The sequence below is a fragment of the Rheinheimera texasensis DSM 17496 genome (assembly GCF_000711985.1).
GTDB lineage: Bacteria > Pseudomonadota > Gammaproteobacteria > Enterobacterales > Alteromonadaceae > Pararheinheimera > Pararheinheimera texasensis.
The window spans coordinates 461,372-692,057 of record NZ_JONU01000007.1 but is presented as its reverse complement, the minus strand read 5'-3'; the positions used below and the strand labels follow the sequence as shown (position 1 = coordinate 692,057).

The window sequence follows — 230,686 nt, the reverse complement described above, 5'->3', positions numbered from 1 at the left end:
GCTATTTGGTGGAAAAAATCCTGCTGCAGCAGTGGCCGGGAGCCACGCGCGAGGAAGTGACTGGTCAGGCCATCCGTTATGTCGATTTTGTCTTGCCGGGTATTTTGGGCATGAACATGATGTTTTCCTGTTTATTTGGTGTCGGTTATGTGCTGGTGCGCTACCGCAAAAATTCAGTGCTTAAGCGCCTGCAGGCGACGCCATTAACAGCGCTGGAGTTTGTTGGTGCTCAGGTTATTTCGCGGCTGGTCATCGTTTTAGTCATCGCCGGTGTGGTGTTTGTCAGTTGTCAGCAGCTATTCGGCCTGATGATGCTGGGCAGCTATGTTTTGCTGCTACTGGTGGCGGCGCTCGGCGCATTGTCGATGATTGCTTTGGCGCTGTTAATTGCCAGCCGGCTGCAAAGTGAAGAGCTGACCGGGGGCTTACTCAATATGACCAGCTGGCCGATGATGATTTTGTCCGGTGTCTGGTTTAGCCTCGAAGGTGCGCCAGAAGCGGTCCAGTGGTTTGCGCAATTATTCCCGCTGACACATCTGGTCAGCGCTGCACGGGCTGTGATGCTTGATGGCGCAGGTTTTGTCGATGTTAGCATGCAACTTGGGGTGATGGCGGCGATGAGTCTGGCGTTTTTAACGGCAGCAGCGGCGTTGTTCCGCTGGGCCGGTGACGGGCGATAATTCTTAGCGATCTGATGAATGAAACGCCTGAAAAGCACGCTGTGCTTTTCAGGCGTTTTTTATTACAGAGCAGGGAAGGTGTAATGTGCACCGATGCCAAGCGGAATACCCAAGGCCCAGTACAGCAACAGGAAGGCGCTCCACAGCACCAGGAAGCAGACCGAAAACGGCAACATCAGTGCGATGAGTGTGCCAATACCGGTGGATTTCACATACTTTTGGCAGAACACCACAATCAGCGGGAAATACGGCATCAACGGCGTGATGATGTTGGTAGAAGAATCACCAACCCGATATGCAGCTTGCGTTAAATCCGGCGATACGCCCAGCTCCATCAACATCGGCACCATAATAGCGCCAATCAGGGCCCATTTTGCTGAGGCAGAACCGACCAGCAGATTCACTGACGCGGTCAGCAACACAATACCAACCAGCGTCACCCCAAGTGGCAACGCCAGCTCTTTCAGTGCCAATGCGCCTTTAATTGCCAGTAAAGCGCCGAGGTTCGACTGGCCAAAGGCATAAATAAACTGGGCACAGAAAAACGCCATCACGATGTAATAACCCATACCGGACATGGCTTTACTCATGCCTTGCACGATAGCGCGGTGATTTTTCGCCGAGCCCGAGGCATAGCCGTAGACCACTCCCGGAATTAAGAAAAACACAAAGATAATGCCGACAATCGACTGCATCAGCGGCGCAGTCGCGCTGGTTAACAGGCCGTCCGTGCCGCGCCAGGCGGAATCTGCACCTGATGCTGACCACATCAGCAATAAACCCGACACCAGCATCGACAAAGTGGCGTAGCGCAGGCCTTTGCGCTCAGCATCCGTGAGTGCATCCAGCTTCGGCAGACTCGCAGGGTCGCCGTCTACCTGGGTGCTCTTCAGCCGTGGTTCTATCACTTTGTCGGTCAGGAACCAGCCCACCAAGATGATTAAAGCGGCAGAAGCGCTGGTGAAAAAGAAGTTATTCAGTGGGTTAATCGTCATTTCCGCAGCTGCCGGATGAGCCGATAAACGTGCGGCGGCCTGAGTCAGGCCAGCCAGCATTGGGTCTAAGCTGGAGGGGACAAACAAACTGGCAGAAAAACCACCAGACACGCCGGCAAAAGCGGCGGCGATACCAGCGAGCGGATGGCGGCCGGCGGCGTAGAAAATCACTGCACCAAGCGGAATGACCAGCACATAACCGGCATCGACCGCGACATGGCTTAAAATGCCCACGGCAATTAACACCGGCGTCAGCAACATTTTTGGTGTGACATTTAAAATGGAGCGCAGGCCGGCATTGATAAAACCAGTGTGTTCGGCAACGCCGAGACCCAGCATCGCGACCAGCACCACGCCAAGCGGCGGGAAATTCACAAAGGTAGCAACCATCTTGCTCATGAAGGTGGTGAGTGCTGCACCATCTAATAAATCGACGATAACGATTGGTTTACCGGTACGCGGATCGATTTCGCTGAATTGCACGCCGGACAAGGCCCAGGAAATCAGCCAGACCGCGAGCATAAACAGAGCGAATAACACAGCAGGGTCGGGTAGCTTGTTGCCGGCGCGTTCAATCGCATCCAGACTGCGCTGCAACCAGGGTTTGGTCGTTTCGGTAGACATAGAGTTTCCTTATTTTAATTTGTGCCTTGTTATAAAAGTTTAAAAGGGCAGATAGCAATCAGGAAAAACCTTAGATGTAATCAGTCGGTGACTGAAAAAACAAAGGGAGCCGCAGCTCCCTTTGTCTCATCCGGTGTTATTACAGACCGGCGTCAGCGCGCAGTGCCGCGGCTTTGTTGGTCTGCTCCCAAGGGAATTCGTTACGGCCGAAGTGGCCATAAGCCGCTGTCGCCTTGTAGATTGGACGCTCGAGGTCAAGCATCGCAATCAGGCCAGCCGGACGCAGGTCAAAATGCGCGCGGATAAGCTTAATCAGCTGATCTTCAGACAATTTGCTGGTACCAAAAGTCTCGACGCTGATTGAAGTCGGTTCTGCCACGCCGATAGCGTAAGACACCTGAATTTCACAGCGCTCAGCTAAGCCCGCTGCGACGATGTTTTTCGCCACATAACGCGCTGCATAAGCGGCTGAGCGGTCAACTTTTGATGGATCTTTACCGGAGAACGCACCACCGCCGTGGCGGGCCATGCCGCCATAGCTGTCAACGATGATTTTACGGCCGGTCAGACCACAATCGCCCATTGGGCCACCGATGACAAAACGGCCCGTCGGGTTGATGAAAAACTTAGTGCTTTGACGCAGCCATTCCGCCGGCAGCACTGGCTTGATGATGTGTTCCATCACCGCTTCGCGCAGGTCTTCCGTAGAAATGGTGTCGCAATGCTGAGTGGATAACACCACGGCGTCGATACCGACTGGTTTGCCGTTTTCGTAAATGAAAGACAGCTGAGATTTGGCGTCCGGACGTAACCATGGCAGGGTGCCGTCTTTACGCACTTTGGCTTGTTGTTGTACCAGACGGTGAGAATAAGTGATTGGTGCTGGCATCAGCACGTCAGTTTCATTGCTGGCGTAGCCAAACATTAAACCCTGGTCGCCGGCGCCTTGATCCTTCGGGTCTTTTTTATCAACACCCTGGTTGATATCCGGAGATTGTTTACCGATGGCGCTTAACACAGCGCAGGAATTGGCATCAAAGCCCATATCAGAATGCACATAACCGATTTCACGGATAGTGCTACGGGTTAGTTCTTCAATATCGACCCAGGCAGAAGTTGTGATTTCGCCACCGACCAGCACCATGCCGGTTTTGACGAAGGTTTCACAGGCGACACGGGCTTTCGGGTCCTGTTCCAGGATGGCATCCAACACCGCATCAGAGATTTGGTCGGCGATTTTATCCGGATGTCCTTCAGAAACTGACTCAGAGGTAAAAATGTGTTGTGCCATTCTAACTTATTCCAATGGGTTGGTTGTTAAAGCGCCAGGCGCCGGAAAATTGGGCTGCGTATTCTAGAGAAACAAATGGCAGTTTGCCATAGTTTTTTGCCGCCCGGACGTCTTTCTATCTGTTTTCCAAACAGGACAGTACGGTGTATCGGATGAACGGATCAAAACTTAAGGCAAACAGCATGGATCCGGTTTTATTCATTGCCAAGGGGGGCATGGTCTGGGAAAATAACGTCGAACCGATGCGACGCGTAAAATAAATTTGCCTGTTTATCAAAAAACAGTATCACGCCATCCGAAGCGATACAGGCAACATAAAAAACCACTTGGATATGATTCCGATAATTCAGTAGCAGGAGTGACAATGCTGTCCCGCAAACAACTCGCCAACGCCATCCGCGCTTTAAGTATGGATGCAGTGCAAAAAGCCAAATCAGGCCACCCGGGCGCCCCAATGGGCATGGCGGATATCGCCGAAGTATTATGGCGTGATTTTTTAAAGCACAATCCACAGGATCCGCAATGGGCAAACCGTGACCGGTTTGTGCTGTCCAATGGCCATGGCTCGATGTTGTTGTATTCGCTGTTGCATTTGTCTGGCTACGACCTGTCCATCGACGATTTAAAACAATTCCGTCAATTGCATTCTCGCACACCAGGCCATCCGGAATATGGTTATGCGCCGGGTGTAGAAACTACCACAGGCCCATTAGGGCAGGGCATCACCAATGCGGTCGGCATGGCGATTGCCGAAAAAGCACTGGCTGCGCAGTTTAACCAGCCAGGCCACGCCATTATCGATCACTATACCTATGCGTTCCTTGGTGACGGCTGCCTGATGGAAGGCATTTCGCATGAAGCCTGCTCATTGGCTGGCACTTTAGGCCTGGGTAAACTCATCGCCTTCTGGGACGACAATGGCATCTCGATTGACGGCCATGTTGAAGGCTGGTTTACCGATAACACGCCAGCTCGTTTTGAAGCCTATGGTTGGCATGTCATCGCCGGCGTAGATGGCCATGATGCACAAGCGGTGGCTGCGGCGATTCAGGCGGCTCAGGCTGAGACCGGCAAACCCACACTGATTTGCTGCAAAACCATCATCGGTTACGGCTCGCCGAATAAATCAGGCAGCCATGAATGCCACGGTGCGCCACTGGGCGATGCAGAAATCGCCGCTTCGCGTGAATTCCTGCAATGGCCGCATGCACCATTTGAAGTGCCGGCTGATATCTACGCGGCATGGGATGGCAAATCCAAAGGCGGTGCATTACAGCAAAGCTGGAATGAGCAGTTTGCCGCTTATGCCAGTGCGCACCCTGATCTTGCTGCTGAATTAAAACGCCGTTTAAGCGGTGAATTGCCAGCTAACTGGAAAGCAGATTCAGATGCTTATATCGCAAAATTACAGGCAACACCGGCTGCCATCGCGAGCCGCAAGGCTTCACAAAATGCCTTAAATGCTTATGGCCCGTTACTGCCTGAATTACTGGGTGGTTCGGCTGATTTGGCCGGTTCGAACCTGACTATCTGGTCTGGTTCTAAAGGCATCAGTGCGGAAGACGCCAGCGGCAACTATTTATATTACGGCGTCCGTGAATTCGGCATGTCAGCCATCATGAACGGTATCGCGCTGCACGGTGGTTTTGTGCCATACGGTGCGACTTTCCTGATGTTTATGGAATATGCCCGCAACGCAGTGCGGATGGCCGCGCTGATGAAGCAACGGGTGATTTTTGTTTACACTCACGATTCGATTGGTCTCGGTGAAGACGGTCCAACGCACCAGCCGGTTGAGCAGCTGGCATCATTACGCGTGACGCCAAATCTGATGAACTGGCGCCCTTGTGATCAGGTGGAATCGGCAGTGGCCTGGCAGGCGGCAATTGAACGCACCGAAGGCCCAACCACGCTGATTTTCACCCGGCAGAATTTGGCACAGCAAGCCCGTACCGACGAGCAAGTTGCTGCGATTCGCCGCGGTGGCTATGTGTTGAAAGACAGTGCCGGTACACCGGACTTAATCATCATCGCGACTGGTTCAGAAGTGGAACTGGCAGTGCAGGCTGCAGCAAAACTCACTGACAGCGGCCGTAAAGTTCGGGTGGTTTCTATGCCATCGACTGACGTGTTCGACGCGCAGGATGCCGCTTATCGCGAAGCCGTTTTGCCGGCTGCCGTAACAAAACGCGTGGCGGTTGAAGCCTGTATCGTTGACAGCTGGTATAAATATGTTGGTTTGAACGGTAAAATTATCGGCATGACCAGCTTTGGTGAATCAGCCCCGGCCGAGCAGTTATTTGAATACTTCGGTATCACCACAGCTGCTGTGGTGGAAGCGGCAGAACAGCTATTGGCGTAAGTGGTACTTTGAATGCAAAAGGGGCCTGGAGCCCCTTTTGTTTAACTTGGTGACAGGTCAGACAGGTAATAGCGCTCATGACAATCCGGATTGCGATCAATGGGTTTGGCCGAATCGGCCGCAGTATTGTCCGCGCCATTTTTGAACAGCATTTACAAGACGAAGTGCAGGTTGTCGCCATCAATGAATTGGCCGAAGCCCGCGGTATTGCGCATTTATTAAAATATGATTCCAGCCATGGCCGGTTTGCGACTGAAGTCACTTTACAAGGCGAACAGTTAATCGTCGGTGGGCAGAGTATCCAACTGCTACATCAGCCAGAACCGGCTTTATTGCCCTGGCAACAACTTCAGGTTGATTTAGTGCTGGAATGTACCGGCGTATTTGGCTCTCGTGCTGATGCGATGAAACATTTGGAAGCCGGCGCTGGGAAGGTGCTGTTTTCGCATCCGGCGGGTGCCGACATCGACGCGACGGTGATTTACGGCGTCAACCATCAGCAATTGAATGCAACCATGCGGGTGGTCTCTGCCGGCTCCTGCACCACGAACTGCATCGTGCCGGTCCTCAGTGTGCTGGATAAAACCTTTGGTGTGGAAAGCGGCACCATCACCACCATTCACGCCTCTATGCATGACCAGCAGGTGATTGACGCTTATCATCCGGACTTACGTCGCACCCGGGCGGCCAGTGAATCCATTATTCCGGTGGACACCAAACTCGCCCGGGGTATTGAACGCATCATGCCGCATCTGGCTGGCCGCTTTGAAGCTATCGCGGTCAGGGTGCCGACTCTGAATGTCACAGCGATGGATCTATCTGTGACTTTACATCAGGACGTCACAGTCGACGCAGTCAACCAGGTGCTGCAACAAGCTCGGCCTGATTTGCCCGGTATTCTCGACTACACCGAGGAACCCTTAGTGTCGGTGGATTTTAACCATGACCCGCATTCCTGCATTGTGGATGGCTCGCAAACCCGCGTCAGCCATAAACGCTTGGTGAAGTGTCTGGTCTGGTGTGACAACGAATGGGGTTTTGCCAACCGGATGATCGATACAGCCCGTGCCATGATGCAGGCAAAATAACCGAATCAAAGTATTAAAGTAATAAAAATCAACAGAAGGAGATGGACATGTCCGTGATCAAAATGGCTGATTTAGATTTAGCCGGCAAACGCGTGCTGATCCGCGAAGATTTAAACGTACCAGTGAAAAACGGCGTGGTGACTTCAGACGCGCGTCTGCGTGCAGCGCTGCCAACCATTGAACTGGCGCTCAGCAAGGGTGCCAAAGTCATGGTTTGTTCGCATTTGGGACGGCCGGAAGAAGGCGTTTATGCAGAAGAATTCTCGATGCAGCCGGTGGTTGATTACCTGAAAAACGCATTAAAAGCGCCGGTCCGGCTGGCAAAAGACTACTTGCACGGTGTTGAAGTCGCTGCTGGCGAAGTGGTGGTGTTTGAAAACGTGCGCTTTAACAAAGGCGAAGGCAAAAATGACGAGACGCTGTCAAAGCAGTTAGCTGCACTGTGTGATGTATTTGTGATGGATGCATTTGGCACCGCACACCGCGCTCAGGCAACCACACACGGCGTGGCGAAATTCGCGCCTGTTGCTTGTGCCGGCCCGTTATTGGCGGCTGAGCTTGAAGCTTTAGCTGCGGCGCTGAAAAATCCAAAACGGCCACTGGTCGCAATTGTCGGCGGATCTAAGGTGTCGACTAAACTGACTGTGCTGGAATCGCTGTCTGGTATCGTTGATCAGCTGGTTGTTGGTGGTGGTATTGCCAATACCTTTATTGCGGCAACTGGTGCAACAGTCGGCAAATCGTTATATGAAGCTGATTTAATTCCCGAAGCTCAGCGCCTGATGTCTGCTGCCAAAGCCAATGGCGGCAATATTCCGGTGCCGACTGATGTGGTGACCGGTAAAGCCTTTGCTGAGGACACGCCGGCAAACCTGAAAGCAGTTGGTGATATTGCAGCAGACGATATGATTTTCGATATCGGACCTGACAGCACCGCGGCACTGGTTGAGATCTTAAAGTCAGCGGGCACTATCGTCTGGAACGGCCCGGTTGGTGTATTTGAATTTGCCCAGTTTGAAGCCGGTACCAAAGCCATTGCAGAAGCCATTGCGCAAAGTGATGCCTTCAGTATTGCCGGTGGCGGCGATACGCTGGCAGCAATTGATAAGTATAACGTTGCTGACCAGATCTCCTATATTTCTACCGGTGGCGGTGCTTTCCTTGAGTTTTTAGAGGGAAAAACCTTGCCAGCAGTTGAAATTCTTGAACAACGCGGCAAAACCGCGTAAAAATGATGTTATAAAACAGTCTGTTCGCCGAAACATCTTAATAAGCCGGCAGATTCTGACCGGCAAAGCCGGCGCAAAAGCGCCGGGTTCGGTGGCAGCTCTGAACCTACCCTACAAAAAGTGAGGATTTCATGGCTCTTATCTCGTTACGTCAGATGTTGGATCACGCTGCAGAATTTGGTTACGGCGTCCCTGCATTCAACGTCAACAATCTTGAACAAATGCGCGCGATTATGCTGGCTGCCGATGCAACCGACAGCCCGGTGATTGTGCAGGCGTCGGCCGGTGCCCGCAAATATGCCGGCGCGCCATTCCTGCGCCATTTGATTCTGGCTGCGGTAGAAGAGTTTCCACATATCCCGGTGGTGATGCATCAGGATCACGGCACTTCACCGGCCGTGTGCCAGCAGTCGATTCAACTGGGTTTTTCGTCGGTGATGATGGATGGTTCATTACGTGCTGATGGCAAAACGCCGGCCGATTACGACTATAACGTCGATGTAACCCGTCGTGTTGTTGAAATGGCGCATGCCTGCGGTGTTTCAGTCGAAGGTGAGTTAGGTTGTCTGGGTTCGCTGGAAACTGGTGCTGCCGGCGAAGAAGATGGTATCGGCGCTGATTGTGTTTTAAGCCATGACCAGATGCTGACTGATCCGGAAGAAGCTGCTCAGTTTGTCAAAGCAACAGGTGTTGACGCGCTGGCGATTGCCTGTGGTACTTCGCATGGTGCTTACAAATTCAGCCGCCCGCCGACGGACGACATCCTGGCAATTGACCGGATTAAAGCGATCCACGCCCGTATTCCGGATACTCATCTGGTGATGCATGGCTCAAGCTCAGTGCCACAAGACTGGCTGGCGGTGATCAATGAATACGGTGGCGCCATCCCGGAAACTTATGGCGTGCCGGTCGAGCAAATTCAGCAAGGCATCAAATTTGGCGTGCGCAAAATCAACATTGATACTGATTTGCGGTTAGCGTCGACAGGTGCAATTCGCCGTTTTATGGCGCAGCACCCGGCCGAGTTTGATCCACGCAAGTATTTACAGGAATCTGTCAAAGCAATGATGGAGATCTGTAAAGACCGCTACCAGGCATTTGGTTGTGCCGGGCAGGGGTCGAAAATCAAAGCCGTTTCGTTAGAGAAAATGGTGAAGTTATATGATTCGGGCAAATTAACGCCGAACATTAAATAAGCAGAAAAATGAATGTTCTATTAAATTTTCAAGACAGAAATTTAAGCGGCACATTCAGGGTAAATTTGTAAGCGGAAATTGCGGTGAAACAGGTCTGGCTGGCTGTCGTAGTTATATTGACAACCACTGGTTTTGCTGCAATGATGCGGGCGGTTTACCCTCTAACCAGGTCATTCTTTTTTACAAGTTTGGCCTTCAAAATACAGGTTACGTTAATCAGCAATTATTGGTTGGGAACTATGTCTAACAATAACATTCGTAAAAACCTGATCGCATCGGCAATCGTTGGTGCTTTCATGTTCGGTGGCGTTGCTCAAGCAACGACTCTCGCAGAAGTCACCAATACCGGTGTCCAGGCTGCTAAAGCATCTGCAGCTTCTCAGGAAAAAATTAACAACATTTATGATCAGTCTCAGGAACTGCTGGCGGAATACCGCTCACTGGTTGAACAGACTGAAAACCTGAAAGTTTACAACGACCACGTAAACACTCTGGTTAACGACCAAAATGCGCAACTTGCTTCATTTGACAAGCAAATTGGTACTATCGAAGGAACTAAGCAGGGTATCGTTCCTCTGATGTACAAAATGATCGATACACTCGAAGCATTCATCAAAGCTGACATGCCAATCGACCAGGCTAAACGTCTGGAACGTGTTCAGCGTCTGCGTGACCTGATGGGCAATGCATCAGTCAACACTTCTGAGCAATACCGTATGGTGCTCGAAGCTTACCAAATCGAAAAAGACCTGGGCACAGCTCTGGTTACTTACACTGACAAACTGAACGTAGGTGGCGGCGAAAAGACTGTTAACTTCGTTTATGTTGGCCGTGTTGCGCTGTTAGCAATGTCGCTGGATGAGAAAGAAGCCTGGATGTGGAACAAATCTACTAACCAGTGGGAAGCGCTGGGTGCTGAATACCTGGATTCTACCAAAACAGCTATCCGTGTAGCTGGCAAACAATCTCCTCCACAATTATTAAAACTTCCAGTGTTAGCAGCGGAGTAAGAATAAATGAAGAAAGTGTTTAAAGGTTTAATGATTGCTGCTGCTGTGACTATGTCTGCCGGCGTTTGCTTAAATGCTGCAGCAAATACAGCTCAACTTGATCAGTTACTGGAACAGGTTAAGAAAAACCGCGCTGCTGATGCCAAACTGGATGCTGCCCGTGAGCAGGAATTCCTGTCTGACCGCGCTGACAAACAAGCGCTGCTGAGCAAAGCAAAAGCTGCTTTCGCTGCTGAAGAAGCTCGCGGCAAGTCTCTGACTAAACAGTTCGCTGATAACGAAGGCGCTATTGCTGCTAAAGAACAAGAGCTGTTAAACGCTCAGGGTACTTTAGGTGAGATGTTTGGTATCGTTCGTGGTACTGCAACTGAAACTATCGGTGCTATCGCTACTTCTAACATCAGCGCTCAGTACAAAGGCCGTGAAGATCTGCTGAAAAAACTGTCAGTAGCTAAAGAGCTGCCAACTATCGCTGAACTGGAAGAACTGTGGATTGCTCTGCAAACAGAGATGACCGAGTCGGCTAAAGTTTCTAAGTTTGACGGTGAAGTGACTGGTCTGGACGGTGCAAAAGCTCCTGCTTCTGTAACTCGTGTTGGTTCTTTCAACCTGATCTCTGACAACGGCTTCCTGGTATACAACGCTGATACTAAAGAGATGCAGCCACTGGTTAAACAACCAGAGTCTTATGTAGTTTCTGATTCAGTTGCGTTCAAAAACTCAGCTGCCGGCGAACTGAAACCAGTTTACATTGACCCAACCGGCGGTAACTTACTGCGTCTGAAAACTCAGGAAGCAACGCTGGAAGAGCAGTTCCACTCAGGTGGTACTCCAGGTTATGTGATCACTGTTCTGTTAATCATCGGTCTGTTGATTTCAGCAGTACGCTTCCTGGCGTTAACTTCTGCAGGTTCAAAAATCAATGCTCAGCTGAAAAACCTGAACAATCCTTCTACAGATAACGCCTTAGGCCGCATCCTGAAAGTTTACCATGACAACAAAAAAGCTGACGTGGAAAACCTGGAACTGAAACTGGACGAAGCCATCATGCGCGAAACTCCGGCTATCGAAAAAGGTATCGGTATCCTGAAACTGATCGCTGCAGTTGGTCCTCTGCTGGGTCTGTTAGGTACAGTAGTTGGTATGATCGGTGCGTTCCAGATGATCACACTGCACGGTACTGGTGATCCGAAGATCATGGCTGGTTCTATCTCTATGGCGCTGGTTACAACTGTACAAGGTCTGCTGTGTGCGCTGCCACTGTTGTTCCTGCACTCTTTACTGCAGTCTAAATCAAACTCAATCCTGCACATCCTGGATGAGCAAAGCGCTGGTATCATCGCTGCTCATGCGGAGAAGGAGCGCTCATAATGCATAGCCTGATAGAGCTTTGGGAATCTGTCAGGGATTTTATCGCAACCGGCGGTGATGTACTTTATATCGTCGCCCTGGTGCTCTTCATCATGTGGATTCTGATTATAGAGCGCTTTTGGTTTATCAGCCGTGAGTATCCAGCAATGCGTGACAAAATCATTGCTGACTGGCACGCACGGACAGATACGACCTCTTGGTATGCGCATAAAATCCGTGAAGCCTGGGTGTCTCAAGCAAGTACCCAGCTGAATGAGCGTATAAATGTTATCAAGACTCTGGTTGCAGTGTGCCCGATGGTTGGTCTGCTCGGCACTGTAACAGGTATGATTGCGGTATTCGAAATCATGGCGTTAGTCGGCACGGGTAACCCGCGTCTGATGGCGTCAGGTATTTCGATGGCAACAATCCCGACTATGGCGGGGATGGTGGCTGCATTATCTGGAGTTTTTGTAACGTCCAAATTGGAAGCTAAGGTAAAAGCTGCTGTCCACGAGTTGGCAGATAGCATGCCGCATCATTGATTAGAGAGTGATTTATGGCACGTAAAACTAGACGTGAAGCAGAAGAAGCAGCGATCGACTTGACGCCGATGCTCGACGTTGTATTCATCATGCTGATTTTCTTTATCGTGACAACTTCTTTCGTTAAAGAAGCTGGTATCGATGTTAACCGTCCAAAAGCAGCAAAAGCGCAGTCGAAACCAACGGCAACAATTTTCGTAGCCGTCCGTGCAAACGGTGAAATCTGGTTAGACAAGCGTGCAGTTGACGTAGAGCGCGTAGGCGCAACTATCGAAAAACTGCTGGCTGAATCTCCAACTGACACAGTTATTGTGCAGGCGGACAAAGAAGCTAAGCATGGCGTGGTTGTATCTGTAATGGATCAAATCAAGCTGGCTGGTATTGAGAAGATCTCAATCGCGGCGGAGAAGTAATATGGCCCGGTTATTACTTTCACTCTTAATTGGTGCGGTAATAACGTTTTTCCTGTTTGTATTGATGGCATTCCTGGTAGACAGCGATGACGCTGTCTCCAATGTCGCAAAGGAACAAATCGTTATTGAGATAAACTCGACGCCGCCTGAGTCTAAAGCTCAGACCCGGACTCGGGTACCGCCACCGCCACCACCACCGCCGCCAGAGCCACCAAAGCAACAAGTGGTTCAGGAAGCGAGTAATACGGACACAGGTGCTATCGGCTTTAACGCCCCGACAGTAGATGTTGGCGGAGTCAGCGGTGGTATCGGTGACCCGGCAGGTGCCATGATGCGTGATGGTGACGCAACACCAATCGTTCGTATCGAACCGAAGTATCCTGTACAGGCTGCTCGTGACGGTATCAATGGTTGGGTAAAAATGCGTTTCTCTATCATGCCGGATGGCTCTGTAGATGAAATTGAAGTTGTTGATGCTGAGCCGAAGCGGGTGTTTGACCGCGAAGCAATTCGTGCATTAAAACGTTGGAAGTACTCACCAAAAATTGAAAACGGTCAGGCGTTGAAGCAAACCGGGATCATGGTGCAGTTAGACTTCAACCTTGATAATGCCGGAGGTTAAGTATGAAATTTAACAAACTTACATCTGCGTTGATGGTGTTTGCTGCAGTGGGCGTCGCCGCTCTGCCGGTGAGCTCAGCGTTCGCAGCTCCGGACGCGGCTAAGATTGCTGAGCGTAAAGCTCGGAAATCGCAGGCTGTCGGCGAAAAAGTTGGTAAAGCAATCGGTAAAGCTTATGAGCTGTACGGCCAAAATAAAGTCGGTGAAGCACTGGCATTATTGGAGCCAATCGAAGCGTCAAATACCTTCGATAAAGCTTATTTAGATAAATTTATCGGCCAGCTGTACATCGAGAAAGATCCAGCTAAGTCATTGAGTTATATGATTAAAGCGGTTCAGCCTGATGTGCTGGGTTTTACTGACCAGGCGACTCTGCTGCGCAACATCGGCGATTTAAGTCTGATGGCGAAGAAGTACGAGCAGGCGATCACTTACTACAACAAGTGGTCAGATTTCACCGGTGAGACGGACGCAAACGTTGATTTGCGTATTGCTAACGCGTACTACGAAATGAAGCAGTATGCCAAAGTTATTGCACCGGCTGATCGTGCGATCGAACACTCGAAGACGCCGAAGAAAGAACCGTACCAAATGAAGTTCGCTTCATACTACGAGCTGAAGCAGACCAAGAAAGCGATTGAAGTATTGGAAACTATGTTGCCAATATTCCCAAATGAGAAGCAATCTTGGGTGATGTTAGGCCAGTTTTACTCTGTGGATGAGCAATATGATAAAGCATTAGCGATTATCGATATGGCTTACAAACAGGGTTTGTTGAAGACAGAAAACGAGATCAAGCTGCTCGCTAACCTGTACAACAACAACAACGTGCCATACAAAGCCGCTGCGCTGCTGGAAAAACACTTGACTGCTGGTTTGTTGAAGAATGACCGCGCCATCCTGATGAGTATTGCCAGTTCATACTCTTCGGCCCGCGAATTCGAAAAAGCGGCTAAGTTCTACGGTATGTTAGGTGCTAAAGAAAATGACGGTGATGCATATCGTCGTCAGGGTGATGCACTGGCGATGGCGAATAAAAACGCTGAAGCAGCTACCGCGTTACAAAAAGCTTTAGAAGTCGGTACCAAAGACAAAGGTAAAGTGCACGTTTCTCTGATCGGTGCTTATTTCTATCAAGGCAAAATGCGTGAAGCCTATCAACATGTACTGCTGGCTCGCCAGCATGGACAGGAAAAGATGGCTAACTCATGGGGCCCATACGTGAAAGAACGCGCTGAGAAGAAAGGCATCAAGCTCTAAGCTCAAACCTTTTAAAAGACCCGCCGTTTGGCGGGTTTTTTTATGCCATCAGATCAGCGCTGATTTATTGGCAGAAAAAAGCCAGCACTGAATGCTGGCTGTTTTTGTATCAGAACTATGTCACTGTTCTTCTGCGATTGCAGTTCCAGGCTGTTCGTTATCCTGTGGCCTTAAATCCAGCATTTTGTACTTGTCTATCAACGAGTAGAGAGTGGGACGTGTCACGCCGAGTAAATCTGCAGTTTTCGACAAGTTGCCGTTTGCAACGTTAAACGCATGACGAATGGCTTGTGTCTCAGCTTGTTCACGGACTTTGCGTAATGTCGGCAAAGTATTGGATTGATTCGATGCGACAAGGCCAAGATCTTCTGCGCTGATAAATTTCGTATCAGCAAGAATTACAGCGGACTTAAGTTTGTTTTGCAGCTCGCGGATGTTGCCAGGCCAACGATGCCCAAGCATTGCGTTGATGGCATCTTCAGTAAAACCTTGAATATTTGTATTAAATTCGGCATTAAACCGATGCAGCAAGGACTTAGCGATAATCACAATATCGTGGCCCCGATTTCGTAACGGGGGGATGTTAAGTGTGATTTCACTGACCCGATAAAACAAATCTTCGCGGAAGCTTTGTTCTGCAACCATTTCTGCCAGATTGCGGTGCGTGGCGCATATGACGCGAACATCAACTTCAATCTCCGAACGACCGCCGACTCTTTCAATGACGCGCTCCTGCAGAAACCGTAGCATTTTGGCTTGTAGCGCCAACGGCATATCACCTATCTCGTCAAGCATCAGCGTACCGCCATTTGCGGTTTCGATTTTGCCTAACGTGGTTTTATGCGCACCAGTAAAGGCGCCTTTTTCGTAGCCGAACAACTCACTTTCGAGCAGGTTGTCGGGGATTGAAGCACAGTTAATCGCGACAAAAGGTTTATCCGCACGGGGGCTTTGTTTATGAATAGCACGGGCGAACACTTCTTTACCGGTGCCGGATTCACCGAGCAAAAGCGTGGTAATTTCAGTTGGCGCAATCTTTTCGACCATCCGGCAGGCTTTTTGGATCGATTCACTGTTACCGATAATGTCTTGCTGTTTATATGCGGTGGCTTTGAGTACTCGATTTTCCGTTTCAATGTCGCTCAGTTTGAATGCGCGGGCGACAATCACATTCAGTACGTCAACATCGATTGGTTTTTGATAGTAGTCGTAGGCACCGAGTGAAATGGCCTGTAAGGCGTGTTCAGTGTCAGTGCTGCCAGTGATCACTATCACTTTGGTGTTTGGGTTATGCTGCAGGATCTCGGTCAGGCAAGCTAACCCCTCAGATGCATTGGTTGGATCAGGCGGAAGACCAAGATCAAGCGTCACCACTGCTGGTTCGTAGCGACGTAATTGCTGTAAAGCCGAAGCGCGGTCCTCAGCAAATACTACTTCATAATCAGTCAGACTCCATTTGAGCTGCTTCTGTATGCCAAGGTCGTCATCAATCGCGAGTAATGTTTTCATACAACATTCCGTGTATCAGTAAGATGGATTAGTGTAAAGGAAGCAAAATAGTAAAGGTAGTCCCTTGGTCAACCTCGCTATCGACGAGCAACTGTCCTTGCAGCTGCTGGACAAAAGTCAGTGCATCATAAGCGCCTATCCCCATGCCTGCATTGCCTTTTGTCGTATCAAAGGGTTTAAACAGGCGGTTTTGGATAAACTCCTGGCTCATGCCACAGCCTGTATCTGTAATTTTGATACAAAGATGTTGTTGCTCGCAATGCGCTGAGACTTCAACACGGCCGTCGTCCGCCGTCGCCTGCTGGGCGTTATCAATCAAGTGGTACAATACATTCGCAAAGCGCTCAGCATCTATTGTCAGCTGGCAGTCAGAATTTATCACCAATACCGGCTTAGGCAGGGTGCCGCTGCAACGCTCTTTGATTAATGCTTCAAGTAGCGCTGCGATGGCAGTTTTTTTGATATGTTCCTGACCGCTTTGTTTGTTGGTGAGCTGCGCCAGCATATTTTGTAATCGGCTCTGCATCGCTTCAATGGTAGAAAAAGCATCGTCGACGAATTCGGGGTTGTGCCGGTGTTTTTGCGCATTTTTCAACAGCATATCGATTTGCGCCTTTACATTCTTTAAATCATGGACGACAAATGCAGACATCCGGCTAAACGCGACAAACTGCGCGTTCTCAGACAACGCTTTACTGGCTTCATCCATAAACAGATAGCTGGCGATTTGTTCGGTAACGGCATTGAGATAATCACGTAATTCCCAGTTTAGCCGTAATTTTTCATTCACCATGCAATGCAGCAGGCAAAAACCCCAAAGCTGGTTATTCTTCAGAATGGGGATCAAGATACTAAAAGAAGGAACTTGATTCTCCATCACGTTACTGAGTTTGGCGACGACAGGATCTTTTCTGTCACTGAAGTCTAGCAGCCACTGCTTGTTTTTCTGTTCAGCGGCCACAAGTGACAAGGCCTTTTGTTCGGTTTCAGCAAATGTAAGTTGGCCCTTGCTTGCCAATGGTTGAAACTGGTCATGTTGTAATTTCACCAGAACACCATGACTGTAGCCGATTGCGCGACACCAGGCATTCAGACAGACTTGCGCGGTATTTTCCCGAGCAAACTCAATTTGTTTCAATTCGCGGGTTAATTCAACCCATTTTTCCCGATAATCAAAGGTGTTAGCAAAAAAGTGTTTTTCAATAAAGACCCGGCCTTTGCGGCGCAAACCATCGGAAAAAAACAAAGTACCAAGCACTGCGGAACCAATTACGACAAACACCACCTGCAACAAAGTTGTCCAGTTGCCGCCGATATAACTCAGGTAATAGCCAACAACCGCCAGCAAGCAAAGATAGATTCCTGCAGCCAATACCAAAGAACTTTGCAGAACTATATCTCTGGACACATAGACGTTAATGCCCCAGGACTTCACCCGTTTTACCGCGACCACCAAAAACGGCAGCATAAATAAATGGATAAAACCACGCGCTTGCCAAGTTTGCTGGTTAATTTTGCTCAGAAGAGCCGCCTCGGCGAGCAAGTAGAAATCAAGCAGCAGGCAAATACCGATAGCGATAATCAACGGTTTAAACTGCCACTTTTGCGCGCCGGATTGCCGGTACAAGGTTTCGACCATTGCCAGCATGGTGATCACCAGCAATAAAGTCCCCATCAGACGCAATCCTGCTGTATTAATCACAAAACTTCCAAACAATAACCAGCTGAGCAGAATGCCAAGTGTCAGGCGAACTTTTTTAACTGCAAACCATTGGCGCAGTGGAATATCTGTCTTGCTTAGTGCAGAGAGCAGAAACATCAGCAGAAAAGATTTTTGAATCGTTTCAATAGCAAAAGAAGTGTCTGACACAAAGGTCAGTTGTTGGCTAGTACCGTTGAAAATTGCCCAAAATACCGAAAACAGCGTAAAAGCCGACAATAACGATTTTTGTGAGGTCTTATTGCGAACAGTCAGTTGCAGAGCAAAGAACAGCAAATAACCGAGCGCAGCGAGTAGAAATCCGGTTTGACCCGGAGACAATTCAATAAGCATAACACGGCCTTAAGGTTGGATTTGTTGCAACAGCTGATGCAGGTGTTTTACCGGGATCGCATATGAAATGCCACTGGGATCACTTAACACTGCTTCTTTTGACTTTTTAATCAACACCATGTTGATAATACCAACTACTTCACCATTGTCCTGGCGATACAACATGCTACCGCTGTTACCCGGATATGCGGTGCCGTCCAACTGATAAATCAAAAAGGGATCCCGCATTTGACGCAAGCTCGCTGCGCTCAAGGCCTGGCTATGATCCGCCGGGATGACTATAGGTGTGACAGCGCTTAGCAACGCCCGGTGTGTTGCAGGGTATAGTCCTAGGACGCCGGTGATCGGATAGCCGGTAAATGCCAGTTCGGTTCCCTCGGCGATGTATACGGCCTCAGCTAATTTGACTGGTGGCAGCTTCTCATCAATTTCGAGCACAGCCAGATCATGCCTGGCATCTGTGCGTGTTTGTTTAATCGGATGGATGCGTGGTTGTTGACCATGGCCCGATAACACAACATAAGCTTCGTTCTTGGTAATGTCTGCCGGGGTACTAACCACGTGGAAATTCGTCACCACTAAGTTACCGGGCCCAGTAACAAAACCTGATCCCAGCAGTTTTAAGCGTGGGGCTGCGGTTGGATTATACAAAGCAATTGCGACTACAGAAGGTTTTACCTTAGCAATTAAAGCAGGTAGGTCGTTTGCTGCGTGGGTTGGTATAAACATATTTAGTATCAATAGTTTAACTAATATAACCCAACGGCTGTGTTTTGAAAGTTCCATCAGTGGCAGGCTCAATCCATACTGGACTAAAATCGAATTAGCATCTTTATCAAATTGGTACATACTGAAACTCTCAGTTCAGTGGCAGATGCGCGATGTCTTGGTGGCCAGTATGACACAACTGCAATCACATGAAATAGTGCCGATTTTTTCCGGCGGCGGGACCAGACTGCCTTGTTATGTCGGGATACTAAAAGCTCTGAATGACCTTAATCTGGATTTTCGCAGTCTGGTCGGGGTGTCTGGTGGCAGTATTGTTGCGGCCATGGTTGCTGCCGGCAAATCGATTGACCAAATGAAGGACCTCGCGCTGCACACCGATTTTAAACAGTTTCGTGGCTTCTCTTTGATGAACTTAATTCGCACAGGCGGCTTGTCCAGTGGTGATAATTTCGAACGCTGGATGGACGATCAGCTGGCTGGCGCGCGCTTCTGTGATTTGGTACTGGATTTACACGTACTGGCAACTGATATTAACGGCGGTGGCCCGGTTGTGTTTAACAAAGCCCGGACTCCTCAGATGAAGGTGTCTGAAGCAGTACGGTATTCAATGTCGATTCCGTTACTTTTTTCGTTTAAGACTTTCGAGAATCATGTTATGGCTGATGGCGTCATTCTGGCCGAAGATGCATTGCATCAGGATTGGTCCGGGCGCAATGTGCCGGTAGTTTGCTTCCGGCTGAAAAGCGAAGGTGAAGATAAACCGATCAGCAGACGTAGACTATTTCCGTTAGTTTCATATATTCTCATGTTAATTCAAACATTTATGAACGCTATGTCGCGTGAGTACGTACATGCTCAATATTGGCATAACACGGTGCTAATAAACACCGGCGATGTTTCGTCGGTGGATTTCGGGCTGTCGGTGGGGAAAAAAGAGGAACTTTTGCGACAAGGCTATGATACAACGATGCAGGTGATTCCACACAAACTCGGCTGGATTTGCACAGAGCTTGGTGCAAATCAAAGAGAACGGTGTTTTGGATTGTCATAGCGTCTGCATTTTCTATACTAGAAATGGATTTTGTATCAGTTGTAACAGGTGCAGGAACAAAGACACAAGTGACTGCTAAGGCATAAGGAAAGAGCGTTGCGCCGCTATGGCGGGTGACAATCTCAGTTGAACATTGAGGATATTGCCAGGTTTTTTATGAAGCATTTAAAGAAATTACAAGATCTGCCAATCGTCGGGAACCTGGTAAAAAAGGCCATCGGAGTGATGGTCAGCAATAACGCGAGTAACATTTCCAAGCATTTTTCTCAGTTTTTGCAGCCGCAGCTGGCTTTGACCGAAGAGTTGAAACAAAAAGTCTACAATGTGCGGCATCAGGTCTATTGTGAAGAGCTTAAGTTTGAAGCAGAGCGACCTGACAGAGTTGAGGTGGATGATTTCGATGCTCATTCCATTCACTGCTTTGTCAAACATATGTCTTCCGGCAACATGGCCGGAACGGTACGTTTGATTACGTCATCAAACGATACTGAGCTGTTACCTATCGAAAAATTCTGTATGCATTCTATCACTGACCGTGAGTTCAGTCCGGCAGCCTTTCCACGCAATAAAATTTGTGAAATCTCGCGATTAGCAGTTCTTGAGCAATTCCGCCGTCGTGAAATAGATAAGTTTAAAGGCGCAGCAACTGGTGCGATTAACGTCGAAGCATATTCTGAAAATGAACTGCGCTGTTTCCCGTATATCGCGATTTGTCTGTACTTTGCTGCTGCATCGACCGCATTCCACGCTCACAAAGAACATGCTTTTGTCATGATGGAACCACGCCTGGCCCGCAGCCTGGCGTTTGTCGGTATCAAGTTTCATCAGATCGGCCCGGTAATCGAATATCACGGCCGGCGAGCGCCGTTCTACATCAATAAACCGATGTTATTTGACGGTCTTTCACCAGGTTTTAAACGCTTACTGAGAGAAATTGAAAAATCATTGGCTAATTCAGTGAAAGAGCACGGATTTGTCAATGGTCCGTTGGAACCAGTGAAAGAGACGACAAAAATTATTTCCGCGCAACATTAAGCAAGGTTGCGGGATAGAGAGCGGCAGTCACAACGACTGCCGTTTTTATTGATTCAAGGAGCAGAGGATGAATGCAGAACAGATTGATATCAGCGCCGCAATTAGACAGTGGCAGCTTTTACTCGGTGATGAATATGTTGTTACCGACAAGCAAAGTCTGGATCTTGCTGGTGTTGCGACTTTGCCCACCCATTCGTCTATCCTCGCTATATTACGACCAGCTAAAAAGCAGGTCGCTGCGACGGTCGCTCTTGCCCGGGAACATGGGATCCCGCTTTACACCATTAGTTCGGGCAAAAACTGGGGGTACGGCTCGCGCGTGCCAAGTTCAAAAAGCGCCGTGTTGTTGGACTTGCGGCGGCTGAGCGAGATCTCTGATTACGACCCGGCGCATCATCTGGTCACCGTCGGTGCCGGGGTTACTCAACGCCAGCTCGCTGACTTCCTCAAAGCGCAGGGCGACATTGACTGGATGGATTGTACAGGGTCACATCCGGATTGCAGTATTGTCGGTAATACTGTAGAGCGAGGCTTTGGTCATACTCCCTATGGCGAACACGCGAATTTTATCGGATCTATGGAGGTTCTGCTGGCAGACGGCAGGGTCATCAAAACTGGTTTTGGTCGTTTCCCTGGGGCAAAAGCCAGTGGCATGTATAAGTGGGGGCTGGGACCGGCGCTGGATCAGCTGTTTTTGCAATCGAACCTTGGCATCGTGCTGAGTATGACTCTCTGGCTGATGCCGAAACCTGAAAAGTTTGTGGCATTTTACCTGTCTGCCGCCAGTGAAGACGCTCTTGAACAAATTGTTGCGGCACTGGTGCCGTTAAAGCGAAGCGGAGTAATCACCAGTCTGCCTCACATCGCCAATGCCTTCCGGGTGTTAGGTGGGATGCAACAGTATCCCTGGCCGCTATTTGGCTCTGGGGCAATTCAATATCCTTTACCTGGTGGGTTCGCAGAACAACTTAAAAAACAATGGCAAGTCGGGACCTGGAATGTCTCGGGCGCTTTATATGGCACCAAGGAACAAGTTGCTAACGCCAGAACACAGGTCCGCAAAGCGCTCAAACAGGTCAAAGGTGCGCGCCTGAACTTTATCAGCGATGAACTCCTGCGGTTCATTGAGATTTTTCAAAAGCCAATCGCCTTTGTAACCAGAATGGATCTGCCTGGCATGTTGAAGGTGTTAAGACCCGTGCATGACATGATGAAAGGGCAGCCTAGCGCGCAGTTTCTAACCAGTTCTTACTGGCGGATGAAGCAAGCGCCGGATGGTCAGTTTGATATGGATAAGGATGGTGTCGGTTTAATCTGGAGCGCTTTTGTCGCTCCGGCAGACCCGCACAACGCCAGAGAGTTGATGAAAATAGTCGAGCAGGTTCTGCCGGCTTATGGCTTTGAGCCCGCCGTGACTCTGACTCTGCTAAATGAGCGTTGTATCGACGCAGTCGTTAGTATTTCCTTTGATAGGGCCGCGATAGCGCCAAATGGGAAATCCTGGGATGAGCAGGCGGTACAATGCCGGGACCAGCTTTATCAGACAATGTTTGAAAAAGGCTTCTATCCATATCGTACCGATGTAAACAAAATGGCAGAGATGACTCGCTTTGGTGACACCACCTATCTGAGTGTTCTGGACGATTTGAAACAGGCGTTAGATCCAAAAGGAATTTTGTCACCGGGTCGTTATATCGCGGAACCGTCAAAAAAATTTACAGAGTGAAGTGTGCTAGATGTCGAATATCATGTAAATCATTGATAAGTAATTAAAAATAAAGTTGGCACATGATTTGCTTTGTATTTGTCAGTAGTAGTTTTAGCCTGACAGTCACTGGTAAGGCAGTTAATAATACAAGGTGGTAGTAAAATGAAATTCAAAACTCTTTTATCAGTAAGCGCTCTGTCAATCGCGACGTTTATTGGTTCTGCACAAGCAGCAATCATCCCTGCAATGGACTTTGCAACTCAGTCTGGCTGGTTAGCTGACGGTGTAAATTCTTCAAGCAAACAAGCTAATGGCACTGTGTTTGACTGTGCTGCTGGCACGACAGATGCTGCAAACGGCTGTGGTTTAACTTTCACTGGTGCGGCTGGTCTGCCAAACGCCTATGATACAGTGACCTGGGGCTCATCAAACGCAAAAAGCGGTTTAAATATCGTTTCTCAGGCTGGTACTCTGGTTACTAACGGTGATTGGGTTCAAACCGGTTTAATCACCCACTCAAACAAAACAATTCTGGCTGGTTCGCGTTCACTGTATAAGTTAGATCTGGAAACTCTGTTCACACTGGTGAACCCACCAGTTGGTTCTAAAGCAGCGACAGTTGGCATTCAGTTCAATGAAACGCCAAACACTTCTAACCCGGCGAACTGCCCAATTCCACAACTGTCTGGCACTGGTTGTGATGATACATTCCTGATTAAACTGAATCTGCCAGCGATTAAATTCGTTGTAGCAGGCCCAGAAGGCAAAGAACAATACACTATCTCTTTCAAACTGAACCCACTGTCAGGTGTAACTCAGTCAGTCGTAAACCCAGATGGTTCTATCGTACTGGTTACCACCGAAGGTACAGTTAACCAGCTGGAACTGTTAGCACAACTGACTATGTCAAAAGTTTCTGCGCCAGCTACAGTAGGTATGTTAGGTCTGTCACTGATTATGTTAGGTTTGCGTCGCCGCAACAAACAGTAATTAACCGCAGTCACTGTGGTGAATATAAAGAACCGGGCTAACGCTCGGTTTTTTTATGTTTGAAATCTCAGGTCTACTGGAATCTTTTTCACCTGCACCTGCACCTGCACCTGCACCTGCACCTGTGCCGTGCTTCAATTGGTGAGTTGTGTCACCGCAAAGTGTGTTTGGGGTTTCGCTCTGTTTTAATTGCATGCCTGATTTACCACTACGGATGAGTGCTCCCGTAGAATCCTGCAGTCTTTTCTGGCCAGAGGTTTTTGCTCTACGCGAGTGGCGCCATGTCAGATGTCTGCATAGCGAAGGTTGGCAAGATGTTTGAATAAAAGTATAGCTGCGCACACGTAAATGGGGCTGCTCATCAAATTACTTGATGTTTTGGTTAATACGACAAAGGCCCTGACAAATACCCCACTAAGAGAGAAAAGTGTTAAAGACTGTAAGCGCAAGCATTGCCAAAGAAAAAGGCTGCACTTGGCAGCCTTTGATGTTGAAAGACTACTGAGTTAGTTCAATTTGGCTTTCAATGCGTTTACTTGTGCCGCCGAAATAGACTTATCACCAGTGATCTTGTCTAAAATGGCTTTTGCCTTGTCTTTCTCACCTTTTTTGATCAGGGCATCAGCGTAATTCAGTAAGACTGATGGATGATCTGGCCGGACTTTCAGTGAATCCTCTAAACGTTGGATTGCCTGGTCGACTTTTCCTGATGCAAGCAGAACGGCACCATAAGTATCCAATACGTCCGGATTACGTGGAGCCAGTGTCATGGCCTTTTCGATATGAGTTGTTGCTTCAGTTAATTTATTAGTTTCCAGTAAGGTCCAGGCCAGATTATTTAGTACTGCCACGTTGTCCGGTTCTTTAGCCAGCAACTGACTGAACACCTCAATAGACTTTTCCTTATCGCTTTTCAGTAATAAATTGGCATAGAACAGCTGTAACGGTCCGTCATTCGGTTTAGTAGTAAAGTGCTGTTCAACAAACTGCTTAGCTTTATCAAGGTCCCCGGCGCGCTCGTAAGTATCGGCAATCATCAGGGCCGCCATCGTAGACTGGCTTTGCTGATAGCTTTCGTTCAGTGCAACAAGAGCTTCTTTCGGCTTGTTATCTGCCAATAAAATGCGACCTTTGATAAATTGTACATCGGCTTTACCGGCGTCTTCAGCTGGCAAGGTTGCCAATAGCTTTAATGCTTCAGCGTGTTTACCATTTTCTGCCAATAACTGTACCTGAGTGCCGAACAACACTTTGTCGTCTGGCGATTTTTTTAACTCTTCGGTGGATACAGCCAAAGCTTTTTCAATTTGTTTATCCAAAATCAGCGAACGGATATAGCTGTAAACAGATTCGCGTTCTGCCGAGTTCAGCTGGTACCACTGCTCAGCGACAGCCAAAGACTTTTTAATATCTTTATTAGTCACCCGCTCATGTTCAATCAACAAGGCCCAGTGCAAGGCATGACGTTCAGCAACAGGTTGTTTGCCCTCTTCCAATACCTGCAATGCTTGTTCTTGTTTTTTCTGATCAACCAGCATGCGGGCGAACAAAACCGCCACGTTGTAATTTGAAGTGTCAGATTTGTATAAAGTTTCAGTACGTTTAAGCGCAGGGCCGTCAGCCTCTTCGCGGGTCAGGGAATAAAACTGCTCTAATGCCGGCAAATAGGCCGGATGTTTGTCCAGCAGTGTCGTCAAAGTAGCCTTGGCTGCTGCAGAGTCTTGCTTGGCCTGCTCCGATACCGCTTTCAACAGATAGGTAAATGGTAAATCGCTGTTCGCTGCTACAGCATCTGCAATGTACTTCAGCGCTTTATCATCTTGCTCTTGTTGCAGTGCAATGAAAGCCAGCATATTCAGACCCTGAACTTTCATCGCTTCGTCATTTAACCATTCACTGGCTAGGGCTTCAGCTTCCTTGAATTTACGTTGTTGCAGATAAGCTGAAGCCAGTAGTAACTTGGGTTGTTGCTCTTTAGGCGCTAGCTTTGCAGCTTGCTCCAATAGTTGCAGACCCTGCGCTTCCTGACCTGGGATCCCAAGTTTGATAGAACCAATGGCAATCAGGTCTTGTCCAGATTTTTCCTCTCCACCTGCTTCGTATTTATTTATCAGCTCTTCGGCGGCGCCATTGGCGCGTTGTTTCAATAACTGAAATGCTGTGGCTGTCACCAGTTGCACGTCATTGGAAGCCGATTCATTTTTCAGGATTTGCTGCTGAGCGACGTCGGTATTACCGCTTTGTAGCTGCAGCGCAATATATAGTTTCTGTGCCGGCGGGTAACTGTGCAGTTCACCGCGTACTGCCTGCAAATGATTCAACGCTTGATTGGACAAACCCAATTGGGAGGCTGCAAGCGCTGCCATCACCCTGGTGCTGACCGAACTAAGACCTGAATTGATGGCTGTTTCACTGTATTCCTTCGCTTTTTGGAAATCTTTCGCCTCAAATGCAATGACTGACTTCAGATAGTTAGCCAGTGGTTGTTTCGGGAAAAGTTTCAGTAATTTATCGAGCTCAGCGCTGGCTTCAGGAAATTTGTTCTGCGCGACAAAAGTCTGAGCTAACAACAGACGAGCCTGGTGGCCAGACGGATTCAGTTTGAGGTATTGCTGAAAGCTGGCAACTGAAGCATCAAACTGCGCCAGAATATTTTGTAGTTTTGCTTTTAATAGTAAACCTTCGCGGAACAAAGGGTTATCTGAGGGAATGTCGTTTAGTGCAACCAGCGCAGTATCGTGTTTACGGTCCATAATCTGCAGTTGTGCTGATGCCATAGCTTTGATACCGGCATCATTATTTGTCGACAAGGATTGCAGTTCAGCTTTTGCGTCGGCCGCTTCTGATGCTTCAATGGCTGATAGTGCCTGATACAACCGGATGTAATCCTGATTGAGTGGGGTCAGCCCGGTTTCTTTGCCAAGACTTGCCAACTCGGGGAATTGTCCGGCCAGAAAAAATGCCTGCGCCATTGGTAGAGCCAGCTCGTTCAAATCGGCGCCAAATTCTTTAGCTCTTTGTAGTTCTTTGCTGGCTGACAGACCGTCACCTACTTGCAAATAAATCTGACCTAATGTCAGCCGGACTTTGGCGTTCTCCGGCTCCTGCTGCAGCGCCGATTTCAGTTCAATCACTGCTGCCGGATATTCTTGTTTACTGATAAAATTCTGCGCGTCTTGCAGATGTTGTGCAGCGTCTTTTTTGCCACAACCTTGTGTGACTAATGCTGCCAGAATGCAGCTGACCAGAAGTGTTTTTTTCATTTGTTTAATCCTTTATACAGCGATGGCCGAACTTAGATGCCGGTCGTGTTGTTAATTGTCAGATTGGCGAAGCTTAATTTAATTTTTCCAGTAAAAATTGGTACAGCGAAGCTGTGCTGCTGAATAGCTCAGCGCTGAGTTCGGCATCGTCAAACACGATGTCAAACTGGTCTTCCAGCAAGGTCAGAATGGTCATAATACTGCTGGAATCGAATTCAGGGATGGCCCCGAGCAATGGCGTTTGTGGGGTGATTTGCTGGTGTGGCCCCAGGACGCTGCGCAGAATTTGTTCCAGCATCTGCCAGGTCTGAGTTTGTTGGTCCCTCATTGTCAACTCCAATGGACATCAGATATTTGCTCAATGTACTCTACCACAGATTATTTAACGGCAAAGTGTTTTGCCGCCGGAAAAATCTTGCCATTAATCAGTGAAATGGCTTGTTCCGGAGTGGTGAACTAACTGGACTTGGCATGGTGCAAACGGATTCTCTGCATGGCTTATTGATGCTGGCTGCTAAGCGCTGGCCAGATCATCCGGCGCTGGAAGATTTAACCGGCAGCCTGAGCTTTGCGCAAGTGTTGGCCGAAGTAGGTCAACGGCGGCAACAACTGGCGAAAGCAGGATTAGCAGCCGGGGACCGGCTGTTATTGTTGTTGCCTAAACAACGTGAACTGGTGATTGACCTCTTTGCCACGTGGAGCCTCGGCGCTATCGCCGTACCGGTACATCAGGGCTTGAAGCTGCAGCAGCTGCAGCATATTGTTGATGACTGCCAGCCGAAACTGTTGAGTATGTCACCGGTGCGCCGTCAGCAACTGGCGTCCGATTTATTGTTACCAACAGGTACAGCCTGGTTTGAACCAGACACAGCTGGCAACCCCCTGACAAATCAGCAGCTGCAAGATAGCTCCGGATGCAGCAGCTTGCCGGCTGCAATTTTATATACCTCAGGCAGTACAGGCCTTGCCAAAGGCGTAGTGGTGACGCAGCTGAATTTATTGTTAGGTGCGATGTCAGTCAGTCAGTATCTCCAGTTGCAGCAACAAGATGTGGTGCTGGCACTGCTGCCATTTAGTTTTGACTATGGTCTTAATCAGCTATTAAGTGCCTGGGCTGTTGGTGCGACAGTGGTGCTGACTGATTATTTGTTGGCGCAGGATGTGGTGCGACTGGTGCGTCAGCACCAGGTTACGGTTTTGGCGGCAGTTCCGCCGCTGTGGTCAGCTCTGGCACAGGCGAAATGGCCGGATAACAGTGCTGACAGTCTGCGGTTATGGACGAACTCCGGCGGCGCTATGCCAACAGTGCTATTAAATCGCTTACAACAGCTGTTTCGCCAGGCGCGTCCTTACCTGATGTACGGCCTGACCGAGGCGTTTCGCTCTACTTACCTTGCGCCTGAAAAATTGGCAAGTAAGCCTGATTCTATCGGTCAGGCGATCCCATTTGCTGATGTGCGGGTGCTACGGCCTGATGGCAGTGAATGTGACGTTGATGAACCCGGTGAGTTGGTGCACCGTGGGCCGCTGGTCAGTCTTGGCTACTGGGGCCGACCCGATGTGACAGCAGAGCGCTTTAAGCCAGACCCTTTATTGCCGTCTGAGGTGCTGCAAAGACCTGCTGCTGTGTGGTCTGGCGACCAAGTCCGCCGTGATGCCGAGGGCGACCTGTTTTATATTGGCCGTTTAGATGAAATGCTTAAATGTTCCGGGATCCGCATCAGTCCGACTGAGATTGAACAGCAGTTTTATGCGTTAGTGCAGAATGTGACAGATGCGGCCGCAATAGCGGTGCCGCTTGCCAACGCAGATAATGCGGTGCTGTTGTTATTCAGCTCTATGGTTGTACAAGACTGCACGGCCATTATGGCTGCACTGAAGCAAGCGTTGCCGGTTTATATGCAGCCCAAAGCGATATTACAACTCGAACAATTGCCAAAAACCGTCAATGGTAAACTCGACCGTAAGCAGTTAAGTCTCACTTATAAGGAATATTTCAGTGCCGGTGAGTGACAAAGTAGACAACAGTCAGCTCAGTGCTCAGCCGCAGTTGGGCGCAGCGCTTAGTGCTTTTTCCTGTGTGGATGGCATGCTCTGTATTGGTGGCAAAACCCCGGCACAAATCTCGGCAATGCTCGATGCCGAAGTGTTTTACGCTTACGACCGAGAAGCTCTGCAGTGCAAAGTTCAACGTCTTCGGCATATGCTGCCGGCCACAGTGAAGCTGCATTATGCGGTGAAGGCCAATCCGTATGGGCCTGTGGTGCGGCAAATGGCAAGTCTGGTTGATGGCATGGACGTGGCGTCCCGACGTGAACTGCTGCTGGCGTTACAAAGTGGCATGCCGGCTTCGCACATCAGTTTTGCCGGCCCTGGTAAAACCGATTCTGAACTTGCAGCTGCGATTGCCGCCGGTTGTGTGGTGCATCTGGAATCAGCTACTGAAATGCGCCGCCTGCAGCGGCTTTGTCTCACCGCAAATACGACGGCGCAGGTTGCGCTTCGTATCAATCCGGAATTTGAACTGAAAGGTTCTGGCATGAAAATGGCCGGCGGTGCGAAAGCTTTTGGCATTGATCAAAGCCAGGTATTTGCGCTGCTTGATGAAGTTCAGCAAGGCCCCTTGCAGCTCATCGGCTTTCATTTGTATTGCGGCTCACAGAATCTGCACGCCGATGCCATTTTGCAAAGTCAGCGGCAAAGCCTGCAGTTGCTGACGCAATTGCGGCCTTTATGCCCTGATCTACGCTTTTTTAATCTGGGCGGTGGTTTTGGCGTGCCGTATTTCCCGGCCGATAAGCCATTAGATCTCGATGCGGTCGGTGCCGGCATGCACGGCCTACTCAATGAGTTCGCCGCGACCATCGCGGGCCTGGAGATTGTGCTGGAACTGGGGCGTTATCTGGTGGCTGATGCCGGCGTTTATCTGAGTCGTGTCATTGATATCAAAACATCGCATGGCAGTACTTTTGTCGTGACTAATGGCGGTCTGCATCATCATCTGGCTAATTCCGGCAATTTTGGTCAGGTGGTGCGGCGTAATTACCCGGTGCTGCTGGCCAATAAACTCAATCAGCCGGTAGCCGGGCCGCTGCAGGTGGTGGGGCCACTGTGTACGCCGCTCGATGTGTTGGCGGACAAAGTGTTGCTGCCTGAGCCTGATATCGGCGATTGGTTTGCGGTGCTGCAATCGGGGGCTTATGGTGCCAGCGCCAGCCCACAAGGTTTTTTAAGTCACGGTGCTGTGGCTGAAATATTATTATGAAACACTGGGCAGATGGTTTGGTGGTCGGCTGCAGCGGAGTCCTTGATGCGTAAGTATTTTTATTGGTGCGGAGTTCTTGCTAATCTCGCTTTTCTTGGAGTTTTTCTGATTTGGGCGCGCAGTATTTATTGGCTCGGCTTGCCATTGCCGCTGTATAGTCAAAAAGTGGCGGCAGACCTTAGAGTCAATTATCCGAGTGTGGCTTTTGTCGCGCCATTGTTTGATTTTTTCGGCAGTTTTGAGCAAAAAAACTATTACTTCCGCGAACTGAACCCTACCAAGTGGCACGGTGCCGGTGCGCATCCGGATTTTACGCCAGCGCAGCAAGGCGAGCTTGTTGTTGTGTCCGACACCGATAGTCTGAAAAAAGCCCTGAGCAGTGCCAAACCGGGTCAGCAAATTATGCTGGAACCCGGTGTCTATGCTTTTGAACGTACCTTTGAAATGCGTCAGGCTGGCACGGCGGAAGCACCTATCCGGCTGACCGGCCGGCGGATGCATCAGGTGCAGTTGTTGCTCAAAGGCGAGGGGCTGTTGTTATTGGCTCCGCACTGGCAGTTTGAAAACATCAGTTTTATCGGCAATTGCGACACTCATGACAGCTGTCAACATGCGCTGCATATCAGCGGCAGAGCCAGCGATGTGCTGATCCGCAATAACAGCTTTCGCGATTTTAACTCCGCCATCAAGGTCAACGGCCTGAAGGGGAATTATCCGGACCGAGGCCTGCTGGTCAATAACACGATTTACAACACCAGCCCACGCAAAACCAAAGGCCCGGCCACGCCTGTTGATATTGTCGCCGCGAACAATTGGGTCGTGCGCGCCAACTTTATCTTTGATATCCAGAAAAGCGCTGGTGATGAAGTCAGTTACGCAGGCTTTATCAAAGGTAATGCCAGTGGCGGTGTGTTTGAACGCAATCTGGTGATGTGTGAAGCCAATTTAAAAGGCGGCCGCCATAATGCCCTTGGTTTGTCATTTGGCGGCGGCGGTACTGGCGCGGCTTACAATCGCGATGGTGTCACTGGCACTGAAACCACCGGTGGTGTCATGCGTAACAATATTATTCTGCATTGCCCGAATGATGTCGGCATTTATCTGAACAAAGCCAAAGACAGCCTGCTGGAAAATAATATCGTGTATAACACGGTCGGTGTGGATGTGCGTTACAGCCAAAGCAGCGCAAAGCTTGTCAATAACGTGATTAGCGGCCGAGTTAATAACCGTGAGGGCGGCCAACATCAGCTGGATAGCAACCTGATTGTGGCGCGCGGGTTTTTCACCGGCCGCGATGAGCTCAAAGACTTTTTTGCTGCACCGGATTTAATGGATTTCAGCTGGACGCAAGCCTATCCGGAGCAACCGGCAGCGCAGCGCAATGCCGATGGCAACATCAGTGATTTTTGTGGCGCCATAGTGCAAAAACCATACTTAGGCGCTTTTGCCGGTGAAGAGTTTTGCCACAAGTCTGCTAAGAACCCCTGACAGCCCTGCGTGCACAGCTGCGGCTGTCGGCGAATGCGCAGGCGTCAGTCTGCTGATTCAGGCTGCCAGCCGGCGCAGAAAGTTAACTGATGCCTGCATCAGCACAGCCAAATGACCTTCGCCGCTGAGAGTGTGATTGGCACCAGCAATCTCCAGACAGTCAGCTTGCTCTCTGAGGTGCTGAAGGTCTGCACGTTTGAGTAGTTCAGCACACTCAGCCGCGGTTAAATCAGCACTGCTGAGGGTAAGATGCACCGGTACTGACATGCTCTGCCAACGCTCAATAGCTTGCAGTACTGCCTGATCCGGGCTGAGCGCTGGCAAGCCATGCGGTTTCGAATCCGGCTCTGCAAGCTTTTCAGTTGTTTGTTGGTCGAAATGGTGCTCAGCAGCACTGGCCTGCAAAAAGCGTTGCAGTGAAGCAATACTGGTTGTGAGCTTGAGCCTGCCTGTCAGTAGTTTTTGCCAGAACTCTTTGCTAACAAGTCGCTGTAAATAATAAAACTTCAACATAGTGCGGGCATGGTTTTGCTGCAACCGGCACCAGGGATTGAGCAACAACAAGGCGTCAGGCTGCAGTACATGGCTTGCCAATAAAGCCGCTGTTGCGCCATCACATAAACCAAACAAAACAACAGGCCGGCGTTTGCCAAACACGCGTTGCAGTTCAGCCGGTAGCGCCGTCAGATAACGGGCGTGGTCGATAAAGTCGCCGGCAGAGCCTTCGGCATCGCCAAAACCCGGAAAATCAAAGCGCAGGCTGGCGAAGCCTGCTTGTTGCCAGTGCCACGCCAGTTGCTGCTGCATGCGGTGACTACCAGCCTTGGTCTGCGCGCCGCCGTTCACCATCACAATCAGCAAATCCGACGCCGCCGCAAGGTAAATGCCCAGGCTTTGTTTGCCACACAATTGCAGCGGAATGATTTGGGGTGCAGTAATATTTGCCGTAATGACTGTTGCGATGCTTCGAGTGATTGCAGGCGTGACACTTTTCGCTTTGCTTGTAGGGCTGCTTTTTGCCGCGAAGCCCCTGAGCACTGCGACAGTTGCATCCAGCAAAGCCTGATTATCAACCGGTTCCTGACTCAGCCAATAGGGTTGACCGTTCAAAGCCTGCATCAACAATTCGGGATGATTTTGTTGCAGTTTGAGACTGGCCGGTGAGAGTTGTCCGCTCAGCGTGGATTCAAACCAATACAACTGACTGACATCGGCCGGTAGCTGACTGTTTAGTGCCAGAGCTTCTGACTGCAGCGACAGCGGGATCTCATAGCCTGCGACATACAAAGTCTCTGCCGGGATGGTAGCTGTGTTTGCAGCCGACGCGTCAGCCTGGCCGCCAGGCTCGCCGAATTGTTGCAGACGCTGTAATTGTTGCCAGAAGCGCCTGGCATCCAGTTGTGGCTGCCAGAGCATGACCTGCCCAAATGGCAGGATCTGTCTGATGTCACTCAGCCAGTCCAGTAGGAGCGCCGCGCCAAAGCGGCAACCCAACACATGCACCTGCTGATATCCGGCCAGCTGTGGCAAAAAGCTCAGCACATCCTGCCGCCATTGTTGTAGCGAAATGTTATGAAAATCACCTTCGCTATCGCCGGTGCCGTAAAAATCTGGCAAAAAACAGTCGATGCCTTTACCGGAGGTTGCAGCAGTATCTGTCGTGACAAGCATGGTGGCGAGGGTGGCAAACACCCGACGACAACAATTCATTTCCTCCGCAAAAGGCGGCAATATCAACAGCGCCGTACTGTTGTTCGCTGCACGCCAGTGCGTCAGCAACCACAGCCCTTGTCCACCCTGGATGTATTCGGCATCCAGCGTGAACCTTGACGTCATGGCACTTTGCTGATTTGGGGTCAAAGTTTGCTCCGAAGCCGTTGTAGCCGGGTTTTGAGACACAGCGCGACATAATGCAGCAAGCTAACAGGATTATTCAGTCTGAAAGCAGTCACCCGATACAGCGGGCTGCAGCTGTCCATCCACTGCGCTTTATAGTCATCATCGCCGGTCAGAAAGTCCAGAGTGTGCACCTGGTCCTGATTCATCACATAATCTGCCAGCGCCGCGGTGAGCACAGTGCCGGGTGAAAGGGCGTCAAACTGCTGATCCTGTGCCAGTTTGTAAATAGCAGCAACGCCGTCAGCAACCAGCCAGCATTGCACTGCGATCGGCTGTTCCGCGATATACAAGACGCCCAAGCGCAGCGTACCTTCATCTGAGCCCTGCTGTAGCAAGTGATTTATAAAATCCGGTGTTGGTTCGGCAGGCTTCCAACTGCGTTGGTAGACTTGCCAGTAAGCCTGAAGCAAAGATGCATTAATCTGCGTAGTAATGCTGATCGTGGCGCCAAGCTGGTCAAGTTTTTTCTTTTTTCGTGCAATGGTATGGCGCAACTGCGAACTGCGTTTTGGCCAATAATCTGTCGTCGATGCCTGCCAGTTTTGACTGATTGGCAACGCAATCAGGCCCCAGCCCGGAAGTCTGGCGGCCCGCAACAGCGCAAGCTCTGAGGCGTTGACCGGTTCCAGCTGCAGTTGCCGGCATTTGGGCAAATGTGCCGTCAGCTGCTGAAAACATTGCCGCCACTGTGCTGCATTTGCCGGCGGTGTTGGTCCTAAGGCACAGCTGTAATAGTTACTGAGGCTTTTGGTTTGTTGACCGTGGACGTCTGAATACAGTGCCAGTTGCCACTGGCCGGGGGCGTCTGCGCCTGATCCCAGATAAAAAAAATCGCGTTCTGTAAGCCCAATAAACCGCGCCAGCGCCTGATACCAAAGGCCCCGTTGCTGCCATGGCTGCTGCGGGGTCCTGACTTGGCTGGTCTCAGCTTGCTGCTGAAGCACAGCCTCAGGCTTTGCCATAGGCCTCTCGCAATTTACGGTCCAGTCGTTTTAGTGGCACATTCATCCGGGTCGGGCCAATCTGATCCGGCCGGACATTCAGTTCAATCATTTTTGGGCCATCAATCGCAATTGCGACATCAACGCCCGCAAGATGCACATGCGGAAAAGCCCGCAGCGCCTGACCGGCCAACTGCAGACATTCCTGCCAATAAGGCAGCTGCACGCCGGCGATTTGCGCACCAGAGTCCGGATGTTGCTGCAGCAAACGCCAGGGTTCTTGTTTGTTAAAACCAAATTCTAACCGACCCGTGGCAAGATCGACCGGGCAGGACAGGCCGCCACTACTTGTGTTGTCAACCAGGCTGCCTTTTTGACCGACGCGTAAAAAGGCGCAGGCAACTTCTGTGCGATCCGGTAGCTGATAAACCCAAATGCGCAGTGTGTTGACCGACTGCGGATGAAACTGGGCAACGACCGGGTGTTGTTCCAGATAATGTTCAATAATGTAACCGTCCGGGTTCTGCCGCGCTTGGTCCCACCAGTGCTGTAGCGTGGTGACAGCGCCGCTGAACGGATGTTCAAACCAGACGTCGTCTGCGTCAGCGCAGACTTTAAAGGCAGAAAAGCCGGCACCACCAAAGCCTTCGACCGGTTTCAAACAAATTTTATGACCAGATAATAACAAACAAAGCTGGCGGAAATCGGCATAGCTTCTTAGCGGCGAGCCTGACGCGCAAACGCCGGACTGTTGATGTAAAAACGCAATAAATTCAGGTGTGGGGACTTGTTGCAGTGTCAGAACTGCCTTCTCAACGACCTTGTGCTGAGAGGTTTTCTGATAAGGCAAAGCGTTCCAGCGGTCAATCAAGGCGTTGTATTCTTTGCGGTTAGCATGTTCCCATTTGTCCGCAAACGCAATCTCCGGCCGCCAAAACCGGCTTTGCAAATACGAGCCCGGGCCTATCCCCCGGATGGCCAACAATAGGCTCATCTCCAGCAACTGACGCCACTTGGGTAACTGTGGTTCTTTCAGTAGGTCCAATGCCTGCCAGCAGCGACGGATATCATGGATAACTTTTGTCAAAACAGTTCCTTGTAAGCACAGCACATTGATCTGCGATATTAACTGAAGTGAAGGAAATTGAACAGGCAGCATGCGGTCGTGCACGATAGGGTGTCATTAAGTGATCGCCTGACTAAACTTAATCGATGACGATCGGGTCAATACCCCTAACGCTGTGGCATAATAAGACTGGAATCAAGCATCGGAGGGAAGGATGACAAGGCTATTACTGAATATTGGACAGCTACTGCTCGCGCTGACGTTGTTGGCTGGCTGTGGTGGCGGTGGTGGCGCGGAGTCAACACCGGCACCAACTCCGGTGGTTACTAACAAAACGGTGCAGCTGACCATTAATGGCACAGGAACAGTCCGTATCAGTGACGGCCAGACTTGTCAGCAAAGTTGTACCTTAACGGTCAGTAGTACCAGTCTAGAATTGACGCCACAGGCCGCCGAAGCCAGTCAGTTTGACAGCTGGCAGCAAGATTGCACCGGCACAGGCAGTTGCCGCCTGGATTTAACGACAGCGACCTCAGCCAAAGTAGTTGCCAGCTTTGTCCCTCGCAATATTGATATCCGGCTGAACTCTCAGGCCGGGGGCAGCATTGATTACAGCAGTGGTACTATCCGGGGTTCTTGCAGTGACAGCTGCACAGCAACCATTCCTTATGGTGCAACAGTGCTTTTGCAAGCTAAATCAACAACCTATCATGACTTCGCTGGCTGGGTGAATGTCTGCAGCAGTACTGCGAATACAGCAAGCTGTGAGATTGTTGTTCGTGAGCCTGTCAGTCTCACAGCAAAATTTGTGAACCAGCAGGTTGATTTGCGAATTGTCGTCACTGGACAAGGTGAAGTTGGCAGTGCTGCGCTGGCAGCGCCGTGCCGTGGCGATTGTACTGCCAAAGTCAATGCCGGCAGCGAGGTTGAATTAAACGCAGTTGCGGATGCCGGCCAAAGTTTCAGTGGATTCAGCGAGCCATGTTCTACGGCTACGCCCTGCAAACTGACTATGGATGCCAACAAAACCTTGAGTGCCGGTTTTGTCGCTGACCAAACAGCTGACAGTGCCAACTATATTGTGATCAGCAATCCGACCGAACAAGCTATTACGAATCTGCCATTGCAGTTTGCCCGGCCTTTTGTCGAAGGCGAAATCACCCAATTGCCGCAGCTCAAACTTGGCGAACAACTGTTAACTACGCAGGCCGATGTTAAACAGCGTCATGCCGATGGCAGCGTGCGCCACGCCATCATCAGTGTGGTAGTACCGCAAATCCCTGCCAGCGGTAGTGTCAGGTTGCAGGTTGTCAATCAGGCGCCATTATCCAACCAATCCGGTTTGACTCCTGAACAAATGCTGGCAGATGAGTTTGATTTTGACGCCCAAATCAAAGCAACCTTTGCCGAGAATCAGATCCAAACACGCTCGGCGCGCGACATGCTGAGCAAGGGCAAGTTCAGCTATTGGGTGCAAGGCCCCGTCGCCACCACTGTGTTGATTGCCGACCACAGCGTAGAGCGCACTGCTGATTTTGGCAGTGATGCCCACAGGTCCGTGCGACCGATGTTTTACGCCACTTTCTGGCCATCTATCAAAAAAGTGCAAGTGCGTTTTATCGGTGAAATCACCAATACACAGGCTTTGCAGGACCAAAGTTACGATTTAACGCTGTCCGGCGGCTGGAAAAACCCGCAGCAGTTATATCAACAAACTGCCGTGCCGCATCAGGCGATGACACGCTGGACCCGCCAATTCTGGCTGGGCACCGCGGTACCAGTGGTGTCACTGAATCATCAGCTGGGTTATCTGGCACGCACAAAACTGATCCCAAATTTTGACACCAGCCGGATAATTCCGGAGTCCACAATCATTGCCCGATACAAATCCTGGCAAACGACGGACAGTAGCTTATACGGCGGCGGCCATTGGCAAAAAGCTATGGCAACAGCTGGCGGACGTCAGGAAATTGGCATGTATCCGGCCTGGACTGTACGTTGGTTGTACAGCGGGGATTGGCGTTTGACCGAGATTGCAATGCGCCACGCGGAAATGAGCGGCGGCTGGCCCTATCATGTGCGCGAAGGCGACCCGGAGCGGACTTTTGATGAAGCCAACACGGTTTCCGGGCTTGGCCGTATTTTATCGATTAATCAAGGGGGCCGGCCAACAGCCTGGCTGACACGGATTGACTGGCACGAAATTGTCGCCAAAGACAAAATCATTCCGGTAGCAACGCTGGGTTCTACGCGCTGGAACCCCGATGTAGGACACCATCCGGATATGAGCTCTGCGCAATACCTGCTGACTGGTGACTATTATTTCCTCGAGCAAAGCTGGTTCTCTGCTGCGTTTACTTCAATGGACAACAATGCCACGGCCAAAAGCAGTACGCTGGGAAGGGGCCCAACCGGCAGCGAGGGTGCCTTGTATTCAAATGAATCGCGGGCACAAGCATGGGCATTTAGAACCCGGGTGCACACAGCATCTGTCACACCTGATGGACTGCCGGAACGGCTGTATTTTGAGACTTTGACGCACAAAGCGCTGGCGATATGGGAAGGTTTGTTTAACGTGCAAAATCCCAATCAAACCTATCCGGATCTGTGGAATTTTGCCCGTAACACTATAGCGCCAAAAGAGTTCCCGTATAGCAAAGGTGTGCCCTCGCCGCTGGGACAATGGGGACACGGAACTTTGCGCAGCTCAACTTATACGGATGAATTTTACGATTACAGCAAAGCGGCGGCTGGTTCCTCGCCCTGGATGGCACATCTGGTGATTCTGGCGCTGGGTCGTGCTGAAGAGCTGGGCTATCCGGCGGGGCCGATGAAAGCTTATGTGGGACGGATGCTGACCGGGCCTGCTGCCGAGCCGGATTTTGCACTCGAACTATTATCTGCTTACCGGCAACCAGCAATCCGCCAACCGGATGGCTTATGGTTTGACAGCTGGCTACAAGTGCAGGACGCCTATCTGCCGGCATTTCGTGATGAGACCATAGCAAGATATAAATCTCCGACAGTAATTGATGAAGAATTTGGTTACGACTCAGTTGTCTGGGGAACTTCATCTTATTTGCATGACCTACCCGGCGGAGAAAAAGTTTGGTCGTATTATGATGATAAGCTTAAAAGTAATACTGGTTTCAACAGTAGTCCGAAATGGGCGATTCGACCTCGGAAAAAATAACTGCTTGCAGGTCAATGAGATGAATGTTGAAAAAGGATAAGTAGGTGACGGAACAACAACACAATGTGGATGGACAATACAGCAGCAAGCTGATTGAGCCTGAGATGCTGGTGCATTGGACTGATCCGAATTCGGCACTTTGTGTACGCGATCACTGGGTATATCGTTATCACTACCAAACCGGCACGTTAAGTAAAGTTTGTCGCATACCACCGCAGCAGCCCAGCTTCAGCGGCCGCTTAAAAGACGCATTGGCGCGAAGCTCTCTGCTGCAATGGCTGCGACCAACGGCAGGGCTTGGTCATGTGCATCAGACCCGCGGCGGCGATATAGTCATTATCTATGATCGAATTTATCTGTATCCTGCGGGGCAAAACAGCATGATGGCCCATGCCCAGGTCAGCATGTTGACACCCAAGGCGGCGGCACCGCTGCGGGGGGGAATTGCCGAACACGGCGTCAGTGGCAAGTTGTATTACGGCGAATACCTCAATGGCCACAGCAGAGATATCCGCGTCATCTGCTTTGACCCGGCGACGCAGCAGCAAAAGGTCTGCTGGCAATTCAGCCGCAGTGAAATCAAACATGTGCACGCCATTCATTACGACCCATTCCGTAACCGGCTGTGGTTATGCAGCGGTGACACCGATGCGGAGTCGGCGATTTATTACACCGACGATGAATTTAACACTTTGTATTGCCTGGGCCGTGGTAGTCAAAAGTGGCGCGCTATTGCACTGTGGTTTGACGACACAGGCATTGAGTGGGGCATGGATGCCGGTAAAGACGCACCGGCTGAGGCGCTGAACCAGCTATACAGAGTGGAGCTTGACGCGAACGGCGCAGCGGCAGGAGAGCCAGTGTTATTGCAACAGGTTGGTAATCCGGTGTATGCCGCGCTTACCGTTGCAGATGGCAGTGTCTGGCTACAAACCACTTTTGAGCCGGGCCGCTTGCAGTCCACGCCGGAAGCGGCAGCGTTATGGCATCGCACGGCCGACAGCAGCTGGCAGCAGCTGCTGAGTCTGGATTACCAGCATCAGCCGCGGCGTGGTGTCAGCAAATATGGTTATCTGCTGTTGCCTAAAGGCACAGCTCCGGCGGGCAAGTTACTGTATTCGCCGGTGAATTGTCAGCAGGGCCATTATGGACTGTATTTACTGACGTATTAAAAAATCCAGTTAACAATCAAGAATGCCAGATAGTATTTGCAAATCAGAAATTAAAACTATGCTTTTATAGATAGGGTCCGCAAATTTCGAACTGATTTTTTGTAGAATTGGTGGTTATGACCCCACCAAATATTTACTTTTATCCTTCAATACATATTTTACTAGTTCAACTATGCCAAGACAAACGGCGAATGTAAGAACAATGCATGTGATATATAGCAAAACATTAAAGGTGGCAGGAACTCCAAACATTTTTGCGTATAGAAGTTTACCTGAAGATATTATATACGAATGGATAAAAAAGACACCGAAGCTATAGTCAGCGACTTTACTAACTAAGGCTGAATTTAGCTTATGATTAAATCTAAATAGAAGGCCGAGAAAAAACACACTCATACAACATTTCTGCAGAAAATTAATCCAGGTCATCGTTCCGGTCATATAAATAAATTCAGCAGCAGCAAAGGCAATTACAGCTGTTCCTGTGGCGACCAACGCAGCAGGCTTAGAAATCAGACTATTTACGCTATCTTTATAATGGCTACAAAACATCCCCAAAACATAAATCGCAAAGAAGTGTATGAAACTCTGGTAAGGCAGGCCGCGCGGTATCAGGCAGGACACAACCATAAAGGCCGGGATCAATAGATAGAATTTACGTTGATTATCCAGTATTTTCAGTGGCACCGCGATCAGATAGAAGAGTGTGATCATAGGAACAAACCAAAACGGCGCCAGATGTGAACCGGTGATAATAAAGCTAATAATTTGTTGTGGAATGCTTTGCTGGTAGAAGGTTTCTGGCATATCCGGGCGTTGCATGAAAAACACAAACAATATAATTGCTGGTGTGGAAACAATAATATATGGCAAGATTACATTGGTAATCTTATTTTTATAATATTTTTTGGCGTCAAACTTTTTGATTAAGTGCTGAAAGAGGTAGCCGGCAATAAATACAAAGAGCGCGCTGCCATTTGAAATAAATATTCTAAGCCACCTCTCCAGGTTATCTTGGTCTGGCCAGCTGAAGATATCAATACTGTGTCCTGCAACGATAAATAAAATAGCTACGGCGCGAAAATAGTGTATGTAATTAAGCTTGGATACCATTGGTACGTCCTTTTTCTGAAGAATTCCCAAAAATAAATTATTTAAGTCAAATAGTTAACCTGAGAGCATTCATGGCGGCTCCGCATCGCTCGTCAGAACTAAACACTACCTTGGGCTCAGTCGTGCATATGCAACGAATGCTCGCCGATTTTCTACGATTTGTCACTCCCAAAAACATCCAAGACCAGAATGGCAACACCTTTCCCGTAACCGCTGCACCAACTACGGTTGAATTGTTTAATTCACGAAAATAGCACAATAGCTTTCCGCTGATAGCCATGGGACTTTCGCGTAGGGGGATGACACCATACGCATCGAGTAAAGCATGGATGCCGGCAAAAACGCACCTGCTGAGGCGATGAATCAGCAGTACAAAGTGGAGCTCAAAGCGAGTGGCGCAGCGGCCGAGCACCTGTGTTATTGCAACAAGTCGGTGATACGGTGGATGCGGCAATGAACGCAGTGTCTGGCTACAAACCATGTCGGCCTAGAACAGACCAAACGGCACAGGAGGCAACTGCTGCAAAGTTTTAGCGGTTTGGCCGCAGCAATGGCCCCAGCCGTAACAGCAACACCAGCTGTTTCAGTGCCAGCACACCGCGTTTCACCGCCGGTTTAAACAGATGTTTGCGCTGCTCGGTCAAAGTACCAAGGCCGTAAGTGACCATCGCCACCAGCGCCAATACCGCCAATGAGGTGCTGATGCTGTTGGCATCAATTGTCATATTGTGCTCAATGGTTTTCATCACCGGCGCGTGCACCAGATACAGCGTGAAAGTGTAAGACGCCAGCAGCGTGATTGGACGCTGGAACTGCATCAGCCAGTTCAGCCGGACAAAACGGGCGCCATACAAGTGGCTGAAAAACAGCACACACACCAGATAATCCGAGCCATATTTGGCGGCGCTGCCAAGCGACAACTGCGCAAATGGCCAGATTTGCTCGCCAAGTGCGATCATCACTTTGTCGGTTTCAGTAAATTTGTACAGCGGATATAGCACCAGCGGTGCTAAAAACAGCAACCAGGACAGCCATTGTTTCGGAGTTGTGTTTTCTATCAGCCACAGCAATAACACACCGGCGAGCCAAATCGGGAACAATAACCAGAGTTTGTAGCCCACCGCCAGCAATAACACAGTGAACAAAATCACCCGTTTTAACCCACGATAAAAAAACAGCAAGGCAAACAAGGCGTAATACCACACCTCATAACCCAAAGACCAATAAGGCGGTACAGTAAAAGGCTGTTCGGAGAGAGTCCAAATCTCGCCTAAAAAGGCCAGGTGAAAGGGCACATAAATATATAGCTTGGCGTATTGATACAGGCCGCTGTAATTATCCGGATTAAACTGCAGGCCAATCAGGTCGACACAAACCGCCAGTAACAACACTGGCACTGCGACTGAATAAATCCGTGTGGCACGCGCTGTGATGTACTCTGACAATGTGATCGGCGCTTTATTAGCGGTGTAAAAAATCACCAGTCCCGACAACACAAAAAACACAATCACTGCGTCTCGGCCGTTAGTTGGGATCAGATAACTGAATTGCGGCGCCAGAATATTAAAATCAATGAGATGGGTAAGGACCACCACAACAGCCGCTATAAAACGGCACAGATCCAGATACAGTGAAAACTGCTTATCCATTCATTTTCCTTATTAACAGCACCAACTTCACTTTCAGACGCCGGGCGTCTGCTTAATTTGTTACCGACGCTTAAACCGGCGTTTTACCCGCTGCAGCAAGGCCTGAATGCCCGGCAGCGGGTCGGTCAGCCGGCGTACTGCGGCAACCTGATTATAACCAGGGCACTGATCGGCAGGCGCGCCATGCGCCAGGGCATTGGCATCAGCAATTTCATCAAACCAGACCACGTTGTGCTTTGCACGTACCGCTGGAGCCGGCTCTCCTGCAAAAAAAGCCACAATAGCCGCTAGTAAATTGGTGCCGGACAAGGTCGCGATTTCATGCTGATAATCTGTGCGGCCAACTGTCGGCTCAATCATGTAATAACCGCCGCGGTTGGCATCAAACTTAAATTCCATGCCAATCAGGCCGGTATAACCAATGGCGCGGACAAATTGCGTGGTCAGGGCTTCAAGTTCTGCCGCCGCTTCCGGCGCGCTGGTACAGGCGGCCGTGCCACCGACCTGTAATGGCCAGGAGCGTAATTTACGGCCGGTGAAACTTTGCACCAGCTTGCTGTTTTGGTCGTAAAACGCCAGACAAAAATAAATGGCGCTGTCCGGGCCTTCCAGCCATTCCTGCACAATCATTTCACTGAGTACCGGCTCAATTTGCTGATACAAAGTGGTGACTTCTGCCGCTGATTGTACTTTGTAAGCCTTTTTAAACTTTCGGCTATAGGCTTCGTTTTGTTCCAGCGGCTTAAACACACAAGGATATTGCAGCGCTTCAATCGCGGCTAAATCTGCTGCGCTGTGCAACACCACACCTTGCGGCACCGGGCTGCCGGCTTGTTGTGCCGCTTCGGCAAAACCTTCTTTTGATTGCAGCGCCACCAGTTGCGGGTGCGGGCAAAATAAAAACTGATAAAAAGGCGCGAGGGCGTCGCGCGCCGCGCTGACATGCAACACGGTTTTTTCTTCAGTCAGCAATAAAACCGGTTTAACGCCGGCAAAGGTCGGAGCCAGCGCAAACAAATCCTGTACTATGCCGGGCGCTTTGGTATCTGCCACCAGCTTTTTCTGGCCAAAGCGGCTGTGCCAGGCCGGCGCGCTTTGAGAGTCACATAACAGAGTCAACTGACAATGCGGCAATGAACGCAACACACCTAAAGCATTGGCACTGCCACCAACCACCACCACCTGAATTTGCGCCATCACACAGTTTCCTTTAACCGGGTAAAAGGCCAGCGCTGCAGCTTGGCCGGTTTCACACCTAATTCCGTCAGTACTTCATAGCAATCCCGCAGCCCGCTCTGGCGCACATAGACCAGATAAAAACCATATGCGGCAATGCCGGCAACCGTTTTTAATATCAGCGTCAGCAATAGCTGTTGCGGCAGATAATGATAACAACCGAGCTGGGTCAGCCAGACCACAGCCGCCATAAACAGACAGGCTTCAATCGGCGTTTGCAGCGCGCGCAGGTAACGACGGAATGAGAAATCCAGTACGCGGCGGGCCTGATAAAACAAATAAATCGACGATAGCGGGTAGGCGATAACCATCGCCAGCGCCACGCCAGGCAAGCCGCCAAATACTGCGCCGATGTAAACACTGAGTGGAATAGTCACAGCGCACAATGTGGTGTATTTCGCTGTAATATTGGGTTTGCCAATTGAAATAAAGGCCTGAGTGATCAACGGGTCGACTGACTTCACCAGCCCAAGCAGACAGAGAATTTGCAGGATAAACACCACATCCAGCCAGTTATCACCGAGTAGCACCGGCACCAGCTCGGCGGCGGTAAGGCCCATACCGGCCATGATCGGAAAGCCCATCAGCGCAATACCTGAAGTCAACCGGCGCAGTGCGTTATCAAGACGGGTCAGGTCGGTTTGCATGCGTGAAAACAGTGGGGCAGCGATTTGGATCACCAGGCTGGTGATGTACTGGGTTGGCAGTGACGACAGCGTCGCCGCCATCGAATAAATCCCCATTTGCTGTGCGCTCAAGACCTTACTAATAATCACAGTTTTAGCGTTATTGTAGAAATACCAGGTCAGGCGGGAATAGGTGACAGTGACGCCAAATTTCATCAGGGCGCGAGCGGCACGTAAATCGCCGATGCGGCTTGGCCGCCACTGGCTGAACCAGAAAATACTGCAGGTTTTAAAAATTTGCGAGGCTAAAAAGCCCCACACCAACGCCCAGGCTTTAAAACCAAACCAAGCCAGCGATAAAGTCACCACGCACTGCAGCAAAATCATCGCAAAATCGATGCCGGCATACAATTTAAAGCGCATATCCCGCGCGATCAGCGCATCCGGCACCGTGGCAATAGCGCCGATAATAAAACTGAGTGCCACCACCTGCAGCATGTCACTGAGGATCGGGTAACCAAAATAACTCGCTAAAAACGGGCTGGCGCCATACAGGCCTGCATAGAGTGAGGCACTGATGAGGATCGCCAGTGAAAACGCGCCGTTAAGCTCAGCCTGGCTGATATCCAGCCGGTGTTTAATCGCACTGCCAAGGCCAATTTCGTTAAAAAAGCCGATAAAACCGACCACAACCATGACCAGCGCCATCAAGCCGTAGTCTTCCGGGGTTAACAGCCGCGCCAGCAACAGCGTATTGACGAAAGAAATCAGTTTGGCTGCGCCTTTACCAAGACCCAGATACATCAGGCCTTGCAGCGTTTTATTTTTCAGTTGGTCCACAGTGGTTCCGCAAATTTAAAGTTGTTGGGTCAGCAGTTGTTGGCAAAGCGCCATAAGTTCCACTGTGCGCTGGCGTCGACTGAACGGCTGGGCTTGCGCCGGGCTTAAGCCAGGTTGTGGCGGCGCAGTGATAAGTCGCTGCAGCGCCGTGGTCAATTCAGCCTGCTGCCATGCTTGCACCGCATTCGGCATGACCCGGCTGGCCTCTGCTGTGGCGCTGCCAGGCGGACATATCGCCAGCAGCGGTTTGCCACTTTGAATGTAGTCGTACAGTTTTCCCGGGATCTGATATTGAAAAATCTGATCCTGAATTAATAAATTGGCCGAGCATTGCATCATCTCGGCTTGCGCCTGCATAAAAGGCACTGCCGGCAGAAACTCGACTAAAGCGCTGATGCCAAACTGCGTCAGCGTGGCGGCAAATTGCTCTGGCTTACCACTGCCGCGAAATTTCAGTACAAAATTGTCTGCACTAATTAGTCCTTGTTGCTGTAGCTCGGCGATAGCGCGGAAGATGCCGCTGATATCACGGCCATTGCCATACAAAGCGCCGCTGTACAGCAGGGTGAATTTGTCCGGCGTCGTCGCTGGCGGTAAATCCAGCGGCACAAAGCCATTTTCAATTACCTGAAACTTAGCTGGCGGTTTGGCCGGATAGAGGTTGCGGTATAAATCAGCTGCAGCCTGACTGGTAGTGACCACGGCGCTCGCCTGCGCCACGACCTTGCGTTCGAGATAACGCATCAGTCCATTAAAGTGCTGATAGGCCGGATTGTAATGGCATTGCAGCGGGTCACGGAAATCGGCTACCCACGGTTTACCGGTTTTTTTACTGAGGCTGCGGCCAATTAAATGGCTGGTCAGCACCGGGTAGGTGGACCAGATTAGATCGATATCATGTTCACGTATCAGCTGCTGTCCAAGTGCGACGGCGCTGAAATACCAGGGCCAGTAGCGGTCTGGTACGGCGGCAAAGGCCGGTGAGCGGCCAAACAGCGAAAAGAGCTTACTGGCGTCTGTGGCTTTACTGCGAAAGATCCGGTCTTGCAGTAACGGCGAAATCTGCAGTTCGTGGTCAAAGCGCTGATAAATATCTGCGCTCGCCGTCAACACATAAGGCTCCGCGCCCATTTCTGCCAGATACTCGGCGAAGCGGTAAGGCCGCTGCACGCCCGCACTGCGTGCAGGTGGCATCTCAAAAGCTATCAATAAAATTTTCAGCGGTTTGCCCATCAGTTCGCGACCCCAAGCACCTGCCGCACCAGGTTACTGAAACCGGATAATTCAGCTTCCAACTCCAGCCAGTGCACGTCTTCACCATCGAGAATACGGCGAATTTGCAGCACATCAGAACCTTGCTTGTGTAGGCCAATATGAGTAGTCGTAGCGGTCAATACGCCATTCTGTTGTAACAAAGGCAGATGCGCCTGCTGATATTCGCCACTGGGGTAACAGAAATGCACCAGTTGTTCTTTTGGTATAAATTGAGCCAGCCACTGGCGGTTCTGACTAATTTCTGTCGCTAAAGCCTCAGCATCGAGCGGACTGCAATGGCGATGGGTATGCAGCTGCAGTTCAACATTGGCCTGCTGCAAGCCACGCAGCTCGTCAGCATCGAGCAGGCGGAACAGCGGGCGACCTTGCTGATGTAAGGACACCTGCAACTGATCCGCCAGCTGATAAAGTACCTCGGCGCGAGCTGCAGCCTCCGGCAACTGGTCAATCAACTGACAAATCTGTTTAACCAATACCGCAGTGTTTGGTGAGGGTAGGCTGACGTCAATGGAGTCTGCAACTCCCGGCACCTGCAGATGTAAGGCGCTGGCACTGGTTTTCCACAAAAGATAAGACACAGCGACATTGAGCACCGGAATTTGTTTGTCGGCATAATAACTGGTGACATACAACATCAGCGGAAATTTATGTTTTGCCAGCGCATCACCAACTAACTCTGATGTACCGGACCAACCGTCGTCCATCGTCAGCGCAAGTTGTAGCGGCCGGTCTGGATGAGCCAGGCCTTCGCTTAATGACACAATCTGATAGGGACTGTTTGCCAGATATTGTAGCCGCGCCGCAAAGGTCTGCGGCGTCATAAAGAGTTTGGGCCTGAACTGATGCTCATCGGCATAGGCAAAGCCGTGATAACACAGCACCCGCAGGTGATGGCGGTACCAATAGCGACACAGGGCAAAAATGCCGCAAAGTTCAGCCAGTTTCAGCAGAGTTAACTTAATTTTTTTAGACATGCTTGTCCCAATTCTGTCAAAAATGCCTTGGTATTGAGCCAGGCCAGCCGCCTGTCACCCGGATAATTCAAATCTGAACGAACCCCCGGATGGATAAAGTACAGGAAAAACCCGAGTAAACTTTTCAGCTTAGCCATTGCTGTAACCTGCGGATCTTTCAGCTTGGATAACAAATAACCAAAGTCGGCCGGGAAGGCATGGCGTACCGTGATGATTTTTGTCAGCCTTTGCGCGGTGTCCGGAGTTTGCCCCTGTAAAAACGACTGCAGCTGGATCACCGGAAAATGCAGCCCGGCGTGGATATCCAGATTCAGCGCAGCCCAGTAACGCGAATTCAGCTCAATAAAATCAAAAGTTTGACTGGCTGCATCCCATTTATACTCAACCATCGCCGGGCCATTCCAGTTCAGCGCACGCATCCGCAGTACCGCGTCTTCATACATCGGCTGATACCACCAGCTGCTGCGTAGTGAAGTTAATCCGCCGCTATGTGGGTTTTCATGGCTGGCCACCGCCATCGATTCGGCCAGGATTTTGCCATCCTGCATCAACAGGTTGACGGTCGCTTTGACGCCGCTGCTGCAATCCTGCAGCAGAACTTTGTCGAAATCGGCAAAAGCCTCCAGCACAGCCTGGCGTGCTTCTTCCACAGAACGAACTTTACGAACCAGCGCCTGATCGCCTTGTTTGGCGTAAAAACCATCGCCTTTGACAAAAAACGGTAAACGCCACTGACTGAAATCCACTGCATCGAGTTCAGCCGGTTGATTCAGCACGGCAGTGCGTGAGATGTGCCGGCGTAGTCTGGCGTCGTCACTTTGCAGAAATTTGTCAAATACCCAAACTTTAGACAAACAGCCGTAGACCAGTTCCGCATCGGCCGGAATAGCCATTAGCGGGCTGAACTCGGCAAAACAATGACGTATCGCCAGTAAAAAGCCTTCACTCGGAACAATCGCAGCTATCTGCTGTGTGCGAATAATATCGCGCAGCCACGGCAAATAATCGCTGTCGTCATAAGACGGGCACTGATAACTGGCTGTGGCAAAGGCCGACTGACAGCCAAGCGCACCGGGTTTGTTTGAGGCTGCATGCACGGCATAACCATGTTGGCCTAAGGACCGGATCACGCCGATGGCGCCCATTGAATCAGCCTGCGGCACTAAAACTGCGGCTTTGCCTTTAACCAGTGCTGCACCCGCGTATACCGGGGATGAATTAAGAGCTGACATGTTGTCTTACCCGACTTTGAAAAATTTTAAAATGAGAGCGGTCCGCCAGATTATTCAGCGCCAGTCGCAGGCAAAAACGCGCCGGGTCTCTGTCCCAGGGCGTGAAGCGCTTTAAGCGAAACAGCTGGTCGGCACGGGATTCCGCAACGCCCCAGTCGGTACTGAAAGCAGCGGTGAAGCCAAGCTCCCGCACCATTTCGATATGGGAATCGGTAAAATCGGTTTGATACTTGCCGTTAGGGTAGGCAAAAAACTCGATTGGAGCGCCGATGATCTGTTCCAGTTCGGTTTTGCTCTGGGCTATTTCCTGCCATGCCAGCTCTGGTTTTTCCAGCGCCAGAATAGGGTGATTCACTGTGTGTGCTCCAATGGTCATGCCGGCCTGATGCATCTGTCTTAGTTGGTCATGATTGACAAACTGATGAACCATGGTTGGCTGACCGGTTTGCTCCAATAACTTTTCAATGCTGGCGCGACGGATTGCAACCGGCTGGTATTTTATCTGTTCGGTCAGTGCAGCTATGGCAGAACGACGGGCATCTGCTGTGTCAATTGGGTATAGCTGACCCTGGATCTCGATACGTCGGGTCTGGGCCGGTGCTTGTTGAATGGCCTGAGAGATCTGGTTTTCCCACAAATACCCTTCGTTGAGACCGGCTGTGCTGATAAAAAAGGTTGCGGTCAGGCCATGTTGTTGCAGCAGCGGAAACACATAATCAAAACAATCGGCAAAGCCGTCATCGATGGTGATCACCACCGAATTTTTTGGCAACTGCTGGCGTTGTGATAAAGCAAATGCGTCCGGCAGCGACAACACCTGAAAATGTTGCTTTAAATGACGTAACTGCTCAGCAAACAACTGTGGCGGTAATGCCAACTCGGAACAGAGATCGGTATTTGGCATGACCCTGTGGTAATTCAACACCGAAAAACTCTGGCGCGAACCGAACAGGTTGAGACAGCGAACCGACAGTTCAAGCATGGTGGCGGTGATCATGGACAGCTTTCCTTGCAACCGGTTGAACGTGAAGAGAATGTTTAGCACGGTGTTCCAGACTGATCCGGTTCATCACATGAGTAATGGCAAAAATGGCAAATAACAAATCAAAATAGGCCAGACTCACCGCAGCGCCGGCAATGGCATAAGCAAATAACGACACTCGCAACATAGAACTGAGCTTGTAGAGATTTTCCATGCCTTGTTGTTTCTTCAGACGTTTGGCGACCAGTCTCGCCTGAGAAAAAGCGACAAATAAAATCAATAAAAACAGCAGCAGACCAATGAAACCATGATCGCCCAGTACCTGAAAATAGATACTATGTGCTGCTTTTGCACCGTCAAAATACACAGTTGAAGTGTCAAACAGCCAGTTCAGATTATGCTGAGGGTCATAGTAGAACCAAATAGCGTTGCTTTGACCTGCTTTAAAACCGCCACCGGTAATATTATCCATCGCCATTAAAATCGCCTGCTTCCAGGCCATGATCCGGCCAAGGAAAGATAAGTCTTCTTCGGCGTTTTCAAGCGTCGCCATCCGGTCGTGCCAGCTTTGTGGCATGAACTCCAAACCAAAATAAACAATGACGGGCACTACCAGCAGATAGATAAATTTATGCCGGGAGTGGAACCAGAAATAGGCACCAAGCACCGTGATACCGACAAATCCACCGCGGGAATTGGAGCCAAGCACACAGACCACGGCCATCAGAATCACGACACCAAGCCCGAGTTTTAAGTATTTTTGCTCAGTGATACTACTCAGGTAGGCCACCAGTGGGATCATCATGATAATGGCTACAGCCAAATCATTGCGATCGCCAAGCACATGACCGCCCATGCCATTAAGTATGTGACCACCGCCTGAGCTGATATATTTCAGACCTTCGACCACGCTGTAGAACCCAAGTGAAAACACTACGCCCCACAACAACACATTAATATGGGTTTCTGTGCGGATAATGGCGATGGCAAAGAAATACAATAAACAAATCTTCAGGAATTCAACCCACTCGGTCCAGACGATATCTGGAATAGAAATGGTGAACACGCTGGTAATAAAGGTCCAGAACAGGAACAGCATGATGAGCCAGCTCAGGCCGTCCCATTTGGTTTGTGGTTTGTTTTTCATCAAAAAGTACGACAGAATTGTCGCCGCGACGATGAGCAGGTTATAGCGGATGCCGCTGGCAAAACCGTAGACCCAGCCTTTGGGATAAAACAAGGCAACCCATAACCACAAACTCACCCCTATAAAGGGTTTTTTAAAGCAAAAATACAGCAGCGCCGGAAAAATCAGCAGAAAAAACGCGTCACGCATCGTCTTTTGACTCCTGAGTCGTTGCCTGTTCTTTGTCGTCCTGCTTCATCGCGAAGTAACACATAGCGACGACAGCAATCAGATCCAGGGCAAATAATGCGCTTTCCATTAAGCAGTTACCTTACTGATCACATAGCGGTATTTACCTGAAGCCTCGGCGGCTATCTGGTCGACCCATTCAATTTCAATCTCAACATCGGTACCTAAACGCGCAGTTAAACCGAGGCGGACTTTATCAGCCAGCGCCGGCGCGTCGCCGTTTTCCAGCACCAGTTGTACCCGGGTATGAGTCAGACTTTCCTGCACAATCTTAAAGTTGCTGATGCCATGCAGCTCGCGGATAACATAAATCAGCGCCAGGCCATGCATCATAGTGCCGTTGCTGGCCACGACAAAATCGGTGCTGCGGCCTTCGATATTTTCCAGCACCGGCAGGCCCCGGCCACAGCTGCAGACTTTGTCTGACAGCGCAGCGATATCGCCGGTGCGGTAGCGCACAAATGGAAAATCGGAAGTCGCGAGGTGCGTTACAACAATTTCACCGCTTTGCCCTGGTGGCAGCGGGTTACCATCGCGGTCTATGATTTCGACAATAATATCTTCGGCGCTCAGGTGCATACTGCCGGCCGGACACTGATGGGCGATAAAGCCGGCATCGCGGCCGCCATAACCATTGGCCACTGGTGCGCGGAACACTTGTTCTATCAGTTCACGCTGATAGGGGTATAAGCGCTCTGAAGTGACAAACACTACTTTAATACCAAGACCGGTCAGGTCGATGTGATGCTGCTGCGCCGTTTTGGCAATCAGGTGAAATACCGACGGATAACCAAATAACATGGCCGGCTGAATGGCACGGATTTGGTCAATAAACCCTAGAATTTTCGCTTCGGTTAAGTCAAAAGCTGGGATTAAATGCGAGCGGAACAGTTTGTCGCGCCAGATTTTTACTTTGTCTTGTTTATTCAGCTCAATCGGTGAGCCCCAGGCGACGATTTCTTTGTCGCCGATATCGACACCCCACCAGCGGGTAGCACGCCATTTTTCGGCCACATCGTGGCTGATGCGCTCGTTGCCAAGCAAAAACGTCAGCGGTGTGCCGCTGGAGCCGCCGGTGGTAAAAGGTCGCACTAAAGTTGCCTTCGGATTTTTCAGGCTTTCGCTGTGGGCGCGGATAGTCGCTTTGTCTAAAAACGGCAACTTGACCAAATCTGCACGGCTTTGAATGTCCGAAGCTTTCAGCCCAAGGCGTGTTAATAAATCACGGTAGTAGGGCACTTCTGCGCTGATGCGGCGGAAAAAAGCCTGCAAACGCTGTTGCTGTGCGGCTTCAATCTGCTGTGGGTTTTGCCACTGACTTTGTTCAAGCTGGCGGAAAATGGCCACAGTGTCATGTTTTTTCAGCCGCTCATGCAGCGGAAACAAGCAGCGGCTGACCAGCCAGGTGTACCAGGAACTCGCCATCAGTGTGTGCTCCGAGCCAAAACTTGCGAATATTGTTGTTGTAACAATTCCCAGACCTTATGCCAACTGAAACGGGCTGCGTTGGCAAGACCGGCTTCAATTAAACTTTGCCTAAGCGCAGCATCCTGCAACACCGCTAATGCCGCGCTGGCGAGCTGAGCAGGCTGGCCGGCCGGAACAAGCAAAGCATCTTTCTGGTGTGTGACCAGCTGAGGAATGCCGCCGCTGTCAGTTGACACCACCGGAACACCACTGGCCATGGCTTCGATTAAAGAATTGGGCGTATTGTCGACCAGACTGCCGTTTAACATTAAATCGGCATCTTGATAGAGTGCCGCAACCTGCTGCGGTGTTAAACGACCAACAAAGTTTATGTTTTTCAGCTGTAATTCGCTGACTAGCTGCTGCAGCGCAGCAAGCTCAGGGCCTGTGCCTGCGACGCTAAGCCGCGCAGCCGGAAACTGCTGCTGAATGACGGCAAAAGCGCGGATACAGCTGGCGACATCATAAATGGCTTCCAGATTGCGCGTGACGACAACATGGGGACCGTCAGTGTCGCGGCCGGTCGTAGCTACGGGCACAAACAGCTCAGTATCCAGCACGTTTTGCACGATGACGCTGTCTTTGCCATAGCGGGCAAACACCTGCTGCAAAAAGGTCGAGGGCACCAAAATTACCGCACAGTGGCGCAGGGATGCTTCGACCCGAGACCAGGACTTTGCAAAAAACGCTTCGGCATAACCACCCCGGTAGTTCAGCACCACCGGAATATTTTTGCGTCGCGCCACCCAGATCACCGGAGCCGCAAACAGATGCCAGGACCAGCCGGAGTTCGCCATCAAATGGATCAGCTGCACCTGTGGGGTTAACTCACGTTGCAGTGTGCGAAAGAACTGCCATAACCGTACACCGGCGCGCAGCACCGGCAATTTACCCACCCAGGCCGGCTGGTAAGGCGGGTTGGTCTGGATCACGTTAACCTGTAGGCCTTCACCGCGCAGCAGTTCAGCCAGCTTGGCAGTTTGATTGGCCATACCGCCGGCAGGTGGCGGCAGCGGCCCAACAATTGTCAGCTGCTTCAGGCTCATTTTCGCTCCGTTAACCGCAGATACAACGGCAGATAGTGACTGACGCTGACCCGCCAGTTGCGTACGTTTTCAACGTACTCGCGGCCGCGTTGCAGCACTTGTGGCCATTGCTCGCGGTCGGCTAACAGCTGCAGCATCTTCGCTGCGAGCGCGTCGACATCATCGGCCGGAAACAAATAACCATTGTCGCCATCGCGAATAAGTTCTTTGTGACCACCGACGTCGGAGGCCAATACCAGCTTGCCCTGCGCCATGGCTTCCAGCGGCTTCAGTGGGGTGACAAGATCCGTCAGGCGCATTGACTTACGCGGATACAACAACAAATCGACCAGACTGTAATAACGGTCCACATCGGCATGCGGCACCCGACCGGTAAAAATCACTTTGTCTTTGAGGCCAAGCTGCTCTACCAGTTGTTTCAGTTGCTGCTCCTGCGGACCGCCGCCGACTAACAATAACCGCAGCTGTGGCGCCTGCTGATGCACTTTTGCCAGAGCGCGCACCGCCAGGTCCAGGCCTTCGTAGGCATAAAAAGAACCAAGAAAGCCCAGCACTTCACAGCCGGCAAGGCCCAGTTCGGCTTCCAGTGCCGCGTCTTTTGGGCCGCAGAGCTGAAACTGTTCAATATTGACAGCATTTGGGATCACGGTGAATTTATCTGCGGCATAACCGCGAGAGACCAAATCTGAGCGCAGACCTTCACAAATAGTGGTCACTGCATCGGCCCGGCTGACCACATAGTTTTCCAGTTGCCGGGTTAAGGTGTAACGTAAATCACCTTCTTTGCAGGTGCCGTGATCGACGGCGGCGTCTTCCCAGAAAGCGCGAATTTCATAAACCACCGGCAACCCGCTGATTTTGGCGGCGCGCAATGCAGCAAGGCCATTCAATGCCGGCGAGTGCGCATGCAGAACATCCGGTTTTTCCGCGTCGATGGCGGCGAGAATACGCTCTGTCATAGGGCCAACCAACGCCAGCTGATTGAGGCCAGGGATTTTACTGAGTAAACCCTTTGGCTGTGCCGAACGGTAAAAGGTCAAGCCGTCGACAGTATCAACCGACTCTGTGGCATTACCTTGCTTTGGGCTGGTGACATGACAGGTTTCAATGCCAAGCGCGCGCTGCTCTTTTAAAATCGAACGGCTGCGAAAGGTATAACCACTGTGCAGCGGAATTGAATGGTCAAAAATATGCAAAACCTTCACAACTGAGTTCCTTTAGTTCGATTGGCGCAGGAAATTTTCAAACATCAGCAGGGTCCACAAAGCCGTGCTGTGGTCGCGTTGGCCGCTTTGATGCTGATCCAGCCAGCGGCTGATAGTGTCCATCCGGAACAGGCCGCTGTCTTTTATCACGTCGCTCAGCAGTGCTGCACGGACCTGCTGCTGTAAAGGGCCACGGAACCATTCGGCCAGCGGCACCCGGAAACCCATTTTTGGCCGGTACAGAATGTCGGCAGGCAGATAAGGTTCCATCGCTTTTTTCAGCACATATTTGCCTTCACCGGCGCGCAGTTTTTGCGCTGTGGGTACCTTGGCGCTCCACTCAACAAATTTATGGTCCAAAAACGGCACCCGCACTTCGAGGCTGTTGGCCATACTGGCGCGGTCGACTTTGGTCAGGATGTCGCCGACCAAATAAGTACGGATATCAATGTATTGCAGTAACGCCAAGGGTTCTGTGCCATCAAAATCAGCGGCAACTTCGCGGAACAATTCAAGCGTGTTATAGCCCTGCAACTGAGCTTTGAGTTTGTCGGAGAATAACTCGTCACGTTGTTGCTGTTTCAGCAGTGAAATACCGTGTAAATAACCTTCGACTAAATCCATTGCCAGGGACTGGAAAGTGGTTTTGGCGCGTAAAAAACGCGGTGCCCAGTCCAGTTTCGGGTAAATTTTGCCAAGTGGTTTGAATACCGCGCTGCGCAGCCACTGCGGTAACTTGTCGCGCACCTGCTGCTCAGCCATCAATAGCTTGTAGCGCCGGTAACCGGCTAATAGTTCATCGGCGCCATCGCCGGACATACAGACCGTGACTTTACTGCGCGCCAGTTCACAGACGCGGTAGGTGGCAAGCGCTGACGAGTCGGCATACGGCTCGTCATAAAAATGGGCAAGCTTCGGAATAAGCTCAAAATCGTCGGCTTTAACGATTTTGCTGTCGTGCAGCGTGTGATAACGAGTCGCAACTTGCTGCGCATAACTGGTTTCGTCGTAAGCGGCGACATCAAAGCCGATCGAGCAGGTTTTGACCGGCTGGTCTGACATACCGGCGATAAGGGCCACTACGGCACTGGAATCAACACCGCCAGATAAAAACGACCCAAGCGGCACTTCGGTAACCAGATGGCTGTTGATGGCAGTGTTGAGCTGCTCAACCAACTGCTGCTGATAATCCTGATCTGACAGTTCCACTTGCTCGCGGTAACTCAGGTGCCAATACGTATTAAGCTTTGGAGTTGGCTCGGCAGTGGACAGCACCAGCGTTTGCGCCGGGCAGAGTTTTTTCACTGCGCTGTAGATTGTGTCCGGTTCTGCGACATAACCAAGGGCAAAATACTGTTCAATGGCTTTGGCATTGATGGTTTTATCGAGGCCCGGTAGTAATTTCAGACTTTTCAGCTCAGATGCGAAATATATCGAGTCATCAAGTAGGGTGTAGAACAGCGGCTTGATACCAAGCCGGTCGCGGGCCAATAACAAGCGTTGTTGTTGTTTATCCCAAAAGGCGTAGGCGAACATCCCCTGTAGCTTTTCAACGCAGGCGTCACCCCATTCGATGTGGCCGCGCAAGATGACTTCAGTGTCGCAGTGGGTCTTAAACTGATGCCCGAGTGTTTCAAGGTCAGCGCGAAGCTGCATGAAGTTGTATATCTCACCGTTAAAAATCAGCACATAACGGTCTGTTTCGTCGGACATCGGTTGCTGACCACTGGCGAGGTCGATGATCGACAAGCGGCGATGACCAAGGCCAACCTGCTCATCAATATACTGGTCACCTTCATCCGGTCCGCGGTGGAACTGCGCCTGATTCATAGACGCCAACAACGCTGCGTCTACCGGGCGTCCCTGCTTGAGCCGGAACATGCCAACGATGCCACACATAACAACTTCCTATTGGTTAATTTCGCGATAAAGCGCGAGGTATTGCGCTACCATAGCCTGTTCACTGAACTGCCGGCAAACTCTTTCCCGGCATTGGGTACCGGCAGCTGTGGTTGCCGCCTGATCCGCTAAAAAAAACAGCATGGCGTCGGCCAGTGCCTGTGCGTCGCGCTCTGGTACCAACTGACCTTGCGCCGGACTAATCAGTTCAGGCAAGCCACCGACATCAGTTGCAATAATAGCGAGGCCAGAGGCCATCGCTTCCAGTACTGTCATCGGAATACCTTCGGCGACTGACGACAACACAAAAGCCTGACTTTGCGCCATCAATTCGGCGATATCCTGGCGCTCGCCAAGCCACTGCAGCTCTGGTGCAGCTAAACCTAAGTCGGTGGCCGTTTGCTGTAAACGCTGGCGCTCAGGACCATCACCGACTAACCAGCATTGAAATGGCAGTGTGGTTTGGGCGCGAAGTATAGCGATGGCATGCAGCAGCGTATGCTGGTCTTTCACTGTGGCAAGCCGCGCAACGTGGATAAAAGTATAAGGCTCAGCTTTTTGTTGCTGCGGAGAAAAACGCTCCAGATTAATGCCGTTATAAATCAGCCGGTTTTTGCGCGCGTTGATGTTGACTACAGCGCCGAGCCACTCATGCAGTTCGCCGCTGACAGCGACATAACAATGTAAGAACGGGCTCATCAGCCGGCGCAGCCACTGATATTTTTTGTTTTCGCCTTTTGGGTCGGAGATATCACGGCCATGTTCGGCGTGCAAATGGCCGGTAACGCCGGCAAGCCAGGCCACCGGGTGGTATTCCAGTGTAGCCAGATTATAGCTGTGCAGAATATCTGGCCGGATCTCGCGCAGTAAGCGCCATAATCGCCAGTGCACAGCTAGATCTGCGCCTGGTTTTTTATGCAGACAATACACAGCAACATCTGCCGGTAACTGCGCGGCAAATTCTGTGGCATAAGTCAGGCTAATCACCACATGCTGATAATCCTGCCCTTGCATTTGGCGAATGCAATTAAGCATGACCCGCTCGAGGCCACCGGTATCCAGACAATAAATTAAATGGGCGATTAAAGGCTTTTTCATCTTGTTCAGGGCAATGCCTGCAGGCGCTTAGCAACCTGCTCCAGTTGCTGCGGCTGAATATCTAATAAAGTGCCGGGTAGATTGGCCGCCCGGACTTCGGAATAGCCCTGGTCGCCGCTCAGTAATGCCAGCACCTGATAAAGTTTGGCTTTTGACGCTGATGTTGTCCGGTAGTCAGCTATTTTGTACTGATAAAGCAGAACTTGCTGTTCGCCGGATCCGCTGCGTAGTTCTATGACTTGATAAGATTCTCCAGCCAAAGTGACGGAATGTTGGGAGGTTTCCGACCAGTATTTGCGTTGGTACAAACGGTTATTCCAACTGATCAGCTCGCCTTTTTGTTGTTTATGGCCATAACGCGCCAGTAAATAACCACGGCCTTCGCTATCCCAAATCTGTAAACGTGCAAGACCGTCGTTGAAGCCTGGTTTCCACGGGCGGGCCAGCTCAGCGCTAAAACCTGCCGGGGTGGCCAGTTGCTCTGCCTCTGCCGGCGCTGCAATCTCGGTAATTTGGCTGCGTAACGCCAGCGTTGCACCCAGCACTAACAAAGCACAGGCAACTGGCCGCCAAAATTGGCCAGTGGCGGGAGTCGCAGTGCTGGTCTCCAGCAGTGGTGCTTTGTCGGCAAAACGACCACCAATCCAAAACATACTGAACATCACCAGTGCGAAAAATAGCCAGCCATAGACAAAATGATCAGCACCAAAACCGTATTGCATATTGGACGTTTCACCGATCCAAATCAGGAAAAAGGCGCGCAAACAGTTCGCTAGCACTGAAAACAGTAAAATAGCGCTAATAAACAGCAGATGTTTCCACCAGACCCGGTAAGTTAAAAACGAATACAAAGTTCCGATGGCAATAGAGGCAATCAAAAAACGCAGACCCGAGCAGGCCTCAGCAACTTCAAACTGACCAACAGGTGTAGTTAGGTACAAGCCTTCGCGCAGTACAGGAATTCCGGTTAGATTTAGCATAAACACACTGACAGTGGCAGTTAAATCCTGCAAAGGCAGATTCAGTGCGTCGCCAAATGGCACCATAAAAATAAGGTAAATCAATGGAAAAGCCACCTGACGGCCGAGTTGCCAGCCGATCAGGCTGAGGGTCAGCAGCTGTAACACAAAGATAGCACTGAAGTGAGTCAGGCTGTTGACGTCAGCGGCGTAACCGACGAGCCAAACAAAAGCGCAGACCAGGGCTGCCAGTACTGGCAACAACGTTGGCTTTGCCGGTGCGTTGATGTACTGGCGCTGGTCATACAGCAACCAGGCTGCAATCAGCGGAATGATATAGCAATGGGTATAAGTATCGGAGCTGCGCCAGACTGCTTCCATATTCTGCAAGGTTGGCCAGAATACCAATGCCCAAACAACGCACAATAATCCAAACAGAGACAGGGTCGGCAGATAGTTATTTTTCAGCATGTTGCAAATAACCAGGCAAAGGCGTTAGGGTCGCTGGCCAGGTAAAATGCTGTTGTACCCACTCTCTGTTGGTGCAAAGTGCATCTTCCTGTTGCAGCATGGTCAAACAGAGTTGCAGAAACTCTGCCGCGTCGTCGGATTGTGCCAGATAGAGCGAAGCTGGCGCATTAATACCTTCCATGGCCATATCACTGGCGACGACCTTTTTATTTAGTGCCATCGCCTCCAGTACTTTATTTTGAATGCCGCGGGCGATTCGCAGTGGGGCAACTACCAGTGCAGCCTCGCTAATATAAGGCCGGACGTCGTCGACACGTCCAGTGACACGCACTTGCTGTTGGCCATGCAATGCCAGCACTTCGCTGGTTGGATTTCCGCCAACGATATAAAAATGCAAATCCGGCCGCTGGGCACGAAGTTGTGGCCAGACTTGTTGACAGAACCACAACACCGCATCGACATTGGCCCAATAATCCATTGCGCCGGTAAACACCAGATAAGGCTGTTGCAACGGATATTCCGGCTCTTTCATAGCTGCGGCAGGGTCAAAAAACTGCACATCCACACCGTTCAGTAGCGGCTGGATTTTGTTGGAAAGTGTCGCGGGCATCAACTGTCGAAACAGGGCTGCTTCGTCTGGTGAAACAAACAAGCTGTAATTAAAAGCTGAGCAATAATGTTGCTCCAGTCGTTGCAGTTGACGGAACTCCCGGCGGTACACCCAGCTCATCACGCCCCGTTGATTGTCGGCATACTGGCGCCATTTATCAGAATCAACGTCAACGAAATCGATGACGCGATGCAGGTGGCTGTATTGTGGAAAATCAACGTATTGCGCCATCGAAGACGAAAACACCATCACAGTATCAATCTGATGTTTAGCAATGGTCTGATGGACCCAATGCTGTAATTCATGATCAGCATAGTAGGGCAGTGTAATGGGCTTGCCGGTCAGAAAAGCGCTTAGGCCCCGTAATTTGGCAAAGGATTTACGCAGGCGCCGGAATTTATATTCGACACACCAATCCGCCAATTTGTCGATGTACTGAAAATCATATTCATCGTCGACAAAACAGCCGAGATACACTTCATATTGCGCCGACAGCGCCTTTAACAAATTAAAAGATCTGATCTTGTCGCCTTTATTCGGCGGGTACGGAATGCGATGGCACAGGTACAATAATTTAGGCTTTGCCATACATTACCCCAGATACTTGGCTAAGAGTGGACCAAGCAAACGACTTACTGATAAAGGTAACTTTTGCCACATCCGGATGAATAATTGGTACTTCGGGTTGTTCGGACTTAAATTGGATAACTTTTCTGCTTTGACCAGCTTAAACTGATAATGCAATAAGCTGTCCTGCATGCCCCAGTGTTTTTTATAACTGTAAGCGCCCGAATCGAGTTTACTGCGACCGAAATCATAGAAAGTACAGGCTTTGTCTCTTTTCGCATGACACATCAACTGGTAATACATCAGGTCATTACTTTTTAATTCTCGCGCAACAGGTTTACCGCCACCGTAGTAAGGCAGGACTTCGTTGCGGAAATAAAAATTAAATACCGAAGATACCGGCTGTCCCTGATGGCGGATAGTCAGGATTTCGGTGCTGTCAGCAAACTCACGCTGCAATTCGTCCAGCAGTTTTTTGCTAAAGACCGGGGTACCAAGATTACGCAGACTTTCCGAGTAAATCTGGTAGAAATCATCGTTGTTTTGCTCGAGATGCCAGCTCAGGTCAGTTTGCAGCGCTTTGCGAATGAGTGCCCGTTGGTTCTTTTTAATACCAGCGAGAATAGCTGCATCGTCTTCGGCCAAAGTGCAGCCAAAAGTGGCATGTTGGCTACGGGTGATCCAATCATTGTCCTGCGCATTTTTATAGCGCAGTTCGACGTGGTTCACGCCCAGGCGCTGGCCAATTTCCAGCGCAGCCTGCTCAAGCGCACGACGCACCTCAGCAGGCCCTAAAGCACCGCCATAGACGCAAAAAGGGGTTGAGACCAGGGCATAACCGAATAAGGCACTTTTTACTTCAGCCAGCGGCAGAACACCGACAATTTGATTGTCCTGCAGGGCGTATAAAAAGTGTGGTTGGTGGCGGAAACTGTGCCACAGCACATTCTGCCAGCCAGACAGATGAAAAAAGGTGCCGTCTTCCTGATCTTTAACAAACTGATCCCACTCCGGCCTTCTGGAGTCCTGCAGCGCTAAGGTGGCAATACTGTACATCTAGTTCCCTTAGTTGTTATTGTTTTATTGAGAGTTTTGCAGTTCGCTCTGGTAAACCTGTTCCAGACTACCCCAGTTAAACTGGGTCAGCAATGCTGCCAGTTTATTTTCCATCCGGTTCAGATTGACGTAATGACGGAAGCGGGATTTCAGGCCAGCTCCTTGTACCCGGGGTTGTGCCGGATCTATCTCCCACGGGTGGAAATAGAACATATAAGGCATCTTGTCTTCCTGCAGGAATTTTGCGATCAACCTGCTGCTGAGCCAATAAGGCATTAACCTGAAATAACCACCGCCAGCGATTGGCAGTTGTTTGCCATGCATCACTAGCGTGGGCATCGGTATCTCTAATAACCCTTCCGGTCGCATATAAGGCTGTTGTGGCCAGTCTGGAACACCATATAAGTCATGTTTGACCGGATAGGTGCTGGAGCTGTAGCCGTGGCCCAGCTCTTTGAGGATCTCAAAGGCCCATTCGCTTTGTTTGTTGATAGAAAAACTGGGTGCACGATAACCGACAACTGGCTGACCAGTCAGCTGTTCCAGCATGTCTTTTGCTTTGCTCGCATCGGCGCGAAACTCCGCCGGCGTTTGCTGGTGAACTTTGGTGTGGGCATAACCATGGCTGGCCACTTCATGGCCGCGACGCTGCACTTCTTTCACCAGATCGGGAAACTTCTCAGCGACCCAGCCGAGAAAGAAAAAGGTTGATTTCGCCTGATGCTGGTCAAATAAGTCCAGTAGGCGGCGGGTGTTTAAATCTACCCGCGGGATCAGACTATCCCAGTCACCAGGCTGGATTTGTCTCTCAAAAGCAGCAACGTGAAAGTAATCTTCCACGTCTACTGTCATTGCATTTAGTTTCTGCAAAGCCACTGACATCGTTATTACCGGCCCTTGCCAAAAATCACAATTTCGACAGTGCGGATCAGGATAATCAGATCCAGCAGCAAAGTGCGGTGTTTTATGTAATACAGATCAAACTTGAGTTTTTCCTGCGCATCTTCGGTCGTCGAGCCATACGGATATTTTAACTGTGCCCACCCGGTCAGGCCTGGCTTCACGTTATGACGCTGATTGTAATAAGGAATTTCCTTGACCAGCTTTTCGACAAACTCCGGGCGCTCAGGGCGTGGGCCAACAAAACCCATGTCGCCTTTGATAATGTTGAATAACTGCGGTAATTCATCGACACGGTATTTGCGGATAAAGCCACCAATTTTCGTAACGCGCGAGTCGTTTTTAGTAGCCCACTGCGCACCGCCTGCTTCGGCATCCGGGCGCATACTGCGGAACTTCAGAATTTGGAATGGCTTGCCATCGATACCGATACGGATTTGGCGGTAAAACACTGAAGCACCGGTGCGGCGGCCATCGTCAAAATAAATGACCAGCGCGGTGATCAGCATAATAGGCCACACTGCAGCAAGGACGAGCAGCGCCAGAATCGCATTTAATCTGTGATCCAGGCTGGTTTTGAACCTGTGGTTCATCTCAAAACCGTTCGAATAAATGACCCAGCTCGGATAAATCAGATTAACGGCGATTTGGCCGGTTTCTTGTTCAATAAAATCAAGAATTTCAATAACATCAATGCCACGGGTTTTGCATTTAAACAGATGCTCAACTGGCAACATATTACGTCGTTCGTCACAGGCAATAACCAGCTGCTCAATTTCATGTTCAACAGCATACTCGTAGAGATTGGTCTTGTAGTCGAACTGGATGATTTTAGAATCCGGAATGTGGTCTTCCTGGTCACCGTCTATTTTAACAAAACCATGAATTTCAAAGTTTTTGCGGTCTACGTTACGACGCATTCGGCGTTCAATAATTGAAGCGCGTTCACCGGACCCGAGAATTAATACGCGGCGTCTGCTGATCTTAGTGATGTCATGATAGTGGAACAGCATCCGGAATGAGGTCAGAGTGACCAGCGATATAAACGAGGCAACCAAATTAAACAGGAACCCCAGATGCAGTGAAGGGATCAGACTGAAGATGAATACTTCTAACAAGATGCCTGCAAGGAAAAGAGTGATCAACACGCGCTTCAACACACCTCCGGTGTCCTCACGCAGCTTTTGATCATACAAACCGACAGACAATGCACATAGCATCACACAACCGGTGTAAAGAACTGCGTTAATCGCAGCCAGTTCCTGATCTATCGGTTGATAAAAAGAAAGGATAAAAGATGCTGCAAAGCTCGAGGCTAAAAGCAGCAGCATTTCGCCCAGCAGAAAGAGCTTCTCTGCCAGTGTATTTCCCCCGTAACGAACAGCCTTATTCATTGGTACATCTTCCCGGAACAACCTGAATTAAGTGCAAATTTCAGCACAGCGATCTTGACATAGTTAAGCAGAGGCAGAAGTATACGCCGGTGGTCGGAAAACTGGAATTAAATTTTTATGATAGCCGTCACAGCTATGTAAAATTCAGTTATATTAAAATCGCATCAGTAACAAAGGACGTATAAGAAATGAAAGCAAGATCTGCTATTGCCTCAATCGTTGGATCCGTGATGCTGCTTGGTTTGCAAGCATGCAGCACCAACGAATTACCAGGCGCCACAGTACAACCTGCCCGAACCACAGCTGTTGATCAATACAGCTACCTGATTGGCCCCAATGATTCTGTCACTATCTTTGTCTGGCGCAACCCTGAATTATCAGGCTCATTTATTGTTCGTCCGGACGGCAAAATCAGTACTTCGCTGGTTGAAGACGTACCTGTGGCGGGCAGAACGCCCACTCAGTTCGCCCGCGATATGGAAAAAATCCTGGCGAAATACATCCGCGACCCGGTTGTTACTGTTTCAGTTTCAGGTTTTGTCGGCCCGTTCAGTGAACAGGTTCGCGTGATAGGTGCCGCAGCAAAACCACAATCCTACCCTTACCGACAGTATATGACTGTCCTCGATCTGATGATTGCATCAGGCGGTTTAACCGATTTTGCCAATGGTAACGGTGCCAAGCTAGTCCGGGTAAAAAATGGTAAACAGATGACTTACGACGTACGCCTCGATGACTTAGTTCGCGAGGGCGATATTTCAGCAAACGTTGATATTCTACCTGGTGACATCGTTATTATCCCAGAAGCTTGGTTCTGATAGACGCATCATCGGAGTAGTTAGATGAAGGAATTAAACCTTGCGCTGGAGATGTTGCTGGTTTATCTGCAAGGGATCTGGCTCAGACGCCGTTATGTGATTTTAACGGCCTGGCTGATTTGCCCTATCGGTTGGTTGTTTGTCTTTAATATGCCTCCGACCTATCAGGCGGAGGCGAAGCTATTTGTTGAAACCCGCTCTGTGTTGGCCCCTGTATTACAGGGACTGACCATCAGGGATAATCCGCAACAAGAAATAGAGCTGATGGCAAGAACGCTGTTAAGCCGGCCGAATCTGGAAAAAATCGCCAAAGCGACAGATCTGGATATCTATGCGTCGGACAGCGCAGCATATGAAAGACTGATCGATTCGCTGAAAAGTGACATCAAGCTCAGTTCTTCCGGCCGGGAAAACATCTACGTCATTTCTTATTCAAACGCCACGCCCAAAATGGCTTTAAAGGTCGTGCAGGAAACGCTGAACACCTTTATTGAAAACCGGGTGGGTGACTCAGTCGCAAGTTCAAAAAAGGCCTCTGAATTCCTTGATACCCAGATTGCTGATTATGAAAATCGGCTGGTTGAGGCAGAGCGCCGATTATCTGAATTCAAGAAAGAACAAATTGCACTTGGTCCAATGTCGGACAGCAATTTCTATGGCCGGATTGAATCAGAAAAAGAGCGGTTGGAAGAAGCGCGGCTTACCTTAAAAGAGCTGCAGAGCAAACTCGATTCGTCACGTCGTCAGCTGAAGGGTGAAGATCCGTTATCTGCTGATCCGGCCGCAGGCTCAGCTGGCCTGACTACTGTGTATGATGAGCGGATTAAGCTGCTGCAAAATCAGCTGGATGCTTTGTTAATCCGCTATACCGACCAACATCCGGATGTGGCAGAAACCAAACGTTTATTAGCATCTCTACAGGAAATGCGTAAGCAGGAAATTGCCGGTATGCAGGCGGCTGCACGCGGTAACCCAAGCGCCAGCTCAGGTTCGGTGAATGAGGTTTATCAGAACCTGAAGATCATCACTTCGAATCTGGAAAATGAAGTGGAGTCCGCCAAGGTCCGGGTTCGCAGCTTTGAAGAAAAGCTGGAAACTCTGGAGCGGCAACGGAACGTCATTCCCGATATCGAAGCCAGATTCGCCGGTTTGAACCGCGATTATGAGCTGACCAAATCGAAGTACGAAGAGTTGCTGAGCCGTCGTGATGCGCTTAGTCTGAGCCAGAAAGCCGATGAGTCGCAACAGGATGTGCAGTTCCGTGAAATCGAACCTCCTCGCGTCCCAATGAAACCTTCTGGTCCGCCTCGCATTGCTTTTTATACATTGGTGCTGCTTGCTGGTGTGATAGCAGGTTTAACTATGGCGCTGGTCAGAAGTCAGCTGCAACCTGTAGTTACTTCTGCGCTGCAGTTAAAAACTATTTCGGATTTCCCGGTGTTTGGTTTGGTCTCGCACACCGCAAAAGATGTGTTGTTGCGTCAGAGTAAAAAACATCTGTTGTATTTCCTGGCGCTCTCCGGAGCTTTGCTGGTTTGTTATACCTTGCTGATCACCAATGAGTTGGTATTTGGTATCACAGCGAAACAGATTTTAGGATGGCTGATATGAGCACTATTGAAAAAGCACTGGATAAGTTAGGCCAGGCTGCAGTCGCTGAGCCAGTTCCTGCAATTCCGCCAGCAGAACCAGCTGATAAGCTGGTTAATGCTCAGGCGACTCTGTCCGAAAGCAAAACTGCCAGTCAGTTTATTGATATCGATTTAGACAGTTTATCGAAACGTAATTTTGTTGCTAAGGCAACAGAACGTAAGTTGATTTATGAAGAATATCGGGTGATCAAGCGGAAGCTTATTAACAACGCTTTTGGCCCGCTTAGTTCCAGTCTGAAAAACCCGAATCTGATTCTGGTGTCCAGTAGCCGGCCGGGTGAAGGTAAAACCTTCACTTCGGTAAATTTAGCGTTGAGTATCGCACTGGAGCAGGATAAGACAGTGTTGTTAGTCGACGCAGATGTGCTTCGGCCAAACGTGTCCAGAACGCTGGAAATCAGCGTGCCGCGTGGACTGACCGATTATTTGAGTTCTGACTCAGTCGACGTGACCGACATTATGTACAGCACCAATGTCGAGCGGCTGAAACTGATCGCTGCCGGTAAACCACATCATTTGTCAACCGAGCTTTTAGCGAGCGATAAAATGGCGGCTTTGGTGAATGAGTTTGCATCGCGTTATCCGGACCGGATTGTTATTTTTGACGCGCCCCCTCTGCTGGGTGTCAACGAAACTTCGGTGCTTGCAGCGATGTGCGGTCAGGCCGTGATTGTGCTGGAAGAAAACAAAACCAAACTGAATGAGCTGGAAAAAGCTATTAGCTTGTTGCCTCCCGATTTGGCTACAGGTTTTGTGATTAACAAAGCGCATTACAGCAGGGATAAAGGTTATGGATACGGATATGGTTATTATGCGGAGTAATAATTTTCCAGTAATGCGTCTTGCACCGCTGTGGCTTGCGATGGTGCCAATCCTTGCTACGGCGGAAGTGAAAATTAGCCCTTCGGTTAGCAGTGCTGTCTATGCGTACGGTATTAAAGACCAAACTGTTGATGCTGACAAGGGAATGGCTTACGAGCTGGTGCCGGAGCTGAATCTTACCTATACCGGCAGTTGGTTGAGTAGTTCACTCAATCTGCAAAGCCAAAATTTAAGTTTTGATGACGCACAACGGGACAATCAGAGTTTGTTTAGTTACCGTTGGTCTGGAAACGCCAGCTTTTTGAATGATGCTTTAGATTTGCAGCTAGGTGCTCAGCAAAATAACAGAAGGGCTTCTGGTTCTACGGCGCGGTATCAGGACCAGATAAGCTCTACCAGCGACTTAGCCAAAGTGGAGTCCCAATCGGCCTCACTTGTTTACAGTCATGACCGGTTTGACTGGGCCATTATGGACTTCAGTATCAGCGCTTCACGTTCGACTTCCGATCTTAGCTTGTCTGAGTTCGATAATGACTCAGGGGAAGGGTTAGGGCTCGAAAATAGTGCCGTAGCTGGTGCTTTTGAACTAAAAACTCAAGACCGGAATCGCAAATTCTTCTGGGGATTTAATGGTCAGGCTACAAAAACTGATCGTGACATCCGTGAATCGCAATATAACCGCAGAGCTCAAGGGGTCATTGGCGTACCATTCTTTTGGCGCGTTTCCATGATTGCGACTGGTTCGGTCGAGAATAACAGTAATATTGATGGTGGTTCTTCAGTATTCAGTCAATATCGTAATCATCGGTCTATTGGTGGTGGACTGGAATGGAAAATAACCGACCGATCCTGGTGGAACGTAACTTACAATAAAGTAAATAATGCCAAGGACGACAAAGAATATCTGGGCACCGCGTTTGAATTGGTGCCGTCGAAACGGACTAAAATCTCCGGCTCTTTGGATAAACGCTTTTTTGGTCGTACCGCTCAGGCAAAAGGTTCATATAAGCTAAAGCACCTGCGTATGGAGTTGAATGTCAGCGACACCGTAGGGTCGTTACTGGGTCTGAATGAAGGAGATTTGGAAACGAATCTGTTTGTTTGTCCACCAGGGGTCACTCCCGGCTTAGACAGCTGTTTTCAACCGCCGACCGCAAATTATCTGCCTGCAGCCGGTGAGCGGTATTACAATGTCTCAAATCCTACTTCAGATTTGAGCGAGTTTTTGGTAGTACGACGTAATGTATCCTATTTGCTTGGCTATGATTTTAACCGGTTAAAATTAGCCGCCAGATTCGGTCAGCGTAAGGATCAGTTAATAGAACGTAATTCGGTACGCGATGATAAATTTGTCAATTTGTCTGCAAACTGGCAATTGAACGCACGCAACAGTGTAACTTTATCGACCGATTACTCTGATTTGGTCTATCAGGTGGATGGCGTTAACAGCTTCAGCGATTTGACTGGTATCGTCAAATCGATGACCCTGACCTTCACCCGTAAAATTAACAAAAGCCTGACGGCTAATGCAAATTTGAAACGGATTAACGTTGATTACGGCTCAGATTCTCGGGATTATCAGGAAAATCGCGCCTGGATTGGTGTCGAGTACAAGTTTTAGCATTAAAAAAACCGCCGTAAGGCGGTTTTTTTATGTGTAACGCTTCCGACGTTACACCGGACTATCATCGTTGTCATCAGATGGTTTACCCTGACGCAAGACTTGCTGTTGCTGGTGTGTCAATAATTCATCCAGTTGCTGCGCCATGCGAATTTTATGCTGCAGCGAGTTATCCAGCAGGCCGGACAACTCAGACAGCATAGCGTGGTAGGGGTTGGTCGTGTCACTTTGAACTGCCGCAGGCGTGTCGGCCTGCTTTACCGGAGCCGCAGGTGTAGCTTCAACAGGCACTGGCGTGTGGTTGGCGACTTCGCCACTAATCTCCTGAATGACCTGACGAATATCTTCAGTAGTAAAAGTCTTCACCTCTTCCAGGAAACCGTACAACAATACCCGATCCATTAATGTATTAATTTTTCTCGGAATGCCTGAGCTGAACTGATGAATGAGCGTAAAACAGCTGTTGTCCAGTAAACCGGCAGCGCCACCGGCAGACTGAATGCGGTATTCAATATAGGCCTGGCAATCTTCCACATTCAGTGCCGACAGGTTTGAAGATGCGATGATGCGCTGACGGAACTGTTCCATGTGCGGGGACTGAATGATGGCATTGAGTTCATTCTGACCCAGTAAAAAGCTCTGTAACAGTGGCCGGCCAGCCAACTGAAAATTAGACAGCATCCGCAGCTCTTCGATGGATTCCAGTGGCAAATTTTGTGCTTCATCGACTAACAGTAGGGCACGTTTTTTCTGCTGAGCTAACAATTGCAGGTAGGCTGAAATGGCTTCCAGATAAGTGGCTTTATTATGTTCTTTAACCTGCAGTTGGAACACTGAACAAATCATCCGTAGCAAGTCGTCTGGCTCCAGTTTGGAGGTGACAATCTGCCGGGCGACAATCTGATGCGGGTCTAACTTCGCCAGCAGCTGGTTGGCAATGGTCGTTTTGCCTGTGCCGACATCACCGGTGATCACAATAAAACCTTCACCCTGACTCAGACCATATTGCAAATAAGCTAAGGCGCGTTTGTGCAGTTTGCTGGCAAAAAAACATTGCGGATTCGGCGTCAGCTGGAACGGCCGTTCTTTTAATCCATAATAAGCTTCATACATAACATCTGATCCTGAATGCTAAAACCGGCAGTACATGCGAATTAGAGGCTAGGGTAGCATAACGAGACTTCTCAGGGTATAGCCACCAGGTTAACCTGATAATGTGCCTTCGCTAGCTCATTGTTTTTTCGATAAATAGCACTGTATTGTGTTGTTTTTGCGCATCAAGATTAATTTTTGCCCGATTGAAACACAGTGCCGAAAAAAATGTTGACACTCCTGGGGCTGCCCCATAGAATGCGCCTCGTTCTGTAACGCAAAGCTTATACAGCCAGCGTTGTTGATGTGGGGCTATAGCTCAGCTGGGAGAGCGCTTGCATGGCATGCAAGAGGTCAGCGGTTCGATCCCGCTTAGCTCCACCAAGATTTCTGTATGTGTCCCTTTCGTCTAGAGGCCTAGGACACCGCCCTTTCACGGCGGTAACAGGGGTTCGAATCCCCTAAGGGACGCCAATGATATGCTCGACAGTCTACTGTGTCCCTTTCGTCTAGAGGCCTAGGACACCGCCCTTTCACGGCGGTAACAGGGGTTCGAATCCCCTAAGGGACGCCACAGATTGTCACCGTTATTTCCAGATGTCCCTTTCGTCTAGAGGCCTAGGACACCGCCCTTTCACGGCGGTAACAGGGGTTCGAATCCCCTAAGGGACGCCATCTTTTGAACGTCAGTTCAGCGGATGGGGCTATAGCTCAGCTGGGAGAGCGCTTGCATGGCATGCAAGAGGTCAGCGGTTCGATCCCGCTTAGCTCCACCAAATCAAATCAGCAGTTTATTCTCCTACAGTGTACTGATGCGCATAAATGTATTTGGCGCGATTTTTCGATATCTTTTCTGAAACCAAAATTTCACTTCCCTGCCGCCACATCGGTGTGATGCAGTGTCAGGGTTTTGTCAATTCTGCCAATATCTCATTACATTTCTTCGATATACGGCAGCATCAAATCGCGGATAATGCCCTGAGCTTTAGCGTTGGGATGAATGCCGTCGGCTTGCATCAACTCTGGCTGTACGGCAATCTTGTCCATAAAGAACGGCCAGAGTTTGATTTGATGCTTTTGCGCAATGTCAGCATACACGCCGACAAACTGTTCAGTGTAACGTGGTCCGTAATTCGGTGGAATGCGTATCTGCATCAGCACCGGCGTAGCACCGGCGTTCTGGCTGAGCTTGATCAACTGCTCCAGGTTTTGCCGCAGGCGTGGCACTGGGAAACCGCGTAAGCCGTCATTACCGCCGATTTCGATTAGTACAACGGCCGGTTGATGTTGCTGTAACAGCGCAGGTAAACGGGCTAACGCACCGCCACTGGTTTCGCCGCTGATGCTGGCATTCTGAATACGCCACGGGGATTTTTTATCAACGAGGCGTTGCTGCAATAACACCGGCCAGCTTTGTTGTTGTGGCAATCCGTATCCGGCGCTCAGGCTATCGCCAACAATGAGTAATGTTTTTGTGGCGGCGGCAAATGCCGGCTGCACAGCAGATATCAACAGTACAAAAAATAGGAAGAACAATCGCATGTCAGTTACACCTGAGTTGTTTATTCAGACCCGCCAACTTTGTAAACAAGTCGCGTTACCGGGTAATACGCTGAATATCCTGACGGATATCAATCTGACAATCAACCGCGGTGACAGTGTGGCTATCGTCGGTGCTTCGGGCTCAGGCAAGTCTACATTGCTGGGACTTTTAGCCGGTTTGGATGTACCAAGCAGCGGTGAAGTTGTGCTGGCTGGGCAGCGGATTGACACCTTGAATGACGATGCCCGGGCTGAACTCAGGGCGCAGCATGTCGGCTTTGTTTTTCAGTCATTTTTATTATTGCCGGCATTGTCTGCGCTGGAAAATGTCACTTTACCGGCCGAGCTGGCGGGGCAGCGCGACGCCACCGCTCGCGGTAAACAATTGCTGGAGTTAGTTGGGCTCAGCGAACGCATGCACTTTTTCCCGGCGCAGTTATCTGGGGGCGAGCAGCAGCGGGTCGCCATAGCCCGCGCTTTTATTACCCAGCCTGCGATTTTATTCGCCGATGAGCCTTCAGCCAACCTCGACAGTGCGACCGGGCGGCGCGTGGAGGATTTATTGTTTGAACTGAACCGAAGCCAGGGCACGACCCTGGTGCTGGTGACGCATAATCCGCAGTTGGCGGCGCGTTGTCAGCGCCAGTTTCTGATGGACGCCGGCCGGCTGACTGAAGCCCTGCCAATGGCGGAGGGGCGCAGTCATGTGGGCTAAAGTGGCATGGCGCCTGTTCTGGCGTGAATTAAAAAATGGCGAATTGTGGGTTATCGCTTTTGCGCTGATGCTGGCCGTGCTGACGGTAGTTAGCCTCAGTGGTATTACTGATAGCGTGCGCAGTGCACTGATGCAGCGCAGCAGTAACTTCACCGCTGCTGACAAAGTGTTGCGCTCGAGTTCTCCATTTCAGCCGGAAATTCTGCAGCAGGCTGAGCAGCTTGGCCTGCAAACGGCACAGCAAATCCAGTTTAATACTATGTTGTTTGCCGGCGACAATATGCAGCTGGTGAACGTTAAAGCAGTCTCTTCGCAGTACCCGTTACGGGGAGAGTTGTTACTCGATACTGCGGCGGGCCAAAATTCGATTGTCGCGCCTGGGAGCGTTTATCTGGAAGCGCGGTTGGCGCAAATTCTGGCGGTGCGGGTCGGGGACCTGCTTGATGTCGGTGCAGCGAAGCTTAAAGTGGGCGGTATCATTCTGGAAGAGCCTGATGCACCACTGAATTTGTTTGGTGGTCAGCCCAGAGTAATGATGCATCTGTCTGACGTTGCTGCGACAGAAGTCATCCAACCGGGTAGCCGCATTTCTTATCGTTATCTGTTTGCTGGTAGTGAAGTCAAGCTCAAACAGCTCGAGACCGATATCAAGCCGCTGTTGAATGCCAATGACCGATGGCAGCAACTGGACCGGCAAAGTGCGGTTGGCAGTGCGCTGGATCGGGCCGAACGCTTTTTGTTGTTAGCTGGCCTGCTGGGCATAGTTCTGGCTGCCGCGGCAGCTGCAGTTGCGGCGAATCGCTATAGTCAGCGCCACCAGATGGCGGTCGCTGTGATTAAAGCTCTCGGTGTGACGGCGCCGCTGGCACGGAAAATCTATTTCAGCCATCTGGCATTGGTGACCGGCTTTGCCAGTCTGTGCGGTTTATTGCTCGGTTTGCTGGCGAATTTTGCCGTGCAGGGCATTCTTGGTCAGTGGATAGAAGGTTATCAGGCCGTATTCAGCAGCAAATCCGCCTGGTTAGGCATTTCTACCGCGCTGATTTGCTCCTTGCTGTTTTCGCTGCGACCGGTCTGGCGTTTAACCGCGGTGCCAGCTATCGAGGTCCTGCGTCAGCAAAATGGCGACAGTCGCATTGATTACTGGCAGCTACTCAGTGGCTCTGTGGCTGTGCTGGCATTGATGTGGCTATTTAGCGGCGACATCTGGCTGTCGGGCATGTTGTTTCTTGCCTGTGCTGGTTTCGGTTTATGTTTACTTGGGTTTGCCGCAGTGTTGGTACGGGTGGCAAAACCGATGGCCGCCGGGCAAAGCAGTGCGTTAAAACTGGCGCTTGCGAACCTGCGCCGGCGCCTGTGGCAAAATAGTTTTCAACTGATGACTTTTAGCCTGGCGTTGTTTTTAACGCTGGTGCTGTATTTCCTGCGTGCTGAATTACTGGAACAATGGAAACAACAAGTGCCGGAAAATGCGCCCAATCAGTTTTTGGTCAATATGACTGCGACTGAAAAAGACCAGATTGCGCAGCAGCTGCAGCAAGCCGGTTTAGCGACTGGTACTTTTTATCCGATGATTTCCGGTCGGGTATTGGCGGTCAATGGGGAAATGCTGCAGGAGCCGGAGCAAGATGATGGTGCAGCATCTCGCAGCAATCAAGCGTCGAAGCAGCAATCTTCTGAGCAATCAGCAGCGCAGCAGAGTACAGCTGAGCCGGCATCCGGGCGCCAGGGCTTTGGTCGCGAGCTGAATCTGAGTTGGTTGTCTGAACTGCCGGCCAATAACCAAATCACGGCTGGCCAGTGGTTTGATGGCCCGGCGCAAGTGTCGGTAGAACAGCAGCAAGCTGAGCGGCTGCAGCTGAAACTCGGTGACAAGCTGACTTTTGCTATCGGCGGTCAGCAATTTGACGCCACAGTCAGCAGTTTTCGCAAAGTGGACTGGAACAGCCTGCAGCCTAATTTCTTTATGCTGCTGAGTCCGGACCTGATGGAACATTTTCCGGCCACTTATCTTACCGCATTTTATCTGCCTGAAACGCAGCAATCGGTGTTGACCGCATTACTTAAACAGTTTCCGACCGTGTCGGTAATTTCAGTGGCGGTGATTTTACAGCAAGTGACTTCAATCATTGACCAGGTGTCGTTAGCGCTGACTTTGATCCTGATCCTGGTTTTTGCGGCCGCAGTATTGGTGCTGGTGGCGCAGGTGCAGGCAACTGTAGAACAGCGCGAGCAGGAGTTAGCAATCTTGCGCACGCTCGGCGCCCGTGGGCGCTTTCTACGCCAGGCCGTGTTGTATGAATTTGCCGCTTTAGGTCTATTGGCAGGAGTCTTTGCCACCATATTGGCAGAGGTACTGCTGGCGATAGTGCAGATGCGGATGTTCCAGTTGCCGTTTAACTTGCATCAAAGTCTGTGGGGCCTTGGGCCTGTCACGGGGGTTGTGCTGTTGACGGTACTCGGGGCTCTGTTGCTTCGGGGAATATTGCAACCCACGCCGGCGAGTCTGATCCGGCGTGCCTTGCATAACTAACACAACGCTACAGTTTCAGGGCGGCCAGCGCCGCTCTGAGCTGGTTGTAATGGAAACTGTAACCGGCATCGAGCAACCGTTTTGGATAAACTTGCTGACCAAACAGCAACAAGTCCGCCATTTCGCCAAACAGTAAACGCAGCGCAAAGGCCGGTAATGGCAGCAATTCAGGCTTGTGCAATCGCTCTGCCAACAACTTACTGAATTGTTGGTTCGTCACCGCCATCGGTGCTGTTGCATTGTAAATCCCATGACATTCAGTCTGTTGCAGTACAAAGTCGATGATCCCAAGCATGTCCTCCAGATGGATCCACGACATATATTGCTGGCCATCGCCGAGTTTACCACCAAGACCCAGCCGATACGCCGGTAGCATCCGGCCCAAAGCGCCGCCGTGATCCGACAGTACAATGCCTGTGCGTAAAATGCAGACTCGGGTTTTATCGGTCTGCGCGCGCATCGCCAGGTTCTCCCAACGCGCGCAGATATCATGACTGAAATCGGGATAAAAGCCGCTAAAGCTCTCATCTATGCAACCCGGATTTTGTCTGCCATAAAACCCAATCGCTGAGCCATTAATCAACAGCTGTGGTGGTGTTGTTGCCTGCAGAATAGCGCCGGCGATCTGCTCGGTCAGTTGCCAGCGGCTTTGGCAAATCCGCTCTTTTTGCGTTGCAGTCCAGCGTTTCGCTGCAATCGGCTCACCGGCCAGGTTTACGACAACATCCAGCTGATTGAAATCTACGTCATTGAGATTATTGACCCAGTGCAGCCCCGGGACAGACTGACGTTGCGCCTTCCCGACGTCCCGGCTCAGTCCAATCAGCTGATGCTGATGTTGCCAGCGCTGGCATAAAGCACTGCCGATGAGGCCAGTAGCACCGGTGAGCAGAATTCGCATAGGTATCTCCCGCATAAAAGCAACTGCCGCAAGGTACGGCAAAACCTGCCAGACAGATCAAGAGATTAGCAGTCAGTACACAGAGCACCAAGTGGTCAATTTGCTCATTGTTGTCAGGTCCGGCAACAAGCCGCTATTAATACTGATGCTGCGGGAAGACCAATGTGAAACAGGCGCCGCCCAATGCGCTTTGCGTTATCTCAAGACGGCCCTGATAGGATTGCGTCAGTTCATCGACGATAGACAGTCCGACACCATGGCCATCGGTGTATGTGTCCAGCCGGGTGCCGCGATTGAGCAGCTGGGCTTTTTTGTCAGCCGGCACACCAGGGCCATCATCCTCCACGCACAGCTGCAGCGGCTTGACCTGCACTGACAAGCGCACTTGCTGCCGGCACGCTTTGCTGGCGTTATCCAGCAAATTGCCAAGCATTTCCATCAAATCTGTTTCGTCGCCGCGAAACATCACCTGCGGCGGGCAGTCAAGCTGATAGCTGATCTGTTTATCGCGATAGATCTTCTGAAGTGCACTTTTCAGCTGCTCAACCACAGGGCTGACCGGGATTTGTTTTTGCCAGATGTCCTGTCCTGAGCTGCTGGCTCTTTTAAGCTGATGCTCAATCATCGCCGTGATGCGGTCAATCTGGTCCCTCAGTTCAGGTTGTTCCGCCATGGCTGAAGTTTTGAGCACAGCGACCGGGGTTTTTAACGCATGTGCCAGGTCGCTGAGATGATGGCGATATCGTTGCTTTTGCCGGTTCTGGTTATCGAGCAGTAAGTTTAAATCTTCTTTGATGGTTTGTAGTTCGCTGGGATATTGCTGTGTCAGCTGCTGTTGCTGGCCACTTTCCACCTGGCGGATCTCATGGTCCAGGGCCGACAACGGCCGGGTCGTCCAGTAATATGCCAGCAACATAATAAACGCCAGCACCAGCCCTATGCCAACAAACCAGCGCAACAGCGTTTTACGGAAACTTTGCATCGGCGCTTCTAATAGCCGGTCATCCTGCAAAATATGAATTGTCAGCGGCATACTGCGCTCACCCATATCAAACAACAAGGCAAAGGACAGGACCCAATAGGTTTTACCATCTTGTTCCAGCGCGACAAACTCGTGTTTGCCCGGCAGCATTTCATGGACCGGAGGGGTGAAAGCTTGGTTCAGCGAGGAGTCGGATTGCCAGATCAGTTTATCTTCCGACACTATGTAAGCACTGGTCCCGGAATCAGTGCGCAAAAAATCGGCCGGCAGAATGCTGTTATTGATTTCGACTACATCATTTTTACTGGAGAGTTCCGACAAGAATGAATAGAGGTGTACTTCCAGTTTTTGCTCGGTACTGGTCAGTAATTGGGCAAAAAATGCCCGTTCAATTGCCAGAAAAGACGCCGGCAGGATAAACACCAGCAGAACCAGGCAGACGATTGCCTGGCGCAGCTTCAGCGATAGTGTCATGCACCAACCGCCAGGTTAAAGCGATAACCGCGGCCTCTGAGTGTTTCAATCGGTTTCAGTTCACCATCCGGGTCGAGTTTTTTGCGTAAACGCAGCACAAATACTTCGATGACATTACTGTCGAGGTCAAAATCCTGATCGTAAATATGCTCAGTCAGTTCAGTTTTCGAGATCACTTTGGTTGGATTCAGCATGAAATACTCGAGGACTTTGTATTCATAAGCTGTTAACGGCACTTCTTCACCGTGGCACCAGACTTGTTGGGTCCGGCTGTTGAGGCTAATCGGGCCTGCACTGAGCGTCGGATCTGGCTGGCCAGCCGCACGCCGGATCAGCGCATTACAACGCGCCAGCAGTTCTTCCATATGAAAAGGCTTGGTCAGATAATCATCGGCGCCGGCGTCTAAGCCTTGTACTTTTTCCTGCCAGCTGCCGCGGGCTGTCAGTACAATGACGGGCGTTTTAATATCTTGCTGGCGCGCTTTGCGGATCAGAGACAAACCATCAAGCTTTGGCAGCCCGATATCGATGATCGCAAGATCATAAGGATACTCACTGATTTTAAAAAAACCATCTGAGCCATCATGGGATAAATCTACTGAAAATTGCTGCTGCATCAGGTGATTTTTCACTTGTTCAGCAAGTAGCGTTTCATCTTCAACAACCAGCACACGCATGGCATATCCTTATCTTCAGTAAAAATTAGTGTTCACAGTGTAAAGCAGTGCAGATCAGGCGCAAGGCCTGATCCGACAGAAGTTATTGATTGCGTGGTGGTTCTACCACAACAGGCATTTGAGCACCCGGGTCGCGGTCCATCAAAGTGGTATATTCGCGGTTATTCAGGATATAAGTAACCCGATAGCCATCAACCACACTTTGATATTCAACTTCAGTACCGGCCTGGTAACAAACCGTTTGTAGGTGCACGACGTCCTGACCATTTTGTTTGCCTACGTCATGGCCGATCGAACCACCTAACACAGCACCGGCAGCCATGCCGACTTTTTTATTTGAACTGTTATGCCCAATGGCATTACCGAGTGCGCCGCCAATGATAGCGCCGACGATAGTCGGTGTAGCGGAATCCGCTTCGCGCTGAACGACCTGACGCTCTTCACAGACGCGTTTAGGTTTATGAATTTCAATGGTTTTATATACGGGTTCTGATTTTGTGACATTTGCCATCACGTATTGTTTTTTGCCGTAATGGCCAGAGCAGGCGGTGATTAAAGGTAATAACAACAGCAAATAACGCATATGAAATTCTCCGACTGGATGATGGACTGACCTTAGCGTCCGCCAGCTTAACTTTAGCTGAATTATAAATTGCATTAAAATTAAACAAAAAGTTGCAAAATGGTAAATAAATACTAAGTTGAATAAACCAGACGTCGTCAGTGGTCCCGTCTGGTCCACAACGTCGGCAGACGAATTTGCCGGCTCCTTTTAACATGCTCTGAACAGCAAGGAAAGTCTGATGAACATGAAATCATTGTGGTTTGCACTTTGTGCAACGCTCGCCTGTATCTGCACTCAGCAAGCGAGTGCGGCCCTCAATAACCCGGTCAGCTCTGATCAGAAAACCGTGAATGCCGTGGTTGCCGCGAAGTTGGCGTTAAATAAAGCCGATCAGCAACAGTTAGAAGCTATTCCCGGAATTGGTGCAAAAAAAGCGCAGGCTATTTTGGACTATATTAAGCAAAACGGGCCAATCAAAGACAAAAAGCAGCTGATGGAAGTGAAAGGAATTGGTGAAAAAATGGCAGATCGCATCGCCAATTATGTCAGTTTCAGTTAGCTGAATCGCAGCCAGACAGTATTGATTGTCGGGGGGCCATCAATTTACTGATCTGTGACTGTTCACCGCCGTGGACCTGCGACACGGCGGTCATTTGTTATTCATCACCTAACACGCGCATTTGCTCGTTTGCCCATTGCACGGCCTCATGGTACTTGTCCGGCAACACTTTAGGGTCGAGCTTGAGCTTCGCAATAGCATCATTTGATTGTTGCCATTCCGCCCGTTCATAACACTTGACCAGCGCCAGATACTCGGTCAATAAGCCAGGTTCGCCAACTAATGCATCTTTAATGTCTTTGGACAGAGGCAATTTGGTCAGTACAGAAGACATTGGCTCATCCAGAATAGCGTCCATTAATGACATCATGCCGGTTAAAAAGGCTTTTGCGGTATCGGTTTGCCGGTGCAAAGTCGCGATACCTTCAGCAAACTTGGCTCTGGTCATCGCCAGCCGCATCAATTCTGCTGGTTTTTCACTGGAGACCTGCGCAGTGAACAGCACCGACAGAAACTTCTTCAATTCCGCCTGGCCGAGCACCACCAATGCCTGTTTAATGGTTTCGATTTCAGAACGCCGTTTAAACACCGCACTGTTGGAGTAACGCAGCAGTTTGTACGACAGATGAACGTCGCGTTCAAAGATGCTGGTGATCTGAGCCAGATCCATCTCTGATTTGGAGGTTTCGTACAACAGCTCTGCTAACGTCATCTGGGCCGGGGATAATGCCTTACTCTGCAGCATCTCAGGTTTGGAGAAGAAATAGCCCTGAAAATAGCTGAATCCCATATCTAATGCGTTCTGGAATTCAGCGTTGGTTTCTACTTTCTCAGCCAGTAATTTGATGTGCGGAAATGGCGTCACAGCCTGTAAGATTTGCTGAATAGTGTCAGCGTCGGTACTGCGAAAGTCGATTTTGATGATGTCGATAAAAGGATAGAAGTGGCGCCAGACCGGTTGATGGATATAGTCATCCAACGCAATCACATAACCTTGTTCTTTTAACTGTTGCACTTCGGACAGCAAACGTTTGCCGGGTTGCACCGTCTCCAGGATTTCAACGACTACCTGTTCCCGTGGCAGCAGGCTTGGGAACTTTTTCAGCAGCGTTTCCAGAGTGAAATTAATAAAACCAGGTTTGTCACCCAGAAAATCGTCAAGGCCGAAATTAAACTGACTGCCGGCAATCATCTTTGACGTGGCTTCGTCACCATCAATGTCCGGAAAGACATTGGCCAGGCCGTCACGAAATAATAACTCGTAGGCGTACAGGTTTTTTTCCCGATCAAGAATGGGCTGGCGGGCGGCGTAAAAGTACATAACTGCTTGTGTCCTCGGCATTTGCTCACTGAGCAATGTAGCAAAGAACCACGAGGGCTGGCTAATAAAATTTGTGGCTTTTTGTTGGGGGAAAAGTGCTCAGCCGTAAGGACTGAGCACTTGAAGAATCACTCAGTAAGCTGCTTTTCCAGCATGGCAAAATGCTGGTTGACGACAGCAGCCGGTGCTTTGGTTAACAGACTCACTATCAGTACAGCTAAAGTGGCAAAGAAGACTCCGGGCACCATGGCATAAAGATAGTCATTCAGTTGTTGCCCTTGAATCTGCAGTGGGCTAAACACCCAGAACAGCACGGTGCCGGCACCAACGACCATCCCAGCGAGTGCACCGGCTGTGGTCATCCGACGCCAATAGAGACTTATCAGGATCACCGGGCCAAAGGCAGCGCCAAATCCTGCCCAAGCATTGCCGACCAAATCCAGAATCGAGCTGCTGCGATCCAGCGCGATAGCAATGGCAACTACAGCCACCAATAACACCGACAAACGGCCCACCATCACCTGAGTTTTGTCAGAAGCTTGCTGATTCAAAAAGGTTTTGTAGAAATCCTGCGTCAGGGCACTCGAGGTTACCAACAGCTGGCTGGAAATGGTACTCATCACAGCAGCCAATAGAGCCGCCAGTAAAAATCCGGTGATAAAGGGATGAAACAGCACCTGCGACAGCATAATAAAAATGGTTTCAGGGTCCTTTAATGGTTGCTGTGTTTGATGCACATAGGCAATACCGACAAAGCCAGTCGCCACAGCGCCCAGCAACGAAATGATCATCCAGGACATGCCAACCCGGCGCGCCACCGGAAAGTCTTTCACTGAGCGGATAGCCATGAAGCGTACGATGATATGAGGCTGACCAAAATAACCGAAACCCCAGGCGAGCAGCGAAACAATACCCAGAGCACTGGTGCCGGTGAACAGGTCCAGATGGTTCGGATTGAGCGACTCGACAATAGTTAAAGTGGTGTTGAAATCGCCGACCACGTTTAATGCCACCATCGGTACCATCACCAACGCCAGAAACATAATGATGCCTTGCACAAAGTCGGTCATGCTGACCGCCAGAAAGCCACCCAGCAGGGTATAGGCAATCACCACCGAGACGGTCAGTGCCAGCCCGTAGAAATAATCCAGCTGGAACACACTTTCAAATAGTTTGCCGCCGGCTACTACGCCAGATGCGGTATACAGCGTGAAGAACACGACAATAACCAATGCGGAAATCAGCCGAAGCAAGCGGGTTTTGTCGGCAAATCGGTGTTCGAAGTAATCTGGCAGCGTAATAGAGTCGTTAGCGATTTCGGTGTAGAGGCGAAAGCGGGGGGCTAAGAACAAATAATTCGCCCAAGCGCCTAAAATCAGACCAACGGCCAGCCAGATTTGTGAGATCCCCGCGGCGTACAGGGCGCCGGGCAAACCCATTAACAGCCAACCGCTCATATCTGAAGCGCCGGCGGATAACGCTGTGATCCCAGGGCCCAATTTACGTCCGCCCAGCATATATTCGGACAAGTTACTGCTGGACTGCCGATAGGCATAAAGTCCGATAGCGAGCATTGCGATGAAATAGATCGCAAGTGCAAGGATGGTACCTGTTTCCACTGAAATTCCTCGACCTGTTGATTATTGTTTTGGTGCCGTTGCGGTGTATGCAAAGTGGGGCAGCGCCGCAGCTCTTGGCGCCGCCATGCTAACAATAGTCCATGCACAGAACCAGCAGTTTTCTGTGAACTGCTGGTTGGCTGCTACCAATAGCGGTCAAATGTTAAAACGAAGTGACTTCTCCAGCATCGCACTCGTCGCTGCCAGTAGTTGCGGTTGCTCCGCGACCAGCACCAGGCGGTGTTGCAACTTCGTTACCGCCTGACCAAAAAAACGCGCATCGGCGAACTGCGCAGGTTCTATCTGCTCTGGCGTGATAAGGCCTGGTTGTGCAGATCCTGGCACAACGAACAGTGTCACGGCTGCCCCATCGATGTCGAGCACCAGATGTAAAGAACGGACACCGTCAAAGTCACAGAAACGGGCATATCGGACCGGCACAGGGAATTCGGCGTGGATGCCGAGCTGACTGAACATCGGACTTATATCCGCCTGGCTTAACAACGCTTCTGCCCGCAGCGCCGCCATCTCATGGTAGACATGGGACAGCGCATGTTGTCCGAGGTCGGTCGGCCCGTTTTGCAGCGGCTGCTGCCAATACAAGACACTGACGAGCAGTGCTGCAGCAGTTGCGTACGGCAAAGGCCGTTGGTACCAGCGCTTTTGCATCGGCAACATGCGCTGATTTAACAGCACCCGCTCAACCAGTTGTGGTGGCACTTCGATGGCTAATTGTTGGCGCAAGTTGTCATCAAGTGCCTGCAGTTCCTGCTGTAGCTGTTGCAGCTGCGGCTGGTCCAGTAATTCCTCAGCGCTGACACTGCGTGGGTCTTCATATAAAGCCCGGCGTAACGAAAGCTTATCCATGGGATGGTACTCCTGCGGCTTCAGGTTGCAGTCTGGCGCGTAACTGAGCGCGGCCGCGAAAAAGTCGGGTATTCACAGTGTTCAGATTGAGTTGCAGTACAGTCGCTATCTCGTCGCCGGTCATACCCAGCAATAGCTGCATCACTAAGGGCTCCCGATAGTCTTGCGGTAGTCCAAGGATCAGCCGGTGCAGTCGATCGGTGGCGACACTCTGTTCCGGCGATTGATGCAGGTCCTCCAGGCTATCCTGTTCGACATCACTGTACTCAAACTGCTTACGTTCAAAGCGTCGGGCGTTTTCATGGCGCAATATGGTTAACAGCCAGGCTTTGGCTGCCTTGGCTTCCTGCAGTTGTGAAAGATTTTTCCAGGCCCGGAGCAGGGTATCCTGCACCAGATCCTCGGCGATGCTTTTAGAGTGGCATAGCCAGTAGGCGTAGCGATATAAATCCGGCGTGTAAGCACGGACCAGCGCTTCATAACGTTGTTGGGCGTGGCTCATTTGCGCTCCGCAAAATAAAACATCACCACAAAGACCGGCTGGCCTGCGATTTTTGTGCAGACCAGCACAAATAAATTACCGGTTGGGGTAAAGCGGGGCAAGTCCGGCCGGTGTCGGGGCCGGTTGATGCTGAAAATGCGCCCAGGCTTCCAGCAGGCCATGGCCTTGCCAGGTGTTCCCGGCTGCCTGGTAGCCCTGATAACTCAATTGCTGGATTTGTGATTTTAACGCACCATCCGGCAGGTGCGGCAGAATGTCAGACAGTGTGGCGATTTGCGGGTCGATCAACTGCCGGGACCAGCGCAGCAGCTGTTCACGGGCTTGTGCTGCGTCATGTTGCTGGCAGGCTTGTTTCAGCTTGCGCGCATTAAAGCGCACTGCAGAGTCTGCGACCGGCAGATCGACTGTTGGCGGGCGCTGATACCACTGTTGCAACAGCCACATCGCTATCGTGCTTAACCACAATACCAGCAACAGCCAGCTGCTGTAACTGAAATACCAGTCTGAGACCGGCTCAGTTGTCACTGTAGCGACAGCTTGCTCCGGCGCCACGTCGACGTCGGTATCGGCTTGTTGCGGGTTGGGACTGACCTGCAAAATAACCGCTGGTAAAATGGCAACGTCCGGTTGATTGGTTTTAGTATTCCACCAGTGCACCCGGACTTCCGGCATGGTCAGAGTGCCGCTTTTATCGGCGATAATAGCGTAGCTGAACACCTTCTGCGCGACGATGCGTCCCCTGCGTTCGGCTTTATGGCTTTGTGGTTGTTCCGGATAAATTTTGGCGCCATTCACTGTCCCTAACTGCAGGTCCGGCAATTGATGGTCGGCCAAATCCAGCGCTGTCAGGGTGATTGTGCGGGTAACAGGCTCGCCTTGTACCAACTGCTGTGTCGAAGGCGACCACTCTTCCGTCAATGCCACCAGTTCTGAGGGCAGCCAATGATGTTGCTGACCGTCGGGAATTGCATTGACTGTTAAGGTCAGCGGCTTGCCTTCTGCAGACACTGCTTTGGTGCGGGCAAAATAGTCATAACGTGAATTATCCCGGTCAATCATTTCACCGTTAAAAAACGGCGCACTCAGCGTTAAATTGCCACTTTTTTGCGGCACCACACTGTAACGGCGGGTGATGGTCTGGTAGCGCTCACCATTGACGATTTCGCTGTTCTCAACGTCTTTACCGACTTGCTCAACTTCAGCCCCGGCAAGCTCTGGCTGGCTTAAGTTGCCCCGTTGCAATTCACCTTTAAAGTAGATTTTAATTTCGTAATACAGCATTTGTTGCACATGCACTGTGTCATGGCTGAAGCTGTTTTCCAGGAAGAGTTCTGCGCCTTTGCCGCTGCTTTGGCTCGCCGGCTGGACTTCGATGCTGATTGGGGCACTGCTGATATTGCCGACAGTAAATGCCGGGATCGTTAAAGTGCCGGTACGGCGTGGGAACAAGCTCAATTGCCAGGCGGTACTCTGGCTCGATTGACCATTGATAATTTGCATACTTTGGCTGACCGAGGGGCCTGAGACGCGAAAGTCGCTTTCCAGTACCGCGAAGTCCAGCATACCAGCGTCGACTTTTTCATCAAGTACCAGTTGCAGCACAATGGCTTCACCAAACATCGCCGGGTTTTTATCAACGCTTGCCTTCAGTTGCGTGGCAGCCTGCGCCTGCCACAGCAGAGCAAAGCCAACCAGCAGCAGGCGAAAACACAATTTTACCATTCTTGTTGAACTCCACGCGGGACCGCTTGCTGCTGACGTTTCTGATACTCCAGCAACATCTTGTTTTTTAATAATAAACTGGGTTCATCCTGAACTTTACGCAGTAAATTTTCCAGTTGTTGGCTTTGCTCCGGACTGGCATTGGGCCAAGCTTGTTCAATGGCCTGCTGTTGCTGGTCCGGTTGTTCGCTTTGTTGTTCAGCCTCAGCTTGTTGCAGTTGCTGTTGTTTTTGCTGCTCGGTCTGTTGCTGCTGAGTCGGATCAGATTCGGCGCCGTTTTGTTTATTTTGTTCGTCCTGCTGCTGTTCCTGTGACTGCTGCTGATTTTGTTGGTCTTGCTGCTCCTGCCTGTCTTTTTGCTCGCCGTCTTTTTGTTCACCGTCCTGCTGCTGATCCTGGGATTGCTGCTGGTCTTTGGATTGTTTTTCCTGCTGGTCTTGTTGCTGTTCCAGCAGTTTTTGCATCAGCCTGATATTGTCCTGCAGACCCGGCAAATCCGCCTGTTGCTGTGCTGCCTGCTGATAAGCCGCTAATGCCTGCTGATATTGCTGTTGCAGCGCCAGGCTGTTGCCGAGATTAAATAATCCGGCGGCAGATTTGTCCTGCGCGAACAGGCTTGCTGCGCCCGCGTAGTCGCCAGCGCGATAGGCGGCGTTGCCTTGCCATAAAGGATCTGTGAATTTTGCCTGCGCAGCAGCGTAATCGCCGGCGTCGTAGGCCTTACTGGCCTGCTCATTCCGGCTTTGCCATAAATCCTGCCACTGCCAGCCGGATGGCGCAGCACTTTCTGCGGGCTGGCTTTGGCTGCTGTGCTCGTCTGCCGCCGGAACAGGCTGCGGCCACAGCATCAGCAACAATGGCAGTACCAGCAGTTGCTGCTGACGTAACGCCAACAGGGCCAGAATGAGTAACAAATAACACAGATAAACACCAGCGTCCTGCCATTGGTCGCCTTGCATGGCTGAGGGCGCGGCATCTTCATTTAAAGTTAAAGCCGGCAGTGCCAATAGCTTGCTGATGTCACTGTTGTCAAAACTACTTTGGGCAAAGGCGCCGCCGGTTAACGCACTTAGTTCACGCAATTGGCTCAGCGGCACTTTTGGCAGCACAATGCCGCCACGGGAGTCTTTGAGCAGTTCGCCGTTTTCCAGCTGGATAGGCGCGCCGTCGGTCTGGCCAAACGCCAGTACAGATACACGATGGCGAAAGCCATTGAGCTGGTCGCGGATTTGGGTGAATTGCTGACTGTCAAAACCATCGGTAAAAAAGATAATGTCTCCTTTGACATACCCGGCCTGCTGCAGCAACTGGTCTGCCAGTTTCAACGCGCCGGCAAAATCAGAACCTTGTACCGGCATAATCTCCGGTTTTAAGTCCGGCAGTAAAAGGCTGATGTTGTTGTGGTCCGGCGTCAGTGGCGAAATCACATAAGCGTCACCGGCAAAGGCGAGTAGTGCCATTTCACCTTCCAGCTGCGCTTTGGCATAGTCCAGCGCCTTAAACCGTGCCTGCGTCACCCGGTTTGGTTTGATGTCGGTCGCGCGCATCGACATCGACATATCCAGCACCAGCACGGTCGCACGCTTGAGCTGAAACGCCGGTTGCGGCAGTTTTTGCCAGCTCGGGCCTGCTGCAGCCATAATGCCCAGCAGTAACAGCAGCGGCCATAACCAGTGTTGCCGGCGCTTGACCGTCTGTGCGCTCAGCAGTTGCTGATACAAGTGCGGCGCCAGCATTTGTTGCCAGGCATCGGTCAGCGGTAGCCGGCGCAGCAGCAGCCAGCACAGCAGCACCAGTGGCAACAGCAACAGCGCATAAGGCCTTAAAAAATGGATCTCAAACGGCATAACGACTCCGGCGCCATAACGCTATAGCAAACAGCAATAGCGCACCTGCTAATGGCCAGTGCAAAAGACTTTGTTGCGGCCGGTAATTCAGCTGGTCGCGCTCAATCGGCTCAAGCTGGTCCAGCATCTGATAAATTTCGCTAAGTTCCTGCAGATTGCGGGCGCGAAAATAACGACCACCTGTTTCACTGGCAAGCTCGGTCAACAGTTTTTCGTCCAGATCTGCTGAAGGGTTCACCAGCTGTGGACCAAAAATACCCTGTTGTACCATTTGCTCTGCACCGACGCCCACTGCATAAATTTTCACACCGGCTGCTTTGGCGAGTTCCAGCGCTTCACGAGGCTGAATATTCCCGGCAGTGTTAGCCCCGTCACTGAGCAGGATCAGCACTTTGTTTGAACTCTGGTAGGTATTAAAACGCTTCACGCTCAGGCCAATGGCTTCGCCGATGGCCGTGCGCTGACCGACCAGACCTAACACCGCATCATCCAGCATTTTTTGCACTGTGGTGCGGTCGAAGGTCAGCGGCGTTTGCTGATACGCGGCGTCGGCAAACAAAATCAGCCCAAGCCGGTCGCCTTGACGTTTGGCAATAAATTGTCCCAGTACATGTTTGACCGCATCCAGTCGGTTATAGGACTGGCCTTCAATCACCATATCGTTAATATTCATCGAACCGGACAAATCAACCGCCAGCATCATGTCGCGGCCTTGCTGTGGCAGCGTAACCGGCTCACCGAGCCAGCGCGGTTCTGCCGCGGCACAAAGTAAACAAAGCCAGAATAATAATGGCAACAAGGCCGGACGCCGCCATTGTGCCCGCGTCTGGTTTTGTTGTTGCTGCGCCGCCAGTGTTGCGAGGGGCGGGAAATACAAAGGGTTGCCACTTGGTTGGGTGCGCCGGCGCAGCAACCAAGGCAGTGGCGCCAGTAAAAAAATCCAGGGCAGGGCAAATTCAAACATAAAGCGACAGCTCCTTATGTTTGATGAGCCATTGTTTGGCAAACAAATGCCAGGCTGTCACAGCTGCAGGATTTGGCACCGGGCCGTACAGCAAAGGATCAAGTTCAGGCTGCGGCGTATCCAGCGCTGCACTTTGCTGTAAAAACGCGACAAATTGCGCACTTTGCAGCGCCAGCGCCGGATGGCCCGGTTTTTTTGTCTGCAGATATTGTTTTAACAACAACAAAATCTGATTGGCAGCATCTTGTTGCTGCAGATTAATTTTTTCAAGCAATTGCAACGCCAGACGGCGGGCACTGTTACGGCGGTAGTGCTGAACGAGGCGCCAGCCAAACCAGCCCACAAGAGCCAATATCAACGTGCTGAGTAGCAGATAGCCTGGCGCCAGATAAAATTCATCCGGCAGCGGCGGCTGCTGAATATCGGCCAGTGCGGCTTTTAAATTGTCGGTCATTGACGACGTCTCAGCCATGCGCGGCTCCCTGCGTCATCATGCCCGATGGCGCATCAGTGCTGCTTAATTGTTGGCGAAGCGGCAAAGCTGTGCTGATTTGCACATGGCGTAAGCCGAGGCTACGCCAGAACGTCTGTTGTTGTTGCAGCAGTTGCTGCTGTTGCTGCTGGTACTGCTGCTTAATCGCCTGCGGCGTTAAATCCAGTTGCAATACTTCTTGCGTGCTTTGCACCCTGAGTTGTCCCTGAACTTGCATCGGCAGCTGTTGTTCCAGCGGGTCGAGGATTTGGCAGAGCCGGATCTCATTGTGCTGCCGCATCGATTGCAAATGGCGCATTACATTGCCGTCCAGGGCAAAGAAATCAGAAATGATATAAATCAGACTGCCGGGGCGCACCAGGCGGCGCAGCTGTCCTACTGCTTCTGCGAGGCTATATTGTGTCGTCGCCGGCGCTTTCGCCGGGATACCAAGCTCCAGCAATTGCTGCAAATAACGCAGCACCGCCACGCTGCGACTGGCTGGTTTTAATTCGCGGATCTGGCTGCCGTTGAATAAAATGCCACCGAATTTATCGCCGCGGTTTTTCGCATGCCAGCCTACGAGTGCAGCTAAATGTGCCGCTTGTACTGCTTTGGTCAGCAGCACAGAGCCAAAATGCATGCCCGGGCTTAAGTCGGTCAGCACAAATACCGGCCGCTCTTTTTCTTCGCGGAATAACTTGGTGTGCACTTTGCCGGTGCGGGCCGTGACACGCCAGTCGATGGTACGTACATCATCGCCCGGCTGATAATGCCGCACTTCATCAAACTCCATGCCGCGGCCTTTGCTGCGCGCCAGATAGCTGCCCGCCAGTTTGCTCTGTATCACTTGTTTTGGTGCCAAATCAAGTAAATAGGTATGGTGCTGATATTGCAGCAGTTGCGGCAAATCCAAATGCACGCCATCGGTACTGAGCGCTTCGAGCTGGGCCGCGACAGTTTGTTTGCTTTGCTGGGTGGACATCAGGCAACCGGCACGCGTTTGAGCAGCTCCGTCAGCACCTGGTCAGTACTGACGCCTTCAGCTTCGGCTTCATAACTTAAAATTAGCCGGTGGCGCAGCACATTATGGAACACCGCCTGTACATCGTCCGGCGTGACAAAATCCCGGCCACTAAGCCAGGCTTTGGCGCGGGCGCAGCGTTCCAGCGCAATAGTGGCACGTGGGCTGGCACCATAAGCGATATAGCGGCCAAGCTCTGCGCCATAATTGCCGGCATGGCGCGTTGCCATCACCAGCTGCACTATATATTGCTCCAGACTTTCGGCGATATGCAGTTGCAGAATACTCTGGCGGGCGGCAAAAATATCGGCCTGCGTCATACGGGGCGGGGTTTCGCTTTGCTGCGATAAGGCCTCGCCGCGGGTTAAGCGCAGGATCTGCAGCTCAGTGGCTGCATCCGGATAATCCACTTTCAAGTGCAATAAAAAGCGGTCGAGCTGTGCTTCCGGTAGCGGGTAAGTGCCTTCCTGTTCCAGCGGGTTTTGTGTCGCCATTACTAAAAACAGTTCTGGCAATTTATAGCTGTGGCGGCCCACAGTAATTTGTTTTTCCGCCATGGCTTCGAGCAATGCTGACTGCACTTTAGCCGGTGCGCGGTTGATTTCGTCGGCGAGAATAATGTGGTGAAACAGCGGACCGCTCTGGAATTCAAATTTGCCGGTTTCCGGCCGGTAGATGTCGGTACCGGTTAAATCGGCTGGTAATAAATCCGGCGTAAATTGAATACGATGAAAACTACCTTCGACACCATGGGCCAGCGCATTGACGGCGCGGGTTTTGGCGAGGCCTGGCGGGCCTTCCACCAGCAAATGGCCATTGGCTAACAGCGCCAGCAGAATGCCTTCGGTCAGGGCTGGTTGGCCGACCACCTGACTGTCGAGATAGGATTTTAACCGGTTAAATGCGTTCACAAACAATACTCTCTGGCTCTGGTTAAACAGCGTTATTTATATGAAATCACGAGAGATTTCACAGGCGTATCCGATGAAATGCGGCTAGGCTAAGACCAGCTTCGCAGATATATGGGCGGCGCAGATTAAAACAACTGTTTTAATTTCGTCAGACTCTCGCTACAATCGGGAAAAACACAGGTCAGACCTGTAACGAGCAGCAACAGAGGACTTATATGGCCAACCCAATTCAACTCAGGACCCGGCAGGGCGATCGTATCGCTATCGTCCGCGGCTTACGCACGCCATTTGCCAAGCAGGCCACCGAATTCCACGGGGTTTCGGCGCTGGAGTTAGGCAAACTGGTCGTGAACGAACTGCTGATCCGCAGTGAACTGGACCCCAAGTTAATTGATCAGGTTGTTTATGGTCAAGTTGTGCAGATGCCGGAAGCACCAAACATCGCCCGCGAAATTGTGTTAGGCACCGGCATGAACGTACACACCGACGCATTCAGCGTCACCCGCGCCTGTGCCACCAGCTTTCAGTCGGTGGTCAGCGTAACTGAAAGTATGATGGCCGGCATCACCGAAATCGCTATCGCCGGCGGCGCCGATTCCAGTTCAGTGTTACCGATTGGCGTCAGCAAAGCTTTAGCGCGTGCCTTGGTTGACCTGAATAAAGCGAAAACCTTCGGCCAGAAGCTGGCTATTTTCCGCCGCTTAGGCCTGAAAGATTTACTACCGGTGCCACCGGCGGTTGCTGAGTACACCACCGGCTTGTCAATGGGCGATACGGCAGAGCAAATGGCCAAGACCCACGGCATCAGCCGCGCCGACCAGGATGCGATGGCGCATCGCTCACATTCACTAGCCGCGCAAGCCTGGCAAAATGGCCTGATGAAAGAGGAAGTGATGGCCGCACATGTCGAGCCATACAACAAATTCCTTGATATAGACAATAACATCCGGCTTGATTCGAAACTTGAATCTTACACCAAATTAAAGCCAGTCTTTGACCGGACCTACGGCACTGTCACTGCTGCTACTTCAACGCCTCTGACAGACGGTGCTTCTGCGGTGCTGATGATGACCGAAAGCCGCGCGAAGGCGCTTGGCTATGAAATTCTGGGTTATGTGCGCAGCTACGCTTTTGCCGCTATTGATGTATGGGAAGACATGCTGATGGGGCCGTCTTATGCCACACCTTTAGCACTGGACCGCGCGGGCATGAAGCTGTCAGATCTGACGTTAATCGAAATGCACGAAGCATTTGCTGCGCAGGCACTGGCCAATATGAAAATGTTTGGTTCGAAAAAATTCGCCGAAGAAAAATTAGGCCGCACTGAAGCGATTGGTGACATTGATATGGCGAAATTTAACGTCAACGGTGGTTCGCTGGCTTATGGTCACCCGTTTGCAGCCACCGGCACCCGCTTAATCACCCAAACGTTACACGAATTAAAACGCCGCGGCGGCGGTGTCGGCCTGACCACAGCCTGTGCGGCGGGTGGCCTCGGCGCCGCGATGATTGTGGAGACTGAATAATGCAGCCGACTTTTACATTAAGCCAACGCGATGATGGCGTCGCGGTTATTACCATGGACATCGCCGGCGAAAGCATGAATGTGCTTAAAGCTGAATTTGCTGATGAAATCAACGCGGTACTGGAACAGGTCCGCAGCAATAAAAGTATTAAAGGTGTGGTGATCATCAGTGGCAAGCCGGATTCCTTTATCGCCGGTGCTGACATCAGCATGCTGGATAAATGCAAAACTGCAGCGGAAGCTACTGCCATTGCCAGCATGGGCCAGCAAATGTTTAACGAGCTGGAAAAGCTGCATATCCCTTTGATTGCAGCCATTCATGGCCCATGTTTAGGCGGCGGTCTGGAATTGGCAATGGCTTGTCATGGCCGGGTTGCGACTGACGATGCCAAAACAGTGTTAGGCCTGCCGGAAGTTCAGCTCGGACTGTTACCAGGCAGTGGTGGTACGCAGCGTTTGCCTAAGCTGGTTGGTCTGCAAAAAGCCTTGGATATGATGCTGACCGGCAAACAACTGCGCGCCGTACAGGCGAAAAAAGCCGGGTTAGTCGATGTCGTGGTGCCGCGTAGTATCCTATTAGAAGCTGCAGTAAAAATGGCGTTAGCCGGCAAACCAGACCGTTCGAAACCGGTGAAACTGCCGTTAGTGGGGCAGCTATTGGAGTTTACTTCAATTGGTCGTGGCATTTTGTTTAGTCAGGCGCAAAAACAAACACTGGCAAAAACGCAGGGCCATTACCCGGCGCCACTGAAAATTATTGATGCGATTAAAACCGGTGTTTTTGGCGGCATGCAAAAAGGTCTGGAAGTCGAAGCGAAGCATTTTGGTGAGCTGTGTATGACGCCGGTGTCGGCGAACCTGCGCAACTTGTTTTTCGCCACGACGCAGATGAAAAAAGAGAGTGGTGCTGGTGATGCCAAACCACGCAAAGTGAAAAAAGCAGCAGTGCTCGGTGGCGGTCTGATGGGCGGTGGTATCGCTAATGTCACTGCGGGCAAAGCCGGCGTGCCTGTGCGCATCAAAGACATTAATCAGACTGGCATTGGCAATGCGCTGAAATATAGCTTCAGCCTGCTGAATAAAAAGTACAAAAAACGTTTTATCAGCAAAACCGAGCTGCAAAAACAAATGTCGCTGCTGACCGGTACCACGGACTATTCCGGCTTCCACGATGTGGATCTGGTGGTTGAAGCGGTGTTTGAAGATTTGGCACTGAAACAACAAATGGTGGCGGATATCGAACAGCATTGCAGTGAACACACTGTGTTCGCCTCCAATACCAGCTCCTTGCCAATTGGGCAGATCGCGGCCAAAGCGGCGCGGCCGGAAAATGTCATCGGCCTGCATTATTTCTCGCCGGTCGACAAAATGCCGCTGGTGGAAGTCATTGCGCATGAAAAAACCTCAGCTGAGACAATCGCGACCACTGTGGCTTTTGCCCGCAAACAAGGTAAAACGCCGATTGTGGTCAAAGACGGCGCCGGCTTTTATGTCAACCGCATCCTCGCGCTGTATATGAACGAAGCAGCGAACCTGCTGCTTGAAGGTGAGTCGGTGGAAAAACTGGACAAAGCATTGACCCGCTTCGGTTTTCCGGTTGGACCCATTACGCTGCTGGATGAAGTTGGTATTGACGTGGGCGCCAAAATTTCGCCTATTCTGCAAAAAGAGCTGGGGGAGCGCTTCCAGGCACCAGCCGCTTTTGACAAGTTAATCGCTGATGGCCGCAAAGGCAAAAAAGTCGAAAAAGGTTTTTATCTCTATGGCAAAAACGCCAAAAAAGGCCGCAAAGAAGTCGATAGCAGCGTATACAGCCTGCTGGGCGTGCAACCGAATGGTCGCCTGAGCAGCGAGCAAATCAGCAAACGGTGTATGGTGCAGATGCTGAACGAAGCGGTGCGTTGCCTGGAAGAGGGAATTATAGCCTCGGCGCGCGACGGCGATATCGGCGCCATTTTTGGTATTGGCTTCCCGCCGTTCCTCGGTGGCCCGTTCCGTTATATCGATAGTTTAGGCGCCGGCAATCTGGTGGCGGATTTACGCCGCTTTGAAGCGCAATTTGGTGCCCGCTTTGCGCCGGCCCAGCTGTTGTTGTCGATGGCAGAGCAGGACAAATCCTTTTATTAAGGCCAATGTATTCAGGTAATGTGAAAAAACCGCAGTTTGCTGCGGTTTTTTTATTTGCTCTACCCCTGAAAGTTACCCTTTAGGCTGAAAATTTGTGTGGTTTAAAATTGCACCAGCTAATTTTTTTATATAACCTTGCCCGTTTTTACAGCGGAGCATAGTTGTGTTGTGGTTACTTCTGCATCCTTTGGTGAGTTTGTGGTGCTTTCTCAAAGCCAAACAAGCTGGCTTGCGTGGCTGGCCATGGGTCCTACTGGCGCTATTGACCGGGCCCGTGTCAGTGCCGCTGTTTTTAAATCATCGTCGCATGGTCTACCGTAAGCTCGGCGGGCGCGACGCTGTGTGTTTTCTGCCCTGATTTTTTCAATCATGTGCAGAGATCGCACGGGTCATTTTGTTTTTTCCGGTGGTTGCCATTGCACCGGCGCATTTTCAGCAATCCAAAGCTGCACTGACACTTGTTGCTCTGGCAAAGCCAACAACTGATACAAACCGGACTGACATAATTCCTGACTAAAGGTCGTCGGCAAAAAGGCGGTGCCATTGCTGCGCAGCAGCCATTGTCGTAACAATCTTGGGTCGCTGCAGCAAAAAGCCAGTGGAGCTTTTGATAATTGCGGTAATTTACCGGCCCAGTCCAGCCGTCCCTCCGCTTGTGCGGTATTTCCGACCGGCCCAACCGCTGACAGGCTTAAGCTGCGCCATTGCTGTTGCAGATAACCAGGCTCTGCTGGTTTGTCAGCACTGGTCGTTAAAATTACATCGGCATGCCGGTACAGCGCCACTTGCGCATCACTGACTTGCAAATGCACAGCAGTCTCCACATTGACGACAAGCATCTCCAGCAACTCTGCGGCCAGAAATTGCAAACCCGGTTCTACTGCCACGGTCAGACGCTGTGCTAGGCTGCTTTGCTGCTGTAATTGTGTTTTAGCAGCCTGCAGGGCGCTGATCACGGCCTGCGCATGGGGCAGCAGCAGTTCGCCGGCTTCGGTCAGCTGAATGTTATTGCGGTGACGGCTGAACAGCGCAACGCCAAGGCTCTGTTCTAATTGCCGAATACGGAAACTGACCGCAGACTGAGTCAGATAAAGGTGTTCGGCGGCTTTGCCAAAATGGCGGGTTTTCTGCACTTCGAGAAAGGTTTTTAGCAGTTCGGTGTCCAAAGAGTGACCTTAGTATTTTTGTTTGTGACGATAAAAAATATTTGTTTTACGTGCGGAATTTTGTTTACCATACTCCGCACAGTTTAATTGGGATAGCTTAAGATTCAACGAGATCAGGGGAAAAAAGTGATGCAGCAAAGTTTTGTGGCTAAACGTCGCTTTTTTGATGACCGCAATTTCCCGAAAGGGTTTACCCGGTCAGGACGCTTCACCTTAGCAGAGGGTAATCTGCTGGAGAAGCACGGGGCATCGATGCAGGAGCTGGAAGAAGGCCAGCGCCAGCCGGTGAACGAAGAAGAGCAACGCTTTTTACAGGTTATGCGCGGTGAAGCGGAAGCGGAAACCGTTTATGAGAAAGCCTGGCTGAAATACAAACAGCGGGTGCAGGAAAAGCGCAAGTTTCACACGGTATTCGGCAAAAAGCGTATTGCTGATGGCAGCGATGACTTTTCTTACGTCGAAACCGACAACGATTAACACAACCGGAGTCACCGGTCGCGACAGAGGAAGTTTGCTGTGGACGGTATTATACAAAGCTTATTAAACCCGGCAGTATTGGTGTTTTTAATTCCGTTAGCTGGTATCGCAATTGGCGGTTTCAGCATGTGGTTAAAACACCAGGAACGGATGGAAAAAATTCGGCAGGGTATAGATCCTGATGCACGACGGGATTGAGCTCTGTGTCGCGACACATCATGAGTCTGTTGATTAAAAAAAGCGCTTATTGGCGCTTTTTTTACGCAAAAATTTAAGGCCGTTAAGGCCGACCCGATGAAGGTCGCAGGCACCAGAGTGTTCGCGACATTTTATGAGTTACTTTGCCGCTACAGCGACGCCGGCACTGCAGCCAGCCGTGGTTTGTTTTGTTTCTGGTCGAGCAGGAACTGGGTGAAATCGGCGGCAGATAATGGCTTACTGTAATAATAGCCCTGAATAATTTCACAGCGCAGTTGCTTCAGTTGCTGCAGTTGCTCTGCTTGTTCCACACCTTCAGCCACCACCGTCAGGCTGAGGTTGTGCGCGATAGTGACGATTGTATCCACCATATTGCGGCCACGGGCGGTATTCATATCGTCGATAAAAGCTTTGTCAATCTTCAGGGTATTCAGCGGAAATTGTTTTAAGTAAGCCAGCGACGAATAGCCGGTACCAAAGTCGTCCATCGCCAGATGAATGCCGCGGGCGCGCAGTTTTTTCATCGTATCTATCGCCATTTTCGGCGATTGCATGACGGTGCCTTCGGTGATCTCCAGCTCCAGGTGGTAAGAGGGAAGTTCAGTTTGTTGCAGTACATCGTCAATCTGTTCACAAAGATAAGGCAACATAAACTGTTTGACTGACAGGTTGACAGCAACCCGGCCATGGAATAGTCCCTGGTCAATCCAGCGTTTCACATCGAGACAAGCTTTACGCAGCACCACTTCGCCAATCTCGACAATCTGACCTGTTTCTTCAGATACCGGTATAAAAGAGGCGGGGCTAATCAGACCGCGTTTTGGCGTGATAAAACGGACCAGCGCTTCCATCCCCACCAGCTGGCCGCTGAGGATGTCCATTTTGGGCTGGTAATAGACGGTAAAAAAATCTTCTTTCAGGCCGTGGCGGATCAGGTTTTCCAGCTGCAAGCGTTTGACGGCGAGTTTATTCATGCTGTCATTAAAAAACAGGTAGCGATTGGCGCCGTCGTTTTTGGCATGGTACATCGCTGTGTCGGCGTTACGCAGTAAAGCTTCCGGATCACGACCGTCTTCCGGGTACAAAACGATACCAATACTGCTGGTGACCGCAAGTTCGTGCTGGCTGATAAAAAATGGCAGATTGATTTGTTTAATCAGCTCTTTTGCCATTGTGGTGATGGTATGAATATCGTTGGTGTTTTCCAGCAGGATGGCAAATTCATCGCCGCCGAGCCGGTATAAACGTTCTTTCTGCCGGGTCAGCTGACTTAAACGCTCCGCCAGCTTGATCAGCAGGGAGTCACCCAGCTGATGGCCTAATGAGTCATTGATTTTTTTGAAGTTATCTAAATCAAACACCAGTAAGGCATGTTTGACTTCTCTGTCGACCAACCGGCCCAGTTCAGCTGAAAACATCGCGCGGTTGGGGAGGCCGGTGAGGGTATCGGAATTGGCCAGGCGACTTAGTTCCGCTTCGCGTTTTTTCCGTTCAGAAATATCTGAGAATACGGCGACGTACTGCGTCAAAACACCGTGATCGTCCCGCACTATGTCAAAATTCAGCTCAGCCTGATAAACCTCGCCACTGATGCGCTGGTCCTGAATTTCACCCTGCCAGGTGCCGCAGGTCTGCAGCGCATGGCCGATCTCCTGTAAAAAACGACTCGGGTACATCGACAAATCAAACGGCTTTTTAATCACCTGATCACGACTTTTGCCGGTGATAGTGCTGAATGAATGGTTGACTTCCAGTACGATAAAATTGGTATCACAAATCACCACAGCGTCGGAGATATTCTCCAGGCAGCGGGCAAACAGTTCCAGACGCTCTTCAGTTTGTTTCAATAGCTGGATATTTTTCAGCGTACCGGTCATCCGGGTGGCGACACCCTCGGCATCTGTGGAAACCACTTTGCCACGGTCCAGTACCCAGACCCAGCCGCCATCAGAAGCGCGCAGACGGTAGGCGGCTTCAAAATATGGGGTTTCACCTGCAAGATGCTGATACAGCTGTTCGGTGACCCGTTCAATATCACGAGGATGGATTTGGTCGCGGTTTGGCGGAAACTGATTCGTCTCCGGTTTCAGTTCAACCGGATGTTGCCAGGAACTGGAGCGGTATAAACTGCCGGAAGCGATGTTCCAGTCCCACAGTTCGTCACCGCTGCCCCACAAAGATAAACGCAGACGCTCTTCACTTTGTTCCAGCCGGCTCTGATAACGACGCATTTTCAGGATCGACAAATGCGCGAGCAACAACGCGCCAAATGAAAATAACAATATCGACGACAACACATAAGGCATAGCATGGTTGAAATCAACCGCGTTGGCCGGCATGCTTAATAAAGCCGGCAACAGTAAGTGCCGGGAATTTATGTATTTCTTATTATTTTTCACACATCTACGCAGCTTTTGGGGCTTTTGGCTAACTTATAGAAATTATCCGGAGCTGTCAAAGCCAATCTGTCTGCAAATCCAGCTGTGACGCCAGTTCCGCCGTGGTCATACTGCGCATCAGGCTATGCTCGGGTGCCGGCCCGGTTGCCATGAAAATCGCATCATAATCCGGAGCAAGCAATTCATAACAGAAATTGCAGAAATCCTGCAGCGACAGCGCTTCCAGCTCATCCTGTATGCGCTGCGACAACGAGCATTGATAATCGCCCTGACCAATAGCCAGCCACAGCCGCTTCGCCCGGCTGGCGAGGCTGGTGTCACGCTCACGGATTTGCGCGATAAGGCTTGATTTGATTTGGCTAAAATCGTCCGCCGGAATTTCCGGCAGTTCTTCGAGAAACTTACGGTAGAAAATCACTGTCGCATAATATAAATCGGCAGCCACAGTTTTTGGCGACTGCACATAAAATGCCATGCCCGGTTTTAAATTCATCGGCACATAACCGGTCCCGACCAGATAACCCAGTTGTTGTTCGGTGCGCAGTGCATGAAAATACTCTGGCGAAATCAAATGATTGGCCAGCATAAATTTGGCCATGGCGGCTGCGCTGCGATCCTTGGCCGGCAGATAGATCACCAGCGCCTGATCGTCATGCGTCAGCTGCTGCTGCAGCCAGACCGGGCCGCTGCCCTGTACGGAGAAACTCTGCCGTGGCAGACGTTGGCCTGGTGTATCAAGCTGCTGTTGCCACTGCGTTAACATGCGCTCCAGCAAATGGGCGTCGGTTTTGTGCCAGTTACCAATCATCAGGGCATCAATATGCACTTTTTGCAGTGCTGAGGCGCTAAATTGGTTGAAGGCCGCGAAATCAGTTTGTTCCAACAGCTGTGCCAGCTGCTGTGTATCAGGATTTAATGGCTGCAGCAGTGTCGACAACTGGCTGAATAACTGGCTGATAGGTTTACCACTGATTTGACTGCGCCAGTGCCGCACCAGCTGGAACTGCAATTCGGTAAAGCGCTGCTCGCTGAACTGCAGATCGGTCAGTTCATTGAGTAAATCCTGCAGCAAAGCGATTTGGTTGGCTGACAAACCACTGCTGTGCAGCGTCAGGCCGTGTTGCTGCACGTAGAGGTTGTAGCTGAGCCCGGCAGTGGTTGCCGGGTAGAATTGTTCATTGATCCGGTCGAGAAATAACTCCAGCCATAATTTGGTCAGCGCCAGTTGTGTCAGGTCCTGTACGGTGTTCGGTAACGTCAGCTGGACAAAAATATGGCCTTTGGGCGAATGAAAATCGGTATCAGCTTTAAACCACAGCGATAAATGTTCGGTGTTGACCAAATGCTCCGGCTGCTGTTGATGTGCATTCAATGGTATCAGTTGCAATTGTCCAACCAGGTAGGGATTGGGCTCCGGCAACCGATATCCCGGCATCGGTTGCTGCTCCGCCAGACTTGCCAGCAGTTCTGACCCCAGCGGTTCTACACTGTATGGTGTGTGATACCAGCGTGCCTGACGGCTGGCAGTGACTTCCGGCGCTATCAGCATGACCCGCAAGTTATCGGCGCGGAAATAACTCAGCAGCTGGCGGTACAGCGATTCGGACGGCGTTTCCATGCGGTAGTCGCCAAAGATGTAGTCATGTTCCGGATAATGTTGCAGGTTAATCGCCAAATCACTGGCCAGTTGCAGGCTGGCGCGCGGTTCCTGATAAGTAAAACTCCACTGGATCAGGCGTTGGCGCTCCTGGAACAAATAAAGTGGGAAGGCTTCTTTGCGCAGCAGGGCAAAATAAGCAAAACAACTTTGCAGAATGAAATCGCGCTGCGCCATACCCGCGTGAGTCAGCTCAAAAGCCAGTGTGAAATCTTTATAGTTACTGCCGTCGATGCCGCCGCCAGCGCTCAGTGCGTTCACCAGCCCTTGTTGTTTGAGGCCGCTTAATAACGAGCCAGGCCCTTCATCGCCAATCAGATGGGCGAGAAAACTGACCACTTTATACGGATACCAGGGCTGAATGTCTGGAAGCGCAAAACTCAGCACCAGGCGTTGGGTTGGTTTATGCGGCTGAATGTTGAGCTGGATGCCGAGATGTTCAGCCTGATACAACGGTGTGGTTAAGGCGGTTTTTGCCGGCAGGTGCGACGGGAGCTGCATAAAATACTGCTCGGCCAGCTGCTGTTGGCGCGCCAGCGGTAACGCAGACACCAACACCAGGCACATCCGGCTGGCGGAGTATTGCTGTTGATAAAACTGCCGGACCGCATCGCGCGCACTTTGATGGGGCCGATCATCCAGCGTTTGCAGATTGCCGACCGAAAATTTGGCAAAGGGATGTGCCGGATTGATGGTTTCTTTGTGTGCCTGATAAATGCGCCGGCCATCATCTTTGAGTTTCATCGAAAACTCGGCTTCAATCGCCTGCCGTTCTTTTTGTACCGACTCTTCGGCAAACAGCGGAGCACCCAGCATGTCGGCAAAACGTTCCAGTCCATCGGCAAAGGCATTATCTTCAATATCGAAATAAAAACAGCTGTGTTCGGTGCCGGTCCAGGCGTTGTGACTGCCGCCGTGGCTGCTGATAAATTGCGCATAGTCACCGGCTTGCGGAAACTTCACTGAGCCAAGAAACACCAGATGCTCGAGGAAATGGGCCAGACCTTCACGATCGGCCGGGTCGTCAAAATGCCCGACGTTGACCGACATCGCCGCTGCGCTTTTTTCTGCGTCCGTTTGTTCGACTAGCAGCACCCGCAAACCATTGTTAAGTGTCAGAGCCTGATAATGGCGATGGTCGGCAGGGCTTTGTACGAGTTGAGTTTTTTTCAAATCAGGCCTCATTGTCAGGCAAAATGCGACGAGTTTCACTGCAGCTCATCATACGATTAAGGAATATAAAGAATAAAATCTATGCTTTATTATCAGTTACTGTGGCAAAGATCTTTCATTATCATAGCGCACTCTTTTCGCGTTGGGCGCGAAGTTGTTGATGGTGTACATAATGGTCAATCTGGTTATCATGCGGCACGGCGAAGCGGTGGCGCAAAGCAGTCAGGATAGTCAACGGCAACTGAATGCCCGCGGGGATGCCGAAGTCAGTCAAATGGCGATGTGGCTGACGAAAGTTTATGCCCATTTCGATTATATTCTGGCAAGTCCTTATGTCCGCACCCAGCAAACTGCGGGGTTGATGTTGGCACAACAGGGGCCTGCGACACAATTACAGACATTGCCTGAACTGGTGCCGGACGGTGACAGCCATCAGGTGCAGCTCTATGTCGACGCGCTGCTGGAACAAAACCCAGGCGCCAGAATTTTGTTAGTCTCGCACATGCCATTGGTCAGCTTTTTAGTCGAGACTTTTACCCGTAGCGGCAACACGCCGATTTTTGATACCGCAGCTTTGGCTTGTATTGAATACGCGCCGGGTGGTCAGGGAGTTCTGCTGGAAAAAATCGCCCCGGCTGATTTGCAGCTGATCAGTACCTGATTATTTGTCTGGCGTTTTCAGTAACACCAGCAAAGCGCCGTCGCGGCCCCAGTGGGTGGGGGCGGTGTGAAAGGCGCGCACATTCGGGTGCTGGATCAGCCAGTTCGGTACTTTGCGCGCCAGCAATCCACTGCCTTTGCCATGCACCACGCAAGCACAATTAAAATGTTCGCGTTGGCAATAATCCAATAACCCCGCCAGTTCATGTTTGGCATCCTGTTGACTAAGGCCATGTAAGTCCAGTACGACGCCGGGCTGAAACTCACCGCGTTTTAAATTTTTGGCCAAATGCAGGTCTTCGCCGGGTTGGACATAACTGACTGTACCGCCGTCGAACTGATAACCTTCGTATTGATCAGAAAAATAGAATAAACTGGCGGCCGGCTGACTTTCAGACGTCTTGATGGCAGATTTTTTCTTGCTGCGTGGCGGGGTCAGCGTTATCTTGTCCTGCGCCATAGGGCGGGCACCCGAGATCGCATCACGGAACAGCTGAATATCCTGGTCGGTTAAAGGCGGTGTCTTTCGCATGGCGCAAGTCTATCCAATGAGCACACTGAAAGAAATGACTGAAGCACAAACTTCTCCGCTGACCGCGGAATTAATCGACGAAGCCGTAGCCGATTTACACAGTATTCACGACTGGCTGCGTTTTGCGGTCAGCCAATTCAACGCCGCTGACCTTTATTTCGGCCATGGTACCGACAATCCATGGGATGAAGCCGGCCTGTTGATGGCCTTCACGCTGCACATGACCCATATCGCGGACCCCGTGTTGTTAACCACCCGGCTGACCCGCAGTGAAAAACGCCAGTTTGCCGCCTTGTTGCAACAGCGCATTGAACAGCGTATTCCTGCGGCTTATCTGACCCATCACGCTTATTTTGCCGATTTGCCTTTTTATGTCGACGAACGGGTGCTGGTGCCGCGCTCGCCGATTGGTGAACTGATCAAACAACAATTTTCCCGTTGGTTCCCGCAGAATCCACCGTCGCGTATTCTGGATTTATGCACCGGTTCTGGCTGTATCGCTATTGCCTGTGCGCACTATCTGCCCGAGGCAGAAGTCGACGCCATTGATATCAGCGAAGATGCGTTGACAGTCGCGGACATCAATATTGACCAGCACGGTTTGTATCAGCGGGTTTTCCCAATTCTGTCTGATGGCTATGACGCCATTCCGGGCCAGACCTATGACTTGATTGTCACCAATCCGCCTTATGTCGATGCTGAAGATATGGCCGATTTACCGGATGAATTCCGTCACGAGCCAGAACTTGGGTTGGCGTCCGGCGAAGACGGGCTGGAACTGACCCTACGCATTCTGGCCGGAGCGGCAGCGCATCTGAATGATGACGGCGTGCTGATTTGTGAAGTGGGCAACAGCATGGTGGCACTGTCCGAACGTTTCCCACAGGTTCCTTTTGACTGGATTGAGTTTGAACATGGTGGTCACGGTGTGTTTGCCCTGACCAAAGCCCAGTTAAAGCAGTATCAGGCCTTTTTTCAGGAGTAAGCCATGGCCGGCAATAGCATTGGTGAATTGTTCCGTTTAACCACTTTTGGCGAAAGCCATGGCCCGGCGATCGGCGGTATTGTTGATGGCTGCCCGCCGGGTTTAAAACTGGATTTGGACGCTATTCAACACGATCTGGACCGGCGTAAACCCGGTACGTCGCGGTATACCACGCAGCGACGGGAAGATGACGTGGTGAAGTTGTTATCCGGCGTATTCGAAGGCGTGACCACAGGCGCATCGATCGGTTTGCTGATTGAAAACACCGATCAGCGCTCGCAGGATTACTCCAATATCAAAGATTTATTCCGCCCGGGTCATGCTGATTACACCTATCACCATAAATACGGCATCCGTGATTATCGTGGCGGTGGCCGCTCATCGGCGCGCGAGACCGCAGTGCGGGTGGCAGCAGGTGCTATTGCCAAACAATATCTGAAACAACGTTTTGGTATCGAAGTGCGTGGTTATTTGGCGCAGCTTGGGCCAGTCAAAGCCGAAAAACTCGACTGGTCGCAAGTGGAGCAAAACGATTTCTTTTGCCCGGATCCGGACAAAATCGAGGCGCTGGATACTTTCATGCGTGATTTGAAAAAATCCGGCGATTCTGTCGGCGCGCGCGTCAATGTGGTGGCCAGCAATGTGCCGGTGGGTTGGGGCGAGCCGGTGTTTGACCGGCTCGATGCCGATATCGCGCATGCGATGATGAGCATTAATGCGGTCAAAGCAGTAGAAATTGGTGATGGTTTTGCGGTGGTGGAACAGCAAGGTTCGACCCACCGCGATGCGCTGACGCCGCAAGGTTTTACTGCCAACCATGCCGGCGGTATTCTGGGCGGAATTTCCTCGGGTCAGGACATCCGCGTCAGCATGGCGTTAAAGCCAACGTCGAGTATCAGTATCCCGGGTCAGAGCATCAATACCAGCGGCGAGCCCGTCGAGCTGGTGACTAAAGGCCGGCACGACCCTTGTGTGGGGATCCGCGCGGTACCAATTGCCGAAGCGATGCTGGCGATTGTGCTGATGGACCATTTCCTGCGCCATCATGCGCAGAATCATCAGGTGCAGGTCAGTACGCCGGATATCGCGGCGATTAGCCGTCAACAAGACATCTGATAATTTGGCCGGCTGAACTTGGTTAATGACAACGGCTGAAGAATCAGCCGTTGTTTTTTATCGCGCTTTGTCGCGTTGCTTTTTTGTTTTCCCCGGGATCTCTATGCAACCCACTCAAAGTCTGAGCCTGGCTTATCTGGCGTATTTCGCTGTGTTAGGTGTGTTCGTGCCTTACATCGGTATTTTCCTCGACCACCGGGGCCTCAATTCGCAGCAAATAGGTACGCTGCTGGCGATTGTCACGGCGATGCGCATAGTTGGGCCCAATCTGTGGAGCCTGCTGGCCGCGAGGCGCGGCGATCCGGTGGGGGTGATGCGTCTGGGAGCTGTTCTGGCTGCGCTTGGTTGGTGCAGTACATTTATCGACGCCGGTTATAGTCTGCTGCTACTTGGGCTGGTGCTTTACAGTCTGTGCTGGACAGCGATTTTGCCGCAGCTTGAATCTGCTGCATTTTTTTATCTGAACAATGATACCGGCCGGTACAGCAAAGTGCGCTCAGCGGGCAGTGTTGGTTACATTTTATTGGTGGTTGGCAGCGGCATGGCGCTGGAACAATTAGGCCCAGGTTTTTTACCCGGCGGCGCTTTGTTGTTTTTACTACTGATGCTGCTGGCACTGTGGCAACTGCCGGCCTTTTCGCTAAAGGCGGCGCCAGCGGAAATTGCCATCAAGTTTCGTACTCTGTGGGTACACCGGCCTTTTGTGCTTTTCATGCTGGCGGCATTTTTGCTACAGCTGAGCTTTGCGCCTTTTTATGGCTTTTTTACCTTGTACTGCCGGGATTTAGGCTATAGCGGCACTGCGTCAGGGCTGCTGATTGCTTTAGCAGTGGCGGCTGAAATTGTCGCTTTTTATTATGCCGGCAAGATTTTGGGCCAGCGCAGTTACAGTGTGCTGTTGGGGCTTTGTTATCTGTTGACAGCGCTGCGCTGGGCGGTGGTAGGTTGGTTTGGTCAGGAGCCATGGATACTGGCAGCATCAATGTTGTTACATGCCTTTAGTTTTGCCGTAGCGCATAGTTGCGCTATGCAGTTTATTCAGCAGTTTTTCCCTCCGGCACAGCGTGGCCGCGGTCAGGCACTGTATGCCGGTTTGATTTATGGTGGCGGTGGCGCTTTGGGTGCTTATATCGCTGGCTGGACCTGGCAGGACGGCGCCGGCAGCCAGCTCAGTTTCAGCTGGGCTGCCGTGGCCTGTTTAGTTGCCTTCGCGCTGGTGCAGGGCTTGCCGCGTGTCATCCGGCCTATTGGCGTCAGTGATGCGGTAACCCAGCCAAAGATCTAACACTTTATCGAGTAGACGGCTGCGCATATGCGGATAACCAAATATGCCACTGGAGAAACGGCCTTTGCGGTGTACCGCTTTGGCGTGACTGAAAGTTAAAAAACCCTCTTTGCCATGATAGTGACCCATACCTGATGGACCGACGCCGCCAAATGGCAAATCATCTTGCCCGACATGCACCAGGGTGTCATTGATACAAAGGCCACCGGCGTGGATCTGCTCGCGACAGCGTTGTTGCAGTTCTTTGTCGTTGCTGAACAGGTAAAAGGCCAGTGGCCGCGGCCGTGCCTGAACAAATTCGATGGCTTCTTTGGTACTGCGGTAGCCGTAAATCGGCAACACAGGGCCAAAAATTTCCTGTTGCCACAGCTCGCAGTCAAGCGGGGCACCCAGCACCAAATGTAAATCCATCCGGCGCAGCGGGTCGCTCACGTCCACAGCGTCACCACAGGAGATGACTTGAGCGCCGGCAGCAGCTGCCTGTTGCAAACCTTGTTGCAGGCGTTGCCACTGTCGAGGATTGATGACAGAAGTCCAGTCCTGGCTCAACCGACCTTGCGGAAACATCTGCTGATAATGCGCTTTAAGCTTTTCGGCTGCGCGTTGTTCTTTGCCGGCCGGTACCAACAGATAATCCGGTGCGACGCAGGTCTGGCCACCATTGGCGCATTTGCCGAAGATGATGCGGTCGGCATAGTCGTTCAGGTGTAAGTCTGGCCCAAACAACACCGGAGATTTACCGCCCAGTTCCAGCGTCACTGGTGTCAGGTTTTGCGCAGCCGCCTGCATCACGTGGCGGCCGACCGCTGTGGAGCCGGTAAACAGCAGATGATCAAACGGCAGCTTGCTGAATGCGGCCGCGACATCTGCTTCGCCTTCAATCACCAGCGCGCAATCCGGCAAGGCTTTTTCAATCAGCTGTTTTAACACCTGATTAATGGCCGGCGTGAATTCCGACAGTTTCAGCATCACTTTATTGCCGGCACTGATAGCGGCGACTAAAGGCCCCAGTGCCAGAAAAATCGGATAGTTCCAGGGGACTATGATGCCAACCACACCAAGCGGCTGATATTCCACCTGATTACTTGCCGGCCAAAACAGCGGGCTGACGTGGCGTTTCTGCGGTTTCATCCAGCCTTTGACCCGGCGCAGGCTGTAATCGATGCTGTTGATACTGGGCAGTACTTCAAGTAGTCGCGTTTCGGACGCCGAGCGCTGGCCGAAGTCTGTTGCAGCGGCCTGATACAGCTCAGCCTGCATGGATAAAAGTTGCTGGCGCAACGCCTTGAGCGAGGCCTTGCGTTGGTTGACGCCGGGTAAAGGATTGCGGAAAAAATCTTTTCGTAACTGAGCAAACTGCGTTTCAAGCGACATTGTGACTGGTCCGGCCAACTTAGAGATGCCTCTAATCTACTGGAGCACGCCGACAAGTTCAATCAGATGCTGGGCAAGCTGTGACGGGCCAGTTACAATGCCGCGTTTTTTCCGGCCCATGTACCGCTTGCAGTTTGGAGTGAGCAATGAGTACCTCAGCTATGTTTCGTCTTGGTCTTATCATCAATCCCTATGCCGGGCTTGGCGGTGCAGTTGGCCTCAAAGGGAGCGATGGCGTTGCGGAGCAGGCACTGGCGCTTGGCGCCGTGCCGATGGCGCAGCAGCGCGCACAGCAGGCGCTACTTGAACTGATTCCCTGGCAGACACAGATTGTGGTCCGCACAGTCGCCTGTGCTATGGGCGAAGATATTGCCCGCACTTTAGGTTTTAACACCGAAGTGATTTGCCAGGCGGCGCAGCAGCCTTCGACCGCTGAGGACAGTGAGCGCGCCGCACAGCAGCTGGCCGCAGCCGGTATTGATTTGTTGTTGTTTGCCGGTGGTGATGGTACCGCGCGCAATATCTGCAGTGCCGTTGGCGACAAGGTGACAGTGCTGGGTATTCCGGCCGGCTGTAAAATTCATTCCGGCGTCTATGCCATCACCCCGGCGGCCGCCGGCAAAGTCGTGGCGCAGATGGTGCGCGGTGAGCTCATCTCTGTGCAGGAAGCACTGGTGATGGATATCGACGAAGTGGCGTTTCGTCAGGGCACTGTGCGGGCCAAACGTTATGGCGAGATGCAGATCCCAACGGCGCTGCGGTATGTGCAGAGCGTGAAGTCGGCTGGCAAAGAGTCTGAAGCATTGGTCTTGGATGACCTCGCTGCGTATTTTGTCAGCCAGATGGAAGAGGATGTGCGTTATGTGATGGGCTCTGGCACCACAGTGGCGGCAGTGATGCAGGAGCTGGGGTTACCGAATACTTTATTGGGCGTGGATGTCGTTGAAAACGGCGAGGTGATTGCCGCCGACGTTACGGCCGCCCAGCTGCTGGATTTAGTGCAGCAGCATCCTGCGCGGCTGGTGATCACGTTAATTGGCGGTCAGGGCCACATCTTTGGTCGCGGAAACCAACAGTTATCTCCGGCGGTGATCCGCGCCATCGGCCGCCATAATATTCATTTGCTTGCCACTAAGAGCAAAATTCAGGCCTTAGACGGGCGGCCGCTGATCAGTGACAGTGGTGACCCTGAACTGGACCAGGAACTCAGTGGCATGCTGCGTATTTTGTGTGGTTATAACGATTATGTGATGTACCGGCTGGGGGCCGAAGACTAATGCAACAAGCACAGGATTTTATCCGCCACTGCGCGGACTTTTTTGACACTGCAGTCGCTACTGCCAGCGATGACGAATTGTTTGCCCAAGGCTATTTGAGAGGGCATCTTGACCTCGCTGCCGGTCGTTTTTTGGTCGAAGAGCAACCTTTTACTGAGCAGCAGCTGATTGAGGCAGTAGATCAAAGCCTGGTGCAGGCAATAGAGGGCGGCGAACTGAATGACACTGATGCCGCTTTGGTACGGCAGATCTGGTCAGCGCTTGCTCTGGCAGGCAAGACAAGCCTGGCGGTTTAAGCTAGCATAACAACTTTTGGCAGTTCGCTGCCCGAACCCTGCGTACAGCGTCATTGCACTGACTGTGCGCCTCAACTAAAAGTGAACTTTATGTCGAATCTGACTACGTTAGAACAACACGCCAGTTATGGCATTGGCCTGCAAATGGGTCAACAACTTGCCGACAATCCGTTTGATGGTCTGGATATCGCCGCTGTAGCGGCAGGTTTGGCAGCTGCTTTTTATGGTGACGAGCCTGAAGTCAGTGAAGACCAGATCCGCTCAGCTTTTCAGGTGATCAGCGGCCGGATGCAGGAAGCTGAAGCTGCCAAGGCGCAGTTAGCTGCAGCAGCGGGCGAAGCGTTCCTCGCTGAAAATGCGAAAAAAGCTGGCGTCACTGTGACTGAATCAGGTCTGCAATATGAAGTGTTGACTGCCGGCTCAGGTGCAAAACCAAGCCGTGCTGATAAAGTTCGTACGCATTACCACGGCACGCTCATTGACGGCACTGTGTTTGACAGTTCATATAACCGCGGTCAGCCGGCAGAGTTCCCGGTGTCAGGCGTGATCGCTGGCTGGACTGAAGCACTGCAACTGATGCCGGTAGGTGCGAAGTACCGTTTGTATATCCCGCACAATCTGGCCTATGGCGAGCGGGGCGCTGGTGGTGCTATCAAGCCATACAGCGCGTTGATTTTCGACGTGGAATTACTGGATATCCTGTAAGATTTTGACGGGATATTTCGTCATAAAAAAACCGCCGGATGGCGGTTTTTTTATATCCAAATCCGGTGTTTAGTCGTAAGGATTGTATTTGTGTTTCTTCAGCTGGCTGGCAATTACCACTAAACCAGCAATGAAGAACAGCGCGAAGGTGATCCGCATCCAGAATGGCATCGAATAGCCAAGGAAAGTCCAAACCACTTCGCCACACATACCGGTAGGTTTAAACAGCGCCGGGATCCATTCGTGTAACGGTAACCAGGCCGGAAAATCCGGGAAAATGCCGCAACTGGAGAAGCCGCCGCTCTGGACTAATTGTTCTTCTAACACCTGGTCATGGGCAATTTTTAAGCCCCAACCACTGCTGACAAGCCAACCTATATAAGCCAGCCACCGCAGCAATGCTTGCTGACAACCAAAAGCACCGACTAAGCCACTGAGTAAAATACCGCAAATCGCAAAGCGCTGGTACACGCACATCATGCAAGGCGCCAGCCCCATGATGTATTGAAAATACAAGGCGGCAATCAATAAAGCGCCAGCCAGTGCTGACATCAGTAGCCAGGGCCAGGCTTTAAAAGGCAAGCGTGAAACAGCGGCAAACATCTGATTTCCTTTATCAAGAAGGACTTATTTCCAGCGCACAATCTAAGCCAAATTAAATTTTTACACAACTACCGCTGGCTCCCACTGCGCCGCAATTTTCCGCACATGGCTTGTTAACTGAATGGCGTCTGGTACAATCAGTGCCAAATTTACCATTCATTACAACTACAACGGACAAATCCGGATGACAAACCTGATCAAAGCTCAGAGCCCTGCAGGCTTCGCTGAAGAATATATCGTCGAATCGATTTGGAACGGCAAATTTGCGCCAGGCTCTATCTTACCCGCTGAGCGTGAGCTGTCTGAGCTGATTGGGGTTACCCGGACTACCTTGCGTGAAGTGTTGCAGCGCCTGGCCCGCGATGGCTGGCTGACCATTCAGCACGGTAAACCGACCCGCGTGAACAATTTCTGGGAAACTTCAGGATTAAACATTCTGGAAACTCTGGCCCGTTTAGATGAAGAACGCATGCCGGAGCTGGTTGACGAACTGTTATCTGCCCGCACCAACATCAGCGCCATTTATATCCGCGGCGCTATCAAAAATCATCAGGCAGAAGCGATCTCCGCCTTCGCCGGTGCTGAACGTCTGGAAGACACGCCAGAAGCATTCGCTGATTTTGACTACAACTTAAACCATGAACTGGCGCTGCATTCAGCCAACCGCATTTATGTGCTGATCCTCAATGGTTTCCGTGGTCTGTACCGTAAAATCGCCACTTTTTATTTTTCGCAGCCGGAATCCCGCGAACTGGCACGTCGTTATTACCACCAATTGAAACTCTACGCTGAAGCCGGCAAACATGATGAAGTCGTGATGGCGGTGCGCAAATACGGTAAAGAGTCTGGCAAAGTCTGGTCGGAGTTACGGCCGGATATCCCAAAAGATCTGGTTGAATAAACTTTAGACGCCGCTTAATCGCGGCGTTTTTTTTTAGTTTTATCAACTAAAGCCGAAGCCTGCCGTTGATTCGCGTTTTGCGATGCGGCCGTCAATAATGACTTGTCAGAGCAGACTGATCTTCATATCATTATAGAATATAAGATATTCCATTTGGTTATAAATAGGCTGCATCATGTTTCAATCCCGCAATGACCGTTGCCCGGCGGAAGTCTATCTGGACAACAATGCCACTACAGCTGTGTTGCCATGCGCCGCAGCAGCAGTGTTGCACCATATGCAAACCTGTTTTGGCAACCCGAGTAGCAGCCACAGCACCGGAATTAAAGCCAAAGTCGAACTGGAATTAACCCGACAGCTGGCGCGACAAGTCATTGGTGCGAGCCGGGGGCAAATAGTATTCACCTCAGGTGCAACCGAAGGTATCCAGACTTCGATTGTTTCGGCATTGCTTGACGCGCGCAGCCGCGGTCAAACCGGTCCGCAAACCTTGTTGTTATATGGCGCGACCGAACACAAGGCGGTACCGGAAAGCCTGAAACACTGGAATCAGGTCCTTCAGCTTGGTGCTACTATCAAAGCTATTCCGGTCGACCAACATGGTATTCTGAACGAACAGGTAATGACTGAACTGCTGCCTCAAGCGGCGCTGATTTGTACTATGGCCGCCAATAATGAAACCGGCGTCAAGCAGGATTTAGCAAAGTTGGAAACGCTGATCCGCAAGGTCAATCCCAGCGTGCGCTGGATGGTTGATTGTGTACAGGCGCTTGGCAAAATGTCGCTCGATATTGCCAACAGCAGCATTGATTACGCGCCCTTTAGCGGTCATAAACTTTACGCACCCAAAGGCATAGGCTTTTTATACGTGCGCGAAGGTGCGCCTTATCAGCCATTTATCGCCGGTGGAGGCCAGGAAAGTGGTTTACGTTCCGGCACTGAAAACTTACCCGGCATCGCAGCACTGCATGCGATTTTCACCGAATTACTCAAACCTGCCGGTTCAGTGTTTCATAGTGTCGACACGTTATGGTCGTACCGTCAGCAGTTATTGGCCGCGCTGACCGAGCTGTTCCCACAGTTAGTGCTGAATAGTGACGCGCCTTATATTGTGCCGACCACCATCAATTTCTCGGTGCCGGGATTTCTCAGCAAAGATATACTCGATTTGTTTGATGCCGGTAATATTCGTGTTAGTGCCGGCTCTGCCTGTAGTTCCAAAGCCAGCGGTAGTTTTGTGCTCGATGCGATGGGGCTCGAAGAATGGCGCAGTCAGGGGGCGGTGCGATTGTCCTTTGGTCCGGCGATGTCTGCGGCCGAAATTGACGCCGCCTGCAGAGCCATTCGCCGGCTGGTGCCGGTGGTGCGCAATTGCTGTCTGGTACTCAACGACGCGCAGCACTCAATGGCGCCGCCACTAGCCGGTCTGACGCAGCTGAAGTATGAAGATTTATGCAGCTATTTGCTGGTTTGCCCACAAAGCCGCGAAGCAGTGGTAATTGACCCGGTAGAGCCGCTGATGAATCGATTGGTGCAGCTGGTACAGGGGCAGGGGCTGCAGCTGAAGGCGGTGCTGGAAACTCACCAGCATCAGGATCATCCGTCAGTGCGGGTCGATTTCCTCAATGCCCTCGGCATGCATCAGCCAGTCGCGATTGATGACAATGGCTGGCCTGCAGTGGCTGAACTCAAAGTCGGTGCTTTTGTGCTGCAAACGCTGGCAACGCCCGGGCATAGCGCGGACAGCCACAGTTTCCTGTTATACCGTGGCCAGCAGCTGCTGGCGGCTTTTGTCGGTGATCTAGTGCTGCCGGGTGGTTTTGGCCGGCTGGACTTAACCGGCTCTGACAGTCAGGCATTTGTGCAAAGCCTGACACAATTAGGAAAAGTGCTGGCCGCCGACACTCTGTTACTGAGCAGCCATGACTATGCCCAACGGTTTTTCACCACCTGGCGTTTAATGACCGCCGAAAATCCGGAGATCACAGCAGTGCTGCAAGCGGGTGGCTTATCTTCGACCTGGCGCGACAAACTGGCTGAGCAAAGTCAGCAGTTACAGCAACAGCAGCAATATCAGTGTGGCATTGTTGAAGTCAGTTATTCCGATGCCAAAGCGCTGATCGGTCCTGCTGACATCGCGGCGTTACTTCGCCAGTATCCGCAGTTACAGATCGTCGACGTGCGGGAGCCGCATGAACAGATCGCTGGTGAAATTGAACCGCTGCTACCGACAGGTGCGAAAGTGCAACACTGGCCTTTGTCACAGCTGGCCTGGGCATTGATGAGTGGAGCCATTGAACCATCACAGCAGTTACTGCTGGTGTGCCGTTCAGGCAACCGCAGTTTGCTGGCAGCGAAGATCTTAAACCGGCTGGGATTTGACCAGGTTTATAACCTCAAAGGTGGCGTGGCGCTGCTAAGTTAAATTGGCCTTGCCGCAAAAATAAACCCCGCAGCTGCGGGGTTCATTGTTTCTGATCATGCGGGCTTAATAAAAAAATCGTTGTAGCGGATTCAGCCAGCGCGTGAGGCCCTCTTTAAACTGCAGCGGCGCACTTAATACCGACAAACATAAACAAGGCTCGTCGCTGATGTTGCGCGGTTTGTGCGTATCGTCCGGCGAATTAATAATCAAATCGCCAGGAACATAACGACCATTCTCATCGACCATTTCGCCTGACAGCACCAATGTCATTTCCAGACCCTGGTGGGTATGCAGTGGCACATCCGTTTGCTTGTCGATAAACAGCAAAGAAGCATGATGCGGCTCACCAGAGGGCAGGCGGGCTGTAGCGATGCCGCCCATACTGAGCCACTTGCTACGTTTACCGGCGATACGGCGCAGGCTGCGCGGCAATTCGAACTGATAACCGCCGATGCTCAGCTGACTGTCTGGCTGCACCGCGGGTGTTGCCTGCGGTAACTGCGGGGTCGCCGTGATTTTATTCATCATTTCCAGCCAGTCGGTGCTGTGTACTTCTGTCACACTTGTTGCCGGATTGGTTGCAGCCAGTTCAGCACCCAAATCAGTCTCGATATCACGGCGCAGTTGCTGACAGTGCGGACAATAATCCAAATGGGTGGCGATTAACAAAGCCACTTCTGCATTCAGGCTGCCATCGCAATACAGCTCCAGCAAGCTGATGCTCGGGTGATGATTAACGCTCTGAGTCATCCAGCGCCTCTCTTAAACGGTCTAAAGCCAAACGGATCCGGGATTTAACAGTGCCCAGCGGAATACCAAGTAATTCAGCAACTTCCTGATGGGACATCTCTTCCAGATATACCTTTTCCATCACCAGCCGCTGAGCGGGTGGCAGTGCGGCGAAATGTGGTGCCAGTTTTTCGGTGATCAGCCACAGTTCCCATTTTTGCGTCTGATGATCTTCAGCTTCCGGGTAATCACCGTCAGCCCATAAATCGTCAGCGGAAATATCATCTTTGCGGCTTTGTTTTTTCCGCAGCATGTCAAAGCGCACATTGCGCGCAATGGTAAAAATCCACGTAGAGGCGCAGCCGCGATTAGGATCAAACAACGCCGCTTTTTGCCAGACATTCAGCAAAGTATCCTGCACCATCTCCAACGCTTGCTGTTCATTGCCAAACATCTTGATGCCAAAAGCCCGCAACCGTGGCGCGAAGTAACCAAACAACTCCTGATAAGCCTGTTTGTCGCGACTCAACGCAACCAGAGCAAGTGCCTGCTCCCACTGGCCCACATCGCGAGTCTTTAGCTCAGTGCCTGTCAAAGTGTCAGTGCCTGTCAAATCATGCATTCCCTGTGTGGAAGGTTCAGGCCCATGATGCCGTGCTGTCATCACTAAATCCATCGTTCATGCATCCTAAAAACAGAATCTGCTGCTTTATACGCAGTTAGGTGGTGGTTGGTTCAATCAGACCAAAAAAATATATTTCTAAAAATTAGAACGTTTAGCATGTTTTAATGCGATATACGTTCTGATATTTGTTATTTAAGCTGTATTCATTGCTTCAAACCAAATCCAAACCTGCGAGGAATTCAGCGATGAAAAATGTTTTAGTGGTACAAAGTTCAGTCAGCGGCGAAAAAGGCCAGTCAAATCAGTTAATTGAACAATTTATTGCCTCGTTGCCGGCCGGTTTTAACCGGAACGACGTCGATTTAATCAGCAAAAACTATCCACACCTCGCGATGGCAGAAATCGCCGCCTGGATGACGCCGGCAGATAGCCGCACTCAGGAGCAGGCTGCACTGGCGGCTTTGTCTGATGAAGCGATTGCGCAGGTAACCGCTGCTGACGTCATTTTGCTTGGCGTGCCAATGTACAATTTTGGTGTGCCAAGCCAGCTGAAAGCGTGGTTTGACCGGTTGGCGCGTGCTGGCATCACATTTAAATACACTGAACAAGGCCCGGTTGGTTTATTAGCGGACAAACCAGTGATTGTGTTTGCCACCCGGGGCGGCATTTATAAGGACCTGCCAGCCGATTCGCAAACCCCATTCCTGAAAAGTTTCCTGAACTTTATCGGCCTGAAAAATGTGCATTTTGTTTATGCTGAAGGTTTGAATATGGGACCGGACAGCGCTGCGCAGGCGCTCAGTGCAGCTGCTGCGCAAATCCAAAGTTTAACAGCAGATTTAGCGGCTTAAGCCAACCTCAGACACCCGGAGCCATGCTTCATGGCATCGGGCGCAGAACAAAGATCGGGTCGTTGATCCCAGTCTTTGGCGATTACGCCGCAGAAGATTGAAATTCTACTGGCTGCTTTGTATAACAACAGCTTCTGTTAACCCTTCAGTTTTATGCGGCGACCAACAATGAAAACAATCCGATATACCGCTGTCGCGCTGGCTCTCAGCGCTGTGCTGTTGTCAGGCCCGGTAATGGCAGCTCGTGAAAACGCCAGTTACAACCTGCAAACTCAACAAATTCAAGGCCAGACCGGCCAGACGCTGATGACAATAGAACAAGCCATGGCGCATCCGGACTGGTTAGGTCGTCAGCCGGAACTGGCTTATTGGGCGGCGGACAGCCAGTCGGTGATTTACCAGCGCAAGCAGGCAGGTAATGAATTGCGTGACTGGCATCAGGTGCCGGTCAGTGGTGGCCAGAGTACTGTGGTTGCACTTAACAATCTCGATGATATTGGTGCTGGTGAGCAGGTTTTTTCCAAAGACCGCCAGTTCGCCGGCTGGATTTTCGAAGGTAATGTGTTCATCAAAGCCTTAGCCAACGGCAAAATCAGTCAGTTGACCCGTTCGAATGACAACCGTCAGGCGTTGCAGTTTTTAACCGATGGTCGCGTGGCCTGGCGTCAGGGCTGGGATTTTTACGCTGTGGATCTACAGTCCGGACTGGTGAACCAGGTTGCTAGTCTGAAACTGGATGATGCCCCGAAGGCACCGGCAGTACCGGAAGGATATCTTGCGCAGGAACAGCATAAATTGATTCAGTTTGTTGCGCTTGAGCATAAAAACGCGCTGGATTTGCATCAACAGCAGGAAGCCATCCGCAAAAATAACAGTACTGTCGCGGTGCAGCCGGTTTATCTGGGCAAAGATAAACAGATCTCTGACGCCGCTTTATCACCGGACGGCCGCCGGCTAATCGCTGCTGTTGCTGCCAAAACGCGCTGGAATGACGAGCGTGACATCATGCCAAATTACATCACCGACAACGGTGATATTGCTGCGCAGCCGGTGCGACGCCGCGTGCATGACCAAAAGCCGGAACCAGAGCAGTTTTTCCTGATAGACCTGGCCAAGGCCCAGGCAACTGAACTGAAACAAGAAGTATTGTCTGGTTTTGACGAAGATGTGCTGGCGGCGGTGAAAGCCGAAAACGCCAAACGCGCCGGCAAAACCTATAAGTCAGAGAAAAAAGCCCGCGCCATTACGTTGATTAACGACTGGAGCTGGGATCAATCCGCCATTCGCTGGAACGCCGACGGCAGCCAGGTGGCGCTGATGCTCAAAGCCTGGGACAACAAAGACCGCTGGCTGACCACGGTTGACCTGAATAAAGCCAGTTTTGTTGAGCAGCACCGTCTGCACGACGATGCCTGGATTAATTACGACTTCAACAACTTTGGCTGGGCTTATGATAACCAGCTGTATTTCCTGTCCGAGCAAAGCGGTTATTCGCATTTATATCTGAAGCCATTAAAAGGCGAGGCGAAGAAGCTGACCAGCGGCAGTTTCGAAGTCAGTCAGCCGGTGCTAAGCCGCGATGGCCGCACTGTGTATTACCGTGCCAATGCTCAGCATCCGGGTATTTACAATGTTTTTAAAGTGGCGCTCGACAGCGGTAAGTCACAGGCGCTGACACAGCTGACAGGTAATCTGAGTTTTAAACTCTCACCGGACGAAAGCAAATTACTGGTGCGATATTCCACCTCGCTGCAGCCGGAAGAGCTGTACGTGATGGATAACCAGCCGAATGCTGCGTTAAAGCAGCTGACTTACACAGTATCCAACGAGCTTAAGCAAATGGCGCTGCAGGCTCCGCAAGTTATTGCTGTGCCGTCCAGCCACGGCAAAGCACCGGTTTATGCCAAGTTGTATCTGCCTAAAGACTATAAACAAGGCGAAAAACGCCGCGCGGTGATTTTTAACCACGGCGCCGGTTATCTGCAAAACAGCGATTTGGGCTGGTCGAGTTATTTCCGCGAGTTCTTTTTTCATAACCTGCTGACGCAAAAAGGTTATGTGGTGCTGGATATGGATTACCGGGCATCAAAAGGCTATGGCCGTGACTGGCGAACTGCCATTTATCGCCAGATGGGCACACCAGAAATTGAGGATTTGGCTGACGGCGTCAACTGGCTGGTAGAAAACGCTAATGTCGACCGCAACCGGATTGGTACTTATGGCGGTTCTTACGGCGGTTTTATGACTTTTATGGCGATGTTTAAGCAACCAGAGCTGTTTAAAGCCGGCTCGGCGCTGCGTCCGGTGGGCGACTGGGCCTATTACAACCACCCATATACCTCGAACATCCTGAACACGCCGGATGTAGACCCAATCGCCTACGAGCGCAGCTCGCCGATTTATTTCACTCAAGGCTTAAAAGGTCAGTTATTGATTAACTCGCCGATGGTTGACGATAACGTATTTTTCCAGGATTCGGTTCGCGTAGTGCAGCGGCTGATTGAGCATGAAATCAATAGTTTTGAAACGGCGATTTTCCCGGTTGAACCGCATGGTTTCCGCCAGCCCAGCAGCTGGCTGGATGAATACCGCCGGATAGAAAAATTGTTTGATCGGACGCTGTAAAGCATAAAAAGCTAAGCCCTGCAATGCAGGGCTTTTTTGTACCTGAGAAACAGACTGTCAGAGCTCTAACATCTTCTCATCGCTGATTAGTGCAGGCAGCGTCTCAATGCCAAAATCGGCGAGATCCGGCGGACAAAAAAACTCTAAACGTTCACCGCTATACGGCTGGAAAAATGCCAGTTTTGTCGCATGTAATAACAATCTCGGTGCGGCCTGCTGCTGCGCTGGATCCGCGTAAATGGCGTCGCCCAGGATCGGATGGCCGAGATGTGACAAATGTACCCGCAGCTGATGTGAGCGGCCGGTGATCGGCTTGAGCTGCAGCAGCGCTGAGTCATTATTGTGCCATAAAGTATGGTAGCAAGTGACTGCAGCTTTGCCGCCAGTAAAACAAACCTGATGGCGTGGTACGCTGCCGGCTGGTAAGTCGGGTACGGGGCCAAGCGGCACATCAATACAACCGGCTGCAGGCATTGGCACGCCTGCGACGCGGGCCAGATAGGTTTTGTCGATAGTGCGGCTGGCAAACTGTTGTTTTAAGGCTGCTTCTGCTTTTCTGCGCAGGGCAAATACCATCAGGCCCGAGGTTGCCATGTCCAGCCGGTGGATCAAATAAAGCTGAGGAAATTGCGTGGCTAACCGATTTTCTGCGGAGTCCTGCAGCCCGGGCGCACGCCCCGGGTTACTTAATAAACCGGAAGGTTTTTCCACTACCAGTACATCTTTATCCTGGTAGATGATTTTTGGCCAGGGCGCACCGGGTGGCAGGTACGAGATTGCAGTGCTCAAGCGCAAATGTCCCCTTGCGAAAAAGAAACGGATTTTAGCGATTTTCTGGCGCATTAAAAGCGCCGACCTTTATAATGCCGTGTTTTCCTGTGCTGTGGAATTTTACATGACTGATTTGACTGACCTCGCGATACTGCCGGCGACAAATGAATCCTGGCAACTGCTGGCACAGGATGAGGATTTACTGGTGGTGTATAAACCAGCGCAGCTACTGACGGTGCCGGGCCGCCACCCGAAAAATCGCGATTGCCTGATAAGTCGTGTGCAGCTTGAGTTTCCGGGCGCGCAGGTGGTGCACCGGCTCGATTATGACACTTCAGGGATAGTGCTGCTGCCGCTAAATAAAAGAGCCTTGTCGCATCTGAGTAAACAGTTTCAGGCCCGTACAATCGAGAAGTATTATCAGGCGCTGGTGACTGGTGAGATGCCGTTGCAGGGCGAGATTGACCTGCCCATTGCACCGGATGCGGAGCATCGTCCTTTGTATAAAATCTGCCAGCGCAGTGGCAAACCATCGCGGACGTTATTTCAGCGCCTGCACTATGATGTAGAGCAAAATGTCAGCCGGGTGCAGTTAGAACCTGTAACCGGCCGCTCGCACCAGTTACGTCTGCATCTTGCAAGTCTGGGCCATCCTATCTTAGGCGACGAGTTTTACGCACCAGAACCAGTGCGTCAGGCGGCAAAGCGCTTGTGTCTGCATGCCTGCCAGATCCGTTTCCAGCACCCGGCCAGCGGCGAGTGGTGTCAATACGAGTTTGCAGCGCCGTTTTAACTCGATTTGCCAGGAAAAAACTGCTGAACAGTCAGTACCAACACAAATAATGTCAGGCCGGTGATCGCGCCATACAAATGCGCGTCGACAGCCACGTCTGCTTCAATCAACATCACTAAATCATTGCTGGCGCCTTGCCATTGTTCCCAGCTCACTTTCGCCGCTACCCCGGCCAGGATGAGCCAACCACTGGACCAGTGCCGGCGCACATCCTCACAGGCACCGTACACCAGCAAGGCGTGTAACCAGCCGGACAAACCGACATAAAGGCTAATTGCCGGGCTCCAGAACAGCAAGGCGAGGCTAATCAGCACAAAACCGGCAAACAGTAAAAAGGCAAAAGTGCCCGAGCGGTAATAATTGCCGTGCAGCATGATGATGACAATCAGGCCAGCCAGGTTCATCAGTAAGTGCCAGCTGTTGGTGTGTAGCAGGTGCGCACTCCAGAGCCGCCACCACTCCCCAGCCAGAATGGCCTGACGGTCAAACTGTAACCAAGGCGAGACTTCATCGTTAAAGACAGCAAAAACGCACATCAAAAGTGCGAGGGCAACAGGTGCATAACAGGCAGAAAGCAAAGCAGAAAACTTCAAAATCAATCCCCGGTGCAAAAACAGTCAGCAGTGTAACGCAATTGTGGCAATGGTTTTAACTGATTTACGCACAATGCGCCAGTCTGCGGTCAATGACAAGAGCAAACTGGCCGCTGGCATTGCGAAAGCCGCTACGAGTACGTTATGTTACTTTTTTCTGTTTCTGAGTTGTATCCGCTTATGTCTTATTTTCGTCGTGCCCGAACCCTGGTGTTTTTCAGCGTTATTGCCACAAATATGGTCAGCTGGAATGCCGCAGCGCTGGCTGCCGGACAACAGGATCCGGAAGCCGCTACCGGCATCATCCGTAAACAGCAGGTCAGCGCCAAAGAGTTTCTGGTGGTATCGGCCAATCCTTATGCCACAGAGGCCGGTTATCAGATGCTCAGGCAAGGCGGCAGCGCCGTGGATGCAGCTATTGCCGTACAACTGGTGCTGGGGCTGGTTGAGCCGCAAAGTTCAGGTATCGGTGGCGGGCTCTTTATGCTGGCCTGGCAGGATAAAACCAAAACACTGCATACGCTGGATGGCCGGGAAACTGCGCCGGCAGCAGCGACGCCGGACTGGTTTGTGCAAAATGGTAAGTTATTAAGCTGGCCACAAGCTTTTGTCGGCGGCAAAGCTGTGGGTACGCCGGGCGTCATTGCCTCTTTGGCGCAATCGCATCAAAAATTTGGCAAATTAGCCTGGGCCGACTTATTTAAGCCGGCGATCCTACTTGCTGAGCAAGGCTTTAAAGTATCGCCGCGTCTGCATATGTTGCTGGCCGGCAGCCAGCATCCCGGCTTAAAGCAGTTCAGCAGCAGCCGGGAGTATTTTTTTCCGGACGGCAAGCCACTACCGATTGGCTTTGTGCGCAAAAACCCGGCTTATGCCGCTTTACTGACGTTAATTGCAGCAAAAGGGCCTGAGGCCTTTTATCAGGGCGAGAATGCCAAAGCGATTTTGCAGACAGTCAATCAAGCCAGTATCAATCCCGGTGCTATGACACTCGCCGATATCAGCGGTTACCAGCCAGTCTGGCGCGACCCGGTCTGTGCGCCATATCGCAGTTATAAAGTCTGTGGCATGGCACCGCCCAGTTCCGGCAGTATTGCGGTGTTGCAAATGCTCGGTATTTTACATCAGTTTGATTTGAGCAAACTCAAGCCTGAGTCGGTCGAAGCTGTGCATTTAATAAGTCAGGCCAGCCGGCTGGCTTTTGCCGATCGGGAGCGTTACGCCGCCGATCCGGCCTTTAGTCCGGTGCCGGTACAAGGCCTGCTGGCGACGGATTATTTAAAACAGCGTGCTGCGCAAATTGATCTGAAGGCGGATAACGGCCAAATCACCGCAGGTGTGCCGGAAGGTGCCGTGCCATTGGGTGAAGCCAAAGCGCCGGAATATGCCAACACCAGCCATTTGTCAGTGGTGGATAAAGAAGGCAATGCGGTCAGTATGACCACCAGTATCGAAAACGCCTTTGGTTCCGGGCTGATGGTCAATGGCTACCTGCTGAATAACCAGCTGACCGATTTCTCGTTACAGGCCAGAGACAAAGGTTTATGGGTGGCTAACCGGGTTGAAGCCGGCAAAAGGCCGCGCTCATCGATGGCGCCGATGCTGGTGTTTAATCAGCAAGGGCAGTTGCAAATGATTGCAGGCTCGCCGGGTGGCAGCCGCATCATCAATTATGTCGCGCAGTCGCTGATCGCGATGATTGACTGGCAGATGGGGCCACAGCAAGCTGCGGACCTCCCGAAATTTACCCATCGCAATGATGTATTGGCGATTGAAGCTGGCACGCCGTTGGTGCACCTGAGTGGCAAGCTGCAGGAAATGGGCTATCAGGTGCGCACAGGTGAGCTGAACAGCGGCCTGCATTTGATTAAACGCGCTGGAGCAGAATGGCAGGCCGGAGCAGATCCGCGGCGTGAAGGGATGGCCAAAGGCCTATAATATTTGATGCGTTTGTATGATGGGAACTAACTGATGACAGTGATGATTGCACAGGCGGACGGCGTGATGACGCTGACGTTATCCCGTTTGGATAAAAAAAATGCGTTGTCGGCGCAGATGTATCAGCAACTCAGCCAGGCGCTGCAACAAGCTTCCGCCGATCCGCAGTGCCGCGTGGTGCTTTTGACCGGTGGCCCGGACTGTTTCTGTGCCGGCAACGATTTGGCGGATTTCCTCGCGGGTGGCAGCCTGAATCATGAACATCCGACTGTGCAGTTTTTACATGTTTTGTCGCAGTTTGATAAGCCGTTGATTGCCGCCGTAGCTGGCCTTGCCATCGGTATCGGCACCACAGCGTTGTTACATTGTGATTTGGTCTATGCCACTGCCGATGCGCGCTTTCAAATGCCGTTCACCAGCTTAGGCTTGTGCCCGGAAGCTGCGTCCAGTTTGTTGCTGCCAAAATTGGTCGGCTATCAGCGTGCGGCGCAGTATTTATTGCTCGGTGAAGCTTTTGACGGCGGGCAGGCTCACCAGATGGGGCTGGTGAACGAAGTAGTTGCAGCAGCAGATCTATTGGCACTAGCGCGGCAAAAAGCCCGGCAGCTGGCCGCCTTGCCTGCCGCGGCCGTGCAACAATCCAAGCGCCTGCTGAAACAACCATTACAACAACAAATCCAGCACGTGCTGCATCAGGAGCTGGCTGAATTTGAACAGTTGTTGCACAGTGAGGAATGTAAAACAGCGCTGAAACGGTTTTTCCAGCGGTAAGTGACCTGGTTCAGATATCGGTTCTGGCAAAAGGGTCGTCTTTAATCACGGCGACCTGCCATTTACCACCATGTTTTTCCATTTTGACCATCCGCATATTTACGACTTTGGCGTCATCTTTCATTCCGGTGAAAATCAGCATGACATCGGCCTTGTCGGTATAAAACTCGCGGACGTTTTTGTTGGTGTCTTCGATAGTAATTTCGACTTTATCAAAGCTCATATTGAGTAAAGTTCGGCCGACCGCTTTACCCGACGCATAACCATCCAGTACCCGGCGCAGCGACGGCATGGCATGGCGTTTGGCTTCTTTGATGTCGTTATCTATCAAAATGGCTTCGAAAAAATCGACGGCAGTCAGCTCGGGTGAATCCGTGGCTGTTGCCGCTGAGCCTGCCGCCGCTTGCACCGCAGGTTCTGTGTCGGCCGCCGGAGTGGAGTCGCCACAGCCAGTGAGATAAATCACCGCAGCGATGCTGCTGAGAATACGCCAATTTTTAAAGTTCACTTTGCTACTACCTTTTGCTGCATGTCTGCGCAGTTTGCTGCGCTGCGCTTTTGCTGTAAAGCAAAAAAGGCTGCAACAGGCAGCCTTTTTATTCTGAAAGCATTAAGTTCAGGCTTGCAGCTCAGCTTCAGTAAAGACATCCGCGAACAGCGCGCTGGACAGATAACGTTCAGCGGAAGACGGCAGGATCACCACAATGTTTTTGCCGGCAAATTCCGGCGACTCCGCCAGGCGTTTCGCTGCAACTACAGCGGCACCTGAAGAAATACCTGCCAGGATGCCTTCTTCTTTCATTAGGCGGTGTGCCATCGCAATGGCATCGTCATTACTGACTTTCTCGACGCGGTCAAGCAGTTCCAAATCCAGATTGCCCGGAATAAAACCAGCACCAATACCCTGAATTTTGTGCGGGCCCGGTTTGATTTCTTCGCCGGCCAGTTTCTGGCTGATCACCGGTGAATCGGCCGGTTCTACCGCGACGCTAATCAGCGGATGTTTTTTCTCCAGTTTGATGTAGCGGCTCACCCCGGTGATAGTCCCGCCAGTGCCGACGCCGGCGACAAACACATCGATATTGCCGTCTGTGTCGTTCCAGATCTCCGGGCCTGTGGTATCAAAGTGAATTTGCGGGTTGGCCGGGTTTTCAAACTGCTGCAGTAACAGATACTTGTCAGGATTAGACGCCTGAATTTCTTTGGCTTTTTCAATGGCGCCTTTCATACCTTTGGCGCCTTCGGTCAGTACCAGATTAGCACCTAAGGCTTTGAGAAGTTTACGCCGCTCTAAGCTCATAGTCGCTGGCATGGTCAGAGTTAACGGATAACCGCGGCTTGCTGCAACAAAAGCCAGCGCGATACCGGTGTTACCGGATGTAGGTTCAATCAGTTCTTTGCCTGGGCCAAGTAAGCCTTTTTTCTCAGCATCCCAAATCAGCGCGGCACCTAAGCGGCACTTGACGCTGAAACTTGGGTTACGGGATTCGATTTTGGCGTAAACGTTACCAGTGGTGACGCGTTTTAATTTGACCAGCGGTGTGCGGCCGATTGACAATGAGTTGTCTTCATAAATGTTTGCCATACAGAGCTCCAGACAGACAAAGAATTTGGCTCAGCATAACCGCTGATGTAAAAAACGAAAGTAGCGTTTTGATATAACTTATATTACTTAATGTTATAAGCGTTTGACGCGAATTTGAGGCTTCTATGCGTTTTCAAAGTAATGACTCATATATAGTGACCCCTGAGCTGGCGCTCGCAGTCAACGCCGCAGTGACGTTGCAAAAACCGTTATTAATCAAAGGTGAGCCGGGCACCGGTAAAACCGAACTGGCCAAAGCCCTGGCTGTTGCGCTCGATACTGACTTGCTGCAATGGCACATTAAATCCACTACTAAAGCCCAGCAGGGCTTATATGAATATGATGCTGTCTCGCGTTTGCGTGACAGCCAGCTCGGTGATGCCCGCGTGCATGACATTGCCAATTACATCAAACCGGGTAAGTTATGGCAGGCGTTTACGGCAGCGAAACCCCCCGTGCTGCTGATTGATGAAATCGACAAAGCTGATATCGAATTCCCCAACGACCTGCTGCACGAACTGGACCAGATGGCTTTTGATGTGTATGAAACCGGTCAAACGGTACGCGCGTTGCAACGCCCTGTGGTGATCATCACATCCAATAACGAAAAAGAGTTACCGGATGCGTTTTTGCGCCGATGTTTTTTCCATTACATCCGCTTCCCCGATGCTGATGCGCTGGAGCGCATTGTCGACGTGCATTTACCTGGTTTATCCAAACAGCTGCTGAGCGAAGCACTACAAAGCTTTTTTGGTTTACGCGAACTGCCGGCGCTGAAGAAAAAACCATCGACTTCTGAGCTGATCGACTGGCTGCGTTTATTGTTGGCGGAACAAGTGACACCGGAACAGCTGAAACAGAGCCGGGAGACCGGCGGCTTAATGCCGTTGTTTGGCGCCTTGCTGAAAAACGAACAAGACGTCGCGCTGGTGGAAAAACTGCTATTTATGGCAAAGCGGGCGCGCTGATGTTCAGTGGTTTTTTTCTGACGGTACGCCGCCATGGCGTCAAAGTCAGCATCACCGAGTATCTGGATTTGCTACGCGCAGTACAGCAACAGCTGGTGTTCGCTGATCTGGAACAGTTTTATCAGCTGGCGCGGCTGTGCTGGGTGAAAAACGAAACCGACTATGACAAATTCGACCGCGCCTGCAGTGAATATTTCGACGGTGTTGAACAGCTGGATCTAATCAGCGCTATTCCCGACGACTGGCTGACGCCTGGTTTGTTGCGCCAGCTCTCAGAAGAAGATAAAGCAGCCCTGCAAAGCCTCGGCGGGCTGGAGGCTTTACTGAAAGCATTTCGCGAACGCCTTGCCGAGCAGCAAGGCCGTCATGCCGGCGGCAATAAATGGATAGGGACTGGTGGTAGCTCGCCTTTTGGCGCTTATGGCTTTCACCCGGAAGGTATCCGTGTTGGTCAGCAGGGCAGTGGCGCACGGCGGGCGGTCAAAGTCTGGGACGAGCGCCAGTTTCAGAGCCTGAGTAGCGACGAAGTGCTGAATAACCGCAGTCTGCAGCTGGCGCTCAGGCAATTACGCCGTTTTGCCAGAAGCGGCGCGCAGAGTGAGCTGGATTTAAACGACACTATCAGCGCCACTTCCAAACAAGCGGGGCTGCTTGATTTACGTTATCAGCGCGAGCGGCACAATGCCGTGAAGTTGTTGCTGCTGTTTGATATCGGCGGCTCGATGGATGATTACATTCATGAATGCCGGCAGCTGTTTAATGCGGTGCGCGCCGAATTTAAGCATCTGGAATTTTTTTATTTCCATAATTGTGTTTATGAAACCCTATGGCGCGATGAAAAACGCCGGCCACAGGATGCTGTGTCCACCACGCAGCTTCTGCATACCTATGGCCATGATTACAAGCTGATTTTTGTCGGTGATGCGACAATGGGGCCTTATGAAATCAGTTATCCTGGGGGCAGCGTGGAGCATTTTAACAGCGAAGCCGGTGAGGTCTGGCTGCAGCGTTTACTTGCACAGTTTCCGCAAGCGGTCTGGCTGAATCCACAGCCAGAGGACTGGTGGTCGCATTATGCTTCGATTGGACAGATCAACAAAATCTGTTCTGGCCGGATGTTTGGTCTTACACTGGACGGTTTAGCCAGTGCTATCAATCAGTTAAAGCACAAGTACTGAAACCGTTGCTGCATCTGCAATCGATTGTTAGTATCAGGTAAACTCCCTTCCATTGAGCCTGAGCTATGCCCACTAATAAATATGAACTGCCGGCTACGCCGCCGCCGCAAGGGGAAACCGGTGCGCCGCTTACCCGGCAGGAAAGTCGTGAAATTGTCACGCCTTATGCCTTTGAAGTATGCCCGAATCTGCTTGGCGTACCGACCGCGCATCCACTACGCCGGGCAATCGCGATGGGGATTGATGGCATTATCATTTCAGGCCTGGCCAAGGCCAGTTTGCTACTGATTTTGCCGGTGATGACTTATCTCATCTGGTTCCGGCTACAGGCGAAAAAATTTAATCATGTCATCCTGTTATTGCTGGCAACGGCGTTTTTGGCAGCGTCGGCCACCTGGATGCCGGAGCTGATTGTTGAGCAGGACGCCGATCTGAATGTGGCAAATAAGTCCTTAAGCGCGGATCAGGCCATGGTGCTTGCTGCCACGGCACTGAAAATTCAGGCGCAGAGCTGCGAGCTTGGTTGTATGAAAAAAGAGCTGGAAAAAACCACAAAAATGCTGCGAAAAGCCGGCGTCGATAAAGTTGCAGCGGTCGAGATGATGGACAGTTTAGTTGATGGCTCTGATTTCCCGGCTGAGCAATGGCCGCTGTATCGGGACGCGCTGCTTGATGATTTTCCTGCAGTTGCCCCGCAAAAGCCGGTAGAAGCGAAACCGGCGCAGCCGGAAGCCCCAGCCTTACCTTGGTACATTCCTGATGAAAATACCCACAGTGTGGTGGCTTGGGTTAAAGGCATTTTTGCCGATTTGGGCATCGGCGTGGGCTGGGCGGTGTTTTATTTCACCGCGACTATTGCCTGGTGCCACGGCCAGACTATCGGTAAAAAACTGATGCGGATCAAAGTGATCCAGCTGGATGGCAAAGAACTGAATCTGTTAACTGCATTCAGCCGCCAGGGCGGTTATGGCGCGGGTCTCGCCACAGGCTTGTTAGGTTTTCTGCAGATATTGTGGGACCCAAACCGCCAGGCAATTCAGGATAAAGTCGCGTCGACTGTGGTAATCCGGCTTGGCAGAGAAAAACGGCCGCTGACTCATTGAGGCCGCTTGTATCAATGCATGCTCTGCTGCAGGCTACTGCCTTTGTGTCTGCAGCTGAGTTATACTGCAATTTTTCTAACCCATCCGACCAGATCCAATCCGACTGATCCGGCGTAGTGGAGCTCTTCATGAAATCAATTCTGATCACCGGATCCGGTGTATTTACGCCAGAAGCAACCGTCACTAACGAAGAACTGGTCGCCAGTTTTAATCAATATGTTGACTTATTTAATGCCGAGAATGCCGAAGCCATTGCGGCTGGTGAAGTGGCTTCAATGGAATACTCCAGCTGCGAGTTCATTGAAAAGGCCTCAGGCATCAAATCGCGCCATGTGCTTTACAAAGACGGTATTCTGGACCCACAAGTGATGCAGCCGGTATTCCGCCGCCGTGGCGAAGACGAATTACCGGAAATGGTTGAAATGGCTTTAGCGGCCGCGAAAGAAGCAATAGCCCAGGCCGGCAAGACTCCGGAGCAAATTGATTTAATTATTTGTGCCGCCTCGAATTTACAACGGCCTTATCCGGCGCTGTCGATTGAATTGCAACAGCAGTTAGGTGCCAAAGGATACGCCTTTGATATGAATGTGGCCTGCTCCAGTGCCACTTTTGCTATCAGTAATGCAGTCAATGCCATCCGGGGTGGTACCGCTTCTGTGGTGTTGGTGGTGAATCCGGAATTCGCTTCGCCACAGGTTAATTACACCAGCCGCGACAGCCACTTTATTTTTGGTGATGTCTGTAGCGCCACTATCATTGAAGCCGCCGACACCGCAACTGCCGACAATAGTTTTGAAATTGTCGGCATGCGGTTAAAAACTGAATTTTCGAATAACATCCGCTGTGACGTGAGCTATGTGGAGCACTGTTACCCGGATGCAGAACCCTTGGTGCCGTTTTTCCGCCAGCAGGGCCGCAAAGTATTTAAAGAGTTGCTGCCGCTGGTAGCTGAAGTGATTGAAGGCGAAATGGCCGCCTGTGGCCTGACCGCGTCTGATTTAAAACGCCTGTGGCTGCACCAGGCAAATATCAATATGAACATCTTTGCCGTGCGAAAGATTTTGGGCCGCGAACCAGAGCCGGGTGAAGCACCATTAGTGTTGGATACTTATGCCAATACCGCATCTGCCGGTTCTATTATTGCGTTTCACCAGAACAAACAAGGGCTGGCGCTCAATGACCACGCCGTGTTGTGCTCTTTTGGTGCCGGTTATTCAATTGGTTGCCTGATGCTCAAACGCGCACGTTAAACGACGGTCATTTTAAAACAAAACGGCAAACTCAAATGGGATTGCCGTTTTTTTGCTGCAAAATCTGCTGTCGGTATCTGGCTTTGACCTGTTACAAACGCAACAGCGAATTCTGCTCATAAGATACCGGCGATGGTACATAGTCGTCGGCCTGTTCGTCATTGCGCCAGTCGTTGTGGCCTAAGCGGTAGCGGAATTGATAGCTGCTGTCTTTCGGTAGAGTCAGGGTCAGGCTGAAATCGCCATTTTTCTGCTTTTTCATCGCATTGTCCTGCCAGTCGTTAAATTCACCGACCAGCACCACAGATTCTGCACTGGCGGCCTGTTCGGCCGGGACAACAAACGTCACTTTACAGGCTGGTTTAGTCTTCAGATATTGCTTGCTGATTGCCATGATGTCACTCCGTTATGCTAATAAATCCACGAGCACCGCAAGTTCCGCGGGCTTTAAGCTCTGCAGCAAAACTAGCATAGTCTGTTTGACAACAACATGACACGACAGTGGGATTGCTACTGAAAACGTATGCGCCCTGCAGCGAAGAAGGCGTAGTGGTCCGCCTGATGGCCTTGAGAAGCAGGACTTCGCGCGACAACAGCCTGGATGACGGAACTTCGGTTGGCGCAGCTGAAATTTTTAGGTTTATCTGCCATCAGCTGTTGAATAAAAAACGGGCGCTTATTGAGCACCCGTTTTTATCACGCACAACAGCGGCGGTTTAACACTCGATAATATTGACCGCCAAACCACCACGCGAAGTTTCTTTGTATTTGCTTTGCATATCGCGGCCAGTGTCCCACATGGTTTTAATCACTTTATCCAGCGAAACTTTATGCTCACCGGTACCACGCAGTGCCAGGCGCGAGGCGTTGATAGCTTTCACGGCGCCCATCGCATTACGTTCAATACAAGGCACCTGTACCAGACCACCGACCGGGTCGCATGTGAGACCTAAATTATGCTCCATACCAATTTCAGCGGCGTTTTCAACGTTGTCGACGGAGCCACCAAGAATTTCGGTTAAAGCGCCGGCCGCCATCGAGCAGGCCACACCGACTTCGCCCTGACAGCCGACTTCAGCGCCGGAAATCGAGGCATTTTTCTTGTACAAAATGCCGATAGCCGCTGCGGTTAACAAATAGCGGGTATAGATGTCGGGCGTTACTGGCTGGATAAATTTGTCGTAATACATCAGCACCGCCGGAATAATCCCGGCAGCGCCATTGGTCGGCGCAGTGACCACGCGGCCACCGGCAGCGTTTTCTTCATTGACGGCGAGCGCAAATAAATTCACCCAGTCCATCACCTGCAGCGGATCTGAGCTTTTTTCGGCGCAGAGGCGGCGATATAGCGCCGGGGCGCGGCGTTTTACCTTCAGACCGCCCGGTAAAATACCTTCGGTCTTCATGCCGCGCTGCACGCAGTTGTACATGGTTTGCCAAATCAGGCCGAGTTCGGTTTCAATTTGGCTTTCACTACGCAGCACCTTTTCGTTTTCCATCATCAGCGCGGCAATCGACAGGCCGTTTTCTTTACATAGTTTCAGTAATTCAGCACCAGTGTTGAATGGAAACGGTGGTGGATTGTCGGCGGCAAACTGACTGGCGGCTTTTTTCTCACTGGCAAAATCTTCGGCCTTGACGATAAAACCGCCACCAATCGAGAAGTAAATTTCACTGAACACGATTTCTTTATTGGCATCATAGGCAATCAGCTCCATGCCGTTGCTGTGTTCTTTTAAGGTTTTGCGCCGGTGAAACACAATTGCGCCTTCCCGTGGGAAACTGACGACATGGCCTGACGCCAGCCTGATTTGCTCCTGTTCATCCACTTGTTTCAGGATGCCCGGCACCAGATCGGGGTCGCAGTTTTCCGGTAAGTAACCACAGAGGCCCAAAATGACTGCTTTGCCGGTGCCGTGACCAATGCCGGTCTGACCCAAAGAGCCATAGAGTTCGGTTTTAATACTGGCGACGTCGGCAAGCCGGCCGCTCGCGGCGAGGTTTTCGGTGAATAACTTAGCGGCACGCATCGGGCCTACAGTGTGTGAACTGGATGGGCCTATGCCAATACTGAACATGTCAAAAGCGCTGATAATCATAGGGTGGTCTTTTTTGCCTTATTAGAATAAGCGGGATTGTACCGGATGTGCCGGCATTGTGTAACTGATGCTGTCACTGGTCAGTGTTGCTTACAAAATGGGAGCGCCAACGCATCGTGTTGATATACAGTCAGGTGGTTAACGTGAAGTCGCAGCAAGCTGTTGTGCCAGCTGATACAAAATTTCAGCACTGGCACCCCAGATAAGATGCTGCTGCCACGGGATAAAATGCAGGCGTTGCTTTTTCCCCCTGAGTGGCCAGATTTCAGTTTGCCGGCGCCGTGCCGACAGCGCTTCGTGCAGCGGCAATAACAACACCGAATCGACTTCATCGGGTTGCAGCTGCAGTGCCGGTAGCTGATCTAATAAACCAATCCACGGCTGCACGATAAAACCGGTGGAGGTATTAATCGCCGGCAGCTGGCCCAGTAAGCGGACCGCCGTGGGGGCGATGCCGGTTTCCTCAAAAGTTTCGCGCAGCGCCGCAGCGGCGCTGCTTTCGCCGGTTTCTATCCGGCCGCCCGGAAAACTAAGCTGACCGGGATGATGGCGCAGGTGTAAAGCCCGGCGCGTCATCAACAAGGTCCATTCACCATCGTGGCGAAATAGCGGCAATAACACCGCAGCATTGGCCGTGCCAGCGGTTTTTCCATTTGGCGGTGGCTGCAGCAGATAACGGCTGAGCCAAAGATCGGCCTGAGATTCAGTCATGGCTGATTGTCGTTTTGTTGTTGCAGCACCGGCAGAATTTTACCGACTTTGTCGTATGTTTCCTGATATTCGGCTTCGCCTTGGGAGTCGGCGACAATGCCGCCGCCGGCCCAGCAATAAATCTGCTGGTTAGCCACCACCAAAGTACGGATAGCAATATTGGTGTCCATATGGCCGTGTTGGCTGATATAACCAATGGCGCCACAATAGACGCTGCGCCGGTGCGGCTCGAGCTCTTCGATGATTTGCATGGCACGCACTTTCGGCGCTCCGGTAATAGAGCCTCCCGGAAACGCGGCGCGCAGCGCATCGATCGGTTGATATTGCGCATCCAGCTCACCAGTAACAGTGCTGACCAGATGATGTACGGCCGGGAAAGATTCAATGGCAAATAACGCCGGCACCCGCACTGTGCCAGGTCGGCAGACTTTACCTAAGTCGTTACGCAGCAAATCGACAATCATCACGTTTTCGGCGCGATCTTTTGGCGATTGCTGTAAGAGCGTTGCGCTTTGCGCGTCCTGTGCCGGGTCAGCGAAACGCGGCCGGGTGCCTTTAATAGGTTTGGTTTCAACCTGCGTATTTTTCACTTCGATAAAACGTTCCGGTGAAATCGACAGCACCGCAGTATCCTGCAAGCGGATAAAGGCCGAAAACGGTGCCTGATTACTGCGCCGCAGTTGCAGATAAGCGGCAAATGCATCACCGGCAAAGCCGGCGCTGAAACGCTGCGCCAGATTAATCTGGTAGCAATCACCGCTTTGCAGATAGGCCTGAATTTTATCAAACCTTTGCAGGTATTGACTGCGGCTCATGTTGGCCTGCCAGTCGCTGGTGAGCGTGAACGCAGCGCTGGACTGAGCTGCCGCCGGGGGCTCTTTGAACTGAGTCAAATAGCCGGAAGAAGATGTTTCCGCAGCGCCGTAGCAATCAACAAACCAAAGCTGCTGCAGCTGTTTATCCAGCACCAGCGCCTGACTGTAGAGACCTACGGCCAGATCGGGCAGCTTAATATCGGCGCTGGCCTGTTCCGGCAATGTCTCGATAACCCGACCCAGGTCATAACCAAAATAACCAACAGCACCGCCGGTGAATGGTAAGGGGCTGCTATCGGCTGGTAAGGCCGGAAGCATTTGCTGCTGTAGTTCTTTGAGTAATAGAAAAGGATCGGCGTCTTGTTGCTGTTCTGACCAAAGTCCGTCGCCATCAATTCGACTGACAGTGCATTGCCGGCCAACAGCAGTCAGCGTGGCCAGTGGTCGGCACACCAGAATGTCATAACGGCTGTTTGGATGCTCTGGTGCGGCGGAATCGAGCAACATGGCAAAAGGCTCTGCGGCAACCGCCTGAAAATAACCGGTTAAATCGGTAACCTGTGATGCGACAAGACACTGTAAGGACATGACATAAAACTCAAACAATAAGCGGCGGCTTTGGGCACAGAACCGATGAATTCAGTATCAACTGACTAGCCGCCTCGACAGGATGCGCGTTATGATAGCAGCCCTGCTTAAAATGAGAAGCAGTGCCAGACCGGGCAAGGGTCGGGTGCTGTATAAATACCCTGGCAGCCAGCACACTGACTGCCTGTAACCACGCAGAAGGGCACCCTATGACGGTTATTCGCCAGCAAGACTTTATCGACAGCATCGAAGATGCGTTGCAATACATCTCTTATTATCATCCGCTGGATTTTATTCAGGCCTTAGAAAAGGCCTATCACAAAGAACAAAATCCGGCCGCCAAAGACGCCATTGCACAAATTCTGATTAACTCGCGGATGTCAGCGCAAGGCCACCGGCCTATTTGTCAGGATACTGGCATCGTGACTTGTTTCGTTAATATCGGCATGGACGTCAAGTGGGACAAAACCGACATGACAGTGCAAGAGATGGTGGATGAAGGCACACGCCGTGCTTACATGAACCCGTTAAACCCGCTGCGCGCCTCTATAGTCATGGACCCGGCCGGTTCGCGCAAAAACACCAAAGACAACACGCCGGCTGTAGTGCATATCAACATGGTCGCTGGCCATCATGTTGAAGTTGCTATCGCCGCCAAAGGCGGTGGCAGTGAAAATAAAACCAAAATGGTGATGTTAAACCCATCTGACTCCGTCGTTGAGTGGGTGCTGGAAACATTACCAAAAATGGGCGCTGGCTGGTGTCCACCTGGCATGCTCGGTATCGGTATTGGCGGCACCGCAGAAAAAGCGGCAGTACTGGCCAAAGAAGCACTGATGGAACCCGTAGACATTCAGGACCTGCTGGAAAAAGGTGCAGAGACTGGCGAAGAAAAACTGCGCCTTGAACTCTATGAAAAAGTGAACAAACTCGGCATTGGTGCGCAGGGTCTTGGCGGTTTAACCACAGTGGTTGACGTTAAAATCAAATCTGCGCCGACCCATGCGGCGTCGAAGCCGGTGGTGATGATCCCAAACTGCGCCGCCACCCGTCACGTGCATTTCCATTTAGACGGCTCGGGCCCGGCGCATTTACCGGTACCAAAACTGGAAGACTGGCCACAAGTGACCTGGGAACTTGGGCAAAACGTGCGCCGCGTTAACCTTGATAAAGTCACACCTGCTGACGTGCTGGAATGGAAAGCCGGTGAAACTGTGTTGCTGTCCGGCAAGATGTTAACTGGCCGTGATGCCGCGCATAAACGTATTGCCGACATGCTGGCCAAAGGCGAAGCACTGCCAGATGGTGTCGACTTCAAAAACCGCTTTATTTATTACGTCGGCCCGGTTGATGCGGTTGGTGATGAAGTGGTTGGCCCGGCAGGCCCAACCACAGCGACGCGGATGGATAAATTTACCGATATGATGCTGGGCCAGACTGGCCTGTTAGGCATGATTGGTAAATCAGAGCGCGGTGATAAAACCGTCGCCAGCATCAAAGAACACAAAGCTGTGTATTTAATGGCGGTTGGCGGTGCAGCCTATCTGGTATCAAAGGCCATCAAAAAATCCCGCGTGGTCGCTTTTGCCGATTTAGGCATGGAAGCGATTTACGAATTTGATGTCGAAGATATGCCGGTGACGGTCGCGGTCGACAGTCAAGGCAATAATGTCCATGACCAGGGCCCGGCGATTTGGAAAGTTAAAATCGCTGAGGCGGTAAAAGCCTGATAATCCATAAAATAAAGCGCGTCTGCAGGGAAACCTCAGACGCGTTTTTACAATAACAACAAGAGAAATTTTGCAACGAGGGAGTATCCGCATGAAAGCTTGGGGAATTCTGGTCAGTGCACTGCTGATGGCGGCAGGCGCACAGGCAAAAACCAATTTAACCATTGAACACTTAAATAAACTGAACAAAATTTACGATGTGCAGGTGTCGCCGGATGGCCGCTTTGTCGCCTATGGCCAGAAAAACGGTGGTCTGGCACCGGCCGATACCACTGCTGATTTGTACCTGCTCGATGTGCAGGATGGTAATAAAGTCCGCCGCCTGACTGAAAGTGCTGGTCGTGAACATGATGTGCGTTTTAGTGCGGACGGCACAGCGTTGTATTTCCTGGCGGACCGCTCTGGTTCCAGTCAGCTGTGGCGTTTACCGCTTAGTGGCGGCGAAGCGCGGCAGTTGACCGATCTTCCATTGGATGTACAGGGCTACATGGTGTCCGCCGACGACAAAAAAGTTGTGTTGACGCTCGATGTCAAACCTGGCTGCAAAGACTTAGCCTGCACTGTGGCACACAACAAAGCCACGGCAGAGAAAAAAGACAGCGCTACCGCCTACGATTCATTGATGGTCCGGCACTGGGATACCTGGGAAGATGGTCTGAAGAATCACTTTTTTGTGGCAGATCTTGGCGAAACAGCAATTAAAGATGCCAAAGACTTAATGCCGGAATGGGACACTGATGTCGCAGGTACCGGCGAAGCAGCATTTACGCCAGACGGCAAAAATCTGGTATTTAGCGCCAAAATTCCGGCGGCGGATCAAAGCTGGCACACCAATTTTGATATTTTTCAGGTCTCACTTAATGGCGGCCAGAAAATCAATCTGACCAAAGACAATCCGGCCTGGGATGCCAAGCCGCAGTTCTCTGGCGATGGCCGTTACATGGCGTATCTCGCGATGAAAAAACCAGTGTATGAAGCTGACCGTTTTGGCCTGATTTTACTGGATTTAGTCACCGGCGAGCGTAAAGAGCTGGCGCCGCAGTGGGACCGTTCGATTGAGGATTTTGTCTTCGCACCAGATAACCGTACAGTCTATGTCACAGCACAGGACTTAGGCCAAAAAGGCATTTTTGCCATCGACCACGCCTTTGGCGAAGTCAGCAAAATTTATAGTAACGGCAGTGCCGGCGACGTCGCAGTGCGTGGCAGCAATGTGTTTTTCACCAATCATCAGCTGAATGCTCCGGCGGATATCTACCAGCTAAAAAATGCTGGCGGTGAAGCATACCCACTGACTCAGGTGAATGCGCTGACACTCAAAGACATTCAGCTGGCCGAATTTGAACAATTCAGTTTCCCCGGAGCTAATGACGAAACCGTCTATGGCTACTGGATGAAACCGTGGAATTTTGAAGCCGGTAAAAAATATCCAATCGCCTTTATTGTGCATGGTGGCCCGCAAGGCAGCTTCGGCAACATGTTTAATACCCGCTGGAATGCGCAGTTATGGGCGGCACAGGGCTATGGCGTGGTGATGATCGATTTCCACGGCTCGACCGGTTATGGTCAGGCCTTTACCGATTCAATTGCCCGCGACTGGGGCGGCAAACCACTGGAAGATCTGAAAAAGGGGTTGGCCTATGTGACTGAGCAACAACCCTGGCTGGACAAAGATAACGCCTGCGCGCTCGGCGCATCTTACGGTGGTTTTATGATGAACTGGATCGCCGGTAACTGGAATGATGGCTTTAAGTGTCTGGTCACCCACGCGGGCTTATTCGATATGCCAAGCTTCTACGGCAGTACCGAAGAGCTGTGGTTCCCTGAGCACGATATGGGCGGCCCGGTATGGGATAAGTCTGCGGATTATCAGAAGTTTAATCCGGCAGCTTTTGTTGATAACTGGAAAACTCCGATGCTGGTGATCCATGGTCTGAAGGATTACCGGGTGCCATATGCGCAAGGATTAGGCGCCTATACCACCTTGCAACGCAAAGGCATTCCGTCCCGATTGGTGATATTTCCGGATGAAAATCACTGGATCCTGAAACCAGCGAATTCTGAGCGTTGGTACAACGAAATTTTCAGCTGGATGAAACAGTATACTGCAAAATAGTCAAATAATTTTACAGTCAAAGCCCGCAGCAAGCGGGCTTTGTTGTTTTACTGCACAAGCGTGGTGCGTAAATGGGAAATTAGTAACAAATAATTGCAATGACGTTGCATTTAGAGGGCGCTTGTATAATCTATTCATTGGATATGTTTCACGTCTCGAAACAAGCCCTGACATAAGGATATGTGGATATGCGTTTCACCACGAAAATCAGGCTGATTAGCCTTGTCACTGCGTTATTACCATTGATCGTTGCCACCCTCATCGTTACTTTATTGGCCCGGGCCGAATTGTTCAGCCAGGCTGAAGCCAAGCTCACCGCAGTACGCGAAATCAAACAACGCCAGATTGAAGCGATGTTTGCTGATTTTGCCGCCGGCTTGCAGACCATCAGCGCGGTGGTCAAGGCGGACCTCAATCCAAATCAACCATTGGCTTTGCATGAATCAATACAGGCTATTGGCAAAGAACTGGGTTTTTATGATGTATTTGTCATAAATCCTGATGGCTTAGTGGTTTACAGCGTTGCGCGCGAAGCAGATTTCCAGACCAATCTGATCCATGGGCCTTATGCCAGTTCAAACCTTGCCAAAGTATTTCAGCGCGCTCGTGGGAATTCTGAGCAAGTGATGCTAGAAGATTTTCAGCCTTATGCTCCGTCAAATGGTGAGCCGGCAGCCTTTATGGCGAAAAGTCTGGAGTTGAATAACCAGCAGTATGTAGTGGCCGTGCAGCTTTCAATCGATAAAATCAACGCCGTCATGCAGGTGCGTGAAGGCATGGGGCAGACAGGGGAGAGTTATCTGGTTGGCCCGGACTTCCGTATGCGCTCAGATTCATATCTGGACCCGAAAAATCGAACAGTACGCGCTTCATTTGCCGGTGCAGTTGATAGCCATGGCGTGGACACTGAAACCAGTAAAGCGGCGCTGCAAGGCCAATCCGGCCTGCATTATATCGACGATTATAACGGTAATCCGGTGGTGTCCGCCTTTGCGCCTGTTGATGCGCTGGGTTTGCAGTGGGCTTTACTGGCGGAGGTGGATGTAGCTGAGATTGCCGCACCGGCGCAGCGTATGTTGTGGATTGGTCTTGCGGTCATTGCCGTTGCTATTGCTGCGGCGGTGTTAGTGGCGCGTCTGGTCACCGGTTTTGTGCTGAACCCATTAGGCGGTGAACCTGCCGAAATGGTGCATTTGACCAGCGTGATCGCCAAAGGGGATTTAACCATGGCGTTGCAAGCGAAAACCGCGTCCAGTCTGATGGGCTGGCTTGGCCGGATGCAACAGCAATTGCGACAAATTGTCAGCCAGCTGGTCGGCGTCGGTCAGGCACTGGAAATGGCGGCGGCACAAAACTCTGCTGCTATTACGCAGGCAGATGGCAGTCTGCAACTACAGGCGCGTGAAACCGAGATGCTGGCGACTGCGGTGGAGGAAATGAGTTACGCGGCGGCAGAGATTGGCAATAACACAGTGAAAGCTGCCGATGAAGTGAACGGCTGTCAGCACAGTGCGACTGAGCTTAATGAAACAATTTTACATGTCAGTCAAAGCCTAGAGCAGACACTCACTGCATTCAGCCAGATGCGTGGTCAGGTTGGTCAGCTTGATCAGGACAGCCAGAAAATCGCGTCAGTAGTTGCGGTGATCACAGCAATAGCGGATCAAACCAATTTACTGGCGTTAAATGCTGCGATCGAAGCGGCCCGGGCCGGTGAACAAGGTCGCGGTTTTGCTGTGGTTGCCGATGAAGTACGTCAACTTGCCGGTAAAGTACAGCTGGCAACCCGCGATATCGCTCAGGTGATCCAGGGGATTTTACACATCTCGGCCAGTTTATCCGGTAGCAGTGACGATTGTGCGCAAATTGCCGATTCGGCCAAGACCGAAGCGGAGCAAATGTTAGGGCAGGTCAGTCAAATTAATCAGCGGCTTACTGCGCTAAAAGGCCTGATGGCGCAAACCGCCACTGCTGCGGAAGAACAGACCAGCGTCAGTGCGACTTTAGCCCGTAGCGTATCGAGTCTAAGCGCCGCGGCGGAAGAGAACAGCACCGCCATTAGCGAAGTGGCGCATAATACCCAAAGTCTGTTGGGGCTTGCCAACGAGTTAGGGACGACGGTGGGTCGGTTTAAAGTATGAAGATGAACAGCTTTGCTGCGGTAAGGCAGCATTGTCTGGCACAAGCGGTCAGTTGCGAAGACTTCCCCTTTGGGCCAGACATTTACGTCTACAAAACGCATGGCAAAGTTTTTGCCATTTTAATGGAGAAAGACGGCGTCGCGCGGGTCAATCTCAAAGCAGACCCAACCGAAGCGCTGATGTTACGCCAACTGTTCAGAGCCGTGACGCCCGGCTATCACATGAACAAAAAACACTGGAATACATTGTTGCTGGATGGTTCGGTGCCGGATGCTGAAGTGCAGCGCCAGATTGATCAGTCCTGGCAGCTGGTGCAGCCAAAACAACGGCGGGCGCGCGTCGAACAGCCGGCTTAGTCTTTTTTCAGGTAAAGCTGCTGGCGGATAAACAGCTGTTCAATCTCAGTGCGGGCCCATGGCGTTTTGCGTAAAAATTTCAGGCTGGAACTGACGCTGGGGTCTTTACTGAAGCAATTTAACTTCACCAGTTTTGCCAGACCACTAAAACCGCCGTTGTGAGCCAGTAACAGTTCGAGAATTTGTTGCAGTGTAAAGCCGTGCAGCGGGTTTTTCGGTTGTGCAGGTTGCATTATTGTCCTTTTGCCGGCGCTGTGGCTTCGGATTGCGGGTTTTGTGTTGGCAGCTGAACCGGGATCTGTGGACGTTGTCCGACTGGGGCAAACAACGAGCGCCAGACACCACCCAGCTTTTCATCTTCACTGCCAATCGCCAGGCTGGAGCCCGGTAGTAGCGGGCTTGGCGCTGCCAAACCCTCTACTTTTAGACCGTCAATTTGCCAGTAAATCCGGCTTTCTCTGATGAGTTGCAGCGGTTCGGTGGCCTGCGGGTCGACTAAGGCAACCTGATAGATAAACGAACTGAACGGACCTGCCGATCCTGCTTCACGTACTGCGCTGGCCCACAACACATTGGATTCGAGATAGAGCTCTGCGATATCGCGTTGATAGGGATCAGCATGGTCGGGTTGTGGTGCCAGGACTGGTAAACGGCTGGCCGCCCATTGAATTTGCCCCGCGGCGATATCAAAATCGCCGTGTACCAGACTACCGCGTTTCTGTTCGCCTCCGCGTTCCCCAAGCACCAGCAGATAGCGGTTTACGGCTTTTTGGGCGCAGGCGAGGCCTTCAAACTGGTCGCCGGCTTGTTGCGGACTATTATCGGCCGTCACCGGCAACGGATAGCTGGCTAAGACCCGGGCATAGCTGGTTTGTAGCAGCTGAATATGAAACAAGCGGCCGAACTCACCTTGCCAGCTGCCTGATTCGGCAATTAAAAATTCATTGGGCCGGCCAGGCAGCGCACAGACACTTTCTAAATCATTCGACATTTGCGCCTCAGGCCAGTTGCTGACCGTCAGCGGCTGGAAGCGGGGCGCTTTGTCGGCATAGATTTGTAAAACACCTAAGCGTTCGCCCGGATTGGCAATCTTTTTATCCTGCACTGTCAGGTAACGGTCATTATCCATTTGCGCCATGCCGCTGATGCCGGGCAGGGCTGGTTGAGGCTGTGCCCGGCTTAAGGTAAACCAGCGTGGATCCAGCGCTTGCTGAAACAACAGCGGTGCCATCTTCAGAAAATGCCGGGCATTTACTTCACATTGCACATTATCCGGATAATGTTGCTTCCATGGGTCGTTGACCAGATAAAGCGTTTGACCATGCACTGCTACGCCTTCGAGTGCAGTTTGCACCACACGTTCATACACCGGGCATAAGCCGGAGTTGTCAGTGCCGACATAAAATTGCAGCGGCTGCACAAAAGGCTTCACGCGGTTAGTTAAATCAAATACCCAAAGTTCATCATCATTTCGGGCGGCGGCGATCAGATAGCCCGGATGGCCCGGTACCGGGCTTGGCATAAAATCGAGGTCGTTAATCGGATGGCCGCGGTCGTCCAGCTCAGGCAACGTCAGATTGGCATCTATCACTTTGACAAAGTTATCGCGGGTCCAGAAATCGGCGGTTAGCCTGGTCTTAAAGATGGCTGGCAGGCCGGCCATATTCTTTTCAAGCCCCAGATACAGATTCTGGTGATCGTCAATCGCGAGGCCTTCTATACCATCATTGGGTAAGTTGCCGACATTGGCTTCTGCCGGGAACTGCACCGGGCGCACCGCAGTTATTTCTGCGCGGGTCAGCGCTGCATCAGTGCTGATCTTTAGCAATAAGGTTGGGTAGGAGGTCGAATTGGTTTGAGCGAATTTACGGGCACAGACCGGGCTTAGTTGCGCCCGGCTGGCGTCTTCGGTCACTGTGATCAAGGTTTGCGCGTCTAGCCGATCCCAGGTCAAAGCTTCTAAATCCGGTGAGTTGGCCAGATAGTCGCCAAAGCAGCTGTTACGGACGTCGTCCGACAAGGTAATAGGGATAGGCGCTGTGACAAAGCGGCCTGTGGCTGGATTGATGCGAAAAATTTTCATCCGAAGCTCAGGTGCAGCGCTTTGGTCGCCGAGGCTCAGCAGCTCATCATGACGCCAGGTAAGACCGGATGTTTGTGGATCTGTCAGGGTTTCGCCCTGCAAATCGGTCAGCCACTGGCCTGTTAAGGCCTGGCTGGCAAGCACCGGGGTACTGGCAATGAGAATGAACCCAATACAACTGAGGGATTTAAGTAACAAATTCATGGTGCTCTCAACAGTGCGACGGAGTGAAATACCGCAGACGGTTCTGACAACAAAGTCGCTAATCTAGCAGAAATTCGGCGGACGGCATACTGCAGAGGCTGAAGATCCTGATGGCTGCGACGAAAGTTGCAGGAAATAGCCCATCAGCTGAAAAAACAAACCCCGGCACGGGGCCGGGGTCCTGTAAACGAAGCTTCAATGCAGAGCGTTATCAATAACCTTGTTCGTGCACGTCTCTGACTGCACGACCAGACGGGTCGGTCAGCTGGGCCATTTTTGCATCCCAGGCCAGCGCTTCCGGCGTGGAGCAGGCGACAGATTTACCACCTGGCACGCAGGCAATAGCTGCCGGGTGCGGGAAGTGCTCTTCAAAGATAGTCCGGTACAAATAACCTTCTTTAGTGTCAGGTGTATTGACCGGGAAGCGGAAGCTGGCGGTCGCCATCTGCTGATCAGACACTTCCTTCTCAGCGAAGGCTTTTAAGCTGTCAATCCAGCTGTAGCCCACACCATCAGAGAACTGCTCTTTTTGCCGCCACAGAATTTCTTTTGGCAACAGACCATCAAAGGCTTCACGCAAAATGTGTTTTTCCATTTTGCCGCCACCGCACATCTTGGCTTGTGGGTTTAAGCGCATTGCCACGTCCATGAAATGTTTGTCGAGGAATGGCACGCGCGCTTCAATCCCCCAGGCCGACATCGCTTTATTGGCGCGGTTACAGTCAAACATGTGTAACCGGTCCAGTTTCCGCAACGTTTCCTCGTGGAACTCCTGAGCGTTTGGCGCTTTGTGGAAATACAGGTAACCGCCGAAGATTTCATCCGAACCTTCGCCGGACAGTACCATCTTGATGCCCATAGCTTTGATCTTACGCGCCATTAAATACATCGGGGTCGAAGCACGGATGGTGGTGACATCATAGGTCTCGAGGAAATACACCACATCACGCAGCGCATCGATACCTTCCTGCACGGTAAAATGCACTTCGTGGTGCACAGTGCCAATGGCATCCGCCACAGTGCGGGCGGCTTTTAAATCCGGCGAACCCTGTAAACCCACAGCAAAGGAGTGCAACCGCGGCCACCAGGCTTCTGATGCGCCGTCATCTTCTACCCGGTTGCGGGCAAATTGCTGGGTAATGGCCGAAATCAGACTCGAATCCAGGCCACCGGACAACAACACGCCATAAGGTACGTCCGACATCAGGTGGCTTTTTACAGACTGTTCCAGCGCAGCTTTTAATTCACCTAAATCGGCTGGATTGTCTTTGACCGCGTCATAACTCATCCAGCTGCGCTGATAATATTTCATCAGTTTGCCGACTTTAGAGTCGAAATAATGTCCTGGCGGGAATTCCTGCATTTGTTTACAAACCGGCACCAGCGCTTTTAACTCAGACGCCACATAGAGCTGACCGTGTTCGTCATAGCCGTAATACAGCGGAATGATACCGATATGATCGCGCGCAATCAGGTAACGTTGTTGCTCAGCGTCATACAGAATAAACGCAAACATGCCTTGCAGCTGGTCAACAAATTCGGCGCCGTGTTCAAGGTACAACGGCAGAATGACTTCACAGTCTGATTTGGTCTGGAACTGATAGTCGACCGTTAAATTCTTCTCTAAATTCTTGTGATTATAAATCTCACCATTCACTGCCAGAATGTGATTTCGATTCGGGTTAATCAGCGGCTGCGCACCGTTTTCAGTATCTACAATCGCCAGACGTTCATGGACGAGGATGGCATTATTATCATTCCATACCCCAGACCAGTCAGGACCGCGGTGGCGTAATAACTTAGATAACTGTAGCGCCTGCTGACGCAACGCTTTAACATCAGTCTTGATGTCAAGCACCCCAAATATCGAACACATGGTAAAAACTCCGTATTGGTTAATCCGAAAAAAATCATTTCATTTGGCAGTATGTACGTTTAGACGTACCTGTTTGACTGTGCCACTCTGGGCGGAAATTGCAAGCGCTTTTTGCCGGTTTTTGCAAAGTAACCGGGCCTGGAGCCTTTCAATAGTGCGGTCAAACCGATGATAACTGCTAAAAATCAACGTTTTGTGCCACCAGCGCACTGGGATGCGCAAATTCTGTGCAATCATCCGGCCTATCGCTTGATTTCCACTTTGTTGCCTTTAGCTCAGCAAAGCGATTTCCCTTCGGTGGACACTTTGACGGCCTGGAGTCGTCACCTGCGGCCGGCCCATGCGGTCAGGTTTGTTGATGCGGCGGTGCTGGAGAGCGACCCGCGTTATTACGAGGTTTTTATCGCCGAAACGTCGGCGGTGCCGACGCGCAGTCAGAATTGGCATGACTTGTTTGGCGCACTGGTTTGGATGTTGTTTCCACAAAGTAAAACGGCGCTCAATCGCCGCCATCTGGAAGAAATTCGGCAACACGGCAGTAAAAATAGATCGGCGCTGCGCCATCAGCTGACTTTGTTCGATGAATGCGGTCTGCTGCTATTACATCGCGCTGAATTGGAACAGGTTCCGGCTCTGCTGCGCCAGCATCAGTGGACGGAAGTCTTTCTGAATCAACGATTGCATTGGGGGCTGGGGGTCTGGCCCTGGGTATTTGGCCATGCCAATTTTGAAATGCTGACGCGGCCTTTTATTGGCCTTACCGGCAAGCTCTGGCCAATTCCGGTGCCGGCTGCTTTTGAAAATTGGCCATTGCATCAACAAGTTGATTTCGTTGATACTGAGTTAAGTAAACAAATTGCAGTTTTCTCGTTAACTGAATTTCGAAACCAGATGAGCCCGTTACCTCTGTTGGGTATTCCCGACTGGTCTCATCAGGCGCAAACGGAACAGTTTTATCAGGACCAGAATTATTTCCGGCCAAAACGAGTCACGACGCAGCCCTGATTTCATGCAAGTTCAAGGAAGTTCAACCGATGATTGAGATCCGCCAACTGGCGAAAGCTTTTGCGCTGGAAAAAGGCCAAAAGCTCAGCGAAGCCGAATTACAGGATGTCCGTTACACCGGACGCAGTTTTTGTTCAGTCCGCGATGTCAGCTTCAGCTGTGCCCGCGGCGAAGTGCTGGGTTTGCTGGGCCCTAACGGGGCCGGTAAAACCACCACGCTGCGGATGTTATCCACCGCATTAAAACCGGATGCTGGCTCGATTTTGCTCGGTAATGAAGACGTATTAAAAGACCCGGTGCTGGCCCGGCGCAAAATCGGTTTTTTATCCAGCAGTACAGGCTTATATGGTCGCTTAACCGCTTTTGAGAATGTTGCATATTTCGCCCGTTTACATGGCATGAGCGAACTGGCCTTACGCCAGCGTATTGATGAGCTGTTTACTATGTTAGATATGCACAGTTTTGCCAGCCGCAGAGCCGAGCTGATGTCATCCGGCATGAAACAAAAAACTGCCATTGCCCGCGCGGTGGTGCATTCCCCGGAGTTGGTGGTGCTGGACGAACCGACCACCGGCCTTGATATTATGACCACGCAAACAGTATTGGATTTTATCCGCGGCTTAAAAGCCGCCGGCACGCCGGTGATTTTTTCCACCCATCACCTTGATGAAGTGAGCAGCCTGTGCGACAGGGTGGTGGTGATCAATCAGGGCATCAGCGCTTTTGATGACAGCCTGAGTGCTTTTTCAAATCTGAGCAGCAATGGCGACTTACGCGAAGCATTTATGACGGTGATTAAAGGGGAGGCAAAGTCATGTGGCAAGTCTATATAAAAGAGCTGCTGGAACTGAGCCGCGACCGCAAAACGCTGATGTTTGTGATTTTGTTGCCGATCCTCATTTTTCCGGTGATTTTTGGTCTGATTGCGCTGGTTGCCGCCAATGTCACGGCAAGTAAACAAGCGGAAGAGCATCGTTACGTGATTATTCATGCTGAACGTGCGCCGGCCTTTGCCGAAAAACTGTTTTACCACAAAAATTTTAAACAGGTGAGCACTGAGCTGACCGAGCCTGAAGCGCTGCGCCAGGCCGTGCGCGATGGCAAGTTTGACCTTGCAGTGGTGATCCCGGCTGATTTTGACGCCAGTTCGCCGACGTTGGCACAAAGCCAGTGGACTGTGATTTACAACACTGCGCCAGTGCTGGATTTAGTGGGCAATTATCTGAAAGATTTGGTGAAAGACTACAGCCGGCAGTTACAACTGGCGCGACTGGAAGCGGTGGGTATCACCGGTGATCAGGTTGATGCTGTGCTGGAACCGGTCAAAATCAACAAAATCTCCAGTGCGGAAAATCGCGAGGATCTCGGCGAAAAACTCGGCGGCTGGATAGCTTATTTGCTGGTGCCGCTTTGTTTTATGGGCTGTTCTTACCCGGCTATTGATATCGGTGCCGGCGAAAAAGAACGTGGCACTTTAGAGACCTTGTTAATTTGTCCGATCAGCCGGACCAACTTAGTGCTCGGGAAGTTTATGACAGTGCTGACTACTGGCCTTGCCACGGCGCTTATTACCGTATTGAGTTTTGGCGGCTGGGGTTATCTGATAGGGTCTTTGGCTGGCGTTGATGTGATTGCTAAAGCGATGGCTGCGTTGGGTTTAACCGATTTACTGCTGATATTGGCGATGCTGATTCCGCTGACGATGATTTTCGCCAGCGTGTTGTTGTCGCTGTCGATTTACGCCCGCAGTTTTAAGGAAGCACAGAATTATATCGGACCTATGAGTATTCTGGTGTTTGTGCCACTGGCACTGGCGCTATTGCCCGGCGTGGAGCTGACCTGGAAAACCGCGCTGATCCCAATGACCAATATTTCACTTTGTATTAAAGAGCTGGTGAAAGGCACTATTGATATGGGCATTCTGAGTCTGGTGATTGCGTCTACTGTGGTGCTGGCCGGTGTGCTGATAGCGGTTTGTGTGCACTGGTTCCAGCGCGAGAAGGTATTGTTCCGGTGATAACCGAGCTGCTGGCAGAAAATCCTTATGGTGCCGTTGTGTTAAATGCCGGCCGGTTACATCAGGCCGGCGTCAGCGTGCAACTGTTCAGCCATTGGTTGCAAACAGAGCTGCCGGCGCTTAAGCAGTTTAAGTTGTGCTGGCTGACGTTAAATGAGTACGAAACTGCCTTTATCGCCCCGGCGCTGTTGGCTGGATTTCACTATCACCATGTGCAGGACAGCACGCTGACACTGGTGAAACGGTTACAAGCTGACGCTTATTTACCGCTGGCGGCGACGCATAGCATTGGGGTGGGCGCTGCGGTGTTTAATCCACTAGGGCAGATTTTACTGGTGCAGGAAATTCCGCTGCCGGGGAAAAAGCCTGGTTATTTTAAATTGCCTGGCGGCATGGTCGAAACCAAAGAGCATTTTGTCGCAGCGCTGGAACGGGAAGTGTTGGAAGAGACAGGGGTGACTGCAATATTCCAGGGCTGGTTCGCGATGCGCCATCATCATCAGGGCCAGTTTGGCGCTTCTAATCTGTATATAGTGGCGAAGCTTTTAAGTGAGCAAACCGACGTCGTACCTGACTATACAGAAATCGCCGCAGCAGCCTGGTTTGATCCGCAGCAGTTTTTACTGGATCCCAAAGCGCATCCTTATAACAAACTGCTGATACAAGCAGCTTTGAACGGTGCACTGTGGCAAGCACGAGAATTGCCAGAATATCAGGCGGGGCCTTTGGGTTTTGAGCTGTTTCAGGCCAGCAAAAAATAGATCCTGTTAAGATCCAGCGGCTTAGCAACTTCTGCAGATTTATGCTTGAAAAATGAACAAGGCTTAGGCAGGATTTGATATCCCTACAGCCAACAGGAGCCGGACCTATGACCTCAGAGTTCGTCAAAAAAATCCATCTGGAAACTGCGCAACGTTATCAGGCGCAAGGCTACAACCGGGACGCGTTAATTTCGCATTTTCGCAAAGTGGCACTGGACGCCGATGAAATCAATGAATTGTTAGAAGCGTTAGAACAACAGCCCTGGGCTGAGCAACCATTTCGTGCACGTCGTTAAAAACTTTCACACTGTTTAGGATGCTGCGCCGTGGCATCACAAAAAAACCGCCTTCCGGCGGTTTTTTGTTGGGTGCTAAAAAATACACACCGGAGCTACTGCACGAGGCTGGCCCACAAGTCGTATTCGTCGGCTTCTTCTACCACAGCTTTCACCACATCACCTGGCTTTAAGCTGGTTTCACCATTTAAGTAGACAGCGCCGTCAATTTCCGGTGCATCAGCAAAACTGCGGCCGATGGCACCTTCGTCATCGACCTCGTCAATCAATACGTCGATAGTGCGGCCAATTTTTGCCTGTAAGCGCGCAGCGCTGATCTTTTGCTGGGTCGCCATAAAGCGGTGGTAGCGGTCTTCTTTAACTTCTTCCGGCACCGGATCTGGCAATTCGTTGGCTTTTGCGCCTTCTACCGGGCTGTATTTAAAGCAGCCAACACGGTCAAGCTGTGCTTCTTCGAGGAAGTTCAGCAGTTCCTGGAATTCTGCTTCAGTTTCCCCCGGGAAGCCGACAATAAAAGTGGAGCGGATAGTCAGCTCAGGGCAAATCTCGCGCCATTTTTTGATGCGCTCTAAAGTACGCTCGGCCTGTCCCGGACGTTTCATCAGCTTCAGAATACGCGGGCTGGCGTGCTGGAATGGAATATCCAGATAAGGTAACAACTTACCTGCTGCCATCAGTGGGATCACATCGTCGACATGTGGGTAAGGGTAAACATAATGCAGACGAACCCAAATACCCATGTCGGATAATGCTTCACACAGCGACTGCATCGAAGTTTTCACTGGCGCACCATTCCAGAAACCGGTGCGATGTTTGACATCGACGCCATAAGCGCTGGTGTCCTGCGAAATCACCAGCAATTCTTTGACGCCGGCATTTTTCAGACGCTGTGCTTCATCCAGCACTTCGCCGATTGGACGACTGACCAAATCGCCACGCATGGACGGAATGATGCAGAAGGTACAGCGGTGGTTACAGCCTTCAGAGATTTTCAAATAAGCGTAATGCTTTGGCGTCAGCTTGACGCCGGTATCCGGCACCAGCTGCAAAAACGGGTCGTATTTAGGCTTTGGCACGAACTGGTGCACTTGCTCAAGCACGTTTTCGTAAGCATGCGGGCCAGTGATGCCGAGAACATTTGGGTGTACTTCACGAATTTCATCTTCACGGGCGCCGAGGCAGCCCGTCACAATGACTTTGCCATTTTCTGCCAGTGCTTCACCGATAGTATCCAGCGATTCCTGCACGGCACTGTCGATAAAACCACAGGTATTGACAATCACCAGTTCGGCGTCGTCGTAGCTCGGGACTATGTTGTAGCCTTCGATTTTGAGCTGCGTCAGGATGCGCTCAGAATCCACCAGGTTCTTGGGACAGCCCAGACTGACAAAACCTACTTTGGGTTGCGACATGTTTATTTATACCTTGGCAAAAATGGGGGCATATTTTAAACCAGAATCTACGTCGCTCACCAGCTGCATTTTCAAACGGAATCGATTTTTGCCGCAAAAACGTCGCAGAGTGTGACCAAAAAATAGTCAATGCGACAAGTTGCAAATGAAAGGTTAACTTGTGGCATTGAATGTGCTTTATTGTCGCCAGTCGCTTGCGACTTCGATAACAACAATAACCCTTCCTTAAATTCAGAGGTAAATATGTTTAAGAAAATGTTGGTGACCGTGTTTGGGCTTGCGCTGACTGCTGTGTCAGCTTTAACCCCTGCTCACGCTGGTCTGGTGATTAAACAGGATTTTTGGGGCAAGAATGCCGATAACAGCCTGGTGTTATTTGGTCAGCTGATTGTTGACCCAACTGAAGCTGTGCAATGGAACGACAATATTTACAAGGCTTACGGCTGGAAAAGCTTCAAGTTATTTGGTACCGACGTAGCAACTCCGGCTCCACTGTTTGAAGCCGAGTTTGATATCAACAATCTTTACGGTGGTTTCACTTTCCTGACTTTTGATGTCAGCGACCTTGGCAATCAATTCAATTTCTTCGGTTTTCATGATGGTGCATTAGATGTAGCGTTTTACGACCTGACTGACGCGACCAAATCTTACAATGACCCGGCATCAGTAATTTTTACAGGTGAAGATGTGGTGTCTGCAGGCTCGCAGGCCGTGAATGCTCCTGCATCAGCAGCTTTGTTACTGATGGGTTTTGCTGGTTTGATGTTGCGCCGCCGTCAGGCTGCCTAAACAAACGGACAAGACATTAACTGTCAAAATTATTTACAAAAAATAAAAATTAACCTGAAAGCCAATTGTTAACAAAAGTGCGCTAAAGCTACGCCTATTCTACAAATGTAATTATGTGTGATGTTTTGCATAAAAAATGACTGTCAGAAAAATTGACAATCACTGTCAAAAATTACGATGACAGCCTACAGCAGACGGATGACAACATAATGACAGCTCAAGAAAATCAGGTATGGCACGCAGTTGGAACAGGAAATCCGGAGAATAAAATGAAATATTTACAATGTTCACGTTTAAGCGTGTTAGCGCTGGCGGTTGCGGCAGTGTGCCACGCCTCTGTCGTGCAAGCAGCAGGCAATGAAGTACAAATTGATACCAGCAAACTGACTACACCGGCTGAGTCTCAACAGATAGCAACCTATATTGTCCAGTTAGTCGGCAAATCAGGTGTTGAAAAAGCATCCGATTTAGGCCAACTGACCCCAAACAATGCTCAGGTCGGCAAAGCCCTGAATCTTTATGACGCGACCAACCCGCAGATCGTGGCGTACAACGCCGCACTGAAACAACTGCAGGAAAAACTGGCCAGCCAGTATAGCAACACCGGTTTAATTTATTCATATACACATACTTTCAACGGCTTTTCTGCCCGAATGACTGCAGAGCAGGCGGCACGTTTGCGGATGCATCCTGAAGTTGTCGGCGTCTGGGAAGATAAACCAGAACAAGTGACCACTTCGCGGACCCCGGCGTTATTAGGTCTGACCGGACCAGATGGCCAGCATACTCTGGGCATTAAAGGTGAAGATATCATCGTCGGTATCGTTGATACCGGTATTTCACCAACGAATCCAAGTTTTGCTGATGATGGTTCTTATGCTCCGCTGGCACGTTTTAAAGGGACGTGCGACAAAGGTGAAGATGCAGATTTTGCCTGTAACAACAAATTAATCGGCGCGCGTTATTTCAAAGAATCATTCCAGTCTGTTTACGCCATTCAGCCGGGTGAATTTATTTCGCCACGTGATGCAGACAGCCATGGCAGCCACACAGCCAGTACTGCAGCCGGTAATGCCAATGTTGCCGCAACTATTGCAGGCCAAAGCTACGGCAATATCACTGGCGTAGCGCCACGTGCCCGGGTTGCTGTGTACAAAGCATGTTGGAACAGTGACTATGTCTCGCCAACAGGCGCTCAGGAGCGCGGCTGTTTCTACGGTGACACTATGGCCGCTATCGATGCAGCAGTGGCTGACGGCGTTGACGTAATCAACTATTCCATCGGTGGCAGTCGCACAGATTTAACGACGATCTCGGTAGCAGCAAAATTGCGTGCCACTCAGGCTGGCGTTTTAGTGTCTGTTTCTGCCGGTAATGATGGTGCCAACAATACCATTGAAACTGTCGGTACGCCGGCTCCATGGGTGGTCAGCGTTGCGGCTTCAGGTTTCTCGGTCAATTCAATCGGCGTAAACAGCGGTTTACCTGTGACCAAACAAACGGCGATCGAAGGCTCTGTGACCAAACCTTTAAGCGTGACTGGTGCTGTGACTGGCAACGTCGTAGTTGCACAGCCAGCGCTGGGCTGTACTGCACTGACCAACGCAGATGATGTTGCAGGAAAAGTAGTGCTGATCCAGCGTGGTACCTGTGGTTTTGCCGATAAAGTGCTGAACGCGCAAAACGCTGGTGCGAAAGCGATTTTGGCCTATAACAACGCGGCCGGAAATCCAATTGCGATGGGTGGTTCTGTCGTTGGCGGTCCGACAATTCCGGGTGTGATGGTCAGCCTGGCTGACGGCACTAATATCGTCAACGCCATCAACGGTGGTGCTGTGGTGAATGTCACCATGGACCCTAATTTTGTGAACAATGCAATGGCAGACTTCTCGTCAAAAGGTCCAAACAAAGCGACTTATGACATTCTGAAGCCGGATATCACTGCACCTGGCGTTAACGTTCTGGCCGCTGGTACTCCAACGACTTTCACCAAACCAAAAGGCAATGATTTTACCTTCATGTCGGGTACTTCAATGTCTAGCCCGCACATTGCGGGTATGGCGGCACTGTTGATTGAACAGCATCCGGACTGGACACCGGCGATGGTGAAATCCGCGCTGATGACTACGTCTCATCAAAACGTGACTAAAGCCAGTTCTTCTGTGCTGGCAGACCCGTTTGACTTTGGCGCTGGTCATGCTGCTCCGGTAAAAGCAATGGATCCGGGTCTGGTATATGACGCCAGTGCCTTTGATTACTACGCGTTCCTGTGCGGTATCGGTAACAGTGCGTTTGTAAAAAGCGCGTCTGGTTACAACTGTGCTGACTATGTTGCTGCCGGTTACCCAACCGACGCCAGCCAGCTGAACTACCCGTCTATCGCGGTATCGCAGTTAAAAGCGGCCAAAACAATTGTGCGTGTGGTTACGAACGTTGGTGGCAGCAATGCCAACTATCGTCCGGTGATTGAAGCGCCAGCCGGTGTAACTGTTGAGTTCAAAACGCTGAATAGTGCAGGTCAGCTGGCCGCAGCCAGTAGTTTAGATGTACCGGCTGGTGGTAAAGCGGTTTATGCTCTGACCCTGACGCCAACCAGCAGTGCAGTGTTGAACAAATGGGCTTTTGGTAGCCTTACTCTGACTGACGGCGTACATAACGTGCGTAGCCCGCTGGTGGTGAAACCAATGGAACCGGATGCAATTATTGCCCCGGCATCATTGACCACTCAAGTACCAGCAGCTTCAGGCCGGTTGTCTTTTACTGCGGATATGGCGTACACAGGCGCGACTTCAGCCAAATTATTCGGTCTGACCCAAGCCACTGGTTCGTCACGCACTATCGTACAGGATGCAGACAAAACCTTTACGTTTAACGAAGGCAGCCTTGGCACGCATATCCTGACAGTGCCGGCAGGTACTCAGGTCGCGCGTTTCTCGCTGCGTAACGGTCTGACCAATCTGCCAGCACCAGATCTGGATCTGTATGTATACCGCTGTATAGGCTGGAGCTGTTCAGCTGTTGCAACTTCACAAAATGCTGAAGCAAATGAAGATGTGGTACTGCGCGCTCCTGCGGCTGCCAATAACAGCGCTAACGGCGATGTGTATATTGTCTGGGTGCACCCGCGTGACTTAAAAGGTGCTGCCAATGTCAATTACACGCTGGCTTACTGGATTGTTGATAAAGCAAACACTGCAACCAGTACAATTACTGCCAGTACCCGTGCGGTAAAAGGACGTCCAAATGTGATTACCGTTTCTACTAAGAAACTGGTCCCTGGTGCGTTACCGTATATGGGCGTCGTGACACTGCAGGATGCGACTGGGAAACCACGCACCTCGACCTTGCTGGAAGTATTCGCTAAATAAGGCTGAAGAGTAGCAAGTTAACATGCAAAATCCCCCGCAGTTGCGGGGGATTTTTTTTAGCTGCGATGCGTTGGCCCCGACTGAAATTAAAGTTTGCTGCTTGACTTCAATTGTTTTCAAACGTACATTTCAAACGTATGTTTAAATTCATTACTGATATGACCAGTTCCTGGTTATCGCCGGATATCAACGCAGCCTATGAGCAATAAACAAAGCACACAACTGAAGATCCTCGAAGCGGCAGAGCAGCTGTTTGCGGATACTGGCTTCAGTGCCACTTCGCTGCGCCAGATCACCAGCCTGGCCGAAGTGAATCTGGCGTCTGTTAATTACCATTTTGGTTCGAAAAAAGAATTAATCCAGGCGGTGCTGCAGAGATATCTTGCGGTGTTAATGCCACGCCTGGACCAGGAATTTAACCGCTTACTGGCGGCGCAACAACCAAATCAACTCACTACTGTGCTTTCAGTATTTGTTGAACCTTTATTAGAACTGAGAGCGGTACAACCGCAAGGCACCAGTACCTTTTTACAATTGCTTGGCCGCGGCTATACCGATGTGCAAGGGCATTTGCGCTGGTTTTTTAATCACCATTATGGCCGGATACTGGATAAATTTGTGTTGCTGGTGCAACAAAGCTGCCCGGCGCTGCCGCCGAGTGAAATCTTCTGGCGACTACATTTTTCCCTTGGCACCATCGTTTTTACTATGGCGTCGAATGTGGCGCTAAAAGACATTGCCGCCGCTGATTTTAATGAAACCGTAGAAATCGATGGTGTGATTAAGCGATTAATTCCGTATCTGGCGGCAGGTATTGCTGCGCCACCAGCGGCCTGATTTTCGACAACTTTGATAAATAATAACTGTTAAACCCTGCAGACCTGAGGAACACTTTATGTTGATTTTATTTGTGCTCATCGTTGCCCTGGCTGTGGTGTTAGGTGTGACCGATATTCGGCGCAACCTGATCACCAAGCCAATTTTCGCTATTTTTAAAAAAATCCTGCCGCCGCTGTCTGATACCGAGCGTGAGGCAATGGAAGCAGGGGACGTCTGGTGGGATGGTGAGCTGTTTAAAGGCAAACCGGACTGGCAGAAGTTACATCAAATTCCAAAACCGCAATTAAGTGCCGAAGAACAGGCATTTATGGATAACGAAGTCGAGACGCTGCTGAAAATGCTCGACGACTACAAAATCGTGCAGGAACAACGTGACCTGCCGGTTGAAGTATGGAATTACATCAAAGCCAATGGCTTTTTCGCGATGATTATTCCTAAAACCTATGGCGGCCGTGAGTTCTCAGCTATTGCCAACTCAACTATCGTTTCGCGCATCGCGACGCGCAGCTTAACGGCGGCGGTGACCGTAATGGTGCCTAACTCGTTAGGCCCGGGCGAACTGTTGATGCATTACGGCACCCAGGAGCAAAAAGACCGCTGGTTGCCAGGCCTTGCTGCCGGTAAAGAAGTACCATGTTTTGCCCTGACCGGCCCGGAAGCAGGTTCAGATGCCGGCGGTATTCCGGACAATGGCGTCGTCTGCAAAGGCCAATTTGAAGGCAAAGAAGTCATCGGCATCCGGTTAAACTGGGACAAACGATACATCACGCTGGCACCGGTTGCCACTGTGCTGGGTCTGGCGTTTAAACTGTACGATCCGGAAAACCTGCTCGGTGATAAAGAAGATATCGGTATCACTTGTGCACTCATTCCAACGTCTCATGAAGGTGTGTTGATTGGTGACCGTCACTTCCCGATGAATATGGCGTTTATGAACGGCACCACCTACGGCAAAGACGTGTTTATTCCACTGGAATGGGTCATTGGTGGCCCGGCTTATGTTGGTCGCGGCTGGCGTATGCTGGTGGAATGTCTGTCGGCGGGCCGCGGTATTTCTTTGCCGGCACTGGGCACAGCCACTGGCCATCTGGCGACCCGGATGACTGGCGCTTATGCCTATGTCCGTCAGCAGTTTGGTCTGTCGATTGGTAAGTTTGAAGGCGTGCAGGAATCTTTAGGTCGCATCGGTGGCCTGACGTACAGCTTAGAAGCGATGCGCGTAATGACAGCAGGTGCTATTGACCTGAAGTTAAGCCCGTCAGTTGTCACCGCCATTGCCAAATACCACATGACTGAAATGTCGCGGACGCTGCTGAACGATTCTTTTGATATTCATGCCGGCCGCGCTATTCAATGTGGTCCGAAAAACTATCTGGCACATGGTTATATGGGGGTGCCCATTTCAATTACGGTAGAAGGCGCCAACATTCTGACCCGTAACCTGATGATCTTCGGTCAGGGTGCCACCCGTTGCCATCCGTATGTATTAAAAGAGTTAGAAGCAGCGGCCAATCCGGACAGCGAAGCGGGCCTCAAGCAATTCGACGAACTGTTGATGAAGCATGTTGGTTTTGCGCTCGGTAATACTTTTGGTGCCTTGTTCCAGGGCCTGACCGGTGGACTACTGAACAGCTCACCAGTGGCTGGCGAGACAGCAAAATACTACAAACAGCTGACGCGGATGAGTAACGGTCTGGCACTTTGCGCTGATTTCTCGATGCTGATGCTGGGTGGTGATTTAAAACGCAAAGAGATGCTGTCTGCTCGTTTGGGCGACGTACTGAGTCACTTATATATCGCCTCAGCCGTGCTGAAATTCTACGAAGATAATGGTCGTCAGGTTGCTGATCTGCCGTTTGTTCACTACAGCGTGCAGCGCAATCTGTATGAAATTGGCCGCGCCTTTGCAGGATTCTTCAGCAACTTCCCGAACCGTCTGGTTGGCAAGATGTTAAAAGGTCTGGTGTTCCCGTTTGGCATCAACTATCAGCTGCCGGATGATGAAATGGCGATGCAAATTTCCGATGCGTTGTTAAAACCAAGTGTGATCCGTGACCGTCTGACTCACCTGTGTTACTTGGGCGAAGGCGAAAACGACCCAACGGGTTCGATGGAGCAGGCATTCCTTGCTGTTCATGCTGCGCAGCCGCTGATGAAGAAAATCTTCCAGGCGCAAAAAGACGGGAAAATTGCCCGCAAGCTGCCACTGGATGTCACTATCAGCAAAGCCGCCGAAGCCGGAGTCCTGAGCGCCGAAGAAGTGGCGCAGCTGGAGCAGATGAACAAACTGCGCTTTGCTGCCATCAGTGTTGACAGCTTTAAACCGGGTGAACTGGAAGCGCGTGCGCTACAGGCATAACTCAATCATGAATTAAAAAAGGCGCTACGGCGCCTTTTTTAATTGTTGCTGGATGGTTCTGTAATGCCGCGCTCTGCTCCGACAGAGTACCCCACAGCAATAGCCTTCTGCTGGGCTATCGGGTAAAGTAAATGCCCATTTCTGCATATAACCTCAAGAGATAAAACATCGCATGTTTGGATCTGTCATGCTGGACCTGCAGGGTCCGGAAATTACTGCTGAAGAAATCGAATTGTTAGACCATCCGGCCGTTGGCGGGGTGATTTATTTTACCCGTAATTATCAGGACAAAGCCCAGCTGCGCGAATTAGTGCGCCGCACCCGTGCCGCCAGCCGCAACCCATTGCTGCTGGCTGTTGACCACGAAGGCGGCCGGGTACAGCGTTTTCGGCCTGAATTTACGTTAATTCCGGCGATGGGGCAGATTTTACCGGGTGCTGGCGGTGATTTAACCCAGGCACAGCAATATGCCACTGAGATGGCCTGGTTGATGGCGATGGAAGTGCTGACGCAGGATATTGATATTTCCTTTGCGCCGGTCGCCGATGTCTGGGGTGTCTGTGATGTGATCCGTAACCGGGCGTTTTCACCAGACGCGAAACAAGTGATTGCGATGGTGCAGGCCTTTGCCAAAGGCATGCACAGCGCCGGCATGAAAACTACCGGTAAACATTTCCCCGGCCATGGTTCAGTCAAAGAAGACTCACACTTGCAGCTGCCGGTGGATAACCGCAGCCGCGAGGCCATCGAAGCGCTGGACTTGTTTATTTTCCGCGAACTGGCAAAAGCCGGTGCGCTGGATGCCGTGATGCCGGCGCATGTGGTGTATCCGGCTTTTTGTGATAAGGCCGCCGGTTTCTCAGATTATTGGCTGCAAACGGTGTTACGCGGCCAGATGCAGTTTGACGGGGTGATCTTCAGCGACGATTTAGGTATGGCAGGCGCGCATCAGGCCGGTAGTTATCAGCAACGTGCTGAAGCTGCGCTGACAGCGGGCTGTGACATGGTGCTGGTCTGCAATGACCGCAAAGGCGCCATCGAAGTGCTGGATACTTTGCCGCAGGCCTTCTGGCAGCACAGCAGCGCCCGGCTTGGCAAACTCAAACACCACAATACCACGACTGAAGCACAGCTGACGCAAAGCCCGCGGTATCGCGAAGCTGTTGAACTGGCCACACGTTTGCGTGCGGTAGAAGTCACTGGCGGCACCAGTTCCGCTGGTATTGTCGAGCGCACTTAAAGCATTTTTGAGGAAGATAATCGATGATTGAAACCCGCATTGCCGGCTTAAGTTTGCGTCTGGCTACTGCTAATGATGTGCCACAGATTTTAAGTTTTATCCGCCAACTGGCCGAGTATGAAAAGCTGCTGGATATGGTAGTGGCTGATGAAGCCAAACTCAGCGCAACGCTGTTTGGTGACAAATCTTATGCAGAAGTCGTGATCGCCGACTATCTGGGCAAGCCGGCCGGTTTTGCCTTGTTTTTCCATAATTATTCGACCTTTTTGGCCAAGCCCGGCATTTATCTGGAAGACTTGTTTGTCGACCCGACTTTACGCGGCTTAGGTATTGGCAAGGCGCTGATCACTTATCTGGCAACTTTGGCGGTAGAGCGTGATTGTGGCCGGCTGGAATGGTCGGTGCTTGACTGGAATCAGCCGGCGATTGAGTTTTATCAGTCGTTGGGTGCACAGATGCTACACGACTGGCGTATCAACCGGGTGACCGGCGAGACGCTGCAGGCTATGGCGGGTATGTTTCCGGGCTGAGTCTGAGTAGCAAAAACGGGAGCCTTTGCAGCCCCCGTTTTGCCATTTTACGAGCAGTTTGTGGCTTAACCTTTAAAACCAATAGCTTTGGCGATTGCCATTACGGCTTTGAGTTGCGGGCCTTGCTGATTGGCATAATTGCCATCGGTGTAACCCCACCAGTCCCAGCAACCGTTTGGATTAAAGGGCGCCATCGCGCTTTTTTCCGTCTGCGGATATAACACCACCATGTTATTGCTATCCGCCCATTCATTTAATCCTGTGCCTTTGGCATATGCATCGCCGACCGCGCCGGCATATTGTTTACAGCCATGGAAACTGATGTGCAGGGTGCAGGCAACGCCTGTGGCACAGCTCTGTGGAATGTAGATGTAACCAGTTTCACCCAACGTTGCTGCGGTATCACCGGCAAGCTTTTGCTGTTGCAGCGTCAACAGCTGGCCGCCAGCTTTAACAGCCCTGGCTTGTAGGTGCGGGTATATATGTTTGAGCAGCGCGCCGGCTGCATCATAGCCACAAGCACCCAGATAAGGCGCTTCGGACAGCTCACAGCCAGCGCCTTGATTGGCTGTTGGGAAATTGTGGCCAAAAGCTTTGTCGTTGACATACTGCACTTTGGAGCCCAGCTGTTGATACTGCGTTGCTAAGGCGTCGCTGACTTTGCTGTGGACGGTTTTATCCGCAGTGCCGTGGAGTAAAAACACCGGGCTGTCTTTGAGGTGGGACAACGGCGCTATGGTGCCGGCAGCGGCCTGCTGCTGCAGCAATGCGCCAGCTTTGACTAAATCGGGCGCACTGCTGTCTTTGTTAAAACAATGCTCAAGTGCGACCGGTAACGAGTTTTGCGCACAGCCATAAGGCCCGGCGGCGATAATACCGGCGCCTGTGACTTTATCGCTGAAGGCCAGATGGAACTGATTGGCCATATAACCGCCGGAGGATAAACCGGACACCGACAACTTTGGCGCAAGTTGCAGCGGGGGCAGCTCAGTAGTTGACAGCTCAGCGGCGGGCAGGGCGTAACTCAGCAGCAGACAGCTTGCAGTGAAAAAAGCGGAAGAAACAGCGGTTCTGTTGTGCATAAAAGCCATCCTGGTTGAAAAAGACAAAATTAGCAGCCAGCCAACGGCTGGTCATAGTCCGAGCTTGTCGCGCCTGGCGGAGTGCGTCAATAGTGCTTTGGTACAGTATCAGTTGTGACCTTATTCAAATTGCTATCTGCTTGTCAGTACTCATAAAATTATGGGACTATCATGCTCAGCTGTCAGTAAAACCACAATGCTGCAGAGCCGCACAATGGAGTAGCCGATGGGACAAACCCAACAACGTGACGAACGCATCGATTTACTGCGTTTTATTGGCCTGGCCATGGTCATTCTGGCCCATGTTTATCCGCCGATGTGGGTGGCGCAGCTGCGAAATTTTGATGTGCCGTTGATGGTGTTGGTGTCAGCATTGTCCTTTAGTGCTTCGGTCAAGCAAGAAAGTTATGGCCAGTATGTGTGGGCGCGGGTGAAACGTCTGGTGTTTCCGGTCTGGTTGTTTTTGACGCTGTATTTCGCCGTGCAATGGGCTTTTGCTTACCCGCAGGCACTGCCGGATTTTCAGAAGATTTTACGCTCTTATACCATGATCGACGGCATCGGCTATGTCTGGGTCATCCGGGTGTTTTTACTGGTCGCCTTGCTGGCGCCTTTTATCTATCGTTTTCATCAGCGCACGCTGCAAAACAGCCAGTATTTCCGCGTCCTGCTGCTGTGGTATCTGGCGTATGAAGTGGCAGTTGTCATGTTATTGCCTGAGATTACCGGTGTGAGCCGCACAGTGCTGCGCAATACTGTGTTTGATGCGGTGCCTTTTGCCTTGTTGTTCGCCTTAGGTTTGCGTATTCCAGCTATGCCCAAAGCGGAGCTGGGGCGTTTGTTCGGCATTTTTACGGCAATATTTTTGTTGTTTGCGCTGTGGTTTTTCTGGCAGAAAGGTAGCTTTGTGCGCACGCAGCTTTTTAAGTATCCGCCGCAACATTATTATCTGGCGTATGCGCTGATGTGTGCTTTTGCGCTCTGGCTGATGGCTGAGCCATTGTTGAAGGTGCTGCGTAGCAGCCGGCTGATTGGTTTTGTACTCTTTGCCGGCAGCAACAGCATCTGGATTTATCTGTGGCATATCTTTTTCTTACAAATCGTCGAACAAAGCTGGGGCATGAAATACTTGCTGGTCTTCGCCTGTTCCGCGCTGCTTACCTGGTTACAGGTCACACTTATTCAGCGTTATTGGTTACCACGGGTTCGGGATCCCGGCGTGAAAAGAAACATTCGTGCCTTATTAACCGGTTGATGTGATGAATATTCAACTTGTAATTCAATCACTTTAATTGATGCATGTTGGCAGGGTGCCGCTTTCTGTTGCTATTACATTGACAGGTACCAATTTGCTGTCAATACTGAGGACAAATGAGACATTTGTTTCGAGGTGTGTGATGGCTATACCCGTAACTATCGCTGATGACTCCATGTTATCGCGTAAGACTGTCCGAAAAGCGTTACCGCCGGAGTGGGATATTGAGCTTACCGAAGCCTGCAACGGTAAAGAAGCTCTGGCCGCGGTAGCCGCTGGCAAAGCAGATGTACTGTTCCTTGATCTGACAATGCCAGAACTCGATGGGTTTGGAGTCCTCAGGGAGCTGCACGATCACCACGCCAAAACCGTTGTCATTGTGATCAGCGCAGACATTCAACCTGAAGCCCGCAAAATAGTCGAGTCACTGGGCGCCTTCCGATTTCTTCACAAACCATTGCAACCCAACCAGTTACGCCAAACATTGGCGGATTTGGGGTTGTTATGAGCACTTTGCTGAGTGAGTTGCAGCGTGATGCGCTGCAGGAATTAATGAACATTTCGATGGGGCAGGCCGCGAATGCGCTGGCTCGGTTGATTGAAGCCAAAATAACTTTGTCGATCCCAAAGATTGTTATGGTCTCAGCCTATGAATTTCAGCAGATGTTTGTCACGGACCAGTATTGGTTTACCCGACAATCCTTTCTCGGCAGTGTGAAAGGTGAAGTGCTGACTTTGCTGGCCCGGGCCGGCACTGAGGCTATCGGCGAGCTGATGGATTATGTCTTGCCATTGGATGACCGGAGCAGAAAGGAGCTATTGCTTGAACTGGCCAATATTTTAGCCGGAGCCTGTCTGAATGGATTTTCCAGTCAGTTGGCACTGCATGCAAAACTCAGTATGCCTACAATTTTTCAGCCTGATACGCGCCAGGCCGAAAGTTTTCGCTGGTCCAGTACCTTGCTGCTGGAAGTGGAGTTCCAGCTGGAGGGAACTGCCTTTGATTCCCGCATTGTGATTTGCCTTGAGGGCGGTTCCGTCGAAGTCCTGATTGGGAAACTCAATGAGTTGCTGGAGGATTAAATCATGGACCTGCCACGCCTGCATTTTCAGTTAAATAACCGGCTGCCTCTGGGGATCTGTGTGTTAAATGCTGAGTATCAGGTGTTGTATTGGAATGATTTCTTCAGTGATCGTACAGGGCAAAGTCTTGCTGCAATTCAGGGCCAAAATCTACTCGAGATGTTTCCCGCGCAATCGCGATATCTGAAAAAGAAAATCGACAGTGTGCTGGTGCTCAATAACGCCAGTTTTTCTTATTGGGAGCATCAACCACACGTGTTTCCGTTTTCTTCCAGCCGGCCAATCACCGGTGAAGAAACGCTGATGTATCAAAATATTGAGTTTCTGCCGATTGAGTCAGAGGATAGTTCTGTCCACAACGTGTGTCTGGTGGTACAGGATGTTACTGAACTTGCTAGTTATTTTCAGGCGGAGCAGCTCCTGTCAGCAAAACTAGAACAGGAAGGCGCTGAACTTAAAGCGCTGAATGAAAAACTGTCGATGGCGCAAAGTCAGTTATTGCAATCAGAAAAAATGGCCGCTATCGGTCAACTGGCCGCAGGGGTTGCCCATGAAATTAATAACCCGATAGGATTTATCAGTTCAAACCTGCAAACCTTACAGGACTATGCCACCCGTTTGCTGAAGCTGACAGAATTCTATGAAAAAGTGGTCAGTAAAACCGGCAATGATGCTTATCTGGCCATGCAGCGCGACATGCAGCAACGTTTACAGTTTGGTTTTGTCCGACAGGATTTGCCTGATCTTCTTAAAGAGTCCATTGATGGGATTGACCGCGTATCGGAGATTGTAAAAAATCTGAAAGCATTCTCGCATGTTGATAATGCGCAGTGGCAACCGGCAGATCTGGTCGATGGCCTCGAAAACACCTTAAAAATTGCGGCGAATCAACTGAAGTATAAAGTGGAAATTCATCGGGATTACGCCGAAGACCTGCCCCAGGTCTACTGTCAGCCGAATCAGATAAATCAGGTATTTTTGAATCTATTAGTCAATGCCGCACAAGCGATGGAACATAAAGGTCATCTTTATCTGCGAGCCTGGCAGCAAAATAAGGATGTATGCATCGAAGTGCGTGACACCGGACCGGGCATTTCGTCTGAACATATGAAACGCCTGTTTGAACCCTTTTTTACGACAAAACCTGTTGGTAGCGGTACCGGGCTGGGTTTGTCTTTGTCATATAGTATTGTGAAAAAACATCATGGCGAAATTCAGATTCATTCGACACCAGGTGAAGGTGCTAGTTTTGTTGTGATATTACCTATTACAGGTCCGGAAAAAACAGCTGATTTACCAGGCTCGGAGCAGCTAATATCATGACCTGTCCGACACATTCACCGCAGCTTATAGTCATGACGATAAGCCGGCTGATGGCGGACCTATCACAGTGTTTTACGCAGAAACAAATTGATACTACCTTGCTTCAGGCGCAATTGGATCAACTGACCTCTGTGCTTGGTATTGAAGCTGTGGCTGTGTATGAAACGGAGAAAGCCATTGCCTCAACGGCGTCTGCGGTCGAAATTTCAGCGGCCAGCATGCTGCTTTACCGACTTGCGGGGGATGATAGCCTGGCGCCAAAGATCCTGGACTGTCAGCAAATACATACAGCGTCGGGTTCTGTGAGTCTATCGTTGGAACCCCCGGCGATACTGCTGCCCTTAGTCCCGGATAGCAATCAGCGATGGTTGCTGGTCAAAGCTGATGCTTCGCAGCAACAACAGGTTATGACGTTAGTTGAGCCCTGGTGCAGGCTGTTGAGTCATTTTTTAACTCAGCACCATGCTATGGTGCAAGACGAGCAGCACACGCAGTCTGCGGAGCGAGCAATAGCCGCAGCGACGGCAATCCCGTGGCAACTGGATACTCTGACTGATCACCTCGAAGTTGATGCTGCGGGCTATAAGCTGTTGGGACTTTCACCGGCAGAAACCGGACAGCTGACTCAGCAATGGCTGTTTCAGCAAATGCATCCTGATGATGTTCATCGTTGCCGCAGCGCATTCAGCCAATACCTGCGGGGGCAGGCAGCAATTTATGACTGCGTCGGACGGCTGCGTCACCGGGCCGGATATTGGGTTTGGATCCATAGTCGCGGTCAGATCCGCTGTTTTCCTGGTGGCAGACAAAAACTACTGGGTCTTTATTTTGATGTGACCGACCGGATGCAGGCTCAGCTGCAGCTGGAAACTTTAACTTCATGTGTGCCCGGTGTCGTGTTTCAGTACTTACGCAAAGTCAATGGCAACCGGAGTTTTCCCTATCTGAGCCCGCAAGCCGAACAATTATTCGGTCTATCTCTCGACGAATTACGCAAAGACGCCAGCCCCTTTTTGCAAAAAGTCCACCCGGATGATCTGGAGGTGCTAGGCCAACGCCTGGATCAGTCATCAAAGTCTCTGCAAGTGTTACAGGCCAGATTTCGGCTGTGGTCAGCAGACGGGGAATATCTCTGGTACCAGGGCAAAGCACAGCCTGAACAACTCGCCAGTGGCGATGTACTCTGGCATGGCCATTTGTCTGACATCACTGCAGAGATAGCTGTTGAAGAAGAAATGCGGTTGGCAAAAGAACAAGCGGAACAGGCGTCACGCTTCAAAAGTAGTTTTCTCGCAAATATGAGTCACGAGATCCGCACACCCATGAATGGTGTATTGGGTATGTTAGATGTGCTCAGCGCGGGACTGACCGAGCCCCAGCAACAGGCAAATATTAAAGTGATGCGGGAATCCGCTACCGCCTTACTGACAGTGATTGATGATATTCTCGATTTTTCAAAGCTTGACGCCGGTAAGCTGGCCGTAATCCATGAGCCTTGCGATCTATCTGAACTACTTCATCAGATTATGAGTGTTTTGGATGAGCTCGCGCTTAAGCAACAGATTTATCTTAGCTTTTTTGTTGATCCAGCTGTACCTCTGCGGGTGATGGCCGATGGTGGACGGCTTCGTCAGGTTCTGCTGAACCTGCTGAGCAACGCCATAAAATTCAGCGCCGGCACCGGGCGTCAGGGGAAGGTTCATGTAGCCCTCACCGTTTTGGATTGGGATGAACACGATGTTTTACTGTGTTTTTCGGTGAAAGATAACGGCATTGGTATGTCCGAAACCAGTTTGCAGCGGTTATTCAAGCCGTTTGTGCAGGCAGATGACTCCACAAGTCGTCGATTTGGTGGTACCGGGCTTGGGCTCTCAATCAGCCAACAACTCGTCCATCTGATGGGCGGGCTAATTGAAGTTAACAGTCAGCCTGATCTGGGCAGTGAATTCAAAGTGATGTTACCGCTGCAAGTGTTACAGAGTCAGTTGCCACCTACCAAAGCTATCATGGCGACAGAGGTCGTCATTGTCAGCAGTCAGAGTTCTGAGCAGGCAACGGAATGGGGCATTTATCTGCAAGCTGCCGGATGCAGCGTGCAGCTGACTCAGCAACCAGACCTCATTGCTCCTGCAACAAGTGAGGCGTGTGCCTGGTTGATTGACTGTTCCGGCTCAGAGCTGCCAGACGGCTGGATTGATCTTGCTTCCCGGATCCGTGCTAGATACCCGCAACATGGTGTCGTAGTTATGGGCCGTGGCAGACGGCGAAAGCCACGATTAGTTGCTGAGAAACAAGTGTATCTGGATGCCAACGTATTAACCTGTGGTGCTCTTTTTGACGCGATCAACCTGCTGTTTAGTGCAGGGGAACCGGCAGCAGCGCCTGTACAGAATTCAGTTTCTGCGAAGCCTGATTTTAGCCAACGGATTTTAGTGCTGGAAGATAACAGTACGAATCAGATTGTGATCAGGCAGATGCTGCTTCAGCTCGGATATCAATCCGATGTTGCAGCGGATGGTGTACAGGGGTTGCAATTTGCTCAGCAAAATCGTTATGACCTGATCCTGACTGACTTGCATATGCCATTACTGGACGGCTATGAGTTTTGCCGGGCATGGCGGGACATTGAAAATTTGCTAAATTTGCCACCGATCCCGGTGCTGGCGTTAACTGCTAATGTCATGCAGGAAGAACAGCAGCGATGTTATGAAGCCGGTATGAATGGTTGTCTGACCAAACCGCTACCGATTGTAAAGCTCGAACAGTCGCTGGCTCAGTGGCTGCATCCGGAGCAATACGTGCGATGTCTCGAGTCAGCCACCACTGCTATCGACCAAAAAACAACCGCAGATGTTCGATTTGACCGAGACACACTGGCCAAAACCGTTGGAACAGATGCGGTTGATGAAGTGTTGGCAGACTATACCCGGAGCTATCGGCAACATATGCCAGAGCTTGTGCGTGCAGTGTCTAGCGGAAATATGGCGCAAATATCAGCGATTGCACACAAACTGAAATCTTCCAGTAGTTTTGTCGGATTGACTGAGTTCGCAAAGAGTCTCAAAGCTTTAGAACTCGCTGCACGTCGTCAGAATGGTGACGCCTGCGACAATGATTATCAGGAATGCTGGCAACATTGCCTGAGTGCTGCACGCCTGGTTGAACAACTCCTGCAACAGCTCTGACTTTGCAGCCGGTTACAGATAAATATGCTTTAAAGCTAACAAATATCCCTTAAGCACTGCGCTGTCCAGCGGTTTTTTCAGCACAGTGACATCACCTAAAACGGTTTCATGCTGCTTGAGTGTACTGTCGTCAAGCCCACTGACCACAATAATATGCCTGAAGTCATTTTCCTTGTGTGTTTTGATATGTTTGAGCATTTCAAAACCATCTATGTAGGGGAGTTCGAGATCGAGGATCAGTAGATGTGGAAAGCCGGCTCCGAGTCTCAGCATGGCTTCTAAACCATTATCGAAAAGCTCCAGAGTCAATGGCAGTGCCATATTTTCCAGTTCACGTTTATACAAAGTTCGCATGAAATCATCATCTTCGACGATAACTACCTGCAGGCGGCCATCGGGATCTGATTTGATTGGCAGCACGGCTGTTGATACGGGTTCACGTTGCTGCTGTATAGACCGCAATAAAATACGCCGGTGCCCACCGTTAGTTTTCCAGGCGATAAGCTTCCCGGATTCAACCATTTGTTGCACTGTTCCCACAGAAACGCCCAGTAAACGCGCCGCTTCCGTGGTACTACAGTATTTCTCGGATTTGTCCGACCAGCCGTCATTACTCATCGTTGCCTCCAGCTATCAAGATGAATTGTCAAATTTATCAATTATTTGACGCTTTCGCTAGGTTATTTCGCAATATCGGCCATTATTGCGCCATAAAATAATTAAAACGATATAATTGACATAAATGATAAATTCACTCTAAACTGATTTTAGAGGACAAATGAGACAGGTGCTAATGATGCAAATGAGTAGCAGTAGTTCTAATCGCGCAGAATCCGACCACTCAGGCGTGCTTGGCAACGTCGGTCAGTACCTCACTTTTAATTCCGGCGGCGAGTGTTATGCGCTCGGCATTCTGGCAATTAAAGAAATTATTGAATTTGGCAATATTACCAAAATACCGATGCTGCCCTTGTTTGTCAGGGGGGTCATTAATCTACGTGGAGCTGTGGTTCCGGTGATTGATTTAGCCGCCCGGCTCTATGGCGAGCAACTGACCGCCGGCCGACGTACTTGCGTAGTGATTGTTGAGCTCGACACCGAAGACGGCAAAATTGAATTGGGTGTCGTTGTGGATGCTGTCAATGAAGTCCTGGAACTTTCTGCCAAAGACTTAGCGGCGGCACCTAACTTCGGTAGCCGCATCCGGACTGACTTTATCCGTCAAATGGCACGCATTCAGGATCGGCTGGTGATGATTCTGGCATTGGAGCGGGTACTTTCCGTCGATGAAATGGCCGGGTTAGTTGCGTTGAGTCAGGAAAAATCAGCATCAGAGCAGGTCGCATAATGTTAGGCCTCGCCCGTGGTCAGTTGTGGACCACACAGCCTGGTTATCCGGCTGAGGTGGCACCTATCAGTGGGCCACGGGCACAACATATGGTGCTCATCCTATTTTTACTCAGCACCGCAGCAAGCCTGGTGCATTGGACCATGCTATTTACTGCGGCAGTGTTGCTTTTTACTCTTCGCCTGCAAAAAGCAGCATTTTCCTGTTGCCGCGGCCCACAACTTCAGGTCTATGCCGGGGATACTGTCGAAGATGCTCCGGTCAGCGCATTGACATCAGGCGCAGAGACGGTCGCTGCGCAGAATTTGCTGTTTGACACCCTGGTTGCGCAACTCGGTCACGGTAAGCAATTGGGCGATCAATCGGTAAATCGTCTGGTCGAAGATTTTAACTTGTTGTTTATTTCCGTAAGAGAAAGCATGCAGCTGGCGCAAAGCGCGGCCAAACGCTTTGAACCTGACAGCGATAGTTTTGCTGCCAAAACTGAAGTGTCGCTGGCGCAGGTGCTGCAAATGCTGCAACAAGCGCTCGCGAGGAAAACGCTACTACTGGAATCTAATCAACAGGTGGCTCAGGCCGCCAGCGCGCTCAAACATCAGACTGAAATTATCCAGCGCATTTCCAAAGAAATTACTTTGCTGTCTCTGAATGCATCGATCGAAGCCGCCCGTGCTGGCGAAGCGGGGCGTGGCTTTTCTGTTGTAGCTGAGCGTGTCCGCGAGTTATCTGATACCACATCACAAGCTGCCAGCGACATTATTAGCCGTATGCAGACGTTAATGCAGGCCATCGCCGGCAGTTCGGGCCAACTGCAAAGCAGCGGCGAATTGGACGAGCAGCTGATGGCTGACGCAAATCAGCACATCGGCTCGGTTATGAGCGGCTTGACGGACATGACCAATGAACTGTGCGGCACTATCGGCCAGCTTGAAAAAACGCAAAGTCAGGTTCAAGACAAGCTGCAGGATGCTATCACTGATTTCCAGTTTCAGGATCGTGTCAGTCAGCGACTTAGCCATATCGTGACGGTTCTGCAGCAATTGCAGCAATTACATCTTTCTGGCACGGCGATAACACTTAGCGATGTCGAACAAATTGCGGTGAATTTATACCAGTCATACACGATGCAGGATGAGCGTGAATTACACAAGGCGGCGAGGCCTGCAGAGTCATTGCAGCACAGCCCGCAGGACATTACTTTTTTCTGAGGACTGTATCATGTCTAAAACAATTCTAGTCGTTGATGATTCTGCTTCGATCCGCCAGGTTGCCCGAATGACCCTCGTCGGAGAGGGGTACGAAGTGCTGGATGCCTGTGACGGTGTAGAGGCTTTAAAACAACTGAATGGTAAAAAAGTCCACCTGATTATCAGCGATTTGAACATGCCGAATATGGATGGTTTAACGCTGTTACAGCGCGTCAAAGGCGAGCCCGCTTACCGTTTCACCCCATTTGTGATGTTGACCAGTGAGTCGGGCGACAATTTTATGGCGCAAGGTAAAGCCCATGGCGCAAAAGCATGGATGGTGAAGCCGTTTAAAGCCGAGCAACTGTTAATGACGGTGTCCAGATTACTGGCCTGAGGAGGTCTTATGTCTGCAGAGACGCTAAAATTTCCGCCTTCCCTGACCATCTACGAAGTTCAGGATTATGCCGGTCGTTGGCAGGTTATCGCTCAGCATCAGCCCGAACAGCTGAATCTGGATTTATCTGAGCTACAGGAATTGGACGGTGCAGGGTTTCAGTTGCTGCTGAGTCTGCTCAAATCTTTACCAATACCCAGTTTAGCGATTCAGGCGGGTCCTGAAAGTCATCTTATCGCTGCATGGTTAGCTGATCAGCTGATAGAACAGGGCTATCGTGTGGGAGGTCTGCAGTATGCTGAACATGAGTGAACTCGTTGCAGTATTTCTGACAGAAGCCCGCGAGCTCGTTGAACAATTGGAACGTGGCGTGCTGGCATTGGAGAAGTCGCCGGGTGAAGTGACCGCCGAAGATATTAATGCGATGTTCAGGGCCGCGCACACAATTAAAGGGTCGGCTGGCGTTGTTGGGTTGGATCATGTTGTGCACTTTACCCATCTGGTTGAAACTGCGTTTGAACAACTACGTAGTAATAAGCTGGTGGTTGATCGTTCCCTTTCGCAATTGCTGCTGCGTTGTAATGATCATATCGCGAGTCTGCTGCATTGCGCCGAAGTGTCCGCTGAGCCAGCGGCTAATCTGCTTCAGGCCGGTGATGCACTACTCAATCAGCTCAGGCCTCTGTTGCAGCAATCTGCGCAGTCGTCTGAAAACGACATTGCATCTCCCAGTGTCGGATCAGCAAAACAAAAATCAAGCTGTCACGTTTTTCTGAAGCTCTCCGCCAGTTGCTTTACCGACGGTCTGGACCCCGTCATCCTGGTGCGGTATTTGCGTCAGCATGCTGCTGTGTGCCGGGAATATTGGTATGCCGGACAGGTACAGCCATTGACACAGATTGCACCAGCACAAGCGGAAACCTGTCAGCTGATGCTTGATCTGCTGATGGAAGATATTGCAGAGGCCACGCTGTTGGAAGCGCTTGAATTTATCCGCCAGGATAGCCTTTGCGCCATTTTTAACCACGATAGTCCGGTTGAAGCCCAGCAACTTTTTCTTGATAGCCTTGAGAGTCCAGCGTTGGCGCAAGAGTTAAAACAACGATGGCAGGCGTTGGGTTTGCTGAAAGTTCCGGTTGAAGTATCTGCCGGCACAACGCCTTCTTTGCTGCCACGCAGCGAGACAAAAGCAGAGAATAAAAACCAGCCGCGTCAGATAGATCAACGCATGATGCGCTTGCCCGCTTATAAGCTGGACACGCTGGTGAATCAATTGGGTGAGTTGCTTATTGCGACTGCGACCTTGCACGAGCACAGCCGGCAATTTAACAACAGTGATTTAACTGAGCGGGTGCAGCAGGTTCAGCAGCTGGTGGATGATATTCAGGGCAGTGCCCTGCAACTGCGGATGGTGCAAATCGGTGAAACATTTAATCGGTTCCAGCGAGTGGTCCATGATATCGCTGCTGAACTGGGGAAAGATGTTCATCTGGTGATCGAAGGCGCGGATGCTGAACTCGATAAGTCGATGGTTGAACGTATCAGTGATCCGCTGATGCATCTGGTGAGAAATGCAATGGATCACGGGCTTGAAAGCGCATCCGAACGAATCGCGGCAGGAAAGAGTGCACATGGTAGCTTGTTGCTGCGGGCGTACCATGATTGCGGCAGTATCGTTATAGAAATCCGCGATGATGGTCGCGGTATCAACCGCGATAAAGTCCGGCAGAAAGCGATAAGCCAGGGACTGATCAGTGCCGGTGCTGAGCTGACTCTGCGGCAAATCGACGAATTGATCTTCGAACCCGGTTTTTCCACGGCTGATACGGTGAGTAATCTGTCAGGCCGGGGCGTCGGCATGGATGTGGTGCGTCGCAATATCGAAGCTTTGCGTGGCACAGTGGATATCAGTTCAGAGCCAGGCGCCGGTACCCAGTTTCAGCTGCGCTTGCCACTGACATTAGCCATTATCGACGGTTTTATGGTGCGAGTTGGTCAGTCTCGTTTTGTGATCCCTTTGGACATGGTGAATGAATGTATCGAGTTGCCGGCAGATATGGCACTTGATACAGACGCCGGTTACCTGAATCTGCGCGGCGAAGTCTTGCCATTTATCTTTTTGAATCAAATGTTTGGGCTCGGTGCTGCAGCCAGTGACCGCCGCAGCATTGTGGTTGTGCGCTATGGAAAACAAAGCGCAGGTTTAGTTGTCGACCAGTTATTGGGTGAATTCCAAACCGTTATCAAACCATTGGGCAAATTATTCCAGTTTTTACAGGGCATTAGCGGATCCAGCATTCTGGGTTCCGGTGATATCGCATTGATACTCGACATTCCTCGCCTGGTGCAAATCCATGTACAGGCAACAGAGCGTCAGCGTACAACGACTACCATCTGAGGTGACATTATGGGTATTTTACGTCTATTTTCCGACAAGCAAACCAGCCAGCTAACCCGGGTTCTGCAAAAGCAGCGTCAAAGTCAGCACTATGAAGCGCTGCAGGTTGAGGAATTTCAGGGAGACTGCCAGCCATTGGCTGCAGAGGTGGATTTGTTGCTGTTGGAAGTCCAACGCCGGGCAGTGCCGTCGGCCGCTCTTGAATTCCTGAATACCAGTGTGATGCTGGCGGATGAACAAGGAAGCGTGACTTATCTCAATCCGGCGCTGCAACGTTTGCTGCAGCAGGCTGAGCCTGAGATCCGGAGCCAGATCCCATCATTTTCGCTGCAACGGCTGATTGGCGAATCGATCGAGATGTTTTTTAATCCTGCAACCCGTGGGATGTCCGTGGTAACGCTAAAGCTTGGCGACAGAATTTTCCGTCTGAGTCAAAACAGCCTGATGATGCACGGACAACACATAGGTACAGCTATTGAATGGCAGGATCTCACCGCAGAAATACAAAGGGAGAAGCTGCTCGCTGCACAATTTGGCCATTCATTTACATCTGCGGCGAAAGGGGATTTTTCGCAACTTGTTAATGCAGAGGCGCTCGATGGCATTGCCCGTGATATTGCATTGCTTTCTAATCAGCTGCTGACACAACTCGATTTAGTGTTGCGTGATAACCTTGCTGTGATCCGCGGAGTCAGCGTCGGCGACTTGTCGGTTCGCCCGCAATTAAAAGCAGAGGGTCTGCTGGGTGATCTTGCAGGGTGCTCTCAGAACTTAACCGATGTATTAAATCAACTTGCCGCAGCGATCGCTGAAATGACGCTGAAACATGATGAAGGGTTTAGCAGTTTCCAATTAAATGAGCGTGATTTTGCAGGTGCGTTCAGCTCGGTGTGTGGCCAAATCAACCGGCTGGTGCAGTCCCATGTCGATATGATGAAAGACTATGTCAAAGTGACCACTTCGTATGGCATCGGTGATTTCAAAAGCGATATGGCAAGATTGCCGAACGAAAAAGCAGCCATCACTGTTGCGGCTGATGCAACGAAAGCAAATCTGTTAAGGCTCGCTGAGTTACTCGGCGCCGTAGGTCAAAGTGCTAAAGAGGGCAATCTGCAGTATCGGGTCGATGCAACTGGCTTTGCAGATACCTTCCGCGAAATGATCGATAGCTTTAACGAAGTGCTGGCCTTTACCGAAAAACCCATTCAGGAAACCGCAACTGTGATGAATGGTTTACAGCAAGGTAAGCTGACCGTATTAGTCGAAGGCGATTATCAGGGCGTCTATGCCGGACTCAAAGACAGCGTCAACGGCACTATTGAGAGCCTAAGACGGATCATTGCCGATGTCAGATCAAACTCAGAAGCACTGGCACAGGCATCCACTGAGGTATCGTCGACCGCTCAATCTCTGGCACAGGGAGCAAGTGAGCAAGCAGCCTCTGTTGAGGAAACATCGGCAGCAGTTGAGCAAATGACCGCTTCGATTTCACAAAATGCGGATAACGCAAAAATCACTGACGGCATGGCGTCAAAAGCGGCCGGTGAAGCCGCCGAGGGTGGGCGTGCTGTCGTCGACACAGTGCTGGCCATGAAACAAATCGCTTCAAAAATTGGCATTGTTGATGATATTGCCTATCAAACGAATTTGTTGGCTTTAAACGCGGCGATCGAAGCTGCGAGAGCCGGCGAGCATGGCAAAGGCTTCGCCGTTGTCGCCGCCGAAGTTCGTAAACTGGCGGAGCGCTCGCAGGTTGCTGCGCAGGAAATATCAGAGCTGGCCAGCGGTTCGGTGCAAAAAGCCGAACGGGCAGGAGATTTACTCAAAGAAATAGTGCCTGCGATTGGCAAAACGTCAGAATTAGTGCAGGAAATTGCTGCAGCCTCTGATGAACAATCTGCCGGAGTTGGCCAGATCAATGAATCAATGTCCCAGGTGACCCAGGCGACACAGCAAAATGCTTCTGCGTCTGAGGAACTGGCTGCGACCGCTGAGGAAATGTCTGGTCAGGCGGAAATGCTGATGCAACTGGTGAGCTTCTTTCAGCTGGACAATAGCGAGGGACAATCACTCATTCAGTTTTCCCGTCCAACTCTGAGTAAGTCGCCTTCGGCATCAAACGTTACCCGGCTCACCCGAGGTTCCGCGGCTGTTGATCCGAATAGTTTCGGCCGGTTTTAAACCGGGGGTGGCAGATGAATGTTCAGGCGATTAGTGAAAGCGACTTTGCCGCCATCAGTCAGTTTTTTTATGCTGAGTCGGGCATCCGGCTCGGCATGAATAAACGCAGTTTAGTATGCGGAAGACTGGCTCCCCGGCTTAAAGTTCTGCAGTTAGAAAACTTTGGTGCCTATCTGCGTTTTATTACGACACAGGGAAACCATTTGGAACGTCAGCTTGCTGTGGATCTGCTGACAACCAACGAAACCTATTTTTTCCGTGAACAACGTCATTTTGATTTCTTGCAGGAACTATTGGACCAGGGCTGGCCCGGTCATATTCCGCAGATCTGGAGCGCCGCGTGCTCCTCTGGCGAAGAACCCTACAGCATTGCCATGTTAATGGCCGAGTATTTTGGCGACAAACTCTGGCAGGTTGATGCCAGTGATCTATCTAACAGAATGTTAGCGACGGCAGCACAAGGGTTGTATCCACTATCCCGGGCAAGAGAAGTGCCTTCGTCTTTATTACGTAAGTATTGTCTCAAAGGGCTAGGGCAATTTGATGGATATCTGTTAGTTGATGACTGCTTACGCCAGCGCTTGAGCCTGCACGCGCACAACCTGATGGAACCTGTGCGCCGCAAGAAAAAATATGACCTGATTTTTTTACGTAACGTACTGATTTACTTTGATGCCGCCGGCAAAAAAACCATCATTAATCACCTGTTAGAGGTGTTACAGCCTGACGGGTTCCTGTTTGTCGGGCACTCTGAGAGCCTGAATGGCATCACTGATGCGCTGGTATCGGTACGGCCTGCGGTTTATCGGTTAGCCCAGGCATGACTTATCAGGTGTTTTTGAACCCGGGAGACATGTGGACCGGAGAATGCCGGGTTGGCCGGCTTACTACCATTCTTGGTTCATGCATCAGTCTTGTAGTTTTTTTACCGTCTGTGCATTGGCTGGGGGTGTCCCATGCCATGCTACCTTCCCGGCTGCGGGCAAAGCAGGGCATGTTGAGTGGTCGTTTTGTAGACGAATCAATCAACCTGTTTTGCAGAGACTTAGAACGCTACGGTGCGACATTACAACAGTGTGAGCTGCGGTTATATGGGGGCGGCGATATGTTTGGTACGCCATTGGAGCAGCAGAGGCCGATTGCTCAATCACTGAAGATCGGCGAGCAAAATTTGCACAAAGTGATGGATGTGCTCAACAAACATCAGGTTGATATATTGCACCAGGATATTGGTGGAAATTGTTACCGGTATCTGAGCGTTGACCTCGAAAATGGTCAATGTCAACTGAATAAAAACTCACTGCATCATGGTGCGTTCTCTCAGGTGATTTCTGCAAAGGCAGGTCGATATGACAACTAAAATTAAAGTAATGCTGGTTGATGATTCTGCCGTGATCCGACAAACACTGGGGCAGTTACTGTCAGCAGATCCCGAGTTATCCCTGATCGGCGCGCACAGTAATCCGATATTTGCAATGCGTGCCATGGAACAACAATGGCCAGATGTTTTGGTCCTTGATATTGAAATGCCCGGAATGGATGGTCTGACATTTCTGCGCTCGTTGATGCGTAGTCGCCCATTACCGGTCATTATTTGTTCGTCGCTGACCATGTCAGGGGCACGTAGTTCGGTCGAGGCGCTGGCGGCAGGCGCCGTAGAGATATTTGCAAAGCCGATGATGTCGTCTAAAGAAGACCTCCTCCGGGTTGGGCGCGACATTATTCAGGCTGTCAAATCAGCAGCGAAAGCCAAAATAGTGAAGCAACAACAGAGCGGCGCGCTGAACCATGCTGCACAGCAACAACTGCTGGCAAGAGCTACAAATCACGATCAGCATGACCAAGCCAGATTATTAGTGATTGGCACGTCAACAGGAGGGACACAAGCCCTCGAGTTTATCCTGAGTAAAGTTCCTGCGACATTGCCTCCGATTGCTATAGTGCAGCACATGCCTGCTGCTTTTACCAAGGCCTTTGCTGAGCGAATGGATCATATTTCGGCGATGACTGTGGTCGAAGCGGAAGACAATCAACTGATGCGGTCGGGTCATGCTTATATCGCGCCGGGAGGTTTGCATTTGCAGGTCGAAAAGCGGGGGCATGAGCTCTATACCGTCGTCAGAGATGGACCACCAGTCTCGCGGCATAAGCCGTCAGTCAATGTGTTGTTCAGTTCGGTCGCGCGTGAAATCGGCTCTGCAGCAAGCGGTTTTATCCTCACAGGGATGGGCGATGACGGCGCCCGTGGTTTACTGGAAATGCAGGAACAGGGAGCTGTGACTTATGCGCAGGACGAAGCGAGTTCAGTGGTCTTTGGCATGCCTAAAGAAGCGATTAAGTTAGGTGCCGTCAATCATGTCCTGTCGTTGCAGGAAATTAGTGTGAAACTGTCAAAGATCCGGCCGTAGCAAAACTGCGAAAAACCGGCGATACGCCGGTTTCTAGGTTCCTGCATCAGACAGGTGATTTTGCAACTGAGAGATAGCGACCTGATCCAAACTGCCTGTTTTCAGTGCCTGTAGCGCTCTGTGCGCACTTTCGCTGATCTCTGTTAAACCAAAACATGCACTTGTACCTTTGATTTGGTGAAGTAAACGCTGAAGTTTGTCGAGTTCCTGTTGCGTGATCAATTTATCTATTTTCTCGACATATGCGGGGAGGGACTCGCGGTATTCAACGAGTAAGTCGTCGTTATCTGTTCCTGCCGAGGTGATGCTAACGTCAGCCAATGCAATGCTTTGAGAACTATCGGTTGCGTATTTCACCTGCTGTGCTGCTATTGCTTCCAGTAGTTGTTGCTTCGAAAATGGCTTAGTCATTGTTAAATCGAAGACTTTATCCAGTTGTTTACCAGGATCTTCAAAGACGTCGGCGCTGAGTAAAATGATAGGGCAGCTCAGCCCCATGTCACGGAGTTGTCGGGCCGCATTGAAGCCATCTAACTCCGGCATCTGTTGGTCCATCAGGATCAAATCAAACTTGTGTTGCCGGCAAATTTCGATTGCTGCCATACCATCTGCAGCGAAATGTAGACTCAGCGGTTGTTGCTCCAGATAGGAAGCTATCAAAGCGCGGATATCAGCGACATCATCAACAATCAACACTTTGGCTGGCACTAGCTTGATTGGCTGGTGAGTTTGCGGCTGTTGTTGTGTGATCTGAGCAGTATTTTGTATCAGCGAAGCGGGGATTATCAGGGTAAATGTAGAACCTATCCCCGGCTCGCTGGCCACATCTATTTGTATTTGCATCGCTTCAGCCAATTGACGGCTGATATAAAGACCTAAACCAGTTCCCCCGAAGTTACGGCTGGTACTGCTGTCTGCTTGCGTAAAAGCAGAAAACAGCTGAGTCAGCTGTTCGGGTTTCATCCCAATGCCTTGATCGATAACTGCGACTTCAATGTCACCACGAATGTTTTGTTTCACATCCAATGTGATGTCGCCTTTTGCCGTAAATTTAATCGCATTACTCAGCAGGTTTAATAAAATTTGCTTTAAACGAAAGGGATCGGCTGTGATTGAAACTTCCTGATTAAGACTAAAGCGGCTGATTAACCGAAGCTGCTTTTGGGCAACCAGTGCACTGATACTGCTGATCAGGTCTTCAATAAAGCTGCTGAGAGCGACGGCCTGAAGCTCCAGATTCATTTTGCCTTCGTCGATTTTCGCGGTATCGAGAATATCGTCGACCAATCGTTGTAAATGCTCGGTATTTTGTTGGATCCGATGCACCAGGGGTAATTCTGCAGCTGTAACTTTGTGCATTAATTGTTCAGTAAAGCCTTTAATTACAGTGATGGGTGTCCTGATCTCATGACTCATATTCGCCAGAAAGCGGGTTTTGACGGATGCAAGTTGCTGTGCGCGGTCTCGTTCTTTGCTGAGTTCCTCAGTACGAAGTTGGACTCTCTGTTCCAATTCATTGTTCAACATGACTATTTGTTGCATCGAATGTTGCATGGCCCGCCGTGAGCCACGCACACGGTGCTGCATCTCACTGAGCGTATTGGCCAGAGTTTCAATCTCCTTTGCTGATTGTTCAAACGAGAGCCGTGGTTGTGGCATGTCATCTGGCTGCCAGCCGGATGCATTTTCAGCCAGTTGTTCAAGTGCCACTGTATAACGGCTCACAAATGATCGGGAAAGAGCAGTGATGGCCTCTAGCAGCAATAGAGCTATCAGCATGGCGATGGCAAGAAACACATGATAGCGCTGTATAAAGGCATCAGTATCGATAAAATACTTCAACTGCCATTGTCCCGGATTCACGGCATGCAGCTGCAATAGATGGGCGGCATTCTGGGTCAGCGTGATGGGGCCTGCGCTGTTAAACCAGCTATTGCGCAGAAATTTTCGCGCAGCTGGGTCTGATTGTGTACTGACAGACCAAACCTCGCCGAGTGGACGGGTGTCGGCAGTGCCCCAAATCTTTTTCCTTTCACGGTCCAGTAATACCCGGTGAGAGATGTCGACATCTGTTGTTGTCATTGTCGCGGTCAGCGCCTTCAGATCGATGGACACCTCAAGCACGCCCCGAAAACCTTTTTGTGGGTCCTGTAACGGTATGCTGACTGCAAACAGCTGATCCTGACCAAGGTTTCGGCCTAAAAAAGTATCACTGATAAAGGCTTGGCCAGTTTTTTTCGGCTGAAAAAAATATGGCCGGTCCGATACATTGGTACCGGATCTGGCTGTTTGGGGTAAATCAGCTTTGTAAAAATGCAGGACTTCGCCCCGGGCATCGGTGATTAATGCCGAAATAAATTCTGGCCGTTGCACTGTCAGCATTTGTAACACTTGCGAAGGTGCTGCCAATTCAAGCATTTCGGCAGCTAAGTTCAGCTGTGTCTGATAACTCAATAAACGTAAGCTTATCTGTTGCGCCAACTGATGTTGTTCTGCCTGATAACGTAAAGATGCTCGTGATAGATCCAGTGCTATTGCCCCATGTAACACCAGTGCAATCAGTAAGGTCGAAGGAATGCTGCTGTACATGGCGACCCGATGTGACAGCTGCAATGTCAGTGGTTGTTGCTCAGAATGATTTGAATGCGTCAATGTGTCCAGGAGCAGCATCGATCGCAAACAAAATGCGAACACCGCAGTACTCAGACCTGAGTGCAGAAGCAAGTACAGGGGCTCTGCAGAAATTTTTGCCGGAGCGAGCTGGCCAAACAGTAAGGTGCTCGCAACAGCATAGGTCAGCACCGCAGCGATACTGTGCCGCCGGATAGCCTGGTTAAAACATAACAATACAGCAAGCTGCAACAGACTGGCTGCAAACGCCAGATTTTGATAAAGCGGCAATAATATCAAACCGGCAGCCGGTATTGACCAGAAGAGTCCCAGCCGCAACAAAATGAGGAATAACGCTATGTTTCCAACACTAAAGGGCACAACAAATGGCAGATCAACGACGGTAATATTGGCTAAAGTCCCGAGTAAGACCAACAGCAACCAATATTTCAGCCTTTTGAGCGTCAATGCTTTACTGAGCCAAACCATCAGCACTGCTCCAGTGCCGGCAGTGTTAATACAAAGCTGGAACCGGTGCTACCGGAACTGGCCAGCATCAGACTGCCGCCATGTTGCTCAGCAATAGCTCTGGACATCGACAGACCCAGCCCGGTGCCTTGACCGACCGGTTTAGTGGTAAAAAACGGCTCAAAAATATGCGCTGCCACATGTTCGGCAATCCCGCAGCCGTTATCCGTGATTTGTAGCTGCCACAGTCCTGATGTTTCGCGCAGTATCAGCCGGATCTCACCTTTGCCGTTGGTAATTGCCTGGTTGGCGTTCATCAGTAAATTCAGTAAGACCTGACTGAGTTGTGTGGAATTGCCGCACACCATTGCTGGCGAGTCCGGCAAATCCAGCTGTATTTTGGCGTTGTGTTTCACCTGAGTTTGGGCGATTCGTGCTGTATCTTTGAGCAGAGTTCCGAAGTCAATCTCCTGCATGGTCTTTTCATCCGGATGGGAGAAAGTACGCAAATTATTGATAATGTCTCGGGCGCGTCGTGCTCCTTCCAGTGATTCTTCTAACAGGTCCTTGCTCTCACTGCGGATATAATCCAGTTGCAGAGCCTTGGCTTGCGGGATTAGTTCGGGATGAGCGGCTACGCTCGACTGAATAAAGCTGTCGTATTGTTGCAGATAATGTTTGAGCGTATTGAGGTTGCAGTAGATAAAACCCAGTGGATTATTCAGCTCGTGCGCTACGCCTGCCGCCAGCTGACCGATGGCAGCCATTTTTTCCTGCCGTAACAGGCTTTGCTCAATGCGGTGTTGTTGTGCCCGCAATGTATCGCGTTCATCCTGCAGTTTACGCTTTTCCAACTGCGAGAGTGTACTGGCAATAAAAGTACTGAACGAACGTAAAATTACAGCACTGTTAGCGGAGAATGCACCGATCCGGCGTGACAGCAAAATCATGGTGTAAGCCGATTGCGGCGTGTGCAGCGGGTAGGTCAGGGCAGATTTATAACCGGCCGTCAGTGGTAAAAGCTGTTGCCACCAATCCAGCAGTGACAGATCAAACAAATTTAAATCCTGTCGAAACAACGGACAACTTGCGTCTATTGTGAGGTCGGCTGTAGGTAAAGTCGCTGGCAGGCAAGCCAGCAATTGCGCAGTGGTTTGCTGGTCATTTAATTGCAGGATCAGGATGGCGTCGTAATCTATGACATGGGTTACCACATCAAATAGTTTGCTAAACAGCGTTTCTTGTTGCTCTGAAGATAGAATCGCCGCCAGCCCGCGACTGAGTAACTCATTGAGCTGGCGGAACTGCTCAAGTTGCTGTTTTTCATAAGTCAGTTGTAGAATTTTTTCCTGCCAGAGTTCAGGTAATGTCATGGCAGTCTCTCCTGGTGCTGCTGGCCAAACAGAACGGCAGAAATCATCAGGTTGCCGTGGCGGTTATAACCGTCGGCAAAACACCCTTGTTCGCCAAAAGTAAACGCCACCAGATAAGGCAGGCCTGGCAGTGCTTCAGTTAAGGAGCGTTGCACCTGTTCAATTTCTGCTCTCACTGCCAGCATACAGCCAGCGCAATAAACAATAAGGGCTGCAGCAGGTTCGGTCTGATGACGCAGACGTAAATTATTAGTTGCGACACGAACGACGTGGCTGGCGCGGCGAACTAACTGCTCTTTAGAGCCAGACATCAACGTCACCACATCGCCGGGCTGCACTTCAGATAATGTCTCAATGCCGCCGTCATTGTGGATGTTGGTAGGCAGGCTAAGCAGAGAAAACGGGATGTCTTTAGCGGCAAGCTGACGTCCGAGCGGATAATAGGTGCAGTCACTCATCACTTGCCCTGGCGCTTGTTGTGGCGCTCCGGTTTGCTGCAACCAGTTGTTATAGACCTCTAAAGCGCTTTGGTCGTTGATTTTGGTAATACGCCGGCCCTGGACTTCTGTCACGGTGCCGCTGAACGGTTCTGTACTATACCCACTGCTGAAGTAGCTACTGATGGCGACTGTTGGATATAACACGGCAATCACCAATAAGTTTCCCGCCAATTGTTGGCCATCGTATTGGCACCACTCACCGGTGACAGCATCATCTGCTGCACTTCCACCTAAAATCGGAACCTGATCACCCACAACCTGCTGGATGCCAGCGATAATCTGCTCTTCATACCCAGGGGCTTGCATGCACCATATCAGGGCTGGTAACTCTGCCGGGCGTTTGGCTCGCAGAATGGCAGCCTTCACTGTTGCTGCGGCCTGCTGAACGATGTCGCCCGGAACCTGTACAACACTGGCAACACCATAACTGCCTGCGGGATCTTCGACCACCAGCAGTGTGAGTCTGCGGTCTGAAACCTGGTCAACTCCGAAAGATGAGGCTGCACCGATACAAGAACTGCATGCTATCCAGTTGGTACTAAAGCGTTGCGGATCTTCGAGTTCTTGCAGGATTTTCATACTGGCAACATTGCCGGTTGCGATCAGTAAACTGGCAGGTTTCCCGTGAAAAGCTGCGTTGAGGCTGGCTGTCATCGCCTGGCTGTCGGTCGCATCAATCTGTAATAAGTTGAACATCAGCTATTCCTCTTCCGACTGGTCGATCTCCGCGGAGTGCTCGACAGGGACTTCTAATGTTATTTTGTGCTTAAGTTCATAGCGCCGAAGACTATCGATGGTTGCAGCATTGAGAAGTGAACCCTTGGGTAATAACAGCAGTTTCTTATTGTTGTATAGATTATGTTGTAAACGCATGCCCGGCAGCAGCTCTGCGACACTTAAGCCTGAATAAGTTTGTTCAGAGCCGATGCGCATACCGGTATGAACTAATGTAGACAGCGCAATTACAATCTCCGGGTCATACCAGGTCCCTTGCTGGCGCCTTATTTGTTCAAGGGCCTGGTCGTAACTGTGGCTTTGCTGGCTCAGACGCTGAAAGACAAACATCCAGAAATCTCTGGCGACAGCCAGCACGCGAGCATTGATATTAATGTCGGTGCCGACTTTATGCGACGGTTCCCCGCTGCCGTTAAAACGTTCATATTGTTGCGAAATGGCTTCGCGGACTGGCGCCAGATGCAATGCAGGGGCGAGGATATCCTCGGCATATTGCGGGTGTTGCAGATACTGAGATTTTTCCAGCGACGACAATTTATAAAAAGGCGTCGCTTTTACCGTATTGGGCAGACCGATTTTGCCAAGCTCGCAAAACAGACCGGCCTGGCGCAGCGTCTGACGCTGTTGCCTTTCTAATCCCATTTGCCGGCCCAAAGCCAGACAAGTTTGGCTGACATTTAATGCGAACTCGCCGGATAGTGCCGGATCGTTACTGATGATGTTGTACAGGACTTCGAGAGTCGCTTTATGATCGGTCTCGAGTTGCTGTACCAGGCTTTTGAGCTGTGAGAGCGTCTTTTTCAGTTGCGCAGTCCGGTGTTGTACCATTTCTTCCAGATTGTGGTTCAGTACTTTCAGTTCCTGATTTTGTTTAGCAACTTGCGCAGTCAGCTGTTTATTCGCCCTGATCAGCCGGAACATCTCCAGCCCTTCTTCGACCAGCGTCAACAATTCCTGGTTGTTCCAGGGCTTTTGTACATAACGGTGGATTTTTCCAAGATTAATCGCCTGAACAGTGGACGCAAGGTCAGCATAGCCGGTCATCAGAATGCGGTAACAATCCGGTTGTTGCTGAGCCGCCTGTGCTAAAAACTCAGCTCCGGTCATTTCGGGCATGCGCATGTCGCAAATAATGACCTGCACGCGCATTTGCTGCATCAATTCAAGCGCCTGACGGCCACTACCAGCCAACTCGAGATGGATAGGTTGGCCAATAAATAACCGTTGCAAAGACTTCAGGATGCCGGGCTCATCATCGACACACAACAACACCGGAAGCGCTTGTATAGAATCAGTAGCCATATGCAGTCCTGAAATATCTCATTTGTCGCATTTGTCTTTAATAGACAATTTATGCTATACCATGCAGAAGTCAAGTTGCCCACACAGGAAAGCCCGATGAAAACTTTGAAGCCCGGTGAAATTGCCGCTTATTGTGATGTGCATCACCGTACTGTCAGCCGGTGGATCGCCAACGGTCAGCTGAAGGGCCACAAGTTACCGGGACGGGGTAATTATCGGGTGCTGCTCGATGACTTTATCCGCTTTTTACAACAGCAACAGATGCCGATGCCGCAGGACTTGATCGATACCAGCCAGTCCGTGCAGACGCCCGTGCCACATGCCATGCTGTCGGCGCGCATTCTGGTGATTGATGACGAAATGGCTTACCGCAATGCTATTCGTCGTGTGCTGTTCGGTGCCGGTTACCAGTTAGATTTTGCCGCTGATGGATTTCAGGCCGGCGTCAAGATCAGTACCGGCAAGCCTGATTTGGTCACGCTCGATTTATCGATGCCGGGCCTCGATGGTTTTGAAGTGCTGAGTTTTATCCGTCAACAGCCTGAACTGGCGGCGGTGCGGATTCTGGTGATCTCTGGCCTTGGGCCAGACGAGTTGGCCAAAGCACGAGCTTTAGGGGCTGATGCTACGTTACCTAAGCCTTTTGACAACGAGCAGTTATTACAGCTGGTGCAGCAACTGCTGCGCACTGGAGCGGATAATGCCGAATAAAATCCTGTTAGTTGACGATGAAGTATCCATTCTCAAAGCGCTGGAACGTTTGCTGATACGCTCGGGTTATCGGGTATTTACCGCAGCCAGCGGAGCTGAGGCGCTGCAGGTGTTACAGCAGAATAATTGCCAGGTGGTGATCTCGGACTACCGCATGCCGGAGATGACCGGCGCTGAATTATTGGCCAGAGTGAAGCGATTGTATCCGGAATCTGTTTGTCTGGTCCTCAGCGGGTTTTCTGATTTCCAGTCAGTGCTGCAATTGCTCAATTCCGGAACCGCGTTCCGTTTTTTGCAAAAACCCTGGGAAGATGACCACCTGCTGGCGGAAATTGCGGCGGCGTTTCAGCTGTACCGCCATCAGCGTAGCGAGCGGGTGCGGAATCAGTTACTGATCGCCGGCAACGGTGCTTTGCTGGAACTGAGCCCGGAAGCCGTGATCCTGCGCAGCAACGGTGCCGCGCAACAGTTGTTAGGGCAAACTGCGGGTGGTCTCAGCGGCACTTTGTTCGAACAATGGTTCCATTTAAACGATAACCAGCAACAGGCCTTTTTACAGGATATACATGGTTCGATGGATGTGCAGACCCGAAGTGGTGAAACGTTTGAACTGCATGTGCAATATCAGGACGCCGAAGCCACTTTGGTCGGTTTCAAACGGCTGCAGCAGCAGGACGGTCCTGCTGCTATTTATACTTCCGGCCTCATGGATCAGCATGCCGTGTTGCAAAAACTGGATTCATTGTTAGCGCAGCAGCGGCCTTTTGCTGTGGCAGCAGTGCGCTTAAAGAACTTCAGTGACTGGGCGGATATGCTGGGTTTTGCCGAAGCCGGCCAGCTGTTTGAAACCATTTGCCAAATTCTAATGCAAGCCTGTCGGCCCTATGGCTCGCTGGCTTATCTGGCCAATGAGTTGTTTATTCTGACCTTACCGGATGCTCCGGACGAAGTCACAGTGCACCGACAACTGACCGATTTGTTGCACAAAGTCCGCACACAACTGGAGCATCAGGCGACGGCGCTGCGGCCACAGTTTACAGTCAGTTACTGTATGGCGCCGGAGGATGGCGACAGTGCAAAAGGGCTGCTCAATAACGTGTTAACCAGTAACCGCATCCATCTGCACAGCCCTCATGCCTTTTTTATGCGTTTTTCCGCCGGTGTCGCAGATAAAAAACGCCAACAATTGCGTATCAGTGATGCGTTATATAGTGCGGTAGAGCGCGAACAATTTGAATTGTATTATCAAGCCAAACTGGATTTGCACAGCAATATGATCGACAGCTGCGAGGCGTTGCTGCGCTGGCGGCATCCGGAACTCGGTATGGTGTCACCGGCATTGTTCATTCCGATCGCCGAGCACGATGGCCAGATCATTGAAATTGGCCTGTGGGTGATGCGTCAGGCTTGTCTCAGTGCGGTACGCTGGCGCGAACAGCAGCAGCCGCTGGCACGTATGGCGGTGAATATTTCCGGGGCTCAGCTGGCGCAGGCTGATTTTATCGCCCAGGTGCAGCGGATATTCGCTGAAACCGGTGTCGACCCGTCGATGCTGGAGCTGGAACTGACCGAATCCTGGATGATGCAGGACTTGACCCAAAGCGCACAGGCGCTACAGGCGCTGAAAGCGCTGGGTGTACGTATTGCCATCGACGATTTCGGTACTGGTTATTCCTCATTGGCCTATTTATCCCGTCTGCCTGTTGATGTGTTGAAAATTGACCGGTCGCTGATCCAGGATCTGGAAGCCAATATCAATACCCAAAGCCTGGTCAGCAATATTTGCCGGATGGCGCACGCGCTTCAGGTTGAAGTGGTGGTGGAGGGGGTTGAAACCGCTGAGCAACTGCAGCTGTTGCGCGATATGGGCTGCGACCTGGCACAGGGCTATCTGGTGGCACGGCCTGTGGCCGAGACGGAGTTTCTGCAGAAGCTCAGAGCGCCGGGCCAGATAACAGGAGCAGACTAATGGCTGATAAACCCGTGGTATTGTTTATCGATGATGACAGTTTCATGCTCAAGGCGCTGCTGCGGGCAGCGCTGCGGCTCAGGCCAGACTGGCAGTATTATCTTTGTGAAGACGCGCAGCACTGGCCCAGTACTCTGCCATCAGGCGTGGTGCCGGATTTAGTCATCAGTGATTTCCTGATGCCAGACATCAATGGCGACATGGTGCTTTCGCAAGTGATGGCTGTGTACCCGCAGTCGGTGCGGGTGCTGATGACCGGCGATACCACAGAGGAAGTGGTCAGCAGCGTCAGCGTGCAAGCGCATTTTGTGTTGGGTAAGCCGTTCAGTGAGCATGACCTGCAGGATTTATGCAGTTGTATTGACCGCCTGCGCATGTTGCATCTACCGGATGATTTACGTCGCAAACTCGGGACGGGGGATAATTTACCGGTGTTGCCGGCCGTGATCCGGCAATTGCGACAGGCTTTGACGGCAGCAGAACCAGATTTGACTCAGATTGTTGATTTGATTGCCCACGAGCCGGTGATCGCAGCAAGGCTGATGCAGCTGGCCAATTCGGCGTTTCTCGGCTACAGCCGCTCGACGCATTCCTTATCGGAAGCCCTGATGCGGCTTGGGCTGCGTCTGGTTGAAGCCATCGTGACTCTTATGGCGGTGGAGCAGTCTGCCGGTAGTCAGCAACAGGGCAGCGAACACCGGCAGCTCAGTGAACGCGCGTTCCGTCTGGCAGCTACCGTGCGGCAACTGGCGCAGGCCACGTTATTGCCGGCTGAACAACAAGATTTACTCTATGTGTCGGCGTTATTAAGTGCGCTTGGGCCACTGAGCAAATTACAGTTGCACGCCGGTGGCGGTCCTGTAGTGCCCGCAACCATCAACGGTATAGCCAGCGATAGCGTGATGACGGTGTATCTGCTGACTTTGTGGGGGTATCCGGCTGAATTATGTGAGCTGGAACTGTTGATAAGCAGTCAGGGCCAAACGCCTGATCCAGCTGATTTACGTCCTTTTATTTTGTTTATTGCGCGGCAATATCTGCTGCAGTGCAGCCGGGACTACCTGCTGCAGATGGCAAAACTGGTGGCCCATCCCGGTTTGCAGCAGGCACTGCAGCAATTACCGCTATTAAATGGTCACAGCGCAGTTTAAAAATCACTGCGACTGTGCCGCTCCGGCAGTTGTAGTGCTTCCGGCCCCCAGTTGCGGTTGACCCGCAGGCCTCGCGCCACGGCAGGACGTGCTGCGATGCGCGCTGCCCAGGCTTGCAGCTGCGGGTATTCATGCACCGAGAGAAATTCTGCTGCGTTATACAGTTGCCCTAATACCAGCTGGCCGTACCAGGGCCAGATGGCGATATCAGCGATGCTGTAGCTATCACCTGCAATAAAGGGCTGTTGTGCCAGTTGCCGTTCTAACACATCAAGCTGGCGTTTGGTTTCCATCGCATAACGGTTGATCGGATACTCGAATTTTTCCGGGGCATAGACATAAAAATGGCCAAAACCGCCGCCAACAAAAGGCGCGCTGCCCATTTGCCAGAACAGCCAGTTCAGAATCTCTGTGCGCTCAGCGCTGGAGTTACCGAGCAACACGCCAAATTTCTCTGCCAGATAAAGCAAAATTGAGCCGGACTCAAACAAGCGGGTCGGCGGATTGGTGCTGTGATCCAGCAGCGCCGGAATTTTACTGTTTGGGTTTATCGCGACAAAATCACTGCCAAACTGCGCGCCGCTGCGGATATCAATCAACCAGGCATCGTAATCAGCGGCGTCAAAGCCAAGCTCCAGCAATTCTTCCAATAAAACCGTTACTTTGATGCCATTTGGCGTTGCCAGCGAATATAGCTGCAGCGCATGTTGGCCACGCGGCAAGGTGGTTTGACTGCGGGCGCCGGCGGTGGGTCTGTTAATAGCGGCAAAAGCGCCGCCATTTTCACTGTCAAATTGCCAGACTTTGGGTGGAATGTATGAAGAGGTGGTCATGGGAATACTCCGGTGCTAACAGGACTGCCTTAACAGGCTGAGCTTAACAGGGCACAGACCCGGCGCAAAGCCGGGCCTGACGCTGCCCGCTGTTTTTAAAGGTCTCAGGCTTTCCAGGCAAATTCCTGCAGACCCAGTTCGCTTAAGATTTTATCCAGATGGGCTTTGGCAGCCGGCGTCGGCCCCGGATAATCACCGCCAATAGCGGTATTGCCGACATAACCGATATCTTTGGTGCCTTCCGGTGTGGCAAAAAACGCCGCAACCACTAAGCCGCGCAGCAGGGCAAAGGCTTTGGTCATGCGCCGGAACTGTGGTTTGGTGTCCGCGTTATCAAAAGCGATGTCGTCGATAATGGCGAGCTGTTGCGGTCGCTTTAAGCCGGTAAAACGGCTGCCAAACCGCATCGTCGCTTCATCATCGAGCCAGGCAAGGGCAGATAACACTGTCACCCGGTCTTGTTGCTGGCGCGGATAAGGTGCGCTGACCCATTCATCCAGCACAGTTGGCACGCCGACTTCACTGGCCGATGGCACTGCACCTTCCCGTGGCACCAGAATATCCGCGACCAACGCCAGCAAACCAAGTTGCGCCGGTGTCAGCGTTAAAGGCCAGGGCGATTCTGGCGGCAAAATCAGGTTTGGATCTGTGCCGTAGCCCGGCCCTGTTAACGGCGCGAGCTTTAAATCCGGCCAGTGTTCTTCAGTCAGGGCGCCAGTAAGCGCTGTAGTTGGCGCGGCGGTTTTCGTTGCAGGTGGCGCGGTATCACAGCCACTTAACGCCGGTAACATGCTGCTGGCGGCGAGTGCTGCCATCAGTTTTAGTGACTGACGGCGCGTCATATTGGTTTGATAGGTTTGCAATGCTTCGCCTTGCTCAGGTTTGTGGCTCATTTACAGGGCTCCTTGCTTCAGCTGCGTCGACAACCAGGACGAGTTTCGCATCGCCAGCGTCATAATCGTCAGGGTGCAGTTTTTATGCGGGTTGGATGCAAACACACCGCCGTCCATCACAAACAAGTTCGGGCAGTCCCAGCTCTGGCCCCATTGATTGGTCACAGAGTCGGTTTTCGACGCGCCCATCCGGGTGGTGCCAACTTCGTGAATGATCTGCCCACCTTTTAAAATGGCTTGTTCTGGTGTCGGCAACTCGCCAACTTCTGCACCCATCAACGTCAGAATGTCTTTGGCGGTTTTCAGGCCATGCGCAATTTGCTTCAGCTCGTGCTCGGACCATTTCCAGTGAAAACGTGCCACCGGAATGCCCCATTTATCTTTCACCTCCGGGTCGATATCCATATAACATTCCGGGTTTGGCAACATTTCACCGCGCAGGGCGAAAGACACATAAGCGCCATACTTGTGTTTGACCTGTTGTTTTAACTCTTTGCCATAGCCTTGCAGACTGGTGTCGATATTGGCACCGGGTTCGCCAAATCGACCACCCAGTTCGAAGTGATAACCACGTGGGAAATCGAGTTTTTTCTCCGCCTGCGCCTGATGGCCCCACCAGGGAATGAATAAATGGTTGGCGGTGTGACCGTCTTCGTTATAAATCGGCCGGCCTTGTAATGCCGGTACTAAAGCACCGATATTGGCACCGGTGGAATCCATCAGATTTTTACCGACCTGACCGCTGGAGTTGGCGAGGCCTTGCGGATACTTGTCGGTTTTAGAGTTCAGCAACAAACGGGCGGACTCACAGGCGCTGGCGGCTAAAATCACCACTTTGGCCGTGACGCTGTGCTCAGCGCCGGTCTTTTTGTCGATATAACTGACACCTGTGACCTGACCTTTGTCATCGGTCGTGACTGATTTCACCATTGCATCGGTACGCACTTCCAGCAGGCCTGTGGCTTTTGCCATCGGCAGCAGGGATGTAGTGGTCTGAAAGGCGGCACCAATTGAACAGCCATGGCCGCACGGCGTGGCGTAGAAACAGGCGGCCCGGTTGTCAAGCGGCCGGGTTAATACGGCACGATGCATCGGTACGACCGGGATGCCGAGTTTTTTGGCAGCGGCTGCAACCAAAAGCTCTGGCACCCGTGGTTGTGGTGGCGGTTGTAACACGCCATCGGGTGAGGGCGGCATATCATCCAGACCAGTGTTGGTGCCGCAAACCCCGACTAAGGCTTCGGTTTTATCGTACCAGGGCGCGATGTCTTTGTATTCAAAAGGCCAGTCCGCACCGAGGCCATCGCGGCTTTTGCCTTTAAAATCATGTTCACTGAAGCGCAGTGCATAGCGGCCCCAATGATTGGTGCGCCCGCCGAGCATCCGCGCACGCCACCACATAAATTCGCTACCTTGCGCACTGGTGTAAGGCTCATTCGGTACTTGCCAGCCGCCGTCGATGGTCGCGTCATAAAAACCGAAGTCCTTGTCCGGCGTCGCTGCGCCCATTAACGGGGCGTCACCATTGAGTTTAAACATCGGAGTTTCTTTTTTCGGGTCGTAATCGCGGCCGGCTTCCAACAGTAGTACTTTATGGCCATTGCGGGTCAGTTCATAGGCGGCCATAGCGCCGCCGGCGCCAGAGCCGACAATCAGCACTTCCGGCATGTCAATCTGCGCAGTCGTCATCATTTCAGCTCTTTAATTTTGATGTTTTTGAACCAGACCACATCGCCGTGATCCTGTAAGCCGATATGACCAGTGGATTGCGCGGCAAAACCCGGCCAACTGGCAAATTTACTTTTGGCAAGCAGCTGCTGCCAGTTGGCACTGCCAATTTCGACTGCTGCGGTTTGGATGCCGTTTTGCCAGATGGTCAGCTGCTTTTGCTGCAGACGAATACGCACCTGATTCCATTCACCGGCCTTTTTATGTGACTGCGGCGGGGATGCGATCATATCGTACAATGAGCCTGATCTGTGGTTGGCCAATTTGTTATCAGAATGCCGTTCGTTGTCGAGAATTTGAATTTCCGGTGCATGGGCATAGATAGTGTTACCGGTTTCATCAACCAGCACAAAAATACCACTATTACCGCCTTCGGCGATTTTCCACTCCAGTTGCAGTTCAAAATCAGCGTACTGAGCTTTGGTCAGAATATCGCCGCCGCCTTTGCCGGTCAGCTTCATCGCGCCCTGGTCAATCTGCCATTTGTCGCTTAAACCGGTTTGTTTGAAATTTCGCCACTGCGCCATGCTACTGCCATCGAACAGCAACTGCCAGCCGTCGGCTTGCTCTTGCTCGGTTAATTGATTGTCGGCGGCCAGCGCACTGAATGAAAGTGCGCCGGATAGCAATAAAACCGCCAGTTTTTTTGCTGAAGTCAAAGTCTGTCTCCTTGTTGATTTGTAGCGAAACAGCCGTTTTTACTGCTGCATTCGCGACTGTTATCACGCGACACCCATCAGGTGTTTTGGCCAGACAATATGAGAACGGTCTGGCTGCGTTGTTATTTTGTGCACTATAAAAGCAATGGCGGGGCTCTGGATGCAAGTAAAAAATTACATTTTTGAGGTAAAAAACCTCGCAGCACCGACAAAAGGCGCTCAACGCAAAGATTTGCGCAATTAAAAATGAAACCGATTACATAAAATGCTGGAAATTTACCCCGGCGAGGTTCAGTCTGATGGACAAAAACAGGAGGTTCAGATGTACAGTTTTGTTTGGTCTCAAGCAGAAGTTATCGGGGCGATGATGCGCTCTGATCGCAATAAGGGCAATCGGGGCAATCAGCTGCATTCATTGCTGAGTTGGTTGTTCATCCTGAGTGCATTGGCCATGACCAGTCTGGCCGCTCAGGCACGGCCTCAGGACCAAAATGCAGCCGCGGGTGTGCAAGTGCACCGCGATATTGTTTATGCCACACCCGCCGGCCAGGCTTTGGCGCTGGATATTTATCAGCCGGTGCGTCAGGGTATTGCCGGCCCAATGCCGGTGTTAGTGATTTTCCACGGCGGAGGCTGGCTGATTAATAACAAAAGCATCATGCAGCAAATGGCAGGGTATGTGGCGACCCATGCCGATATCGTCGTCGTGAACGTCGATTACCGTCTATTAAGTGCCAACCACAATACCACCCGGCTGTATCAAATCGTTGAAGATGCGCTGGGTGCAACTTTATGGGTACAGCACAATATTGCGCGGTATCAGGGCGATCCGGCGCGGCTGGCGGTCACCGGGGACAGTGCCGGCGGCCATTTAGCTGCGATGGTGCTGCTCGGCGGGCAACATTTGTCGTCGAAAAGTTTTGCCAGTCGCAATCCTGGTTTTAACCCAAGTTATCTGCCGGCCGGCACTACAGCAGAAAGCATTCTGGCGGCCGGTGGCATCAAGGTGCAGGCCGCCGTGTTAAGTTATGCGGTATTTGATTTACAGGCGCGGGCATTTGCCGAGTTTGAAACCGCTAAAAATGGCTTCTGGGCCATGGGCAAGGCGAGTGCGCGTGGATTCTTTGGCGCCGGCATCAGCGTCAACTCTCATCCGGAGTTGTATCGGGCTTTGTCACCTCAGTTTCTGATCCCACAGGCGCGGCACCGGCAACTGCCGCCGCAATTTGTTCATGTCGGCAGTCTCGATGACCTGACGACTCCGGACAGTGCCCGGCAATACGTAACAGCGCTGCAACAAGCCGGACAGCCAGCCCGGCTAAAGGTTTATCCGGGCTTAAAGCACGCATACCTCGACAACGGCTGTAACAGTTATTTTAACCAGTGTTTTGAGCGGGACGCTGTTGGGCCGCTCAATGATATGATCAGCTTTCTGACTGAAACACTGGGGCCAAAGCCGCAGTAATCAGCGGGGGGCCGACCTTGGCCTTTTTGCAAACCTGTTGTCGAACTATCAGACTTCAGTAAAGCTGAGCGTCACAGTGACGAGGTTCTGCTGTTGGCTGATGTGCAGGCTGGCCTGATGCAGGCTGACGATCTGTTTCACTATTGACAGACCCAGACCGGCACCGTCGATTTGCTGATGGCCCGGGCTGCGGTAAAACCGGTCGGTCAGCCTTTGTTTGTCCGGTTGCAGCACCAGGTCACTGTCATTCTCAAATACGCATCTGATCTGCTGATGTGAGCGACTGGCCCTGATCCTTACACAGGAGTCAGCCGGCGCATATTTGCTGGCGTTGTCGAGCAGATTGCGCCAGACCACCCGCAGCAGACTGTAGTCCCCCTGAACACTAAGCGTTGGGGAAATGTCGAGCTGCCAATCTACTTTATCCAGCTGCGCTGGTGGCAGCTGCGCCAAAGTTTCTTCAGTCAGTTGTACTAAGTTAATCGGGCTTAGCTGATGCAAATGCTGGCGGTCGACCCGGGCCAGCGCCATCAGCTGGCTGACCAGATGGCTCATCCGCATTGAGCTGCTGATTATGGCATCGACCGCTTTTTGCCGGTCAGCGTCATTGTCAGCCAGACTAATATTCTGTGCATGCAAACGCAGAATCGCCAGTGGTGTGCGTAGTTCATGCGAGGCATCGGCGATAAAGCGTTTTTCCTGTGCCAGATGCTGGCTGATGTTGTCGAGCAGCGTATTAATTGCGCTTTGAACCGGTGCAATTTCAGCGGGTAAGCGAATATCCAGAGGCTGTAACGCGGTTGGGCTGCTGTGCTGCAATTGCTGCCTGAGCGCATCGACCGGCGTAAACATATGCTGTACCAACAAATAAATCAGCACAGATAACAGTAACATCGTTACCAGCACCTGACCAATCTGACCGCTGACCAGATACCAGCTGAGCTCATCGCGCACGGCAATATGCTGGCCGGCTTGCAGCCACAGCTGACTGGTTTCGTCAAACAGGCTGAAGCTGATCCATTGCTGATCCGGATCTGTGCGTTCAAAATAGCCGGTTTGCAACGGTGCCAGCGCCGTGTTGCTGGTGTTGGCTGAGCTTAATAACAGCCGGCCATCCCGGCTTCGTACCTGAAAGCCAATCTGGCTTTCGTATTTATGGCCTTCGCGCAGGCGTTCCAGTGCCGAAGGCACTTCCATCAGCTGTTGTTCAAGGACAGGCACCGCGACTATCAGCGGGCTGAGGCGGTCGGGCAGGCCGGGGTCGTTTTCGACCAACCGGGCCAGCAACCGGCTGGTTTGCGCCAGCTGGGCGTCAAACACTTCATCAATTTCGTGCAACGAGCGGTAATAATCGACCACTGACGCAATGACAAGCACCAGCAGGATCACCAAATTCACCCCCAGGACAATGCGGGTCTTGATCGAGTCAATCATGCTGGCTCACCAACATATAACCGACACCCCGCACGGTTTTGACAAAGCTGCTGCCAAACTTTTTGCGCAGGTTATGGATATGCACCTCGGTGGCGTTACTGTCGATATCGCCATCCCAGCCGTAACACAGCTCTTCCAACAGCTGGCGGGAGCGGATCTTATCCGGGTGCTGCATAAACTCTCTTAACAGGATGTATTCGCGGTTGGTTAACGTCACGTCGCGTCCGGCAAACTGGCAGCGTTGATTGACCAGATTCAGCCGGATGCCGGCGACGTTGAGTTCGTCGTCGGTTCTGTCCTGATGACGCCGTGCCAGCACCCGTAACCGCACCTCAAGCTCACGCAGGTCAAAAGGTTTACACAGGTAATCGTCGGCACCGGCGTTCAGGGCCTGCAGCTTGATATCGATATCGTCGAGTGCGGTCAGCACCAGAATGGGTACTGTCTGGCCGGCGCGACGCAGTTGTTCAATCAATGGCAGCGACGAGCCATCAGAAAGGCCTAGGTCCAGCACCACAGCGCCAAATTCACTGGTTTTTAGTGCTGAGACTAACTCAGCGCCGCGCGTGCAATGCTCGGTCTGATAATGCAGGCGCTGCAACGCCGTGCGGATGCCATCGGCCAGTAACAGATCATCTTCGACCAGCAATATCCGCATGTCGCGCTCCTGTGTTGCGGTGATGCTTGCACGGTAACGCGTTAGCCTTAAGCAAAACTTAAGCTGGTGCGAGCAGGTGGCTAATACCCGTTGCGACTGAACTTAAGAAATGTTTAAGCCAGAGCTTGTAGTTTGCCGTTCATCTGATGGAGGTGATATGCAAATTCGGCTGTTGATATTTTCGCTGTTTTTTAGTCCTGCGCTGCTGGCTGAGCCTGGGCCGGCCGCGCCGGCACTGACGCCCGGCCAGTTGATTAACCGGCTGCTACCGGCGCAGGCTGCACCTGTTGAACTGGCGCTGTGGCAACAAGGTCCTGCGCAACTTGGTGTGTCGCACTTATCCAATCGCGCCGGGCTCAATAACGGCGGCGATGAAACCGAACTGAGTCTGAACCTGGCGTTGAACCAGCCGGCCAACCAGCGTTATCTGGCGCAATTGCAGCAAGACTTAACTACCCGGCAACAGCAGAGCCGCCAGTTACTGCGCTGGCAGCTCAGTGGTGAACTGGCAAGGCAATTAGCGGCCTGTGCCGAGTATGCCGCACTGCAGCAGGCTGAGCGTGAACAAACCACGCAGTTGCAAGAGATGGTTCGCCTGGCAGAGGACGCCTTTGCCAGAGGCGAGCTGACGCGCAGCGACAAATTGCAGCTCGACAACGCCTTGCTGGCAGCAGAGGCGCGGCTGGCGATGACTGAAATCCAACTGCAGCAAGCGCTGCTGGCCTGGCAGCAATTCGCCGGTCAGCAGCTCACAGGTCAACAGCCTGGCAATAAACAGCCGAGAGGTCTGGCGACAGTACCGCCGCCCTGGCTCACGCAATGGGCACAGCAACGCACCGGTCGCTCTGTTAACGGCAGCGCTGTTACCGGAAGCGCTGTTGCCGGCGACTGGCAACAACATCCACTACTGCTGCTCCAGCAGACTGAAACTGTAGCCGCCGAACGCAGTTATGTGCGCGACAGCAGCGGTGCTGCCAATCCGTGGCAGGCTGGTCTGGTACTGCGACAAACCCGCGGCGGCGCGCAGCTGCCGGACGATACCGCCATTGGTCTGCAATTTTCTGTGCCAATCGGGCGCGCCAGCGGCACTGAACAAAGTGCAGTGGCGATGCTTTCGATGCAAACCCAGCAACAGAAACTGGCCGAGACTTTGCGTCTGGTTCGCCAGCAATGGTTTGACGCCAAAGCCCGCTATCAGTCGGCCCTGTTGCAACAACAGGCCAGTCAGCAACAACTGCAATACAGCCAACACATTCAGCAAGCGGCAGATGCCGCGCTCAAAGCCGGTGAAATGCGCAGCAGCGAATGGCTGCGGCTGTTTTTGCAGCACAGCGAGCTGAAAAAGTCTGCCGCCACCGCCGAGGTGCGCTTGCAGCTGGCAGCATTTGAATTTGATCAGGCAGGAGGTCTGACATGGTGAAGCAATACCAACCGCGTAATCCGCGCATTTTAATTTTGATTTTCGCCGCAGCGCTGCCATTGGCGACCTGTGCCCAGGCTGCCGGCTGGGACTATCAGTGGCAACAGGCGCAAGCGGTCACACAAATACCATCATTGCCGGTCACCGCCGAAGTGGTGCAAAACGTGCACGCGACACAAACTCTGATGCTGCCATTTGAAGTGCAGGTTCACACTGTCTATGTGCAGTCGGGCCAGCAGGTGCAGGCCGGTGAGCCTTTGCTGAAGATGAGCGGGCCTTTGGTGTTGAATTTCGCCGAGCGGCTGGAGATCGCCGAACATCACGCTAAAGCGGCGGCACTTCGCATCAGTGACAATCAGTCGCGTTATGCCGCCGGCGATATTCTGCGCGAAACCTGGTTGGAGTGGCAGCATCAGGCGCATCAGACCGCGCTTGAGCTGGCCGCTCTACGCCAGCAACAGCAGCTGTTGGCACAATGGCAGGCGAAAACAGGCAGCGACGGCATCACGCTGTTGGCCAGCAGTGCTGGTAATGTGTTGTTTGATACTGAGCTTCAGGCCGGCGCGCAAGTCTCAGCCGGCAGCAGGCTGTTCAGCATGCAGCAAAGCCAACAGACAGTATTGGAATTGCGCCTGCCTGCAGCGCAGCAGGCCAATAGCGTTCAGACGCCAAACTGCACCTTAGCGCTGACCTGGCAAAGTGGTGTAGTCGAGCAGCAATTTCGCCGGTATCGCAGCACCGTGCTGACGGCAGACTGCGCTCTGTTGCCTGGCCAGCGTCTTAGCGTACAGCCATGGCAGACGCTGGCAGGTTTCAAGTTGCCACGTCAGGCGATAGTGCAAAACGGCAGTGGTGATGCGGTGATCACAGGTCCGGAATCGCCGGCATTGCTGCCAGTCCGGGTGCTCGGCCGCAGCGGTGACTGGGTGTATTTGCAGGGAGACTTAGCTGGTAAATCAGTGGCGACTGCCGATGTCGCCGCATTAAAAGGTCAGTTACAGGGCATGGGAGGCACGGAATGAACGCCATGCTGACCGGATTATTGACCGCCGTGCTGACACAGCGCTGGGTGGTGCTGGCGTTTGCGGCTTTGTTAGCCGTCGCCGGTGGCCGGGCCTGGTTGCAGTTGCCGATTGATGCTTTTCCGGACATTTCGCCAACTCAGGTAAAAATCATTTTAAAAGCGCCGGGCATGACAGCAGAGGAAGTCGAACGGCTGGTGACCAGGCCTTTAGAGCTGGCGCTGCAGGGTATACCACAGCAGCGGCTACTGCGCTCCACCAGTAAATATGCCATTGCCGATTTAACCGTCGATTTTGTCGAAGGCACGCCGATTGACTGGGCGCGCCAGCAGGTGATTAACCGGCTGAGTGAAACCCGCGCCGAATTGCCGGGAGGTCTTGAAGGCGGTGTAGCACCGATGAGCACACCGTTGTCAGATGTTTTAATGTTTACCGTCGATAGTCCAACGCTGGATTTACGCGAACGGCGACAGATTTTGCAGCGCCAGATTAGACCGGCGCTGCGTGGTGTACCCGGCGTTGCCGATGTCAATCTGCTTGGTGGCGACGCGTTGGTGCTGAATATCGCGCCGGACTTGCTGGCGTTGCAAAGTGCCGGCCTCACACTGGAGGAACTGGCGCGGCAAATTGAGCAGCAAAACCAAAATCAGGGCGCTGGCCGGCTCGATTTAGGCACTGAAGCCATCACAGTGCGGATTGAAGGGCAGCGCCAACAGACAGAAGCTGTAGAGGCGCTGTCGGTACGCGGCAGTAATGGCCAGCGCTATCGCTTGACTGAGCTTGCCAGCGTCAGCATTGACCGGCAGGAACGTTATGGTGCTGTGACACATAACGGCCAGGGCGAAGCCGTGCAGGGGCTGGTAATAGCGCTGCGCGGCACTAATACCGGTGAGCTGATTCGGGCGGTGCAACAGCAGCTGCAAACTTTGCAACCGATGTTGCCGGCGGACGTGCACATCAATGTGTTTTATAACCGTCAGCAGCTGATTGATACAGCGGTCGGAACCGTTGAAGAAGCCTTAGGTCTGGCGGTGCTGTTTGTTGTGCTGGTACTGGTGCTGTTTTTGGGCAATGTCCGTGCTGCTTTGCTGGTGGCGGTCAATTTGCCTCTGGCGGCGCTCGCGACTTTTTTACTGATGCGCTATGCCGGTATGAGCGCAAACCTGATGAGCCTTGGTGGTTTAGTGATTGCCATTGGGATGCTGGTCGACTCGTCAGTGGTGGTGGTGGAAAACACGCTGGACCGGCTGGCGACGCCGCGCCCTTTGCCAAAACTGCACATTATTTTGCAGGCGGTCAAAGAAGTGTCGCTACCGGTGATCTCAGGCACGCTGATTGTCGTCATTGTGTTTTTGCCGCTGCTGACGCTGGATGGACTGGAAGGAAAACTGTTTATTCCGGTCGCGCTGACCATCGTGTTTGCGTTGCTGTCGTCGTTAGTGTTGTCGTTAACTTTATTACCGGCTTTATGTGGCTGGCTGCTGCATCCGGCGGCAGAGCAACATCCGCATTGGTTCAGCCTGCTGCAGCGTGGTTATGCCGCGATGCTGGAGCGGGTGCTGGCGCACTGGCGGCGTTTTGTCGTGAGTCTCGTGTTGTTATTTGCTTTGTCGCTGCTGGCCTTTAGCCAACTCGGCCGCACCTTTATGCCGACGTTGGATGAAGGTGACATCATGCTGCAAATTGAAAAAATCCCCACTATCAGCCTCGACGCCAGCATTGCGCTGGACCAGCGCATCGAGGCCGAACTACTGGCCAAAGTGCCGGAAATAGAGCAAATCGTCGCCCGCACCGGCTCGGATGAAATTGGCATGGACCCGATGGGTCTCAATGAAACTGATTTATTTATGCAGTTAAAGCCGGTCAGGCAGTGGCGACAGCCGGATAAGGCAGTGCTGGAAGCGGAGATCCGCCAGGTCTTGCAGCAATTTCCCGGTGTGAATTTTGGTTTCACTCAGCCCATTGATATGCGTGTATCGGAAATGCTTACCGGCGCCCGTGGTGATGTGGCGATCAAAATCTTTGGGCCAGACCTTGCGGTATTAGCAGATCTGGCAGCCAAAACTGCGGCCATTGTCAGCCAGGAAGCCGGCGCTGTCGATACCCAAACCGCGGTTACGGCTGGCAGTAAGTTATTGAATATCCGCTTAAACGACGCGGCCACTGATTTGTACAGCATCGACAGCGCCAAACTCGCGCAGCAGGTTCGCAGTAGCCTGGCCGGCATTGAAGTAGGCCAGATGATGGATGGTGAATGGCCGTTACCACTGTTACTGCGCCAGCGCCACGAAGTCAGCACTGAAACGCTGGCGCAACTGCCATTACTGCTGGACGGTGGTGTGCAGACCACGCTTGGCACTGTGGCTGAGATTAAACGGATTGATGGTCCGGTGGCGATTTCACGCGAAAACGGTAGCCGTTTTGCGCTGGTACGCACTAATGTGGCCGGCAGGGATTTGGTCGGGTTTGTCGGCGCTATTGAGCAGCAACTGGCGGCGAAGCTGCCGCTACCCGCAGGCTACCGGCTGGTGTTCGGCGGTCAGTTTGAAAACCAGCAACGGGCGGCTGGCCGCTTGCTGCTGGTGGTACCGTTGTCATTGGGGCTGATTTTTCTGCTGTTGCTGGCGACCTTTCGCGATAGCAAAAAAGCTTTGTTGGTGCTGTCGAACATTCCATTTGCGCTGACCGGCGGCATCTTTGGCTTATTTATCAGCGGCGAATATTTGTCGGTGCCGGCCTCAGTAGGTTTTATCGCGCTGATGGGGGTGGCGGTGCTGAACGGCGTGGTGATGATCAGTCATTTTGAAGATCAATGGCGTGCCGGTATGCCACTTGGCCATTTAGTCCGTGCAGGTGCACTGCGCCGCCTCAGACCTGTGCTGATGACCGCCGCAACTGCGTTACTTGGCTTGTTGCCGCTGTTGTTTGTCAGCGGGCCAGGCTCTGAGCTGCAGCGTCCGCTGGCAGTCGTGGTGATCAGCGGGTTATTCAGCGCAACTGTTGTCACGTTATTTTTAATGCCAGGAGCTTATCAATGGTTAATGCACAACAACAAAGCCCGCAAGTGATGCTGACGCTGATAGTGCCGCAAAGTCTGGCGGATGCCTGTGCCGATGTGCTAATGCAAATCCCGGTAGTGCAGGGCTTTACTCAGGATGCGGTGCTTGGCTTCAGCCGCAGGCCCAGTGCCATGTCTACGGCAGAGCAGGTCGCCGGCCGCCAGGCTAACAGCAGGTTTCAGCTGTTGCTTGGTGAAGATGAGGCGCAGATAGTGCTGGCAAATTTAGCGCAGCAGCAACTCAGCGGGCGGCTGCACTATGAATTGTCTGCGGTGCTGGCACATGGGCATTATTTGCCCGCGGAGGTGCGCTGATGCGTCAGTTGCCAGTTTTTAGTGTGTGGCGGGTTTTGCTGGTGTGTTTGCTGAGCTGTTGGGGGCCTTTGGCTATGGCGAAAAACCACCTGCTCAGCAGCGATCCGGCCGATGGTGCCTGGTTGCAGCTGGCACCGGCGCAAATGGTGTTAGAGTTTGACCGCAAAACCCGTTTGACGGCGCTTAGCCTGCAATGGCCGGACGGGCGGGTGACGGCATTGCCGCTTCCGCCCACTCAGTTGTTTAAAACCCGTCTGGCAGTGCCGTTACCAACCCTGCAGTCAGGCCGTTATACCTTACGCTGGACCGGCCGGGGCACTGATCACTGGTATTTTTCCGGTGCGCAGCAATTTGAGCTACATGGGCATGCCGGTTGACTGCATCAGGCACCCTGTACCAAGCGATTGCGGCCGGCTTTTTTACCGTTGTAGAGCAGGGCGTCGGCATGCTGCAGCGTTGCATCGAGCGATTCGCCACTAAGCCACACTGCGCCACCGGTTAAAGTGACTGGCGTCGGACCAATCGACAGTGGCATAGGTGCGGCCGCAACAGAGCGGATCAGCGCATCGGCGCGTTGCATCGCGTCGCTGCCTTGCAGGATAAATAAAAACTCCTCGCCGCCCCAGCGGGCCAGTAAGTCATCTGGCAAACAAAGGCCTTGCAGCCGTTCACTCAGCGCGGTTAAGACTTCGTCGCCGACCTGATGGCCATGTACGTCGTTAAACTGTTTAAAGTGATCGATATCGGCGATGACCAGCACCCGCTGATGTTGCCAGCCGGACCACTGCGGTTCCGTTTGCGCGCGCAGGCCACGCCGGTTCAGTAAACCGGTCAATGCGTCGCGATAAGCCGCCTGCTGCAGACGCTGATTAGCCTGCTGCAGCGCTTCGGTGCGCTCGCGCACCTGCTGCGCCAGCCACAGATTTCGTTTTTTCAGTGAGCGGGTCCGCAGCAACATGATGCTGCTGACTCCCAGTACCAGCGCTGCAGCCAGCGTGGTTTTTGCCCACCAGGTCAGCCACCAGGGCGGTTGTACTTCAAGCTGAAAAGGTGCAGCTGCAGTCATCCGGCCATCCGGCCACCACGTCTGCAGCTCAAACTGATACTGGCCAGGCGGCAGTCTGGTGTAAGTCGCCCGGGGTTCATCAGTGGCTGCGGTCAGCCAGTCGCGGTCAAAGGGTAACAGGCGATAACGAAACCGCGGAACTGAGTCTTGTGCCGCCGGCAATGGTACTGACTGAGCATTGGCAGACAAATCAGCTGCCGGAGGCATCACGATGCCAGGCATGGCGAATTCAAAAGTGACTAAGTCCTGTTGATATTGCAGAGTCAGCAGCCCGCCAAACAGCGCTGAGGGATCACTGCCGGTGGTGGCAGGTTGAGTCAGGCGTAGTGGCTGATTAAACAGGCGCACACCAGTCAGTTGCGGCTCTGGTACCGGCGGAGTTGCGGATTGTTGCAGCGGCGCAATATAAAAGCCATCTTCGGCGCCGAGGATTATCTGCTGTCCTTGTATCCTCGCAGTATTTAACAGCGTCTCCGGCATCAGACCGGTCAGGGTGATTTGTTGCAGCAGCTGTCCATCGGCAGCAATGCCGGCCAGCCGTTGCTTTGTCCGAAGCCAGAGACTGACCGGGCCGTCAGCAGACGCTGCAAAAAGTTCGGTGCCGTTAGCCAGATCTGCTCGTTTAAGCTGGAGCTGAAATTTTCCACTGTGATCATCGAAGCGCAGCAACACGCCGCTATCGGTCAGTATCCACAGTGTGCCCTGTGCATCTTTGCACAGTTGCCGGGCTTTACCATGGCCGCTGAGGTCCACAGCACTGAACTTGTTGCCATCGAGCTTAAAAAGTCCGGCAGTATTTAAAGCAAATACCTGACCGGCTGGGCTTATCTCAATCGCCAGATTGGTGTCGAGCTGTAAACCGTCACTGCTGCGCCACAGTGCTTCGACTTTGCCCTGTGCATTCAGCTGCGCAATACCGCCGGACCACATGCTGATCCAGATGTTGCGATCCGGTGCAATGCTGAGCCGGAATACGTCCTGGCTGGGCAGGTCAGAGGTCAAAAGTTGCCATTGTTGTGTGTCCGGGTGCAACCTGACCACGCCGGATGAAGTCGCAAGCAACAATGTGCCGTCCTGATCAGGACGGATAGCCCACACCGCCTGGCTCGGGAAATGCTGGACACCAGTTTCATCGGGCGCAAAGCGCTGCAGTGTTTCGCCGGCGTGGTCAAAGCGGTATAAGCCACCTCCGCTGGTCCCCAGCCAGATGTCGCCTTGTTCAGTCGCATAGAGCGCCTGCACATTGCTTTGGCGCAAGCCAGGCTGGTCGGCTTGGGCCTGACCCAGCCATTGATATTGCTTCAGCGCGGGCAATAAAACGCTGACGCCATATTCGTGGCCAGCGTACAAAGTGCCGTCACGGGTGGTTAATAAGGTTTTTATATTATTGCCGCTGATGGCGGTAGGGTCTGTTGGCCTAAAACTGCTATGGCTGTGTTGTTCACCTTTAGCATTGAATTCGACCAGTCCGCCGGCCCAGAGCCCGGCCCAGAGTCCTTGTTTCGCTGGTAGCAGCGACATCACGCCGTTGACTGGCAATGTATTGGCCTGGCCTTTATGCCAATGCCTGCGGACCTTGCCAGCGCTGTCCAGCTGATAAAAACCGTGTTTGTGGCTGCCGGCATAGAGGCTGTCCTGATACACCTCAAGCGCACGAAACCGCACGTCCGCCAACTCAGGTGCAAATCGTTCTGCCTGCTGGCAGGGCAGTTCGCAGCGGAATAAACCTTGCTCACGCACGGCAATAATCAGTTCGTTGTGCAAAAAGCTCAGCCGCTCAACCCGGCTTTGTGCAGGTAAACCGCTCAACTGCAGATGTTCGCAACGACCATTGATGGTATTTACCTGCCAGATGCCATCAGGCCCCAATGCCAACATAGTGTCAGCGTGTTGTTGCGGCTGGACTAATTGCCAGAGCCCGCCTGGCGGTTGGCATTCTTGCTGACTGAAGTTGTCCGTCTGGCGGTCCCAGCGCCACAAGCCCAAACTACCGGCAAGCCAGGCGCCTTGTCCGGGGTTCAGCAGCAGTTGATTCACCGCTTGCACAGGGAAGTCGCGAATTTTTATTAACTGATTGTGCTCAATACGATAAAGCCCACTGCTACCGGCGGCCCAAATCATGCCGTTGTCATCCTGCATCAGGCTGTTGATGCCGGATTTATCACTGGTGGACAGGTTAATAAAGCGGTGGCGGGGCAGTAGCTCAACGGCTTCTGCCGTTGCTATAGGATAAAAAATTGCCAGCCCAATGCTGAGGATAAAACAAATGAGCAGAAAAAATACCGGAAACAACCGCAAATTCATTCCTCCAGGCTGACTTTTGTTAAAAGCGGCTGGCAGCGGCTGACAGCGCGCATCGGTTCCCTCATTGGGGCCGCTCCAATAACAGGGCTATCCCCTGACCGCCTCCGATACACAATGTGACGAGTGCAAACTGACCGTCGATGCGTTCCAGTTCGTACAGGGCTTTAACCACCAGCAGCGCTCCGGTTGCGCCGACCGGATGACCAAGCGCAATAGCACCGCCGTTTGGATTGACCCGTGCAGGATCAAAACCAAGCGTCTGGCTGACAGCCAGCGCCTGCGCGGCAAAGGCTTCGTTGGATTCAATAACGGCAATGTCTGCAAGCGCGATCCCGCTTTGCTGCAGCACTTGCCGAACTGCCGGAACAGGCCCAAGTCCCATCATGGCAGGGTCCAAGCCGGCAAAGGCGCAGCTGCGCAGCCGTGCTTTAACGTGAAGGCCATGGGCGCGGGCATAATCTGTGGTGGCGAGCACCAGTGCTGCGGCGCCATCGTTGAGGCCAGAGGCGTTGCCGGCAGTGACCAGTCCGTCTGTTTGAAAGGCCGGTTTAAGCTGCGTCAGGCTCTGCAGCGTAGTGTCTGGCCGCAGATGTTCATCCTTAGCAAACAGTGTATCGCCGTGGCGGCCAGTCATACGCACTGGTGTGATTTGGCTGTCAAACAACCCATTTTGTTGCGCCCGCGCCGCGCGTTGTTGGCTTTGCAGGGCAAACTGGTCAAGTTCAGTGCGGCTGAACTGATATTGCCTGGCGATGTTTTCTGCTGTGATCCCCATATGGCCGCTGCCAAAAGGGTCGGTCAATATTCCCAACGTTAAATCGGTCACACTACTGTGACCAAACCGCAGGCCTCTACGCACGCCAGGTAACAAAAACGCGCCCTGCGACATCGATTCAGCGCCGCCACACAAAGCGACGGGGTCAGAAGCGCTATTGGCATTTAACATCAGCTGCTGGGCCGCACTTAACACCGCCTGTAAGCCAGAGCCACATAACCGATTGACCTGAAAAGCGTCACTATGTGTTGGCATGCCGCAATTTAGCGCAATATGGCGGGCCAGATACACATCGGCTGCGCTGGTGGTGATGATATGCCCAAACACCGATGTGCTGATATCACTGGCGGGCACACCACTTCGACTAATCGCCGCCTGCGCTGCGACTGTACCAAGCTCGGCCGGGCTAAAACCGGATAACGAGCCGCCAAAACTGCCAATGGCGGTGCGGGCGGCAGATAAAATCACGATATCTGAAAGGGGCATTACAGGGCGAACTCAGCAAATTGTAAGTTAGTCATCCTGACATAAAAAAGTCCCAGGCAGCCAGCACTCTGTTTGTCAAAACGCTGATAACTTTGTCATCAGGTGCGGTGTTTGGTCTCGTTAATTTGGTATTTGGTCAACTCCTGCTGGTAGCGCTCAGCCAGAGATTTTACTGCCTGACTGGCTTCGTCAGTGTTTCTTGCCTGTAAACTACTGTGGTCGGTGGTCTGCATCAGTGCAGATGTCTGCTGCTGCATTGCGGCAGCTAATTTGGCCTGATCTGCGGCCAGAGTACTAATTTGTCCGTTTAATTGATTGATAGTTTGACTGGCATGCAGGACTTTACCAAGTGCTTGATTTGCCTCTGCTGTGTGCTGTTGAGATTCGGCCACGATCTGGTGGTATTCTCTGTTAATCCCACCGACTAGCGTTACCCCTTGCTGTAATTGTTCAATTTTTTGGCGGATCTCGCTGGTACTGGCCTGGGTCCGGCTGGCCAGCGAGCGAACTTCGTCAGCAACGACCGCGAAGCCGCGGCCTTGCTCACCGGCGCGTGCTGCTTCAATCGCGGCGTTTAATGCCAGCAAATTAGTTTGTTCCGCGATGGCACTAATCACCTCCAGAATGCTACCAATCTGACTGCTGGCATTGCTGAGCCCCGTCATGGCTTCGTTTGCTTTCTCGAGCGCCTCGACCTGCCGGTTAGACTGGGTGATTGCCCGTTCTAATGCAGTGCTGGCATCCTGGGTGATAGCTGCAATATGCACGCTGCTGTCGCTTGCAACAATTACATTGTAGGTCACAGCGGCAGACTTCTCTGATAATTGACTGGCAGCATCTGTTACCTGTGTCAGACGTGAGGCGGCGTCTTGTGTTGCCCGGTAACTTTGCTGGGCAAAGCCTGACAGCTGACCCGATGAAGCCAGTAACTCTCTGGTGATGGCAGCGATTTGCCCCATCATTTGCTGTAGTTGGCTGAGGAGCAGATCAAATTGTCGCGCCATTTGACCAAACTCATCGTTGCTATAGACAGCGAAACGTTTGGTCAAATCGCCGTCACCATTAGTGAGTGCAGCAATCGCAGCGTTTGTTGCTTCGATGCGTTGTATCACCAGTTTTTGCAGCATTAGATACACTGCACCAATGAAACACAGCACAGAAAAACTGAGCCAAGCAAACGTTTTGGCGATTTCGCTGCGTACAACGGCATTGACCTCTGCGTTATTCACGCCGGTGATCACCCGGTATTGCCAGGGGGTAAATTCCTGTGAGCTGATAGTCCATGTCTCGGAATCATTCAGTGCTTTTTTCAGTTCATCAGGTTTCATCTGTGCTGAGGCTGCGCGAACCACACCGGATTTATCAATAAGAGCGACAAAGCCAAGATCAAGCAATTTGCTGTGACTGACTAATTCGTTCAGTTCAGCCAAATCAGCTTTATATCCGACATAAGCAATGCCAATTAAGGTGTCGTTGGTGTCAATTAAAGGTTCATAAGCAGTGATGAAAGGGTTGCCAAGAATATCGACATGGCCGTAAAAGGCCTTTTTTTGTTTGATTGCTGCGTAGGCACTACCGGTTGGTGCCAGCGCAGTGCCGATGGCCCGGCCATTGGCTGACTGAACGTTGGTTGAGATACGGATAAATTGATCATCTGCTTTGCTAAACAGTGTCGCTGTTCCTCCCAGCATCGCAGTATGAGCATCGACCAAAGAAAACTGATTGGCCTGCGACTGTCCACCTATCAAAAGGTCAGGAACCTGCATACTGCCAACCTGCGCGAGTTCTCCTGCCTGGATTGGGCCGGCTGCTGCGAGCGTTTGTCGAAACACCCGCATACTGGCTCTAGTCTGTTGTGTCAGTAGGGCGTCGGTCAATTTTAAAGAGTTTAATAATTCCCTTTGCAGGTCTTTTTCTTGCTTCGCCAGGCTTTGTTGTAATTCACTGTGCGTGTTGTTCCAGATGAAGCCAAAAGCTACCAGCAGTAGTGCGACACTGAGCAGACATAAGATAACGGTGAATTTTCGTTGAATGGTCATGACGATTCCCGACAGGTTACGATTATGCGAACTAAAGACCCGCTGGCGCAGCAGGGGGCATCTGTACCGAATTAGAATAGTAGTCAGTTTACGCAAAGAGGCATGGCGCCGTTCACATTTTTGTTCTTTACGACATTGCCGCGATGTTACTTAGTATTGGCCGCGGGCAAATGAAAAATCAGCTATGGTTGGCGCGTAGGAACCGCTGAGGTCAATATGGGGGCTGTTGAAGACTGGGCAACGAATAGTTAAATACTGCTGATAGACGTAAGATTACACCAAGACTATAGGGTTTATCAGACCTATGATTTATTTGCAGAAATTAAGAGATTTGGTGCGTCCTAGTGGACTCGAACCACCGACCCCCACCATGTCAAGGTGGTGCTCTAACCAACTGAGCTAAGGACGCAACTGGGCGTGCTATTTTGAGAATTTGGTGCGTCCTAGTGGACTCGAACCACCGACCCCCACCATGTCAAGGTGGTGCTCTAACCAACTGAGCTAAGGACGCAACCTGTGTCATCAGCTGTGCTGACAACGGCGGCTATAGTATTTTTTGCCTTCAGTGAATGCAAGAGTTTTTTCGGTAAGCTGGTTTAACCGCTGCAATTTTGCGCGCAGGCGCGATTTTGTCGGTGTCAGTTTAGTTTGCGACAGTCGGGGCAGGCCGGTCGCACTGACGCCAGCGTTGCCAAAAGGTCACATGTTGTCTGAGTTGTTGTTGCAGGTCGAATTGCGGCGCCAGTAGTCTTTGCTGAATGGCTGGCTGCAATGGATGTTGCTGATACAGCTGTAGCAGGGCAGTACTGAGTTCGGCCGCCATACCATCGAGGCGGGCCAGCCCGTTTTGCACCCGGCCAATAAAAATCTGCTGCAGCAAGTTATCCCGGATGTTGCGGTCGGCCTGACAAAATTCGGAGTTGCTGAGCCTTGCCAAAGCTGCATTCAGCTGCAGGAAAAATTGTTGCGACATGCGCAGGCTGTGCTGCAAATCGGCAAGCAGCTGTGTCTGATGTAAAGTCCCCAGCGCCTGATTAATATCGATTTTACTTGCTGCCCGATAATCCTGTTGCAGCACCAGCTGGCGCAGTTTGTTGAGTTGTTGCAGTGCCTGCAGCGTTTCGGCGCGGCCACCTTGATCTGGGGCTACACCACGCTGACTGCCGGCTAACTGCTGACGCAGTGTCTGGTCACGGCTAAGCAGATTGGCAAATACAGTAGGCAGCTGTTGTTGTTTTTGCTGATAGATCAGCTGCAATTTGGCGATAAGCTCTGCATCAAGTTGCTTGCTCAGCGCCGGCGTCGTCAGGCAAAGACCGAGTTTATCGAGCAAACGCAGTTCATAATGTAGTAAACCCGCATCGGTCTGTACCTTGCCAAGGCTGCTGTTGCGCTCAGCAATTAACGTTTCTAAGTCACAGACATCGAGCGCCAGCATGTCTGTGAGGTCAATAGTCGCGGCAGCGATGGGCTGGGTCAGCTCACGCACCTCCGGTAATGGCGGTAACACCGCTTTACTCAGTGATTCGCTGAACTGTGCTTGTGGCAACAAGCGCTGTAACCGCGCCTGATAATCGCGAAGCTGCGATTCCGGATAAGGCATACAGGCGTTAAGCCCTGCTGCAATGCCAAGCAGCAGGCAACACCTGAGCAGGCTATTAATGAGGTAACATGCTTTGATGCGGCTCTGCCGGTTGCCAGCTGCCATCTTCCATCCGTTTCAGTTGCCAGACTAATAACCGACCGAGCAGCACTGCGGCGACGGTCAGACCAATAATGATGCCAACCCAAAAGCCTTGCGCGCCCATTGCCGGCACCAGCCAGTCGGTTAATCCTAATACGCAGCCAAGGCCAAAGCCGATGGGCCAGTAGGCGATAAAAGTGATGTAAAAAATCGGTTTAGTGTATTTCAGGCCGCGCAGCGTGCAGCTGCAAATCACCTGGACTGCATCAGACAGCTGATAAAAACAAGCCAGAATGAGAATCGCCACCGCGAGTTCCAGTACCGCCGGATCTGTGCTGTATTGTGCTGCGACCAGATGCCGTGTCAACAAAGTCAATAAGGCGATACCTACTGCCAGCAACAAACCAATCTGAATTGCAGTGGCGATGGCTTTACGCAGTTCTTTGACATCGCTCGCGCCTGCCAGATGGCCAACACGGATAGTGGTTGCCAGACCAATACTCAGTGGCAACATAAACACCATAGAGCAGAAATTATTGGCGATTTGATGTGCCGCGACCACGGTCGGGCCTAAATGCGCAATCATCAACGGAATGCAGGTAAACAAGGTCACTTCAAAGAAAAAGGCAAAGGCCACCGGCGTGCCTAAAGCGACGATTTGCCAAATCTGCGCGAAATCCGGTCGGTAGGAATGAAGCCTGGCGCGGACAAAACCAGTGCGTCTGCCAAAGGCGGCGTAGCCTAACAAAGTCAGGAACATCGCCACAAACACCAGGCTGGTAGCAAGGCCACAGCCTGCGCCACCCAGCGCCGGCATACCGAATTTGCCGTAGATAAACACATAGTTGGCGGGAATATTCACCAGAATGCCAACAAAACTGATCCACATCGCCGCTTTGGTGTAACCAATACCTTCGTAAAGATTACGTAAAATCATATAACCGGCGGCCGGGAAAATGCCCCAGGCGATGTAACCGAGATAGGCCAGAGCTTTTTGCCGCAGTTCCTCGTCCATTTGCATCATGCTAAGCGGCAGCTGGATAAACTGCATGCCGGCGAAAATTATCAGTGCCATTGCCAGCGCCAATAATCCGCCCTGATAGGTGGCTGGCAGAATTTCTTTGTGGCGGCCGGCACCAAAATGCTGAGCAATAATCGGCGTCAACGCGAGTAACAGGCCCTGAAAAGTTAATAAAATCGGTAACCATAACGCCGACCCAATGGCCACTGCAGCCATGTCGGTGACACCAACCCGGCCAGCCATCAGGGTGTCGATGACATACATCATGGTTTGCGTCAGCTGCGCCACCATGATCGGGCCAGAGAGTTTCAGAATGGTTTTTGCTTCAAATCGGGAAAAAGGTAACATGGGGCGCTCTTTGGGCTGCAACAGCTCGTGCTCAGAAGCTTAAATGTTAACACAACGAGGATTGGCATGTTTACAGGAATAGTGCAGGCACAGGTACTGGTGAAAGAAGTTGAGCGGCGCAACAACTTTGTCAGGTTAACGCTGCAGACAGCGCCAGCTTTGCTGCAGCAGCTGCAGCGCGGTGCCAGTATTGCAGTGAATGGCACTTGCCTGACCGCCACTGAATTTAACGAAGCTGCCGGTTGGGTCAGCTTTGATGTGATTGACGAAACGCTGCAAAAAACTAATCTCGGGATGCTGCAAAACGGTGACTGGGTCAACTTTGAGCGTTCGCTGAAATTTGGCGATGAAATCGGTGGCCACATCGTATCCGGTCATGTTTCTGCGACTGCCGAAATACTAACGATAAAGCGCACCTCCGAAAACTGTGCCGTGCAGCTTAGTTTTCCGGCCGAGCTGGCGGCCTTTATTCAGCCAAAGGGTTTTATTGCAGTCGATGGTGCCAGCTTGACCGTCGGCGCTATTGAGGGCCACAGTTTTTGGCTGCACCTCATTCCGGAAACACTGGCAGTGACCACACTTGGCAGCAAGCAAGTGGGTGACCGGCTTAATCTGGAATGCGATCAGCAAACTGTGACTATAGTACAAACCGTCGAGCGTTATCTGGCACAACGTGGTCAGTAAAACTGTTCGTCCTCTGCGTCGACAAACACCTGCACGCTATGCCGTGACTCGTCCTTATGCATCACAATGTGAATTGGGTTGCAGCAATTGCTGCAATCCTCGATGTCGTCCTGATCATCGCCGCTGATATCCAATGTGATGTGAGTGGGATGACCGCAAAAGGGGCAAAGGATGGTTTTATAAAGGAGTTGCATCGGATTCTCCTCATTTGAGTTGCGCCGTTGTTGCAGTGTAGGACTGTAAGCTGGATGCGGCGAGCGTGAGCGAAACCAGGGTTTCGCTCCAAAACTTCCACCTGTAAAGCTGTGTGGGGAAAGCGGCGTCAGTTCAGCGATTTAGCAGCAGACTGTCGTCGAGTTGTAACAGGGAATCCAGCACTTTATCGGCGATGTTGTATCTGGGGTCATGCCGCAGATGTGCCTCTGGCACTGCGATACAACGCATGCGTGCCGCCTTGGCCGCAATCACACCGGTCACGCTGTCTTCCAATGCGAGGCAATGTTCCGGAGGAATGCCAAGCGCCGCCGCCGCATTTAAATACACCTGCGGATGGGGTTTGGCATAAGGCAGATATTGCGCCGAACAAGTGGCCTGAAAATAGCCCGCCAGCTCAAAATGCTCAAGCGCCGCCAGCATCATGTTGTGGTTCGATGAAGTCGCAAGGGCGACCGGTAAGCCTATACGCTGGCACCGCTGCAGCGCCTCACGGGCACCAGGTAACAAGGTGCCATGCTGGCGCAGCAGCAAAATCACTTTGTCGATGATGGTATCGGCAACCTCTGTGCAAGTTGGCCCACTCCACGGCGCTTGCCGGTGCCAGTAATCAACCACATAGTCACAGCGCCAGCCAACAGTTTTTGCAGTATCCGCCAGAGTCAGCGGGACGCCTAAAGCAGAAAAGGTCTCAAATTCAGCTTGTTGCCAGAAATCCTCCGAATCGAGCAACAACCCGTCCATATCAAAAATAACAGCCTGAACCACATTATCTCCTGCTCAGCATCTGCTCAGCTTAAGAGCTGCTGGATTAATTCCTGTGCCTGCCAGCGGTAGCGACCTCCGCGTAAATAGGCCAAGTGCAATAAATGGTACAGGTTATACAGGTCTTTGCGTTCGGTAAATCCTTCAGGTAGCGGATGAACTTGCTGATAAGCAGAAAAAAAAGTCGCCGGCATCGGGTCAAACAGCTCCGCAAAAGCGATATCGACTTCGCGGTCACCAAAATAACAGGCCGGGTCAAACATCACCGGTGTTTCGCCTAAAAAACCAACATTGCCACGCCAGCATTCGCCGTGCACCAGCGCAGGCTTAGGTTGATGGTGGTGCAGGCGCTGTCGTACCCGGTCGACAATTTTATCGATATCACCAAAGTGTTGCTGTTGTTCAGCCAATAACTGCAACAACCAGCCAATGCGTTGTTCGGAGAAAAACACCGACCAGTTGCTGCCCCATTGGTTGGGTTGCAGAGTAGAACTCAGATAATTATCCCAATCAAATCCATACATGGCCTGATCATCGGCCTGATGTAAAAACGCCAGCTGATGGCCAAGAGCCTGCCAGCCATACGGATGATCGGTGGCAAGTGGCAGATATTCCAGCACCAGAAATGCTTTTTCGATCGTTTGACCGGCACAGATCACCTGCGGAACTTTCAGGCAATGCCGGTGTTGCATAAATTTCAGCGACAGCGCTTCAGTTTCAAAACTGTCCAACACCTCACGATGATTGAGTTTGACCAGAAAGTGCTGTTCACCACCGCTTAAGTGATACAGCAGGTTATCGGAATGAGTGGCGAGTTGTTGTTTGTGAGTGATCCGGAATTCCTGCTCAAGTTCGGTACTGATTTGGTCCGCAATGGCTTGCCACATCGTGTTACTCCGCAGTGAAAAAAGAGGCTTAGTGAAAGAAGTATGGTCGACTTTGCCGGTTCTGGCGGCGTGCCGTGTTGATCAGGAACAAAGTATGGGCAGCTTAGTGACAGGACAGCAGACTTGCTCCGGCGGGGCTCAGCCAGTAATATGGCAGCGCTTTTTAGTGCGCCGCCTTTGATACGTTCTCTGGCTGCGTTGTTTCGCCACTCGTACGGCAAAACCAAAAAGCCCATTACCCATTCTTATTCAACATGTGACCCTTGGTACGGGCCACCACTGTGAGGATTCACCATGCCAGTCATTACTCTGCCCGATGGCAGTCAACGCGTTTTCGAAGCCCCGTTATCTGTGATGGATGTCGCCAAAGACATCGGTCCTGGCTTAGCCAAAGCTACCATTGCCGGTAAAATTAACGGTCAGCTGGTGGACGCTTGTGAGTTAATCACCGAAGACAGCAGCTTAAGCATTGTAACCAGCAAGGATCAAGAAGGTTTAGAGATCCTGCGCCACTCCTGTGCGCATTTGCTCGGTCATGCCATCAAACAATTATGGCCAAACGTCAAAATGGCGATTGGCCCGGTTATCGACAACGGTTTTTATTACGACGTCGATTTAGACCGCCCAATCAGCAGCGACGATTTAGCGCAATTAGAAGCGCGCATGTTGCAATTGGCGAAGACCGAATACGACGTTGTGAAGAAAAAAGTCAGCTGGCAAGAAGCCTATGACACCTTCGCTGCCCGCGGCGAGTCTTACAAGATGGAAATTCTGACCGACAATGTCGCCAAAGACGACCAGCCAGGTCTGTACCATCACGAAGAATACATTGACATGTGCCGTGGTCCGCATGTGCCAAATATGCGCTTCTGCCAGCATTTCAAAATTATGAAAGTGGCTGGTGCCTACTGGCGCGGTGATGCCAAAAACAAAATGCTGCAACGCATTTACGGCACCGCCTGGGCAGATAAAAAGCAATTAGCAGCTTATTTACTGCAGCTGGAAGAAGCTGAAAAACGCGACCACCGAAAAATCGGGAAGGCGCTTGGCCTGTTCCACTGGCAGGAAGAAGCACCGGGTATGGTGTTCTGGCATAACGACGGCTGGACAATTTTCCGCGAACTCGAAGCTTTTGTCCGTGAAAAACTAGCCGAATACGATTACCAGGAAGTCAAAGGTCCATTTATGATGGACAAAGTGCTGTGGGAGCGTTCTGGTCACTGGGAAAAATATTCCGAGAATATGTTTGTCACCAGTTCAGAAAATCGCGACTACGCCATCAAACCGATGAACTGTCCGGGTCACGTACAAATCTTTAACCAGGGCCTGAAGTCTTACCGCGATTTACCACTGCGGATGGCCGAATTTGGTTGCTGTCACCGTAACGAGCCATCGGGTGGTCTGCACGGTTTAATGCGCGTGCGTGGTTTCACTCAGGATGACGCGCACATTTTCTGTACTGAAGAACAAATTCAGTCGGAAGTGTCGAGCTGTATCAAGATGGTGTTTGACGTGTACAGCACTTTTGGTTTTAAAGAAGTTGCAGTGAAACTGTCGACCCGGCCAGAAAAGCGCATTGGTACTGACGAGATGTGGCACAAAGCCGAACAGGCGCTGGCCGAAGCGCTGGAAGCCAATGGCATTGCCTTTGACCTGCAGCCGGGCGAGGGCGCGTTCTACGGTCCAAAAATCGAATTCACCTTACACGATTGTTTAGGCCGCGCCTGGCAATGTGGTACTGTGCAGCTCGATTTCGCTTTGCCAGGCCGTTTAGGTGCCAGCTACGTGGCTGAAGGCAACGACCGTCAGGTGCCGGTGATGATCCACCGTGCCGTACTCGGCTCGCTGGAACGTTTTATCGGTATTCTGATAGAAGAGTATGCCGGTTTCTTCCCTGCCTGGTTAGCACCAACTCAGGTTGTCGTGATGAATATCACCGACAATCAGGCGGATTATGCCAAGGAATTGGTAAAAACTTTCAAATCTCACGGTATTAGAGCAACTTCTGACTTGAGAAATGAGAAGATTGGCTTTAAAATCCGCGAGCATACGCTTGCCCGCGTTCCGTACCTGGTTGTAGTCGGTGACAAAGAAGTCGAATCCGGCGATCTGGCATTGCGGACGCGCAAAGGCGAAGACCTTGGCAAGATGACTGTCGCAGCATTTGTTGACAAATTAACGACAGAAATCAACAGCCGGGTCTGACCGATTTCAATCTCTGGAGGAACGTACCATTAAAGTAGGAAAGAAACCTTTAGCAACGAACAGACCGAATCGTATTAACGAAGAAATCAATGTACGCGAAGTACGACTGATTGGTCTGGAAGGTGAACAATTAGGTATTGTCAGTACCGCTGAAGCCCTCCGTTTGGCTGATGATGGTGGTTGTGATCTGGTAGAAATCAGTCCAACAGCTGAACCGCCTGTTTGTAAGTTAATGGACTACGGTAAGTTCCTGTTTGAAAAAGGCAAAGACCTTAAAGAACAGAAGAAAAAGCAAAAACAGATCCAGATCAAGGAAATCAAATTCCGGCCTGGAACTGATGAAGGCGATTACCAGGTAAAACTACGCAACCTGCGTCGCTTCATTGAAGAGGGTGACAAAGCTAAAGTAACGCTTCGCTATCGCGGTCGTGAAATGGCGCATTTGGACATCGGTATTGAAGTCCTCAACCGGATTAAAAATGACATGGCAGATATCGCTATCTGTGAGTCGTTCCCAAGTCGGGTTGAAGGTCGTCAGATGATCATGATGCTGGCCCCAAATAAGAAGTAATAAGTGCAATCAAGTGAATCCGTGCTCCGCTGCGGTAACGCAGTGGCGGTGCGGTTTTCCGCCTTATTATTCGTTGTAACTACACAATTGCGAGTGAGTTCACTATGCCAAAGATGAAAAACAACAAAGGCGCTGCAAAGCGCTTTAAGAAAACCGCTTCTGGTGGTTTTAAACGTAAGCAATCACATCTTCGCCACATCCTGACGAAGAAGTCTTCTAAGCGTAAGCGCCATCTGGGCCCGAAAACTTTAGTTGCTAAAGTTGACGTCGCTTCAGTAGTTCGTTGCCTGCCATACGCATAATTTTAGGAGACTGACATGCCAAGAGTAAAACGTGGTGTGACCGCACGTGCGCGTCACAAGAAGGTATTAAACCAGGCTAAAGGTTACTACGGTGCCCGTAGCCGTGTTTATCGTGTAGCTTTCCAAGCAGTTATCAAAGCCGGCCAATACGCTTACCGTGACCGTCGTCAACGTAAACGTCAATTCCGTCAACTGTGGATCGCGCGTATCAACGCTGCTTCACGTCAAAACGGTTTATCTTACAGCCGTTTCATCGATGGTCTGAAAAGAGCATCTGTTGAAATCGACCGTAAAATTCTGGCTGACATCGCAGTATTCGACAAAGGCGCATTTGCTGCCTTAGTTGCTAAAGCGAAACAAGCACTGTCTGCTTAATCTCGATTAAGTAGTTGAAAAGGCAGCCTAGGCTGCCTTTTTTGTTGCCTTATTTTTCAGACTTTTGTCGCGAAACCAGAAATAAAAAAGACGCTGCAGCGTCTTTTTCAGTTTTTGATTATGCAGAGAAAGCACCGCGTTTAGTTCACCGCGGGCTGAAACTCCATAATCACTTTGTTGTCTTTAAACAGCTGCAGCTTTTGCTGATTCACTTCAATCCGATCTGCTGTTTGCAGTTGTTTGGTAAATTGTTGCTCATAGAAGTTTGCATCGTTACAGAACTTACGGGTGCTGACGATAGGCATCACTTTAAGCTGATTATCTTTTTGCGAATAACCGGCATTAAAGTTATTGCAACCGGAAAAACCATAAACCCGATTGTTGTCATCAAACATCACACGGATATTTAATTTCTGCGGTACGCTGATTTGCGACACTGTCTGTAAACGCCACACCAGATTTTGCACCTTCGCCGTTGCAGCTTTATCAGGACATGTGGCACCTGGCCAGAATTGATCAAATTTATCGACCATTAATGCCTGATGTTGTTCAGCGCTTTTACGTGCTGTCATAGTCGCGACGACTGCTTTACCACTGAGTTTTGGATCGGTCTGGTAAGACCGCAACATCGGCATATGGTGCTGAGTCATAGCGATACTGTGGTTTTCGCCGGTCATACAGTCGATAAAGCTGGCTTCGTTATTCTTCAGCTGATAGAGGCCCAATAATGGCATCCGGGTATCGAGGCGGGCAAACTGACTGGTTCTGGTCAGCGTTTGATTCTCTTTAGATACCATTGGTTTGCCAGCTGCGTTTAACAGAATCAAATGCTGATTGCTGCCAAACTGGAACGAAGGCACTTTGCCTTGTTTGCTGGACAAATGCAGCGTGCGGTCATCAAGCTGCCAGGTACCCTGTAAAAGTTCAACGGTGTTGCGGTCAATATAATCGCGGCGTAATTCAAATTTGCCGTCTTGCAAAATATTCAGCTGATACTGGATACCGGGGCACTTTTTACACGGCAGGGTGCCGTGAAACGACATATCCCGATCAATAAAAATCAGGCCGAAATCGGTCGGCATCGCCTCGGTGTTGTCAGAATTCACGACTTCACCAGGTACCAGTTCAGGTTCGACAGCAACAGGCTGCACCGGTTGAACCGGTACAGGTTTTACCTTCTGTTGCGGTAAATTCGTACAGGCAGATAACAGCACTGCGGCAAGCACCAGACTACGTTTCATTCATTACACCCATCAGAACGCAGACCTCTGACATCAAAGGCCGAAAACTGGCGACATTATAATGAAAATCTTGCGTTGATACAGACGTTTTGTCAGTTGCTACCCGATTGCTGCCGCAACCATTGCAACACCAGCGCTGCGCTTTGCTCAGGGTCCTCCTGCATAAAACAATGACCACCTTTGACTTGCTGCACTTGCAGTTGCGGGCATTTTTGCTGAAACAGCGCGGCGGACTTGCGCACAAAGGGATAGCTGTTCTCGCCGTAAATTAACTGGATAGGTTTAGCTGTGCGTTGTAATGAAGACCAAAGCCGCTGCGGGAAGCTGGCAAAAATCTCAGCTTCGCGCTCCGGGGCACAGCGCAGCGTCATTCCCTGAGCTGTTTCAGTCAGACCATGTTCGATATAAGCGCTGAGCGCATCGGGATGCCAGCCTCTAAACATGCCGCGCTGATGAAAATAGTCCCAGGCTGCTTGCTTGTCCGGAAAGTGCCGCCGCCGTTTGACGGCGCGCCGTGCCAGTGGATTATGCCGATACAACCCTATCCATTTTAGAACACGCATACTGCGTAGCATGGTTGGGGTAAACAGCACCGGGTCGAGCAGCAAGACGGCAGCAAATGGGCTGTGCGGTTCGCTGTGTAGCAACGCGGTCAGCACACCGCCAAAACTATGGCCGACGCCATATACAGGGACGTCTCTGTATTCGGCTAAATGGGCCTGAAGTGCTTCTTGGGCAAAAGTCGCGCTCTGGTTCCAGCCGACAAAACTGCCGCCATGTTCACTAAGGCCGTGACCCTGAGCGTCCGACAGAAACAAGTCAAACTCGTGTTGCAGACGGGACAACATAGGCCAATACATCTGGCTACAAAAGCCATTACCATGCAACAGATGCAGCAGCGGTTTACCACTGGGAATGCTGCGCACCCCTTGTAAGGTGAAACCGACGTGAGTTTGGTATTGCCATGGGATCAGCTGCATGATATTTCTCAAGTAATTACTCTAATCACACTGCCACAAGGCAGCTGTGAGAATCAAGCCGGTACATTGGCAGAATCCTGAAAAGCAGGCAAAAAAAAGCCACCTGCAGGTGGCTTTTTGCATTCTAAATACTTAGAAGTTATAGGTCAGACGGGCGTAATAGAAACCGCCGTTGAAACCCATGACCGCAGTTGTTGGATACTTGGCACCCAGCACTTCCGACCATTCGTTTTCATCCGGCAGTTCGTCAAACAGGTTCGATGCGCCCAAAGCGACACTGTAGTTGTCGCTAAAGTTGTAAGTTACTTCAGCATCGACCGTCAGTTCAGCGCCCAGATACAGCGGTAAACCGCCGTCTGCAGCAGAAACGACACCAGAATCGGCGTGGTCTTCATAGTAGCTGCCGTAGTGGTTCAACCGGACATAACCATTCCAGGCACCCTGGTTATGGCTGACTGTGAAGCTACCACGTACACTTGGCAGACCTTCTTCAATCTGTTTAACCTTGGCTTCCCAGATGTAATCGGAATGACGGTCGACTGAGGTTTTGGTCCAGTTTGCCGCTAATGCAAAGGTGGTGCGGCCACCGAACTGGTCCATACCATAGTTCGCAACGAAGTCCGCCCCGCGGGTAGTGGTGTCAAAATCGTTGGTAAAATATTTCACACCGGTGAAGCTGCTGGCATCGCGCACACCCAGCGCTAACAGTTGCTGGATATCAGCAGCAGTCAGTTCCTGTGAAGAGGACTGACTGATACGGTCATCCACTTTGATTTGGAAGAAGTCTAATGTGACATATAAATCGTCCACTTCAACTACAGTACCAAATGACAGGTTGACTGACTCTTCCGGTGTCAGTGCTTTACCGCCTTTTAACACCGAAATCGGGTGGGTTGGTGGTAAGGTCGCGTTATCGACCAGACCTTTACCAGCAGTAAACGAAGTTGTGACGTTACGTACCGTTGACTGGCCGATAGTTGGGGCGCGGAAGCCGGTGCTGGCTGCTGCACGCAAGGCAACTTCGTCGTTGACCTGATAACGTCCGGTCAGCTTAGCGTTGGTGGTAGAACCAAAATCTTCGTAGTCCTCAAAACGTAACGCAAAGTCAGAACGGAAATGATCATTAAATTCCGCACCAAACTCGGTGTAAGCGGCATAGTTGTAACGGTTGAATGAACCAGCATCATCCGGTTTAAAACCCGGGAAACCATTTGAACCAATACCAAAGCCCTGAGAAGCTAATGGTCCGACTTCAAATGAATTTTTATCACCGGCATAAATCTCGAAGGTATCAATGCGATATTCCAGACCAGCTGCAACTGCAAGAGGGTAAGGCAATGCATCTACTTCAATCAGCTTGTTCATGTCGTAGTTCAGGGCCTGCTCCTGTTGTACGTATTTGCCAGCATTGAAATCGCGCGGCGATGCAGATCCCATAGAAGCATTGATAGTATTTTTGATATAGAACTCTGCTTCGCTGCGGCCATAGGTTGAACTTAAATCGAAGTTCCAGCCATTTGACCAGGTGCCTTTGAGGCCAGCGGCCAGAGCAGCGTCAGTCACAATACCACCGAATTTCGGCGTAAAACCGCCTGGTAAAGATTTGAAGAAAGTGAAGCAATGTGCAGGTAATGCGTTCACTTTACTGGAAATCTGGCTAAAAGACTGGCCGGTCAGACCAATTGTTGGGCAGGCACCTTTTGTCGTGTCGAGGTTGCCGACCAGCAGTGTTTCGCCACCATCATTCGAGTACACACCACCACGGGTTTGTGGGTTGCGATAATAAAAGCCACCCTCTACATCGCGTTGGGCGAAGTTACCGAAGGCATAAAATTCTTTTTCTTTGGCCACTTCAAGGCCGATGTTGCCGAATACTTTAAAGTCGCGTTTAACTTCAGGCGAACCCCAGACCTGAGCCGGATTGGCGATATTGGTATTGCCGGCAGCCACTAAACCTGCAGCATCGCCCCGTTGTACACTGCGGCTGGTCGGGTCTGATTGTTTGAATTCTGTACTGAAGTTGGCAAAACCGTTGTCGGTAAATGGCAGGCCTACGTTGGCACTGACCTGACGTAAATCACCATCACCGTCATAATGCTGACCGGTTTTTAATTCAATAGCACCGCCTTCGTTGTTGTCTTTCAACCGGAAGTTGATTACACCGGCAATGGCGTCAGAGCCATATTGAGCTGCCGCGCCGTCACGCAGAATTTCAACTTGTTTCAGTGCAATAGAAGGGATAGTTGAAATATCCGGGCCCTGTGAGCCGTCAGATAAACCACCACCAAGGAAAGTGATCACAGCAGAGCGGTGACGGCGTTTACCATTAACTAATACGAGTGTGCTGTCTGGTGGCAGACCACGTAAGTTAGCAGGACGAACTAAAGTGGAGGCATCGTTAATCGGTTGAGTGTTGACGTTAAAAGATGGTACCACGGCACTCATCAGCGTCATCATGTCACTTGGACCGTTTTTGTTAAACTCGTCAGCCGAAATCACATCAACCGGCACTGCGGAGTCACCGACTGAACGTGGTGCACCACGAGAACCGACGACAACGATTTTCTCTACGTCCTGTTCGGCTTTTTTATCGGCAGCGGCATCCTGTGCCATCGCCAGTGGGCTGCCTGCTAACAGCATCAGCGTACCGCCGGTCACCGCCGCCTTGATGCAGGCTGACAGTGGATGAATTGTGGTAGTCATTTTCATTGGGTTGCCTTTTATTATGTTTATCCTGGATATACTGCGGCACTTTTTTTATTTTTTGGCGCGCACGATTAACTTATTGCAATTAAGTTCATTTGTCCAACGGCTGAATTTGTTGTTCTGTCTCAAAATGTTTGCAAAATTTGTCTGCTTTTAGTTCCTGAAATAGGGGCATCTCAGTTGCGACGTGGATTGCCGCTGGTCGGACAGGGCCGTCAACCGACGCTTTTGCGCTTGAAAAAAACTTGCCAGTACAGTTAGATGCAGTTTCTGACTCCCTTTTTCGGACTATCCATGAAAAAAACTATTCTGTCCGGCGTCATCCTCGGTGCCGGTATCCTGGCGCAAGCATCGGCGCAAACTCTTGATTTACCACGTTTGTTTGCAGAGCCTGCTTTAAGCGGTACAGCGCCCAAATCGCTGAGTTACGCGCCGGACGGCAAACGAATTACTTACCTCAAAGGCAAGGCCAAAGACGCCAACCGGCTGGATCTCTGGCAATACGAACTGGCTACAGGCCGGCATAGTCTGCTGGTGGATTCCGATACGCTGTTTAGCGGCGAAGAAATCCTGTCGGATGAGGAAAAAGCCCGTCGTGAACGCTTGCGGCTGTTTGCCAGCGGTATTGTCAGTTATCAGTGGTCGAAAGACGGCAAGGCGTTGTTGTTCCCACTGAACGGCGATTTGTATCACTACCAGCTCAGCACCCAAAAAGCACGCAAGCTGACGGAGACTGAAGCTTTTGAAACCGACGCACAAATATCCCCAACCGGGCGGTACGTGTCCTTTGTCCGCGAACAAAATATTTATGTCATCGACCTGAAATCAGGCAAAGAAACCCAGCTGACGTCGGATGGCAAAGGCACTGTGCGTAACGGCATGGCAGAGTTTGTCGCGCAGGAAGAAATGGGCCGGATGACCGGTTATTGGTGGGCGCCGGATGACAGCAAAATTGCCTTTACCCAGTTTGACGAGTCATCAGTACCGGAAGCTGTGCGGAACGAAATTTACGCTGATGAAATTAAACTTTACAACCAACGGTACCCCTTTGCCGGTAAAGCCAATGTGAAAATTAAACTCGGTGTCGTCGGAGTTGGCGGTAATGCGTTGTCCTGGCTGGATCTCGGCAAAGAACAAGACATCTATCTGCCGCGGGTAGAATGGACAGAAAACCCAAATTTACTGACTTATCAATGGCAAAGCCGCGACCAGCAGTTGTTGGAACTGAGACTTGCGGATTTGGCGACCGGGCAGCAAAAAACTTTACTGACTGAAACCAGTAAAACCTGGGTCAATCTGCATGACGACTTGCATTTCCTCAGCGACAAACAGTCGTTTATCTGGGCGTCAGAACGCGACGGCTTTAAGCATTTGTATCTGTATTCCCTGCAAGGCGGCGCGCCGAAACAGCTGACGTCCGGTAACTGGATTGTCAATCATCTGGAAAGTGTCGATGAAAAAGCCGGGGTGATTTATTTCACGGGCCGCAAAGATACGCCGCTGGAGAGCCATCTGTACAAGGTGCCGGTGCAGGGCGGCGAGATAGTCCGGCTCACCGAGCCGGGTTATAACCATCAGGTTGTCGTCGCTAAAAATGGCAGTGGTTTTATTGATACGGCCTCTGCTGTGGTAACACTGCCAACGGTATCGCTGAAAAATGCTCAAGGCCAGACGGTGACTGTACTGGCAGCCAATGCGCTTGATGAAAAACATCCGCTGACGCCTTATGCCAAGGAATTGGTGACGCCACAATTTGGTACGCTCAAGGCCAAAGATGGTCAGATATTGCACTACCGTTTGTTTAAGCCCGAAACGCTGGTGCCGGGGAAAAAATACCCTGTGATAGTTGGTGTTTACGGTGGCCCGGGCGCGCAGCGTGTAACCAATAGCTGGAGCAGCAAAGATTTGTATTTCCAATATTTGGTACAGCAGGGTTACCTGGTGTTCCAGTTGGACAACCGGGGTTCAGAAAACCGCGGCAAGGCGTTTGAAGATCCGATTTTTGGCAAGCTGGCTGAAGTGGAGCTGACAGATCAGAAAACCGGTGTCGATTATTTGCGGTCACTAGATTTTGTTGATGCCAAGCGCATCGGTATCTACGGTCATAGTTATGGCGGTTATATGACTATCATGGCGATGCTGCGTGCCGGTGATTATTTCGCTGCCGGTGTTTCCGGTGCGCCTGTCACAGACTGGGCTTTGTATGACAGTCACTACACTGAGCGGTATTTGGGCCATCCGGCAAAAAATGCCGCTGGCTATGAAGCCAGTTCAGTGTTTCCTTACATCGGTGGCTTAAAAGGTAAGCTGATGATCTATCACGGCATGGCTGACGACAACGTGTTGTTTACCCATAGCACCAAGTTGTTTTCTGCGCTGCAAAGCCAGGGCAAGCCTTTTGAGATGATGACCTATCCTGGCAGTAAACACGCGATGTTTGGTCAACCGGTGCAAACGCATCTGCATCAAACCATCACGGATTTCTTTAACCGGAATTTAAAAGACTAAGCTTCGGGTTCGCATGTAGAAAAAAGGTCGCTGTGGCGACCTTTTTGCTATCTGGAAAAAGCACTAGCTCTAGCTAGTCAGTTCGTTGCTACAGGCTGCACCTGTGCACAGCAACTGCAGGTTTTGAACTGTGGTCTGACTGATTTGCGTTAATGCTTCTTGCGTCAAAAATGCCTGATGGCCGGTGATCAGCACATTGGGGAAAGTCAGCAGACGCTGGAACACTTCATCGCTAATCATCTGATCTGACAAATCTTTGAAAAACAAATCGGCTTCCTGTTCATACACATCAAGCCCGAGTAGCCCAATCTTGTGGTTTTTCAGTGCCGCAATCACGGCTTTGGTATCAATCAGGCCACCGCGGCTGGTGTTGATCAGCATGACGCCATTTTTCATCTGCGCTAAAGATACGGCATTAATTAAATGATGACTGTCCGGGGTCAGCGGGCAATGCAGACTGATGATATCGCTGTCGTGATAGAGCTGGGTAAGTTCAACATAGCGCGCCGAAGGTGGTAGCAGCTCAGGTTGCGGCTTTGGGTCATAACACAAAATCTGCATGCCAAAACCATGCAGAATGCGCGCTGTGGCCGCGCCTATCCGGCCGGTACCAATCAGGCCGACAGTTTTGCCGGCGAGATTAAAACCTATCAGGCCTTGCAGGCTGAAGTTATCGTCTCGCACACGGTTATAAGCTTTATGCAGTTTGCGGTTCAGGCATAAAATCATCGCCACGCAATGCTCGGCGACGGCTTCGGGTGAGTAGGCCGGCACTCTGGCGACCCGAATGCCCAGCTGACTCGCAGCTTTTAAATCAACATTATTAAATCCTGCACAGCGCAACGCGACAGCACCAACGCCTTGTTGCCTGAGCGCAGCAAGTACAGACGCACTAAGATCATCGTTAACAAAGACACAGACTGCCTGACTGCCCGCTGCCAAACTTGCTGTTTGCAGATTTAACGCTTCGCCGACAAAATGCCACTGAATACCGGTGACGGCAGCCTGACGCAGAAAATCGGCATCATAAGGCTGTGTACTGTAGACAGTGACCTGCAGTAATGTTGTCATCGGCGTTTACCTCTTTTGCTTGTTCAGGCTGTTGCCTTCGGCAACAATGCCAGCTCAGCCTCAATCGCATCAATAAACTGGTTCGGCTTAGTGCGAGGTGCATAGCGTTTGACTACAACGCCGTCTTTATTCACCAAAAATTTGGTGAAGTTCCACTTAATAGCCCGGGTTTTCATCAGACCACGTGCCTGATCTTTCAGATACTCAAACAGCGGATCAGCATCTGGCCCATTGACCTGAATTTTCGCCAGCACCGGAAAACTGACACCGTAGTTAAGCTGGCAAAATTGCTGAATATCCTGATCATTGCCAGGCTCTTGGCCGCCAAACTGGTTGCAGGGAAATGCCAGGATCTCAAGACCTTGTTGATGATATTGCTGATACAGATGTTCCAGATCCTGATACTGCGGAGTAAAACCACAGCGACTGGCCGTGTTAACAATCAACAGGACTTTATCGCGATAAGCGGACAAATCCAGAGACGTGCCTTGTGGTGTGCGAACCTTAAAGTGATGGACGTTGGCCATACATTCCTCTTGTTTGCCTTAGCGTGGAAGACGCTTCGCAATGCGAAAACGCCGGTCTGATGCGCTTTTGAATGATTTTGCTATTTGTAGCATAAATTTGTACAGTGGCAGATAGCCTGTCACAGAATTAAGTCAATTGTATGTCAGAAAGAACTTCTTTAGCTTCAGAGCCTTGTGTTATCGCTTTTGTCGGATTAGGCGTCATGGGCTATCCGATGGCTGGTCATCTGAAAACCGCCGGTCACGATGTCGCTGTGTATAACCGTACCGCGTCTAAAGCCAGCCAATGGGTGGCACAGTATCAGGGGCGCAGCGGTCAGACGCCGGCCGACGCGGCAACGGGTGCTCAGTTTGTCATGCTTTGTGTTGGCAACGACGACGATGTCCGCGCCGTCGTGTACGGTGAAGATGGCGTTTTGGCGCAGATGCAACCCGGCAGTGTGCTGATTGACCATACCACGGCGTCGGCTGATTTGGCGCGTGAGCTGGCCACCGCTTGTGCCGCGCGAGGCATTGGGTTTCTCGATGCGCCGGTGTCCGGTGGTCAGGCCGGTGCACAAAACGGCGCCCTGACCATTATGCTCGGTGGCGAAGCGGCTGATTTTCAGCTAGTCGAGCCTGTGCTGCGTCATTATGCCAAAAGTGCCCGTTTGTTAGGGCCGGCCGGCAGCGGCCAGCTAGCGAAAATGGTGAATCAGATTTGTATCGCCGGTGTGGTGCAGGGCCTCGCCGAAGCCTTACATTTTGCGAACTGTGCTGATTTGGATGCCAAAGCTGTACTTGAGGTGATTTCTAAAGGCGCCGCCCAATCCTGGCAGATGGAAAACCGTGGTGCCACTATGGTAGACGGTCAGTTTGATTTCGGTTTTGCTGTGGACTGGATGCGCAAAGATCTTAGCATCACCCTTAACGAAGCACGCCGCAATGGTGCGCAGCTTCCGGTTACGGCATTAGTTGACCAATTTTATGCCGAAGTGCAGGCACTGGGTGGCAACCGGCAGGATACATCGAGCCTGATCCGCCGGCTGAAAACCCCAACCCGTTAGGCCAGCGGGTTAGTCATCGCGCTGCTGCATACTCAGCAGCGCCAACCCCGACAACAAGAGCAGTGGCACCAGCACCAGCTGACTAAACACATCCAACTCACTGCGCCAGTTCAGCCACAAAATCAATCCGCTTTGTGATCCCAAGGTCAGCCAGCTGATTTGTTTCAGACCTAATTTCATGTTGCACCTCCTGTTGACTTAAATTGAGTTTAACCTGGCTGAAAATTGCGCTATAGTGGCAATATTGACATATTTAGTGTTTAAAGTGACATATGAGGCAAATTGTGATCGTCATATATCCGGGCGTGGCTTTAGGGCAGTTGACGGGCATGGCCGAGATGTTCCGCTTTGCCAATGAACTGGCGCGTTATCTGGAACCCGGAGCTGTGACTGAGCGTTATCAGGTAGGTTTTTACCGGCTGGGGGGCGGCACAACATATCAGGACGATGCGTTGCAGATTGCTTGCATGAGTGCTTTACCCTCGCAAATTGATGCTCTATTAATTCCGGGCAGTTATGCCCATCAGAGCGATGAACTGAGTCAGGTAACTACTTTGTTTCAAGGCCACAGCGCATGGTTTGCAAAGCTTGCGGCCAGCGGGACCTTAATTGGTGCGGGATGCAATGGCAGTTTTGCACTGGCCTCTACCGGGTTGCTTGACGATGGGCAAGCCACGACGTGTTGGTTTCTCAGCGAATATTTCCAGCATCTATTCCCCAAAGTGCAATTGCAGGTGGAAGCCACTGTTTGTCGCAGTGGCACTTGTTTTACTGCTGGCGCAACCAGTGCGTATCTACAGCTTTGTCTGCAGCTCATTACAGAATTTGACGGCAGCCGGTTTAGTCGGCAGCTGGCCAAAATTATGCTTGTAGAACCGGCGTTTCATAGTCAGGCGCCTTTTATGTCGGTGCAGCAAATGGTCAGCCATCAGGATGACCGTATCGCTGAAGTACAGCTGTATCTGCGTAAACATCTGGCTGAGCCGTTGGACTTACAGCAATTAGCGCAGCGCTTTGCGATGAGCGGACGCACCTTGATCCGACGCTTTAAATCAGCGACCGGCGACACACCGATGGCGTGGCTACAGAAATTACGCATAGATAAAGCCAAAAATTTGCTGGAAACCACGTTAATGCCGTTGGATCAGCTGACACGAGAGGTGGGCTATGAAGATGTGTCTTCGTTTCGGAAGTTGTTTCAGCAATACACCCAAATGACGCCAAAAGCTTATCGCGATCATTTCTATCAGTAAGATGGGTTTGTGTCTTGTACGTTTAATGAGCATGAAACGTAAATATAACTAAATATTGTCGCGTGAATTTTCCGGCGTGATACAATTTTGTTAATTTACCTGCCTCTATTTTGCTGATATGAACGCTTTAGAAATTGGTTGGCAACTGTATCTGTTGCTGTTTTGTCTGGTGGTGTTATTGCCGGTGTTTGCCGTCTGGCTGTTTTGTTGGTGGCGGCGTTTTCCACTGCGGCCGGCGTTATGGTCTTTGGTTGGCGCAACGATGCTATATATGGTTTTAAGCTGGGGTATTGGCAGCAACAGCGTGACGCTGGAAGAAAACCGGCTGGCGCTGCAGGCCGGCTTTTATCACGCACAAATTGATAACATTGGCCTGGCCAGCAGTGCTATTCATGTGTTACCGCAAGATAAGCTCGGTGAATATGCGCCGGCAACAGCTGTAAATGGCATCCGCTTACCGGGTTATCAGGTGGGGTGGTATCTGTTACAAAACCGCAAGCTGGCTTTTGTGATGCTCATTGGCCCGCAACAAGAAGTCAGTCTGGTTCGCTCCGGTGAGATGACTGCAGTGGTCGGTGGCAATCTGTTTAGCCAAAGTGGCCGGATAGTTGCGGCGCACTGACAGAATATTAGAAATAAAAATGGTCGCGCTTGCGACCTTTTTTATTTTATGATCAAAAGCTTACCCGGCAAAAACCATCTCCGGAATATCACCGTTAATCACCAGTTTACCGGCGGTTTTTTGCTGAATTTCTTCGACAGAAACACCTGGAGCCCGCTCAAGCAAGTGGAAAGCACCATCTTTTACTTCCAACACTGCTAAATCAGTGACGATTTTTTTCACGCAGCCAACACCGGTCAGCGGCAGGGTACAGTTATCGAGAAGTTTAGAGCTGCCGTATTTGTCAGCATGCGTCATCGTCACCACGATATTCTGCGCACCGGCGACTAAATCCATCGCACCGCCCATGCCTTTGACCAGTTTGCCCGGGATCATCCAGCTGGCGATATTGCCGTTCTGGTCAACTTCAAAGGCGCCTAATACCGTCAAATCAACATGACCGCCGCGGATCATGGCAAAACTTTCGGCGGAAGAGAAAATCGCTGCACCTTTAATAGCAGTGACGGTTTCTTTACCGGCGTTGATCATATCTGCGTCGACTTCTGCATCAGTCGGATAAGGGCCCATGCCAAGCAAGCCGTTTTCTGATTGCAGCATCACTTCAATGCCGGCCGGCACATAGTTGGCCACTAAGGTGGGGATGCCAATGCCGAGGTTAACGTAATAACCGTCTTTTAATTCTTGTGCGACGCGCATCGCCACTTGTTCACGTGATAAAGCCATGCCGTTCTCCTTAATCTTTGCGAACCATGCGACGTTCAATGCGTTTTTCAAAGTTGCCTTTGATCACGCGCTGCACATAAATACCCGGGGTGTGAATTTCTGTTGGTGACAACTCGCCCGGCTCGACGATTTCTTCCACTTCAGCCACGGTAATTTTACCGGCAGTGGCGACCATCGGGTTGAAGTTCATCGCAGTGTGGCGGAACACCAGATTGCCGTAACGGTCGGCTTTCCAGGCGCGCACAATGGCAAAATCGCCGGTGATAGAGGGTTCCAGCACATAATTGCGGCCATTGATTTCACGGGTCTCTTTGCCTTCAGCGACTGGTGTACCGTAACCGGTGGCGGTGAAAAAGGCCGGAATACCAGCACCGCCGGCGCGGATTTTCTCAGCCAGCGTACCTTGAGGGGTTAATTCCACTTCCAGCTCGCCGGACAATAACTGCTGTTCAAACAAAGCGTTTTCGCCAACATAAGAAGCGATCATTTTTTTAATCTGCCGGTCTTCCAGCAAAATGCCAAGACCAAAGCCGTCGACACCACAGTTATTCGACACCACGGTTAAATCACGGGTGCCCATTTTTTTGATTTGGCCAATCAGGCCTTCCGGAATACCGCATAAACCGAAGCCACCTGCGATCACGGTCATGCCATCGGCAAGACCTGCTAAGGCTTCGTCGTAGCTGTGCACGACTTTGTTAAACCCTGCCATTGCTGTTCCTCTGTTGTTATCTGGCAGCTGCTTTTTAGCTGCGATGAGATTGCATGCTCAGCCGGTCGCTTTAATGCGACCGGCTGTTAATTCTGTCCGGCATTCTGCTGGCACTGGGCTTTTAGCGCCAATCCTACTTTAGAACTAGGCGCTTTCCCGAGTGCCGCCGTGATTGCCCAGCCGGCGCGGGCGAGGCTTTGTAACGCAACGCCGTGTTCGATGCCAAGACCATCGAGCAAATACACCACATCTTCCGTGGCAACATTGCCTGACGCGCCGGCGGCGTAAGGGCAACCACCGAGACCGGCGACCGCACTGTCAATGACTGCAATACCGCGGCTTAGCGCGGCGTAAATATTTGTTAACGCCTGGCCATAAGTGTCATGAAAATGTATCGCAATTTTATCCACCGGCACCACAGTCAAGACTGCATCCAGCATCGCCAGCACTGTAGCCGGGGTACCGACGCCGATAGTGTCGCCCAAAGATATTTCATAACAACCCATGTCGAGCAGCGCTTTGGCAACGCGGGCCACTTCGGCGGGGGCGACGGCACCCTGATAAGGGCAACCGACCACACAGGACACATAACCGCGCACCCGCACACCGTCAGCCTTTGCTGCTGCCAGCACCGGCGCAAACCGCGCCAGGCTTTCGTCAATAGAGCAGTTGATGTTCTTTTGTGAAAAAGCCTCGGAAGCCGCGCCAAAAATCGCCACTTCGTCAGCACCCGCGGCGCGTGCGGCCTGATAACCCTGCAAATTGGGTGTCAGCGCCGCGTAGGTGACGCCGGCTTTGCGCTGAATGCCGCTGAATACCAAAGCCGAATCCGCCATTTGTGGCACCCATTTCGGGCTGACAAAAGCACCGGTTTCGATAGTGCTAAGGCCGGCCTCGGCTAAGGCTTCAACCAGTGCGATTTTGGCTTCGACCGGCACAGCCTGTTCATTCTGCAAACCATCACGCGGACCGACTTCGACTATCCGCACTTTTTTAGGCCACTGAGCTGTCATGCCGAAGCTCCTGTCTCTGCGCTGAAATCGACCAGCTCGGCACCGTCTTTGACCAAATCACCGGCCTGATAAAACACGCTGTTCACCACGCCGTTAGCCGGCGCTTTGATGGCATATTCCATCTTCATTGCTTCCATCACCAGCAAGGTGTCGCCGGCCTGCACCTGCTGACCGGCGCTTGCCATCACCGCGACGACCGTGCCATTCAT

At 51.3% G+C, this 230,686-nt stretch carries 193 protein-coding genes and 7 tRNA genes (2 of these 200 cut by a window edge); 102 read left to right on the top strand and 98 right to left on the bottom strand.

Annotated elements, in window-relative coordinates:
- A protein-coding gene (locus Q399_RS0103140; protein WP_245612813.1) for an ABC transporter permease crosses the window boundary here: on the top strand, positions 1-680 show its 3' portion. Its footprint begins 346 nt before the window's first position; the window shows 680 of its 1,026 coding nt (coding positions 347-1,026); its start codon lies beyond the left edge, outside the window; its stop codon occupies positions 678-680.
- A gap of 62 nt (positions 681-742) precedes the next feature.
- On the opposite strand, the gene Q399_RS0103135 is transcribed toward Q399_RS0103140, so the two are convergent.
- A complete protein-coding gene (locus tag Q399_RS0103135; protein WP_031565401.1) occupies positions 743-2,299 on the bottom strand; it encodes an AbgT family transporter in 1,557 nt (518 codons plus the stop codon).
- A gap of 139 nt (positions 2,300-2,438) precedes the next feature.
- A complete protein-coding gene (gene metK, locus Q399_RS0103130; protein ID WP_031565399.1) occupies positions 2,439-3,590 on the bottom strand; it encodes a methionine adenosyltransferase in 1,152 nt (383 codons plus the stop codon).
- Positions 3,591-3,954: 364 nt separating this feature from the next.
- Between metK and tkt the strand changes: the two genes are divergently transcribed.
- The 10 genes from tkt to Q399_RS0103075 all read left to right on the top strand — a co-directional run bounded on the left by tkt (position 3,955) and on the right by Q399_RS0103075 (position 14,664).
- Positions 3,955-5,952 (top strand): transketolase, encoded by a 1,998-nt coding sequence (gene tkt / locus Q399_RS0103120; protein WP_031565397.1) that lies wholly within the window; start codon positions 3,955-3,957, stop codon positions 5,950-5,952.
- Between the two features lie 77 nt (positions 5,953-6,029).
- Complete coding sequence (gene epd, locus Q399_RS0103115) at positions 6,030-7,040, top strand: erythrose-4-phosphate dehydrogenase (RefSeq protein WP_031565395.1); 1,011 nt, start codon at positions 6,030-6,032, stop codon at positions 7,038-7,040.
- Between the two features lie 47 nt (positions 7,041-7,087).
- A complete protein-coding gene (locus tag Q399_RS0103110) occupies positions 7,088-8,269 on the top strand; it encodes a phosphoglycerate kinase (protein WP_031565393.1) in 1,182 nt (393 codons plus the stop codon).
- A gap of 131 nt (positions 8,270-8,400) precedes the next feature.
- Positions 8,401-9,465, top strand: coding sequence for a class II fructose-bisphosphate aldolase (gene fba, locus Q399_RS0103105; RefSeq protein WP_031565390.1), 1,065 nt, complete (start codon positions 8,401-8,403; stop codon positions 9,463-9,465).
- An 83-nt stretch (positions 9,466-9,548) separates the two neighbouring features.
- The gene (locus Q399_RS0103100; RefSeq protein ID WP_245612812.1) at positions 9,549-10,475 is read left to right on the top strand and encodes a DUF3450 domain-containing protein; all 927 of its coding nucleotides are present in this window, start codon (positions 9,549-9,551) and stop codon (positions 10,473-10,475) included.
- Between the two features lie 6 nt (positions 10,476-10,481).
- Entirely contained in the window at positions 10,482-11,846 is a 1,365-nt protein-coding gene (locus Q399_RS0103095) for a MotA/TolQ/ExbB proton channel family protein (protein ID WP_031565386.1), read from the top strand.
- Positions 11,846-12,370, top strand: coding sequence for a MotA/TolQ/ExbB proton channel family protein (locus Q399_RS0103090; protein WP_031565385.1), 525 nt, complete (start codon positions 11,846-11,848; stop codon positions 12,368-12,370). Before Q399_RS0103095 ends, Q399_RS0103090 begins: the two co-directional genes overlap by 1 nt.
- 14 nt (positions 12,371-12,384) lie before the next feature.
- Positions 12,385-12,783, top strand: coding sequence for an ExbD/TolR family protein (locus Q399_RS0103085; RefSeq protein ID WP_031565382.1), 399 nt, complete (start codon positions 12,385-12,387; stop codon positions 12,781-12,783).
- A 1-nt stretch (position 12,784) separates the two neighbouring features.
- Positions 12,785-13,405, top strand: a complete 621-nt coding sequence (locus Q399_RS0103080; protein WP_031565381.1) for an energy transducer TonB — start codon at positions 12,785-12,787, stop codon at positions 13,403-13,405.
- A 2-nt stretch (positions 13,406-13,407) separates the two neighbouring features.
- Positions 13,408-14,664, top strand: a complete 1,257-nt coding sequence (locus tag Q399_RS0103075) for a tetratricopeptide repeat protein (RefSeq protein WP_031565378.1) — start codon at positions 13,408-13,410, stop codon at positions 14,662-14,664.
- A 120-nt stretch (positions 14,665-14,784) separates the two neighbouring features.
- Here Q399_RS0103075 and prsR read toward each other — a convergent pair whose 3' ends face one another.
- From prsR to Q399_RS0103060, 3 genes are read right to left on the bottom strand one after another with little or no spacing between them, the layout of a single operon-like run.
- Positions 14,785-16,173 (bottom strand): PEP-CTERM-box response regulator transcription factor, encoded by a 1,389-nt coding sequence (gene prsR / locus Q399_RS0103070; RefSeq protein WP_031565375.1) that lies wholly within the window; start codon positions 16,171-16,173, stop codon positions 14,785-14,787.
- Between the two features lie 28 nt (positions 16,174-16,201).
- Positions 16,202-18,226 (bottom strand): XrtA/PEP-CTERM system histidine kinase PrsK, encoded by a 2,025-nt coding sequence (gene prsK / locus Q399_RS0103065; RefSeq protein ID WP_031565373.1) that lies wholly within the window; start codon positions 18,224-18,226, stop codon positions 16,202-16,204.
- Positions 18,227-18,235: 9 nt separating this feature from the next.
- Positions 18,236-19,075, bottom strand: a complete 840-nt coding sequence (locus Q399_RS0103060) for a S1 family peptidase (protein ID WP_211253152.1) — start codon at positions 19,073-19,075, stop codon at positions 18,236-18,238.
- A gap of 49 nt (positions 19,076-19,124) precedes the next feature.
- On the opposite strand from Q399_RS0103060, the gene Q399_RS0103055 reads away from it, so the two are divergent.
- From Q399_RS0103055 to Q399_RS0103040, 4 genes are all read left to right on the top strand, one after another.
- Positions 19,125-20,006: a patatin-like phospholipase family protein gene (locus Q399_RS0103055; protein ID WP_051685795.1), complete on the top strand. Its 882-nt coding sequence runs from the start codon at positions 19,125-19,127 to the stop codon at positions 20,004-20,006.
- A gap of 156 nt (positions 20,007-20,162) precedes the next feature.
- Entirely contained in the window at positions 20,163-21,041 is an 879-nt protein-coding gene (locus Q399_RS0103050) for a PEP-CTERM/exosortase system-associated acyltransferase (protein WP_084164059.1), read from the top strand.
- A 67-nt stretch (positions 21,042-21,108) separates the two neighbouring features.
- Positions 21,109-22,767: an FAD-binding oxidoreductase gene (locus Q399_RS0103045; protein ID WP_031565364.1), complete on the top strand. Its 1,659-nt coding sequence runs from the start codon at positions 21,109-21,111 to the stop codon at positions 22,765-22,767.
- Between the two features lie 144 nt (positions 22,768-22,911).
- Positions 22,912-23,739 (top strand): THxN family PEP-CTERM protein, encoded by an 828-nt coding sequence (locus Q399_RS0103040; protein WP_031565362.1) that lies wholly within the window; start codon positions 22,912-22,914, stop codon positions 23,737-23,739.
- On the opposite strand, the gene Q399_RS22055 is transcribed toward Q399_RS0103040, so the two are convergent.
- From Q399_RS22055 to Q399_RS0103030, 3 genes are all read right to left on the bottom strand, one after another.
- Positions 23,740-23,934, bottom strand: coding sequence for a hypothetical protein (locus Q399_RS22055; RefSeq protein ID WP_157836215.1), 195 nt, complete (start codon positions 23,932-23,934; stop codon positions 23,740-23,742). It lies immediately after the preceding gene.
- Between the two features lie 311 nt (positions 23,935-24,245).
- The gene (gene prsT, locus Q399_RS0103035) at positions 24,246-27,002 is read right to left on the bottom strand and encodes an XrtA/PEP-CTERM system TPR-repeat protein PrsT (protein ID WP_031565360.1); all 2,757 of its coding nucleotides are present in this window, start codon (positions 27,000-27,002) and stop codon (positions 24,246-24,248) included.
- A 73-nt stretch (positions 27,003-27,075) separates the two neighbouring features.
- Positions 27,076-27,330: an acyl carrier protein gene (locus tag Q399_RS0103030; RefSeq protein ID WP_031565358.1), complete on the bottom strand. Its 255-nt coding sequence runs from the start codon at positions 27,328-27,330 to the stop codon at positions 27,076-27,078.
- 143 nt (positions 27,331-27,473) lie between these two features.
- Here Q399_RS0103030 and Q399_RS0103025 point away from each other — a divergent pair, with 143 nt between their 5' ends.
- Genes Q399_RS0103025 through Q399_RS21370 form a run of 3 tightly spaced genes read left to right on the top strand, consistent with a single transcriptional unit; the run spans position 27,474 to position 31,755 of the window.
- The gene (locus Q399_RS0103025) at positions 27,474-29,015 is read left to right on the top strand and encodes an AMP-binding protein (RefSeq protein WP_031565356.1); all 1,542 of its coding nucleotides are present in this window, start codon (positions 27,474-27,476) and stop codon (positions 29,013-29,015) included.
- Positions 29,008-30,267 carry a pyridoxal-dependent decarboxylase, exosortase A system-associated gene (locus Q399_RS0103020; protein ID WP_245612811.1) on the top strand — a complete coding sequence of 420 codons (1,260 nt, stop codon included), beginning with the start codon at positions 29,008-29,010 and terminating at the stop codon, positions 30,265-30,267. Before Q399_RS0103025 ends, Q399_RS0103020 begins: the two co-directional genes overlap by 8 nt.
- Positions 30,268-30,312: 45 nt before the next feature.
- Entirely contained in the window at positions 30,313-31,755 is a 1,443-nt protein-coding gene (locus Q399_RS21370) for a right-handed parallel beta-helix repeat-containing protein (protein WP_051685696.1), read from the top strand.
- Between the two features lie 57 nt (positions 31,756-31,812).
- On the opposite strand, the gene Q399_RS21365 is transcribed toward Q399_RS21370, so the two are convergent.
- The 3 genes from Q399_RS21365 to Q399_RS0103000 are packed head-to-tail and all read right to left on the bottom strand — an operon-like array spanning position 31,813 to position 35,682.
- Positions 31,813-33,591 carry an alpha/beta fold hydrolase gene (locus Q399_RS21365; protein ID WP_051685695.1) on the bottom strand — a complete coding sequence of 593 codons (1,779 nt, stop codon included), beginning with the start codon at positions 33,589-33,591 and terminating at the stop codon, positions 31,813-31,815.
- A gap of 20 nt (positions 33,592-33,611) precedes the next feature.
- Positions 33,612-34,616 (bottom strand): GNAT family N-acetyltransferase, encoded by a 1,005-nt coding sequence (locus Q399_RS21360; RefSeq protein ID WP_051685694.1) that lies wholly within the window; start codon positions 34,614-34,616, stop codon positions 33,612-33,614.
- Positions 34,603-35,682, bottom strand: a complete 1,080-nt coding sequence (locus Q399_RS0103000; RefSeq protein ID WP_157836214.1) for a sugar-transfer associated ATP-grasp domain-containing protein — start codon at positions 35,680-35,682, stop codon at positions 34,603-34,605. The genes Q399_RS21360 and Q399_RS0103000 overlap by 14 nt, the downstream gene beginning before the upstream one ends.
- A 193-nt stretch (positions 35,683-35,875) precedes the next feature.
- Here Q399_RS0103000 and Q399_RS0102995 point away from each other — a divergent pair, with 193 nt between their 5' ends.
- Positions 35,876-38,854 (top strand): InlB B-repeat-containing protein, encoded by a 2,979-nt coding sequence (locus Q399_RS0102995; protein WP_031565343.1) that lies wholly within the window; start codon positions 35,876-35,878, stop codon positions 38,852-38,854.
- A gap of 44 nt (positions 38,855-38,898) precedes the next feature.
- On the top strand, positions 38,899-40,026 hold the full coding sequence (locus tag Q399_RS0102990; protein ID WP_031565341.1) for a hypothetical protein: 1,128 nt from the start codon (positions 38,899-38,901) through the stop codon (positions 40,024-40,026).
- A gap of 114 nt (positions 40,027-40,140) precedes the next feature.
- Here Q399_RS0102990 and Q399_RS0102985 read toward each other — a convergent pair whose 3' ends face one another.
- The 19 genes from Q399_RS0102985 to Q399_RS0102885 form a co-directional block, all read right to left on the bottom strand.
- Positions 40,141-41,139 (bottom strand): acyltransferase, encoded by a 999-nt coding sequence (locus tag Q399_RS0102985; RefSeq protein ID WP_031565338.1) that lies wholly within the window; start codon positions 41,137-41,139, stop codon positions 40,141-40,143.
- A 530-nt stretch (positions 41,140-41,669) separates the two neighbouring features.
- Complete coding sequence (locus tag Q399_RS0102975) at positions 41,670-42,788, bottom strand: acyltransferase family protein (RefSeq protein ID WP_031565336.1); 1,119 nt, start codon at positions 42,786-42,788, stop codon at positions 41,670-41,672.
- Positions 42,789-42,848: 60 nt separating this feature from the next.
- On the bottom strand, positions 42,849-43,985 hold the full coding sequence (locus Q399_RS0102970) for a carboxylate--amine ligase (RefSeq protein WP_051685693.1): 1,137 nt from the start codon (positions 43,983-43,985) through the stop codon (positions 42,849-42,851).
- Positions 43,985-45,490 carry a lipopolysaccharide biosynthesis protein gene (locus tag Q399_RS0102965; RefSeq protein WP_031565331.1) on the bottom strand — a complete coding sequence of 502 codons (1,506 nt, stop codon included), beginning with the start codon at positions 45,488-45,490 and terminating at the stop codon, positions 43,985-43,987. Before Q399_RS0102965 ends, Q399_RS0102970 begins: the two co-directional genes overlap by 1 nt.
- A gap of 15 nt (positions 45,491-45,505) precedes the next feature.
- Positions 45,506-46,723, bottom strand: a complete 1,218-nt coding sequence (locus Q399_RS0102960) for a glycosyltransferase (protein WP_031565329.1) — start codon at positions 46,721-46,723, stop codon at positions 45,506-45,508.
- Positions 46,723-47,739 carry a polysaccharide deacetylase family protein gene (locus Q399_RS0102955; protein ID WP_031565326.1) on the bottom strand — a complete coding sequence of 339 codons (1,017 nt, stop codon included), beginning with the start codon at positions 47,737-47,739 and terminating at the stop codon, positions 46,723-46,725. Before Q399_RS0102955 ends, Q399_RS0102960 begins: the two co-directional genes overlap by 1 nt.
- Entirely contained in the window at positions 47,718-48,971 is a 1,254-nt protein-coding gene (locus tag Q399_RS0102950) for an ATP-grasp domain-containing protein (RefSeq protein WP_157836213.1), read from the bottom strand. The genes Q399_RS0102955 and Q399_RS0102950 overlap by 22 nt, the downstream gene beginning before the upstream one ends.
- Positions 48,958-49,968 (bottom strand): polysaccharide deacetylase family protein, encoded by a 1,011-nt coding sequence (locus Q399_RS0102945; protein ID WP_051685692.1) that lies wholly within the window; start codon positions 49,966-49,968, stop codon positions 48,958-48,960. Before Q399_RS0102945 ends, Q399_RS0102950 begins: the two co-directional genes overlap by 14 nt.
- On the bottom strand, positions 49,946-51,289 hold the full coding sequence (locus Q399_RS0102940) for a putative O-glycosylation ligase, exosortase A system-associated (RefSeq protein WP_031565319.1): 1,344 nt from the start codon (positions 51,287-51,289) through the stop codon (positions 49,946-49,948). Before Q399_RS0102940 ends, Q399_RS0102945 begins: the two co-directional genes overlap by 23 nt.
- Positions 51,290-51,397: 108 nt before the next feature.
- Positions 51,398-52,753, bottom strand: a complete 1,356-nt coding sequence (locus tag Q399_RS0102930) for a phenylacetate--CoA ligase family protein (RefSeq protein WP_031565317.1) — start codon at positions 52,751-52,753, stop codon at positions 51,398-51,400.
- A complete protein-coding gene (locus tag Q399_RS0102925; protein ID WP_031565314.1) occupies positions 52,753-53,841 on the bottom strand; it encodes a glycosyltransferase family 4 protein in 1,089 nt (362 codons plus the stop codon). Before Q399_RS0102925 ends, Q399_RS0102930 begins: the two co-directional genes overlap by 1 nt.
- Positions 53,838-55,046: a TIGR04063 family PEP-CTERM/XrtA system glycosyltransferase gene (locus Q399_RS0102920; protein ID WP_031565311.1), complete on the bottom strand. Its 1,209-nt coding sequence runs from the start codon at positions 55,044-55,046 to the stop codon at positions 53,838-53,840. The genes Q399_RS0102925 and Q399_RS0102920 overlap by 4 nt, the downstream gene beginning before the upstream one ends.
- 12 nt (positions 55,047-55,058) lie before the next feature.
- Positions 55,059-56,945 (bottom strand): XrtA/PEP-CTERM system amidotransferase, encoded by a 1,887-nt coding sequence (locus tag Q399_RS0102915; RefSeq protein ID WP_031565309.1) that lies wholly within the window; start codon positions 56,943-56,945, stop codon positions 55,059-55,061.
- Between the two features lie 9 nt (positions 56,946-56,954).
- Positions 56,955-58,043: a TIGR03088 family PEP-CTERM/XrtA system glycosyltransferase gene (locus Q399_RS0102910; RefSeq protein ID WP_031565307.1), complete on the bottom strand. Its 1,089-nt coding sequence runs from the start codon at positions 58,041-58,043 to the stop codon at positions 56,955-56,957.
- 5 nt (positions 58,044-58,048) lie between these two features.
- Positions 58,049-59,473 (bottom strand): exosortase A, encoded by a 1,425-nt coding sequence (gene xrtA, locus Q399_RS21355; protein WP_084164058.1) that lies wholly within the window; start codon positions 59,471-59,473, stop codon positions 58,049-58,051.
- Positions 59,460-60,671 carry a TIGR03087 family PEP-CTERM/XrtA system glycosyltransferase gene (locus Q399_RS0102900; RefSeq protein ID WP_031565303.1) on the bottom strand — a complete coding sequence of 404 codons (1,212 nt, stop codon included), beginning with the start codon at positions 60,669-60,671 and terminating at the stop codon, positions 59,460-59,462. The genes xrtA and Q399_RS0102900 overlap by 14 nt, the downstream gene beginning before the upstream one ends.
- Before the next feature lie 3 nt (positions 60,672-60,674).
- Positions 60,675-61,706: a FemAB family XrtA/PEP-CTERM system-associated protein gene (locus Q399_RS0102895; RefSeq protein ID WP_031565301.1), complete on the bottom strand. Its 1,032-nt coding sequence runs from the start codon at positions 61,704-61,706 to the stop codon at positions 60,675-60,677.
- A 24-nt stretch (positions 61,707-61,730) separates the two neighbouring features.
- Entirely contained in the window at positions 61,731-62,588 is an 858-nt protein-coding gene (locus Q399_RS0102890; RefSeq protein ID WP_031565299.1) for an XrtA system polysaccharide deacetylase, read from the bottom strand.
- 5 nt (positions 62,589-62,593) lie between these two features.
- On the bottom strand, positions 62,594-64,000 hold the full coding sequence (locus Q399_RS0102885) for a TIGR03013 family XrtA/PEP-CTERM system glycosyltransferase (RefSeq protein ID WP_031565296.1): 1,407 nt from the start codon (positions 63,998-64,000) through the stop codon (positions 62,594-62,596).
- 188 nt (positions 64,001-64,188) lie between these two features.
- On the opposite strand from Q399_RS0102885, the gene Q399_RS0102880 reads away from it, so the two are divergent.
- From Q399_RS0102880 to Q399_RS0102865, 4 genes are read left to right on the top strand one after another with little or no spacing between them, the layout of a single operon-like run.
- Entirely contained in the window at positions 64,189-64,818 is a 630-nt protein-coding gene (locus Q399_RS0102880; protein WP_031565293.1) for an XrtA/PEP-CTERM system exopolysaccharide export protein, read from the top strand.
- Between the two features lie 24 nt (positions 64,819-64,842).
- Entirely contained in the window at positions 64,843-66,429 is a 1,587-nt protein-coding gene (locus tag Q399_RS0102875) for an XrtA system polysaccharide chain length determinant (RefSeq protein ID WP_031565291.1), read from the top strand.
- A complete protein-coding gene (locus tag Q399_RS0102870; RefSeq protein WP_031565289.1) occupies positions 66,426-67,292 on the top strand; it encodes an XrtA-associated tyrosine autokinase in 867 nt (288 codons plus the stop codon). Before Q399_RS0102875 ends, Q399_RS0102870 begins: the two co-directional genes overlap by 4 nt.
- Positions 67,261-68,913, top strand: coding sequence for a hypothetical protein (locus Q399_RS0102865; RefSeq protein WP_157836212.1), 1,653 nt, complete (start codon positions 67,261-67,263; stop codon positions 68,911-68,913). The genes Q399_RS0102870 and Q399_RS0102865 overlap by 32 nt, the downstream gene beginning before the upstream one ends.
- Before the next feature lie 51 nt (positions 68,914-68,964).
- On the opposite strand, the gene Q399_RS0102860 is transcribed toward Q399_RS0102865, so the two are convergent.
- Entirely contained in the window at positions 68,965-70,026 is a 1,062-nt protein-coding gene (locus Q399_RS0102860; RefSeq protein WP_031565284.1) for an XrtA/PEP-CTERM system-associated ATPase, read from the bottom strand.
- A gap of 287 nt (positions 70,027-70,313) precedes the next feature.
- Here Q399_RS0102860 and Q399_RS0102855 point away from each other — a divergent pair.
- From Q399_RS0102855 to Q399_RS0102835, 5 genes are all read left to right on the top strand, one after another.
- Positions 70,314-70,389 (top strand) — tRNA-Ala (locus Q399_RS0102855).
- A gap of 14 nt (positions 70,390-70,403) precedes the next feature.
- Positions 70,404-70,479: transfer RNA gene (locus Q399_RS0102850), tRNA-Glu, on the top strand.
- Between the two features lie 24 nt (positions 70,480-70,503).
- Positions 70,504-70,579: transfer RNA gene (locus Q399_RS0102845), tRNA-Glu, on the top strand.
- 25 nt (positions 70,580-70,604) lie between these two features.
- Positions 70,605-70,680 (top strand) — tRNA-Glu (locus tag Q399_RS0102840).
- A 25-nt stretch (positions 70,681-70,705) separates the two neighbouring features.
- Positions 70,706-70,781, top strand: a tRNA-Ala gene (locus tag Q399_RS0102835).
- 157 nt (positions 70,782-70,938) lie between these two features.
- On the opposite strand, the gene Q399_RS0102830 is transcribed toward Q399_RS0102835, so the two are convergent.
- Positions 70,939-71,547, bottom strand: a complete 609-nt coding sequence (locus tag Q399_RS0102830) for an arylesterase (protein ID WP_031565282.1) — start codon at positions 71,545-71,547, stop codon at positions 70,939-70,941.
- Here Q399_RS0102830 and Q399_RS0102825 point away from each other — a divergent pair.
- Both Q399_RS0102825 and Q399_RS0102820 read left to right on the top strand, forming a co-directional pair.
- Positions 71,546-72,262: an ABC transporter ATP-binding protein gene (locus Q399_RS0102825; protein WP_031565280.1), complete on the top strand. Its 717-nt coding sequence runs from the start codon at positions 71,546-71,548 to the stop codon at positions 72,260-72,262. The genes Q399_RS0102830 and Q399_RS0102825 overlap by 2 nt on opposite strands.
- Entirely contained in the window at positions 72,252-74,795 is a 2,544-nt protein-coding gene (locus Q399_RS0102820; protein WP_031565278.1) for an ABC transporter permease, read from the top strand. Before Q399_RS0102825 ends, Q399_RS0102820 begins: the two co-directional genes overlap by 11 nt.
- 7 nt (positions 74,796-74,802) lie before the next feature.
- On the opposite strand, the gene Q399_RS0102815 is transcribed toward Q399_RS0102820, so the two are convergent.
- The 4 genes from Q399_RS0102815 to Q399_RS0102800 all read right to left on the bottom strand — a co-directional run bounded on the left by Q399_RS0102815 (position 74,803) and on the right by Q399_RS0102800 (position 78,412).
- Positions 74,803-75,696: a TIGR01777 family oxidoreductase gene (locus Q399_RS0102815; RefSeq protein WP_031565276.1), complete on the bottom strand. Its 894-nt coding sequence runs from the start codon at positions 75,694-75,696 to the stop codon at positions 74,803-74,805.
- A gap of 136 nt (positions 75,697-75,832) precedes the next feature.
- Entirely contained in the window at positions 75,833-77,152 is a 1,320-nt protein-coding gene (locus Q399_RS0102810) for an ATP-binding protein (RefSeq protein WP_031565274.1), read from the bottom strand.
- Positions 77,149-77,829 (bottom strand): response regulator transcription factor, encoded by a 681-nt coding sequence (locus Q399_RS0102805; RefSeq protein WP_031565272.1) that lies wholly within the window; start codon positions 77,827-77,829, stop codon positions 77,149-77,151. Before Q399_RS0102805 ends, Q399_RS0102810 begins: the two co-directional genes overlap by 4 nt.
- An 82-nt stretch (positions 77,830-77,911) precedes the next feature.
- Complete coding sequence (locus tag Q399_RS0102800) at positions 77,912-78,412, bottom strand: glycine zipper 2TM domain-containing protein (RefSeq protein ID WP_031565269.1); 501 nt, start codon at positions 78,410-78,412, stop codon at positions 77,912-77,914.
- A gap of 220 nt (positions 78,413-78,632) precedes the next feature.
- Between Q399_RS0102800 and Q399_RS0102795 the strand changes: the two genes are divergently transcribed.
- Positions 78,633-78,953 carry a ComEA family DNA-binding protein gene (locus Q399_RS0102795; protein ID WP_245612810.1) on the top strand — a complete coding sequence of 107 codons (321 nt, stop codon included), beginning with the start codon at positions 78,633-78,635 and terminating at the stop codon, positions 78,951-78,953.
- Positions 78,954-79,050: 97 nt separating this feature from the next.
- Here Q399_RS0102795 and Q399_RS0102790 read toward each other — a convergent pair whose 3' ends face one another.
- From Q399_RS0102790 to Q399_RS0102740, 10 genes are all read right to left on the bottom strand, one after another.
- The gene (locus Q399_RS0102790; RefSeq protein WP_031565263.1) at positions 79,051-80,274 is read right to left on the bottom strand and encodes an EAL and HDOD domain-containing protein; all 1,224 of its coding nucleotides are present in this window, start codon (positions 80,272-80,274) and stop codon (positions 79,051-79,053) included.
- A 128-nt stretch (positions 80,275-80,402) separates the two neighbouring features.
- Positions 80,403-81,893 (bottom strand): sodium/proline symporter PutP, encoded by a 1,491-nt coding sequence (putP, locus tag Q399_RS0102785; protein ID WP_031565261.1) that lies wholly within the window; start codon positions 81,891-81,893, stop codon positions 80,403-80,405.
- Positions 81,894-82,049: 156 nt separating this feature from the next.
- Entirely contained in the window at positions 82,050-82,760 is a 711-nt protein-coding gene (locus tag Q399_RS21350; RefSeq protein ID WP_031565259.1) for a DUF3379 family protein, read from the bottom strand.
- Positions 82,753-83,262: a sigma-70 family RNA polymerase sigma factor gene (locus Q399_RS0102775; protein WP_051685690.1), complete on the bottom strand. Its 510-nt coding sequence runs from the start codon at positions 83,260-83,262 to the stop codon at positions 82,753-82,755. The genes Q399_RS21350 and Q399_RS0102775 overlap by 8 nt, the downstream gene beginning before the upstream one ends.
- A gap of 75 nt (positions 83,263-83,337) precedes the next feature.
- Entirely contained in the window at positions 83,338-84,984 is a 1,647-nt protein-coding gene (locus Q399_RS0102765) for a BatD family protein (RefSeq protein WP_037045496.1), read from the bottom strand.
- Positions 84,978-86,831, bottom strand: coding sequence for a vWA domain-containing protein (locus tag Q399_RS0102760; RefSeq protein WP_031565252.1), 1,854 nt, complete (start codon positions 86,829-86,831; stop codon positions 84,978-84,980). Before Q399_RS0102760 ends, Q399_RS0102765 begins: the two co-directional genes overlap by 7 nt.
- On the bottom strand, positions 86,821-87,795 hold the full coding sequence (locus Q399_RS0102755; protein WP_031565250.1) for a vWA domain-containing protein: 975 nt from the start codon (positions 87,793-87,795) through the stop codon (positions 86,821-86,823). The genes Q399_RS0102760 and Q399_RS0102755 overlap by 11 nt, the downstream gene beginning before the upstream one ends.
- The gene (locus Q399_RS0102750) at positions 87,788-88,267 is read right to left on the bottom strand and encodes a DUF4381 domain-containing protein (protein WP_031565248.1); all 480 of its coding nucleotides are present in this window, start codon (positions 88,265-88,267) and stop codon (positions 87,788-87,790) included. The genes Q399_RS0102755 and Q399_RS0102750 overlap by 8 nt, the downstream gene beginning before the upstream one ends.
- Positions 88,260-89,252: a DUF58 domain-containing protein gene (locus Q399_RS0102745; RefSeq protein WP_051685689.1), complete on the bottom strand. Its 993-nt coding sequence runs from the start codon at positions 89,250-89,252 to the stop codon at positions 88,260-88,262. Before Q399_RS0102745 ends, Q399_RS0102750 begins: the two co-directional genes overlap by 8 nt.
- Complete coding sequence (locus Q399_RS0102740; protein WP_031565244.1) at positions 89,252-90,208, bottom strand: AAA family ATPase; 957 nt, start codon at positions 90,206-90,208, stop codon at positions 89,252-89,254. The genes Q399_RS0102745 and Q399_RS0102740 overlap by 1 nt, the downstream gene beginning before the upstream one ends.
- A 209-nt stretch (positions 90,209-90,417) precedes the next feature.
- On the opposite strand from Q399_RS0102740, the gene fadI reads away from it, so the two are divergent.
- The 3 genes from fadI to Q399_RS0102725 all read left to right on the top strand — a co-directional run bounded on the left by fadI (position 90,418) and on the right by Q399_RS0102725 (position 94,212).
- Positions 90,418-91,728: an acetyl-CoA C-acyltransferase FadI gene (fadI, locus tag Q399_RS0102735; RefSeq protein ID WP_031565242.1), complete on the top strand. Its 1,311-nt coding sequence runs from the start codon at positions 90,418-90,420 to the stop codon at positions 91,726-91,728.
- Positions 91,728-93,854, top strand: a complete 2,127-nt coding sequence (fadJ, locus tag Q399_RS0102730) for a fatty acid oxidation complex subunit alpha FadJ (protein WP_031565240.1) — start codon at positions 91,728-91,730, stop codon at positions 93,852-93,854. Before fadI ends, fadJ begins: the two co-directional genes overlap by 1 nt.
- A 163-nt stretch (positions 93,855-94,017) precedes the next feature.
- The gene (locus Q399_RS0102725) at positions 94,018-94,212 is read left to right on the top strand and encodes a hypothetical protein (protein WP_031565238.1); all 195 of its coding nucleotides are present in this window, start codon (positions 94,018-94,020) and stop codon (positions 94,210-94,212) included.
- Between the two features lie 31 nt (positions 94,213-94,243).
- Here Q399_RS0102725 and Q399_RS22510 read toward each other — a convergent pair whose 3' ends face one another.
- Positions 94,244-95,020: a LysR family transcriptional regulator gene (locus Q399_RS22510; protein WP_051685688.1), complete on the bottom strand. Its 777-nt coding sequence runs from the start codon at positions 95,018-95,020 to the stop codon at positions 94,244-94,246.
- 129 nt (positions 95,021-95,149) lie between these two features.
- On the opposite strand from Q399_RS22510, the gene Q399_RS0102715 reads away from it, so the two are divergent.
- Both Q399_RS0102715 and Q399_RS22050 read left to right on the top strand, forming a co-directional pair.
- On the top strand, positions 95,150-95,497 hold the full coding sequence (locus tag Q399_RS0102715) for a MaoP family protein (RefSeq protein ID WP_031565234.1): 348 nt from the start codon (positions 95,150-95,152) through the stop codon (positions 95,495-95,497).
- Positions 95,498-95,536: 39 nt separating this feature from the next.
- Positions 95,537-95,695: a hypothetical protein gene (locus tag Q399_RS22050; protein ID WP_157836211.1), complete on the top strand. Its 159-nt coding sequence runs from the start codon at positions 95,537-95,539 to the stop codon at positions 95,693-95,695.
- A gap of 149 nt (positions 95,696-95,844) precedes the next feature.
- Here Q399_RS22050 and Q399_RS0102705 read toward each other — a convergent pair whose 3' ends face one another.
- Together Q399_RS0102705 and Q399_RS0102700 are read right to left on the bottom strand one after the other, a co-directional pair.
- Positions 95,845-98,052: a putative bifunctional diguanylate cyclase/phosphodiesterase gene (locus Q399_RS0102705; RefSeq protein ID WP_245612809.1), complete on the bottom strand. Its 2,208-nt coding sequence runs from the start codon at positions 98,050-98,052 to the stop codon at positions 95,845-95,847.
- A 97-nt stretch (positions 98,053-98,149) separates the two neighbouring features.
- Positions 98,150-100,924 (bottom strand): insulinase family protein, encoded by a 2,775-nt coding sequence (locus Q399_RS0102700; protein ID WP_031565230.1) that lies wholly within the window; start codon positions 100,922-100,924, stop codon positions 98,150-98,152.
- 172 nt (positions 100,925-101,096) lie between these two features.
- Here Q399_RS0102700 and sixA point away from each other — a divergent pair, with 172 nt between their 5' ends.
- Positions 101,097-101,585: a phosphohistidine phosphatase SixA gene (gene sixA / locus Q399_RS0102695; RefSeq protein ID WP_031565228.1), complete on the top strand. Its 489-nt coding sequence runs from the start codon at positions 101,097-101,099 to the stop codon at positions 101,583-101,585.
- On the opposite strand, the gene smrB is transcribed toward sixA, so the two are convergent.
- Positions 101,586-102,116, bottom strand: coding sequence for an endonuclease SmrB (gene smrB, locus Q399_RS0102690; RefSeq protein WP_031565225.1), 531 nt, complete (start codon positions 102,114-102,116; stop codon positions 101,586-101,588).
- A 34-nt stretch (positions 102,117-102,150) separates the two neighbouring features.
- Here smrB and prmB point away from each other — a divergent pair, with 34 nt between their 5' ends.
- The 3 genes from prmB (at position 102,151) to Q399_RS0102675 (ending at position 105,502) form a co-directional block, all read left to right on the top strand.
- Positions 102,151-103,101 carry a 50S ribosomal protein L3 N(5)-glutamine methyltransferase gene (gene prmB, locus Q399_RS0102685; RefSeq protein WP_031565222.1) on the top strand — a complete coding sequence of 317 codons (951 nt, stop codon included), beginning with the start codon at positions 102,151-102,153 and terminating at the stop codon, positions 103,099-103,101.
- A 3-nt stretch (positions 103,102-103,104) separates the two neighbouring features.
- Positions 103,105-104,217: a chorismate synthase gene (gene aroC, locus Q399_RS0102680; protein WP_031565220.1), complete on the top strand. Its 1,113-nt coding sequence runs from the start codon at positions 103,105-103,107 to the stop codon at positions 104,215-104,217.
- Positions 104,218-104,320: 103 nt separating this feature from the next.
- Positions 104,321-105,502 (top strand): MFS transporter, encoded by a 1,182-nt coding sequence (locus Q399_RS0102675; RefSeq protein ID WP_031565217.1) that lies wholly within the window; start codon positions 104,321-104,323, stop codon positions 105,500-105,502.
- On the opposite strand, the gene Q399_RS0102670 is transcribed toward Q399_RS0102675, so the two are convergent.
- Positions 105,416-106,876 (bottom strand): coniferyl aldehyde dehydrogenase, encoded by a 1,461-nt coding sequence (locus Q399_RS0102670; protein WP_084164053.1) that lies wholly within the window; start codon positions 106,874-106,876, stop codon positions 105,416-105,418. The genes Q399_RS0102675 and Q399_RS0102670 overlap by 87 nt on opposite strands.
- Positions 106,877-107,022: 146 nt before the next feature.
- On the opposite strand from Q399_RS0102670, the gene Q399_RS0102660 reads away from it, so the two are divergent.
- The 3 genes from Q399_RS0102660 (at position 107,023) to Q399_RS0102650 (ending at position 109,154) form a co-directional block, all read left to right on the top strand.
- On the top strand, positions 107,023-108,153 hold the full coding sequence (locus Q399_RS0102660) for an ATP-NAD kinase family protein (RefSeq protein WP_031565212.1): 1,131 nt from the start codon (positions 107,023-107,025) through the stop codon (positions 108,151-108,153).
- A complete protein-coding gene (locus Q399_RS0102655) occupies positions 108,153-108,449 on the top strand; it encodes a YfcL family protein (RefSeq protein ID WP_051685687.1) in 297 nt (98 codons plus the stop codon). Before Q399_RS0102660 ends, Q399_RS0102655 begins: the two co-directional genes overlap by 1 nt.
- Before the next feature lie 90 nt (positions 108,450-108,539).
- Entirely contained in the window at positions 108,540-109,154 is a 615-nt protein-coding gene (locus Q399_RS0102650; RefSeq protein ID WP_031565208.1) for a BamJ family beta-barrel-assembly machinery protein, read from the top strand.
- A gap of 69 nt (positions 109,155-109,223) precedes the next feature.
- Here Q399_RS0102650 and dsbB read toward each other — a convergent pair whose 3' ends face one another.
- Entirely contained in the window at positions 109,224-109,757 is a 534-nt protein-coding gene (gene dsbB, locus Q399_RS0102645) for a disulfide bond formation protein DsbB (RefSeq protein WP_031565206.1), read from the bottom strand.
- Between the two features lie 184 nt (positions 109,758-109,941).
- Between dsbB and fadR the strand changes: the two genes are divergently transcribed.
- Both fadR and Q399_RS0102635 read left to right on the top strand, forming a co-directional pair.
- Positions 109,942-110,658, top strand: a complete 717-nt coding sequence (gene fadR / locus Q399_RS0102640) for a fatty acid metabolism transcriptional regulator FadR (RefSeq protein WP_031565204.1) — start codon at positions 109,942-109,944, stop codon at positions 110,656-110,658.
- A 175-nt stretch (positions 110,659-110,833) separates the two neighbouring features.
- Entirely contained in the window at positions 110,834-113,083 is a 2,250-nt protein-coding gene (locus Q399_RS0102635; protein WP_031565202.1) for an aminotransferase class V-fold PLP-dependent enzyme, read from the top strand.
- A gap of 63 nt (positions 113,084-113,146) precedes the next feature.
- Here Q399_RS0102635 and Q399_RS0102630 read toward each other — a convergent pair whose 3' ends face one another.
- Together Q399_RS0102630 and Q399_RS0102625 are read right to left on the bottom strand one after the other, a co-directional pair.
- Positions 113,147-113,833 carry a ChrR family anti-sigma-E factor gene (locus tag Q399_RS0102630; RefSeq protein WP_031565199.1) on the bottom strand — a complete coding sequence of 229 codons (687 nt, stop codon included), beginning with the start codon at positions 113,831-113,833 and terminating at the stop codon, positions 113,147-113,149.
- Entirely contained in the window at positions 113,817-114,488 is a 672-nt protein-coding gene (locus tag Q399_RS0102625) for a sigma-70 family RNA polymerase sigma factor (protein WP_245612808.1), read from the bottom strand. Before Q399_RS0102625 ends, Q399_RS0102630 begins: the two co-directional genes overlap by 17 nt.
- 194 nt (positions 114,489-114,682) lie before the next feature.
- Between Q399_RS0102625 and Q399_RS0102620 the strand changes: the two genes are divergently transcribed.
- Positions 114,683-115,288, top strand: coding sequence for an FMN-dependent NADH-azoreductase (locus tag Q399_RS0102620; RefSeq protein WP_031565194.1), 606 nt, complete (start codon positions 114,683-114,685; stop codon positions 115,286-115,288).
- A 168-nt stretch (positions 115,289-115,456) separates the two neighbouring features.
- Positions 115,457-117,913: a S9 family peptidase gene (locus Q399_RS0102615; RefSeq protein ID WP_031565192.1), complete on the top strand. Its 2,457-nt coding sequence runs from the start codon at positions 115,457-115,459 to the stop codon at positions 117,911-117,913.
- A 57-nt stretch (positions 117,914-117,970) separates the two neighbouring features.
- On the opposite strand, the gene Q399_RS0102610 is transcribed toward Q399_RS0102615, so the two are convergent.
- Positions 117,971-118,702: an RluA family pseudouridine synthase gene (locus tag Q399_RS0102610; RefSeq protein ID WP_051685686.1), complete on the bottom strand. Its 732-nt coding sequence runs from the start codon at positions 118,700-118,702 to the stop codon at positions 117,971-117,973.
- A gap of 106 nt (positions 118,703-118,808) precedes the next feature.
- On the opposite strand from Q399_RS0102610, the gene Q399_RS0102605 reads away from it, so the two are divergent.
- Positions 118,809-119,477, top strand: coding sequence for an RluA family pseudouridine synthase (locus Q399_RS0102605; protein ID WP_031565188.1), 669 nt, complete (start codon positions 118,809-118,811; stop codon positions 119,475-119,477).
- Here the strand turns inward: Q399_RS0102605 and rrtA are convergent.
- A complete protein-coding gene (rrtA, locus tag Q399_RS0102600) occupies positions 119,474-120,013 on the bottom strand; it encodes a rhombosortase (protein WP_157836210.1) in 540 nt (179 codons plus the stop codon). The two genes, Q399_RS0102605 and rrtA, sit on opposite strands and share 4 nt — an antisense overlap.
- Positions 120,014-120,250: 237 nt before the next feature.
- Between rrtA and ggt the strand changes: the two genes are divergently transcribed.
- Positions 120,251-122,008: a gamma-glutamyltransferase gene (gene ggt / locus Q399_RS0102590; protein WP_031565184.1), complete on the top strand. Its 1,758-nt coding sequence runs from the start codon at positions 120,251-120,253 to the stop codon at positions 122,006-122,008.
- Positions 122,009-122,041: 33 nt separating this feature from the next.
- Positions 122,042-122,779 carry an enoyl-CoA hydratase-related protein gene (locus tag Q399_RS0102585; RefSeq protein ID WP_031565182.1) on the top strand — a complete coding sequence of 246 codons (738 nt, stop codon included), beginning with the start codon at positions 122,042-122,044 and terminating at the stop codon, positions 122,777-122,779.
- A gap of 10 nt (positions 122,780-122,789) precedes the next feature.
- Here Q399_RS0102585 and Q399_RS0102580 read toward each other — a convergent pair whose 3' ends face one another.
- Positions 122,790-123,287 (bottom strand): hypothetical protein, encoded by a 498-nt coding sequence (locus Q399_RS0102580; RefSeq protein WP_051685685.1) that lies wholly within the window; start codon positions 123,285-123,287, stop codon positions 122,790-122,792.
- Between the two features lie 108 nt (positions 123,288-123,395).
- On the bottom strand, positions 123,396-124,364 hold the full coding sequence (gene cysK, locus Q399_RS0102575) for a cysteine synthase A (RefSeq protein ID WP_031565177.1): 969 nt from the start codon (positions 124,362-124,364) through the stop codon (positions 123,396-123,398).
- A gap of 125 nt (positions 124,365-124,489) precedes the next feature.
- Here cysK and Q399_RS0102570 point away from each other — a divergent pair, with 125 nt between their 5' ends.
- The 4 genes from Q399_RS0102570 (at position 124,490) to Q399_RS0102555 (ending at position 128,863) form a co-directional block, all read left to right on the top strand.
- Entirely contained in the window at positions 124,490-125,332 is an 843-nt protein-coding gene (locus Q399_RS0102570) for an AAA family ATPase (protein ID WP_031565175.1), read from the top strand.
- Complete coding sequence (locus tag Q399_RS0102565) at positions 125,332-126,510, top strand: vWA domain-containing protein (RefSeq protein ID WP_031565174.1); 1,179 nt, start codon at positions 125,332-125,334, stop codon at positions 126,508-126,510. Before Q399_RS0102570 ends, Q399_RS0102565 begins: the two co-directional genes overlap by 1 nt.
- 65 nt (positions 126,511-126,575) lie before the next feature.
- The gene (locus Q399_RS0102560) at positions 126,576-127,613 is read left to right on the top strand and encodes an RDD family protein (protein ID WP_031565172.1); all 1,038 of its coding nucleotides are present in this window, start codon (positions 126,576-126,578) and stop codon (positions 127,611-127,613) included.
- A 128-nt stretch (positions 127,614-127,741) separates the two neighbouring features.
- Positions 127,742-128,863: a beta-ketoacyl-ACP synthase III gene (locus Q399_RS0102555; protein WP_031565170.1), complete on the top strand. Its 1,122-nt coding sequence runs from the start codon at positions 127,742-127,744 to the stop codon at positions 128,861-128,863.
- A 91-nt stretch (positions 128,864-128,954) separates the two neighbouring features.
- On the opposite strand, the gene Q399_RS0102550 is transcribed toward Q399_RS0102555, so the two are convergent.
- The 4 genes from Q399_RS0102550 to pabB all read right to left on the bottom strand — a co-directional run bounded on the left by Q399_RS0102550 (position 128,955) and on the right by pabB (position 133,076).
- The gene (locus tag Q399_RS0102550; RefSeq protein ID WP_031565168.1) at positions 128,955-129,257 is read right to left on the bottom strand and encodes an isoamylase early set domain-containing protein; all 303 of its coding nucleotides are present in this window, start codon (positions 129,255-129,257) and stop codon (positions 128,955-128,957) included.
- A 322-nt stretch (positions 129,258-129,579) separates the two neighbouring features.
- On the bottom strand, positions 129,580-130,962 hold the full coding sequence (locus tag Q399_RS0102540) for an L-serine ammonia-lyase (RefSeq protein WP_037045490.1): 1,383 nt from the start codon (positions 130,960-130,962) through the stop codon (positions 129,580-129,582).
- A 138-nt stretch (positions 130,963-131,100) separates the two neighbouring features.
- Positions 131,101-131,673 carry a CoA pyrophosphatase gene (locus tag Q399_RS0102535; protein ID WP_031565163.1) on the bottom strand — a complete coding sequence of 191 codons (573 nt, stop codon included), beginning with the start codon at positions 131,671-131,673 and terminating at the stop codon, positions 131,101-131,103.
- A complete protein-coding gene (gene pabB / locus Q399_RS0102530; RefSeq protein WP_031565161.1) occupies positions 131,670-133,076 on the bottom strand; it encodes an aminodeoxychorismate synthase component I in 1,407 nt (468 codons plus the stop codon). Before pabB ends, Q399_RS0102535 begins: the two co-directional genes overlap by 4 nt.
- Before the next feature lie 209 nt (positions 133,077-133,285).
- On the opposite strand from pabB, the gene Q399_RS0102525 reads away from it, so the two are divergent.
- The 4 genes from Q399_RS0102525 to Q399_RS0102510 all read left to right on the top strand — a co-directional run bounded on the left by Q399_RS0102525 (position 133,286) and on the right by Q399_RS0102510 (position 139,419).
- Positions 133,286-134,806 carry a fumarate hydratase gene (locus tag Q399_RS0102525; protein WP_031565159.1) on the top strand — a complete coding sequence of 507 codons (1,521 nt, stop codon included), beginning with the start codon at positions 133,286-133,288 and terminating at the stop codon, positions 134,804-134,806.
- A gap of 91 nt (positions 134,807-134,897) precedes the next feature.
- Complete coding sequence (locus Q399_RS0102520) at positions 134,898-136,922, top strand: S9 family peptidase (protein WP_031565157.1); 2,025 nt, start codon at positions 134,898-134,900, stop codon at positions 136,920-136,922.
- Between the two features lie 188 nt (positions 136,923-137,110).
- A complete protein-coding gene (locus tag Q399_RS0102515) occupies positions 137,111-139,063 on the top strand; it encodes a methyl-accepting chemotaxis protein (protein ID WP_031565155.1) in 1,953 nt (650 codons plus the stop codon).
- On the top strand, positions 139,060-139,419 hold the full coding sequence (locus Q399_RS0102510) for an MmcQ/YjbR family DNA-binding protein (protein WP_245612807.1): 360 nt from the start codon (positions 139,060-139,062) through the stop codon (positions 139,417-139,419). Before Q399_RS0102515 ends, Q399_RS0102510 begins: the two co-directional genes overlap by 4 nt.
- Here Q399_RS0102510 and Q399_RS0102505 read toward each other — a convergent pair.
- The 3 genes from Q399_RS0102505 to asnB form a co-directional block, all read right to left on the bottom strand.
- A complete protein-coding gene (locus tag Q399_RS0102505) occupies positions 139,416-139,652 on the bottom strand; it encodes a VF530 family DNA-binding protein (RefSeq protein WP_031565151.1) in 237 nt (78 codons plus the stop codon). The two genes, Q399_RS0102510 and Q399_RS0102505, sit on opposite strands and share 4 nt — an antisense overlap.
- Positions 139,652-141,706, bottom strand: a complete 2,055-nt coding sequence (locus Q399_RS22220) for a hypothetical protein (RefSeq protein ID WP_211253151.1) — start codon at positions 141,704-141,706, stop codon at positions 139,652-139,654. Before Q399_RS22220 ends, Q399_RS0102505 begins: the two co-directional genes overlap by 1 nt.
- 211 nt (positions 141,707-141,917) lie before the next feature.
- Positions 141,918-143,582, bottom strand: a complete 1,665-nt coding sequence (asnB, locus tag Q399_RS0102495) for an asparagine synthase B (RefSeq protein WP_031565147.1) — start codon at positions 143,580-143,582, stop codon at positions 141,918-141,920.
- A gap of 168 nt (positions 143,583-143,750) precedes the next feature.
- Between asnB and Q399_RS0102490 the strand changes: the two genes are divergently transcribed.
- From Q399_RS0102490 to Q399_RS0102470, 5 genes are all read left to right on the top strand, one after another.
- The gene (locus Q399_RS0102490) at positions 143,751-144,587 is read left to right on the top strand and encodes a DUF3025 domain-containing protein (protein WP_031565143.1); all 837 of its coding nucleotides are present in this window, start codon (positions 143,751-143,753) and stop codon (positions 144,585-144,587) included.
- 29 nt (positions 144,588-144,616) lie between these two features.
- Positions 144,617-145,420, top strand: a complete 804-nt coding sequence (locus Q399_RS0102485) for an ABC transporter ATP-binding protein (RefSeq protein WP_031565141.1) — start codon at positions 144,617-144,619, stop codon at positions 145,418-145,420.
- Positions 145,402-146,604, top strand: coding sequence for an ABC transporter permease (locus Q399_RS0102480; RefSeq protein WP_031565139.1), 1,203 nt, complete (start codon positions 145,402-145,404; stop codon positions 146,602-146,604). Before Q399_RS0102485 ends, Q399_RS0102480 begins: the two co-directional genes overlap by 19 nt.
- On the top strand, positions 146,601-147,365 hold the full coding sequence (locus Q399_RS0102475; RefSeq protein ID WP_031565137.1) for an NUDIX hydrolase: 765 nt from the start codon (positions 146,601-146,603) through the stop codon (positions 147,363-147,365). Before Q399_RS0102480 ends, Q399_RS0102475 begins: the two co-directional genes overlap by 4 nt.
- Before the next feature lie 107 nt (positions 147,366-147,472).
- Positions 147,473-147,661 carry a hypothetical protein gene (locus Q399_RS0102470; protein WP_031565135.1) on the top strand — a complete coding sequence of 63 codons (189 nt, stop codon included), beginning with the start codon at positions 147,473-147,475 and terminating at the stop codon, positions 147,659-147,661.
- Between the two features lie 95 nt (positions 147,662-147,756).
- Here Q399_RS0102470 and rimO read toward each other — a convergent pair whose 3' ends face one another.
- A complete protein-coding gene (gene rimO, locus Q399_RS0102465) occupies positions 147,757-149,073 on the bottom strand; it encodes a 30S ribosomal protein S12 methylthiotransferase RimO (protein ID WP_031565133.1) in 1,317 nt (438 codons plus the stop codon).
- Positions 149,074-149,316: 243 nt separating this feature from the next.
- Between rimO and Q399_RS0102460 the strand changes: the two genes are divergently transcribed.
- The 6 genes from Q399_RS0102460 to Q399_RS0102430 all read left to right on the top strand — a co-directional run bounded on the left by Q399_RS0102460 (position 149,317) and on the right by Q399_RS0102430 (position 158,199).
- Positions 149,317-149,862, top strand: a complete 546-nt coding sequence (locus tag Q399_RS0102460) for a hypothetical protein (protein ID WP_031565131.1) — start codon at positions 149,317-149,319, stop codon at positions 149,860-149,862.
- A gap of 269 nt (positions 149,863-150,131) precedes the next feature.
- Positions 150,132-153,230, top strand: a complete 3,099-nt coding sequence (locus tag Q399_RS0102455) for a S8 family serine peptidase (protein WP_031565129.1) — start codon at positions 150,132-150,134, stop codon at positions 153,228-153,230.
- A gap of 198 nt (positions 153,231-153,428) precedes the next feature.
- Positions 153,429-154,067, top strand: a complete 639-nt coding sequence (psrA, locus tag Q399_RS0102450; RefSeq protein ID WP_031565127.1) for a TetR family transcriptional repressor PsrA — start codon at positions 153,429-153,431, stop codon at positions 154,065-154,067.
- A gap of 58 nt (positions 154,068-154,125) precedes the next feature.
- Entirely contained in the window at positions 154,126-156,429 is a 2,304-nt protein-coding gene (locus Q399_RS0102445; protein WP_031565125.1) for an acyl-CoA dehydrogenase, read from the top strand.
- 172 nt (positions 156,430-156,601) lie between these two features.
- Positions 156,602-157,669, top strand: coding sequence for a beta-N-acetylhexosaminidase (gene nagZ / locus Q399_RS0102435; RefSeq protein ID WP_051685684.1), 1,068 nt, complete (start codon positions 156,602-156,604; stop codon positions 157,667-157,669).
- Between the two features lie 23 nt (positions 157,670-157,692).
- The gene (locus Q399_RS0102430; protein ID WP_031565120.1) at positions 157,693-158,199 is read left to right on the top strand and encodes a GNAT family N-acetyltransferase; all 507 of its coding nucleotides are present in this window, start codon (positions 157,693-157,695) and stop codon (positions 158,197-158,199) included.
- A gap of 65 nt (positions 158,200-158,264) precedes the next feature.
- On the opposite strand, the gene Q399_RS0102425 is transcribed toward Q399_RS0102430, so the two are convergent.
- Positions 158,265-159,281 (bottom strand): extracellular catalytic domain type 2 short-chain-length polyhydroxyalkanoate depolymerase, encoded by a 1,017-nt coding sequence (locus Q399_RS0102425; protein WP_031565118.1) that lies wholly within the window; start codon positions 159,279-159,281, stop codon positions 158,265-158,267.
- 226 nt (positions 159,282-159,507) lie between these two features.
- Here Q399_RS0102425 and Q399_RS0102420 point away from each other — a divergent pair, with 226 nt between their 5' ends.
- From Q399_RS0102420 to Q399_RS0102400, 5 genes are all read left to right on the top strand, one after another.
- Positions 159,508-160,536, top strand: coding sequence for an acyltransferase family protein (locus tag Q399_RS0102420; protein WP_031565115.1), 1,029 nt, complete (start codon positions 159,508-159,510; stop codon positions 160,534-160,536).
- Between the two features lie 142 nt (positions 160,537-160,678).
- Positions 160,679-161,044, top strand: a complete 366-nt coding sequence (locus tag Q399_RS0102415) for a response regulator (protein WP_031565113.1) — start codon at positions 160,679-160,681, stop codon at positions 161,042-161,044.
- Positions 161,041-161,619, top strand: a complete 579-nt coding sequence (locus Q399_RS0102410) for a chemotaxis protein CheC (RefSeq protein ID WP_031565111.1) — start codon at positions 161,041-161,043, stop codon at positions 161,617-161,619. Before Q399_RS0102415 ends, Q399_RS0102410 begins: the two co-directional genes overlap by 4 nt.
- A 3-nt stretch (positions 161,620-161,622) precedes the next feature.
- Positions 161,623-162,942 (top strand): sensor histidine kinase, encoded by a 1,320-nt coding sequence (locus Q399_RS0102405; RefSeq protein WP_031565109.1) that lies wholly within the window; start codon positions 161,623-161,625, stop codon positions 162,940-162,942.
- A complete protein-coding gene (locus Q399_RS0102400) occupies positions 162,939-166,127 on the top strand; it encodes a hybrid sensor histidine kinase/response regulator (RefSeq protein ID WP_084164048.1) in 3,189 nt (1,062 codons plus the stop codon). Before Q399_RS0102405 ends, Q399_RS0102400 begins: the two co-directional genes overlap by 4 nt.
- Before the next feature lie 12 nt (positions 166,128-166,139).
- Here Q399_RS0102400 and Q399_RS0102395 read toward each other — a convergent pair whose 3' ends face one another.
- Complete coding sequence (locus tag Q399_RS0102395; RefSeq protein WP_031565105.1) at positions 166,140-166,745, bottom strand: response regulator; 606 nt, start codon at positions 166,743-166,745, stop codon at positions 166,140-166,142.
- Positions 166,746-166,929: 184 nt separating this feature from the next.
- On the opposite strand from Q399_RS0102395, the gene Q399_RS0102390 reads away from it, so the two are divergent.
- The 9 genes from Q399_RS0102390 to Q399_RS0102350 are packed head-to-tail and all read left to right on the top strand — an operon-like array spanning position 166,930 to position 176,046.
- Positions 166,930-167,475, top strand: a complete 546-nt coding sequence (locus tag Q399_RS0102390) for a chemotaxis protein CheW (protein WP_037045659.1) — start codon at positions 166,930-166,932, stop codon at positions 167,473-167,475.
- Complete coding sequence (locus Q399_RS0102385) at positions 167,475-168,683, top strand: methyl-accepting chemotaxis protein (protein WP_051685683.1); 1,209 nt, start codon at positions 167,475-167,477, stop codon at positions 168,681-168,683. Before Q399_RS0102390 ends, Q399_RS0102385 begins: the two co-directional genes overlap by 1 nt.
- 10 nt (positions 168,684-168,693) lie before the next feature.
- Positions 168,694-169,059: a response regulator gene (locus tag Q399_RS0102380; RefSeq protein ID WP_031565099.1), complete on the top strand. Its 366-nt coding sequence runs from the start codon at positions 168,694-168,696 to the stop codon at positions 169,057-169,059.
- Positions 169,060-169,068: 9 nt separating this feature from the next.
- Positions 169,069-169,371, top strand: a complete 303-nt coding sequence (locus Q399_RS20960; RefSeq protein WP_037045487.1) for a hypothetical protein — start codon at positions 169,069-169,071, stop codon at positions 169,369-169,371.
- Positions 169,364-171,457 carry a chemotaxis protein CheA gene (locus Q399_RS0102370; RefSeq protein WP_051685682.1) on the top strand — a complete coding sequence of 698 codons (2,094 nt, stop codon included), beginning with the start codon at positions 169,364-169,366 and terminating at the stop codon, positions 171,455-171,457. The genes Q399_RS20960 and Q399_RS0102370 overlap by 8 nt, the downstream gene beginning before the upstream one ends.
- Positions 171,458-171,466: 9 nt before the next feature.
- A complete protein-coding gene (locus tag Q399_RS22305; protein WP_051685681.1) occupies positions 171,467-173,638 on the top strand; it encodes a methyl-accepting chemotaxis protein in 2,172 nt (723 codons plus the stop codon).
- 14 nt (positions 173,639-173,652) lie between these two features.
- Complete coding sequence (locus tag Q399_RS0102360; protein ID WP_031565092.1) at positions 173,653-174,462, top strand: CheR family methyltransferase; 810 nt, start codon at positions 173,653-173,655, stop codon at positions 174,460-174,462.
- Positions 174,459-174,998 carry a chemotaxis protein CheD gene (locus tag Q399_RS0102355; protein ID WP_084164047.1) on the top strand — a complete coding sequence of 180 codons (540 nt, stop codon included), beginning with the start codon at positions 174,459-174,461 and terminating at the stop codon, positions 174,996-174,998. The genes Q399_RS0102360 and Q399_RS0102355 overlap by 4 nt, the downstream gene beginning before the upstream one ends.
- Complete coding sequence (locus Q399_RS0102350; protein ID WP_031565087.1) at positions 174,988-176,046, top strand: protein-glutamate methylesterase/protein-glutamine glutaminase; 1,059 nt, start codon at positions 174,988-174,990, stop codon at positions 176,044-176,046. The genes Q399_RS0102355 and Q399_RS0102350 overlap by 11 nt, the downstream gene beginning before the upstream one ends.
- A gap of 33 nt (positions 176,047-176,079) precedes the next feature.
- Here the strand turns inward: Q399_RS0102350 and Q399_RS0102345 are convergent, their stop codons facing one another.
- From Q399_RS0102345 to nosR, 4 genes are read right to left on the bottom strand one after another with little or no spacing between them, the layout of a single operon-like run.
- On the bottom strand, positions 176,080-179,145 hold the full coding sequence (locus tag Q399_RS0102345; protein WP_031565084.1) for a hybrid sensor histidine kinase/response regulator: 3,066 nt from the start codon (positions 179,143-179,145) through the stop codon (positions 176,080-176,082).
- Positions 179,145-180,497 (bottom strand): sensor histidine kinase, encoded by a 1,353-nt coding sequence (locus Q399_RS21340; RefSeq protein WP_051685680.1) that lies wholly within the window; start codon positions 180,495-180,497, stop codon positions 179,145-179,147. The genes Q399_RS0102345 and Q399_RS21340 overlap by 1 nt, the downstream gene beginning before the upstream one ends.
- Entirely contained in the window at positions 180,494-181,693 is a 1,200-nt protein-coding gene (locus Q399_RS0102335) for an FIST signal transduction protein (protein ID WP_051685679.1), read from the bottom strand. The genes Q399_RS21340 and Q399_RS0102335 overlap by 4 nt, the downstream gene beginning before the upstream one ends.
- Before the next feature lie 3 nt (positions 181,694-181,696).
- Positions 181,697-183,034 (bottom strand): response regulator c-di-GMP phosphodiesterase, NosR family, encoded by a 1,338-nt coding sequence (gene nosR, locus Q399_RS0102330; protein WP_051685678.1) that lies wholly within the window; start codon positions 183,032-183,034, stop codon positions 181,697-181,699.
- A gap of 96 nt (positions 183,035-183,130) precedes the next feature.
- Here nosR and Q399_RS0102325 point away from each other — a divergent pair, with 96 nt between their 5' ends.
- Genes Q399_RS0102325 through Q399_RS0102315 form a run of 3 tightly spaced genes read left to right on the top strand, consistent with a single transcriptional unit; the run spans position 183,131 to position 186,865 of the window.
- Positions 183,131-183,745, top strand: coding sequence for a response regulator (locus Q399_RS0102325; protein ID WP_031565070.1), 615 nt, complete (start codon positions 183,131-183,133; stop codon positions 183,743-183,745).
- Complete coding sequence (locus Q399_RS0102320) at positions 183,735-185,714, top strand: EAL domain-containing response regulator (RefSeq protein WP_031565068.1); 1,980 nt, start codon at positions 183,735-183,737, stop codon at positions 185,712-185,714. The genes Q399_RS0102325 and Q399_RS0102320 overlap by 11 nt, the downstream gene beginning before the upstream one ends.
- Positions 185,714-186,865 carry an HDOD domain-containing protein gene (locus Q399_RS0102315; protein ID WP_031565065.1) on the top strand — a complete coding sequence of 384 codons (1,152 nt, stop codon included), beginning with the start codon at positions 185,714-185,716 and terminating at the stop codon, positions 186,863-186,865. Before Q399_RS0102320 ends, Q399_RS0102315 begins: the two co-directional genes overlap by 1 nt.
- On the opposite strand, the gene yghU is transcribed toward Q399_RS0102315, so the two are convergent.
- The 4 genes from yghU to Q399_RS0102295 all read right to left on the bottom strand — a co-directional run bounded on the left by yghU (position 186,862) and on the right by Q399_RS0102295 (position 190,978).
- Positions 186,862-187,698, bottom strand: a complete 837-nt coding sequence (gene yghU / locus Q399_RS0102310; protein WP_031565063.1) for a glutathione-dependent disulfide-bond oxidoreductase — start codon at positions 187,696-187,698, stop codon at positions 186,862-186,864. The two genes, Q399_RS0102315 and yghU, sit on opposite strands and share 4 nt — an antisense overlap.
- A 104-nt stretch (positions 187,699-187,802) precedes the next feature.
- On the bottom strand, positions 187,803-188,591 hold the full coding sequence (locus Q399_RS0102305; protein WP_031565060.1) for a gluconate 2-dehydrogenase subunit 3 family protein: 789 nt from the start codon (positions 188,589-188,591) through the stop codon (positions 187,803-187,805).
- Positions 188,592-190,283, bottom strand: a complete 1,692-nt coding sequence (locus Q399_RS0102300; RefSeq protein ID WP_245612806.1) for a GMC family oxidoreductase — start codon at positions 190,281-190,283, stop codon at positions 188,592-188,594.
- Complete coding sequence (locus Q399_RS0102295) at positions 190,280-190,978, bottom strand: 3-keto-disaccharide hydrolase (protein WP_031565057.1); 699 nt, start codon at positions 190,976-190,978, stop codon at positions 190,280-190,282. Before Q399_RS0102295 ends, Q399_RS0102300 begins: the two co-directional genes overlap by 4 nt.
- 322 nt (positions 190,979-191,300) lie before the next feature.
- On the opposite strand from Q399_RS0102295, the gene Q399_RS0102285 reads away from it, so the two are divergent.
- Positions 191,301-192,443, top strand: coding sequence for an alpha/beta hydrolase (locus Q399_RS0102285; protein ID WP_211253150.1), 1,143 nt, complete (start codon positions 191,301-191,303; stop codon positions 192,441-192,443).
- Between the two features lie 48 nt (positions 192,444-192,491).
- Here Q399_RS0102285 and Q399_RS0102280 read toward each other — a convergent pair whose 3' ends face one another.
- Positions 192,492-193,877 carry a histidine kinase dimerization/phospho-acceptor domain-containing protein gene (locus Q399_RS0102280; protein WP_037045485.1) on the bottom strand — a complete coding sequence of 462 codons (1,386 nt, stop codon included), beginning with the start codon at positions 193,875-193,877 and terminating at the stop codon, positions 192,492-192,494.
- Positions 193,870-194,535, bottom strand: a complete 666-nt coding sequence (locus tag Q399_RS0102275; protein WP_031565049.1) for a response regulator — start codon at positions 194,533-194,535, stop codon at positions 193,870-193,872. Before Q399_RS0102275 ends, Q399_RS0102280 begins: the two co-directional genes overlap by 8 nt.
- Positions 194,536-194,692: 157 nt before the next feature.
- On the opposite strand from Q399_RS0102275, the gene Q399_RS0102270 reads away from it, so the two are divergent.
- Genes Q399_RS0102270 through Q399_RS0102250 form a run of 5 tightly spaced genes read left to right on the top strand, consistent with a single transcriptional unit; the run spans position 194,693 to position 200,727 of the window.
- Entirely contained in the window at positions 194,693-195,955 is a 1,263-nt protein-coding gene (locus tag Q399_RS0102270; RefSeq protein ID WP_031565047.1) for a hypothetical protein, read from the top strand.
- Entirely contained in the window at positions 195,949-196,977 is a 1,029-nt protein-coding gene (locus tag Q399_RS0102265) for an efflux RND transporter periplasmic adaptor subunit (RefSeq protein WP_031565045.1), read from the top strand. The genes Q399_RS0102270 and Q399_RS0102265 overlap by 7 nt, the downstream gene beginning before the upstream one ends.
- Entirely contained in the window at positions 196,974-200,045 is a 3,072-nt protein-coding gene (locus Q399_RS0102260; RefSeq protein ID WP_307689723.1) for an efflux RND transporter permease subunit, read from the top strand. The genes Q399_RS0102265 and Q399_RS0102260 overlap by 4 nt, the downstream gene beginning before the upstream one ends.
- A complete protein-coding gene (locus Q399_RS0102255; RefSeq protein WP_051685677.1) occupies positions 200,012-200,350 on the top strand; it encodes a DUF3240 family protein in 339 nt (112 codons plus the stop codon). The genes Q399_RS0102260 and Q399_RS0102255 overlap by 34 nt, the downstream gene beginning before the upstream one ends.
- On the top strand, positions 200,350-200,727 hold the full coding sequence (locus tag Q399_RS0102250; RefSeq protein WP_031565038.1) for a copper resistance CopC family protein: 378 nt from the start codon (positions 200,350-200,352) through the stop codon (positions 200,725-200,727). Before Q399_RS0102255 ends, Q399_RS0102250 begins: the two co-directional genes overlap by 1 nt.
- A 5-nt stretch (positions 200,728-200,732) precedes the next feature.
- Here Q399_RS0102250 and Q399_RS0102245 read toward each other — a convergent pair whose 3' ends face one another.
- From Q399_RS0102245 to Q399_RS0102215, 7 genes are all read right to left on the bottom strand, one after another.
- Positions 200,733-203,720, bottom strand: coding sequence for a ligand-binding sensor domain-containing diguanylate cyclase (locus Q399_RS0102245; protein ID WP_031565036.1), 2,988 nt, complete (start codon positions 203,718-203,720; stop codon positions 200,733-200,735).
- Positions 203,721-203,781: 61 nt separating this feature from the next.
- Positions 203,782-204,981, bottom strand: coding sequence for an acetyl-CoA C-acyltransferase (locus tag Q399_RS0102240; RefSeq protein WP_031565034.1), 1,200 nt, complete (start codon positions 204,979-204,981; stop codon positions 203,782-203,784).
- A gap of 98 nt (positions 204,982-205,079) precedes the next feature.
- The gene (locus Q399_RS0102235) at positions 205,080-207,020 is read right to left on the bottom strand and encodes a methyl-accepting chemotaxis protein (RefSeq protein ID WP_031565032.1); all 1,941 of its coding nucleotides are present in this window, start codon (positions 207,018-207,020) and stop codon (positions 205,080-205,082) included.
- 332 nt (positions 207,021-207,352) lie between these two features.
- Positions 207,353-207,429 (bottom strand) — tRNA-Val (locus tag Q399_RS0102230).
- Positions 207,430-207,454: 25 nt separating this feature from the next.
- A tRNA-Val gene (locus Q399_RS0102225) sits at positions 207,455-207,531 on the bottom strand.
- 132 nt (positions 207,532-207,663) lie between these two features.
- On the bottom strand, positions 207,664-208,728 hold the full coding sequence (locus tag Q399_RS0102220; RefSeq protein WP_084164045.1) for a DUF3080 family protein: 1,065 nt from the start codon (positions 208,726-208,728) through the stop codon (positions 207,664-207,666).
- Entirely contained in the window at positions 208,679-210,073 is a 1,395-nt protein-coding gene (locus Q399_RS0102215) for an MATE family efflux transporter (RefSeq protein WP_037045484.1), read from the bottom strand. The genes Q399_RS0102220 and Q399_RS0102215 overlap by 50 nt, the downstream gene beginning before the upstream one ends.
- A gap of 66 nt (positions 210,074-210,139) precedes the next feature.
- On the opposite strand from Q399_RS0102215, the gene Q399_RS0102210 reads away from it, so the two are divergent.
- Positions 210,140-210,757 carry a riboflavin synthase gene (locus Q399_RS0102210; protein ID WP_031565024.1) on the top strand — a complete coding sequence of 206 codons (618 nt, stop codon included), beginning with the start codon at positions 210,140-210,142 and terminating at the stop codon, positions 210,755-210,757.
- On the opposite strand, the gene Q399_RS0102205 is transcribed toward Q399_RS0102210, so the two are convergent.
- The 3 genes from Q399_RS0102205 to Q399_RS0102195 form a co-directional block, all read right to left on the bottom strand.
- A complete protein-coding gene (locus Q399_RS0102205; RefSeq protein WP_031565019.1) occupies positions 210,751-210,951 on the bottom strand; it encodes a CPXCG motif-containing cysteine-rich protein in 201 nt (66 codons plus the stop codon). The two genes, Q399_RS0102210 and Q399_RS0102205, sit on opposite strands and share 7 nt — an antisense overlap.
- 133 nt (positions 210,952-211,084) lie before the next feature.
- Positions 211,085-211,738 carry a hexitol phosphatase HxpB gene (gene hxpB, locus Q399_RS0102200; RefSeq protein ID WP_031565017.1) on the bottom strand — a complete coding sequence of 218 codons (654 nt, stop codon included), beginning with the start codon at positions 211,736-211,738 and terminating at the stop codon, positions 211,085-211,087.
- Between the two features lie 23 nt (positions 211,739-211,761).
- On the bottom strand, positions 211,762-212,622 hold the full coding sequence (locus Q399_RS0102195) for a fructosamine kinase family protein (protein ID WP_031565014.1): 861 nt from the start codon (positions 212,620-212,622) through the stop codon (positions 211,762-211,764).
- A gap of 294 nt (positions 212,623-212,916) precedes the next feature.
- Here Q399_RS0102195 and thrS point away from each other — a divergent pair, with 294 nt between their 5' ends.
- From thrS to rplT, 4 genes are all read left to right on the top strand, one after another.
- Positions 212,917-214,827, top strand: a complete 1,911-nt coding sequence (thrS, locus tag Q399_RS0102185; protein ID WP_031565011.1) for a threonine--tRNA ligase — start codon at positions 212,917-212,919, stop codon at positions 214,825-214,827.
- Between the two features lie 13 nt (positions 214,828-214,840).
- Positions 214,841-215,398 (top strand): translation initiation factor IF-3, encoded by a 558-nt coding sequence (infC, locus tag Q399_RS0102180; RefSeq protein ID WP_169739304.1) that lies wholly within the window; start codon positions 214,841-214,843, stop codon positions 215,396-215,398.
- A 104-nt stretch (positions 215,399-215,502) separates the two neighbouring features.
- Positions 215,503-215,700, top strand: coding sequence for a 50S ribosomal protein L35 (gene rpmI, locus Q399_RS21835; RefSeq protein WP_084164043.1), 198 nt, complete (start codon positions 215,503-215,505; stop codon positions 215,698-215,700).
- A gap of 15 nt (positions 215,701-215,715) precedes the next feature.
- Positions 215,716-216,075: a 50S ribosomal protein L20 gene (gene rplT, locus Q399_RS0102175; protein ID WP_031565008.1), complete on the top strand. Its 360-nt coding sequence runs from the start codon at positions 215,716-215,718 to the stop codon at positions 216,073-216,075.
- A gap of 140 nt (positions 216,076-216,215) precedes the next feature.
- On the opposite strand, the gene Q399_RS0102165 is transcribed toward rplT, so the two are convergent.
- From Q399_RS0102165 to Q399_RS0102155, 3 genes are all read right to left on the bottom strand, one after another.
- The gene (locus Q399_RS0102165) at positions 216,216-217,316 is read right to left on the bottom strand and encodes an META domain-containing protein (RefSeq protein ID WP_031565004.1); all 1,101 of its coding nucleotides are present in this window, start codon (positions 217,314-217,316) and stop codon (positions 216,216-216,218) included.
- Between the two features lie 92 nt (positions 217,317-217,408).
- Positions 217,409-218,296, bottom strand: coding sequence for an alpha/beta fold hydrolase (locus Q399_RS0102160; protein ID WP_031565002.1), 888 nt, complete (start codon positions 218,294-218,296; stop codon positions 217,409-217,411).
- A gap of 132 nt (positions 218,297-218,428) precedes the next feature.
- Positions 218,429-221,005, bottom strand: coding sequence for a TonB-dependent receptor plug domain-containing protein (locus Q399_RS0102155; RefSeq protein WP_211253148.1), 2,577 nt, complete (start codon positions 221,003-221,005; stop codon positions 218,429-218,431).
- 291 nt (positions 221,006-221,296) lie between these two features.
- On the opposite strand from Q399_RS0102155, the gene Q399_RS0102145 reads away from it, so the two are divergent.
- Complete coding sequence (locus tag Q399_RS0102145) at positions 221,297-223,510, top strand: S9 family peptidase (protein WP_051685676.1); 2,214 nt, start codon at positions 221,297-221,299, stop codon at positions 223,508-223,510.
- 69 nt (positions 223,511-223,579) lie between these two features.
- Here the strand turns inward: Q399_RS0102145 and Q399_RS0102140 are convergent, their stop codons facing one another.
- Positions 223,580-224,569: a 2-hydroxyacid dehydrogenase gene (locus tag Q399_RS0102140; RefSeq protein WP_031564995.1), complete on the bottom strand. Its 990-nt coding sequence runs from the start codon at positions 224,567-224,569 to the stop codon at positions 223,580-223,582.
- Positions 224,570-224,604: 35 nt separating this feature from the next.
- Positions 224,605-225,108 (bottom strand): glutathione peroxidase, encoded by a 504-nt coding sequence (locus tag Q399_RS0102135; protein WP_037045481.1) that lies wholly within the window; start codon positions 225,106-225,108, stop codon positions 224,605-224,607.
- 140 nt (positions 225,109-225,248) lie between these two features.
- Here Q399_RS0102135 and Q399_RS0102130 point away from each other — a divergent pair, with 140 nt between their 5' ends.
- A complete protein-coding gene (locus Q399_RS0102130) occupies positions 225,249-226,154 on the top strand; it encodes an NAD(P)-dependent oxidoreductase (RefSeq protein ID WP_037045479.1) in 906 nt (301 codons plus the stop codon).
- A gap of 9 nt (positions 226,155-226,163) precedes the next feature.
- Here the strand turns inward: Q399_RS0102130 and Q399_RS22045 are convergent, their stop codons facing one another.
- A complete protein-coding gene (locus tag Q399_RS22045; protein WP_157836209.1) occupies positions 226,164-226,334 on the bottom strand; it encodes a hypothetical protein in 171 nt (56 codons plus the stop codon).
- A gap of 104 nt (positions 226,335-226,438) precedes the next feature.
- Between Q399_RS22045 and Q399_RS0102120 the strand changes: the two genes are divergently transcribed.
- Both Q399_RS0102120 and Q399_RS0102115 read left to right on the top strand, forming a co-directional pair.
- Positions 226,439-227,407, top strand: a complete 969-nt coding sequence (locus Q399_RS0102120; RefSeq protein WP_157836208.1) for a GlxA family transcriptional regulator — start codon at positions 226,439-226,441, stop codon at positions 227,405-227,407.
- A 118-nt stretch (positions 227,408-227,525) separates the two neighbouring features.
- On the top strand, positions 227,526-228,029 hold the full coding sequence (locus Q399_RS0102115) for a hypothetical protein (protein ID WP_031564984.1): 504 nt from the start codon (positions 227,526-227,528) through the stop codon (positions 228,027-228,029).
- 60 nt (positions 228,030-228,089) lie between these two features.
- Here the strand turns inward: Q399_RS0102115 and Q399_RS0102110 are convergent, their stop codons facing one another.
- The 4 genes from Q399_RS0102110 to Q399_RS0102095 all read right to left on the bottom strand — a co-directional run.
- Positions 228,090-228,752, bottom strand: coding sequence for a CoA transferase subunit B (locus Q399_RS0102110; RefSeq protein ID WP_031564983.1), 663 nt, complete (start codon positions 228,750-228,752; stop codon positions 228,090-228,092).
- A gap of 10 nt (positions 228,753-228,762) precedes the next feature.
- Positions 228,763-229,464 (bottom strand): CoA transferase subunit A, encoded by a 702-nt coding sequence (locus tag Q399_RS0102105; RefSeq protein ID WP_031564981.1) that lies wholly within the window; start codon positions 229,462-229,464, stop codon positions 228,763-228,765.
- 86 nt (positions 229,465-229,550) lie between these two features.
- A complete protein-coding gene (locus tag Q399_RS0102100) occupies positions 229,551-230,477 on the bottom strand; it encodes a hydroxymethylglutaryl-CoA lyase (protein WP_031564979.1) in 927 nt (308 codons plus the stop codon).
- A protein-coding gene (locus Q399_RS0102095; protein WP_031564978.1) for an acetyl/propionyl/methylcrotonyl-CoA carboxylase subunit alpha crosses the window boundary here: on the bottom strand, positions 230,474-230,686 show its 3' end. 1,797 nt of this gene lie beyond the right edge of the window; only the last 213 of its 2,010 coding nucleotides appear in the window; its start codon lies beyond the right edge, outside the window; it ends in the stop codon at positions 230,474-230,476. The genes Q399_RS0102100 and Q399_RS0102095 overlap by 4 nt, the downstream gene beginning before the upstream one ends.

Coding starts and splice junctions, on each gene's coding strand:
- Q399_RS0102205 (WP_031565019.1), bottom strand. CDS start 210,951: ATGCAACTCCTTTATAAAACCATCCTTTGCCCCTTTTGCGGTCATCCC.
- Q399_RS0102400 (WP_084164048.1), top strand. CDS start 162,939: ATGACCTGTCCGACACATTCACCGCAGCTTATAGTCATGACGATAAGC.
- Q399_RS0102795 (WP_245612810.1), top strand. CDS start 78,633: ATGAACATGAAATCATTGTGGTTTGCACTTTGTGCAACGCTCGCCTGT.
- Q399_RS0102815 (WP_031565276.1), bottom strand. CDS start 75,696: ATGCGAATTCTGCTCACCGGTGCTACTGGCCTCATCGGCAGTGCTTTA.
- Q399_RS0102755 (WP_031565250.1), bottom strand. CDS start 87,795: ATGTTTGAATTTGCCCTGCCCTGGATTTTTTTACTGGCGCCACTGCCT.
- Q399_RS0102215 (WP_037045484.1), bottom strand. CDS start 210,073: ATGTTACCTTTTTCCCGATTTGAAGCAAAAACCATTCTGAAACTCTCT.
- Q399_RS0102235 (WP_031565032.1), bottom strand. CDS start 207,020: ATGACCATTCAACGAAAATTCACCGTTATCTTATGTCTGCTCAGTGTC.
- Q399_RS0103025 (WP_031565356.1), top strand. CDS start 27,474: ATGGTGCAAACGGATTCTCTGCATGGCTTATTGATGCTGGCTGCTAAG.
- dsbB (WP_031565206.1), bottom strand. CDS start 109,757: ATGTTTGCCGCTGTTTCACGCTTGCCTTTTAAAGCCTGGCCCTGGCTA.
- Q399_RS0102915 (WP_031565309.1), bottom strand. CDS start 56,945: ATGTGTGGCATCGTTGGCATGTTCCGGCTCAAGCAGGGACGCCCGGTA.
- Q399_RS0102335 (WP_051685679.1), bottom strand. CDS start 181,693: ATGTTCAACTTATTACAGATTGATGCGACCGACAGCCAGGCGATGACA.
- Q399_RS0102285 (WP_211253150.1), top strand. CDS start 191,301: ATGTACAGTTTTGTTTGGTCTCAAGCAGAAGTTATCGGGGCGATGATG.
- Q399_RS22055 (WP_157836215.1), bottom strand. CDS start 23,934: ATGCAATTAAAACAGAGCGAAACCCCAAACACACTTTGCGGTGACACA.
- Q399_RS0102900 (WP_031565303.1), bottom strand. CDS start 60,671: ATGGCAAAGCCTAAATTATTGTACCTGTGCCATCGCATTCCGTACCCG.
- Q399_RS0102875 (WP_031565291.1), top strand. CDS start 64,843: ATGAAGGAATTAAACCTTGCGCTGGAGATGTTGCTGGTTTATCTGCAA.
- Q399_RS0102455 (WP_031565129.1), top strand. CDS start 150,132: ATGAAATATTTACAATGTTCACGTTTAAGCGTGTTAGCGCTGGCGGTT.
- Q399_RS0102135 (WP_037045481.1), bottom strand. CDS start 225,108: ATGGCCAACGTCCATCACTTTAAGGTTCGCACACCACAAGGCACGTCT.
- Q399_RS0102880 (WP_031565293.1), top strand. CDS start 64,189: ATGAAAGCAAGATCTGCTATTGCCTCAATCGTTGGATCCGTGATGCTG.
- Q399_RS0102895 (WP_031565301.1), bottom strand. CDS start 61,706: ATGTACAGTATTGCCACCTTAGCGCTGCAGGACTCCAGAAGGCCGGAG.
- Q399_RS0102470 (WP_031565135.1), top strand. CDS start 147,473: ATGACCTCAGAGTTCGTCAAAAAAATCCATCTGGAAACTGCGCAACGT.
- Q399_RS0102380 (WP_031565099.1), top strand. CDS start 168,694: ATGTCTAAAACAATTCTAGTCGTTGATGATTCTGCTTCGATCCGCCAG.
- Q399_RS0102195 (WP_031565014.1), bottom strand. CDS start 212,622: ATGTGGCAAGCCATTGCGGACCAAATCAGTACCGAACTTGAGCAGGAA.
- Q399_RS22045 (WP_157836209.1), bottom strand. CDS start 226,334: ATGAAATTAGGTCTGAAACAAATCAGCTGGCTGACCTTGGGATCACAA.
- yghU (WP_031565063.1), bottom strand. CDS start 187,698: ATGACCACCTCTTCATACATTCCACCCAAAGTCTGGCAATTTGACAGT.
- Q399_RS0102405 (WP_031565109.1), top strand. CDS start 161,623: ATGGACCTGCCACGCCTGCATTTTCAGTTAAATAACCGGCTGCCTCTG.
- Q399_RS0103090 (WP_031565385.1), top strand. CDS start 11,846: ATGCATAGCCTGATAGAGCTTTGGGAATCTGTCAGGGATTTTATCGCA.
- Q399_RS0102320 (WP_031565068.1), top strand. CDS start 183,735: ATGCCGAATAAAATCCTGTTAGTTGACGATGAAGTATCCATTCTCAAA.
- rrtA (WP_157836210.1), bottom strand. CDS start 120,013: ATGTGCGTTTTTGCTGTCTTTAACGATGAAGTCTCGCCTTGGTTACAG.
- Q399_RS0102810 (WP_031565274.1), bottom strand. CDS start 77,152: ATGACACTATCGCTGAAGCTGCGCCAGGCAATCGTCTGCCTGGTTCTG.
- Q399_RS21360 (WP_051685694.1), bottom strand. CDS start 34,616: ATGGCAAAGCCTGAGGCTGTGCTTCAGCAGCAAGCTGAGACCAGCCAA.
- Q399_RS0102210 (WP_031565024.1), top strand. CDS start 210,140: ATGTTTACAGGAATAGTGCAGGCACAGGTACTGGTGAAAGAAGTTGAG.
- Q399_RS0102315 (WP_031565065.1), top strand. CDS start 185,714: ATGGCTGATAAACCCGTGGTATTGTTTATCGATGATGACAGTTTCATG.
- Q399_RS0102805 (WP_031565272.1), bottom strand. CDS start 77,829: ATGCGTGTGCTGGTTGTTGAAGATGAAACGCTACTTGCTGAACAAGTG.
- Q399_RS0102305 (WP_031565060.1), bottom strand. CDS start 188,591: ATGAGCCACAAACCTGAGCAAGGCGAAGCATTGCAAACCTATCAAACC.
- Q399_RS0103135 (WP_031565401.1), bottom strand. CDS start 2,299: ATGTCTACCGAAACGACCAAACCCTGGTTGCAGCGCAGTCTGGATGCG.
- fadI (WP_031565242.1), top strand. CDS start 90,418: ATGGCCAACCCAATTCAACTCAGGACCCGGCAGGGCGATCGTATCGCT.
- Q399_RS0102300 (WP_245612806.1), bottom strand. CDS start 190,283: ATGATGACGACTGCGCAGATTGACATGCCGGAAGTGCTGATTGTCGGC.
- Q399_RS0102555 (WP_031565170.1), top strand. CDS start 127,742: ATGAAATCAATTCTGATCACCGGATCCGGTGTATTTACGCCAGAAGCA.
- prsR (WP_031565375.1), bottom strand. CDS start 16,173: ATGAAAACATTACTCGCGATTGATGACGACCTTGGCATACAGAAGCAG.
- nagZ (WP_051685684.1), top strand. CDS start 156,602: ATGTTTGGATCTGTCATGCTGGACCTGCAGGGTCCGGAAATTACTGCT.
- Q399_RS0103060 (WP_211253152.1), bottom strand. CDS start 19,075: ATGTACCAATTTGATAAAGATGCTAATTCGATTTTAGTCCAGTATGGA.
- Q399_RS0102395 (WP_031565105.1), bottom strand. CDS start 166,745: ATGAGTAATGACGGCTGGTCGGACAAATCCGAGAAATACTGTAGTACC.
- Q399_RS0102940 (WP_031565319.1), bottom strand. CDS start 51,289: ATGCGTGACGCGTTTTTTCTGCTGATTTTTCCGGCGCTGCTGTATTTT.
- Q399_RS0102360 (WP_031565092.1), top strand. CDS start 173,653: ATGAATGTTCAGGCGATTAGTGAAAGCGACTTTGCCGCCATCAGTCAG.
- Q399_RS0102630 (WP_031565199.1), bottom strand. CDS start 113,833: ATGACTCAGAGCGTTAATCATCACCCGAGCATCAGCTTGCTGGAGCTG.
- Q399_RS0102105 (WP_031564981.1), bottom strand. CDS start 229,464: ATGGCAGGGTTTAACAAAGTCGTGCACAGCTACGACGAAGCCTTAGCA.
- Q399_RS0102255 (WP_051685677.1), top strand. CDS start 200,012: ATGGTTAATGCACAACAACAAAGCCCGCAAGTGATGCTGACGCTGATA.
- Q399_RS0102270 (WP_031565047.1), top strand. CDS start 194,693: ATGCAAATTCGGCTGTTGATATTTTCGCTGTTTTTTAGTCCTGCGCTG.
- Q399_RS21340 (WP_051685680.1), bottom strand. CDS start 180,497: ATGACATTACCTGAACTCTGGCAGGAAAAAATTCTACAACTGACTTAT.
- Q399_RS0102165 (WP_031565004.1), bottom strand. CDS start 217,316: ATGAAACGTAGTCTGGTGCTTGCCGCAGTGCTGTTATCTGCCTGTACG.
- Q399_RS0102265 (WP_031565045.1), top strand. CDS start 195,949: ATGGTGAAGCAATACCAACCGCGTAATCCGCGCATTTTAATTTTGATT.
- Q399_RS0102515 (WP_031565155.1), top strand. CDS start 137,111: ATGCGTTTCACCACGAAAATCAGGCTGATTAGCCTTGTCACTGCGTTA.
- Q399_RS0102615 (WP_031565192.1), top strand. CDS start 115,457: ATGAAAACAATCCGATATACCGCTGTCGCGCTGGCTCTCAGCGCTGTG.
- Q399_RS0103040 (WP_031565362.1), top strand. CDS start 22,912: ATGAAATTCAAAACTCTTTTATCAGTAAGCGCTCTGTCAATCGCGACG.
- Q399_RS0103080 (WP_031565381.1), top strand. CDS start 12,785: ATGGCCCGGTTATTACTTTCACTCTTAATTGGTGCGGTAATAACGTTT.
- prsT (WP_031565360.1), bottom strand. CDS start 27,002: ATGAAAAAAACACTTCTGGTCAGCTGCATTCTGGCAGCATTAGTCACA.
- Q399_RS0102775 (WP_051685690.1), bottom strand. CDS start 83,262: ATGAGCCACGCCCAACAACGTTATGAAGCGCTGGTCCGTGCTTACACG.
- Q399_RS0102460 (WP_031565131.1), top strand. CDS start 149,317: ATGTTTAAGAAAATGTTGGTGACCGTGTTTGGGCTTGCGCTGACTGCT.
- Q399_RS0102675 (WP_031565217.1), top strand. CDS start 104,321: ATGCAACCCACTCAAAGTCTGAGCCTGGCTTATCTGGCGTATTTCGCT.
- Q399_RS0102605 (WP_031565188.1), top strand. CDS start 118,809: ATGACTGATTTGACTGACCTCGCGATACTGCCGGCGACAAATGAATCC.
- Q399_RS0102155 (WP_211253148.1), bottom strand. CDS start 221,005: ATGAAAATGACTACCACAATTCATCCACTGTCAGCCTGCATCAAGGCG.
- Q399_RS21370 (WP_051685696.1), top strand. CDS start 30,313: ATGCGTAAGTATTTTTATTGGTGCGGAGTTCTTGCTAATCTCGCTTTT.
- Q399_RS0103095 (WP_031565386.1), top strand. CDS start 10,482: ATGAAGAAAGTGTTTAAAGGTTTAATGATTGCTGCTGCTGTGACTATG.
- Q399_RS0102790 (WP_031565263.1), bottom strand. CDS start 80,274: ATGTACTTTTACGCCGCCCGCCAGCCCATTCTTGATCGGGAAAAAAAC.
- Q399_RS0102145 (WP_051685676.1), top strand. CDS start 221,297: ATGAAAAAAACTATTCTGTCCGGCGTCATCCTCGGTGCCGGTATCCTG.
- Q399_RS0102995 (WP_031565343.1), top strand. CDS start 35,876: ATGACAAGGCTATTACTGAATATTGGACAGCTACTGCTCGCGCTGACG.
- Q399_RS0102385 (WP_051685683.1), top strand. CDS start 167,475: ATGTTAGGCCTCGCCCGTGGTCAGTTGTGGACCACACAGCCTGGTTAT.
- Q399_RS0102800 (WP_031565269.1), bottom strand. CDS start 78,412: ATGCGTTATTTGCTGTTGTTATTACCTTTAATCACCGCCTGCTCTGGC.
- Q399_RS0102885 (WP_031565296.1), bottom strand. CDS start 64,000: ATGAATAAGGCTGTTCGTTACGGGGGAAATACACTGGCAGAGAAGCTC.
- fba (WP_031565390.1), top strand. CDS start 8,401: ATGGCTCTTATCTCGTTACGTCAGATGTTGGATCACGCTGCAGAATTT.
- Q399_RS0102110 (WP_031564983.1), bottom strand. CDS start 228,752: ATGGCTTTATCACGTGAACAAGTGGCGATGCGCGTCGCACAAGAATTA.
- epd (WP_031565395.1), top strand. CDS start 6,030: ATGACAATCCGGATTGCGATCAATGGGTTTGGCCGAATCGGCCGCAGT.
- rpmI (WP_084164043.1), top strand. CDS start 215,503: ATGCCAAAGATGAAAAACAACAAAGGCGCTGCAAAGCGCTTTAAGAAA.
- Q399_RS0102585 (WP_031565182.1), top strand. CDS start 122,042: ATGACAGTGATGATTGCACAGGCGGACGGCGTGATGACGCTGACGTTA.
- Q399_RS0102430 (WP_031565120.1), top strand. CDS start 157,693: ATGATTGAAACCCGCATTGCCGGCTTAAGTTTGCGTCTGGCTACTGCT.
- fadJ (WP_031565240.1), top strand. CDS start 91,728: ATGCAGCCGACTTTTACATTAAGCCAACGCGATGATGGCGTCGCGGTT.
- Q399_RS0102970 (WP_051685693.1), bottom strand. CDS start 43,985: ATGGCGCAAATTCAGGTGGTGGTGGTTGGTGGCAGTGCCAATGCTTTA.
- Q399_RS0102955 (WP_031565326.1), bottom strand. CDS start 47,739: ATGTCTAAAAAAATTAAGTTAACTCTGCTGAAACTGGCTGAACTTTGC.
- Q399_RS0102445 (WP_031565125.1), top strand. CDS start 154,126: ATGTTGATTTTATTTGTGCTCATCGTTGCCCTGGCTGTGGTGTTAGGT.
- Q399_RS0103085 (WP_031565382.1), top strand. CDS start 12,385: ATGGCACGTAAAACTAGACGTGAAGCAGAAGAAGCAGCGATCGACTTG.
- Q399_RS0102425 (WP_031565118.1), bottom strand. CDS start 159,281: ATGCACAACAGAACCGCTGTTTCTTCCGCTTTTTTCACTGCAAGCTGT.
- Q399_RS20960 (WP_037045487.1), top strand. CDS start 169,069: ATGTCTGCAGAGACGCTAAAATTTCCGCCTTCCCTGACCATCTACGAA.
- Q399_RS0102535 (WP_031565163.1), bottom strand. CDS start 131,673: ATGACTGAATCTCAGGCCGATCTTTGGCTCAGCCGTTATCTGCTGCAG.
- Q399_RS0102570 (WP_031565175.1), top strand. CDS start 124,490: ATGCGTTTTCAAAGTAATGACTCATATATAGTGACCCCTGAGCTGGCG.
- Q399_RS0102390 (WP_037045659.1), top strand. CDS start 166,930: ATGAGTAGCAGTAGTTCTAATCGCGCAGAATCCGACCACTCAGGCGTG.
- Q399_RS0103110 (WP_031565393.1), top strand. CDS start 7,088: ATGTCCGTGATCAAAATGGCTGATTTAGATTTAGCCGGCAAACGCGTG.
- Q399_RS0102930 (WP_031565317.1), bottom strand. CDS start 52,753: ATGGCGAGTTCCTGGTACACCTGGCTGGTCAGCCGCTGCTTGTTTCCG.
- Q399_RS0102655 (WP_051685687.1), top strand. CDS start 108,153: ATGCAACAAGCACAGGATTTTATCCGCCACTGCGCGGACTTTTTTGAC.
- Q399_RS0103075 (WP_031565378.1), top strand. CDS start 13,408: ATGAAATTTAACAAACTTACATCTGCGTTGATGGTGTTTGCTGCAGTG.
- Q399_RS0102765 (WP_037045496.1), bottom strand. CDS start 84,984: ATGGTAAAATTGTGTTTTCGCCTGCTGCTGGTTGGCTTTGCTCTGCTG.
- Q399_RS0103055 (WP_051685795.1), top strand. CDS start 19,125: ATGACACAACTGCAATCACATGAAATAGTGCCGATTTTTTCCGGCGGC.
- aroC (WP_031565220.1), top strand. CDS start 103,105: ATGGCCGGCAATAGCATTGGTGAATTGTTCCGTTTAACCACTTTTGGC.
- Q399_RS0102370 (WP_051685682.1), top strand. CDS start 169,364: ATGAGTGAACTCGTTGCAGTATTTCTGACAGAAGCCCGCGAGCTCGTT.
- Q399_RS0102280 (WP_037045485.1), bottom strand. CDS start 193,877: ATGATTGACTCGATCAAGACCCGCATTGTCCTGGGGGTGAATTTGGTG.
- Q399_RS0102975 (WP_031565336.1), bottom strand. CDS start 42,788: ATGGATAAGCAGTTTTCACTGTATCTGGATCTGTGCCGTTTTATAGCG.
- Q399_RS0102510 (WP_245612807.1), top strand. CDS start 139,060: ATGAAGATGAACAGCTTTGCTGCGGTAAGGCAGCATTGTCTGGCACAA.
- sixA (WP_031565228.1), top strand. CDS start 101,097: ATGGTCAATCTGGTTATCATGCGGCACGGCGAAGCGGTGGCGCAAAGC.
- Q399_RS0102260 (WP_307689723.1), top strand. CDS start 196,974: ATGAACGCCATGCTGACCGGATTATTGACCGCCGTGCTGACACAGCGC.
- Q399_RS0102345 (WP_031565084.1), bottom strand. CDS start 179,145: ATGGTTTGGCTCAGTAAAGCATTGACGCTCAAAAGGCTGAAATATTGG.
- Q399_RS0102950 (WP_157836213.1), bottom strand. CDS start 48,971: ATGTCAGCTCTTAATTCATCCCCGGTATACGCGGGTGCAGCACTGGTT.
- metK (WP_031565399.1), bottom strand. CDS start 3,590: ATGGCACAACACATTTTTACCTCTGAGTCAGTTTCTGAAGGACATCCG.
- Q399_RS0102490 (WP_031565143.1), top strand. CDS start 143,751: ATGATAACTGCTAAAAATCAACGTTTTGTGCCACCAGCGCACTGGGAT.
- prmB (WP_031565222.1), top strand. CDS start 102,151: ATGACTGAAGCACAAACTTCTCCGCTGACCGCGGAATTAATCGACGAA.
- ggt (WP_031565184.1), top strand. CDS start 120,251: ATGTCTTATTTTCGTCGTGCCCGAACCCTGGTGTTTTTCAGCGTTATT.
- Q399_RS0102415 (WP_031565113.1), top strand. CDS start 160,679: ATGGCTATACCCGTAACTATCGCTGATGACTCCATGTTATCGCGTAAG.
- Q399_RS21365 (WP_051685695.1), bottom strand. CDS start 33,591: ATGACGTCAAGGTTCACGCTGGATGCCGAATACATCCAGGGTGGACAA.
- Q399_RS0102825 (WP_031565280.1), top strand. CDS start 71,546: ATGTCAGTTACACCTGAGTTGTTTATTCAGACCCGCCAACTTTGTAAA.
- fadR (WP_031565204.1), top strand. CDS start 109,942: ATGACAAACCTGATCAAAGCTCAGAGCCCTGCAGGCTTCGCTGAAGAA.
- Q399_RS0102650 (WP_031565208.1), top strand. CDS start 108,540: ATGTCGAATCTGACTACGTTAGAACAACACGCCAGTTATGGCATTGGC.
- Q399_RS0102960 (WP_031565329.1), bottom strand. CDS start 46,723: ATGGGCAAACCGCTGAAAATTTTATTGATAGCTTTTGAGATGCCACCT.
- Q399_RS0102625 (WP_245612808.1), bottom strand. CDS start 114,488: ATGGATTTAGTGATGACAGCACGGCATCATGGGCCTGAACCTTCCACA.
- Q399_RS0102985 (WP_031565338.1), bottom strand. CDS start 41,139: ATGGTATCCAAGCTTAATTACATACACTATTTTCGCGCCGTAGCTATT.
- Q399_RS0102550 (WP_031565168.1), bottom strand. CDS start 129,257: ATGGCAATCAGCAAGCAATATCTGAAGACTAAACCAGCCTGTAAAGTG.
- Q399_RS0102160 (WP_031565002.1), bottom strand. CDS start 218,296: ATGCAGCTGATCCCATGGCAATACCAAACTCACGTCGGTTTCACCTTA.
- smrB (WP_031565225.1), bottom strand. CDS start 102,116: ATGCGAAAGACACCGCCTTTAACCGACCAGGATATTCAGCTGTTCCGT.
- Q399_RS0102750 (WP_031565248.1), bottom strand. CDS start 88,267: ATGGCTGAGACGTCGTCAATGACCGACAATTTAAAAGCCGCACTGGCC.
- Q399_RS0102745 (WP_051685689.1), bottom strand. CDS start 89,252: ATGTCCACCCAGCAAAGCAAACAAACTGTCGCGGCCCAGCTCGAAGCG.
- Q399_RS0102925 (WP_031565314.1), bottom strand. CDS start 53,841: ATGAGCCTGAAGCAGCTGACAATTGTTGGGCCGCTGCCGCCACCTGCC.
- Q399_RS0102275 (WP_031565049.1), bottom strand. CDS start 194,535: ATGCGGATATTGCTGGTCGAAGATGATCTGTTACTGGCCGATGGCATC.
- pabB (WP_031565161.1), bottom strand. CDS start 133,076: ATGTCCTTACAGTGTCTTGTCGCATCACAGGTTACCGATTTAACCGGT.
- Q399_RS0102505 (WP_031565151.1), bottom strand. CDS start 139,652: ATGCAACCTGCACAACCGAAAAACCCGCTGCACGGCTTTACACTGCAA.
- Q399_RS0102245 (WP_031565036.1), bottom strand. CDS start 203,720: ATGAATTTGCGGTTGTTTCCGGTATTTTTTCTGCTCATTTGTTTTATC.
- Q399_RS0102715 (WP_031565234.1), top strand. CDS start 95,150: ATGCAGCAAAGTTTTGTGGCTAAACGTCGCTTTTTTGATGACCGCAAT.
- Q399_RS22220 (WP_211253151.1), bottom strand. CDS start 141,706: ATGAATTTGTTACTTAAATCCCTCAGTTGTATTGGGTTCATTCTCATT.
- Q399_RS0102620 (WP_031565194.1), top strand. CDS start 114,683: ATGAAAAATGTTTTAGTGGTACAAAGTTCAGTCAGCGGCGAAAAAGGC.
- tkt (WP_031565397.1), top strand. CDS start 3,955: ATGCTGTCCCGCAAACAACTCGCCAACGCCATCCGCGCTTTAAGTATG.
- Q399_RS0102945 (WP_051685692.1), bottom strand. CDS start 49,968: ATGATCACCGCCACCATGCTTGAACTGTCGGTTCGCTGTCTCAACCTG.
- Q399_RS0102520 (WP_031565157.1), top strand. CDS start 134,898: ATGAAAGCTTGGGGAATTCTGGTCAGTGCACTGCTGATGGCGGCAGGC.
- Q399_RS0102240 (WP_031565034.1), bottom strand. CDS start 204,981: ATGCCCCTTTCAGATATCGTGATTTTATCTGCCGCCCGCACCGCCATT.
- Q399_RS0102660 (WP_031565212.1), top strand. CDS start 107,023: ATGAGTACCTCAGCTATGTTTCGTCTTGGTCTTATCATCAATCCCTAT.
- Q399_RS0102525 (WP_031565159.1), top strand. CDS start 133,286: ATGACGGTTATTCGCCAGCAAGACTTTATCGACAGCATCGAAGATGCG.
- Q399_RS0102485 (WP_031565141.1), top strand. CDS start 144,617: ATGATTGAGATCCGCCAACTGGCGAAAGCTTTTGCGCTGGAAAAAGGC.
- Q399_RS22305 (WP_051685681.1), top strand. CDS start 171,467: ATGGGTATTTTACGTCTATTTTCCGACAAGCAAACCAGCCAGCTAACC.
- Q399_RS0102670 (WP_084164053.1), bottom strand. CDS start 106,876: ATGTCGCTTGAAACGCAGTTTGCTCAGTTACGAAAAGATTTTTTCCGC.
- rplT (WP_031565008.1), top strand. CDS start 215,716: ATGCCAAGAGTAAAACGTGGTGTGACCGCACGTGCGCGTCACAAGAAG.
- rimO (WP_031565133.1), bottom strand. CDS start 149,073: ATGTCGCAACCCAAAGTAGGTTTTGTCAGTCTGGGCTGTCCCAAGAAC.
- Q399_RS0102115 (WP_031564984.1), top strand. CDS start 227,526: ATGAACGCTTTAGAAATTGGTTGGCAACTGTATCTGTTGCTGTTTTGT.
- prsK (WP_031565373.1), bottom strand. CDS start 18,226: ATGCTTATTGAATTGTCTCCGGGTCAAACCGGATTTCTACTCGCTGCG.
- Q399_RS0102865 (WP_157836212.1), top strand. CDS start 67,261: ATGGATACGGATATGGTTATTATGCGGAGTAATAATTTTCCAGTAATG.
- psrA (WP_031565127.1), top strand. CDS start 153,429: ATGAGCAATAAACAAAGCACACAACTGAAGATCCTCGAAGCGGCAGAG.
- Q399_RS0102635 (WP_031565202.1), top strand. CDS start 110,834: ATGTTTCAATCCCGCAATGACCGTTGCCCGGCGGAAGTCTATCTGGAC.
- Q399_RS0102540 (WP_037045490.1), bottom strand. CDS start 130,962: ATGATTATCAGCGCTTTTGACATGTTCAGTATTGGCATAGGCCCATCC.
- Q399_RS0102560 (WP_031565172.1), top strand. CDS start 126,576: ATGCCCACTAATAAATATGAACTGCCGGCTACGCCGCCGCCGCAAGGG.
- Q399_RS0102250 (WP_031565038.1), top strand. CDS start 200,350: ATGCGTCAGTTGCCAGTTTTTAGTGTGTGGCGGGTTTTGCTGGTGTGT.
- Q399_RS0102760 (WP_031565252.1), bottom strand. CDS start 86,831: ATGCCGTTTGAGATCCATTTTTTAAGGCCTTATGCGCTGTTGCTGTTG.
- Q399_RS0102830 (WP_031565282.1), bottom strand. CDS start 71,547: ATGCGATTGTTCTTCCTATTTTTTGTACTGTTGATATCTGCTGTGCAG.
- Q399_RS0102910 (WP_031565307.1), bottom strand. CDS start 58,043: ATGAAAAAGCCTTTAATCGCCCATTTAATTTATTGTCTGGATACCGGT.
- Q399_RS0102890 (WP_031565299.1), bottom strand. CDS start 62,588: ATGTCAGTGGCTTTGCAGAAACTAAATGCAATGACAGTAGACGTGGAA.
- Q399_RS21350 (WP_031565259.1), bottom strand. CDS start 82,760: ATGGATAAGCTTTCGTTACGCCGGGCTTTATATGAAGACCCACGCAGT.
- Q399_RS0102100 (WP_031564979.1), bottom strand. CDS start 230,477: ATGACAGCTCAGTGGCCTAAAAAAGTGCGGATAGTCGAAGTCGGTCCG.
- Q399_RS0102220 (WP_084164045.1), bottom strand. CDS start 208,728: ATGGCAGCTGGCAACCGGCAGAGCCGCATCAAAGCATGTTACCTCATT.
- thrS (WP_031565011.1), top strand. CDS start 212,917: ATGCCAGTCATTACTCTGCCCGATGGCAGTCAACGCGTTTTCGAAGCC.
- nosR (WP_051685678.1), bottom strand. CDS start 183,034: ATGGCTACTGATTCTATACAAGCGCTTCCGGTGTTGTTGTGTGTCGAT.
- Q399_RS0102870 (WP_031565289.1), top strand. CDS start 66,426: ATGAGCACTATTGAAAAAGCACTGGATAAGTTAGGCCAGGCTGCAGTC.
- Q399_RS0103030 (WP_031565358.1), bottom strand. CDS start 27,330: ATGAGGGACCAACAAACTCAGACCTGGCAGATGCTGGAACAAATTCTG.
- Q399_RS0102420 (WP_031565115.1), top strand. CDS start 159,508: ATGGGACAAACCCAACAACGTGACGAACGCATCGATTTACTGCGTTTT.
- Q399_RS0102480 (WP_031565139.1), top strand. CDS start 145,402: ATGTGGCAAGTCTATATAAAAGAGCTGCTGGAACTGAGCCGCGACCGC.
- Q399_RS0103050 (WP_084164059.1), top strand. CDS start 20,163: ATGAAGCATTTAAAGAAATTACAAGATCTGCCAATCGTCGGGAACCTG.
- Q399_RS0102350 (WP_031565087.1), top strand. CDS start 174,988: ATGACAACTAAAATTAAAGTAATGCTGGTTGATGATTCTGCCGTGATC.
- Q399_RS0102565 (WP_031565174.1), top strand. CDS start 125,332: ATGTTCAGTGGTTTTTTTCTGACGGTACGCCGCCATGGCGTCAAAGTC.
- Q399_RS0102325 (WP_031565070.1), top strand. CDS start 183,131: ATGAAAACTTTGAAGCCCGGTGAAATTGCCGCTTATTGTGATGTGCAT.
- Q399_RS0102355 (WP_084164047.1), top strand. CDS start 174,459: ATGACTTATCAGGTGTTTTTGAACCCGGGAGACATGTGGACCGGAGAA.
- Q399_RS0102860 (WP_031565284.1), bottom strand. CDS start 70,026: ATGTATGAAGCTTATTATGGATTAAAAGAACGGCCGTTCCAGCTGACG.
- Q399_RS0102130 (WP_037045479.1), top strand. CDS start 225,249: ATGTCAGAAAGAACTTCTTTAGCTTCAGAGCCTTGTGTTATCGCTTTT.
- Q399_RS0102820 (WP_031565278.1), top strand. CDS start 72,252: ATGTGGGCTAAAGTGGCATGGCGCCTGTTCTGGCGTGAATTAAAAAAT.
- Q399_RS0103045 (WP_031565364.1), top strand. CDS start 21,109: ATGAATGCAGAACAGATTGATATCAGCGCCGCAATTAGACAGTGGCAG.
- asnB (WP_031565147.1), bottom strand. CDS start 143,582: ATGTGTTCGATATTTGGGGTGCTTGACATCAAGACTGATGTTAAAGCG.
- cysK (WP_031565177.1), bottom strand. CDS start 124,364: ATGGCAAACATTTATGAAGACAACTCATTGTCAATCGGCCGCACACCG.
- xrtA (WP_084164058.1), bottom strand. CDS start 59,473: ATGCTGAAAAATAACTATCTGCCGACCCTGTCTCTGTTTGGATTATTG.
- Q399_RS0102410 (WP_031565111.1), top strand. CDS start 161,041: ATGAGCACTTTGCTGAGTGAGTTGCAGCGTGATGCGCTGCAGGAATTA.